209 protein-coding genes and 10 pseudogenes (1 of these 219 cut by a window edge) are annotated in these 223690 nt (G+C 73.0%); 125 read left to right on the top strand and 94 right to left on the bottom strand.

The window, feature by feature from the left end:
* Positions 1-111 precede the first annotated feature (111 nt).
* Positions 112-729 (top strand): alanine:cation symporter family protein, encoded by a 618-nt coding sequence (locus tag ACZ7LT_RS09820; protein ID WP_471235466.1) that lies wholly within the window; start codon positions 112-114, stop codon positions 727-729.
* 69 nt (positions 730-798) lie between these two features.
* Here the strand turns inward: ACZ7LT_RS09820 and ACZ7LT_RS09815 are convergent, their stop codons facing one another.
* Positions 799-1173: a helix-turn-helix domain-containing protein gene (locus ACZ7LT_RS09815; protein WP_471235465.1), complete on the bottom strand. Its 375-nt coding sequence runs from the start codon at positions 1171-1173 to the stop codon at positions 799-801.
* 413 nt (positions 1174-1586) lie between these two features.
* Here ACZ7LT_RS09815 and ACZ7LT_RS09810 point away from each other — a divergent pair, with 413 nt between their 5' ends.
* The 8 genes from ACZ7LT_RS09810 to ACZ7LT_RS09775 all read left to right on the top strand — a co-directional run bounded on the left by ACZ7LT_RS09810 (position 1587) and on the right by ACZ7LT_RS09775 (position 7560).
* Positions 1587-3302 (top strand): RNase A-like domain-containing protein, encoded by a 1716-nt coding sequence (locus ACZ7LT_RS09810; RefSeq protein ID WP_471235464.1) that lies wholly within the window; start codon positions 1587-1589, stop codon positions 3300-3302.
* 10 nt (positions 3303-3312) lie between these two features.
* Positions 3313-3972, top strand: coding sequence for a hypothetical protein (locus ACZ7LT_RS09805; protein ID WP_471235463.1), 660 nt, complete (start codon positions 3313-3315; stop codon positions 3970-3972).
* A 43-nt stretch (positions 3973-4015) separates the two neighbouring features.
* Positions 4016-4426, top strand: a complete 411-nt coding sequence (locus ACZ7LT_RS09800; protein WP_471235462.1) for a WXG100 family type VII secretion target — start codon at positions 4016-4018, stop codon at positions 4424-4426.
* A 35-nt stretch (positions 4427-4461) separates the two neighbouring features.
* Positions 4462-4764 (top strand): WXG100 family type VII secretion target, encoded by a 303-nt coding sequence (locus tag ACZ7LT_RS09795; RefSeq protein WP_471235461.1) that lies wholly within the window; start codon positions 4462-4464, stop codon positions 4762-4764.
* A gap of 1 nt (position 4765) precedes the next feature.
* A complete protein-coding gene (locus ACZ7LT_RS09790) occupies positions 4766-5116 on the top strand; it encodes an RNase A-like domain-containing protein (RefSeq protein ID WP_471235460.1) in 351 nt (116 codons plus the stop codon).
* 8 nt (positions 5117-5124) lie between these two features.
* A complete protein-coding gene (locus ACZ7LT_RS09785; RefSeq protein ID WP_471235459.1) occupies positions 5125-5763 on the top strand; it encodes a contact-dependent growth inhibition system immunity protein in 639 nt (212 codons plus the stop codon).
* A 476-nt stretch (positions 5764-6239) separates the two neighbouring features.
* On the top strand, positions 6240-6668 hold the full coding sequence (panD, locus tag ACZ7LT_RS09780) for an aspartate 1-decarboxylase (protein ID WP_471235458.1): 429 nt from the start codon (positions 6240-6242) through the stop codon (positions 6666-6668).
* A 436-nt stretch (positions 6669-7104) separates the two neighbouring features.
* Positions 7105-7560 carry a rho GDP-dissociation inhibitor gene (locus ACZ7LT_RS09775; protein ID WP_471235457.1) on the top strand — a complete coding sequence of 152 codons (456 nt, stop codon included), beginning with the start codon at positions 7105-7107 and terminating at the stop codon, positions 7558-7560.
* 64 nt (positions 7561-7624) lie between these two features.
* On the opposite strand, the gene ACZ7LT_RS09770 is transcribed toward ACZ7LT_RS09775, so the two are convergent.
* Positions 7625-7981: a DUF6479 family protein gene (locus tag ACZ7LT_RS09770; protein WP_471235456.1), complete on the bottom strand. Its 357-nt coding sequence runs from the start codon at positions 7979-7981 to the stop codon at positions 7625-7627.
* 214 nt (positions 7982-8195) lie between these two features.
* Here ACZ7LT_RS09770 and ACZ7LT_RS09765 point away from each other — a divergent pair, with 214 nt between their 5' ends.
* Complete coding sequence (locus tag ACZ7LT_RS09765) at positions 8196-9500, top strand: transglycosylase family protein (RefSeq protein ID WP_471235455.1); 1305 nt, start codon at positions 8196-8198, stop codon at positions 9498-9500.
* On the opposite strand, the gene ACZ7LT_RS09760 is transcribed toward ACZ7LT_RS09765, so the two are convergent.
* Positions 9381-10451, bottom strand: coding sequence for a DMT family transporter (locus ACZ7LT_RS09760; protein WP_471235454.1), 1071 nt, complete (start codon positions 10449-10451; stop codon positions 9381-9383). The genes ACZ7LT_RS09765 and ACZ7LT_RS09760 overlap by 120 nt on opposite strands.
* Before the next feature lie 81 nt (positions 10452-10532).
* Positions 10533-11249, bottom strand: coding sequence for a carbonic anhydrase (locus ACZ7LT_RS09755; RefSeq protein WP_471235453.1), 717 nt, complete (start codon positions 11247-11249; stop codon positions 10533-10535).
* Between the two features lie 139 nt (positions 11250-11388).
* Between ACZ7LT_RS09755 and ACZ7LT_RS09750 the strand changes: the two genes are divergently transcribed.
* Positions 11389-12090 (top strand): (2Fe-2S)-binding protein, encoded by a 702-nt coding sequence (locus ACZ7LT_RS09750; protein WP_471235452.1) that lies wholly within the window; start codon positions 11389-11391, stop codon positions 12088-12090.
* Positions 12091-12178: 88 nt separating this feature from the next.
* A complete protein-coding gene (locus tag ACZ7LT_RS09745) occupies positions 12179-13654 on the top strand; it encodes an SDR family NAD(P)-dependent oxidoreductase (RefSeq protein ID WP_471235451.1) in 1476 nt (491 codons plus the stop codon).
* A gap of 81 nt (positions 13655-13735) precedes the next feature.
* On the opposite strand, the gene ACZ7LT_RS09740 is transcribed toward ACZ7LT_RS09745, so the two are convergent.
* The 4 genes from ACZ7LT_RS09740 to ACZ7LT_RS09725 all read right to left on the bottom strand — a co-directional run bounded on the left by ACZ7LT_RS09740 (position 13736) and on the right by ACZ7LT_RS09725 (position 17117).
* Positions 13736-13909, bottom strand: coding sequence for a hypothetical protein (locus tag ACZ7LT_RS09740; RefSeq protein ID WP_471235450.1), 174 nt, complete (start codon positions 13907-13909; stop codon positions 13736-13738).
* Positions 13910-14261: 352 nt separating this feature from the next.
* Positions 14262-15683 (bottom strand): lipase maturation factor family protein, encoded by a 1422-nt coding sequence (locus ACZ7LT_RS09735; RefSeq protein WP_471235449.1) that lies wholly within the window; start codon positions 15681-15683, stop codon positions 14262-14264.
* Between the two features lie 55 nt (positions 15684-15738).
* Positions 15739-16284 (bottom strand): DUF1990 family protein, encoded by a 546-nt coding sequence (locus ACZ7LT_RS09730; protein WP_471235448.1) that lies wholly within the window; start codon positions 16282-16284, stop codon positions 15739-15741.
* On the bottom strand, positions 16281-17117 hold the full coding sequence (locus ACZ7LT_RS09725) for a YndJ family protein (protein ID WP_471235447.1): 837 nt from the start codon (positions 17115-17117) through the stop codon (positions 16281-16283). Before ACZ7LT_RS09725 ends, ACZ7LT_RS09730 begins: the two co-directional genes overlap by 4 nt.
* Positions 17118-17281: 164 nt before the next feature.
* Between ACZ7LT_RS09725 and ACZ7LT_RS09720 the strand changes: the two genes are divergently transcribed.
* From ACZ7LT_RS09720 to ACZ7LT_RS09705, 4 genes are all read left to right on the top strand, one after another.
* Positions 17282-18358, top strand: a complete 1077-nt coding sequence (locus ACZ7LT_RS09720) for a DUF6777 domain-containing protein (protein ID WP_471235446.1) — start codon at positions 17282-17284, stop codon at positions 18356-18358.
* A 154-nt stretch (positions 18359-18512) separates the two neighbouring features.
* Positions 18513-20504 (top strand): SpoIIE family protein phosphatase, encoded by a 1992-nt coding sequence (locus ACZ7LT_RS09715; protein WP_471235618.1) that lies wholly within the window; start codon positions 18513-18515, stop codon positions 20502-20504.
* Positions 20505-20587: 83 nt separating this feature from the next.
* Positions 20588-21961, top strand: coding sequence for a wax ester/triacylglycerol synthase family O-acyltransferase (locus ACZ7LT_RS09710; protein WP_471235445.1), 1374 nt, complete (start codon positions 20588-20590; stop codon positions 21959-21961).
* A gap of 37 nt (positions 21962-21998) precedes the next feature.
* A complete protein-coding gene (locus ACZ7LT_RS09705) occupies positions 21999-22895 on the top strand; it encodes an Fpg/Nei family DNA glycosylase (protein WP_471235444.1) in 897 nt (298 codons plus the stop codon).
* A 24-nt stretch (positions 22896-22919) separates the two neighbouring features.
* Here the strand turns inward: ACZ7LT_RS09705 and ACZ7LT_RS09700 are convergent, their stop codons facing one another.
* A complete protein-coding gene (locus ACZ7LT_RS09700) occupies positions 22920-23531 on the bottom strand; it encodes a hypothetical protein (protein WP_471235443.1) in 612 nt (203 codons plus the stop codon).
* 80 nt (positions 23532-23611) lie between these two features.
* Here ACZ7LT_RS09700 and ACZ7LT_RS09695 point away from each other — a divergent pair, with 80 nt between their 5' ends.
* The 5 genes from ACZ7LT_RS09695 to ACZ7LT_RS09675 all read left to right on the top strand — a co-directional run bounded on the left by ACZ7LT_RS09695 (position 23612) and on the right by ACZ7LT_RS09675 (position 28210).
* Positions 23612-24361 carry a LytR/AlgR family response regulator transcription factor gene (locus ACZ7LT_RS09695; RefSeq protein ID WP_471235442.1) on the top strand — a complete coding sequence of 250 codons (750 nt, stop codon included), beginning with the start codon at positions 23612-23614 and terminating at the stop codon, positions 24359-24361.
* A gap of 128 nt (positions 24362-24489) precedes the next feature.
* Positions 24490-24807, top strand: coding sequence for a hypothetical protein (locus tag ACZ7LT_RS09690; protein ID WP_471235441.1), 318 nt, complete (start codon positions 24490-24492; stop codon positions 24805-24807).
* 45 nt (positions 24808-24852) lie between these two features.
* Positions 24853-25245 (top strand): hypothetical protein, encoded by a 393-nt coding sequence (locus ACZ7LT_RS09685; protein ID WP_471235617.1) that lies wholly within the window; start codon positions 24853-24855, stop codon positions 25243-25245.
* Positions 25242-26990: a sodium/solute symporter gene (locus ACZ7LT_RS09680; RefSeq protein ID WP_471235440.1), complete on the top strand. Its 1749-nt coding sequence runs from the start codon at positions 25242-25244 to the stop codon at positions 26988-26990. The genes ACZ7LT_RS09685 and ACZ7LT_RS09680 overlap by 4 nt, the downstream gene beginning before the upstream one ends.
* Positions 26987-28210 (top strand): sensor histidine kinase, encoded by a 1224-nt coding sequence (locus ACZ7LT_RS09675; protein WP_471235439.1) that lies wholly within the window; start codon positions 26987-26989, stop codon positions 28208-28210. The genes ACZ7LT_RS09680 and ACZ7LT_RS09675 overlap by 4 nt, the downstream gene beginning before the upstream one ends.
* A gap of 28 nt (positions 28211-28238) precedes the next feature.
* On the opposite strand, the gene ACZ7LT_RS09670 is transcribed toward ACZ7LT_RS09675, so the two are convergent.
* From ACZ7LT_RS09670 to ACZ7LT_RS09660, 3 genes are all read right to left on the bottom strand, one after another.
* Positions 28239-28730 (bottom strand): hypothetical protein, encoded by a 492-nt coding sequence (locus ACZ7LT_RS09670; RefSeq protein WP_471235438.1) that lies wholly within the window; start codon positions 28728-28730, stop codon positions 28239-28241.
* Positions 28731-28945: 215 nt separating this feature from the next.
* Positions 28946-29359, bottom strand: a complete 414-nt coding sequence (locus ACZ7LT_RS09665) for a PaaI family thioesterase (protein ID WP_019890852.1) — start codon at positions 29357-29359, stop codon at positions 28946-28948.
* Positions 29356-29925, bottom strand: a complete 570-nt coding sequence (locus tag ACZ7LT_RS09660; protein ID WP_471235437.1) for a sigma-70 family RNA polymerase sigma factor — start codon at positions 29923-29925, stop codon at positions 29356-29358. Before ACZ7LT_RS09660 ends, ACZ7LT_RS09665 begins: the two co-directional genes overlap by 4 nt.
* 271 nt (positions 29926-30196) lie before the next feature.
* Between ACZ7LT_RS09660 and ACZ7LT_RS09655 the strand changes: the two genes are divergently transcribed.
* From ACZ7LT_RS09655 to ACZ7LT_RS09645, 3 genes are all read left to right on the top strand, one after another.
* Entirely contained in the window at positions 30197-31372 is a 1176-nt protein-coding gene (locus ACZ7LT_RS09655; RefSeq protein ID WP_471235436.1) for a CapA family protein, read from the top strand.
* A 75-nt stretch (positions 31373-31447) separates the two neighbouring features.
* On the top strand, positions 31448-34756 hold the full coding sequence (gene lysX / locus ACZ7LT_RS09650; protein ID WP_471235435.1) for a bifunctional lysylphosphatidylglycerol synthetase/lysine--tRNA ligase LysX: 3309 nt from the start codon (positions 31448-31450) through the stop codon (positions 34754-34756).
* A 108-nt stretch (positions 34757-34864) separates the two neighbouring features.
* On the top strand, positions 34865-35689 hold the full coding sequence (locus tag ACZ7LT_RS09645; RefSeq protein ID WP_471235434.1) for a polysaccharide deacetylase family protein: 825 nt from the start codon (positions 34865-34867) through the stop codon (positions 35687-35689).
* Between the two features lie 37 nt (positions 35690-35726).
* On the opposite strand, the gene ACZ7LT_RS09640 is transcribed toward ACZ7LT_RS09645, so the two are convergent.
* Positions 35727-36410 (bottom strand): class F sortase, encoded by a 684-nt coding sequence (locus tag ACZ7LT_RS09640; protein ID WP_471235433.1) that lies wholly within the window; start codon positions 36408-36410, stop codon positions 35727-35729.
* Between the two features lie 622 nt (positions 36411-37032).
* On the opposite strand from ACZ7LT_RS09640, the pseudogene ACZ7LT_RS09635 reads away from it, so the two are divergent.
* Positions 37033-37434, top strand: a pseudogene (locus ACZ7LT_RS09635) (hypothetical protein); the annotation flags it as partial.
* A gap of 103 nt (positions 37435-37537) precedes the next feature.
* On the opposite strand, the gene ACZ7LT_RS09630 reads toward ACZ7LT_RS09635, so the two are convergent.
* From ACZ7LT_RS09630 to ACZ7LT_RS09620, 3 genes are all read right to left on the bottom strand, one after another.
* Positions 37538-38065: a hypothetical protein gene (locus ACZ7LT_RS09630; protein ID WP_471235432.1), complete on the bottom strand. Its 528-nt coding sequence runs from the start codon at positions 38063-38065 to the stop codon at positions 37538-37540.
* Between the two features lie 177 nt (positions 38066-38242).
* A complete protein-coding gene (locus ACZ7LT_RS09625; protein WP_471235431.1) occupies positions 38243-39019 on the bottom strand; it encodes a bestrophin-like domain in 777 nt (258 codons plus the stop codon).
* A 14-nt stretch (positions 39020-39033) separates the two neighbouring features.
* Positions 39034-39597: a hypothetical protein gene (locus tag ACZ7LT_RS09620; protein ID WP_471235430.1), complete on the bottom strand. Its 564-nt coding sequence runs from the start codon at positions 39595-39597 to the stop codon at positions 39034-39036.
* A gap of 179 nt (positions 39598-39776) precedes the next feature.
* On the opposite strand from ACZ7LT_RS09620, the gene ACZ7LT_RS09615 reads away from it, so the two are divergent.
* The 3 genes from ACZ7LT_RS09615 (at position 39777) to ACZ7LT_RS09605 (ending at position 44007) form a co-directional block, all read left to right on the top strand.
* Positions 39777-40772: an SCO0930 family lipoprotein gene (locus ACZ7LT_RS09615; RefSeq protein WP_471235429.1), complete on the top strand. Its 996-nt coding sequence runs from the start codon at positions 39777-39779 to the stop codon at positions 40770-40772.
* Positions 40773-41029: 257 nt separating this feature from the next.
* A complete protein-coding gene (locus ACZ7LT_RS09610) occupies positions 41030-41842 on the top strand; it encodes an SAM-dependent methyltransferase (protein ID WP_471235428.1) in 813 nt (270 codons plus the stop codon).
* Entirely contained in the window at positions 41839-44007 is a 2169-nt protein-coding gene (locus tag ACZ7LT_RS09605; protein WP_471235427.1) for a putative bifunctional diguanylate cyclase/phosphodiesterase, read from the top strand. Before ACZ7LT_RS09610 ends, ACZ7LT_RS09605 begins: the two co-directional genes overlap by 4 nt.
* A 31-nt stretch (positions 44008-44038) precedes the next feature.
* Here ACZ7LT_RS09605 and ACZ7LT_RS09600 read toward each other — a convergent pair whose 3' ends face one another.
* The gene (locus ACZ7LT_RS09600; RefSeq protein WP_471235426.1) at positions 44039-44917 is read right to left on the bottom strand and encodes a LysR family transcriptional regulator; all 879 of its coding nucleotides are present in this window, start codon (positions 44915-44917) and stop codon (positions 44039-44041) included.
* 96 nt (positions 44918-45013) lie between these two features.
* Between ACZ7LT_RS09600 and ACZ7LT_RS09595 the strand changes: the two genes are divergently transcribed.
* The 5 genes from ACZ7LT_RS09595 (at position 45014) to melC2 (ending at position 49984) form a co-directional block, all read left to right on the top strand.
* On the top strand, positions 45014-45733 hold the full coding sequence (locus ACZ7LT_RS09595; RefSeq protein ID WP_471235425.1) for a succinate dehydrogenase: 720 nt from the start codon (positions 45014-45016) through the stop codon (positions 45731-45733).
* Between the two features lies 1 nt (position 45734).
* Positions 45735-47678, top strand: a complete 1944-nt coding sequence (locus ACZ7LT_RS09590) for a fumarate reductase/succinate dehydrogenase flavoprotein subunit (protein WP_471235424.1) — start codon at positions 45735-45737, stop codon at positions 47676-47678.
* Positions 47675-48421 carry a succinate dehydrogenase/fumarate reductase iron-sulfur subunit gene (locus ACZ7LT_RS09585; RefSeq protein WP_471235423.1) on the top strand — a complete coding sequence of 249 codons (747 nt, stop codon included), beginning with the start codon at positions 47675-47677 and terminating at the stop codon, positions 48419-48421. Before ACZ7LT_RS09590 ends, ACZ7LT_RS09585 begins: the two co-directional genes overlap by 4 nt.
* A 327-nt stretch (positions 48422-48748) precedes the next feature.
* Complete coding sequence (gene melC1 / locus ACZ7LT_RS09580; protein ID WP_471235422.1) at positions 48749-49138, top strand: apotyrosinase chaperone MelC1; 390 nt, start codon at positions 48749-48751, stop codon at positions 49136-49138.
* Between the two features lie 18 nt (positions 49139-49156).
* Positions 49157-49984: a tyrosinase MelC2 gene (melC2, locus tag ACZ7LT_RS09575; RefSeq protein ID WP_471235421.1), complete on the top strand. Its 828-nt coding sequence runs from the start codon at positions 49157-49159 to the stop codon at positions 49982-49984.
* Between the two features lie 45 nt (positions 49985-50029).
* Here melC2 and ACZ7LT_RS09570 read toward each other — a convergent pair whose 3' ends face one another.
* Entirely contained in the window at positions 50030-51049 is a 1020-nt protein-coding gene (locus tag ACZ7LT_RS09570; protein WP_471235420.1) for an MsnO8 family LLM class oxidoreductase, read from the bottom strand.
* A 63-nt stretch (positions 51050-51112) separates the two neighbouring features.
* On the opposite strand from ACZ7LT_RS09570, the gene ACZ7LT_RS09565 reads away from it, so the two are divergent.
* Positions 51113-51601: a phosphatase domain-containing protein gene (locus ACZ7LT_RS09565; RefSeq protein ID WP_471235419.1), complete on the top strand. Its 489-nt coding sequence runs from the start codon at positions 51113-51115 to the stop codon at positions 51599-51601.
* A gap of 76 nt (positions 51602-51677) precedes the next feature.
* Here ACZ7LT_RS09565 and ACZ7LT_RS09560 read toward each other — a convergent pair whose 3' ends face one another.
* Positions 51678-51893 carry a dodecin gene (locus ACZ7LT_RS09560; protein WP_471235418.1) on the bottom strand — a complete coding sequence of 72 codons (216 nt, stop codon included), beginning with the start codon at positions 51891-51893 and terminating at the stop codon, positions 51678-51680.
* A 202-nt stretch (positions 51894-52095) separates the two neighbouring features.
* Here ACZ7LT_RS09560 and ACZ7LT_RS09555 point away from each other — a divergent pair, with 202 nt between their 5' ends.
* The 3 genes from ACZ7LT_RS09555 to ACZ7LT_RS09545 all read left to right on the top strand — a co-directional run bounded on the left by ACZ7LT_RS09555 (position 52096) and on the right by ACZ7LT_RS09545 (position 55255).
* Positions 52096-53346, top strand: coding sequence for an extracellular solute-binding protein (locus tag ACZ7LT_RS09555; protein WP_471235417.1), 1251 nt, complete (start codon positions 52096-52098; stop codon positions 53344-53346).
* A gap of 239 nt (positions 53347-53585) precedes the next feature.
* Positions 53586-54362 (top strand): GNAT family N-acetyltransferase, encoded by a 777-nt coding sequence (locus ACZ7LT_RS09550; RefSeq protein ID WP_471235416.1) that lies wholly within the window; start codon positions 53586-53588, stop codon positions 54360-54362.
* Positions 54359-55255 (top strand): lysophospholipid acyltransferase family protein, encoded by an 897-nt coding sequence (locus tag ACZ7LT_RS09545; RefSeq protein WP_471235415.1) that lies wholly within the window; start codon positions 54359-54361, stop codon positions 55253-55255. Before ACZ7LT_RS09550 ends, ACZ7LT_RS09545 begins: the two co-directional genes overlap by 4 nt.
* Here ACZ7LT_RS09545 and egtD read toward each other — a convergent pair.
* The 4 genes from egtD to egtA are packed head-to-tail and all read right to left on the bottom strand — an operon-like array spanning position 55150 to position 59451.
* On the bottom strand, positions 55150-56115 hold the full coding sequence (gene egtD / locus ACZ7LT_RS09540; protein WP_471235414.1) for an L-histidine N(alpha)-methyltransferase: 966 nt from the start codon (positions 56113-56115) through the stop codon (positions 55150-55152). The genes ACZ7LT_RS09545 and egtD overlap by 106 nt on opposite strands.
* Positions 56112-56867, bottom strand: a complete 756-nt coding sequence (gene egtC, locus ACZ7LT_RS09535; protein ID WP_471235413.1) for an ergothioneine biosynthesis protein EgtC — start codon at positions 56865-56867, stop codon at positions 56112-56114. Before egtC ends, egtD begins: the two co-directional genes overlap by 4 nt.
* A complete protein-coding gene (egtB, locus tag ACZ7LT_RS09530) occupies positions 56867-58177 on the bottom strand; it encodes an ergothioneine biosynthesis protein EgtB (protein ID WP_471235412.1) in 1311 nt (436 codons plus the stop codon). Before egtB ends, egtC begins: the two co-directional genes overlap by 1 nt.
* On the bottom strand, positions 58174-59451 hold the full coding sequence (gene egtA, locus ACZ7LT_RS09525; RefSeq protein ID WP_471235411.1) for an ergothioneine biosynthesis glutamate--cysteine ligase EgtA: 1278 nt from the start codon (positions 59449-59451) through the stop codon (positions 58174-58176). The genes egtB and egtA overlap by 4 nt, the downstream gene beginning before the upstream one ends.
* 180 nt (positions 59452-59631) lie before the next feature.
* On the opposite strand from egtA, the gene ACZ7LT_RS09520 reads away from it, so the two are divergent.
* Positions 59632-60453: a TIGR02452 family protein gene (locus ACZ7LT_RS09520; RefSeq protein ID WP_471235410.1), complete on the top strand. Its 822-nt coding sequence runs from the start codon at positions 59632-59634 to the stop codon at positions 60451-60453.
* Positions 60454-60475: 22 nt separating this feature from the next.
* Here ACZ7LT_RS09520 and ACZ7LT_RS09515 read toward each other — a convergent pair whose 3' ends face one another.
* A complete protein-coding gene (locus ACZ7LT_RS09515) occupies positions 60476-61051 on the bottom strand; it encodes a CGNR zinc finger domain-containing protein (RefSeq protein WP_471235409.1) in 576 nt (191 codons plus the stop codon).
* A gap of 56 nt (positions 61052-61107) precedes the next feature.
* Between ACZ7LT_RS09515 and ACZ7LT_RS09510 the strand changes: the two genes are divergently transcribed.
* Positions 61108-62286 carry an MFS transporter gene (locus ACZ7LT_RS09510; RefSeq protein WP_471235408.1) on the top strand — a complete coding sequence of 393 codons (1179 nt, stop codon included), beginning with the start codon at positions 61108-61110 and terminating at the stop codon, positions 62284-62286.
* 86 nt (positions 62287-62372) lie between these two features.
* A complete protein-coding gene (locus tag ACZ7LT_RS09505; RefSeq protein ID WP_471235407.1) occupies positions 62373-63512 on the top strand; it encodes a mandelate racemase/muconate lactonizing enzyme family protein in 1140 nt (379 codons plus the stop codon).
* Between the two features lie 7 nt (positions 63513-63519).
* On the opposite strand, the gene ACZ7LT_RS09500 is transcribed toward ACZ7LT_RS09505, so the two are convergent.
* Together ACZ7LT_RS09500 and ACZ7LT_RS09495 are read right to left on the bottom strand one after the other, a co-directional pair.
* Positions 63520-64218: an alpha/beta fold hydrolase gene (locus ACZ7LT_RS09500; RefSeq protein ID WP_471235406.1), complete on the bottom strand. Its 699-nt coding sequence runs from the start codon at positions 64216-64218 to the stop codon at positions 63520-63522.
* Positions 64219-64288: 70 nt separating this feature from the next.
* Positions 64289-65536: an MFS transporter gene (locus ACZ7LT_RS09495; RefSeq protein WP_471235405.1), complete on the bottom strand. Its 1248-nt coding sequence runs from the start codon at positions 65534-65536 to the stop codon at positions 64289-64291.
* Positions 65537-65691: 155 nt separating this feature from the next.
* On the opposite strand from ACZ7LT_RS09495, the gene ACZ7LT_RS09490 reads away from it, so the two are divergent.
* The 3 genes from ACZ7LT_RS09490 to ACZ7LT_RS09480 all read left to right on the top strand — a co-directional run bounded on the left by ACZ7LT_RS09490 (position 65692) and on the right by ACZ7LT_RS09480 (position 68870).
* Entirely contained in the window at positions 65692-66780 is a 1089-nt protein-coding gene (locus ACZ7LT_RS09490) for a LacI family DNA-binding transcriptional regulator (RefSeq protein WP_471235404.1), read from the top strand.
* A gap of 515 nt (positions 66781-67295) precedes the next feature.
* Positions 67296-67592 carry a hypothetical protein gene (locus tag ACZ7LT_RS09485; RefSeq protein WP_471235403.1) on the top strand — a complete coding sequence of 99 codons (297 nt, stop codon included), beginning with the start codon at positions 67296-67298 and terminating at the stop codon, positions 67590-67592.
* 90 nt (positions 67593-67682) lie between these two features.
* The gene (locus ACZ7LT_RS09480) at positions 67683-68870 is read left to right on the top strand and encodes a thiolase family protein (RefSeq protein WP_471235402.1); all 1188 of its coding nucleotides are present in this window, start codon (positions 67683-67685) and stop codon (positions 68868-68870) included.
* 104 nt (positions 68871-68974) lie between these two features.
* On the opposite strand, the gene trxA is transcribed toward ACZ7LT_RS09480, so the two are convergent.
* Positions 68975-69361, bottom strand: coding sequence for a thioredoxin (trxA, locus tag ACZ7LT_RS09475; protein ID WP_471235401.1), 387 nt, complete (start codon positions 69359-69361; stop codon positions 68975-68977).
* 128 nt (positions 69362-69489) lie between these two features.
* Here trxA and ACZ7LT_RS09470 point away from each other — a divergent pair, with 128 nt between their 5' ends.
* The 4 genes from ACZ7LT_RS09470 to ACZ7LT_RS09455 all read left to right on the top strand — a co-directional run bounded on the left by ACZ7LT_RS09470 (position 69490) and on the right by ACZ7LT_RS09455 (position 75769).
* Positions 69490-70926: a dihydrolipoyl dehydrogenase family protein gene (locus tag ACZ7LT_RS09470; protein WP_471235400.1), complete on the top strand. Its 1437-nt coding sequence runs from the start codon at positions 69490-69492 to the stop codon at positions 70924-70926.
* Positions 70927-71004: 78 nt separating this feature from the next.
* On the top strand, positions 71005-73737 hold the full coding sequence (locus ACZ7LT_RS09465; RefSeq protein ID WP_471235399.1) for a CHAT domain-containing protein: 2733 nt from the start codon (positions 71005-71007) through the stop codon (positions 73735-73737).
* Complete coding sequence (locus tag ACZ7LT_RS09460; RefSeq protein ID WP_471235398.1) at positions 73730-75304, top strand: esterase/lipase family protein; 1575 nt, start codon at positions 73730-73732, stop codon at positions 75302-75304. The genes ACZ7LT_RS09465 and ACZ7LT_RS09460 overlap by 8 nt, the downstream gene beginning before the upstream one ends.
* Positions 75305-75469: 165 nt before the next feature.
* The gene (locus ACZ7LT_RS09455; protein ID WP_471235397.1) at positions 75470-75769 is read left to right on the top strand and encodes a DUF1876 domain-containing protein; all 300 of its coding nucleotides are present in this window, start codon (positions 75470-75472) and stop codon (positions 75767-75769) included.
* Positions 75770-75870: 101 nt separating this feature from the next.
* Here ACZ7LT_RS09455 and ACZ7LT_RS09450 read toward each other — a convergent pair whose 3' ends face one another.
* From ACZ7LT_RS09450 to ACZ7LT_RS09435, 4 genes are all read right to left on the bottom strand, one after another.
* A complete protein-coding gene (locus tag ACZ7LT_RS09450; RefSeq protein WP_471235396.1) occupies positions 75871-77100 on the bottom strand; it encodes a cytochrome P450 in 1230 nt (409 codons plus the stop codon).
* Between the two features lie 51 nt (positions 77101-77151).
* Entirely contained in the window at positions 77152-78204 is a 1053-nt protein-coding gene (locus ACZ7LT_RS09445) for an SDR family oxidoreductase (protein ID WP_471235395.1), read from the bottom strand.
* 144 nt (positions 78205-78348) lie between these two features.
* A complete protein-coding gene (locus ACZ7LT_RS09440; RefSeq protein ID WP_471235616.1) occupies positions 78349-79407 on the bottom strand; it encodes an enoyl-CoA hydratase/isomerase family protein in 1059 nt (352 codons plus the stop codon).
* A gap of 177 nt (positions 79408-79584) precedes the next feature.
* The gene (locus ACZ7LT_RS09435) at positions 79585-80415 is read right to left on the bottom strand and encodes a hypothetical protein (protein ID WP_471235394.1); all 831 of its coding nucleotides are present in this window, start codon (positions 80413-80415) and stop codon (positions 79585-79587) included.
* 260 nt (positions 80416-80675) lie between these two features.
* Here ACZ7LT_RS09435 and ACZ7LT_RS09430 point away from each other — a divergent pair, with 260 nt between their 5' ends.
* Positions 80676-81425: an SDR family NAD(P)-dependent oxidoreductase gene (locus ACZ7LT_RS09430; RefSeq protein WP_471235393.1), complete on the top strand. Its 750-nt coding sequence runs from the start codon at positions 80676-80678 to the stop codon at positions 81423-81425.
* Positions 81426-81518: 93 nt separating this feature from the next.
* On the opposite strand, the gene ACZ7LT_RS09425 is transcribed toward ACZ7LT_RS09430, so the two are convergent.
* Positions 81519-82085, bottom strand: coding sequence for a hypothetical protein (locus ACZ7LT_RS09425; protein WP_471235392.1), 567 nt, complete (start codon positions 82083-82085; stop codon positions 81519-81521).
* A 206-nt stretch (positions 82086-82291) separates the two neighbouring features.
* On the opposite strand from ACZ7LT_RS09425, the gene ACZ7LT_RS09420 reads away from it, so the two are divergent.
* On the top strand, positions 82292-83161 hold the full coding sequence (locus tag ACZ7LT_RS09420; protein WP_471235391.1) for an alpha/beta fold hydrolase: 870 nt from the start codon (positions 82292-82294) through the stop codon (positions 83159-83161).
* 166 nt (positions 83162-83327) lie between these two features.
* Here the strand turns inward: ACZ7LT_RS09420 and ACZ7LT_RS09415 are convergent, their stop codons facing one another.
* Positions 83328-83657, bottom strand: a complete 330-nt coding sequence (locus ACZ7LT_RS09415) for a putative quinol monooxygenase (protein ID WP_471235390.1) — start codon at positions 83655-83657, stop codon at positions 83328-83330.
* A gap of 265 nt (positions 83658-83922) precedes the next feature.
* Here ACZ7LT_RS09415 and ACZ7LT_RS09410 point away from each other — a divergent pair, with 265 nt between their 5' ends.
* Complete coding sequence (locus tag ACZ7LT_RS09410; protein WP_471235389.1) at positions 83923-84165, top strand: transposase; 243 nt, start codon at positions 83923-83925, stop codon at positions 84163-84165.
* A gap of 585 nt (positions 84166-84750) precedes the next feature.
* On the opposite strand, the gene ACZ7LT_RS09405 is transcribed toward ACZ7LT_RS09410, so the two are convergent.
* From ACZ7LT_RS09405 to ACZ7LT_RS09380, 6 genes and pseudogenes are all read right to left on the bottom strand, one after another.
* A complete protein-coding gene (locus ACZ7LT_RS09405) occupies positions 84751-85068 on the bottom strand; it encodes a hypothetical protein (protein WP_471235388.1) in 318 nt (105 codons plus the stop codon).
* On the bottom strand, positions 85049-85399 hold the full coding sequence (locus ACZ7LT_RS09400; RefSeq protein WP_471235387.1) for a helix-turn-helix domain-containing protein: 351 nt from the start codon (positions 85397-85399) through the stop codon (positions 85049-85051). Before ACZ7LT_RS09400 ends, ACZ7LT_RS09405 begins: the two co-directional genes overlap by 20 nt.
* Before the next feature lie 188 nt (positions 85400-85587).
* Positions 85588-86124, bottom strand: a complete 537-nt coding sequence (locus ACZ7LT_RS09395; RefSeq protein WP_471235386.1) for an NUDIX domain-containing protein — start codon at positions 86122-86124, stop codon at positions 85588-85590.
* Between the two features lie 92 nt (positions 86125-86216).
* Positions 86217-86822 (bottom strand): hypothetical protein, encoded by a 606-nt coding sequence (locus tag ACZ7LT_RS09390; protein WP_471235385.1) that lies wholly within the window; start codon positions 86820-86822, stop codon positions 86217-86219.
* A pseudogene (locus ACZ7LT_RS09385) lies at positions 86797-87281 on the bottom strand (NAD(P)-dependent oxidoreductase); the annotation flags it as partial. The gene ACZ7LT_RS09390 and the pseudogene ACZ7LT_RS09385, both read right to left, overlap by 26 nt.
* 383 nt (positions 87282-87664) lie before the next feature.
* Positions 87665-88993, bottom strand: coding sequence for an alpha/beta fold hydrolase (locus tag ACZ7LT_RS09380; protein WP_471235384.1), 1329 nt, complete (start codon positions 88991-88993; stop codon positions 87665-87667).
* A gap of 99 nt (positions 88994-89092) precedes the next feature.
* On the opposite strand from ACZ7LT_RS09380, the gene ACZ7LT_RS09375 reads away from it, so the two are divergent.
* The gene (locus ACZ7LT_RS09375; protein ID WP_471235383.1) at positions 89093-89926 is read left to right on the top strand and encodes an HAD-IIA family hydrolase; all 834 of its coding nucleotides are present in this window, start codon (positions 89093-89095) and stop codon (positions 89924-89926) included.
* Positions 89927-89961: 35 nt separating this feature from the next.
* Here ACZ7LT_RS09375 and ACZ7LT_RS09370 read toward each other — a convergent pair whose 3' ends face one another.
* The gene (locus ACZ7LT_RS09370) at positions 89962-90330 is read right to left on the bottom strand and encodes a tetratricopeptide repeat protein (RefSeq protein WP_471235382.1); all 369 of its coding nucleotides are present in this window, start codon (positions 90328-90330) and stop codon (positions 89962-89964) included.
* Positions 90331-90461: 131 nt separating this feature from the next.
* On the opposite strand from ACZ7LT_RS09370, the pseudogene ACZ7LT_RS09365 reads away from it, so the two are divergent.
* Positions 90462-90647: pseudogene (locus tag ACZ7LT_RS09365) on the top strand (pirin family protein); the annotation flags it as partial.
* Between the two features lie 62 nt (positions 90648-90709).
* Here ACZ7LT_RS09365 and ACZ7LT_RS09360 read toward each other — a convergent pair.
* The 4 genes and pseudogenes from ACZ7LT_RS09360 to ACZ7LT_RS09345 form a co-directional block, all read right to left on the bottom strand.
* A complete protein-coding gene (locus ACZ7LT_RS09360; RefSeq protein ID WP_471235381.1) occupies positions 90710-91675 on the bottom strand; it encodes a pirin family protein in 966 nt (321 codons plus the stop codon).
* 248 nt (positions 91676-91923) lie between these two features.
* Positions 91924-92190, bottom strand: coding sequence for a hypothetical protein (locus ACZ7LT_RS09355; protein WP_471235380.1), 267 nt, complete (start codon positions 92188-92190; stop codon positions 91924-91926).
* 380 nt (positions 92191-92570) lie between these two features.
* Positions 92571-94085, bottom strand: coding sequence for an RICIN domain-containing protein (locus tag ACZ7LT_RS09350; protein ID WP_471235379.1), 1515 nt, complete (start codon positions 94083-94085; stop codon positions 92571-92573).
* A gap of 366 nt (positions 94086-94451) precedes the next feature.
* Positions 94452-94871 (bottom strand): annotated as a pseudogene (locus ACZ7LT_RS09345) (ArsR/SmtB family transcription factor); the annotation flags it as partial.
* On the opposite strand from ACZ7LT_RS09345, the gene ACZ7LT_RS09340 reads away from it, so the two are divergent.
* Both ACZ7LT_RS09340 and ACZ7LT_RS09335 read left to right on the top strand, forming a co-directional pair.
* Positions 94860-95414 carry a hypothetical protein gene (locus tag ACZ7LT_RS09340; RefSeq protein WP_471235629.1) on the top strand — a complete coding sequence of 185 codons (555 nt, stop codon included), beginning with the start codon at positions 94860-94862 and terminating at the stop codon, positions 95412-95414. The pseudogene ACZ7LT_RS09345 and the gene ACZ7LT_RS09340 overlap by 12 nt on opposite strands.
* Before the next feature lie 165 nt (positions 95415-95579).
* Positions 95580-96377 (top strand): alpha/beta fold hydrolase, encoded by a 798-nt coding sequence (locus ACZ7LT_RS09335; protein ID WP_471235378.1) that lies wholly within the window; start codon positions 95580-95582, stop codon positions 96375-96377.
* On the opposite strand, the gene ACZ7LT_RS09330 is transcribed toward ACZ7LT_RS09335, so the two are convergent.
* A complete protein-coding gene (locus tag ACZ7LT_RS09330) occupies positions 96349-97137 on the bottom strand; it encodes a metallophosphoesterase (protein ID WP_471235377.1) in 789 nt (262 codons plus the stop codon). The genes ACZ7LT_RS09335 and ACZ7LT_RS09330 overlap by 29 nt on opposite strands.
* Before the next feature lie 114 nt (positions 97138-97251).
* Here ACZ7LT_RS09330 and pdxR point away from each other — a divergent pair, with 114 nt between their 5' ends.
* The 3 genes from pdxR (at position 97252) to ACZ7LT_RS09315 (ending at position 101851) form a co-directional block, all read left to right on the top strand.
* Complete coding sequence (gene pdxR / locus ACZ7LT_RS09325) at positions 97252-98646, top strand: MocR-like pyridoxine biosynthesis transcription factor PdxR (protein ID WP_471235376.1); 1395 nt, start codon at positions 97252-97254, stop codon at positions 98644-98646.
* 153 nt (positions 98647-98799) lie between these two features.
* On the top strand, positions 98800-99498 hold the full coding sequence (locus ACZ7LT_RS09320; protein ID WP_471235375.1) for a GNAT family N-acetyltransferase: 699 nt from the start codon (positions 98800-98802) through the stop codon (positions 99496-99498).
* Positions 99499-99544: 46 nt separating this feature from the next.
* Positions 99545-101851 carry an Rv1355c family protein gene (locus ACZ7LT_RS09315; RefSeq protein WP_471235374.1) on the top strand — a complete coding sequence of 769 codons (2307 nt, stop codon included), beginning with the start codon at positions 99545-99547 and terminating at the stop codon, positions 101849-101851.
* Positions 101852-101914: 63 nt separating this feature from the next.
* Here the strand turns inward: ACZ7LT_RS09315 and ACZ7LT_RS09310 are convergent, their stop codons facing one another.
* The 8 genes and pseudogenes from ACZ7LT_RS09310 to ACZ7LT_RS09275 all read right to left on the bottom strand — a co-directional run.
* Positions 101915-104155, bottom strand: a complete 2241-nt coding sequence (locus tag ACZ7LT_RS09310) for an MMPL family transporter (protein WP_471235373.1) — start codon at positions 104153-104155, stop codon at positions 101915-101917.
* A 317-nt stretch (positions 104156-104472) separates the two neighbouring features.
* On the bottom strand, positions 104473-104688 hold the full coding sequence (locus ACZ7LT_RS09305) for a ferredoxin (protein WP_471235372.1): 216 nt from the start codon (positions 104686-104688) through the stop codon (positions 104473-104475).
* A gap of 4 nt (positions 104689-104692) precedes the next feature.
* A complete protein-coding gene (locus tag ACZ7LT_RS09300; RefSeq protein ID WP_471235371.1) occupies positions 104693-105907 on the bottom strand; it encodes a cytochrome P450 in 1215 nt (404 codons plus the stop codon).
* A 73-nt stretch (positions 105908-105980) separates the two neighbouring features.
* Complete coding sequence (locus ACZ7LT_RS09295; protein WP_471235370.1) at positions 105981-106769, bottom strand: ABC transporter permease; 789 nt, start codon at positions 106767-106769, stop codon at positions 105981-105983.
* A complete protein-coding gene (locus ACZ7LT_RS09290; RefSeq protein ID WP_471235369.1) occupies positions 106766-107740 on the bottom strand; it encodes an ATP-binding cassette domain-containing protein in 975 nt (324 codons plus the stop codon). Before ACZ7LT_RS09290 ends, ACZ7LT_RS09295 begins: the two co-directional genes overlap by 4 nt.
* A gap of 123 nt (positions 107741-107863) precedes the next feature.
* Positions 107864-108700 carry a DUF4097 family beta strand repeat-containing protein gene (locus tag ACZ7LT_RS09285; protein ID WP_471235368.1) on the bottom strand — a complete coding sequence of 279 codons (837 nt, stop codon included), beginning with the start codon at positions 108698-108700 and terminating at the stop codon, positions 107864-107866.
* Between the two features lie 70 nt (positions 108701-108770).
* The gene (locus ACZ7LT_RS09280; RefSeq protein ID WP_471235367.1) at positions 108771-109310 is read right to left on the bottom strand and encodes a hypothetical protein; all 540 of its coding nucleotides are present in this window, start codon (positions 109308-109310) and stop codon (positions 108771-108773) included.
* Positions 109311-109546: 236 nt separating this feature from the next.
* Positions 109547-110401, bottom strand: a pseudogene (locus ACZ7LT_RS09275) (FAD-dependent monooxygenase); the annotation flags it as partial.
* 960 nt (positions 110402-111361) lie between these two features.
* Between ACZ7LT_RS09275 and ACZ7LT_RS09270 the strand changes: the two are divergent.
* Together ACZ7LT_RS09270 and ACZ7LT_RS09265 are read left to right on the top strand one after the other, a co-directional pair.
* Positions 111362-112321, top strand: coding sequence for a hypothetical protein (locus ACZ7LT_RS09270; RefSeq protein ID WP_471235366.1), 960 nt, complete (start codon positions 111362-111364; stop codon positions 112319-112321).
* A gap of 239 nt (positions 112322-112560) precedes the next feature.
* Complete coding sequence (locus ACZ7LT_RS09265; RefSeq protein ID WP_471235628.1) at positions 112561-113118, top strand: helix-turn-helix domain-containing protein; 558 nt, start codon at positions 112561-112563, stop codon at positions 113116-113118.
* 20 nt (positions 113119-113138) lie between these two features.
* Here the strand turns inward: ACZ7LT_RS09265 and ACZ7LT_RS09260 are convergent.
* Positions 113139-113420 (bottom strand): annotated as a pseudogene (locus ACZ7LT_RS09260) (hypothetical protein); the annotation flags it as partial.
* Between the two features lie 234 nt (positions 113421-113654).
* Here ACZ7LT_RS09260 and ACZ7LT_RS09255 point away from each other — a divergent pair.
* Positions 113655-115823 (top strand): serine/threonine-protein kinase, encoded by a 2169-nt coding sequence (locus tag ACZ7LT_RS09255; protein ID WP_471235365.1) that lies wholly within the window; start codon positions 113655-113657, stop codon positions 115821-115823.
* A gap of 11 nt (positions 115824-115834) precedes the next feature.
* Here the strand turns inward: ACZ7LT_RS09255 and ACZ7LT_RS09250 are convergent, their stop codons facing one another.
* The gene (locus tag ACZ7LT_RS09250; protein ID WP_471235364.1) at positions 115835-117028 is read right to left on the bottom strand and encodes a tetratricopeptide repeat protein; all 1194 of its coding nucleotides are present in this window, start codon (positions 117026-117028) and stop codon (positions 115835-115837) included.
* Positions 117029-117060: 32 nt separating this feature from the next.
* Positions 117061-120525: a CHAT domain-containing protein gene (locus ACZ7LT_RS09245; RefSeq protein WP_471235363.1), complete on the bottom strand. Its 3465-nt coding sequence runs from the start codon at positions 120523-120525 to the stop codon at positions 117061-117063.
* A 241-nt stretch (positions 120526-120766) separates the two neighbouring features.
* Between ACZ7LT_RS09245 and ACZ7LT_RS09240 the strand changes: the two genes are divergently transcribed.
* Together ACZ7LT_RS09240 and ACZ7LT_RS09235 are read left to right on the top strand one after the other, a co-directional pair.
* Positions 120767-121237 carry a hypothetical protein gene (locus ACZ7LT_RS09240; RefSeq protein WP_471235362.1) on the top strand — a complete coding sequence of 157 codons (471 nt, stop codon included), beginning with the start codon at positions 120767-120769 and terminating at the stop codon, positions 121235-121237.
* Entirely contained in the window at positions 121234-122145 is a 912-nt protein-coding gene (locus tag ACZ7LT_RS09235; RefSeq protein WP_471235361.1) for a hypothetical protein, read from the top strand. The genes ACZ7LT_RS09240 and ACZ7LT_RS09235 overlap by 4 nt, the downstream gene beginning before the upstream one ends.
* Before the next feature lie 32 nt (positions 122146-122177).
* Here ACZ7LT_RS09235 and ACZ7LT_RS09230 read toward each other — a convergent pair whose 3' ends face one another.
* A complete protein-coding gene (locus ACZ7LT_RS09230; protein WP_471235360.1) occupies positions 122178-122600 on the bottom strand; it encodes a winged helix-turn-helix transcriptional regulator in 423 nt (140 codons plus the stop codon).
* A gap of 121 nt (positions 122601-122721) precedes the next feature.
* Between ACZ7LT_RS09230 and ACZ7LT_RS09225 the strand changes: the two genes are divergently transcribed.
* Positions 122722-123657 carry an NADP-dependent oxidoreductase gene (locus ACZ7LT_RS09225; RefSeq protein ID WP_471235359.1) on the top strand — a complete coding sequence of 312 codons (936 nt, stop codon included), beginning with the start codon at positions 122722-122724 and terminating at the stop codon, positions 123655-123657.
* A 357-nt stretch (positions 123658-124014) separates the two neighbouring features.
* On the opposite strand, the gene ACZ7LT_RS09220 is transcribed toward ACZ7LT_RS09225, so the two are convergent.
* Positions 124015-124263: a hypothetical protein gene (locus ACZ7LT_RS09220; protein ID WP_471235358.1), complete on the bottom strand. Its 249-nt coding sequence runs from the start codon at positions 124261-124263 to the stop codon at positions 124015-124017.
* Positions 124264-124380: 117 nt separating this feature from the next.
* On the opposite strand from ACZ7LT_RS09220, the gene ACZ7LT_RS09215 reads away from it, so the two are divergent.
* Positions 124381-125583: an MFS transporter gene (locus ACZ7LT_RS09215; protein ID WP_471235357.1), complete on the top strand. Its 1203-nt coding sequence runs from the start codon at positions 124381-124383 to the stop codon at positions 125581-125583.
* On the opposite strand, the gene ACZ7LT_RS09210 is transcribed toward ACZ7LT_RS09215, so the two are convergent.
* The gene (locus tag ACZ7LT_RS09210; RefSeq protein ID WP_471235356.1) at positions 125519-126457 is read right to left on the bottom strand and encodes an EamA family transporter; all 939 of its coding nucleotides are present in this window, start codon (positions 126455-126457) and stop codon (positions 125519-125521) included. The genes ACZ7LT_RS09215 and ACZ7LT_RS09210 overlap by 65 nt on opposite strands.
* Here ACZ7LT_RS09210 and ACZ7LT_RS09205 point away from each other — a divergent pair.
* From ACZ7LT_RS09205 to ACZ7LT_RS09190, 4 genes are all read left to right on the top strand, one after another.
* Positions 126456-127010: a MarR family winged helix-turn-helix transcriptional regulator gene (locus ACZ7LT_RS09205; RefSeq protein ID WP_471235355.1), complete on the top strand. Its 555-nt coding sequence runs from the start codon at positions 126456-126458 to the stop codon at positions 127008-127010. The genes ACZ7LT_RS09210 and ACZ7LT_RS09205 overlap by 2 nt on opposite strands.
* Positions 127011-127065: 55 nt before the next feature.
* A complete protein-coding gene (locus ACZ7LT_RS09200) occupies positions 127066-128343 on the top strand; it encodes a hypothetical protein (RefSeq protein WP_471235354.1) in 1278 nt (425 codons plus the stop codon).
* A gap of 125 nt (positions 128344-128468) precedes the next feature.
* Complete coding sequence (locus tag ACZ7LT_RS09195) at positions 128469-128810, top strand: hypothetical protein (RefSeq protein WP_471235353.1); 342 nt, start codon at positions 128469-128471, stop codon at positions 128808-128810.
* Positions 128807-129115, top strand: a complete 309-nt coding sequence (locus ACZ7LT_RS09190; RefSeq protein WP_471235352.1) for a hypothetical protein — start codon at positions 128807-128809, stop codon at positions 129113-129115. The genes ACZ7LT_RS09195 and ACZ7LT_RS09190 overlap by 4 nt, the downstream gene beginning before the upstream one ends.
* Before the next feature lie 13 nt (positions 129116-129128).
* Here ACZ7LT_RS09190 and ACZ7LT_RS09185 read toward each other — a convergent pair whose 3' ends face one another.
* Positions 129129-130340, bottom strand: a complete 1212-nt coding sequence (locus ACZ7LT_RS09185) for a hypothetical protein (protein ID WP_471235351.1) — start codon at positions 130338-130340, stop codon at positions 129129-129131.
* 136 nt (positions 130341-130476) lie between these two features.
* On the opposite strand from ACZ7LT_RS09185, the gene ACZ7LT_RS09180 reads away from it, so the two are divergent.
* The 4 genes and pseudogenes from ACZ7LT_RS09180 (at position 130477) to ACZ7LT_RS09165 (ending at position 134042) form a co-directional block, all read left to right on the top strand.
* The gene (locus ACZ7LT_RS09180) at positions 130477-130992 is read left to right on the top strand and encodes a hypothetical protein (RefSeq protein ID WP_471235350.1); all 516 of its coding nucleotides are present in this window, start codon (positions 130477-130479) and stop codon (positions 130990-130992) included.
* A gap of 226 nt (positions 130993-131218) precedes the next feature.
* Complete coding sequence (locus ACZ7LT_RS09175; RefSeq protein WP_471235349.1) at positions 131219-132214, top strand: helix-turn-helix transcriptional regulator; 996 nt, start codon at positions 131219-131221, stop codon at positions 132212-132214.
* Positions 132215-132393: 179 nt separating this feature from the next.
* Positions 132394-133338, top strand: a pseudogene (locus ACZ7LT_RS09170) (alpha/beta hydrolase); the annotation flags it as partial.
* Positions 133335-134042 carry a DUF1579 family protein gene (locus ACZ7LT_RS09165; RefSeq protein ID WP_471235348.1) on the top strand — a complete coding sequence of 236 codons (708 nt, stop codon included), beginning with the start codon at positions 133335-133337 and terminating at the stop codon, positions 134040-134042. The pseudogene ACZ7LT_RS09170 and the gene ACZ7LT_RS09165, both read left to right, overlap by 4 nt.
* Before the next feature lie 124 nt (positions 134043-134166).
* On the opposite strand, the gene ACZ7LT_RS09160 is transcribed toward ACZ7LT_RS09165, so the two are convergent.
* Positions 134167-134739, bottom strand: coding sequence for a TetR/AcrR family transcriptional regulator (locus ACZ7LT_RS09160; protein WP_471235347.1), 573 nt, complete (start codon positions 134737-134739; stop codon positions 134167-134169).
* A gap of 114 nt (positions 134740-134853) precedes the next feature.
* Here ACZ7LT_RS09160 and ACZ7LT_RS09155 point away from each other — a divergent pair, with 114 nt between their 5' ends.
* The 4 genes from ACZ7LT_RS09155 to ACZ7LT_RS09140 all read left to right on the top strand — a co-directional run bounded on the left by ACZ7LT_RS09155 (position 134854) and on the right by ACZ7LT_RS09140 (position 137937).
* Positions 134854-136008, top strand: coding sequence for an FAD-dependent oxidoreductase (locus tag ACZ7LT_RS09155; protein WP_471235346.1), 1155 nt, complete (start codon positions 134854-134856; stop codon positions 136006-136008).
* Between the two features lie 109 nt (positions 136009-136117).
* On the top strand, positions 136118-137005 hold the full coding sequence (locus tag ACZ7LT_RS09150) for an alpha/beta fold hydrolase (RefSeq protein ID WP_471235345.1): 888 nt from the start codon (positions 136118-136120) through the stop codon (positions 137003-137005).
* A 112-nt stretch (positions 137006-137117) separates the two neighbouring features.
* Positions 137118-137453 carry a hypothetical protein gene (locus ACZ7LT_RS09145; RefSeq protein WP_471235344.1) on the top strand — a complete coding sequence of 112 codons (336 nt, stop codon included), beginning with the start codon at positions 137118-137120 and terminating at the stop codon, positions 137451-137453.
* A 205-nt stretch (positions 137454-137658) separates the two neighbouring features.
* Complete coding sequence (locus ACZ7LT_RS09140; protein ID WP_471235343.1) at positions 137659-137937, top strand: SH3 domain-containing protein; 279 nt, start codon at positions 137659-137661, stop codon at positions 137935-137937.
* A 75-nt stretch (positions 137938-138012) separates the two neighbouring features.
* Here ACZ7LT_RS09140 and ACZ7LT_RS09135 read toward each other — a convergent pair whose 3' ends face one another.
* A complete protein-coding gene (locus ACZ7LT_RS09135; protein ID WP_471235342.1) occupies positions 138013-138819 on the bottom strand; it encodes a hypothetical protein in 807 nt (268 codons plus the stop codon).
* 174 nt (positions 138820-138993) lie between these two features.
* Here ACZ7LT_RS09135 and ACZ7LT_RS09130 point away from each other — a divergent pair, with 174 nt between their 5' ends.
* Entirely contained in the window at positions 138994-139350 is a 357-nt protein-coding gene (locus ACZ7LT_RS09130; RefSeq protein ID WP_471235341.1) for a cytochrome P450, read from the top strand.
* Positions 139334-139378, top strand: a pseudogene (locus tag ACZ7LT_RS09125) (hypothetical protein); the annotation flags it as partial. The gene ACZ7LT_RS09130 and the pseudogene ACZ7LT_RS09125, both read left to right, overlap by 17 nt.
* A 194-nt stretch (positions 139379-139572) precedes the next feature.
* Here the strand turns inward: ACZ7LT_RS09125 and ACZ7LT_RS09120 are convergent.
* On the bottom strand, positions 139573-140391 hold the full coding sequence (locus ACZ7LT_RS09120; RefSeq protein WP_471235627.1) for a hypothetical protein: 819 nt from the start codon (positions 140389-140391) through the stop codon (positions 139573-139575).
* A gap of 258 nt (positions 140392-140649) precedes the next feature.
* Between ACZ7LT_RS09120 and ACZ7LT_RS09115 the strand changes: the two genes are divergently transcribed.
* The 4 genes from ACZ7LT_RS09115 to ACZ7LT_RS09100 all read left to right on the top strand — a co-directional run bounded on the left by ACZ7LT_RS09115 (position 140650) and on the right by ACZ7LT_RS09100 (position 146399).
* Positions 140650-141798 carry a PP2C family protein-serine/threonine phosphatase gene (locus ACZ7LT_RS09115; protein ID WP_471235340.1) on the top strand — a complete coding sequence of 383 codons (1149 nt, stop codon included), beginning with the start codon at positions 140650-140652 and terminating at the stop codon, positions 141796-141798.
* Between the two features lie 99 nt (positions 141799-141897).
* Entirely contained in the window at positions 141898-143970 is a 2073-nt protein-coding gene (locus ACZ7LT_RS09110) for a SpoIIE family protein phosphatase (protein WP_471235339.1), read from the top strand.
* A 101-nt stretch (positions 143971-144071) separates the two neighbouring features.
* Positions 144072-144638 (top strand): PadR family transcriptional regulator, encoded by a 567-nt coding sequence (locus tag ACZ7LT_RS09105; RefSeq protein WP_471235338.1) that lies wholly within the window; start codon positions 144072-144074, stop codon positions 144636-144638.
* A gap of 39 nt (positions 144639-144677) precedes the next feature.
* Positions 144678-146399, top strand: coding sequence for an acyl-CoA dehydrogenase family protein (locus ACZ7LT_RS09100; protein WP_471235337.1), 1722 nt, complete (start codon positions 144678-144680; stop codon positions 146397-146399).
* Positions 146400-146484: 85 nt separating this feature from the next.
* Here the strand turns inward: ACZ7LT_RS09100 and ACZ7LT_RS09095 are convergent, their stop codons facing one another.
* Positions 146485-148086, bottom strand: coding sequence for an extracellular catalytic domain type 2 short-chain-length polyhydroxyalkanoate depolymerase (locus tag ACZ7LT_RS09095; protein WP_471235336.1), 1602 nt, complete (start codon positions 148084-148086; stop codon positions 146485-146487).
* Positions 148087-148348: 262 nt separating this feature from the next.
* Here ACZ7LT_RS09095 and ACZ7LT_RS09090 point away from each other — a divergent pair, with 262 nt between their 5' ends.
* Positions 148349-150292 (top strand): flavin monoamine oxidase family protein, encoded by a 1944-nt coding sequence (locus ACZ7LT_RS09090; RefSeq protein ID WP_471235335.1) that lies wholly within the window; start codon positions 148349-148351, stop codon positions 150290-150292.
* A 21-nt stretch (positions 150293-150313) separates the two neighbouring features.
* On the opposite strand, the gene ACZ7LT_RS09085 is transcribed toward ACZ7LT_RS09090, so the two are convergent.
* The 6 genes from ACZ7LT_RS09085 to ACZ7LT_RS09060 form a co-directional block, all read right to left on the bottom strand.
* A complete protein-coding gene (locus ACZ7LT_RS09085; protein WP_471235615.1) occupies positions 150314-150703 on the bottom strand; it encodes a PaaI family thioesterase in 390 nt (129 codons plus the stop codon).
* A 54-nt stretch (positions 150704-150757) separates the two neighbouring features.
* Positions 150758-151519 (bottom strand): 4'-phosphopantetheinyl transferase family protein, encoded by a 762-nt coding sequence (locus ACZ7LT_RS09080; protein WP_471235334.1) that lies wholly within the window; start codon positions 151517-151519, stop codon positions 150758-150760.
* On the bottom strand, positions 151516-152274 hold the full coding sequence (locus tag ACZ7LT_RS09075) for a beta-ketoacyl synthase N-terminal-like domain-containing protein (RefSeq protein WP_471235333.1): 759 nt from the start codon (positions 152272-152274) through the stop codon (positions 151516-151518). Before ACZ7LT_RS09075 ends, ACZ7LT_RS09080 begins: the two co-directional genes overlap by 4 nt.
* The gene (locus ACZ7LT_RS09070; protein ID WP_471235332.1) at positions 152271-153566 is read right to left on the bottom strand and encodes a beta-ketoacyl-[acyl-carrier-protein] synthase family protein; all 1296 of its coding nucleotides are present in this window, start codon (positions 153564-153566) and stop codon (positions 152271-152273) included. The genes ACZ7LT_RS09075 and ACZ7LT_RS09070 overlap by 4 nt, the downstream gene beginning before the upstream one ends.
* Before the next feature lie 2 nt (positions 153567-153568).
* Positions 153569-154843, bottom strand: coding sequence for an MFS transporter (locus ACZ7LT_RS09065; protein ID WP_471235331.1), 1275 nt, complete (start codon positions 154841-154843; stop codon positions 153569-153571).
* Positions 154844-155050: 207 nt separating this feature from the next.
* Complete coding sequence (locus ACZ7LT_RS09060) at positions 155051-156751, bottom strand: class I adenylate-forming enzyme family protein (protein WP_471235330.1); 1701 nt, start codon at positions 156749-156751, stop codon at positions 155051-155053.
* 543 nt (positions 156752-157294) lie between these two features.
* On the opposite strand from ACZ7LT_RS09060, the gene ACZ7LT_RS09055 reads away from it, so the two are divergent.
* The 13 genes from ACZ7LT_RS09055 (at position 157295) to ACZ7LT_RS08995 (ending at position 172065) form a co-directional block, all read left to right on the top strand.
* Positions 157295-159097: an AMP-binding protein gene (locus tag ACZ7LT_RS09055; protein WP_471235329.1), complete on the top strand. Its 1803-nt coding sequence runs from the start codon at positions 157295-157297 to the stop codon at positions 159095-159097.
* Entirely contained in the window at positions 159094-160230 is a 1137-nt protein-coding gene (locus ACZ7LT_RS09050; RefSeq protein WP_471235328.1) for a beta-ketoacyl-[acyl-carrier-protein] synthase family protein, read from the top strand. The genes ACZ7LT_RS09055 and ACZ7LT_RS09050 overlap by 4 nt, the downstream gene beginning before the upstream one ends.
* Complete coding sequence (locus tag ACZ7LT_RS09045; protein ID WP_471235327.1) at positions 160227-161318, top strand: beta-ketoacyl synthase N-terminal-like domain-containing protein; 1092 nt, start codon at positions 160227-160229, stop codon at positions 161316-161318. The genes ACZ7LT_RS09050 and ACZ7LT_RS09045 overlap by 4 nt, the downstream gene beginning before the upstream one ends.
* Before the next feature lie 71 nt (positions 161319-161389).
* Positions 161390-161650, top strand: a complete 261-nt coding sequence (locus ACZ7LT_RS09040) for an acyl carrier protein (RefSeq protein ID WP_471235326.1) — start codon at positions 161390-161392, stop codon at positions 161648-161650.
* A complete protein-coding gene (fabG, locus tag ACZ7LT_RS09035) occupies positions 161647-162417 on the top strand; it encodes a 3-oxoacyl-ACP reductase FabG (protein WP_471235325.1) in 771 nt (256 codons plus the stop codon). The genes ACZ7LT_RS09040 and fabG overlap by 4 nt, the downstream gene beginning before the upstream one ends.
* 13 nt (positions 162418-162430) lie before the next feature.
* On the top strand, positions 162431-163228 hold the full coding sequence (thyX, locus tag ACZ7LT_RS09030) for an FAD-dependent thymidylate synthase (RefSeq protein ID WP_471235324.1): 798 nt from the start codon (positions 162431-162433) through the stop codon (positions 163226-163228).
* Positions 163229-163361: 133 nt separating this feature from the next.
* Complete coding sequence (locus ACZ7LT_RS09025; RefSeq protein WP_471235323.1) at positions 163362-164582, top strand: acyl-CoA dehydrogenase family protein; 1221 nt, start codon at positions 163362-163364, stop codon at positions 164580-164582.
* A gap of 24 nt (positions 164583-164606) precedes the next feature.
* On the top strand, positions 164607-166817 hold the full coding sequence (locus ACZ7LT_RS09020) for an anthranilate synthase component I (protein WP_471235322.1): 2211 nt from the start codon (positions 164607-164609) through the stop codon (positions 166815-166817).
* Positions 166814-168781, top strand: coding sequence for an FAD/NAD(P)-binding protein (locus ACZ7LT_RS09015; protein ID WP_471235321.1), 1968 nt, complete (start codon positions 166814-166816; stop codon positions 168779-168781). The genes ACZ7LT_RS09020 and ACZ7LT_RS09015 overlap by 4 nt, the downstream gene beginning before the upstream one ends.
* A complete protein-coding gene (locus tag ACZ7LT_RS09010) occupies positions 168778-170250 on the top strand; it encodes a nitrosuccinate lyase (protein ID WP_471235320.1) in 1473 nt (490 codons plus the stop codon). Before ACZ7LT_RS09015 ends, ACZ7LT_RS09010 begins: the two co-directional genes overlap by 4 nt.
* Before the next feature lie 8 nt (positions 170251-170258).
* Positions 170259-170882 (top strand): NADPH-dependent FMN reductase, encoded by a 624-nt coding sequence (locus tag ACZ7LT_RS09005; RefSeq protein WP_471235319.1) that lies wholly within the window; start codon positions 170259-170261, stop codon positions 170880-170882.
* 137 nt (positions 170883-171019) lie between these two features.
* Positions 171020-171712 carry a thioesterase II family protein gene (locus ACZ7LT_RS09000; protein ID WP_471235318.1) on the top strand — a complete coding sequence of 231 codons (693 nt, stop codon included), beginning with the start codon at positions 171020-171022 and terminating at the stop codon, positions 171710-171712.
* Positions 171713-171744: 32 nt separating this feature from the next.
* Positions 171745-172065 carry a chorismate mutase gene (locus ACZ7LT_RS08995; RefSeq protein ID WP_471235317.1) on the top strand — a complete coding sequence of 107 codons (321 nt, stop codon included), beginning with the start codon at positions 171745-171747 and terminating at the stop codon, positions 172063-172065.
* Here the strand turns inward: ACZ7LT_RS08995 and ACZ7LT_RS08990 are convergent.
* Together ACZ7LT_RS08990 and ACZ7LT_RS08985 are read right to left on the bottom strand one after the other, a co-directional pair.
* Complete coding sequence (locus ACZ7LT_RS08990; protein WP_471235316.1) at positions 171997-172656, bottom strand: TOPRIM nucleotidyl transferase/hydrolase domain-containing protein; 660 nt, start codon at positions 172654-172656, stop codon at positions 171997-171999. The genes ACZ7LT_RS08995 and ACZ7LT_RS08990 overlap by 69 nt on opposite strands.
* Positions 172657-172672: 16 nt before the next feature.
* Positions 172673-173356 carry a LamG domain-containing protein gene (locus tag ACZ7LT_RS08985; protein WP_471235315.1) on the bottom strand — a complete coding sequence of 228 codons (684 nt, stop codon included), beginning with the start codon at positions 173354-173356 and terminating at the stop codon, positions 172673-172675.
* A 126-nt stretch (positions 173357-173482) separates the two neighbouring features.
* On the opposite strand from ACZ7LT_RS08985, the gene ACZ7LT_RS08980 reads away from it, so the two are divergent.
* Entirely contained in the window at positions 173483-173923 is a 441-nt protein-coding gene (locus ACZ7LT_RS08980) for a hypothetical protein (protein ID WP_471235314.1), read from the top strand.
* Between the two features lie 90 nt (positions 173924-174013).
* Positions 174014-174667: a DUF7691 family protein gene (locus ACZ7LT_RS08975; RefSeq protein ID WP_471235313.1), complete on the top strand. Its 654-nt coding sequence runs from the start codon at positions 174014-174016 to the stop codon at positions 174665-174667.
* Here ACZ7LT_RS08975 and ACZ7LT_RS08970 read toward each other — a convergent pair.
* Positions 174657-174868 (bottom strand): annotated as a pseudogene (locus tag ACZ7LT_RS08970) (hypothetical protein); the annotation flags it as partial. The gene ACZ7LT_RS08975 and the pseudogene ACZ7LT_RS08970 overlap by 11 nt on opposite strands.
* Before the next feature lie 244 nt (positions 174869-175112).
* Here ACZ7LT_RS08970 and ACZ7LT_RS08965 point away from each other — a divergent pair.
* The 3 genes from ACZ7LT_RS08965 to ACZ7LT_RS08955 all read left to right on the top strand — a co-directional run bounded on the left by ACZ7LT_RS08965 (position 175113) and on the right by ACZ7LT_RS08955 (position 177112).
* Positions 175113-175946: an SDR family NAD(P)-dependent oxidoreductase gene (locus tag ACZ7LT_RS08965; protein WP_471235312.1), complete on the top strand. Its 834-nt coding sequence runs from the start codon at positions 175113-175115 to the stop codon at positions 175944-175946.
* 105 nt (positions 175947-176051) lie between these two features.
* Positions 176052-176567: a hypothetical protein gene (locus tag ACZ7LT_RS08960; protein WP_471235311.1), complete on the top strand. Its 516-nt coding sequence runs from the start codon at positions 176052-176054 to the stop codon at positions 176565-176567.
* Positions 176568-176707: 140 nt separating this feature from the next.
* Positions 176708-177112, top strand: a complete 405-nt coding sequence (locus ACZ7LT_RS08955; protein WP_471235310.1) for a VOC family protein — start codon at positions 176708-176710, stop codon at positions 177110-177112.
* Between the two features lie 75 nt (positions 177113-177187).
* On the opposite strand, the gene ACZ7LT_RS08950 is transcribed toward ACZ7LT_RS08955, so the two are convergent.
* From ACZ7LT_RS08950 to ACZ7LT_RS08925, 6 genes are all read right to left on the bottom strand, one after another.
* Positions 177188-177955, bottom strand: coding sequence for a GNAT family N-acetyltransferase (locus ACZ7LT_RS08950; RefSeq protein ID WP_471235309.1), 768 nt, complete (start codon positions 177953-177955; stop codon positions 177188-177190).
* A 104-nt stretch (positions 177956-178059) separates the two neighbouring features.
* Positions 178060-180627 carry an ABC transporter permease gene (locus ACZ7LT_RS08945; protein WP_471235308.1) on the bottom strand — a complete coding sequence of 856 codons (2568 nt, stop codon included), beginning with the start codon at positions 180625-180627 and terminating at the stop codon, positions 178060-178062.
* 59 nt (positions 180628-180686) lie between these two features.
* Positions 180687-181481, bottom strand: a complete 795-nt coding sequence (locus ACZ7LT_RS08940) for an ABC transporter ATP-binding protein (RefSeq protein WP_471235307.1) — start codon at positions 181479-181481, stop codon at positions 180687-180689.
* Between the two features lie 178 nt (positions 181482-181659).
* Positions 181660-182334 (bottom strand): response regulator, encoded by a 675-nt coding sequence (locus tag ACZ7LT_RS08935; RefSeq protein ID WP_471235306.1) that lies wholly within the window; start codon positions 182332-182334, stop codon positions 181660-181662.
* Entirely contained in the window at positions 182331-184061 is a 1731-nt protein-coding gene (locus tag ACZ7LT_RS08930; protein WP_471235305.1) for a sensor histidine kinase, read from the bottom strand. Before ACZ7LT_RS08930 ends, ACZ7LT_RS08935 begins: the two co-directional genes overlap by 4 nt.
* 105 nt (positions 184062-184166) lie before the next feature.
* Entirely contained in the window at positions 184167-184391 is a 225-nt protein-coding gene (locus tag ACZ7LT_RS08925; RefSeq protein ID WP_471235304.1) for a hypothetical protein, read from the bottom strand.
* A 47-nt stretch (positions 184392-184438) separates the two neighbouring features.
* Here ACZ7LT_RS08925 and ACZ7LT_RS08920 point away from each other — a divergent pair, with 47 nt between their 5' ends.
* Positions 184439-185230, top strand: a complete 792-nt coding sequence (locus ACZ7LT_RS08920) for a YqjF family protein (RefSeq protein ID WP_471235303.1) — start codon at positions 184439-184441, stop codon at positions 185228-185230.
* A gap of 102 nt (positions 185231-185332) precedes the next feature.
* Positions 185333-186880 carry an outer membrane protein assembly factor BamB family protein gene (locus tag ACZ7LT_RS08915; RefSeq protein WP_471235302.1) on the top strand — a complete coding sequence of 516 codons (1548 nt, stop codon included), beginning with the start codon at positions 185333-185335 and terminating at the stop codon, positions 186878-186880.
* A gap of 1 nt (position 186881) precedes the next feature.
* On the opposite strand, the pseudogene argS reads toward ACZ7LT_RS08915, so the two are convergent.
* Positions 186882-187247 (bottom strand): annotated as a pseudogene (argS, locus tag ACZ7LT_RS08910) (arginine--tRNA ligase domain-containing protein); the annotation flags it as partial.
* A gap of 108 nt (positions 187248-187355) precedes the next feature.
* On the opposite strand from argS, the gene ACZ7LT_RS08905 reads away from it, so the two are divergent.
* Positions 187356-188843, top strand: coding sequence for a S1 family peptidase (locus ACZ7LT_RS08905; RefSeq protein ID WP_471235301.1), 1488 nt, complete (start codon positions 187356-187358; stop codon positions 188841-188843).
* 94 nt (positions 188844-188937) lie between these two features.
* Here the strand turns inward: ACZ7LT_RS08905 and ACZ7LT_RS08900 are convergent, their stop codons facing one another.
* Complete coding sequence (locus ACZ7LT_RS08900) at positions 188938-189804, bottom strand: AraC family transcriptional regulator (protein ID WP_471235300.1); 867 nt, start codon at positions 189802-189804, stop codon at positions 188938-188940.
* Between the two features lie 25 nt (positions 189805-189829).
* Positions 189830-190681 carry a phytanoyl-CoA dioxygenase family protein gene (locus ACZ7LT_RS08895; protein ID WP_471235614.1) on the bottom strand — a complete coding sequence of 284 codons (852 nt, stop codon included), beginning with the start codon at positions 190679-190681 and terminating at the stop codon, positions 189830-189832.
* A gap of 287 nt (positions 190682-190968) precedes the next feature.
* Here ACZ7LT_RS08895 and ACZ7LT_RS08890 point away from each other — a divergent pair, with 287 nt between their 5' ends.
* Positions 190969-191190, top strand: a complete 222-nt coding sequence (locus tag ACZ7LT_RS08890; protein WP_471235299.1) for a hypothetical protein — start codon at positions 190969-190971, stop codon at positions 191188-191190.
* Positions 191191-191232: 42 nt separating this feature from the next.
* Here ACZ7LT_RS08890 and ACZ7LT_RS08885 read toward each other — a convergent pair whose 3' ends face one another.
* Both ACZ7LT_RS08885 and ACZ7LT_RS08880 read right to left on the bottom strand, forming a co-directional pair.
* Positions 191233-191622: a VOC family protein gene (locus ACZ7LT_RS08885; RefSeq protein ID WP_471235298.1), complete on the bottom strand. Its 390-nt coding sequence runs from the start codon at positions 191620-191622 to the stop codon at positions 191233-191235.
* Between the two features lie 81 nt (positions 191623-191703).
* Positions 191704-192333, bottom strand: coding sequence for an alpha-ketoglutarate-dependent dioxygenase AlkB (locus ACZ7LT_RS08880; RefSeq protein WP_471235297.1), 630 nt, complete (start codon positions 192331-192333; stop codon positions 191704-191706).
* A 215-nt stretch (positions 192334-192548) separates the two neighbouring features.
* Here ACZ7LT_RS08880 and istB point away from each other — a divergent pair, with 215 nt between their 5' ends.
* Positions 192549-193847, top strand: coding sequence for an IS21-like element helper ATPase IstB (gene istB, locus ACZ7LT_RS08875; RefSeq protein ID WP_471235296.1), 1299 nt, complete (start codon positions 192549-192551; stop codon positions 193845-193847).
* Between the two features lie 76 nt (positions 193848-193923).
* On the opposite strand, the gene ACZ7LT_RS08870 is transcribed toward istB, so the two are convergent.
* A complete protein-coding gene (locus tag ACZ7LT_RS08870) occupies positions 193924-195555 on the bottom strand; it encodes an FAD-dependent oxidoreductase (RefSeq protein WP_471235295.1) in 1632 nt (543 codons plus the stop codon).
* A gap of 259 nt (positions 195556-195814) precedes the next feature.
* Between ACZ7LT_RS08870 and ACZ7LT_RS08865 the strand changes: the two genes are divergently transcribed.
* From ACZ7LT_RS08865 to ACZ7LT_RS08835, 7 genes are all read left to right on the top strand, one after another.
* The gene (locus tag ACZ7LT_RS08865) at positions 195815-196933 is read left to right on the top strand and encodes a SchA/CurD-like domain-containing protein (RefSeq protein ID WP_471235294.1); all 1119 of its coding nucleotides are present in this window, start codon (positions 195815-195817) and stop codon (positions 196931-196933) included.
* A gap of 71 nt (positions 196934-197004) precedes the next feature.
* Positions 197005-197460, top strand: a complete 456-nt coding sequence (locus ACZ7LT_RS08860; protein ID WP_019891049.1) for a cupin domain-containing protein — start codon at positions 197005-197007, stop codon at positions 197458-197460.
* Positions 197457-198725, top strand: a complete 1269-nt coding sequence (locus ACZ7LT_RS08855; protein WP_471235293.1) for a beta-ketoacyl-[acyl-carrier-protein] synthase family protein — start codon at positions 197457-197459, stop codon at positions 198723-198725. Before ACZ7LT_RS08860 ends, ACZ7LT_RS08855 begins: the two co-directional genes overlap by 4 nt.
* On the top strand, positions 198722-199981 hold the full coding sequence (locus ACZ7LT_RS08850) for a beta-ketoacyl synthase N-terminal-like domain-containing protein (protein ID WP_471235292.1): 1260 nt from the start codon (positions 198722-198724) through the stop codon (positions 199979-199981). The genes ACZ7LT_RS08855 and ACZ7LT_RS08850 overlap by 4 nt, the downstream gene beginning before the upstream one ends.
* 38 nt (positions 199982-200019) lie before the next feature.
* Complete coding sequence (locus ACZ7LT_RS08845; protein ID WP_019891052.1) at positions 200020-200277, top strand: acyl carrier protein; 258 nt, start codon at positions 200020-200022, stop codon at positions 200275-200277.
* Position 200278: 1 nt separating this feature from the next.
* The gene (locus ACZ7LT_RS08840) at positions 200279-200758 is read left to right on the top strand and encodes an SRPBCC family protein (RefSeq protein WP_471235291.1); all 480 of its coding nucleotides are present in this window, start codon (positions 200279-200281) and stop codon (positions 200756-200758) included.
* Positions 200759-200794: 36 nt separating this feature from the next.
* Entirely contained in the window at positions 200795-201127 is a 333-nt protein-coding gene (locus ACZ7LT_RS08835) for a TcmI family type II polyketide cyclase (RefSeq protein ID WP_471235290.1), read from the top strand.
* An 82-nt stretch (positions 201128-201209) separates the two neighbouring features.
* On the opposite strand, the gene ACZ7LT_RS08830 is transcribed toward ACZ7LT_RS08835, so the two are convergent.
* Both ACZ7LT_RS08830 and ACZ7LT_RS08825 read right to left on the bottom strand, forming a co-directional pair.
* Positions 201210-202286 (bottom strand): methyltransferase, encoded by a 1077-nt coding sequence (locus ACZ7LT_RS08830; protein WP_471235289.1) that lies wholly within the window; start codon positions 202284-202286, stop codon positions 201210-201212.
* A 35-nt stretch (positions 202287-202321) separates the two neighbouring features.
* The gene (locus tag ACZ7LT_RS08825; protein WP_471235288.1) at positions 202322-203386 is read right to left on the bottom strand and encodes a right-handed parallel beta-helix repeat-containing protein; all 1065 of its coding nucleotides are present in this window, start codon (positions 203384-203386) and stop codon (positions 202322-202324) included.
* A gap of 104 nt (positions 203387-203490) precedes the next feature.
* On the opposite strand from ACZ7LT_RS08825, the gene ACZ7LT_RS08820 reads away from it, so the two are divergent.
* Both ACZ7LT_RS08820 and ACZ7LT_RS08815 read left to right on the top strand, forming a co-directional pair.
* Positions 203491-205521, top strand: a complete 2031-nt coding sequence (locus ACZ7LT_RS08820; protein ID WP_471235613.1) for a prolyl oligopeptidase family serine peptidase — start codon at positions 203491-203493, stop codon at positions 205519-205521.
* Between the two features lie 44 nt (positions 205522-205565).
* Complete coding sequence (locus ACZ7LT_RS08815; RefSeq protein ID WP_471235287.1) at positions 205566-206936, top strand: hypothetical protein; 1371 nt, start codon at positions 205566-205568, stop codon at positions 206934-206936.
* A 30-nt stretch (positions 206937-206966) separates the two neighbouring features.
* Here the strand turns inward: ACZ7LT_RS08815 and ACZ7LT_RS08810 are convergent, their stop codons facing one another.
* The 3 genes from ACZ7LT_RS08810 to ACZ7LT_RS08800 form a co-directional block, all read right to left on the bottom strand.
* Positions 206967-208511 (bottom strand): D-alanyl-D-alanine carboxypeptidase family protein, encoded by a 1545-nt coding sequence (locus ACZ7LT_RS08810; protein WP_471235286.1) that lies wholly within the window; start codon positions 208509-208511, stop codon positions 206967-206969.
* Between the two features lie 76 nt (positions 208512-208587).
* Complete coding sequence (locus tag ACZ7LT_RS08805; RefSeq protein ID WP_471235285.1) at positions 208588-208815, bottom strand: hypothetical protein; 228 nt, start codon at positions 208813-208815, stop codon at positions 208588-208590.
* 83 nt (positions 208816-208898) lie between these two features.
* Positions 208899-209267 (bottom strand): hypothetical protein, encoded by a 369-nt coding sequence (locus ACZ7LT_RS08800; protein ID WP_471235284.1) that lies wholly within the window; start codon positions 209265-209267, stop codon positions 208899-208901.
* Positions 209268-209486: 219 nt separating this feature from the next.
* Here ACZ7LT_RS08800 and ACZ7LT_RS08795 point away from each other — a divergent pair, with 219 nt between their 5' ends.
* Positions 209487-213317 carry an nSTAND1 domain-containing NTPase gene (locus tag ACZ7LT_RS08795; protein ID WP_471235283.1) on the top strand — a complete coding sequence of 1277 codons (3831 nt, stop codon included), beginning with the start codon at positions 209487-209489 and terminating at the stop codon, positions 213315-213317.
* Here the strand turns inward: ACZ7LT_RS08795 and ACZ7LT_RS08790 are convergent, their stop codons facing one another.
* On the bottom strand, positions 213318-214127 hold the full coding sequence (locus ACZ7LT_RS08790; RefSeq protein WP_471235282.1) for a maleylpyruvate isomerase family mycothiol-dependent enzyme: 810 nt from the start codon (positions 214125-214127) through the stop codon (positions 213318-213320).
* An 84-nt stretch (positions 214128-214211) separates the two neighbouring features.
* On the opposite strand from ACZ7LT_RS08790, the gene ACZ7LT_RS08785 reads away from it, so the two are divergent.
* Together ACZ7LT_RS08785 and ACZ7LT_RS08780 are read left to right on the top strand one after the other, a co-directional pair.
* Entirely contained in the window at positions 214212-214619 is a 408-nt protein-coding gene (locus ACZ7LT_RS08785) for a PadR family transcriptional regulator (RefSeq protein WP_471235281.1), read from the top strand.
* Positions 214616-215182, top strand: coding sequence for a hypothetical protein (locus ACZ7LT_RS08780; protein ID WP_471235280.1), 567 nt, complete (start codon positions 214616-214618; stop codon positions 215180-215182). The genes ACZ7LT_RS08785 and ACZ7LT_RS08780 overlap by 4 nt, the downstream gene beginning before the upstream one ends.
* Positions 215183-215189: 7 nt before the next feature.
* On the opposite strand, the gene ACZ7LT_RS08775 is transcribed toward ACZ7LT_RS08780, so the two are convergent.
* The gene (locus tag ACZ7LT_RS08775; RefSeq protein WP_471235279.1) at positions 215190-216143 is read right to left on the bottom strand and encodes an NADP-dependent oxidoreductase; all 954 of its coding nucleotides are present in this window, start codon (positions 216141-216143) and stop codon (positions 215190-215192) included.
* 144 nt (positions 216144-216287) lie between these two features.
* Between ACZ7LT_RS08775 and ACZ7LT_RS08770 the strand changes: the two genes are divergently transcribed.
* Positions 216288-217289 (top strand): GlxA family transcriptional regulator, encoded by a 1002-nt coding sequence (locus tag ACZ7LT_RS08770; protein ID WP_471235278.1) that lies wholly within the window; start codon positions 216288-216290, stop codon positions 217287-217289.
* Here the strand turns inward: ACZ7LT_RS08770 and ACZ7LT_RS08765 are convergent.
* Positions 217276-218130, bottom strand: a complete 855-nt coding sequence (locus ACZ7LT_RS08765; RefSeq protein WP_471235277.1) for a DMT family transporter — start codon at positions 218128-218130, stop codon at positions 217276-217278. The genes ACZ7LT_RS08770 and ACZ7LT_RS08765 overlap by 14 nt on opposite strands.
* A 163-nt stretch (positions 218131-218293) precedes the next feature.
* Between ACZ7LT_RS08765 and ACZ7LT_RS08760 the strand changes: the two genes are divergently transcribed.
* Positions 218294-219415, top strand: a complete 1122-nt coding sequence (locus ACZ7LT_RS08760) for an AI-2E family transporter (RefSeq protein WP_471235276.1) — start codon at positions 218294-218296, stop codon at positions 219413-219415.
* A 30-nt stretch (positions 219416-219445) separates the two neighbouring features.
* Here the strand turns inward: ACZ7LT_RS08760 and ACZ7LT_RS08755 are convergent, their stop codons facing one another.
* Positions 219446-220135 (bottom strand): TetR/AcrR family transcriptional regulator C-terminal domain-containing protein, encoded by a 690-nt coding sequence (locus ACZ7LT_RS08755; RefSeq protein WP_471235275.1) that lies wholly within the window; start codon positions 220133-220135, stop codon positions 219446-219448.
* A 92-nt stretch (positions 220136-220227) separates the two neighbouring features.
* Here ACZ7LT_RS08755 and ACZ7LT_RS08750 point away from each other — a divergent pair, with 92 nt between their 5' ends.
* The 5 genes from ACZ7LT_RS08750 to ACZ7LT_RS08730 form a co-directional block, all read left to right on the top strand.
* Complete coding sequence (locus tag ACZ7LT_RS08750) at positions 220228-221214, top strand: NAD(P)-dependent alcohol dehydrogenase (RefSeq protein ID WP_471235274.1); 987 nt, start codon at positions 220228-220230, stop codon at positions 221212-221214.
* An 86-nt stretch (positions 221215-221300) separates the two neighbouring features.
* The gene (locus tag ACZ7LT_RS08745) at positions 221301-221471 is read left to right on the top strand and encodes a hypothetical protein (RefSeq protein ID WP_471235273.1); all 171 of its coding nucleotides are present in this window, start codon (positions 221301-221303) and stop codon (positions 221469-221471) included.
* 79 nt (positions 221472-221550) lie between these two features.
* Positions 221551-222186, top strand: coding sequence for a metal ABC transporter ATP-binding protein (locus ACZ7LT_RS08740; protein WP_471235272.1), 636 nt, complete (start codon positions 221551-221553; stop codon positions 222184-222186).
* Entirely contained in the window at positions 222183-223052 is an 870-nt protein-coding gene (locus ACZ7LT_RS08735; protein WP_471235271.1) for a metal ABC transporter permease, read from the top strand. The genes ACZ7LT_RS08740 and ACZ7LT_RS08735 overlap by 4 nt, the downstream gene beginning before the upstream one ends.
* Positions 223010-223690, top strand: partial view of a metal ABC transporter solute-binding protein, Zn/Mn family gene (locus ACZ7LT_RS08730; protein ID WP_471235270.1) — the 5' portion only. The gene runs 126 nt beyond the window's last position; only the first 681 of its 807 coding nucleotides appear in the window; its start codon is at positions 223010-223012; its stop codon lies off the right edge, out of view. Before ACZ7LT_RS08735 ends, ACZ7LT_RS08730 begins: the two co-directional genes overlap by 43 nt.

The raw sequence follows: 223690 nt of genomic DNA, 5'->3' as shown, positions 1-223690 counted from the left end.
CGTGGACGTCGACCCTCGGGTCGCCGATCGAACAACGGCGTTCGCTCAAAGCCCGCACATCCACCGGCGCAGCCTCCCGCACGCCGGTCCTGCGTTACTGAGGTCCCCACCGTGTCACTCGATTCCTTCACCCAGTCCGTCGACAAGGCTGTCAGCGGATTCTTCGAGCCCATAGCCAAGTGGCTGGGCGAGGTCGTCTTCTACTCCGTTCCCGTCGGGGGTACGGAGCTTCCCCTCATCGTGGCCTGGCTCGTCGTCGCTGGTCTGGTCTTCACCGGCTGGTTCGGCCTCGTGCAGCTGCGCAAGTTCAAGCTCGCCGTGAACGTGGTGCGGGGCAAGTACGACGAGAAGGGGTCGGCCGGTGAGGTCAACCACTTCCAGGCGCTGACCGCCGCCGTCTCCGGCACCGTGGGCCTCGGCAACATCGCCGGCGTCGCCGTCGCCGTCTCCATCGGCGGCCCCGGCGCCACGTTCTGGATGATCCTCTGTGGCCTGCTGGGCATGGCGACGAAGTTCGTCGAGGTCACCCTCGGTGTGAAGCACCGCGAGGTGCACGCCGACGGCACCGTCTCCGGCGGCCCGATGCACCTTTCCGAAGTGGCTGTCCACCGGATGCCAGACCGGCACTGCCTGGCACGCACAGAAGCGCACGCAGGAAGCCTTCTCGCCAGAGTGAAGCGATGTTCCTCACAATCTTCGAGTCAGGCGCATGCCAATAGTAGGGTGTAGACCGCCCTTGACCTGCAGAAAGCGGGCAGGGAGCCGTCTTCTAGGAGTCCAAAGTGCTGCGCACCATGCTCAAGTCCAAGATCTAGCGTTTGGGTGTTTGTGCAGGTCGGAGACTTCCGCCCCGGCGTCGGTGAGCTGCTCGTCTCGGGACATCAGGCCGCGACGGCGGAGGCGGTCGAAGTCGGCGTCCATGTCGGCGTCGGCCCAGCCGCGGCTCGGGTCGTACGAGCGTGCGGGTAGTCCCCACCACTGCTCGGTGAGCAGCAGGATCTCCACGGCGTCGGCCCCCGACTGCCCAGGGGTCGTACACCTCCCGCACCACGCCGTCCCCGCGCTCCCGCACCCCGTCGCCCCGGTACACGCGGCGCTCCGGTCGCAGCGCACCCGCCGGATCCCGGGGGGCCGCAGTATCCCGGCGCGGTCGGCGGGACCGATGACGCACATGCGGCTTCTTTCGGCCAACCCTGCGGCCGATCACGGGATGTGACGCGTTGTCCCGCTAGCTTCGGCCGCAGTCTGGCGGAGTCGGGGGGACTCATGGGACGGGAACGGGGCACGGGTACGTACGCGCACTCCTGCGCGTCGAAAGCCGTGTGCGGAACGGGCGGCATGGGCGGGACGCGCCGGTGAGTACGCCCACACCGAGCCCAAGCCCGACCGGCACGGCGGCGCCGAGTCCCAGCCCGAGCCCGCAGCCCACCACGACACCTACACCCGGCACGACGCATCTGCCGTCGCCTGGGCAGCCGTCGGGCACGCCCAGCCCCCAGCCGACGCCGTCGCCGAGCCCGAACGCGCCGCCGACCCCGCCGGTCTCCGGTCCGCCGCCCCAGCTGCCTCCGTCGACCCCGCCCGCCGTGACCAACCCCTGGACGGGCCCCGGCGGCTTCGACGTCCAGCCGCTCCATCTGTACCAGGTGGCGACGGCCCTCGCCGTCGAGCAGCAGTCGTTCCACAAGGCGCTCGTCCAGTTCCTCGACATTCACGCCGGCTACTCCAAGGTCGGCGGATCCGGCACCGTCACAGCCGAGTTCGCCACCCAGTACGCCGCGGTCGTCGCCCTGCTCATGGAGGCACACGGAAAGGCCGTGGTCGCCATCGGCGGCGCGGCGGTCGGCTTCACGACCACGGCCAACAACTTCCGGCAGGCGGACGCGGCCACCCACCCGCTCAATCCGCCCTTCGCGCCGCAACCGTCGCCGCAGGTCATCACCGCACCGCCGGCGTACGCGGCGCCGCCGGCGTTCGGCGTCCGCGACGCCAACGCCGTCGACGACTTCCTCGACGTCTTCGACGGCGACGTCCCCGGCTCCCTCATACGCACGGTCGTCGAAGAAGCCCTGGGCGCCGGCCACGCGGTGGAGATCCTGCCGCTCCCGAACTACCTCAGGGTCAACGAACTCTCCCAGGCGTGGCTGCCGTACCAGACCGGCCTCGGCACCATCCAGGGACAGCTCACCGGCACCGTCGACGCCATCACGGACAACGCCAACGGCGACTGGCACGGAGCGATGCTGGAGTTCGTGTCGTCGCTCTGGGGCACCAAGGCGTGGGGCAAGAACACGGCCGGCTACGAGTGGGCGCACAAGCCGTCGACCGGAGCGGGTACCAGCCTTCCGGTCTTCGCCGTCCTCAGCACCACGGCGCAGATGCTGGCCCAGGCCCTCCGCTCGTACGCGGAGGCCGCCGAGAAGGTCCGCACCGAGCTGCGCGGGATCCTCTACAAGGCGATCAAGGACGCCCTGACGCTCCTTGAGGCCACCGACTTGAAGGACTTCGTGGGGACCCTCGCCGAGCGACTGAAGAAGCTGTGGAAGGGCCTGGGCGCCGCAGTGCTCCTCAGCATCGACACGGACGCCGTCAACCGGGCCGTCGCCACCTACGAGACGGAGCTGCGGGCGCAGGTGGAGGTGGTGAAGAAGCTGCTGGAGCCGCTGCGGGAGGCCTCGCGCGCGGTGCCGACCTTCCAGGCGCAGTCGGCGAGGGCGGAGGCGTTCGGGGCGCGTTCGCTCTTCGAGTTCGACCGGTCGATCGTCCCGCTCAACGAGCAGTCCCGGGACCCGAACAACAGGTTCGGCATCGACCTCGCCTCGATGGAATGGGAGACCAACCCCTACCAGGCTTCCCCGAACGACCCGCCGAGGCCGGGGAAGGACGCCCACACGATCGACCGGCACGTCGGCCTCACCCCGGATCAGCTGCGGATGCGCGTACGGGACCAGGGCGTCAGCGCCTCGGCCTTCCCGGACCTGCCGGCCGCCCAGAAGCACGTCCAGGCCGCCCTGAACGACCCCACCAACATCCGGACGATCGAGGACTGGATGGAGAAGCAGAAGCGGAAGGTGGCCAACGGGACGTTCAGCCCCGCCTCCTCGCCGGATATTCGCGTGTTCACCGTGAGGGACGCGAACGGGAACGACGTCGTGACGGGATCCTCCGTCTCACAGTCCGACTTCGCCTCCCAGGGCTTCAACGCCCAGCCGACCCAGGTCCACAGCGTGAGGCTGGTCCTCGCCTACTCACCGGAATCCGGGACGTTCTACGTCCGGACCGCCTTCCCGACCCCCCCGTAGCATGTGCCATGTGACCACGAAGCATGAAGAGTTCCTTACCCAAGGCGCGGTGGGGCTCCTGCTGCGCATCGCCGTCGCCTCCCGCAACCCGGGGGCCGCGCCACTGGAGGACGAACTCCAGCGGCTGTCCCGCTTCCTGCAGGATTCCAGGGCGATCGCCGACGTGATGCCGCTGGTGGCACTTGCCTCGCTGCTCGACCTCCTTGCCGACGAGGTCGGCACGGAGGCGTTCGAGGCCAGACCCGCTGCCTACCGTGACAGGCTGGCGCGGGCCGCCGGTGACGATGAGCCGGCGGACTTCCTGCGCTCACTGGCCGCGCTCGTCCGCGACAGCCAGCTCCGCTCCTACCCGGACCTGACGGAGCTGCCGCTGTCCGCCTGGGAAGCCGTCGGACGCTTCTCGCTGACCTCGGCCTTCATCTCTTTGATGGTCTCGGGGGAGTACGACAGCGTGGAAGAGGCCTTGGAGGAGATGCTGAACAGCGAGCACCCGGAGGACTGCCATGAGCGGCTCGGCAACCTCGCCGGGGAGCTGCAGCGCATCCTGTACCTGTTCCGCACGCCCGCCGAGTGCGACGCCGCCTTCGCCACCGTCATGCCCTACGTGACCCACGCACGCGTCCGCCTCCTCCTCGACACCGTCCATGCCCACTTCGCCGAGCAGCACTGACCCACCATCCCACCACCCCATCGCCCCGGAAGGAGCCGCCGCCATGCCCATCGAGCCCCATCTCGCCGTCTCGGACGAGGACCTGAAGCGCCTCGCGGACGACTTGGACGCCATGCGAACGCACATCGACGGGCAGGTGCGCCGGATGGACGCCCTCGTCGACCGGGCCGAGGCGCGATGGCGCAGCGAGGCGGCGACGGCGTACCGGAAGCTGCACCGGGAGGCCGGGGCCGACGCCGTGCGGGTCCGGGAGATCCTGGGAGTCCTGGCGCAGGCCGTGCGGATGAGCCGGGACGGCTTCACGCGCCAGGAGCTGGACACCCTGCGGCGGTTCCGGGCCGAGATGAAGAAGGTCGACATCGACGCCGAGGTACGCGAACTGTCCGGCGAGGGACCGGGCGGCGCGGGCCCCGGCGGCGGAGCGGCGCCGACCAGCAGGATCATCGACATCTGAAGGTGCATCCGAACATCCGTAAGGCAGGGGGAATCGTGAACGACGACGGCTCGATCACCGTCGACCTGGTCGCGCTGCGCGAGATAGCCGGCGACCTCGAGGACATCGTGAGGACGCTCAACGAGCGCTTGAGCGCGCTGTACGACCGGACGGTGCCGGTCGTCCTGGCCTGGCAGGGCGAGGCCCGCGAGGCATTCGTGGACGAACTCGACCGCTGGGACCGGCAGATGGAGGACCTGCAGGCCGCGCAGAAGTGGTTGCACGCCGTCGTCACGACCGGGCACGTCAACTACTCCGCCGCTCAGCGGGCCACCCTGCGCGGTTGGGGCGGGGCCTGACATGACGACACCTCCCGTGCCCTCCGCAACACCCGCCCTCGCCCGCGCCGACCGCGCCGCGACCTTCCCGGACCGGGCGACCGCCCGGTGGGCCACCCAGCAGGTGATCGCGCTGAACGAGCAGCTCATCCACCGGTGGCTCGCCCAGTCCACCCGGCAGCGGCTCGTGATCGAGGCCGCCTGGCCCTCGCGGACCGATCCGGTGGGCACGCTGCTCACCACCGGGATGGCGCTGGCCGGCCAGGAGCCGATCCCGGTGCGCGCCGTCCGGGTCGTGCTCCGCCGGAACGGATCCGGCGAGCCCGGCGCCTCCCCCTTCACCGTGCACTCCTCCCTGCCCGTCGACCTGTAGAGGCCTCCGTGTCCCTGAACCCCGCCGAGCACGACCGCAAGTACGGCGAGCTCGACCAGGTCGTCCGCGCTCACCTGGGACTCGGCCCGCACGCCCCCGAGGCGGTGGCCGGCTACCTGCGGCAGACGTGGCGCACCCGGCCCTGGGCCATCGCCGTCGCGGCCGAGCAGCTGCGCGTCTACGCCGACAATCCGCCGGGGCGGCTGCGGTTGCGGCTCGGCGAGTACTACCGGCTGCCCGACGTGGGGCTGCCGCCCGAGGAGATCCGGGACTGGCTCACGGGCCTCGCCGACCGGCTCGACGAGAGTCTGGCGAACGGCCAGGCGCCACCGCCTGCCGCGCCCGCGACGCCATGGGAGTGGCGGGCCCGCTTCCCCGAGCTGGCGCAGCTGCTCGGCGGCTGGTTCTCGCAGGACATGCCGGACGAGTTCGGCGACCACGAGGCCGCGCTCGCCGACTACCTGGAGGGCACCGACACGGGGCTCGTCGCCCAGCTGACGGGGGAGCTGCACGACCTCCTCGCCCTCGGCCTCGACGAGGACGGCCTGGCCCTGGCGCTGGTGACGCTCGGCGCGGAGGTCGAGCCCCCGGTGCCGTTCACCCCCGGCGCCTGGCTCGCCACGCTCGCCGTCCGGTTGCGCGGCTGACCGGCCGTTTGCGCTCCGGTCCTGGCGGGCAGGCGACACGGACCTCGTACGCGCGCCTCGCACCGGTCAGCCCCTGCTGGACGGCGGTGCGCACCCGGACCAGTCGTTGCTGCGCTTGTGTGCGTGCAGGGGCGGGACAAGGCAGGCGGAAGCCCGGACCTGCGCTGTTCTGCGTTGTCCTCCCCCTACCGCGCAGGATGGGCTGGCCGAAATTTCCCCTGTCCGAACCGGGATGCGGATGAGGACAGGGCTGCTGCTGGTTCCTGGAACACTGACGGCGGGTCGGAGTCCTTGGCCGGCTGCGCCGGACCCTGGGCTCATGGAGTGCGGCGGCCTTGGAGAAGTCAGCATTCGGTCAGTGTGAGCCCTGAAACACCTGAGGACAGCTGACCGGACATGCGAACCGCTGTAGGCTCCGAAGACCGCCCTTGACCTGCGTGAAGCAGGCAGGGAGCAGACAAAATCGGGAGTTCTCCGTGCTTCGTACCATGTTCAAGTCCAAGATCCACCGGGCCACCGTCACCCAGGCCGATCTGCACTACGTCGGATCGGTCACCGTCGACGCCGAGCTGATGGAAGCCGCCGATCTGCTTCCCGGCGAGCTGGTGCACATCGTCGACATCGACAACGGCTCCCGGCTGGAGACGTATGTCATCGAGGGTGAGCGCGGCTCCGGTGTCATCGGGATCAACGGCGCCGCCGCGCACCTCGTGCACCCCGGTGACCTGGTCATTCTGATCAGCTACGCGCAGGTCGACGACGCCGAGGCGCGCACGATGGTGCCGAAGGTCGTGCACGTCGACGCGGGGAACAAGATCGTGGACCTCGGCTCCGACGCGTCGCAGCCGGTGCCCGGCAGTGACACCGCGCGCGCTCCGTACTCCGTGCCCGCCGCGCGGGGCTGAGCGCCGCCCCTGGCCTGGGGCGAGGGGCCGGATGAGTGGCCGGGCCGGGCGGGGGAAGCCGCAGTGGGAGAACCTGGAATCAGGGCCCGCCGCGAGCCGGCGGCCATGAAACCCGAGGGGCCTGTCATGACCCAGCCGCACCCCGATCCCACACCTCCACCGGTCCCGCCGCCCGGGCCCGGCCCCGTGCCGCCGCCACCGACGCCGGGGCCGGTGCCGCCGACCCCGCCGCCGGTGCCGGAGCCGCCCCCGCCCAGCCCGGCACCCGGACCGAAGCCGGGGCCACCGCCGACCCCGCCGGACCCGATTCCGCAGCCGCCGGAACCCCCGCCGCTGCCCACCCCCGACCCGGGCGGCCCGGAGCCCCAGCCGCAGCCCTCCCCGCCCCCCGCGAGCCCGTGAGCGACTGAGCTGCGCAGGCCTGAGAGGACTTGTCATGAGCAACGCCGGAGCCGGCGCGCCGACCGCGCCGGAACAGGTCACGGACGGCCGGACCGTCCAGCTCCTCGGCTTGGATCTGCAGTTCACCATCCATGAGGAGATCTCGGTGCCGCTGCCGTCGCCGGGCGCCGACGCCGTCGAGCCGTTCGTGCTCAAGGAAGGCGTGGAGTGCCGGGTGGTGATCAGATTCAAGGTGACCGGCCCCTCGGTCACCGGACTGCGCGTCCTGGACGTACGGGAGATGGAAGGGGCCGAGATCAGCCGCCGGGAGGTGCACCTCGGTGACTTCCGCCAGGGCGGGCCCTACGAGCTCGCGCTGCCCCCGGAGCGGATCCCGAGCGGGCGCCGGGCGCAGGGGCGGTACGACGTCCACGCCTCACTGCTGGACGCGGACGACCGCGTCCTCGACGTACGCGACTTCTGCTTCGAGGTCGGGCGGGACTGGGGCTGACCCGAGGCCGAGCGCGCTGCGACCGGCCCCGTTCCTCGGGGCCGGTCCACTCGATACGCGCGCCTTATGCCGACTGCTGCTTGTTCCCGGGGCTGTCCGGGTGATCGGGGTGGGTCTCGTGAGGCACCTCGTTGCCGTGGCCCCGCAATTCGTAGGGCATCAGCCGCGAGCCGTCGTGCGGGAACTCCGTCTCGGCATGGCTGCCGGACTCCTCGATATGTGTCTGATGATCCGGCGGGTGCGGTTGCTCCTCGGGGCGCGGTACCGGCAGCTCCTGGCGCCGTTTGCGCATGCCGAGCCAGACCGCCCCGATCAGCATGGCCGTGATGGCGACGCCTGCGATGAACTGGCCGAGGCCATGCAGAAGCTCCCTGGCCGCGAGCTCCGCGGCCAGATCCTGGAGTGCGCTCGGTGTAGTCATACAAAACCCATACCCGACATGTCGGAACCTATGTTTCACCCGCATAAATGTTTACTGCTCATTTATCCGGGAAATCGGGTCGACGGAATTCCGTGTTCCGTCAACTGGCCGAAATCCATAGGGGTTTGAGTGGCTGTCCGCCCTCTTGTCGTCGCCGGTTCCCAGCCCATATTTTTGGCGGCTGCTGAATGTGGAACCGCACCAAGGGGGGCCCATGGCCGGACGACACCGCCGGTACCAGCCGAGCCGCATCAACCGGGCTTCGCTCACCGTCACGGCGGGCGGCGCGGGCATGGCGCTACCGCTGATCGGGGCCGGCACCGCCCACGCCGCGTCGGTCGACGTGTGGGAGAAGGTCGCCGCGTGCGAATCCACCAACAACTGGCAGATCAACACCGGCAACGGCTACTACGGCGGCCTGCAGTTCAGTCAGTCGACCTGGGAGCAGTACGGCGGTACGCACTACGCGCCGCGCGCCGATCTCGCCTCCAAGGACCAGCAGATCGCGATCGCCGAGAAGGTGCTCAAGGGGCAGGGGCCGCGCGCCTGGCCGACCTGTTCGGTACGGGCGGGACTCACCCGGGGCGGGGACTCGCCCGACATCGCCCCCCACCAGCGCGACGGCGTGGGCAAGCAGTCCCAGCGCGGCGCCGGCCCCAAGGCGCCCGCGAAGCCCGCCGCGAAGCCCGTGGTCAAGACCCCGCCCGCCGGGCCGACCACCGTGCCGACCGTCCGCGAGAGCTATACGGTCGCGCCGGGCGACTCCCTCTCCGGCATCGCGCAGGCCAAGCGGGTCGGCGGCGGCTGGAAGGCGCTGTACGAGGCGAACCGCACCGTCGTCGGGGACGATCCGGACCTGATCCACCCCGGCCAGAAGCTGACCCTGCGGATCTCCGCCCCGCGTCCGCCGGTCACCGCCCCGAAGGGCCGGCCGAAGACGACGGCGAAGCCGCCCACACAGGCCCGGCCCGCCCCCCGGCCGGCCGTCCGCCCCGCGGCGAAGCCGGTGGCCAAGCCGGTCGCCAAACCGTCGGCCCGGCCCGCCGCCAAACCCGCCAAGCCCGCCGCCAAGCCGGTCACCCAACCCGTCTCCAAGCCGCGCGACACCCAGCAGGCCGGCTTCAGCGCCCCGGTGTCCGCGAGCATCGGCACGCCGTACCGCAAGGCGGGTTCGTCCTGGTCGAGCGGCTACCACACGGGTGTCGACTTCCCCGTGCCCACCGGCACCTCCGTCATGGCCGTGGCCCCCGGCCGGGTCGTCTCGGCGGGCTGGGGCGGGGCCTACGGGTACCAGATCGTCATCCGCCACGACGACGGCCGCTACAGCCAGTACGCCCACCTGTCCGCGCTGAACGTCCGGGAGGGCCAGACCGTGGGCAGCGGTCAGCGGATCGCCCGGTCAGGATCCACCGGCAACAGCTCGGGGCCGCACCTGCACTTCGAGGTGCGGACGGGACCCGGATACGGGTCCGACATCGACCCGCTCGCCTACCTCCGGTCGGGAGGCGTCTCCCTCTGAGCCGGGCAGCGGCCGAGCGGGCCCGGCCGACCGGGAGACGTCCTGGCCCGTACCCGGCCGGGACACGTCCTGGCCCGTACCTGGCCGGGAGGCCTCGGGGCCGGCGTCCGTCCCCGGCGGCGCGGCGACCGGGACCGGCCGCTGGGTGGTGAGCAGGACCAGTCCACCCGCCGCGACGACACCGAAGCACACGGCGATCGCCGTGCCCGCGGCCCCGAACCGGAAGTCCTCGCCGAAGAGCGTCAGACCGATCGTCGCCGCCACGACCGGGTTGACGACCGTGACCGTGGCCAGCGGGGCGGCCAGCCCGGCGCCTCGGTAGGAGGCCTGCGAGAGCAGCAGACCGCCCACGGCGAAGCAGGCAGTCGCGAGCATGCCCGGCCACTCGCCCAGCGGCGCGTCCAGCGTGAAGTCCGTCGCCACGATCTTGGTGAAGACCGAGGCGAGACCGAAGGAGATGCCCGCCGCCGCGGCCAGGACCATGCCCCGGACCACCGGTCGGCGGATCCGCGCCGCGGTCAGGAAGAGGGCGGCCACCGCGCCGAAGGCGCAGGCGGCCAGCACCAGCCGGTCCCCGCCGGGCAGGGAGAGCGCCTGCGAGCCGCCGGTGAGGGCGAGCAGACCGGCCAGGCCGACCGTGGCCGTCACGGCGCCGCGCCAGGCGGTGGAGCCCGCCCGGCGCCCCGCGAACAGCGCCGCCATCGGCAGCGCGAACACGATCGTCAGGGCGCCGAGCGGCTGGACCAGACTCAGCGGTCCATAGGCGAGCGCGGCCACGTGCAGCACCGCGCCCACCCCGTTGAGCAGCACCGACACCCACCAGGCGCCGCTGTGCACGGGCGCGTAGGCGCCGACGGCGGAAGCCGCCACGCGCTCCTGCACGATCGCCGCGGCCGCGTAGGCGACGGCGGAGACCAGGGACAGGAGCACGGACAGCGCGAGGGGACTCATACATCAACTGTGACGCGTGGGGTGCCTCCGCGTCGTCGTCCCTGAGTGGGCATCGGGGCGTACTGCCACAGGACTACAGGACTACACCCTGCGGTGGTGCGACGACGGTTCGAAGGTCACATGGCCGGTGTCCAGGTCGAACCGGGCCCCCACCACCAGTGCGCCGTCGAAGGTGGAGTCGGAGGCCAGCTCCTCCTGGATCCGGGCCACGTTGGCCCGCACGGTGTTCTCCACCCAGTCGCCCGGCAGGTGCCGGGTCTCCTGGGCGGCCGGGGCCATCTGCTCGACGATCTGGGCGAGGGGGCCCTCGACGGGTGTGCCGGTGCGGACGTACTCGACGGCCGCCTCGGCCGCCCCGCAGCGCTCGTGGCCGAGGACCACGACGAGCTTGATGTGCTTGACCTGTACGGCGTACTGGATGCTGCCGAGCACGGCGTCGTCGAGGGCCTGGCCCGCGGTCCGTACGGTCATCAGGTCCCCGAGTCCCTGGTCGAAGACGATCTCGGGCGAGACACGGGAGTCGAGGCAGCCGAGGACGACCGCGAACGGATGCTGGGCGGCTGCGACCTCCTTGCGGCGGGCGGCGTCCTGGTGCGGATGCGCCTGGCGCAGGGCCGCGTAGCGGGCGTTTCCGGTCTGCAGCAGGGTGAGCGCCCGGTCGGGGCTCACGGGCGTGGTGGAGGGGGCGGATAAGGTCCGGGCACCCGCGGCCGGGGCCGGGGATGTCGGTGCCGGCCGCGCGGGGGTCGCGGCGCGGGCGGCGGGTACGGCGGCCGTGAGGGCCGCGGCGGTGGTCATGGTCAACATGGAGCGTCGGCTGCGAATATTCACTCGGCAAGCCTCATGTTGATCAGGTGTTCGATCAAATGGTTTTTGTTCGGCAATTGCCGGACTATTGCGGACTGTTGACCTCCGGAAGGGAGCGCGGGTGGGCGGGGTGGAGCTGAAAGAGACGGGGTCCGTGGGAGGGTTCTTCGCCCTGCGGACCGAGCCGCCCGAAGGCGGGGCGCATCTGCCGCTCGCCGAGGTCTACGCCCAGCGGCCACCGGTCGCGCTCGGCGCCCGGGTGGACCGGGTCGCCGCCCGCCTCGGCGCCGCCGAACGGCGCGTGGGTGCCTCCGTCGCGCAGCTCGGCCTCGCCGCCCGCCTCTGGTCGGTCTGCCTCGGATCGGCCGCCCTGCACGGCTCCTTCCCCGACATCACCCCCGCCGCCCTGCACTGGGACGGCCGGCTCACCTCCCCGGACGACCTGTGGTGGTCCGGCACCGCCGCCCGGCCCGGCACCGCCGACGAGATCCGCACGGTCGTGCAGTACGGCCATCTCGTCCCGCTCGCCGACGCCCTGCGCCACGACGGCGCCGTCGCCGCGCGGCTGCTGTGGGGCAACGCGGGCTCGGCCCTCGCCGGAGCCGTACGCGAACTGGCCCGCTGGTCCCAGGCCCAGGGCCGCCCCGAGGTGGCCCGCCGCGCCGCGGACCTCGCCCGCGAGCTCTTCGCCCACCCGGACCTCGCCGGGACGGTCCGGGGCCCTGCGCTGCGCCGCACCAGCTGCTGCCTGTACTACCGCTGCCCCGGCGGCTCGCTCTGCGGCGACTGCGTGTTCGACCGCCCGCCCACCAGGCCCGCCGCACCCGCCTGACCAGGGCGGGTTTGGATCCATGCCCTCGGCTCCGTACAGTTTCACTTTTGAAACGTGACCATTCGAGTGACCGAGGAACGGCGACGGCATGACGGTGACTGAAGAGAACCAGGTGTACGGGCCGGGTATCGACCCCGAGCGCCTGGCCGTCTGCCTGAGCGTCCTCGCGGAGCTCGACGAGCTGGACGTGGACCACCCCGACGCGATCGCCGTCCGGCGCGCCACCGCCGGGATCTACCGGACCGTGAAGCAGCGCCGCCGCCAGGAGCGCCGGGCCGCCAAGACCGCCCACGACAAGGCCGTCACCGAGGCCACCGCCACCGGCTCCGCCCAGCGGATCGACGACGAGACCGAGGGCCTGCTGCCCTCCTCCGTCACCGAGGCCGGCAAGATCGCGGGGATACTCCAGCGCCCCCGGTCCTGCTACACCTGCAAGACGCGGTACGTCGAGGTCGACTACTTCTACCACCAGCTCTGCCAGGAGTGCGCCGCCCTGAACCGGGGCAAGCGCGACGCCCGCGCCGACCTCAGCGGCAAGCGCGCGCTGCTCACCGGCGGCCGCGCCAAGATCGGCATGTACATCGCGCTGCGGCTGCTGCGCGACGGCGCCCACACCACGATCACGACCCGCTTCCCCAAGGACGCCATCCGCCGCTTCAAGGCCATGGAGGACTCGGCGGACTGGATGCACCGCCTGGAGGTCGTCGGCATCGACCTGCGCGACCCGGCTCAGGCGGTCGCCCTGGCCGAGCAGGTCACCGAGCAGGGCCCGCTGGACATCCTCATCAACAACGCGACGCAGACCGTGCGCCGCCTGCCCTCCGCCTACGCCGCCCTGGTCGAGGGCGAGAGCGCCCCGCTGCCCGCCGGCGAGCTGCCCGCCCACCACGTCATCGGCGCCTTCAACTCCGGCGCGGTCGACGGCCTGGCCGCGCTGCCCCTCGGGGTCAGCGGCCTGGACGCGCAGAAGGTCGCCGACCTCGCCCTGGTCGCGGGCAACGCGAGCGTCGAGCGGCACCGCGACGGCAGCGCCATCGACGCGGGCGGCCTGGTGCCGGACGTCGTCGAGACCAACACGTGGGTGCAGACCATCGAGCAGATCTCGCCGGTCGAGCTCCTGGAAACCCAGCTGTGCAACTACACGGCGCCGTTCATCCTGATCAGCATGTTGCGGCCGGTGATGGCCGACGCCGCGAAGAAGGCGGCCAGCGGGCGTGCCTACGTCGTCAACGTCTCGGCGATGGAGGGTGTCTTCAGCCGCGGCTACAAGGGCGCGGGGCACCCCAACACCAACGCCGCGAAGGCCGCCATGAACATGGTGACGCGGACCAGCGCCCAGGAGATGTTCCAGACCGACGGCATCCTCATGACCTCCGTCGACACCGGCTGGATCACCGACGAGCGTCCCCACTTCGACAAGCTCCGCCTGGCCGAGGAGGGCTTCCACGCCCCGCTCGACCTGGTCGACGGCGCCGCCCGCGTCTACGACCCCGTCGTGCGCGGCGAGGCCGGCGAGGACCTCTACGGCTGCTTCCTCAAGGACTACGCCCCGGCCAACTGGTAGCCCCAGGGCTTTACACCCCCCGGACGCACTCGTGCCCCCGGCCGTGACGACGGCCGGGGGCACGAGTGCGAAGCGAGCAGCTCAGTCGATGCCGGGCAGGATGTGCGGCTCAGCGAGGTCTTCCTCGTAGCCGGCCAGCCTGATCGGGGCCGACCTGGCCCACACTTCGAGGCTGCCGAGTTCACCGGAGGGCTTCTTGCTCCGGTCCCGGCGTTCCGCCGGGCGCTGCTCCTGCTGGGTCAGTTCTGGTGTCACCGCGCACTCCTTTGTGTCGCGTACCTAAGAGGACAGGGCCGTTCGGTCGCGGTGGCGCCGTTCTTCGGGCGGGACCGCGGCCCGGTTGAAGGCCTGTCCCCGGGTCGGATCTGGGGTTTTTGTGGAGCCCCGTTGGCCGACCGTACGCCCCAGAGTAACCAAATGAGCATGTGCGTGCTCGATGGGGCCCATGTCTGGGGTGCAATCCGGACACACTTCCGGAAGTACGGGGTGGGCTCCGAAACGGGGCCGGACGGGGGTTTTCGGGGGTGGTGACCGGCCCACCGCGACACGCCGGGAGGCTCGGCCGTTGGAGTGAGAATCGTGGTGGCACACAGCCCGCGGGGGAGGGTCAGCGGTCGGCCGGGGTGCGCAGCCGGGTGGTGGGCAGGTAGTCACGCAGATACGTCCGGTGCCACCAGGCTCCGGTGGCCCGCAGTTCCCGCCAGGTCGTGTAGCGGTAGCGGTAGAGCCGGGCCCGGATCAGCACGGGCGGGGCGTCGGGGAAGGGGTTGTGCCGCAGCAGCTTCAGCGTGTCCCGGTCCCCGTCGAGCAGCCGCTCGACGAACGGCCCGAACCAGTCGCGGGCGTAGCCGGGGGAGAGCGCGGCGAACCACATCATCCAGTCGAGCCGCAGGTGGTACGGGGCGAACTGGCGCGGCATGCGCCGTACGTCGCCCGGTTTGCCCTTGAACTCGTACTCCCGCCAGACCGTGTCGGGGCCGTACGCCGCGTCCGCCGAGCCCTCGATGACGATCTCGTCGCGGATCCGGCCGACGGTGCCGAAGGCGCCGTAGGTGTTGACGAGGTGGAGCGGGTCGAAGGAGCGGTTCATCGCCTGCCGCCGGGAGAGCAGATTGCGGGCCGGGCGGTAGCTCAGGGCGAGCACCAGCGCGGTGACGGCGCAGACCAGGACCACGTACCAGAGCGGCGGGTCGGCGAGCGCGGGGGCGGTGACCAGGAACGACGTGTCGACGGCGGACAGGGCGAGCACGATCGTCAGCCAGTTCAGCCAGGAGAAGTTGCCGGAGAGGACCAGCCACAGCTGGGTCACCACGATCACGGCGGCCGCGACGCTCGCCACCGGCTGCGGGGTGAAGAGCAGAACCGGAACGAGGATCTGCACCACATGGTTGGCGCCGGTCTCCACGCGGTGCAGGGGGCGCGGCAGATGGTGGAAGAACCAGCTCAGCGGCCCCGGCATCGGCTGGGTCTCGTGGTGGTAGTAGAGGCAGGTGAGGTTGCGCCAGCAGGGATCGCCGCGCAGCTTGATCAGTCCGGCGCCGAACTCCACCCGGAACAGCAGCCAGCGCAGCAGCCACAGGACCAGCGCAGGCGGCCCCACCCGCTCGTTGCCGAGGAAGATCGCCAGGAAACCGGTCTCCAGGAGCAGCGACTCCCATCCGAAGCCGTACCAGGTCTGGCCGACGTTGACGATCGAGAGGTAGAGCCCCCACAGCGCGGCCCACAGCAGCATCGCCACCGGCAGCGGCACCGCGTCGCCGGCGCCCGCGACCAGGGCGAGCGCCACGGCCGCGCCGCCCCAGGCGCAGAGCGCGAAGAGCCGGTCCGAGTAGTGCCAGCGGAAGAGGGTCGGTGCCCGGCGGGCGGGGACCCGGCGCAGGTACTCCGGCACCGGCAGCATGCCGCGCTCGCCGATCAGGGCCCGGAACTGGAGAGCGGCGCCGAGGAAGGCGACCAGATAGAGCCCGGCGAGAGCCCGCTGGAAGACGATCCGGCTCAGCCAGTAGTCGGGGGCGGTGAACCACTCCATCAGCTCCAGTATCGCGGGCGGCCCACGCCCCGTCCCGGCGTCGCCGCCCCCAAGGTCAGGGCGTGGCGATCCGGATGAGGGTCCGGCCCAGATGCCGGGCGTAGGCGCGCTGGAACACCGGGACCAGCGGTCCGGCGAGGCGGGTGTACCAGACGGCGGGCCTGCTGAACGCGGTCACCGTGAACCAGACCGAGCCGTCCTCAAGGAGGTCCACGACGAACGACTCCTCGCCGCACTCCGGGTGCCCGGTCCGCGTCCCGTACGCGAACCCGATGCGGTTGCCCTCGTACGCGATCCACACCACCTCGCAGGGGGCGATGACGCGCAGGGGGCCGAGGCCGAGCGAGACCTCCAGGGCGACTCCCGGTTCGGCGCGCGCCGCGCCGGTGTCGATGCGGGCTCCCGAGCGGCGGTGCATCCGCCAGGTCAGGACGGCGGCGCCGGCGCTCTCGAAGACGTCCCGTCCGTGGCCGACGCGGACCATGTGGTGCAGGTGGTGGTAGCCGGAGGGGAGCGGGGCGGCGGCGGTGGCGCCGACCTCGGGGTAGCTGAATACGCGCGGGGCGGGCGTGGCCGCCAGGTCGCGCAGGAGTCGGGTCATGCCACTGTCTCCTTGAGTCGTCGCCAGGCCAGCACCGAGCAGAGTGCGAAACCGAGGGCGTTTCCGAGGCCGTGGGTGGCGGCCATCCAGGTCAGGGTGGGGTGGGGCAGTCCGGTGGCCTCGCCGAGCGCCCAGCTCAGGGCGAGCAGCATGGTCGCCACCAGGACGACGGCCGAGACGGCGAGCAGGCCGGCGGTGAGCCGCCCGGTCCCGGGGGTACGGATGTCGCGCCAGGTCACCCGGGCGACGGCCCACATCCCGGCGGTCAGGACGAGGGCGCCGGCCAGTTCGGTCCAGTCGTCGACGAAGTAGCCGACGAGGACGAGGAGGGTGCCGAGCGGCACGCTGAGCGCGGCGAACCGGGCGGTGGGCCCGTCGGCGGCCCGGCAGACGAGCCCCGCCACCAGCGCGGCGGCGAAGCCGGCGAAATGGAAGTGCGGCACGGTCAGGGCCAGGATCTCCAGGTCGAAGCCGAGCAGCTGGTGCCCCGAGCGCTCCGCGACCAGCGCCAGTCCGGCGACCGACGGCGTGACCAGGGCGGTGAGCAGCGCGGTCTCGGCCGGGGCGCGCCGGCGCAGGCCGGGCCCGCGCAGTGTGCGGGCGAGGTGGACCGGTGCGTAGAGGGCGAGGGCGAGGGTGCCCAGCGCGTAGAGCGCGGCGAGCGTCGTGGCGAGGGGCCCGCGCGGCAGCCACAGGGCGACGGCACCGGGCACGGCCCACAGCGGCCAGAGCCTCCGGATGGCGCAGAGCCCGTCCACCTCCATCAGGGCGAGCCCCGCCGGGACGATCACCAGCATCCCGGTCATCACGATGAGGCCGACCAGCACGGTCATCGCACACCCCCCCTCCTTGAACGCGTTCAATTCGCCTGAAGCCGAGAGTAGAGGGTTTCTTGAACGCGTTCAAGTGGCGGTTCGGGGAGCGTTCCGTTTGCGCGCGCACGGGCGATCCGGCACAGATGGGAGGGACCACTCGGGGCGGAAGGCGGGAGATTCTGGTGGCCTCATCGACGTACCGTCGGCGCACCCTGCTCGCGACCCTGGCGGCCGCCGGAACCCTGCTGGCCGGCTGCGGCGACGACGACGGCGACGCCGCCGGGCCCGCGTACGGCACCAAGAGCGTCACCCTCCAGCCCGCCGCCGCCCCGGGCCCCGACCCCTTCACCCCCTCCACGGTCACCGTCCCAGCCCCGCCCCCCAAGACGCCGCCCCCGCCCACCGGCGCCGCCCGCCCGGACGCCGCCCCGGCGATGCGGGCCGTCAGCGGCGCCACGCCCGGTATCTACGGCGGCACACGCGCCCGGGGCAGCTGCGACATCGAGAAGCAGGTGCGCCTGCTCGCCGGGGACACCGCCAAGGCCGGCGCCTTCGCCCGGAGCGCCGGGATCAGCGACGCGGCCGTCGCCGACTGGCTGCGCGGGCTCACCCCCGTGACCCTGCGCGTCGACACCCGGGTCACCGGCCACGGCTACCGCGACCGGGCCGCCACCTCGTACCAGGCGGTGCTCCAGGCCGGTACGGCCGTCCTCGTCGACCGGTACGGAACCCCCCGCGTCCGGTGCGCCTGCGGCAACCCGCTGCGCAGCCCGGTCGCCGTCCCGGGCGCGGCCCAGGGGCGGCCGTGGCCCGGCTACCAGCCCGCCCGGGTCGTGGCGATCACGCCGACCCGGGCGATCGTCAACCGGCTGGTGATCGTGAACGCGGCCGACGGCAGCTGGATCGAGCGCAAGACCGGCACCGGGGGAGAGGCGGACACCCGCCCGGCCGAGGACCCGCCGTGCGGCCCCGACGAGTGCCATCTGGCCGGCCCCCGCACCCCGGCCGCCTCGCCCACCCCGGACACCCCGCGCACCCCCGAGCGCCCGGCCCGCCCCGAGAGCACCCGTACGCCCACCACCCCCGGCCGGTCCGCCGGCGCCGACCCTTCAAGGGCCCCCTCCCCGGACCGCGAGGACCTCCCGCCGCAGCCGCCCGCAGAGCCCCTGCCCGAAGACCTCGTCCCCACCGCGCCGGACGCGCCGCCGTACGACATGCCCGAGCAGGTCCCCGACGGGCCCTCGACCTTCGAGGGCTGACGCGGCGGCCCGTGAGGCGAAGGGGCCCGGCTCGGCCTAGCGTGGGGCCATGGACGCGGGCAGAGGGGGCGGCGGGACGGCCGAGCCGTGCCGCTGCGCCACGCCTGGGGCCGCGGACCGCTGCTTCCTCGCGCGGTACGCGGCCGAGTTCCGCATGGGCACCTTCGACTGGGACCTGGACACCGGACTGCTCGACGCGGACGCGGCCGCCCTCGCGGTCTTCGACATGGACCCCGCCGACTTCGACGGCCGCCCCACCAGCCTCGGCCCCCGCGTCACCCCCGACGAGGGCAGACGCCTGGACTCGCTGGTCACGCAGGCGCTCAAGGACGGCAGCACGCACTACGGGGCGTACTTCCGGGTGCGCCGGCGCGACGGGCGGCTGCGCTGGACCCACACCCAGGGGATCATCCGGCGCGACGAGACCGGCCGCCCGCGGCGGATCATCGGCATCGTCCGGGACGCGACCCGCGAGCTGGCCGACTCGGCCGCCCGGCTCGGGCTCGACGAGGAGCGCCGCCGCCGGACCAGCGTCGTCGAGTCGACCACGGCCGCCCTCGCCCATGCCCGTACCGTCCAGGACATCATCGATCTGCTGAACGACTCGCACGGCCTCGCCCACTTCGGCGCCACCAGCCTCGTCATGGGGCTCCTGGAGTCCGGCCGGATCCACCTGGTCGCCGAAGGGCCCGAAGGGGCGTTCGTCCCGGGCACCCGCTTCACCCGGGTGGATGAGCAGTACCCGATGAGTGAGGTCGTCAGGACCCTGACGCCCCGTTTCATCGAGTCCGCCGAGGACTTCGCCGACTCCTATCCCGTGCTGTGGCCGCACATCAGCGGGCTCGGCATCACCGCCGCCGCCTATCTGCCGCTGATCGCCCAGGCCCGCCCCATCGGCGCGCTCGGACTCCTCTACAGCGACAAGACCGGCTTCACCGACGACGAGCGCAACGTCCTCGTCGCCCTGGGCAGCAGCATCGCGCAGAGCCTCCAGCGCGCCATACTCTTCGAGCGGGAGCACGACCTCGCCGAAGGGCTCCAGCAGGCGATGCTGCCGCGCCGCATCCCCGACGTACCCGGCGCCCACATCGCCGTCCGCTACCGCTCGGCCCATCTCGGCCAGGACATCGGCGGCGACTGGTACGACATCATCCCGCTGCCCGGCGGCCGGGTCGGCGCGGTCATCGGCGACGTCCAGGGCCATGACACCCACGCCGCCGCCGTCATGGGACAGCTGCGGATCGTGCTGCGCGCCTACGCGGCCGAGGGACACACCCCGGCCACCGTCATGGCCCGGGCCTCCGTCTTCCTCCATGAACTGGACACCGACCGCTTCGCCACCTGCACCTATGTCGAGGCGGACCTGACGACCGGGGTGGTGCAGGCCGTCCGGGCCGGCCATGTGGAGCCGCTGCTCCAGGACACCGACGGCAGCTGCCGCCGACTGCCCGTCGAGGGCGGACTGCCGCTCGGGCTCTCCGCGGAGTTCGGGCGGCTCGACTACCCGGTCACCACGCGCGAGATGGACCCCGGCCAGACGCTGCTGCTCTACACCGACGGACTGGTCGAACGGCCCGGCCTCGACCTCGACGAGGGGACGCGGTGGCTCTCCGCACTGGTCCGGCGCGGCCCCCGCGACCTCCAGGAACTCGCCGACCATCTGTGCGAGGTGGTCGACGAGAGCGGCGGCGACGACGACGTCGCCATCCTGCTGCTGCGCCGCAAGGGCGCCTACTTCCCGCAGTCCGGGGGACGGCTCCAGCAGCACGTCGCCCAGAACGACCCGGAGGCGCTGAGCTCGGCGCGCCATATGATCCGGGCGGCGGTACGGGCCTGGGGCGCCAAGGAACGCGCCGACGAGATCGAGCTCGTCGCCGACGAGCTGATCACCAACGCGCTGATGCACACCGACGGCGGGGCGATCGTCACCCTGCGGATGCTCGCCGGTCCCGAGCAGCGGCTGCGTGTCGAGGTCGAGGACCGCTCCAGCGCGCTGCCGCGCCGCCGCGAGGCGGGCGAGGCCGGGGTGTCGGGGCGCGGGCTCCTGCTGGTCGACCGGCTCGCCGATGTCTGGGGTGTGGACTCGCGCGGCAGCGGCAAATGCGTGTGGTGCGAGTTCATGGTCCCGAATCAATCCGTTAACTGAGCGTAAATGGACCATACTTGACCGTAACCGACCGGAACCGATTGACTGCGGTCTCCCAGCGCTCTCCAGAACATGAGGAACCCTTGAGCAGCGAGCTTCTCGCACCGCTTGACCTGGCATTCTGGCACCTCGAATCCACCGACCACCCGATGCATCTGGGCGCCCTCGTCCACTTCGCCCCCGCCCCCGCGGCCGTCGCCGACCCGCCCGGGGACCTTCTGGAGCTGCTCGCCACCCGGGCAGCGGCGATCCCCCGGCTGCGGATGCGCGTCCGGGACGTCCTGCTGCCGGTCGGCGGCGCGGCCTGGTTCCCCGACCAGGACTTCGACGTCCACCGCCACGTCCGGGAACTACGTCTGCACGGCGGCGACTTCGACGCCGAAACGGCCCGGGTCGCCGGGGAACTGATGGAACGGCCGCTCGAACGAGGACGGCCGCCCTGGGAGATGTACCTCCTCACCGGCCCCGACGACGGCTCCTTCGCCGTCCTCGTCAAACTCCACCACGCCCTCGCCGACGGGATGCGCGCCGTCGCCATCGGCGCCGGGATCTTCGACGAGATCGCCGCCGCCCGCACCCCGGCCGCCCGCCCGAGGCGCCCCCGCACCCGCCCCGTACCGCCCGCCCTGCCCGGCGCCCGCGGCCTCATGGACCTCGCCCGGGCCCGACTCGAGGAACTCGGCCGGGCCGTCGGGGTCGGCGCGTCCGTGGTCCGCGCCAGCCGCCTCGACCCGCGCGGCGCCACCGCCCTCGCCGCGCACTCCAGCGGTACGCGCACGGTCGCCACCGTCACCGTCGACCTGGAACGCGTCCGGGACGTCCGCCGCGTCGCCGGAGGCACCGCCAACGACGTCCTGCTCGCCACCGTCGCCGGCGGGCTGCGCAGCTGGCTGGCCGAGCGCGGCGAGAGCCCGCCGACCGCCGACCCGCGTGCCCTGGTCCCCGTCTCCCGCCGGCGGCCCGGCGCGCCCCCCGGCTCCGGCAACCGCTTCTCCGCCTACCTGCTCGACCTGCCGCTCACCACGGCCGACCCGACGGCCCGCCTGCGGGCCGTCCGCACCGCCATGGACCGCAACAAGGCCGCCGGGCCGCTGCGCGGAGCCGGGGCGCTCGCCGTCCTCGCCGACCAGCTGCCGCCGCTCGCCCACCGGTTCGGCGCGCCGCTGGCGGGCGGCGCGGCCCGGATGCTCTTCGACCTCTTGGTCACCAACGTGCCGCTGCCCCGCTCGGCCCTCTCCCTCGGGGGCAGGCCGCTGCGCGCCCTCTTCCCGATGGCGCCGCTGGCCCGGGGCCAGTCCCTGGCCGTCGCCATGTCACCGTACGGCGGCGACGTGCACATCGGACTGGTCGCCGACGGCGCGGCCGTACCCGACCTGGACCGGCTCGCCGCGGCGCTCGCCGAGGAGCTGGACACCCTGGTCCGAGCGGCCGGGGCGGCGGTGAACGAGGGCCGGTGAACGCGCGGCCGCCGCGCGCCTGCGGCAGGGTGGAGGCATGCCCGAACTGCCGGAAGTCGAAGCGCTGCGGGAGTTCCTGGCCGAGCACCTGGTCGGCAAGGAGATCGCCCGCGTCCTGCCCGTCGCGATCAGCGTGCTCAAGACGTACGACCCGCCGCTCTCCGCGATCGAGGGCCGCACCGTCACCGCCGTGGCGCGGTACGGGAAGTGGCTGGCCATCACGGCGGGCGCCGGGCCGGACGCGGCGGGCGGGGCCGAGGGGCCGCCGCTGCATCTCGTCGTCCATCTCGCCCGCGCGGGCTGGCTCCAGTGGAAGGACGTCCTGCCGTCGGGGCCGCCGCGCCCCGGCAAGGGCCCCCTCGCCCTGCGTACGGCGCTCACCGGCGGCGACGGCTTCGACCTGACCGAGGCGGGCACCACCAAACGGCTCGCCGTCCATCTCGTCCACGACCCCGCCGAGGTCCCCGGCGTGGCCCGGCTCGGCCCCGACCCGCTCGCCGAGGGCTTCGACCGGGACGCCTTCGCCGCGCTGCTCACCGGCGAACGGCGCCAGATCAAGGGCGCGTTGCGCGACCAGAGCCTGATCGCGGGCATCGGCAACGCCTACAGCGACGAGATCCTGCACGCGGCCCGGATGTCCCCCTTCAAACCCGTGCAGAACCTCGGAGAGGACGAGATCACGGCACTGTACGAGGCCCTGCGCACCACCCTGCGCGAGGCGGTGGAACGCTCGCACGGCCTCGCGGCCGGCCGCCTCAAGGCGGAGAAGAAGAGCGGCCTGCGGGTCCACGGCCGCACCGGCGAGGCCTGCCCGGTCTGCGGCGACACCGTCCGGGAGGTGTCCTTCAGCGACTCCTCCCTCCAGTACTGCCCCACCTGCCAGACGGGCGGCAAGCCCCTTGCCGACCGCCGCCTCTCGCGCCTGCTCAAGTAGTGCGAGGACCAGGGCCGCACCCGCTCACGGAGTGAGCGACACCAGAGCCCCGCCGCCGCGTTCCCGGACCACCAGACGATCGATCTCCCCGGCCCGCAGCGCGGTCGCACCCTCCACCACCGGCGCGGTGTCCCCGCCCGCCGGGACCGACCAGCTCATCACCGGGTGCTCCCGGCCGTCGCGGCCCACCACCACCAGATCGCAGACCCGCGGCCCTGCGACGCCCGAGACCCGCAGCGCCATCTCCGTACCCCAGGCGTGCTCGCTCCAGGAGGCCGCCGCCGTGACCCCGGTGACCGGGTCGGTCGCCGAGGCCCGCGCCGCGGCCGGCGGGGCGTCCCCCTCGCGCAGCGCGAGAGCGGCCGAGGGCACCGCGAGGGCCAGCGCCGCGGCCAGCGCGAGCAGCCGCGCCCGCCCCCGCCCCCGCCGCCGGGGGACCGGAGGCGGAAGCGGCGCGAGCGGCCGCACCGGCTCCTTCAGCTCCGCGAGGCACCGCTCCAGCCGGGCGAACTCCGTCAGCCACCGCGCACAGCGCGGACAGTCCTCCAGATGGTCCGCGCAGCGGAACGCGTCGCCGGGCTCCAGCACCCCCAACGCATACGCCGCCACATCCCGGTGTCGTTCCCGCAGGCTCATCGGTCTCCCTTTTCGTACCCTCCTCACATACGCACACCACCCCCGGCGTACTCAACGCCCCTGCCCCTACACTCCGCAGCATGCTGCGCGTACTGGCCGTCGACGACGAAGAGCCGGCCCTCGGGGAACTGCTCTACCTCCTGCGCTCCGACCCCCGGGTGCGCAGCGCGGAAGGAGCCACCGACGCCACCGAGGCGCTGCGCCGCATCGGCCGCGCCCTCGACGCCGGGCCCGACGGCGACGACGCCATCGACGTCGTCTTCCTCGACATCCACATGGCCGGACTCACCGGCCTCGACGTCGCCAAGCTCCTCGCAGGATTCGCCCGCCCGCCCGCGATCGTCTTCGTCACCGCCCACGAGGGCTTCGCCGTGCAGGCTTTCGACCTCAAGGCCGTCGACTACGTCCTCAAACCCGTCCGCCGCGAACGCCTCGCCGAAGCCGTCCGCCGCGCCGGCGAGCAGGTCCTCGCCACCCACGCCCCGCCCAGCACCACCGCCGACCAGATCCCCGTCGAACTCGGCGGCGTCACCCGCTTCATCCCGATCGGCGACATCGCCTACGTCGAGGCCCAGGGCGACTACGCCCGCCTCCACACCGACGAAGGCAGCCACCTGGTCCGTATCCCGCTGTCCACCCTGGAGGAGCGGTGGGCGGCGCGCGGCTTCGTCCGTATCCACCGCAGCCATCTCGTCGCCCTCGGCCGCATCGACGAACTGCGCCTGGACGGCGGCGCGACGACCGTACGGGTCGGCCGGGCCGAGCTCGCCGTCAGCCGCCGCCACGCCCGCCAGCTGCGTGAACTGCTCCTGCGCCACGCCCGCGGCTGACCGTTCGCCGCACCCGGCGCGCCGCTCACCGACGGCGGGCGGTGTTCGCCCGGCCACCCCCCGCGCCCTGCCTACCCTTGATCCAGAAACCCAGGCGTCCGCTTCACCGGGAAAGGGGGCCGTGACCGATGCCGGAGAGCGACCCGCCGCTGCACGCGCTCCTCGCCGAACTCGGCGCGCTCAGCGCCCTGCCCCACCTCGCGCCCCGGGCCCCGGCGGAGCTCGAACCCCTCCTCGCCCGGGTCCGCAGCGTGGCCGGGCACTGGGCCGACGTGCTGGACGAGCTGCGCGAGTCCGCGCAGGGCTTGGCCGGGCCGGGCACCGCCGCCGCCCTGGAGCTGGCCTTCCGCCGCGCCGAGGAGTCCTACGTCGAGCTGGAGATCGCCCTCGGCGCCGCCACCACGGCCTCCCCCACCCCGCCCCGCCACAGGGCCTACCGGGCGTAACGCCTTCTGCGTAGACTCCGGGCGATGTCAGCAGAGCACGACCCGATGTCCGCCGGTCACGGCCCCGCGCGCCGCCCCCGGCGCGAGACCGTCACCGGAGTGCCGCGCTCCGCCCGCCGGCCGCCCGGCCCCGCGCCCGCCCGCTCCGAGATCAGCGAGCAGACCACCCTCGGCCACACCTACGTCCGGTCCCTGATGCGCAGCCAGCTGCGCGCCGCGCTCACCGCGCTCGGCGCCCTCGCCCTGCTCGTCGGCTCCCTGCCGCTGCTCTTCGCGCTGCCCGCCGCCGTGGACGGCACCGCACTCGCCCCCGCCCCCTTCGTCTGGGCCGCGCTCGGCGCCGGCGTGTACCCCGTGATGTGGGTGACGGCCCGCTGGTACGTACGCCGGGCCGAGCGCAACGAACGCGACTTCACCGGCCTCGTGGAAGGCCGGTGAACCACACCCACGCGGTGGCCGCCGTCACCGCCGTCGTCCTCGCCACCGTGCTCATCGGCGCCCTGGGCCTGCGCATATCCCGTACCACCTCCGACTTCTACGTCGCCTCCCGCACCGTCAAGCCGGGTCTGAACGCCGCCGCCATCAGCGGCGAGTACCTCTCCGCCGCCTCCTTCCTCGGCATCGCCGGACTGGTGCTCCTCCAGGGCCCCGACATGCTCTGGTACCCGGTCGGCTACACCGCCGGATACCTCGTCCTGCTCGTCCTCGTCGCGGCCCCGCTGCGCCGCTCGGGGGCGTACACCCTCTCCGACTTCGCCGAGGCCCGCCTCGAATCCCCGCTGGTGCGCAGGCTCGCCAGCCTCTTCGTCGTGGGGATCGGCTGGCTCTACCTGCTGCCGCAGCTCCAGGGCGCGGGGCTCACCCTCCAGATCCTCACCGGCGCCCCCGACTGGCTCGGCGGAGTCGTCGTCGCGGTGGTCGTCACCGGCGCCGTGGCCGCCGGCGGCATGCGCTCCATCACCTTCGTCCAGGCCTTCCAGTACTGGCTCAAGCTCACCGCGCTGCTGGTCCCCGCCCTGTTCCTGGTCACCGCCTGGCTCGGCGACGACGCACCCCGCGCCCGCTTCGACGCGCCCGCCGTCTTCCGCGCGCACACCGAGGTACGGATCGACGACACCGTACGGATCGACGTCGACGCGCCCCTGACCCTCACCGCCACCGGCCGCGTCGACCACGTCCCGTACGACAAGGGGCGGCTCACCCTCACCGAGGGCACCCACCGGATCGAGGCAGGCACCACCCTCGGCTTCCCGGCCGGCGCGCCCGTGCCCGAGCGGACCGCCAGCGACACCGACCCTCTCGGCTGGTCCCAGCCGCTCGCCGGGGGCCGCGACGGCTACCAGCTCTACGCCACCTACGGCCTGATCCTCGCCACCTTCCTCGGCACCATGGGCCTGCCGCACGTCGCCGTCCGCTTCTACACCAGCCCCAACGGCCGCGCCGCCCGCCGCACCACCCTCGTCGTCCTCGGCCTCGTCGGCGCCTTCTACCTGCTGCCGCCCGTCTACGGCGCCCTCGGGCGGATCTACGCGCCCGAACTGGCCCTCACCGGAGCCGCGGACGCCGCCGTGCTCGTCCTGCCCGACCGGATCGTCGGCGGTCTCGCCGGGGACCTGCTCGGCGCGCTCCTCGCCGGCGGCGCGTTCGCCGCGTTCCTGTCCACCGCGTCCGGACTGACCATGTCGGTGGCCGGCACGCTCACCCAGGACATGCTGCCCGGGCGCGGAGTGCGGCACTTCCGGCTGGCCACCGTCCTCGCCATGGCCGTACCGCTCGCCGTCAGCGTCGTCACCGCCAACGTGCCGGTCGCCGACGCCGTCGGGCTCGCCTTCGCCGTCTCCGCCTCCTCGTTCTGCCCGCTGCTCGTCCTCGGCATCTGGTGGCGCGGGCTCACCCCGCCCGGCGCGGCGGCCGGTCTGCTCATCGGCGGCGGCAGCGCGCTCACCGCCGTGATGGCGACCCGCGCCGGGCTCGCCCCCGCGGGCTGGCCGCACACCCTGATGGCCTGGCCCGCAGTCTGGTCGGTGCCACTCGGCTTCCTCACGATGGTGGTGGTCTCCTGGCTCACCTCCCGCCACGTCCCACCCGGCACCCAGGCCATCCTGGCCCGCCTCCACCTCCCCGAAGACCTCGCTCCACAAGCCCTCGCCCCTGAAGCTCTCGCACCCGAAGGCACCAGATGAGTGGGACCGACCTGGCGGTGCTGGCCGCCGCCGCTGCCGTACTGCTCGCCGGCGGGTTCGCCGTGGGGCGGCTCACCGGCCGCAGGGGGAGCGGGGTCGACCTGGACCTCGGCACCCCGGTGGAGCGGGCCACGTTCCAGACCCTGCACACCGCCTCGCTCGCCGCGCCCCCGCTGCGCGCCGGGCTCACCGGCGACACCGCCCGCAAGGCCGCCCGCCGGCTGCGTTCCCTCCTCGGCACGGAGGCCCTGTGCCTCACCGACCGGAAGTCCGTGCTCGCCTGGGACGGGCCGGGCGGGGACCACCACCGCGAGCAGGTCACCCAGCTGGTCGCCGAGGTCCTCGACTCCGGCCGCAGCCGCAGCGTCCACACCGGCTGCGCGGACCTGGAGTGCCCGCTGCGCTGGGCCGTCATCGCGCCGCTGACCGGCGAGGAGGGCGTGCTCGGCGCGCTCGTCGCCTACGGCTCGCGCGAGTCCGCGGTGCTGGTCAGGGCGGCGACCGAGGTCGCCCGCTGGGTTTCCGTACAGCTGGAACTGGCCGAGCTCGACCGCTCCCGGACCCGGCTGATCGAGGCGGAGATCCGCGCCCTGCGCGCCCAGATATCCCCGCACTTCATCTTCAACTCGCTCGCCGCGATCGCCTCCTTCGTCCGCACCGATCCCGAGCGGGCCCGTGAACTCCTCCTGGAATTCGCCGACTTCACCCGCTACTCCTTCCGCCGGCACGGCGACTTCACCCAGCTCGCCGACGAACTGCGCTCGATCGAGCAGTACCTGGCGCTCGCCGGGGCGCGGTTCGGCGACCGGCTCAAGGTGACCCTGCAGATCGCCCCCGAGGTGCTGCCGGTGACCCTGCCGTTCCTCTGCCTCCAGCCGCTGGTGGAGAACGCCGTCAAACACGGCCTGCAGGACTCCCGCGGCGCCTGCACGGTCACGATCGCGGCCCGGGACGCGGGCTCCGAGGCCGTGGTCGTCATCGAGGACGACGGCGTCGGCATGGAGCCGGAGGTGCTGCGCGCGATCCTGTCGGGGGAGCGGCCCCCGTCCTCGGGGATCGGGCTCTCCAACGTCGACGAGCGGCTGCGGCAGGTCTACGGCGACGACCACGGGCTGGTCGTGGAGACCGGCGTCGGCGCGGGGATGAAGATCACGGTACGGATCCCCAAGTACCGCGCGGGTGTCCACCGGGCTCCGCACGGCCCGGCCGGTGCTCCCTAGCCGGTGCTCCGCGGCTGCGGCCCCGGGGTCAGTACAGATGGATCGCGAGATGCCCGAGCGGCAGCCCCAGCCGCCAGGCGGGGGTCCACACCTGCGCCGACTCGTCGACGGGCCGGCCCGTGACGGTCAGGTCGGCGGCGAGCAGTTCGGTCGACTCCAGACGGCGCCAGGTCCGCCGGGCGAGTAAGAGATCGGGCCCGGGCCCGCCGTGCGGCTCGCGGGCCGCACGGGCGGCGAGCCGCTCGCGTACCCACTGGGGCCAGAGGTGGCCGTGCGAGGTGCGTGAGAGCCACTCGTCGATCCGGGCGACGGCGCGGACCCCGGCCAGCGCGCCGCTCTCGTCGCAGAGGTAGATCGTGAGCGCCAGCGTCTGTCTGCCGGCGAGGTATTCGAGCGAACCGGGGGCGACGAGCCGACCGGTGCGCAGCAGTTCGTCGGCCATCGACTCGGCGCTCCACCAGGCCATCGGTACGACCTGCTCGCCGCCTCCGCCGGTGCCGTTCGTGCTCTCGGGCAGCAACGTTCCCACCTTCTTCCGGACGTCGTGGACAGGGCCTCACGGACCTTGACGACGAGCCTGACCCGTGGGACACGGGTGTGGGCGGGTCTTTACCCAACTCGCCGGTGTGGTTTCCGATACGTATCCCGTCCACCGCGTGGCGTGAGAAAGCCGGTGCGGCGAGGGTGACTCAGGTGGTGTCGAGTGGCGTTCCGCAGACGCTTTCTGACGGTACGTCAGCCAAGTAGGGCGTACACGGCGGTCGCGTGTGCGGCCGTCTCGCCGGAGCCGTCGGCGCGCAGGGTGATGTCCGCGAACGCCATGCGCCGTCCGGTCTTCGTCAGCCGGGCGTGCACCAGCACATCCGCCCCGGTCACCGCGCGCTGGAAGCTGATCGACTGCTGGACGGTGGTCATCGGGACGAACCCGCCGCGCGCGGCGGCCACCGCGACCACCGTCGCGGTGTCGGCCGCGGCCATCATGGCCTGTCCGGACAGCCCGCCGCCCTCCCGGGCCAGCCGGTCCGACCAGGGCAGCCGCAGAACGGCCTCCTGGTCGCCGACCGTCATCACCGTCAGCCCGAGATCCAGGACCCAGGGGGCGAAGTTGTCGGCGAGGACCTTCTCGGCGGCGGCGGTCGTCAGCGTCACACGGTCATTGTGCGGGTGGCGCGCGGCGCGTGGGAAGAGCGGATGCGGCTGTATCCGGGCAGCCGGGGGCCGAGCGCGCGCAGCGCGTAGTACGAGCGGGACTTCACGGTCCCGGCGGGGATGCCCAGTTCCCGGGCGGCTTCGTTGACGGTCAGTCCGTCGAAGTAGAGCCGTACGAGCACGGCGCGGTGCTCGGCGCTCAGGCCCCGTACCGCCGCGCGGACGTCCAGGGCGACCGCGGCCGACTCGGTGGGGTCCGACGGGTCGGCGGCGGCCGCGAGCGCCCCGTCCCCGATCTCGGTGGGGCGGGCCATCCGGGAGCGGCGGGCGTCGATCGCCAGGCGCCGTCCGACGGTGAAGAGCCAGGGCCGCATCGACTCGTAGGGGGCCTCGAACGCCTCGGGGTGCTGCCAGGCCCGCACCAGGGTCTCCTGGAGCAGGTCCTCGGCCCGCTGCCGGTCCCCGTAGGTCAGGCCGAGCAGGAAGTTCAGCAGCGCGGGACCGTGCTCGCGCTGGAGCTCCTCCAGGGCCCGCTCGTCGGTCGTCGCCGTCGTCGCCGTCGTCATGTGCCACACCTCTTCCGCCCGCTCGTCGTCCGTGGCGTATCCGAACGCATTCGGTCGGCGAGGAACAGATCGCGTACCGCGGTGTGCGACGAGCGGTCGCACCGAGCGGCGAGTGGTGCGGCGAACGGTCGAGCGGAGCCGGTGTGTGCGCGGCGGGTCCGCTCTGGGGGATTCGAGTGTTTCACCCGTCCTGCCCCTTGACGCGGACTCATCCACCCTGTGGGGTCATAAATACGGATTGTCATACTCATTATGTGAGGGAGTCCGGCCCATGACCCAGCGCATGCGCCAGGGGGTGGTGGCCTTCGCCGCGGCCCTGCTCGCGGCGGCGACCGGCTGTTCCGACGCCCCGCACGGCCCCCTGCCCGCCCCCTCCCAGGAGCCCGCCGCACCCTCCGCCGCGGGCGCCGCCGCGCCGACCGGCTTCACCCTGGTGGCCTCCGGCGACGTCCTGCCGCACAACTCGGTCATCCGCCAGGCCGCCGCCGACGCGGGCGGCGCCGGCCACGACTTCCGCCCCATGTTCGCCGGGGTGCGCCCCGTCGTCTCCGGCGCCGATCTGGCCATCTGTCACATGGAGACCGTCTACGGCAAGGACGGCGGACCCTTCACCGGCTACCCCGCCTTCAAGTCGCCGCCCCAGGTCGCCGACGCCCTCGCCGCCACCGGTTACGACTCCTGCTCCACGGCCTCCAACCACACCCTGGACGATGGGGCCGCGGGCCTGGCCCGCACCCTGGACGCCCTCGACAAGGCGGGCGTCCGGCACGCCGGATCGGCCCGCACCGCCGCCGAGGCGGCGAGGCCCACCCTGCTGAAAGCCGGCGGCGCCACCGTCGCCCAGCTCGCCTACACCTACAGCACCAACGGCTACCCCCTCCCCGAAGGACAGCCCTGGGCGGTCAACCTCATCGACGAGCGGCAGATCCTCGCCGACGCCCGCACCGCCCGGAACGCGGGCGCCGACGTGGTCGTCGTGAGCCTGCACTGGGGCACCGAGTGGCAGACCGCCCCCGACTCCCAGCAGCTGAGCCTCGGCCGCTCCCTGACCGCCGCCCGGACCGGCGACCGCCCGGACATCGACCTCATCCTCGGCACCCACGCCCATGTCCCCCAGGCGTACGAGAAGGTCAACGGCACCTGGATCATCTACGGCATGGGCGACCAGATAGCCGGACCCATGGTCAACTACTCGGGCGCCTTCGACACACGGGGCAACCAGAGCTCCATCGGCCGTTTCACCTTCGCCCCGCCCCGCAGCCCCGGCGGGCGCTGGGAGGTGACCCGGGCCGAGTTCGTCCCGCAGTGGTACGACACCGGCACCGGACGGGTGGTCAACCTAGGCGCGGTGAAGGACGGTGCCGCCCTCGCCTCCGTCCGCGACACCATCCGGGACGTCGTCCTGGGACGGGGCGCCGCCAAGGACGGTCTGGTGATGGGGGAGTAGCCACGGAGGAGCGGCCGCCGGCGAAGCCCCGGCCGTCCGGGTGCGGGCCACCGAGCGCCTCCTTAGAGTCGGGTCATGAGTGTCCGCGCGGAGCAGCAGGCCTCTCCTGCACCCTCCCCGGCCGGCCCGGCCGGCCCCTCCCGGCGCTGGACGAGCGCGGTCCCGAACGTCTTCGCGACCTTCTTCGTCGTACTCGGCCTCTTCTGTGTGGTCCTCTCCCTGCTGCCGTTCCTCAGGCCCGCCCTCCGTCCGATCGCCTGGTTCGTGGACCGGGTCACCATCCCCGTCAGCGCCAACCTCGCCTACGCCGTCTTCCTGCTGCTGCTCGCCGCCGCCATCGGCGCCCGCAAGAAGGCCGCCTGGTGGCTCTTCGTCGCCTATCTGGCCCTCCTGATCCTCGCCGACGTCCTGCTGATCGCCCTCGACCGCGACCTCAGCTGGATCCCCAACCTCGTCCTGTCCCTTGCCGTGCTCGGGGTGCTGGCCCTGGCCCGGCACGAGTTCTACGCCGAGACCCGCCGCGGCGCCCTGCGCCGGGCGCTGCTCGTCCTCGTCCTCGGGCTCGCCGCCGGTGTCCTGGTCGGCTGGGGACTGGTCGAACTCTTCCCCGGGACGCTGCCGCGCGGCCAGCGGCTCGGCTGGGCCGCCAGCCGGGTCTTCGGCGGACTGGTCTCCGGCGCCCGCTTCGACGGCGCCCCGCCCCGCCCGCTCCCCTTCGTCCTCGGCCTCTTCGGCGCGCTCGCCCTGCTCGGCGCCGCCGTCACCCTCTTCCGGTCCCAGCGGATGGAAGCGGCCCTGCACGGCGACGAGGAACCGCGGATCCGGGCCCTGCTCGGCGCGTACGGCGCCCAGGACTCGCTGGGCTACTTCGCCACCCGCCGTGACAAGGCCGTCGTCTTCTCACCCAGCGGCAAGGCCGCCGTCACCTACCGCGTCGAGACGGGCGTATGCCTCGCCAGCGGCGACCCCGTCGGTGACCGGGAGGCCTGGACCCCGGCCATCGAAGCCTGGCTGGACGTCGCCCGCCGCTACGCCTGGGCCCCCGCCGTCATGGGCGCCTCCGAGGAGGGTGCCACCGCCTACGCCCGCTGCGGGCTCGGCGCCATCCAGCTCGGCGACGAGGCGATCCTCGACGTGGCCCGCTTCGACCTCGACGGCCGGGACATGCGGGTCACCCGGCAGGCCGTCAACCGGGTCGCCCGCACCGGCGCCACCACCGTCATCCGCCGCCACTCGGCCCTCACCGAGGACGAGATGAGCCGCATCATCGACAAGGCCGACACCTGGCGCGACACCGAGACCGAACGCGGCTTCTCCATGGCACTGGACCGGCTCGGCGACCCCGCCGACGGCGACTGCCTGCTCGTCGAGGCCTTCGACGCACAGGGCGAACTCATCGCCCTGCTCTCCTTCGTGCCGTGGGGCCGCGACGGCATCTCGCTCGACCTGATGCGCCGCGACCGCGGCGCGCCCAACGGCGTCATGGAGTTCATGGTCGCCGAGCTGTGCGCGCACGCCAGGAAACTCGGCGTCCGGCGGATCTCCCTCAACTTCGCCGTCTTCCGCTCCGCCTTCGAGGAGGGCGCCCGGATCGGCGCCGGACCCGTGCTGCGCGTCTGGCGCCGGCTCCTGCTCTTCTTCTCCAAGTGGTGGCAGCTGGAGGCGCTGTACCGCTCCAATGTGAAATACCAGCCCGAGTGGTATCCGCGCTTCCTCTGCTACGGGGACGCCGGCTCCCTCGCCCGGATCGGCCTCGCCTCCGGGATCGCCGAAGGGTTCGTCTCCGTACCGAGCCTGCGCAAGCTCTGGGGCAAGGGACACGCACGGCCCCGGGGCGGCGTCACCACCCCCGCCACCACCGAGGGCCTGCCCTCGATCGAGGAGCTCGGCCTGCCCGGCGGCCCCGGCGCACCGGCCGAGCGGCGCCTGCCCGAGCAGGTGCGCATCCGGCACCGCACCCTGGAGCGGCTGCGCGCCGAGGGCGTCGACCCCTACCCCGTCGGCGTCGCCCAGCGCACCGCCACCCTCGCGGAGATCACGCCGGAGCGGACCGGCGACCAGGTCACCGTCGCGGGCCGCGTCATGACCGTACGGGACCTCGGCGGCGTCGTCTTCGCCGTGCTGCGCGACTGGTCCGGCGACCGCCAGCTCGTCCTCACCCGCGACGGCTCCGGCGCCACGGTGCTGCGTACGTTCACCCGTGACATCGACCTCGGCGACCATGTCACCGCCACCGGCACCGTCGGAAGCAGCGACCGCGGGGAACTCTCCGTCTTCGTCACCACCTGGCAGCTCACGGCCAAATGCCTGCGCCCGCTGCCCGACAAGCGCCGCGGCCTGGCCGACCCCGAGGCCCGCGTCCGCCGCCGCTACCTCGACCTGGTCGCCCGCCCCGAGGCCCGCCGGATCGTCCGCGCCCGCTCCACCGCCGTCCAGGCGCTGCGCCAGGGACTGCTCGACCGCGGCTATCTGGAGGTCGAGACACCGATGCTCCAGCAGATCCACGGCGGAGCCAACGCCCGCCCCTTCACCACCCACATCAACGCCTACGACCTCGACCTGTACCTGCGGATCGCGCCCGAGCTCTATCTCAAACGCCTCTGCGTCGGCGGCCTGGAGAAGGTCTTCGAGATGGGCCGCACCTTCCGCAACGAAGGCGTCTCCTACAAGCACAACCCCGAGTTCACGATGCTGGAGGCCTATCAGGCCTACGCCGACTACGACGTGATGCTCGACCTCACCCGTGAACTCATCCAGGGCGCGGCCACCGCCGCCTTCGGCGCGCCCGTCGCCCACAAGGCCGGCCCCGACGGCTCCCTCACCGTCCATGACATCTCCGGCCCCTGGCCGGTCAGGACGGTGTACGGCGCGGTGTCCGAGGCGCTCGGCGAGGAGGTCGGCGCCGACACCGAGGAGCAGGCGCTGCGCCGGCTCTGCGACCGCGCCGGAGTCCCGCACACCCCCGACGACACCCGCGGCGACATCGTCCTCGAAATGTACGAACGCCTCGTCGAGGAACGCACCACGCTGCCCACCTTCTACAAGGACTTCCCCACCGACGTCTCCCCGCTGACCCGCCAGCACCGCCACGACCCGCGCCTGGCCGAACGCTGGGACCTCGTCGCCTTCGGTACGGAACTGGGCACCGCCTACTCGGAGTTGACCGACCCGGTGGAGCAGCGGCGGCGCCTGACCGCGCAGTCCCTGCTCGCCGCCGGCGGCGACCCGGAGGCCATGGAGCTCGACGAGGACTTCCTCGACGCCCTGGAGTACGCGATGCCGCCCACCGGCGGTCTCGGCATCGGGGTCGACCGGCTCGTCATGTTCCTCACCGGCCTCACCATCCGCGAGACCCTGCCCTTCCCTCTCGTACGGCGCACCTGATCCGTTCATCGGCTGATCGGCTCATCGGGTGTTTTCGGTGGCGGGCCCCGTGTTGCTGCGCCGTCCGGGCCCGCGCCGTGCGTGCCATGAACCATGAGGAACGATTCGATGCCCACACGCCGCCGGGCGGTGCTGCGCCTCGCCGCCGCGCTCGGTGCCACCGCCACGGTCGGCGTCTTCGCCGGCGATCGGGCCACCGCGCCCGGCCCGCCGCCCGGCGCCACCGCCCCCGCCGCGGGTGCCCCGAGGGCGGCGGGCCGGCCGAAACCGTCGGCGTACCGGCTCCAGCCCATGACCGCCTACGCGCCCCCGCGCCACCGGCGGGCCCTGCCCCCGTCCCGTCAGCGCCCCTTCCTGCGGATGTCCGGGGTGGGCAACGCGATGGTGCTCACCTTCGACGACGGGCCTGACCCCCGCTACACCCCGGCGATCCTGCGCACCCTGCGCGCGTACGAGGTGCGGGCCATGTTCTTCGTCTGTGGCGAGATGGCCGTGGCCCACCCCGACCTGCTGCGCGAGATGGCCGACGACGGCCATGTGGTCGGCAACCACTCCTGGTCCCATCCGCTGATCCCCACCCTGCCGCCCTCCCGGATCAGGGACGAACTGGGCAGCACCAGCGACATCGTGGAGAAGACCCTCGGCAGCCCGCCGCTGTGGTACCGCGCTCCGTTCGGCGCCTGGAACCGGCACTCCTTCGAGATCGGCGCCGAGCTCGGCATGGAGCCGCTCGCCTGGACCTGCGACAGCCTCGACTGGAAGGAGCCCGGCACCGGCTTCATCGTGCGCCGCGTCCTCGACGGCGCGGGGCCCGGCGTCGTGGTCCTCTCCCACGACGCGGGCGGCGACCGCTCCCAGAGCGTGGCCGCGCTGCGCCGGTATCTGCCGGAACTGCTGCGCGCCGGCTACCGCATGATGGTCCCGCGCCGCTGAACCGGCCCGCCCCGCTGAACGGTCCGGGCTCGGCCGTTCAGCGGGTGGCGACCATCCGGGCGTAGACCACGACGTTGCCGGTGTAGCCGTCCGTTCGCGAGTAGCCGCCGCCGCAGGTGATGACCCTGAGCTCGGCGTGCCCGGTGTCGCCGTAGACCTGCGCGCCGGGGAAATCCTCCTTGGAGTACACCTCCACGCCGTACACCTCGAAGACGGCGACCTGGCCGTCGTACCGCTCCACCTCGACGAGCCGGCCCTTCTCGAGCGCCCCCAGACCGTAGAAGACGGCCGGTCCGGAGAGGTTGTCGACATGGCCGACGACCACCGCCGTGCCGCGCTGGCCGGGCGCCACGCCGTTCTGGTACCACCCCGCCAGATTGTGGTCCTGGGCCGGCGGCGCCTCGATCCAGCCGGAGGCGTCCAGACCCACGTCCATGATCGCGGCGTTGACATTGATCGCGTCGATCCTGATCCGGGACGCCGGTGCGTACGGAAGCGTGCGCAGCGAAGCCCCCGGCGTGGGGGCGGCGTCGATGAGGCGGCTGTCCGGCGCGGACGCCGCCGCGGGCTGCGGCGGTCCCGCGGTCGGGTCCACGCCGTTCCTCATCATGGCCAGGCCGGAGAGCATGGCGAGGGCGAGGACCCCCCAGGGGGAGCGCCTTTTGAGGACAGAGCTGAAAGAGACCGAGCTGAACGCCGAGCCGCCGGGGTGCGGGCCCATGGTTCTCCCTTCGTGGCATCTGTTTCGCACGGTAAGGGCGAGCCGCCAGGACGGCGATCAGGGAGGGGCGAACGGGTGGCGGGGGTGGGGACGCCCGCGCTCCGGCCGGGCACGGACCGGCGGGTGGGTGACGGCCGGATGATCCATCCGAGTCATCACCATATAAAAGTTCTGACGGCGTGTGACCTGCGCGTCCGTCAGGTTCCGGAGCCCGGCCCCGGCGTGTCGCCTCACCGGGGTGGCCGAGCGCCGACATGCGAGCTTCGTCCCCTCTTGTGAGGGTGCGTCATGAGAGGCGTACTCGTCGAACTTCCCGGAGCACCGCTTTGGGGCGCCTTTCACAGGAGGTTCCACAATGCGTGCTGCACGCGCTCTGGCGGTGGCCGCCACCGCCTTCGCGGCTCTAGGGCTCATGGCCCCGGCCGCCACCGCCACCACCGGCGGCCCCCCCGCAGGCGGGGGCGACAACAGAGGCCCCAATTTCGGCGGGGACGACAACCGAGGTCCCAACGCCGGCGGGGGCGACGGCAGAGGTCCCAACGCCGGCGGGGGCGACGGCAGAGGTCCCAACGTCGGCGGGGGCGACGGCAGGGGCCCCAATGCCGGCGGGGGCGACGGCAGGGGCCCCACCGATGTCACCGTCAACCCCTTCTCGGTCCACCAGGGGGCGACGCTCACCATCACCGTGCGCGGCTGCGACCGCGGCGGCACGGTCTCGTCCAACGCCTTCCCGACGACCAACCTGTCGCAGCAGCGTGGCGGTCTGTCCACCGCGGTGGCCCGCATCCACGACCAAGCCACCCCGGGCGACTACAACCTCGCCGTCAGGTGCAACGACAGCAACCGCGTGGCCACGGCGCAGTTCCGGGTCCTGGCCGGCCGGGGCGCGCAGGGCGGCCTCGGCGGTTCGCTCGGCCCCAGCTCCACCGAAATGGCCGTCGGCGGCGGGCTGTTCGCGGCGGCCGCCCTGGGCGGCGGGATCTTCGTGATCCGCCGCCGCCGTATGCACGACTCGAAGGCCTGACCGGCCGACGAACCTCCCGGTCGGCCGAGTACGCCCGTCGCCCCCGAGTCCTGGCGTGGACTCGGGGGCGACGGGCGTACTCGGCCGTGTTCCTGGCGCCGGCTCAATGACGGCGTGCCGCGCGCCGGCGCAGCGTCCAGAACAGACCCGCGGCGGCCGCCACGACCAGAGCGCCGCCGGCGGCGATGGTGCCGGCGTCCATGCCGGCCTTCGAGCCGCCCAGACCGCCCTGGACGCCACGCGGCGGGGTGAGGGCGGTCGAGCTGATGGTCGGGGTGGCGGTGGCGCCGCCGGCGATCCTCAGATCCAGGGTGCCCGTCGGGCCGCCGGTGCAGACGAAGGAGACCGTGTACACGGCGCCGCGCCGGGCGTCCCAGTCGACCGTGGCGGTCGTCGAGGAGCCTGGCGGGATCGTGGCGGTGTCGAAGACACCCGAGGACGCCGTCGCCGTGCTGCGGCAGCCGGGCGCGCTGAGCGTGACCCGGCCGCCGGGGGCGACGGTCGACGGCGACAGGGCGAAGTCGCCCGGGGCCTTGGCGGTGTCGGCCGCCACGGCGGCCGGGACGGGAGCGGTGAGGGCGAGAGCGGCCGCCCCCAGCAGAGCGGCTGTTGCGGCACGTATCGCGCGCATGGTGAATCCTCCGGGTCCCGAGGAGCAGCTGCGGAAGCGATTTCCACATAGGACGGGATATGCACCTCGATGCCGGACACGCTAGGAGCGCCCTACCACACTCGCGATCTCAGACGGGCGAACGGGTCATCCATGTCACCCGAACGGCCGGGCCCCGCCGCCCGGCCGGACCTCGGCTCAGTCCCCGGTCCGCGGGAACAGATCGGTGAACGGTGTCGCCGTCGCGGAGATGCCCCGCCCGAACGGCGCGTCGAACGCCCAGATCAGGAAGAGCAGGAACGCGATCAGGGCGCTGAAGAGACCGGCGAGCAGCAGTTCACGGAACGTCCGCCGGATCTGGAGCGTGAAGATCAGGCCAACGGTCACCAGGGCGCCGGTGATCAGACCGAACCACACCACCCCCGGCATCGTCGCCTCCGCGTTCTCGCCGCGCGCCCCCCGGGCGTCGTCGACCACCGCCACCTGGTCCACCAGCGGCTGATACGCCTGCCCCTCGTGGTCGTCGGCCGGCCGGTAGTCGGTCACCGAGCGGCGCAACTTCGCCAGCAGCTCCGTCCCCCGGTCCGTCAGCTCCCCGTGCTCCGCCATGTGGGGCCACTCCTTGGTGACGACATGGTCGACGTACGCCTCGGCGTCCGCGCGGATCCGGTCGCGCACCGCCGGCGGATAGACCTCCACCCGCTCGGAGATCTCGTGCAGCGCCTGGGCCTCGTGGCGCACGGTGTCCTGCGCGCCGCCACGGGCCTCCCACACGCCGGCGATGGCCAGGCCCAGGACGATCGCGTAGATCACGCCGATCATCATCGTCATGTACTCCATGACGTCCGGCGTCTGGGTGGGGTCGTCGTCCTCGCCGAGCCGACGGTCGACCCGCCGGTGGTTGATGACGACGATCGTCAGCACGACGGCGCAGGCGGCGGCCATCGCGATGGTCAGAACAAGCCATTCCGACAAGGAAATCCTCCGGCTCAGCGGGATCGGGGGCGCAGGGCGGCGGTCGCGAGCACCGCGGGGGCGGTGACCAGGAGCATCAGGTGGACCAGGGTGGGGCCGCCGCGGGGTTCGGGGCGCTGGATCCGCCGGTAGGAGGGCAGCGCGACCGGGGTCGGGGACGGGGGCCGGGGGCGCACGGTCGGCTGCGGCTCCCGCTTCGGCTCGGGGCGGGGCTTCGGCCTGGGCGCCGGTGCCGGCGGCTCGGGCGCGGGCGGTGGTGGCGGTGGTGGCGGCGGGGGAGGCGGGGGGACCTCCCGTACGGGCGGGGGAGGGGGAAGGGGCGCGGGCGCCGGGGGCGGCTCCGGCGGGGGAGGGGGCGGCGGCTTCGGCACCGGCGAAGGACCGGTTCTGCAGACCGCGGAGCCCGCCACCGCGACCGCCGTCGTCTCCTCCTCCCCGATCGTGGCGATGGTGCAGCTGTCCGCGGGGGCGACCGCGAAGACGGGGGCCGGACCGGCGAGCAGCCACAAGAACGCGGCCGCCGCCAAGGACCGGGCGACGTGTGATCCGTACACGCCGATCAGCATGGTCAACGGCATCGGCCCCTACTCCGTATGCGGCGCGGATTCCCCGGATGGAGGGGTTCGCTGGCACATGTGTGTGGGGCGTCCGGAATTTTTTTCCGCGGCGTTGAACACGGCCGCCACCCCCGCCCGTACATAGGGCCATGAGCGGCACACAGAGCGCCGCAACGGGACTCGACCCAACGGGAGATGACATGAACACCTGGCGCAACGCCTCGCTCGCGCTGACCGCCGCGGCCGTTCTCGCGCTGACGACGGCGTGTGGTCAGGACAACGGGAACAACCTCGGAGGGCAGTCCGTCGGAGCGGCCAACCCGGCCGCCGCCGGTGCGGAGAACGGCTACGGCTCCGACGGCGGTTACGGCTCCGGATCCGGCGCGCAGACCGCCAAGCCCGCCGGTCAGCTCGCCCTCTCGGACACCAAGAAACTCGGCAAGGTCGTCACCGACAGCGAGGGCTACACCCTCTACCGCTTCGACAAGGACAGCGCGAGCCCCCCGAAGGCGACCTGCGAGGGCGAATGCGCCAAGGCCTGGCCGGTGGTGGCCGCCGACGACGCCAAGGCGGCCGCCGGGATGGACGCCTCCCTGCTCGGCGAGGTCACCCGCGCCGACGGCAGCAAGCAACTGACCCTGGCCGGCTGGCCGCTGTACCGCTATGCCAAGGACACCAAGCCCGGTGACACCAACGGGCAGGGCGTGGGCGGCACCTGGTTCGCCGCCGCCCCCGACGGCAAGAAGGCCGCCGGCGGAGGCGCGGGTGCCGAGGAAGGCGCGGAAGAGGGCGCGGAGGAGGGCGCCGAGGACGAGGGAGCCCAGCAGGCCGACCTCGCCGGCCTCTCGGTCCGCAAGGACCCCAAGCTCGGCGACATCGTGGTCGACTCCAAGGGCATGACCGTCTACCGCTTCACCAAGGACTCGGCCTGGCCGATGAAGACCGCCTGCACCGGCGAGTGCCTGGAGAAGTGGCCGGTCGTCGCCCCCGTCGACAAGAACGACACCGAGGGCATCACGAAGAAGGGCTACGTGACCTTCTCCCGCCCCGACGGAGTCAAGCAGCAGACCATCGACTGCTGGCCGCTGTACACCTTCGCGGCCGACAAGAAGCCCGGTGACACCAACGGGCAGGGCGTGGGCGGCAGCTGGTACGCCGTCGACCCCGAAGGAAAGCTGGTCGGAGCGCCCAAGTAGGTCCCCCACCCCCGCGCCTCCGGCCCGAACCGGCCCGCCGTCCAGCCCCTCCCGGCCGACGGCGGGCCGGTCGTCCGTGCGAGGGCACGGACCCTCTGTGGCACCGCACATGACAATGGCGTGTGACCAAGAACGGACCGCGAATTTCCGTTTCTGCTCGCTCTCCCGGCGGGCGATCAGTAGCCTCGGCTCGAACACCCGGCCACGCGCATGGCCGTACCGTCCGTACCGTCCGTGGCGACTTGTTGGAGACTTCGATGGAGCGTCCCGCCTGGGCCCCGCCGGGCATCGATCTTTCGGTGCCGAGCGTGTCCCGCATGTACGACTACTACCTGGGCGGTTCGCACAACTTCGAGGTCGACCGGGAAGCCGCCCGCAGGGCGATGGAGTTCATGCCGGGGCTGCCCAAAATCATGCAGGCGAACCGGGCGTTCATGCGGCGCGCCGTCCGCCACGCCGTCGACGAGGGCATCACCCAGTTCCTCGACATCGGCTCCGGCATACCGACGTTCGGCAACGTCCACGAGGTCGCCCAGGCCGCCAGTCCCGACGCGCGCGTCGTGTACGTCGACCACGACCCGGTCGCCGTCGCCCACAGCCAGGCCGTCCTGGCCGGCCACGACCGGGCCACCGTCGTCGCCGCCGACCTGCGCAAGCCGCAGGACATCCTGACCGACCCGAGGACCACCGCACTCCTCGACCTCGACCGGCCGGTGGCACTGCTCCTCGTCGCCGTCCTGCACTTCCTGGAGGACGAGGACGAGCCCGCGCGCGCCGTCGCCGAACTGCGCGACGCCCTCGCCCCCGGCAGCCTGCTCATCCTCAGCCACGCCTCCTTCGAGGGCATCCCGCTGCCCGAGGAGCAGGCGGGCGGCACCGTCGGCGTCTACCGCTCCATCCGCAACCCGCTGGTGATGCGCTCGCGCGCGGAGGTCACCGCGTTTTTCGACGGTTTCGAGATCGTCGAGCCCGGCCTGGTGTCCATGCCGCACTGGCGGCCCGAGGGGCCGGTCGACCAGGAGGATCCGTACGCCTTCTCGGGCTTCGCAGGGGTGGGGCGCAAGGCGTGATGATGCCGGCTCAGGCGTCCGGGACCGCGGCGGAACCGGACGGCCTGGAGGACAGACTCAGACGGTTCGCGACGATCTGGAGCCGGGCGATCTTCCCCGTCACCGCGACGTCGCTGACCCGCCCCGAATTCGAAGAGCATCTGCTGCCGCTCGCCCGCTCGCTCCGCGACGCGCTGCACCGGCGCCCCTTCGACGCGAGCCCCGCGCAGCGCGCGGGCGCCGCCCTGGTGGCCGCCCACTGCACCGACACCGACGCGCTCACCCGCACCCTCGGCGTCATCGAGTCCTACCTCGTGCTCTACTGCGGCGCCCTCGGGGACACCCCCGCCGAGGAGCTGCGGGCCCGCTGCGCCCGGCTCCAGCACGCGCTGGCCGGCGGGTTCGCCCAGGCCCTGCGCGAGCGCACGCTCGTCGAGCAGGAGGCCATCGCCCGCTCGGCGCTGGCGGCCCGCAGCGACGCCCAGGAGGCCCTGCACGCCACCGAGACGCGGTTCCGGGCCGTCTTCGAAGGCGCCGCCATCGGGATCGGGATCGCCGACCTCGACGGCAACGTGGTGGAGGTCAACGAAGCCCTCACCCGGATGTTCGGCGGCCTGGAGAGCAGTGTGCGCCGCCGTAACGTCAGCGAGTGGGTGCACCCCGAGGACGCCCCGCACGTGTGGAAGCTCTACGGCGAACTGGTCCGCGGCGAACGCGACCACTACCGCGTGGAGAAGCCCTACTACCGCGGCGACGGCACGGTCCTGTGGACCAACCTGACGGTCTCGCTGCTGCGCGACGCCGAAGGCCGCCCGCAGTACCAGCTGGCGCTGATGGAGGACACCACCGAACGCCGGCTGCTCAATCTGCGGCTGCGCTACGAGGCCACCCATGACGCGCTGACCGGACTGCCCAACCGCACCCTCTTCTTCGAACGCCTGGACAAGGCCGTCTCCGCCACCGACGGCAGCCGCTTCGGCCTGTGCTACCTCGATCTGGACGGGTTCAAGGCCATCAACGACAGCCTCGGCCACTCCTCGGGCGACCGGCTCCTGGTCGAGGTCGCCGACCGGCTGCAGAGCGTCGCCACCCGCCCCGGCGAGATGGTCGCCCGGCTCGGCGGCGACGAGTTCGTCGCGCTCACCACCGGCCCCGACACCCAGACCGAGGTCGCCGAACTCGCCCACCGCATCCTGGGCGCGCTCGCCACCCCCGTCCGGCTCGACGGCCGGGAGCTCACCGTGCGCGGCAGCGTCGGCGTGGTCGAGGGCCCGGCCGGCGAACGTACCTCGGCGGAGGTGCTGCGCAGCGCCGACATCACGATGTACCGGGCCAAGTCGGCCGGCGGCAACCGCTACGAGTACGCCGACCCGGAGGCCGACGCCCGTGCGATCACCCGGCACGGGCTCACCACCGCGCTGCCCGCCGCCCTGGAGCGCGGCGAGTTCTTCATCGAGTACCAGCCGCTGGTGCACCTGGGCGACGGCAGTGTCCACGGCGCGGAGGCGCTGGTGCGCTGGTGCCATCCGCAGCACGGCGTGCTCGGCCCCGACCGGTTCATCCCGCTCGCCGAACACACCGGCCTGATCGTGCCCTTGGGCCGCTGGGTGCTCCAGGAAGCCGTACGCCAAGCGCGCTACTGGCAGACCCGGCACGCCGACGGCGGACCGCTGCGGATCAACGTCAACCTCTCGCCGACCCAGCTGCACCACCCCGGCCTGGTCGCCGACACCGTCGACGTCCTGGAGCGCTCCGGCCTCGAACCGGGCGCGCTGTGCCTGGAAGTCACCGAGTCGGCGCTGATCGGCGCGGACGAGGACCTCCTCAAGCCGCTGCGGCAGCTCGCCGACATGGGCGTGGACATAGCGCTCGACGACTTCGGCACCGGCTACTCGAACCTGGCGAACCTGCGCCGGCTGCCGGTGAGCGTGCTGAAACTGGACCGCTCCTTCACCCAGAGCATGCAGCAGCACCCGGCGGACCCGGTCGATCTGAAGATCGTCGAGGGGATCGTCTCGCTGGCGCACAGCCTGGAGCTGGCGGTGACGGTGGAGGGCGTGGAGACCGGCGCCCAGGCGGAGCAGCTGCGCGAGCTGGGCTGCGACACGGCCCAGGGCTGGTACTACGCCCGCCCCGGCGCCCCGGACCGTATCCACTCACTGGTCCTGGCGGACGCGGTGCAGTGAGCGCGCGCCCCGTGTGGGCCCAGGGACACCGTCACGTGGAGCGCAGGAGCATGCGCTGGAGCTCCCGGGCGGCCCTGGGTGGCGCCACGTCGCTGCGGTGGGCGAGCGCGATCGTCCGGCGCAGTCCCGGCCGGGCGAGGGCGGTGACCCGCAGGTCGCGTCCCGCCCGGGCCGCGACCATCGCGGGGACCACGGCCACCCCGAGCCCGGCCCGTACGAAGCCGAGCACGGCGTCCATCTCGCCGCCCTCCACCGTGAACGACGGCTCGAACCCCTCGGCCCGGCACGCCGCCACGGTCAGCTCCCGCAGGTCGTAGCCGTGCCGGAACATCACCAGCGGCTGGTCGCGCAGGTCGGCGATCCGCACCGGCCGCCCCGGCGCGGGCCCGGCCGCCGAAGAGACCACCACCAGGTCCTCGCGCAGCAGCTCCACCGTGGTCAGCGCCGGTGACGGCGTCGGCAGCGGCAGCACCACCAGCGCCAGGTCGAGCGCCCCGCGGGCCAGCTCCCGTACGAGGTCGTGCGAGCCGCCCTCCTCGATCAGCAGCCGGATCCCCGGATGGAGGTCGTGGAAGGCGCGCAGCACATCGGGGAGCAGGCCGGTGCACAGGCTGGGGGTCGCGCCCAGCCGGACCCGGCCGCGCCGCAGCTGGGCCAGCTCCTGGACCTCGTGGCGGGCGGTGTCGGCGTCCGCGAGGATCCGCCGGGCCAGCGGCAGCAGCGCCTCGCCCGCCTCGGTGAGCGCGATGTTGCCCCGGGCCCGGCTGAACAGCTCCGCGCCGAGCTCCTGCTCCAGCGCTCTGATCTGCTGCGAGAGGGACGGCTGGGAGACGTGCACCTGCTCGGCGGCCCGGGTGAAGTGCCGGGTCTCGGCCACCGCGACGAAGTACAGAAGCTGCTGGAACTGCATACGCCCAGCCTAGCCACCTCCATAGCCTGTGCCTATCGATATGAGCCGGACCATGTCTTGGACCACTCGGCACCTTCGGCCCTAGCGTCTGATGGCATGGCTCTGGCAACGCGGACGGATCGGCGCCCCGACCGAAAACCGTCCCACACACGCGGCTTCTGGGGATCGACCGTCGGCAAGAAGACGGTCATGGCCATCAGCGGTCTGATCATGCTCGGCTATCTGGTCGCCCATGTGATGGGCAATCTGAAGGTCTTCTTCGGCCCCGGCGAGTTCAACGCCTACGGACACTGGCTGCGCACCATGGGCGACCCCGTCCTGCACTACTCCTGGGCGCTGTGGCTCGTACGGATCGTGCTGCTCGCGGCCGTCGCCGCCCACGCCGTCAGCGCGTACCAGCTCAGCCGCCGGGACATCAAGGCCCGCCCCACCGCCTACGTCCACCGCCGCAAGGGCGCGAGCTACGCCACCCGCACCATGCGCTGGGGCGGGATCATCCTCGCCCTCTTCATCGTCTGGCACGTCCTCGACCTGACCACCGGCAGCGTCCACGCGGGCGGGTTCGAGGAGGGCAAGCCGTACCAGAACGTCGTCGACACGTTCTCCACGTGGTACGGCAACGTCATCTACATCGTCGCGATGCTCGCCGTGGGCCTGCACGTCCGGCACGGCTTCTGGAGCGCCGCCCAGACCCTCGGCGTGGGCAGCGCCCGGCGCGACCGGACCCTGAAGCTGCTCGCGAACGGCCTCGCGCTGGTGCTGACCGTGGGCTTCATCTCCGTACCCGTCGCCGTCATGACCGGAGTCGTGAGCTGACATGAGCTATTTCGCGTACACGACCGGTGAGCCGGTCAAGGACACCAAGGCCCCGGGCGGCCCGGTCGCCGAGCGCTGGGACCGGCGCCGGTTCGAGGCCAAGCTGGTCAACCCGGCCAACCGCCGCAAGCACACCGTGATCGTCGTCGGCACCGGCCTGGCCGGCGGCTCGGCCGGCGCCACGCTCGCCGAACAGGGCTACCACGTCGTCCAGTTCTGCTACCAGGACTCGCCGCGCCGCGCCCACTCCATCGCCGCGCAGGGCGGCATCAACGCCGCGAAGAACTACCGCAACGACGGCGACTCCGTGCACCGCCTCTTCTACGACACGGTCAAGGGCGGCGACTTCCGCGCCCGGGAGTCCAACGTCCACCGGCTCGCCCAGATCTCCGTGGAGATCATCGACCAGTGCGTCGCCCAGGGCGTGCCCTTCGCCCGTGAGTACGGCGGCCTCCTCGACACCCGCTCCTTCGGCGGCGTGCAGGTCTCCCGTACGTTCTACGCCCGCGGCCAGACGGGCCAGCAGCTGCTGCTCGGCGCGTACCAGGCGCTGTCGCGGCAGATCGCCGCCGGGAACGTCGAGATGCATCCGCGCACCGAGATGCTCGACCTGATCGTCGTCGACGGGCGGGCCCGGGGCATCGTCGCCCGTGACCTGATCACCGGCCGGATCTCCACCCACTTCGCCGACGCCGTCGTGCTGGCGAGCGGCGGCTACGGCAACGTCTTCTACCTCTCCACCAACGCGATGAACTCCAACGCGACCGCCGTGTGGCGGGCGCACCGGCGCGGCGCGTACTTCGCCAACCCCTGCTTCACCCAGATCCACCCCACCTGCATCCCGCGCACCGGCGACCACCAGTCCAAGCTGACGCTGATGAGTGAGTCGCTGCGCAACGACGGCCGGATCTGGGTGCCCAAGGCGAAGGGCGACCAGCGCCCGGCGGCCGAGATCCCCGAGGAGGAGCGCGACTACTACCTGGAGCGCATCTACCCCTCCTTCGGCAACCTCGTCCCCCGCGACATCGCCTCGCGGGCCGCCAAGAACGTCTGCGACGAGGGGCGCGGGGTGGGCCCCGGCGGCCAGGGCGTCTACCTCGACTTCGCCGACGCCATCCGGCGCATGGGCCGCAAGGCCGTCGAGGAGAAGTACGGCAACCTCTTCGACATGTACGCCCGGATCACCGCCGAGGATCCGTACGAGACCCCGATGCGGATCTACCCGGCCGTGCACTACACGATGGGCGGACTCTGGGTCGACTACGACCTCCAGACCACCGTGCCGGGCCTGTTCGCGATAGGTGAGGCAAACTTCTCCGACCACGGAGCCAACCGGCTGGGCGCCTCCGCGCTGATGCAGGGCCTCGCCGACGGCTACTTCGTCCTGCCGTCCACCATCAACGACTACCTCGCCCGCCACCCCTCCAGCGAGCCGCTCGACGACACGCACCCGGTGGTCGCCGAGGCGCTCGCCGAGACCGAGGACCGCCTCAGCCTGCTGCTCGCCGTCGACGGCGACCGCACCCCCGACTCGTTCCACCGCGAACTGGGCGAGCTGATGTGGGAGTTCTGCGGCATGGCCCGCAGCGAGGAGGGGCTGCGCAAGGCCCTGGAGCGGATCCCGCAGATCCGCGAGGAGTTCTGGCGGCGCATCAAGGTCCCCGGCACCGGTGAGGAGTTCAACCAGTCGCTGGAGAAGGCGAACCGGATCGTCGACTACCTGGAGCTCGCCGAGCTCATGTGCCTGGACGCGCTGCACCGCGCCGAGTCCTGCGGCGGCCACTTCCGCGAGGAGTCCCAGACCCCCGACGGCGAGGCCGCGCGCCGCGACGAGGAGTTCTCGTACGTGGCCGCCTGGGAATTCACTGCCGGCGAGGCCCCCGTCCTGCACAAGGAAGACCTCGTCTTCGAGTACGTCCACCCCACTCAGCGGAGCTACGCATGAAGCTCACCCTGCGCGTCTGGCGCCAGAAGAACGCCGACACCCCGGGCGCCATGGCCACCTACGACGTCGACAACATCTCCAGCGACATGTCGTTCCTGGAGATGCTCGACACCCTCAACGAGGAGCTCATCCTCAAGGGCGAGGAGCCGGTGGCCTTCGACCACGACTGCCGTGAGGGCATCTGCGGCGCGTGCAGCCTCGTCATCAACGGCGACGCGCACGGCCCCGAGCGCACCACCACCTGCCAGCTGCACATGCGCTCCTTCCAGGACGGCGACACGATCGACGTCGAGCCCTGGCGCGCCGCGGCCTTCCCGGTCGTCAAGGACCTCGTGGTGGACCGTTCCGCTTTCGACCGGATCATCCAGGCCGGCGGCTACATCAGCGCCCCGACCGGCTCGGCGCCCGAGGCGCACGCGACGCCCGTGCCCAAGGCCGACGCGGACTTCGCCTTCGAGCACGCCGAGTGCATCGGCTGCGGCGCGTGCGTGGCGGCCTGCCCCAACGGCTCGGCGATGCTCTTCACCTCGGCGAAGATCAACCACCTCAACGTGCTGCCGCAGGGCGCCCCGGAGCGCGAGACCCGGGTCCTCGACATGGTCGCCACCATGGACGAGGAGGGTTTCGGCGGCTGCACCCTGACCGGCGAGTGCGCCACCGCCTGCCCGAAGGGCATCCCGCTGCCGTCGATCGCGGCGATGAACAAGGAGTGGCTGCGGGCCACCCGCAAGGCCCGCCGCTGACCCCGCCGCCGACCCTGCCACGGCGCCTGTTTCCGGCCACGTTCCCGGCGTGACCCGGACCACGCCCAGCGCCCCGGAACGGAAGATCCTTCACGAGACCGTCACATTCTCCGCAAGGTTTTCGCTCCGGGGTGTCCGGCGGGGCGCCGACAGCAAGATCAACTCCGTTCAACTCTGCACTATGTATGGGGACATGTCCGCATCACGGCCAACCACTCCCCGGAGATTTCCGCGGCTCACGGCGGACCAGGTAGGTATGGCTCCGCCGGGGGACACGACCAGCCCCCGGCGCGTCCATCACCACCGTGTTTCTCTGGGGGGTTCTCCATGTCCACCATCACCCGTCGTCAGGCGCTCGGCGTCGCCGCGGTGGCCGCCGCGGGCATCGCCGCCGCGGCGCCGGCCGCCGCCCGTGCCGTGCGCACACCGGGCGCCGCCCCGGCCGCGGCCGCCGGACCGGCCGCCTTCGACGAGGTCTTCGAGGGGCGCCGCATCAAGGGCGGACCGTCGCACGGCGGCGGCCACCACGGGGGCCACCACGGCGGCGGCTACGCCGTCCACATCGACGGCGAGGAACTGCACGTCATGCGGAACGCCGACGGCACGTGGATCAGCGTGATCAACCACTACGAGCCCCTCGCCACGCCGCGCGCCGTGGCCCGTGCGGCCGTACGTGAACTCCAGGGCGCCCCGCTCGTCCCCCTCACCCTCGTCTGATCCGGAGCCGTCCGCACCATGACCGTACGCAAGAACCAGGCCCTGCTCACCGCTGCCGAGAAGAAGCGTTTCGTCGACGCCGTCCTCGAGCTGAAGCGCAACGGCCAGTACGACACCTTCGTCACCACGCACAACGCCTTCATCATGGGGGACACCGACACCGGTGACCGGGTCGGCCACCGCTCGCCCTCCTTCCTGCCCTGGCACCGCAGATTCCTCATACAGTTCGAACAGGCCCTCCAGGCCGTCGACCCGGCCGTCGCCCTGCCGTACTGGGACTGGACGGTCGACCGCACCGCCCGCTCCTCCCTGTGGGCGCCCGACTTCCTCGGCGGCACCGGCCGCACCCGCGACGGCCAGGTCATGGACGGCCCGTTCGCCCGCTCCGCCAGCCGCTGGACGGTCAACGTCCGCGTCGACGGCCGGGACTTCCTGCGCCGGGACCTCGGCGCCGGCGGCCGCCAGCTGCCCACCCGCGCCGAGGTGGACACCGTCCTCGCCATGTCCACGTACGACACGGCGCCCTGGAACAGCTCCTCCGAGGGCTTCCGCAACCACCTGGAAGGCTGGCGCGGTGTCAACCTGCACAACCGCGTGCACGTCTGGGTCGGCGGCCAGATGGCCACCGGTGTCTCCCCGAACGACCCGGTGTTCTGGCTCCACCACGCGTTCATCGACAAGCTGTGGGCCGACTGGCAGGCCCGCCACCCCGGCTCGGCCTACCTGCCCGCCGCCGGCACCCCGAACGTCGTGGACCTCAACGACACCATGCGGCCCTGGAACGACGTGACCCCGGCCGACATGCTCGACCACACCAAGCACTACACCTTCGACACGGCCGCCTAGGGCCTGGCCCGGCCCCCGCCGCTCGTGGGGGCCGGGCCCGCCGGTCTAGGTGTGCGCGCCGGTCAGCCCGGTGATCCGGGCGAGCCTGCGGTACGAGTCGAGCAGCGCCGCCCGGTCGTACGTACTGGTCGTCACCAGGAGCTCCTGCGCCCCGGTCTCCTTCACCACCCGCTCCAGCGCGTCCCGCACCTGCTCCTCGGTGCCGTGGACATGGCCGCGCAACCCGCCCTCGAAGTGCTCCCGCTCCTTCGCCGTCATCGTCAGGCCCGCGATCTCCTCGGGTGACGCGAGCGGCGGGAAGGAACCATGGGTGCGCGAGTACGCCAGCGACCACGCCTCCGGCATCAGCAGCCGCCGCGCCTCCTCCTCGCTCTCGGCGACCGCGACCGTGCCCGACACCACCACATACGGCTCCGCCGCCCACACCGACGGCGAGAACAACTCGCGGTAGCGCCCGACGGCCGCCAGCAGCTTCTCCCGGCCGCGTAGGTCGCCGATCACCAGCGGCAGGCCCGCCGCGGCCGCGACGGCTGCCCCCTCGCCGGTGGCCAGCACGAACGGCGGCACCCGCAGCCCCTCCGCCGGCCGGGCGTGCACCTGCCGATGGGCGCTCTGCTCGCCGGTGAACCAGCCCAGCAGCTCCGCCAGCTGCCCGGCGAAGTCGCCCGCGTCGCGCTTGTCCCGGCCCAGCGCCCGCCGGATCCCGTCCGTGAACCCCACCGAGCGGCCGAGCCCCATGTCGATCCGCCCCGGGAACAGTGCCTCAAGGACACCGAACTGCTCGGCCACCACCAGCGGTTGGTGGTTCGGCAGCATCACCCCGCCCGTACCGACCCGGATCCGGGAAGTCGCCGCGGCGACCGCCGCCGCGAGGACCGTCGGCGCGGACCCCGCCACCCCCGGCACGCTGTGGTGCTCGGAGACCCAGAAGCGGTGGTAGCCGTATGCCTCCAGCTCCCGGGCGAGACGGACGGTGTCCCGCAGCGCCTGCGGGCCGTCCTCGCCCGCCCGGATCCGGGAGCGGTCCAGGACGGAGATGCGGATCGAATCGCCGAGAGTGCTCACGCAGGGTTCAACGCCCACACCGCGCGAGGATTCCCGCGGCGCCCATTGCCTAGGCTTGGAGCCGTGACGCGCGACAGCAGGCCACTGGCCGTATTCGACCTGGACGGAACCCTCTCGAACTCGGCGCACCGCCAGCACTACCTGGAGCGCTCACCACGCGACTGGGACGCCTTCTTCGCCGCCGCGCCCGAGGACCCGCCGTTGCCCAGGGGAGTGACGCTGTGCCTGGCCGCGGCGGAGGAGTGCGAGGTGCTCTACCTGACCGGCAGGCCGGAGCGCTGCCGCCGGGACACCGTGGACTGGCTGGCCGCCCACGGCCTGCCCGAGGGCCGCATCCACATGCGCCGCGACCACGACCGGCGGCCCGCCCGGCACACCAAGATGGAGATCCTGCGCCGACTCGCCCGGGACCGGGAGATCCGCATGCTCGTCGACGACGACGAACTGGTCTGCGACGCCGCCGAACGGGCCGGCTTCAGGGTCGTACGCGCCCGCTGGGGCGCCGCCTCCCAGGAACTGCGCGACGCCCAGGAGAAGGAGGGCCGCACCTGACGCCCGGCCCGGGCGGACCTCAGGGGCACCGGGCGGCTCTCAGGGGCACCGGGCCCGCCCGTTGGTCGCTGTCCCGCTACTCGCTGTCCTCGATGCGGAAGCCGACCTTGAGGCCGACCTGGTAGTGCTCGATCTTCCCTTCGGCCAGATGGCCGCGGACCTCGGTCACCTCGAACCAGTCCAGGCCCCGGGTGGTCTGCGCGGCCCGGGCGATGCCGTTGCGGATGGCCTGGTCGACGCCCTCGTGGGACGTGCCCACGATCTCGATGACGCGGTAGGTGTGATGGGACATGTCCGTCCGCCTCTCTGATCTGGTCCCCTCCACCGTGCCCCACGCGGCCCCGGTTCGCGATCCGGGAGATCCCGCTGGATCCGGGGCTTGACCCTCCCGTTGGTCCATACCAAAATCCAGGCCACAAGCCCGTGCGAACGCACCGTTCGCCCCCCACGTCGGGTCTGTCCTCCCATGCTGAAACGCAGAAGGTGACCCACACGTGAACAACCGCTTGCCCCTCTCGGCCCTCGCGCTCCTGTCCGCCGCCGCGCTCAGCGGCTGCGGACTGATGCCGGGCGGCGGGACCGCCACCCGTACGGTCGACGTCTGGCTGATGAAGGACAGCGTCACCGACGACTTCCTCCAGCGGTTCACCCGGGAGTACGAGGACCAGCACCCCTCGGTGAAGCTCACGTTCACCTTCCAGGAGTGGACCGGCATCGGTAAGAAGGTCACCGCCGCCCTCCAGGGCGGGGGCGGGCCCGACGTCATCGAGGTCGGCAACACCCAGGTCGCGCAGTACGCCGAGACCCAGCGGCTCTTCGACCTGACGCTGGAGTCCGTACGCGACCTCGGCCGCGAGGAGTGGCTGCCCGGACTCGCCCAGCCCGGCAGCATCGACGGCATCCAGTACGGCATCCCGTGGTACGCGGCCAACCGGGTGGTCATCTACCGCAAGGACCTCTACGCCGAGGCCGGCATCACCGCCCCCGCCAAGACCCGCGCGCAGTGGCTGAAGGACACCGAGAAGCTCAACACGGGCGGCACCCAGGGCATCTATCTCGCCGGGCAGGACTGGTACACCCTCGCCGGTTTCATCTGGGACGAGGGCGGCGACCTCGCCGTCGACAAGGGCGGAGAGTGGACCGGCGCGCTGGACAGCCCGGCCGCCCTCAAGGGAATGGCGTTCTACAAGGAACTCCAGGCGCTCGGCTCCGGACCCAGGAACGCCGACGAGCAGACCCCGCCGCAGTCCGACGTCTTCGCCACCGGCAAGGTCGCCCAGATCATCTCCACACCCGGCGCCGCCGCCCTCATCCACAAGGCGAACCCCGAGCTCAAGGGGAAGATCGGCTTCTTCCCCGTGCCCGGCAAGAAGGCCGGCAAGCCCTGCGCCGTCTTCACCGGCGGCTCCGACCTGATCATCCCTGAGAACGCGCCCGACCGCGGCGCCGCGATCGACGTCGTCAAGGCGCTGGCCGGCGAGAAGTGGCAGTCCGACCTCGCCCGTACGATGAGCTACGTCCCCAACAAGACCTCCCTCGCCTCCGCGGTCGGCGGCGACGAGGCCACCGCCGCGATGGCCGCGGGCGCCGCCCGGGGCCGGGCCACCCCCAACTCCCCGCAGTGGGCCGAGGTGGAGGCCGACAACCCGATCAAGCCGTACATGACGGCCGTGCTCCAGGGCCGGGACCCCGAGCTCGCCGCCCAGGCCGCCTCCCAGAAGATCACCGCGGCGCTCGGCCGCTGACTCGCCGCCGCGGCCGCCGGGCCGCCGTCGCGCCCCGCCGCCCGACGACCCGTACGCGCCCCACCCGCCCCGGGCCTTCCCGTCACCGGGTCCGGGAATCCCGGCATTCAGCGTTCGCACATCCACGATCCGCCGTGCCGTCATGTCGAATCCAGCCGGTCACGGAAGAAGTAAGGAGGCCGGGCCGCCCACCCCGCGGTCCCGGCCTCCAGACCTTCCGTCCGCCGGAGGAGACCGACATGTCCGCACCGACCGCCGCCCTCGTCGCACCACCCACCGAAGCCCTGCCCCGCTACACGGTCTCCCTCGCCCGTGACCAGGAGGAGGTCAGGGCGGCGCAGCGACTGCGTCACCTGGTCTTCGCGGGGGAGCTCGGCGCCCGTCTCGACGGACCCGAACCCGGCATCGACTCCGACGCCTTCGACGCGTACTGCGACCACCTCCTGGTCCGCGAGGAGGCCACCGGCGAGATCGTCGGCACCTACCGGGTGCTGCCGCCCGACCGGGCCCGGATCGCCGGACGCCTCTACTCCGAGAGCGAGTTCGACCTCACCCGGCTCGCCCCCATCCGCGACGACCTCGTCGAGGTCGGCCGCTCCTGCGTCCACCCCGCCCACCGCAACGGCGCCGTCATCGCCCTCATCTGGGCCGGCCTCGCCCGCTACATGACCAGCACGGGCCACAGCTGGCTCGCCGGCTGCTGCTCGATACCGCTCGGCGACGGAGGCGCGCTCGCCGCCGCCACCTGGGACACCGTCAAGGAGAAGCACCTCGCGCCCGAGGAGTACTGGGTCACTCCGCACAAACTCTGGTCCCCCGAGGGCATCACCCGCCCCGCCGGCCGCACCGATCTCCCGCCCCTGCTCCGCGGCTACCTCCGCCTCGGCGCCTGGATCTGCGGAGCCCCCGCCCACGACCCCGACTTCGGCGTCGCCGATCTGTACGTCCTGCTCTCCCTGCGCCGCACCAACCCGCGCTATCTGCGGCACTTCCTCTCCCTCGCCCCCGTCGCATGAGCCTCTGGCTGCCCACCGCCCCCTGTACCCCCGCCGGCTGCGCCGCACCCCAGGGGACCAAGGGGCGGGGAGCCACCGCCGCCCGGCTGGCCGCCGGCGTCACCGCCGTCCTCGCCGGAGTGCTCCTGGCACCCCTGACCGCCCTGCTGCCGGCCGCGGGGCGCCACCGGCTCACCCGGCTGTGGGCGCGCTCGGTCCTGCGCGCCTTCGGGGTACGGATCCGGGTCACCGGCGTATCCCCGGCCACCCGCGGGCCCGTGCTGGTGGTCGCCAACCACATCTCCTGGCTCGACATCCCGCTCGTCGCCGCCGTCCTGCCCGGCCGGATGCTCGCCAAGACCGAGGTCCGCCACTGGCCCGTGCTCGGCCCGCTCGCCGCCCTCGGCGGCACCCTCTTCCTCGACCGGGACCGGCTGCGGGCCCTGCCCGACACCGTCCGGCAGATCGCCGACGCCCTCACCGGCGGCGCCCGCGTCATCGTCTTCCCCGAGGGGTCCACCTGGTGCGGCCGGGCACAGGGCCGCTTCCGGCCCGCCACGTTCCAGGCCGCGCTCGACGCGTCCGCCGCCGTCCAGCCCGTACGGATCTCCTACACGCCCACCGGCCCCGCCGCGTTCGTGGGCGACGACCCGCTCACCGCCTCGCTGTGGCGGATCGCGGCCACCGGCCCGATCACCGCCGAGATCCGGATCCTGCCCCCGATCCCGCCCGGCCGCCACCCCGACCGCGGGTCACTGGCCCGGGCCGCCCAGCGCGCCATCGGCGGGGACGGCCCGGACCAGCGGCCTCAGCGGACCGTCGCCAGCGACAGCGCGAACCGCCCGGCCGTATCCGTCCACCAGTGCGTCAGCTCCAGCTGGGCGGCCGCCAGCTCCGCCCGTACGCCGTCCTGACGGAACTTCGCCGACACCTCCGTCCGCAGCTCCTCACCCGCCGCGAACGGCACCACGAGATCCAGCTCCGGGATCTTCACCGTCAGCTCGCCGCGGGCCCGCAGCCGCATCTCGATCCACTCCCGCTCCGCGTCCCACACCGCCACATGCGCGAAGTCGTCCGGATCGAAGTCCGCGCCCAGCTCCCGGTCGATGACCGACAGGACGTTCTTGTTGAACGCGGCCGTCACCCCGGCCGCGTCGTCGTAGGCGGCGACGAGCGCCGCCTCGTCCTTGACCAGGTCCGTGCCGAGCAGCAGCGCGTCGCCCGGCGTCAGCATGGCCCGTACGGAGCCGAGGAACGCCGCCCGCTCCGACGGCAGCAGATTGCCGATCGTGCCGCCGAGGAACGCCACCAGCCGCGGCCCCGGCGTCCCCGGCAGCACAAGACCACGGGTGAAGTCGGCCACCAGCGCGTGCACATGCAGCCCCGGCCGCTCGGCGAGCAGCACCTCCGCGGCCCCGCGCAGCGCGCTCTCGCTCACGTCCACCGGCACATAGCTGTCCAGCTCCGGCAGGAGTGCGTCGATCAGGAACCGGGTCTTCTCCGACGACCCCGAACCGAGCTCCACCAGCGTCCGCGCCCCGGTCGCCGCCGCGACCAGCGGGGCACGGGCGATGATGATCTCCCGCTCGGCGCGGGTCGGGTAGTACTCCGGCAGCCGGGTGATCTCCTCGAACAGCTCGCTGCCGCGCGCGTCGTAGAACCACTTGGGCGGCAGCTCCTTGGGGGTGCGGGTCAGCCCGTGGAGCACATCGGCGCGCAGCTCGGCGCCGACGGCGTCCTCCGGCAGGGTGCGGGTCAGCAGGAACGGGCTCACGCGTCGATCTCCTTGAGCGGGTGCAGGGACACATCGGTACGGGTGGCCGTCAGCAGGCTCAGCGGGGGGACCTCCCGCCATCCCGGATCCTCGTCGTACGGCTCCGAGGCGACGACCACCCGCTCGCCCGGGCCGGCCAGGAACCACAGCGAGTCGCCCCAGGTGGTGGCGGTCACCGTCCGGCCGTCGGTGAGCAGCAGGTTCAGCCGGGACCCGGGCGCCAGCGCGGCGACCTCCAGGACCGTCGCCGCCAGCGCCCGCCCCGCCTCCTCGCCGTCGCGCAGCCGCCGCAGCACCAGCGCCCACACGAGCGCGGAGTCGCAGCGCGCCTCAAGCGACAGCAGCTCCGTCGGGGGCAGGCCGCTCGCCAGGGGGCCCATGGACCGCGGCCAGCCGTGGACCGAGCCGTTGTGGCTGAACAGCCACGGCCCGTCGGTGTACGGCGCGGACGCCGCCTCACCGTCCGCGCCGGGCTCCGTCGCGTCCCGTACGGCGGCCAGCAGCGCGCCGCTGCGCACCACCCGCGCCAGATCGGTGAAGGACAGGTCGGCCCAGATCGGCCCGGCCCTGCGGTAGCGGGCGGGTACCGGATCGCCCTCGGCGTACCAGCCCACGCCGAATCCGTCGGCGTTCACCACACCGGACGCCTGCCGGCGCGGCTCCCACGCCTGCCGGTACAGCGCGTGCCCGGGCTCCACCAGCAGCTCACGCAGGGCCGTCGGCGGCCCCAGAAAGGCTAGATGACGGCACATCAGACATCCTCCGCGTCACGGGCGGTACGGAAACCGGAGAAGATCTGCCGCCGCACCGGCAGGTCCCAGTTGCGGAACGTGCCCCGGCAGGCCACCGGGTCGACGGCGAACGACCCGCCGCGCAGCACCTTGTGCGCGCTGCCGAAGAACACCTCCGAGTATTCGCGGTACGGGAAGGCCGCGAACCCCGGGTACGGCAGGAAGTCGCTGGAGGTCCACTCCCACACGTCCCCGATCAGCTGGCGCACCCCCAGCGGCGACGCCCCGGCCGGATACGCCCCCGCGGGCGCCGGCCGCAGATGCCGCTGCCCGAGGTTGGCGTGCTCCTCGGTGGGGTCCGCGTCGCCCCACGGGTAGCGCAGCGAACGCCCGGCGACCGGATCGTGCCGGGCCGCCTTCTCCCACTCGGCCTCCGACGGCAGCCGTCGGCCCGCCCAGCGGGCGTAGGCGTCCGCCTCGTACCAACTGACGTGCAGCACCGGCTCGTCGGCCGGTACGGGCTCGGTCACCCCGAACCGGCGGCGCAGCCACTGCCCGCCCTCCCGCCGCCAGAACAGCGGCGCGGTGAGGGAGTGCCGCCGCACCTGCTCCCAGCCCTCGGCCGCCCACCAGCGCGGCTCCGTGTACCCGCCGTCTTCGATGAAGCGCAGGTACGCGCCGTTGGTGACGGGCACGGTGTCGATGAAGAACGCCGGTACGAACCGGGCGTGGGCCGGGCGTTCGTTGTCCAGCGCCCACGGCTCGGTGGAGGTTCCCATGGTGAAAGGGCCACCGGGGACCCGTACTTCGGCCGGCAGCCCCGACACGTCGGGGGCGGCGGGCGGTTCGGGCGCCGACAGCGCGGCCGGGCCCCTGCGGAGCTGGTGGGTGATCAGCATCGTCTCGTCGTGCTGCTGTTCATGCTGGGCGATCATCCCGAAGGCGAAGGCCGCGTCCGTCAGCCGCCGCCCTTCCAGCTCCACCCCGTCCAGGATGTCCAGGACCCGTCCGCGTACGTCCAGGGCGTAGGCACGGGCCTCGGCGGGGGAGAGCAGCGGCAGCGTGGGGCGCAGCGCGCGGGGGTGCTCGAACGCGTCGTAGACGGAGTCGATCTCGGGGCGCAGCGCGTCCCGGCCGCCGACCGCCCGCCACAGCCACTGCTCCTCCTGGTTGCCGATATGGGCCAGGTCCCACACCAGCGGCGACATCAGCGGCGAGTGCTGCGCGGTCAGGTCACGGTCGTCGACACAGTCGGTGAGCACCGCCGTACGGGCACGGGCGGCGGTCAGCGCGTCGAGCGCCCGCCCCCGCAGCTTCTCCGGATCGGTCATGAGCCGGTGTCCTTCCCGGGTGCGGGCGGATGAGGGGTGTCGGCCGGGCAGAGGCCCGGCACGACATGACGCTCGTGGAACGCGGCCACCTGCGTGAGGACCGCGTCCGTCGCGCCGAGCCGGGGCAGCGCCTCCAGGGCGAGGTCGAACGCGGTGACGGCCGCCGCGTGCAGCTCCGGATCGGTCAGCGCGTCCCGCGCGGCGCTCTCCCACAGCGCGTTGCGCGGGGCGGGCCGCGAACCCGCCGTCTCCACCAGCGGTTTGACGGCCCGGTAGACACTCTCCGTGGCCGCCGGGTCCTCGAACAGCGCGGCGGTCACGGCCAGCGGCACGATCCAGCCGTCGTCGCCCGGCTGGGCGTCGATCATGCGCAGCTCCAGATGGCCGCGGGGCCGGACGGGCGGGAAGAGCGTGGTGCAGTGGTAGGCGAGGTCGGCGGCGGTCGGGGGCTTGCGCCGCCCGCCGCGCAGCCAGTCACGGAACGTCAGCCCGTCCGGCACCTCCCAGGGCCCTTCGGAGGCCCGCACACACATCACGGGGGCGTCCAGCACATGGGCGGCCCAGGCGGCCCGCGGCTCCTCGAAGGGTGGCGGCGCGAGGCCCCGCACGGGGTCGATGTCGGTCCACAGCGCCTGCCGCATCGACCGCCAGCCGCTGCGGCGCCCGCCGTGCACCGGCGAGTTCGCGAAGGCCGCCACCAGCACGGCGCCCAGCAGATGCGCCAGCTGCCAGCGGCGCCCGTAGCCGAGCGGTCCCGGCTCCTCGTGCCCGGCGTCCAGGCATATCTGCACGGAGGCGGATTCGCACATCATGGCCCGGCCCGAGGGGCCGCTGCGGTTCAGGGCCTCCTCCATGGCGTCGTAGCGCGGCTCGCGCAGCAGTCGGCCGCGGGGCGCCTGCCAGGGCTCCACGCCGTGACCGGCCAGGGCCAGACCGCGCGGGCGCAGTGCGGTGCGTACGGCCGCGAGGTCGGCCGACACGGTGTCCACGCACTCCATCAGGGACGCGGCGGGCGGCGAGCTGAGCTCCAGCTGACCGCCGGGTTCGAAGGTGAGGGCCGAGCGCAGCGGTACGGAGCGCAGGCCGTCGAAGGCCTCCTCCAGGCGCCGGCCGGAAACGGCGAGCCGCGGATCACGCAGCTCGTGGACGAGCCATTCCACCTCCACACCGACCGTGCGGGGCGGGCCCGTCTTGAAGCAGATACATCGCAGCAGATCCTCGGCCTCGTCCTCGGTGAGCGGCGGGCCGCCCTCGTCGGTATCGCTGGGCGACATGATTCGGATCCTCCTGTCGAAGGCGCTGAATCCACCTAAGGCCACAGCGGCCACCCGCACAAGTGCGCCCCCAAACCACCCTCCGCCACCATCGGTCACATGGTGTGACACCGCCCTGGCCTGGGAAACCTGGGAAAATCCGATGGCGGCGACCGGGAATGCGCCGCCATGATCACGGGTATGAGTGCACGACTGCGCGCCATCGCCCACGAGACCGAGAAGATCGTCGCGGCGGGCCGCTACACCACCCCCGACGGCCAGGATGTGGACCTGCGCGCCGCGCTGGACACCGCCCTGACCGGGACCCGGATGTACGGCCCCGAGCCGCTCCCGGTCACCCCCGACACCGACCGTACGACCACCGTCGAGGTCACCCCGGAATCCACCACCGAGGCCGCCCGGCGGCTCACCTCGGCCGCTCCCGGCCCCGTGGCCGCCCTGAACTTCGCCTCCGCCCGCAACCCCGGCGGCGGCTACCTCAACGGCGCGCAGGCCCAGGAGGAGGCCGTCTGCCGGTCCTCCGCGCTGTACGCCACGCTGCTGCGTGCCCCGGAGTACTACGACCACCACCGCGCCGAGCGGGACCCGTTCTACTCCGACCGGGTCATCCTCTCGCCCGGCGTCCCGGTCTTCCGCGACGACAAGGGACGCCTCCTGGCCTCCCCGTACACCGTCGGCTTCCTCACCTCGCCCGCGCCCAACGCCGGGGTGATACGCCGCCGCACCCCGGAGCGGGCGGACGGCATCCGGCCCGCCCTGGACGCGCGGGCCGAACGGGTCCTGGAGACGGCCGTGACCGGCGGCTACCGCCGCCTGGTCCTCGGCGCCTGGGGCTGCGGCGTCTTCCAGAACGACCCGGCCGACGTGGCGGCCGCCTTCCGGACCCTGCTCACCGGCGACGGCCGCTTCGCGGCCCACTTCGACAAGGTCGTCCTCGCGGTCCTGGACCGCACGCCCGCGCAGACCACGCTGGGGGCGTTCCGGGCGGCCTTCGCGGCCTGACCGCGCGGCAGCCCGGCCGCGGCTACGTGGTTTCGCCCGACTGCTCGGCGGAGCGGGAGCGTCGATGGGCCGCGACCCGCTCACGGGTCGCGCACCGACGTGAGCAGTAGCGCCGTTCCGGACCGCTGCCCTGGGCGATGAAGACGTTCTGGCAGCTGGGTGAGGCGCAGATCCTGCCGGGCGGGCGTTGACGGTCCCAGAGGAGGACTGTCAGGGCCATGCAGGACGAGGCGAGGAGCCACTCGTCCCAGGGGGCGTCGTCGTCGCGGTCGAGGTGAGGATGCCAGGGGGTGCCGCCGCCGTGCGAGGTCAGGCGGAGCGGTCCGGTGTGTTCCCGCAGGAGGCGGTTGAGCGCGGCCGCGGCGCCGTCGGCGTCCTCGGCGGCGAAGACCTGCCGCAACAGGGCGGCGGCGGCCCGCATGTCGGCGACCTCGCGGGGGGTGAGGTCGATGGGGTCCGCCTCGCCGTATGCGCGGAGCACGGCGGCGACGTCGGCCGGGTCGGGGCGGTCTTCGGCGAGAGCGTTGACCAGGGCGGCGGTCCGCTGAGCCGTCGTCAGCACGGAGTGCCGGGTGGACCAGTCGTCGAGGGAGGACACCTGCGCAATGTAACGCACCTTGCTGAGTTTTGAGTTACCTTCGTAACGTTCCGCTGATGAAGAAGCGTTACGCGATGGGCTCCTATCTCGCCGGAGCGGTAGCAGCCCGTGCTGGTGACGAGATGTCAGGACCGGCGCTGATGCTGGCAGGATTCGCCCTGGCCGGGTCCACCGCCGACGCGTCGTCGCTGCTCGCGGGCATCACGGTCTCCGCCGCCGTCGGAGGGCCGGTGCTCGGGGCGCTCCTCGACAGAGCGGTACGGCCGGGACGCCTGCTGGCCGGGGCCGTCGCGCTGTACGCGGCGGGCCTGGGCGTGATTCTCGTGGGCCTCGACCGGTTGCCGTTCGCCCTCACCCTCGCGATCGCTGTGACGACAGGGCTGCTGGGGCCGGCCCTGTCGGGCGGATGGACGGCCCAACTGCCCCATGTGGCACCCGGCGACCGCCTGCCCCGCGCGAACGCGCTCGACGCCATGACGTTCGGCGTGGCGAGCCTGGCCGGTCCCGCTCTCGCAGGCGTCGCGGCCGAGGCGCTGGGAGCCCCCACGGCCGTGGTGGTGTCCGCGGCGCTCATCGCCGTGGCCCTGCCCGCCGCGTGGATGCTGCCCGCCCGTCCCAAGGGGGCACGGAGCGCTCGGGCAGCCTCGGTGATCAGCGACCTGGCTGCCGGAATGCGGGTCATCGTCGGAAGACCGCCGTTGGCCCGGGCGACCTTCACCTCGGTCGTCTCCTGTGTCGCCCAGGGCATGCTGACGGCGTGCATCCCGCTCCTGGGCGAGCGCGTTCTGGGCGGAGCCGGCTGGGGCGCGGTGCTGCTCTCCTGCGCGGCGATCTCCGCCCTGGTGGCCACCGCCGCACTGGCCCGCTTCCCGCGCTCGGTCGCCCCCGACACGATCATCCGGGCCAGTGCTCTCATCCAGGCTGCCGCGCTGGCGCTGGCCACGTCGGGTCACCCGGCCGTGCTCATCGTGGCCGTACTCATCCTGGGGATCGGTGAAGGGCCGCAACTGGCCGCCTTGTTCGCGGTGCGCCACCGGGAGGCCCCGGAACACCTGCGGGGCCAGATCTTCACCACCGGCGCCAGCCTGAAGATCACCGGATTCGCCCTGGGGGCGGCGGTTGCCGGACCCGTCGTGTCCTGGTCCCTTTCCGGCACTTTGGCACTCGCCGCGAGCGTGGCGGTCGTCGCGGCACTGGCAACCGTGCGATGGCACAGTCACCTTCGTGCAATGTGACATACATGCCCCCGGTCGCTTGCGCCGCATTCCGCGCCGGTCGGTTAATTTCCGGCATTGAACGATCAGGGGCGACAGGGGAGGGCATGGGCGGCGAGACCTGGGAGTTGTTCCGGATCGCGGTCGGCGTGCGCGCCGAATGGCTGGTGCTGCGGCTGCGCGCCGACGGGGCGGCGGGCGTGTACGGGTACGGGGAGTGCTCGGACGCCGGGCCCCTGACGAAGGTGGTCGCCGTGCTCGACGCCGCCGTCCGGCGGGGCGCCGGCGTCCAGGGGCCGGCCGACCTCCGGGACGCCGTCGCCGCCCTGGACGACACCGAGTTCGGGGAGGTCCCCGACCGCCGCACCGAGCCGAGCTTCGCCGGAGTCACCGTCGCCGGCGGGATGGCGCAGGCCCGTACCGACCTCGCCGCCCGGCTCGACGGCGTGCCCCTGTGGTCCTGGATGGGCGGAGCCGCGCCCGGGCCCGTCGAGCTCTACGCCAACCTCGACCGCGCCCCCGGCGGCAGCACTCCGCACGAGGTCGCCGTCACCGCCGAACGCGCCCTCGCCGACGGCTTCGACGCACTGAAGGTCGCCCCCTTCGACGCGCACGGCGACCGGCCACTGCCCGAGCTCGGCCTGGCCCGGCTGCACGCCGTACGGCAGGCCGTCGGCGGCGGCGTCCGCCTCATGGCCGACGCCCACGAACGGCTCACCTTCGACGAACTCGTCCCTCTGCTCGGCCCGTTGAGCGAGCTAGGACTGCACTGGCTGGAGGACGCGGTCTGCATCGGCCGCCCCAGGGAACTGGCCCGCCTGCGGGCCAGGACCGCGATCCCGCTCGCGGGCGGCAAGTTCGCCTGCGACCCGGCCGAGGTGTGGAGCGTGGACGGCTTGATCGACATCCTGCTGCCGGACGTCAAGCACGCCGGCGGCGCCCTGGAGGCGGCCCGGCTGGCCGCCGCCGGCACGGCCCGGATCTCCGTCCACAACCCCACCGGCCCGGTCGCCACCCTCCACTCCGCCCACCTCAGTTCGGTCCGCGGCGCCGCCGAACCGATGGAGTACGCGTACGGTCTCACGGCCTGGCGCTCCGAGCTCGTGCGCGGTGCGGAACGGGTCGAACGCGGCCGTCTCACCCTCCCCGACGCCCCCGGCACCGGCCTTGAGCTCGACACCGCGCACCCCTCGGTCACCCGCGTCTGGAGCGGACGCCTGGAGGCGCACCGCTCCGGACAGAGGTGACGAGGGATCAGATCCAGCCGTCGAGCGCGGCCATGAACCCGGCGAAGTCGTCCCGGTGGATCGTATGGCCCGCGCCGGCGACCGTACGAACCTCGAAGCCGCGCTCCACCAGCAGCGCGGCCCGCTCCGGGCTGATCAGGACGCTGCCGTCGGCGAGGGTGACCAGCGACGGCACGGCCGGCTTGGCGGGCAGCAGGTCGACGCCCGCGAACGGCCCCAGGGCATGGGCCGTACGCGTGTCCCACAGCTTCAGGGTCGCCAGCTCGATGTCGACGTCCTCGGCCTCCCAGCGGGGGTTGAACGCCGCGATCTGCTCCCGCGTCCACGACGTCGCCCGGGTGAACAGCTCGGGCCTGAACGGGTCGTCGCCGCCCGCCAGATGCCAGGCCGGATCGGAGAAGACGGCCCGGCGCGGGGCCAACCGCTCCACCGCGAGGGCCAGGGTCATTCCTCCGAGCGAGTGGCCCACGGCCAGTTCGGCGCCCGCGGGAAGGGTTTCGACGACGTCGTCCGCGTAGTCCTGCGGGGTGTAGCTGTCGGCCCGGCCGCTCGCGCCGTGTCCGCGCAGGTCGACCGCGATCACGTGGTAGCCGTGGTCCGCGAGGGCCGGACCGACCCGCCGCCAGGTGCGGTGGTCGGCCATGATGCCGTGGATCAGCAGGGCGATCCGGTCGCCGGTGCCCCAGGTCGTGGTGTGCAGCTGCACGTCGGTGCCTTTCGTCGGATACGGATACGGATACGGGTGAGGGTGGGGGTGGGGATGGTGGTGGCGCTGTTCAGCGCACAGTACGGATCGGACGCACCGCGAGCGCGCCGAGGACCGACAGCACCGCGGCGACCAGGAACAGCGTGGTGTAGCCGCCGCTGACCGAGACGACCAGGGAGGCGACGAACGGGGCGACGATCTGCGGCCCCGCGTTGGCGACATTGAGCACGCCCATGTCGCGCGCGGCGTTCTCCGCCTTCGGCAGCACCATCGTCACCAGCGCCGTGTCGACCGCCATGTAGCAGCCGAAACCAAGGCCGTTGACGACGGAGAAGGCCAGCATCGCCGGCCAGCTCGTCGACAGCGCCGGGATCAGCAGGGCGACGGCCGCCAGCGCCGCCGACGCCCCGACGAACAGCTTGCGCCGGTCGAAACGGTCGGAGAGCCAGCCCCCGACGACGGTCGACAGCGCCATCGCGGCCGCGTTCACCGGCATGAGGATCGCCACCGCGTCCTCGGGCCGCAGCCCGGCCGGGAGCGCCGTGTGGTCCTTGAGGACGTAGAGCTGGAAGCCCGCGACGCAGAAGTAGCCGAGGATCAGCAGCGCCCGGCCGATGAAGGCCCAGCGGAAGTCGTGGTCCCCGAGCGCGCTGCCGAACGCCGCCAGTTGGGCCTTCACCGGCAGCGGCTGCCGCGCCGGCATGCGCCGTTCGGGCGCGCAGGTCGAGAAGAGGAGCGCCGCGACCGCCACGATCGCGCCGAAAACGAGGTAGCCGGTGCGGTAGTCCTCCGAGAACGCGGCGCCCAGCAGCGCCCCGGCGGTGGACCCGAGCGGCAGGCCGAGGCCCACGGCCGCCGAGGCCCTGCCCCGGGCGGCGAGCGGCACCCGGTCCGGGACCACCGACGTCAGCGCGGCCTGGTAGACGTTCATCACGGCCTGGCCGAGGCACCAGGCGATCGTCACCAGCAGCACGGTGTCGACGCTGCCGAGCAGCAGCATCACCGGCAGTGCGAGCAGCCCGCCGGCGAGTATCCAGGGGTTGCGGCGCCCGGAGCGGTCGGAGAGCGCCCCGGCCACCGGGTTGAAGACCGTCGCGAAGATCGCCGAGACACCGGAGACCAGACCGAAGTTGGCCACCTTCCGCTCCGGGTCGATCTCCTCGATGTGCAGGGCGAGGAGGACGCCGGGGACGCCGATGTACAGCGCGTACATCGCGAAGTTGCCCGCGAGGAGCAGGGACAGCAGCCCCCGGGTCGGCCGGGAAGCGGGGGTCGGGGCGGCGCGGGACATGCCGGTGCCGGGGGAGGAAAGGGCCACGGTGCCCTCCTGGGGGAGGTCGGGGGACGAGGCGGAATGCGGCCGGGGACGCCCCTGGACGCAGTAAGATGACACGTGTCACTGACACGTGTGAGCACTGTGTAGCACTCGAATCAGGCCATCCGCCAGACCCTGGATCGGACGGGTCTGGAAAGATGCCGAGGGCGATGAGCCAGACACCTCACCCGAGCCCCCGCCCGACCCGCCCGGCCACCGGAAGCTCCGCCGGGCGTGCCGTACGGTCCGCCGAGCGTCCGGTCCCGACCAGCGCCGATGTCGCGCGACTGGCCGGCGTCTCCCGGGCCACCGTCTCCTACGTGCTCAACAACACCTCGGCCGTACGCATCAGCGAGCCCACCCGGCGCCGTGTCCGGGAGGCCGCCGAGGAGCTGGGCTACGTACCGCACGCGGCCGCCCGCAGTCTGCGCGCCGGGCACAGCCGCATGGTGCTGCTGCCCGCCTCGCACGTCCCCGTCGGCCCCCTCTACAGCCGTTTCTTCAACGAGCTCCAGTGGGCGCTGCGCCGCCTCGACTACACCGTCGTGCAGTACGGCAGCCTCGGCCTCGAGGGCGACGAGGCGGCCCGCGCCTGGGCCGAACTCCGCCCCGTCGCGGTGCTCTCCCACGGCGAGGTCGACCTCACCGCGCACGGCGTGGAGGTCCTCAAGCGCTCCGGCGCGAAGGCCGTCATCACCCTCGGCCCCCAGCGCGTCGAGGGCGCCCACTCCCTGGTCATGGACCAGCGGGAGATCGGCGCCTGCGCGGCCCGGCACCTGATCGAACGCGGCCGCCGCAGGATCGGTGTGGTGATGCCCGAGGAGCCGGGCCTGGAGATGTTCTCCGGGCCCCGGCTCGACGGCGCGCGCCGCGCCGCCGCCGGTACGGACGCGGTGATCGAGCCGCTCCCGCTGGCCTACGAGGAGGAGCCGGCGGCCCGGCTCGCGGCCGGCTGGCGTGAGCGCGGCCTGGACGCCGTGTACGCCTACAACGACGAGTACGCCATGCTCCTCATGCGCGCCCTCCAGGACGCGGGCGTGGACGTCCCGGGCGAGACGGCCGTGATCGGCTCGGACGACCTGCTCCTCGGCAGGCTGCTGCGGCCCCGCCTGAGCACCGTCCAGATCGACCTGGTGACCGGCCAGCACCTGGCCGAGCTGGTGGACCGCGTCGTCCGCGACCCGGACGGGACGCCGGAGCGGCACGATCTGATGGGCGCGCGGGCGATCCACCGCGAGTCCAGCTGACGGCGAGTTCAGCCGGCTGGCTGCGGCTGACCCAGCTGACGTCTGGGGCTCCAGCCGGCCCCCGTGGGTCCGGCTGATCCGGCGGGTCTGGCCGTCCCTGTGAGTCCGGCCGATGTCCGAGAGTCCAGCCGATCCCCGCGGGCCGGCTGACCCCCTGCGGGTCCGGCCGCTCCCCGTGGGGCCGTCGGCTGACCGAGCTGACGTCCGGGGCTCAAGACGACCCTGCGGGTCTGGCTGACCCCTGCGGGTCTGGCCGCTCGCCGTGGGGCCGTCGGCTGACCGAGCTGACGTCCGGGGCTCCAGTCGACCCCCGTGGGTCCGGCTGATCCCTGCGGGTCCAGCCGCTCCCCGTGGAGCCGTCGGCCGATCTCCGAGAGTCCAGCCGATCCCCGCGGGGCCGGCTGGCCCCCGACGGGGCCGGCCGCCCCCGCGGGTCGGCTGATTCCGGCGGGTCCAGCCGATCCACCCGCCGCCCCGGCGCGCGTACGGCCCCGGCACGACTTAGCGTCACGTACATGAGCACCTTGCCCAAACGCTTCGAGATCCTGCTGGTGCCCGAGCACGTGGAGGACCGCGGCGACGCCTCCGTGCGCGACAGCGCCATCCGCTCGGCGGTCGTCGAGCTCACCGGCGAGATGGGGGCCTCCGGCTACCCCCGGTACGCCGGCCACGGCATCGTCGCCGACATCGACCCGGCGACCCGGACCGTCGAGGCGATGCTCGTGGACGGCTCGGAGCTGGACTACGGCCTGACGGCGCTGGTCTGGGACCTCACGCGCGAGGGAGACGGCGGCGGATCCTCGTACCGTTGACAGGCGGGGCCGCCCGGCGCAGACTCGGGCGACGCCAGTTCCGAACGATAGTTCACCAGGCGAACGCCGGGTGACTGTGGGAGAGATCCGATGAGCATCCGCGACGTGTACATCGTCGACGCCGTCCGCACCCCGATCGGAAAGTTCGGCGGCGCCCTCTCCTCCGTACGCCCGGACGACCTCGCCGCCCATGTCGTCAGGGCCCTCGTCGACCGTACGTCGCAGCTCGACCCGGCCCGTATCGACGACGTGTACTTCGGCGACGCCAACGGCGCCGGGGAGGACAACCGCGACGTGGCCCGCATGGCGGTCCTCCTCGCCGGTCTGCCGACCTCCGTGCCCGGCGTCACCGTCAACCGGCTCTGCGGCTCGGGCCTCGAAGCCGTCATCCAGGCCGCCCGGGCCATCGCGCTCGGCGACGCGACCGTGGCCGTCGCCGGCGGCGTCGAATCGATGTCCCGCGCGCCCTGGGTGCTGCAGAAGCCCGAGCGGGCCTTCCCCGCGGGCCACCAGCAGATGTACTCGACCACGCTCGGCTGGCGCATGACCAATCCCGCGATGCCCCCCGAGTGGACGGTCTCCCTCGGCGAGGGCGCCGAACTCGTCGCCGACAAGCACGCCGTCACCCGCGAACAGCAGGACGCCTTCGCGCTCGCCAGCCACCGCAAGGCCGCCGAGGCGTGGGACAAGGGGCTGTACGACTCCGAGGTGGTCCCCTACCCGGGCGTGGAGCTGGGGCGGGACGAGTGCATCCGGGACTCCACCTCGATGGAGGCCCTGGCCAAGCTGAAGCCGTCGTTCCGCGCGGACGGGGGTACGGTCACCGCCGGCAACGCCTCGCCCCTCAACGACGGCGCCGCGGCCCTACTGCTCGTCGACGACGAGGGCCTGCGGGCCTGCGGCCGCGAGCCGCTCGCCCGGATCCGCGCCTCCGCGGTCACCGGCATCGAGCCCCAGCTCTTCGGCCTCGGCCCGGTCGAGGCGGTCCGCCGCGCGCTGGACAAGTCGGGCCGTACGTTCGCCGACCTGACCACCTTCGAACTCAACGAGGCGTTCGCCGCGCAGTCGTTGGGCTGCCTCGCCGAATGGCCCGAGCTGGACCCGGCGGTCGTCAACCCACGCGGCGGGGCCATCGCCATCGGCCACCCGCTCGGCGCCTCGGGCGCCCGGCTGGCCGGCTCCGTCGCCCACCAACTGGCAGCGGCGGGTTCGGGCACGGGCCTCGCGGCGCTGTGCATCGGCGTCGGCCAGGGACTGGCACTCGTCCTGGAACGCTGAACGCGCTAGCGGGACGCGGAATGCGGGCGCCGAACGCCCGAGCGTCCGGCCCCGCCCGCCCGACCGGGGCGGCGGGTCGCGCGGCGGCCCGCCGCCCCGGTCGTTCAGCTCGCGGCGGCGCCGCCCTCCGCCTGCTTCGCGGCCTCGACGGACTTGCGGACCTCGTCCATGTCCAGCTTGCGGGCCTGCCCGATGACGTCCTCCAGCGCGGCCTCGGGCAGTGCGCCCGGCTGCGCGAACACCGCGATGTTGTCGCGGACGATCATCAGCGTGGGGATCGAGCGGATCTCGAACGCGGCGGCGAGCTCCTGCTGCGCCTCCGTGTCGACCTTGGCGAAGACCAGATCGTCATGGCGCTCGGACGCCTGCTCGAAGACGGGGGCGAACTGACGGCACGGACCGCACCAGGAAGCCCAGAAATCGATGAGAACGAATTCGTTCCCACTGACGATCTCATCGAAATTGTCCTTGGTGAGCTCGACAGTGCTCATGCTTCCTACCTCTTCCCGGTCGTCATCGACTCGCCCCGCTCAACGGCGCACACGGCCCCGCTATTCCGGACCGTCCCATCCGCATGCCCCCATGGCAGGCGGCCACACCTCCCACCAGACTGTCGGGTATGACACGAGCCGTGGAAGTGGAACATGACGTAGTCGTCCTGGGCGCCGGGCCGACCGGGGAAAACGTGGCGGACCGGACCCGCGCGGCGGGTCTGAGCACGGCCGTGGTGGAGAGTGAACTGGTCGGCGGCGAATGCTCCTACTGGGCGTGCATCCCCAGCAAGGCGCTGCTGCGTCCGGCCCTCGCCCGCGCCGACGCCCGCAGGGTCCCCGGACTGCGCCGGTCGGTGGACGGCCCGCTGGACGCCGAGGCGGTCCTCGCCCACCGCGACTACTTCACCGGCGACTGGAAGGACGACGGCCAGGTCTCCTGGCTGGAGTCCACCGGCGCCCGGTTCTACCGCGGACACGGCCGCCTCGACGGCCCCCGCCGCGTCACCGTCACCGGCCCCGAGGGCGAACACCACGTCCTGACCGCCCGCCACGCCGTCGCCGTGTGCACCGGCACCCGCGCCGCCCTGCCCGAACTCCCCGGCCTCACCGGCGCCAAGCCCTGGACCAGCCGCGAGGCCACCAGTTCCCACCGCGTCCCGGGCCGCCTGGCCGTGATCGGCGGGGGAGTGGTCGCCACGGAGATGGCGACCGCCTGGCAGGCGCTGGGCGCGCGGGTCACGGTCCTCGTACGGGGCGGGGGCCTGCTGCCCCGGATGGAACCCTTCGTCGGCGAGCACGTGGCCGCCGCACTCGCCGAGGCCGGGGCCGACATCCGTACGGACACCGCCGTCGCCGCGGTGGTCCGCGACGGCGGCACCGGCCCGCTCACCGTCGTCCTGGAAGGCGGCGACCACCTCGACGCCGACGAACTCCTCGTCGCCACCGGCCGCGCGCCCCGCACCGACGACATCGGCCTGGAGAGCGTCGGCCTGGAACCGGGCTCGTGGCTGTCCGTGGACGACAGCCTGCGGGTGACGGGCAGCGACTGGCTCTATGCCGTCGGCGACGTCAACCGGCGCGCTCTCATGACCCACCAGGGCAAGTACCAGGCCCGGATCGCGGGCGCCGCCATCGCGGCCCGCGCCCGCGGCACCGCCCCGCTGGAGACCGACCGCTGGGGCGCCCACGCCGCCACCGCCGACCACTCCGCCGTCCCCCAGGTCGTCTTCACGGACCCGGAGGCAGCGGCGGTCGGCCTCACCCTCGCCGAGGCCCAGAAGCAGGGCCACCGGGTCCGCGCCATCGACTACGACCTCGGGAACGTCTCGGGCGCGGGCCTGTACGCCGACGGCTACCGCGGCCACGCCCGCATCGTCGTCGACGAGGACCGGCGGACCCTCCTCGGCGCCACCTTCGTCGGCCCTGGCGTCGGCGAACTCCTCCACTCGGCGACGATCGCGGTCACCGGCGAGGTCCCCCTCGACCGTCTGTGGCACGCGGTCCCGTCCTTCCCGACGATCAGCGAGGTGTGGCTGCGGCTGCTGGAGACGTACCGCGGCTGAACGGCGGCGCGCGACAAGACCGAGGAGGTCGCCCGGGCTACCGTGAGGAGTGGGGCGATCTTCCCGGAGGGCCGAGCCGTGGCGTCACCCGCGCACCGCTTCCTGACGACGGACGACCTCGGGCCGCTGCTGCGTATCGCCGCCCACGAGGACAACCGGACTCTGCGCACCGAAGCCCTCGCCGCGTGCGCCGCGCTCCCGCTGGACGGACCGGCCGCGGCCGAGGTCGCCGAGCTGGTCCTCAGCCGCTTCCGGGCCGAGCCGCTGGTGCCCGACTCCCTGGTCGAGGCGGCCGGACACCTCCCGGTGGGGGACGTACGGGCCGTCCTTGAGGAGTGGGCCGCCGACGACGCCTCGGCCCACCAGGACGCGGCGCGGCGGGCCCTCGCGGTCCCGGAGCGGGCGGTGGAGGGGCCGCCGGAGGCACGCGTGCCGGGCGAGGAGGCGCACGTGGCCCGGGAGACGGCGGCGCTTGCGGCATGGCATGTCGGCGACGGTCGCGGGTTCCCCTCCGACCTGTCGCCGCTCGCCTCCCTTCCGGAGTCGGAGGCACCGCGCCTGCTGTCGTGGCTGGTGGACGCGGTCGCGCGCGCCGTGGACAAGGACGACGATGTGCTGCGTGCCGCAACGGAGCGTCTCTGGCAGGTCGTCCACGTGCTGCCGGGCACGGTCGCTGCGAGCCTGCCCACGATCAAGGGCCCCGTGCCCCGCGACCGGGCCGAGTGGCTCGGCGCCGTACTCACCCTCGTGCCGCCGGCCGAGGTGGTGAGCAGCGTCGTCGAACGGCTACGGGAGGAGGGCCCCGACGAACGCCTCGCCACGCTTCGTGAGCTGTCCACGGTGGCCCCTCACCTCGGCCGCCCTCCGGTGCGGTGGCCGGAGCCGTCCTCCCACCCCGGTGAGCTCGCCCGCCTCGCGTGGCTGCTGGAGCCGGAGGCCGGCTACGGGGAGGGCAGCGAGCCGACGACGCCCGCGCAGGTGTCCGGCGGACCGATGGTTGCGCCGTCGCCGGAAGCGTCGGACGAGCCGGCATCACCCGTCCCCGCCGGAATTGGCGGGGCCGAGGCGCCACCTCTCCCGCCCCCGCCGCGCGAGGAGACCGCGCAGCCATCGGGCCCGCTGACAGGGCCCGTTGCGCCGCCCCCGGAGGACGGGTATGCGGGAAGGTGGGCACGGACGGGCCGCCACCGCTTGCCTCGTCGCCTCCGGGACCGGTTCAGCCGCCGGCACACCGAGCGCCAGGGCCTCGCCCGGACCGAGGGGACCACCCCCTCCCGCCAGGCCTACGCCCGCCTCGACGCCCCCGAACACGTCGCGCCCCGCGAGGCGTTCGAGCTGCGGGTCGGGCTCGCACCGCTCCCCACGCCCGAAGTCGTCCAGCCCGCCCCGCTCACCGTTCCCGCCGGGGAGTTCACGCTCGACGTCGCCGTCCTGGCGCACGGCTTCGACGTGATCGGCGAAGACCGGCTGACCCTGCGGATGCGGGCCGGCCCCGACGACCCGTACCCGTACCGCATACTCAGACTCCGGGCCGTGGACGACCCGTCCCTGGCCGCCGATCGGGTGATCACCGCGGTGTACACGGTCGGTGGAAGCGTCATCGGGGTCGCCCACCGGATCGTACGGGTGGGGGAGGCGCCCCAGGAGCCGGGCGGTGAGGAACCGCGGGCGGAGGCCGCCGGAGGCGTGTGGGTGCTGCCGGAGGAGGTGGACGCCGGCACCCAGCCGGATCTGGAGATCGTCGTGGCGCCGGGGAACGACGGCGACGGGCGGCAGCACTGCTGGCTGTACCGCTCCCCGCACCCGGGCGTCGGCGCCTGCGACAAGCCGCTCGTGACCACTCTCGGCGGCGAGGCCGACTGGGCCCGCTCCGTCATGCGCGGTGTGCAGGACCGCAAGGACGCCTACGACCTGGCCCATTACCTCAAGGGGGTCGGCCGCGAGGCGCGCGACGCCGTGCCGCCGGAGGTGTGGGCCGCCCTGCGGGCCGCCGGGGAAGGCTCCCGCCCGCCGAGCCTGCTCCTGGCCACCTGGGACCCGTACGTCCCCTGGGAACTGGCCCTGATGCCCGAGCCGTTGGACGCGGCGGCCCCCGCCCACCTCGGCGCCCAGGCGGTCGTCGGCCGCTGGATCTACGGCGACCGGCAGCGCACCCCGGCCCCGCCCGCACATCTGCGACCCCGCACGATGTCCGTGGTGACCGGCGACTACGCCGTCGCCGAACTCAAGCAGGCGAAGGCCGAGGCCAAACACCTCATCCGGCACTACCGCGCGAACCCCGTTCCGGCCACCACCGACCAGGTGCTCATGGCCCTGGAGGGAGAGCAGGGGCCGGACATCCTCCACCTCGCCGTGCACGGCAAGTTCAGCACGGAGGAGTTGGAGGACGGTCTGCAGATGGTGGACGGCACGTACCTGAGCCGACGGTCCGTCAGCGGTGTGGAGAGCAGCGGGGTGCGGCTGGTGTTCCTCAACGCCTGCCAGGTGGGGCAGGGCCGCAGCGCGCTCGGCGCGTACGCGGGCATGGTGCCGGCCTTCCTCGGCATCGGGGCGCAGGCGGCCGTCGCCCCGCTGTGGAACGTCGACGACAAGGTCGCCAAGAACTTCGCCCAAGGTTTCTACAAGGCCGTACTGAAGGACGGCACGGCCCCCGCCGAGTACCTGCGCATGCGGCGCGCCGGAACGTTCGGCGCCGCCGGGGCCGATCTGTCGACCCCGCTCGCCTACCTCTTCTTCGGCCACCCCCGGCTGACCGTGCGGTGGACCGCGGACCGCGCCTCGGCAGGACAGGAAGGAACGGACGATGCCTGATCTCGAACGCGACGGACGCAGCGAACTCCCCTACGGTCTGGTCCTGCGCTCCTCGGAGGTCGGCGGGCGCGTCGGCGAGGTCCGCCGATGGGCCGCGGCGGGGGCTCCGGTGCGCGACGCGGCCCCTGGCGGGCTGCCGGAGCAACTGCTCGCCGACCACGTTCCCGAGCCCGCCGCGCGCCTGCTGGGGACGGCCGCGCAGGAGGCCGGGATGCGGCCGGTGCTCTCTCTGCCGCTGAGCGACCTGACCGTGCCACGCCGGCCCGCAGGTCCCGACCGGAGCGGAGCGCCCGGCCCCCACCTCCTGGTGGAGGCGCCCGCGCCCCCGCCGGGCGAGGGCCAGGTCCTGCTGGAGGCCGACGCGACCGGCGTCGTGCGCTGGGTGTTCCCCGAGGAGGCGGTGCGGGGTGGCGGCACCGACCGGGCCGCGGGGGCCCAGACGTTCCATGTCCCGATGGAGCAGTTCACGCTCCCCGCGGGCGGGCCGGCGGCGGACCGGGGCATCGTCGGGTTCGGCGTCGGGAAGGTCCTGCACCTGCTGCGGTTCCCGATCGAGCGGGCGGCCGGTCTCGCGGCCGACTTCGCGGTGAGCCGGTGGGAGAAGAGGCACCGGCCGTACGGGCTCCGGCTGACCACCCCGCAGACGTTCCTCGCGGCGGGCGAGCAGGCGGGCGGACAGGCGGGTGACGGGGCCGATGAGGGGTCCGGCGTGCAGGTGACCGCGGGCCGGCTCGCAGAACTCGCCGACCGGCCCTTCCTGCTCTTCGTCCACGGCACGTTCAGCAGGTGCCGCACCGGCTTTCGCGGCCTCGCCGACGACGAGCGGCTGCTGCACGACCTCCACCGGCGCTACGACGGCCGCGTCCTGGTCTTCGACCATCCGACCGTCCACCTGGACCCCGTCGACAACGCGCGCTGGCTCCTTGAGCACCTGCCCGCCGACCGGCGGCTCACCCTCGACGTCGTCACCCACTCCCGGGGCGGTCTCGTCGCCCGCCACCTGGGACGGGACGGCCTGGCGGGCGCGGGACGGCCCGCCCCCTCGGTTCGTACGCTCGTCCATGTCGCCACCCCCAACGCGGGCACGGTCCTCGCCGAGAGGCAGCGGCTGAGCGATCTGCTCGGGGTCTTCACCAATCTGCTCGGCCTGCTTCCGGACGAGCTGGTGAGCACCACCCTCGAGGTCGTCCTCGAAGTCGTGAAGCACGGTGCGACGGGTGTCCTCGGCGGGCTGGACGGACTGGCGGCGATGGACCCGTCGTCGGAGGGCCTCGGCGAGATCAACGCCTCCGCCGTCCCGTCCTCGGGTTCGGTGCGCGCGGTGACGTCCGACTTCGAGCCCGCCCAGGACGCGGGGGTGGCGATGCGCGCGCTCGACGGGCTGGTGGACCGGCTGTTCGGTGTCGGCAACGACCTCGTCGTACCGACCGAGGGCGTCCACCGCGCCGGTTCGTACGTCGTCGGCGATCCGCTCCTCATCCCGTCGGCGGGCGCGGTCGCCCACAGCGGCTTCTTCCGGGACGCGCGGGTCCGCGCGGGCCTCGCCGAGTGGCTGCCCGGGAGCTGACCGGGAGCCGGCGGGGAGCTGACGGGAGCGGCTCGGCGCCGCGGACGTGCCGTTGGCCCGGCAGGGGAGGATCCTGGAACGCAGGGGAGGGGAGACGCCCCGCGTCGCCCCGGCGCGGGTACGACAGGCGCAGCAACACGGCGGACTGCAAGGAGGCGGGCGGCCATGACACGCACCCATCAGTGGACGGTCGGCCTGAATCTGGTCGAGGAGGACGGCACCACGAAGGCACGGGCGGAACTCGACACGGGCACCTCGACGCTCACCGGCAAGGGCACCGCACGGTGCAACCCTTCCGATGTCGACGTCCCCGCGATCGGCGACGAACTCGCCGCGAGCCGCGCGATGAAGGACCTCGCCACACAGCTCATGCGTGCGGCGGACCGCGACATGGAAGCGGCGGGCGCGGTGACCGCGCCCACGAAGGAGGGGACGGAGTACGGCTGGTCGGACACGGCGAAGTGAGGCCCGAGGCGAAGTGAGGTACGAGCCGTCGGCCGGGGCCCGTGCGCCCGGCCGGCGGCTCACCGACCGGACTCCTGCACCGGGAGTCAGCGGCCGGGCCGTCAGCGGCCGAGCGTCATACGGAATCCGCTGCGGGGCCGCGTCGGGATCCGGCGCAGCGAGATCCGCAGGTCCTGGTCGGGCACGGTGTGATCCAGGGTGGCGAGCTCCGCCGACAGGGCCTTGAGCACCGCCACGGTGATGTCCTCGCCCGGGCAGCGGTGGCCGGTGGCCGTGTCGCCGCCGCCCTGCGGAATCATCTCGTCGGCGCCCGGCGTCCGGCCGAGGAAACGGTCGGGGCGGAAGTGGTACGGCTCCGGCCACAGGGCCGGATCGTGGTTGTGCCCGTAGACGTCGAGCAGGAGCATCGTGCCCTCGGGGACGGGCGCGCCCTGCCAGGTGGTGTCGCGGGCGGCGAGGCCCCCGAGGAACGGCGCGAACGGGTAGAAGCGGCGCACCTCATGGGCGAAGGCGAGGGCGTACGCGGGCTCGTCGGCGAGCCGGTCCCGATGCTCCGGCCAGCGGTGCAGCGCGTGCGCGGCGAAGGTGACGAACCACGCGATCGCCACCGTCGGCCGGACCACGTTGAGCAGTTCGACGGCGGCGGTGCGGGCGTCGAGGAGCGTCCCGTCGGCGTCCCGGTGCCAGGTCACCGCGGACAGCACCGTGGGCGCGGGCCCCGGTCCGCCGCCGTGCGAGCGCCGCCGGGTGACGAGCCGCGCGATCCTCCGCTCCTGGCGGGTCCGGGCCACCCGCGCCCGCAGATGGCGCGGGCCGGGGGTGGCGAAGCCGTCCACCATTGCCACCGCGTCCCGCGCCAGCCGCCGCGTCCACGCCTCGGAGAGCCCGATACCGGCCCACGCCGAGACGGCGCGGGCCAGCACGAGCGCGGTCTCGTCGAAGAGCACCACCGTCCCGCCGCGCGCCTCGAACGCCTGCCGCCACTCCTCCCGTACCCGCTCCACCAGCGCGGAGACCGCCTCGGCGTCGGTGAGCCGCTCGACGAAGAGCGCCTTGCGCACGCGGTGGGCCTCGCCGTCCAGGGTGTGCACCGCGCCACGCCCGAAGAGGGTGTCGAGCACGGGCCCCGGCAGCGCGCCCCCGCGCCGTACGTTCCGCTCGTCGTAGAAGAACCCGACGGCCTCCGGGCCGTGCAGGGCGAGGGCCGGCCGACCCAGCAGGCGGGCCCGCACCGGCCCGCCATCGCCGTGGCGCAGCCGGTCGGGCAGCCAGGTGTAGCCCTTGAGCAGCAGCGCCGCCGTGTTCCGCAGATCCGATACCGAGGCCGCCATGCACCACGCGTACCCCGGCCGCACCGGGACGTCACCGCGGCGTTCCCCCGATCACCCGCCAGGGCGCGCCCGGACACGCCGAGCGGCCCGCACCGCGGCCGCCGCCGCGCCCCCCGCAGCCACCGCGACCAGGGCGGTATGGCGGGCCAGGGCCGTGTACGGGGAGTGGCCTGCGGCCTCCTCGTCGAAGCGGCCGTGCGCCCCGAAGTCCCGCCCGGTCTCCTCGCCGTCGACGGCATCGACTGCATCGACGGCATCGTCAAGGGGATGCCACAGGTTGTGCGGGCGGCCGGGCGGGGCCGCGGTGCCGGTCTGCTGGGAGGCGTAGCCGGTCCGGGCGAGGTGACGGTCGAGGAGCGCGGGCGCGACCTTGTGCGCGAGGACGGCGGCGGCCGTCGACGCGCCCACCAGATACTGCTTACGGCGCGGATGCCGGGCCGCGTACACCAGCGCCCTGGCCGCCACCTCCGGTTGGTACACCGGCGGCACCGGCCGGGGCAGGCCGGGCAGCCTGGACAGCACCCAGGAGAAGTGCGGGGTGTTGAGCGCGGGCAGCTGCACGACGGTGACGGCGACCCGGCTGCGCCGGTGCAGGAGCTCGATGCGTACGGAGGCGGTGAAGCCGTTGACGGCGTGCTTGGCGCCGCAGTAGGCCGACTGGAGCGGCACGGACAGCTCGCCGAGCGCCGAACCCGCCTGGACCACGGCCCCGGCGTCCCTGGGCAGCATCCGCCGCAGCGCCGCCCGCGTCCCGTTCACGTACCCCAGGTACGTCACCTCGGTGACGCGGGCGTACTCATCGGCCCCGATCTCCGGGAAGGGCGCGAAGACGGAGGTGAAGGCAGCGTTCACCCAGACGTCGATCGGTCCGAGCGCGGCCTCCACCCGGTCGGCGGCCGCCTCGACCTGGGCCGGGTCCGCCATGTCCACGGGCACGGCCAGCGTCCGGCCGCCCGCCGCCTCGATCTCCGCGGCGGCCGCCTCAAGACCCGCCCGGCCCCGGGCCAGCAGCCCCACCCGGGCGCCCTGCCGGGCGAACTCCCGCGCGGCCGCGCGGCCCGTCCCGGCACTGGCGCCGGTGACCACGACCGTCCGGCCCGCCATCGGCCGGTGCGATCGTGATCCACGAGGGGTGGTCCCCGACGTCAGCCTGGACACGGCGTCTCCCTTCCCTGGCGGCAGACTTCCCGTAGAGCGCCTTTCCGGAAAACGACCGCCGATGCGTCGCCCGAAGCGTCGCCCGATGCGTCATCCGAGAGGCCGGTCGGTGCCCTCGCCGCCGAGGCGCAGTTCCCGCTCGCCGAGCGGCGCGAAGTAGCGGGCCACGTCCGCGTCCGTGACCTCGGCGAGCGTGGGCGGCGACCAGCGCGGCCGGCGGTCCTTGTCGATCACCTGCGCGCGGATGCCCTCCACCAGGTCGGCCGAGGCGAGCGCCGCACAGGAGACGCGGTACTCCTGCTCCAGGACCCGCTCCAGCGAACCGAGCCGGCGGGCGCGCCGCAGCGCCGCCAAAGTGACCTTGAGAGCGGTCGGGGACTTCGCGAGGAGGGCCGCCGCGGCCTCCTTCGCCGCGGGCCCGCCGTGGGCGTCGAGCCGCTCGACGATCTCCTCGACCGTCCCGGCGGCGTAGCAGGAGTCGATCCACTCCCGCTGCGCCGCCAGCTCGCCGTCCGGCGCCGGGCGGACGTGGCGGGCGAGGACCGCGGCGACCGGGTCCCGCGTGAGGTCTTCGGCGAGCTGCGGCAGCAGCGTTGACGGTACGAAATGGTCGGCGAGGCCGCACAGCAGCGCGTCCCCGGCGCCCACCGCCGTGGCCGTCAGTGCCAGATGGGTGCCCAGCTCGCCCGGGGCGCGGGCGAGCAGATACGTACCGCCCACGTCCGGGACGAAGCCGATCCCTGTCTCCGGCATCGCCACCCGGGAGCGTTCGGTGACGATCCGTACGCCGCCGTGCGCCGAGATCCCGACACCGCCGCCCATCACGATGCCGTCCATCACGGCGACGTACGGCTTGGGGAAGCGGGCGATCCGCGCGTTGAGGCGGTATTCGTCGCGCCAGAAGTCCGCCGACGCCGACCCGCCGGAGCGGGCGTCGTCATGGATGGCCCGGATGTCGCCGCCCGCGCACAGCCCGCGCTCACCGGCGCCGGTGACGAGCACCGCCCGTACGGCGGGGTCCTCCTCCCAGGCGCTCAAGGCGTCGGCGATCCGCCGCACCATGGCGTGGGTGAGGGCGTTGAGGGCCTTGGGACGGTTGAGGACGATGCGGCCGAGGTGCCCCTCGGTCCACACCACCACGGTGTCCAGGGAGGCCTCCGGGGCGCCGGCCGGCGCGGGGGAGCCGCTCGTCACCGGGCACCCGCCGGGCGCCGGAGGGCGATGCGTCGCATGATGTCGTCGCTTCCTTCCAGGATCCGACGTCCGCGGACCGCGGACGATCACCTGGACACCGTAGGCGCCGGGCCGCGCGGCCCGACCGGCGGGCTAGCTCGCCCGGGCCCGCGGCCGCGACACGTACAGACGCGCGTAGTAACGCCCCTCGCTCTCCCGCCCCGTCGGGTCCTCACCGGCGCGCCGGACCCGCTCGACCGCGTCGGCCTGCTCCACGGCGCTGGTGAACAGCCGCTGCGGGTACGTCCAGGCCGGGTCGGTCTCGGTGACCAGGCCGTGCGCCTCGAAGAGTTCGGCCACCGGCCGGTAGCTGACCGTACGCAGCACGAACGCGCACACCCACACCGGCGTGCGGGCGGCTTCGAGCAGGGCGCCGAAGGTGCGGTGGGTGATGTAGCTGCCGCCTCCGGTCAGGGTGATCAGGCCGGTCGTCGCGAGGGTGCGCCGCAGCGCCGCGCCCGGCGGGCGCTCCTCCAGGTTCTCGGCGTACGCCTCGTCGAGCAGTCCGACGTCCAGGGCGTAGCGCAGGGCGTTGCCCGCGGTGTCGAGGCCGATGACCCGGCCCGCGTCGGTGCGGCGGTGCTGCCGGTAGAACGCCTTGTCCCGGTCGACCAGTTCGGACCGTGTCAGCGTGAGCGCCTCGGCGCCGGTGTAGTGCGCGTAGAGGTCGTCCAGGGTGAGGTCGTGGTTGAGCAGAGCGGCGTTGATCCCGTACGAGCAGCACACGTCGAGGACCGTGACGGGCACGCCGCCGGAGGCCGCCGACCGCTCCTCGCGAATCCGGCGGAAGACCTCCTGCGCGTGGTGCGGGATCTCGTACGCCAGCGGGCCGAGCCGCTGGAAGTAGGCGCGCGGGTCCGGCCGGTCGTAGATGTCGTCGAACCGCGTCTTGCCTGGTTCCGAGCTGCTCGCGCTTCCGCCCATGCGGGACCTCCACTGGTGAGGGACAGTCGTCCGCCGGTCTACCCCACCGGTGCGTCGACCGGCCAGGGGGCACCTGACGGAACCGGACAGCTGCCCACTCTTGGACCGTATGTCTGCTTCGGGGCGAGTGTCCAGGTCTGCGTGTCGCCCTCGGGGGCCGGGGGGCGCGAGGCGATGATCGTCCCCTGTCCTCACGACGCATTCACTGACGCATTCACTACGGACGTGGTGCGGAATCGGTACGGAAGAGGTGAAGGCCCATGCTGCTTGAGGGCAAGGTCGCCGTCGTCTACGGCGCGGGCGGCCCGATCGGCGGGGCGGCGGCCCGCGGCTTCGCCCGCGAGGGAGCCAGGGTCTTCCTGGCCGGGCGGACCGGCGCGAAACTCGGCCCGGTCGCCGCGGACATCAGGGCGCACGGCGGCACCGCCGCCACGGCCGAGCTGGACGCGCTCGACGAGGCGGCCGTCGACGCGTACGTCGACGGCGTGGTGGAGGAGGCCGGACGGCTCGACGTCTCGTTCAACGCGATCGGCTACGGAGACGTCCAGGAGCCGCTGACGGAGATCTCCGCGGACGACTTCGCCCGCCCGATCGTCACCGCGACCCGCACCCACTTCCTGACCACCAGGGCGGCAGCCCGCCATATGATCCCGCGCGGCACGGGCGTGATGCTGGCCTTCGGCGGGGGCGGGCCCCAGACGTTCCCGGGCCTTGGCGGCTTCGTCGTCGCCCTGGACGCCGTCGAGAGCCTGCGCCGCCAGTGGGCCGTGGAGCTCGGTCCGCACGGCATCCGGTTCGTCACGCTGAAGTCGGCGGGTGTCCCCGAGGCGCTCGCCGAGGCCTTCCCGGGCCGGGACGGCATCGCCGCCGAGATCGAAAGCGCCGCGCTGCTGAACCGTACGGCGACCCTCGCCGACGTCGGTGACGTCGCCGCCTTCGTTGCCTCGGACCGGGCCCGCACGATCACGGCGGCGGACGTCAACATCTCGTGCGGGGCGATCATGGACTAGCCCGGGACGGGACGGCGGGGGCCTTGAGGGTCAGGCCTTGAGGTCAGGCCTCGGGGTCCGCCTTGAGGTCAGGCCTGGGTGTCGGCCTCGAGGTCAGGCTGCCGCGTCCCGGACGACCGGCTCGCGGCGCAGCAGGCCGGGGCGGCCGTCACTCCACGGCACGAAGCCCCACCGGCTCAGCAGCCGCGCCTGGAAGGACGCCGGACGGCTCGCGTACGCCGGCTCCCCCGCCTCGTCGATCAGGCCGAGGACGGGCGCCAGCACGGCCCCGGCGGCCTCCGGCCCGCTGTCGGCGGTCGTGCCCAGGGCGGCCAGCAGCCAGTGGTCGTCGTCCGGCTGGAGACGTACGGGATGGTGCGCGGCCGGCGTCCGCTCGGGCGGGCCGATCTCGTGCAGCCGCAGCAGGGCGCGGTACTCACCCTCGTCGATGACGGCGCCCGGCGGCAGCCACACCGCCGCCGCCTCCAGCGTGCCCGCCGGCGACTCGGTAACCCACACCTCGCCGGTCTCCAGACCGAAGTGGGCGAGGGTGAGACGCAGCTCGGGCTGCGCCTCCTCGGCGAACTGTCGCCGACCACCGGACAGCAGCCGGACGATGGCGTTGACGTCCTGCAGGCGTGCGCGTCGAGCCGTGGCAGGACGCGAGGAGACGAGTGGCATGAGCAGCCGTGCCTTTCGGTCGTTCCTCGTGAGGCGATCGAGGGCACCCTCGTCCGCCTCCCGTCTGTGACCCACGTTACCCATACGCCCGTAAGAGTGGTGTCGGTAAGGCGGACCGGATTTTTGTCGGGCCGTGTCGGCCCCCGGCGGCGACGGCGGGAAAAAGACGTCGCAGGCCGGCCCCGAGGCGTGTTCCGATCATGCCCATGGACATCGTGACCGCCCCCGCACGCGCGGGGGAACAGGAACTGCCGGACGGAAGGACGCTGGGCTGGGCCGAGTGGGGCCCGCCCGGCGGGACGCCGGTGCTGTGTGTGCCGGGCGCGGCGACCACCCGGCGCCTCGGCTTCGGCGCGAACGCCGTGGAAGGGCTCGGCGTCCGGCTGATCAGCATCGACCGGCCCGGACTGGGGGCCTCGACGCCCGCCCCCGGCCGTACGTTCGCCGACTTCGCCGAGGACATGCGGGCCTTCGCCCTGTTACGGGGGCTCGGCCGGCCCGCGATGGTGGGCCACTCGCAAGGAGCGCCGTTCGCGCTCGCCTGCGCCGCGGCCGGAGTGGTCGGCGCACTGGCCGTGGTCTCCGGCGCGGACGAGATCGCCGCGCCGCACTTCGCCGCGGCCCTGCCCGCCGACCTGCGCCGGCTGGTGGAGCTGACGGCGGCCGATCCCGGCGCCGCCGAGGAGGTCTTCGCCCGCTTCACCCCCGACGCCATGTGGGACATGGTCATGGCGGGCAGCCCGGAGGCCGATCTGGCGGTCTACGGGGAGCCCGGCTTCGCCGCCGCGTACCGCGCCGCGCTCGCCGACGCCTTCGCCCAGGGCCCGCTCGGCTACGCCCGCGACACGGTCCTCGCCATGGGCCGCTGGGGGATCGCCCTGCGGGAGGTCACGGCGCCGGTGGACCTCTGGTACGGCGAACTGGACCTCACCCACTCGCCCGACCAGGGCGCCTGCCTGGCCGCGCGCATCCCCGGCGCCGTGCACCACCGTGTGCCGGGGGCGGGCGGGGCCCTGCTTTGGACGCACGCCGAGGAGATCCTCGGCGTCCTCCTGGGGCGCCTGACCGCACCCTAGGACCTGTCTGATAATTGATCTTGTGGTGGGTCGTGGTGAGCTGAGAGATCACCGCTCTCGGTTGACGCCCGACGTTGACGGCCCTGACCTCACGTCCCTCACACCTGGGCAGACACGCACCAGGTCTGGCCCCAGACGGGCCTGCGCTGCCCGCTGGTTCGCTCGATTACCGGGTCAGTCCAGCTTTCGCAAGGACTTCATCGAGAGTCAGCGTCGAGGCCAGGTCGTGGATCCAGGCTTCAGGCGGTGCTGCGAAGACGTCGCCCAAAGCGGCCATGAGCGCCTCGAATTCATTCTGGAAGTGCCTGTACACGGCGTCGCGGTTGGCCCACTGCTCGATGATCACGAAGGTATTCGGCGCTTCGAGATCTTCGGCGATCTGATAGCCCTCGCAGCCCTCCTCAGCACGGGTCCGAGCCGCGTTGCCGCGAATCACCTCGAGCCAGTGCTCACGCTGCTCCGGCTTGATCGATGCTCTGACAATTTGGAGAACCATGCACTGCTCCTTACCTCGCCCGGCGCCGCGTCTTCCGGGATCGCTCAGTTTGGTGCCCTGCCCCAGTAGACCGCCCCGGGCAACCGACCACCTGTCGTTGTACGCCGCTCGTGTCAGGCGCTGGGGCAGTCGGCCGCTCTCGACCATGGCCCGGCCCCCAACCCGGCGATCGTTACCGGTCACACCACTAGGACCTGTTGTGGAAGTCGATCTTGGGCGTGAAATGATCACGTGCTGTGGCGCGTGGAGACCTGACGGACGAACAGTGGACCCGGCTGGAACCGCTCTTGCCGAGGGCAAGAAGTCCGGCCGGCCGCCGATATGGCCCCGGCGGCAGTTGATCAACGGCATACGGTGGCGGACCCGGGCCGGGACACCGTGGCGGGATGTGCCCGAGCGGTACGGGCCGTGGGACCGGGTCTACGACCTGTTCCGGCGCTGGCAGCGGAACGGCACCTGGAAGCAGATCTTCACCCAGCTCCAGGCCCGGGCGGACGCGACGACCTGATCACCTGGGATGTGAGCGTCGACTCGACGGTGTGCCGAGCCCACCAGCACGCTGCCGGAGCGGTCAAAAGGGGGGGGTCTCCAGAAGGAGCCGCCCGGTGGCGTTGAGACCGAGCGGGACGACCACGGCCTCGGGCGTTCACGGGGCGGTCTGACCACCAAGCTCCATCTCGCGGTCGAGCAGGGCCAGAAGCCAATGTCGATCGTGATCAGGGCCGGGCAGCGCGGGGATTCTCCGCAGTTCGAACCGGTCCTGGAGCGCATCCGGGTGCCCCGACAAGGGCTGGGGCGGCCGCGCAAACGGCCCGACGCGTCCTGGCCCGGATGCGCTGGGACACTCGCAACCGCGCCTACGTCGACCGCCGAGTCTGCGAAGGCAAGACACGCCGCGAAGCCATTCGCTGCCTCAAACGCTACGTCACCCGCGAGATCTACCAGACGATCATCACGCTCCGACCGAGTACGGACGAGCCAAGATCAGCTGCTTGACATCCATAGGGGCATCAAACTTGCCGTCCGCTACGAGACCACCGCCCTCGTCGCAGCCATCAACGAGTGGCTGTGATGCGTGCGTCTGTCGGCTGAATCACGGCTCGTACAGGGGAAGGAAGTGGATGACCGCTTCCTCGTACGGGTGGGCATCGCGGACCGCTTGCTGGACGGCGCGGGCTTGCTCCGCATCACAGACGGATTCGATCCTGCATTCCTCACCGTGCTGCACGACGCCCACCTCGCCGTCATACGGCTGCGAGCCGGGCAACGGCTGCCAGTTGCCGGTCACCCTCCATACGCTGGAACACCGCGCGTACTCGCCGACCCGGCCCGCCCCAGCCGCATGGAGAGCCTCGATCACTACATCTGCATGACTCTCCGGGACGGATATCTCAATCTTCAGACGCACCATGACCGGACCCTAACAACCCGCCTACCAGCACTTTCACACAGGCCCTAATGGCCGCGAGATCGTCGCCGTCCGGCGGCGGACGGTCGGCGTGCTGGTGCTGCGGCACCGCAGCTGCCGGCTCCCAGGAACGTCGGGCCAGCCCCAGCAGGTGGCCAGGGATGTGGAAGGCGTCGGCGATCTGCTCGAACACCGTCAGCTTCTCCACCCGGCTCTTGCCGTTCATGTAGTCGTACAGCCGCCCTTGGGCGATGCCGACGTCACCCGCGATCTGGCGGGTGGAGATGCCTCGGTTGTTGAGCAGCCGGAAGACGGTGCCCAGGCTACTTTGCACCGTGGGTCAGAGATAGGACACCGGGGCCGTCATGCCCGGTCCAAGGGTTCTCCGCCCGCAGCGGCGGGCCCGCCGTACGGGTGACGCCCCCGTCCCGAAGACGCGGCGCGGTCGTCGTGACGGGGCTTCCGGCCGATCGGCCGAAGCCCCGCATCCTGTGATCTGCGCGTGTTCACCGGCTTCATCGGTCAGACCCAGGTGTAGTTCGCGTCGGTGACGGCGTCCAGGGCGGCGCTGGCGACGGCGGCACGGGGGCCGGCGAGGGCGGCGAGGGCGGGGCCGATGGGCGGGAAGATCGGCAGCTCGGCGGTCTTGCGGTAGTCGATCCACTCGATCACGCCGACTTCGTGGCTTCCGTCGGGCAGCTCGTCCAGCTCCTGCTCGGCGAGCGTCGCGCGGACGTCGGGGCTGATGTGGAAGCGGTAGATCAGGTGGAGCTTGCGCGGGGGCGGGGTGGGGCCGGGGCGGGTGACGCGCTGGTCGACGACCCACAGCAGGTCCCCGCCTTCGGCCTGTGGCGTGTCCAGGCCGAGTTCCTCGGCGAGTTCACGGGCGAGGGCGACGCCGAGGTCTTCGCCGTCCTCGACGTTGCCGCCGGGCGGGGTGTAGTGGGTGGAGTCAGCGCGGTCGCGTCGGATGAGGGCGACGTCGTCGCCGCAGAACACCAGCGCCCCGGTCCGGATCTTGATCCGGGAGAACGGGGCGGGTGTTGGGTTGTTCGTCATGGCCGTCAGTATCTCGGCCGCCTTCGGGGGCCGGGCGGGCTTTGCCCCGGCTTCACCCGCCCGGGCCCGGGGCTGTTTCTGGTTCCGGAAGGTCAGGCGGCAGGCAGACCCGGCAGGGCGTGCGCCTCGCGTCCCTCCTTCATGCTGGTGTGCTCGATCCAGCCGTCCGGCAGACGCAGAACCTGGCGGCGCAGCCGGCAGCCGGTGGCGCGCATCACCGGGGAGTGGTGGCAGGGGTCGAGCTCCTCCACCAGAAGGCTCGGCGCACTCGCGGCCGGGTTCTTCTTCCCCGCCACTGCGATCGGCAGGTGCCCAGTGGGGGTGAGCGGGACCGGAGTGATCCGCCAGATGGGGCCGCGGACGGTGGACAGGCTGGCCTGGCCGAAGCCGCGTTCCTCCCGTGGGGTCATCGGCTCACCGTTGGTGGCGGCGAGCCCGCGGAACAGGTTCTCGGCGCGGCCTTGGTTGACGATCTGGCTGGTGTCGATGGCGAAGGTGCGGGAGAAGAACAGGCGCGGCGGGTAGCCCGCCCGTTCCAGCGCCGCCGCGTACGCGGCGACCTGCGGGTGGATCTCCTCATGCAGGTGCTTGGCCGCCGCGGTGTCGACCGGCTCCAGTTCCTCGGCGCGGGCGGTGAGCGCGGTAAGGACGGCGTCGACGTCCGCACCGGTCGGCCACCCGGCTGCCGATCTTGCCAAGGCCCAGCAGACCGAGCCGGCGGCCGTACAGGTCGGCGCCGACCGTGCTCTGCCAAGGGCCGCCCGCGCGCAGCGCGTTGTTCTCCGGGACGATGCCCCGGGACAGGCCGAGCAGCAGCGCCCAGGTCAGCTCGACCGGAGGCGTCGAAGAGCTGGCGGTGCCGCACACCGTCACCCCACCCGCCTCGGCGGCCGCGTAGTCGATGACGGAGTTGCGCATGCCGGAGGCGACGAGCAGCTTCAGCCGGGGCAGCCGGGACAGCAGCGTGGCGGGGAAGGCGACGAGCTCGCGCAGCGTGACCACGATGTCGAAGTCGACCAGCGCCAGGGCGAGTTCGTCCTCGGTCGGTGGTGCGCGGCGAAGGCGACGACCTCCACCCGATCAGCGACGGGAGACCAGTCGGTGACGGTCGTCGCGGCGTTCTGATAGTCGTCGAGCACGGCGCAGCGCAGGCGCATCTGGGTTCCCCCCGGAGTCGGTACGGGCCATTGTGGCGGCTTCCGCGAAGGGGCGGCCGCCAGGCGGGTGCCCGGCGGGCAGTCGGTATCGGCGCATGGTCGCGGCTGCCGCGAGGGGGCGGCCGCCAGGCGGGTGCCCGGGGCAGTCGGTAACGGGGCATGGTCGCGCCTGCCGCGAAGGGGGCGGCCGCTCGGCCCGGCCGTAAGGCCCGCGCCGCTTGGCGCAGCCATCGGCTGCCCCGAGACAGGGCGGCCCGGCCCCCGTGCCGCGGGGGCAATCGGTAACGGCGCATGGTCGCGGCTGCTGCGAGGGGGCGGCCGCTCGGCCCGGCCGTAAGGGCCCTGCCGCTCGCCGCCGCCATCGGCCGCCGCCCCGTCCGGCCTCAGGCTCGTGCCCCGGGGGTCAGGTGGTACGTGAACCAGTCCCGTGCGAGGCGGGCGACCGCGTCCAGGGCGCCCGGTTCCTCGAAGAGGTGCGTGGCGCCGGGGACGACCTCCAGGCGTTTCTCGCAGCGCAGTTCCGCCTCCGCCTGCCGGTTGAGGTCGAGGACCAGGGTGTCTCGGCCGCCCACGACGAGCAGCGTCGGCGCCCGTACGTCCGCGAGCGCGGGGCCGGCCAGGTCGGGGCGGCCGCCGCGGGAGACCACGGCCTTGACCGCCGCGTCCGGCGCGGCGGCGGCCCGCAGCGCGGCCGCGGCGCCCGTGCTCGCCCCGAAGTAGCCGATGGCGGCATGCCCACGGCCCCTCAGCCAGCGCGTGGCGCCCCGCAGGCGCTCGGCGAGCGTGTCGACGGCGAAGACGTGGGCCCGGTCCGCCTCCTCGGCGGGTGTGAGCAGGTCGAACAGCAGCGTGCCGAGCCCGGCCCCATTGAGGGCCTCGGCGACCGCCCGATTGCGGGGGCTGTGGCGGCTGCTGCCGGAGCCGTGCGCGAACATCACCACCGCCGACGCCCCCGGCGGCAGCGTCAGATCCCCGGCCAGCCGCAGCCCGTCGCCGACGTCCACCTCGACCGGCCCACCCACGTCCCCCGCCTCCTCCGGGGCGGAGCCCCGTGCTGTGTCCTGCTCTACCGGCACCCACGCCGACGCCTCCGCGAGCAGCGCGAGCACCTCCTCGTCCTCCGTCTGGGAGAAGTCCTGGTACCACTCGCCGACGGCGCGGAACCCGGCCGGTGTCGACAGACACACCACCTCGTCGGCGGCGGGCCGCAGCCGGCTCACGGCGTCCGGCGGGGCGACCGGCGCGGCCAGCACGACCCGGGCGGCGCCCTGGGCCCGTACAACCTGGCAGGCGGCGGCAGCCGTGGCACCGGTGGCGATGCCGTCGTCCACCACCACGACCGTACGGCCGCTCAGCGGGACCCTCTCCCTGGCCTGCCGGAACCGGGCCGCCCGGCGCTCCAGTTCGGCCTGCTCGGCCTCCTCCACGGCCATCAGGTCGGCGCGGTCGCTGCCGCTGCGCCGGACGATGTCGTCGCTGACCACCCGTACCCCACCCTCACCGATGGCCCCGAAGGCCAGCTCGCGGTGGTACGGCACCCCCAGCTTGCGGACGACGATCACATCGAGGGGCGCGCCGAGCGCGTGGGCCACTTCGAAGGCGACCGGTACCCCGCCCCTGGGCAGGCCCAGGACGACGGGGTCCTCCTTCTCCAGATGCCGCAGCGCCTCGGCGAGGCGGCGGCCCGCGTCCGTCCGATCGGTGAACAGCACGGTGGTTCACCCCCAACCAGGGGAACAGACACCACGTCCACACCTACTTCGACGCAACCCCATTTGCGCTCCCCGCGCAAGTCGGCAACGGTCGGTTCCATGGAGAGTACGCAGCGTGCGCCGTCGGACCCGGGTCCTGTCCGGGCGCTCCTGATCGACGTCGACGGCGTCCTCACCGTCTCGTGGAAACCGCTCCCCGGGGCGGTCGCGGCGATGGAGCGGCTGCGCGCCGACGGCATGCCGCTGGCGTTGGTCACCAACACCACCTCGAAGACCCGCGCTGTGATCGCCGAACGGCTGGCCGGAGCCGGTTTCCCGGTCGGCGCGGACGACATCCTGACCGCCCCGGCGGCCACCGCCGCCTACCTGCGGGACCATCACCCGGACGCCCGCTGCCTCCTGATCAACACCGGGGACGTGACGGCCGACCTCGACGGCGTGCGGCTCGTCGACGCGGTGGAGGCGGACGCGTCCGGCGCCGACGTGGTCGTCCTCGGCGGCGCGGGCGCCGACTTCACCTACCAGGCCCTCAACCAGGCCTTCCGGCACGTCCAGCACGGCGCCCGGCTCGTCGCCATGCACCGCAACCTCTACTGGCGCACCGCCGAGGGGCTCGACCTCGACACGGGCGCCTTCCTGCTCGGCCTCGAACGGGCCGCCCGCGTGGAGGCCGAGATCACCGGCAAGCCCTCGGGCGCGTTCTTCGCCACCGCCCTCGCCCGGCTCGGCGCGGACCCGGCGGACGCCCTCATGGTCGGCGACGACGTCGAGTCCGACGTCCTGGCCGCCCAGCGCGCGGGCGTCACCGGCGTCCTGGTCAAGACCGGCAAGTACCTCCCGGAGGCCGTCGAGGCGGCCGACGGCACCCCGGACCACGTCATCGACTCCTTCGCCGACCTGCCGGCCTTGCTGGACCGCCTCGGCGGGACCTGAACCCCTCAAGGCCCGGGTGCCGGCGGTCGGCGAGGTCAGGCGTCCGGGCCGGGCGGCTGCTCCCCGGACATCGCGGCGGCGAGCCGCAGATGGGGCGCGGCCTCGGCGGCCCGGCCCTGCCGCTCCAGGGTGCGGCCGAGCATCAGCCGGGCGTAGTGCTCGACCGGATCGCGCTCCAGGACGGCCCGCAGCTCGGTCTCCGCGCGCCCCAGCTGCGCCGAGTGGTAGTAGGCGCGGGCGAGCAGCAGCCGCGCCGAGGTCTGCTCGGGCACCTCGGCGACGAGGCCGCGCAGGATCCGTACCGCCGTGAGGTACTCCTTGGCGTCGAAGAAGAGCTGCGCGCGGTCCCAGCGTTCGGCGGCCGTTCCGTACTCGTAGTACGTCCCGCTGCTCGTCTCGCTCACGGACGCCTCCCATGTCGCTTGGTTCGTACCTTCCGCACCCCTCAACCCGCCCCGCGTGGTTGAATATTCCACTACTATTTTCGCGTGGGTACCGGCCCGTCGGAGCCCCTCTCGGGAATAGGTTGAGCGTCATGAGCAATCTTGATCGCCAGGCCGCGCTCTCCGTGTGCGGCGGCCGCGGTTTCGTCGCGGCCGAGCCGGTGCGGGAGCTCCTCAGTCCCCGCCACGTCCAGCTCGGCGAGTCGACCGAGGTACACCGTCTGCTCCCCAACCTCGGCCGCCGCATGGTCGGCGCCTGGGCGTTCGTTGACACTTACCCCAAAGCACAGACGCGGCAGGACGGGCTCTCACCTGCGTAAACAGGTGAGAGCCCGCTCTCTCACCGGACGCGGCCGCGAGGCTTGAGCGGTACGGGCGGAAGCTCGGGCGCCGACAGCCGGTCGCCGTCGTAGCCCTTGACCTCGCCGAAGCGGGTGCCGGTCATCCAGTCCGCGCGCGCCTGTTCGATCTCGTCTTGCGTGCGGCCGATGAAGTTCCACCACATGATCAGTTCCTCGGCGAAGGGCTCGCCGCCGAGCAGCATGATCCCGGCGTCGGACTCGGCGCGCAGGGGGAGTTCGGTGCGGCCGCAGCCGAGGTAGAGCATCGAGCCGGGCAGGACTGGGACGCCGTCGACGTGTACCTCGCCAGACATGGAGAGCACGCCGTACTCGAAGTCGGGGACGAGCGGCAGACGAGCCTCGGCGCCGCGGGCGAGCGTGAGGTCGGCGCCCACGATCGGGGTGTACGTATGGCCGGGGGACTCTGCGCCGTCGAGCTCGCCGAGAATCACGGTGGCGGTCAGGCCCGGGGCGGTCACCTGAGGGAGGTCCGCGTGGTGTTGAAAGTGCGGCTCGACGTGACGGTGGGCCTCGGGCAGGGCGACCCAGAGCTGGGCGCCGTGCAGGAAGCGGGCGTGGGGGCGGGGGCTCTCTTCCGAGTGGCTGATCGCCCGGCCCGAGGTCATCAGCCCGAGCTCGCGGGGGCGGATCGTCTGCAGGCTGCCCGTACTGTCGCGATGCAGCACCTCGCCCTCGTGGAGCCAGCTGACGGTCTGGAGCCCCATGTGCGGGTGCGGGGGCACCTGCATGCCGGGCTCGTCCGCGATGTCGTCGCGCCCATAATGATCAACAAAAGCCCATGCAGCGATCATGCGGCGGCCGAGGTTGGGGAGCAGCCGGCGTACCTCTGTTGACTCGCCGAGCTGGACGCGGCGAGGGCTTAGCAGCTCGCGCACCGGCTCGGCGACGACGAATCCGCGGCCGCCGCAGAGGGTCGGCGCGGCCTGACGGTCAAGGTTGCTCATGCCGCACAACTTAGCCCGGACAGTGGGCCGGGGCACGGTTGTCGCCCTTCCAGTGTGGAGCACCGTTGGGGTGACATCGTGTCGTCGCCCAGCCGTGCGAGTGTGATGAGCGACGCAGTTTTCTACCGGCGGATTTGACGACCTCTCAAGCGAAGCACGTGCCTGCCTGCCACACCCTTCAACCGCATATGCGCACGCCATAGGTTCGGGTGAGCGTGAGACGCGGTTGCCACCGCGAGGGTGTGTCTCTACGCGGGCAGGGACCAGGAGGGACCGTCCGGTGTGCCCATCCATACGCGCTGTACGGCGCCGCGGACGGTGAGCCCGAAGTCGGTTGGTGGTGGCGCATCGGCCGCGTGCCACAGCGCGAGGGATTCCTCGACCCGGTCCCAGAGTCGGTCCGCGCCGCCCTGCCGCACGATCCACGTGCCGTCGTGGTTCTGCGTGAGCACGGCGAAGGCGTGGGTCACCGCGTCGAGGACGTACGTCCTGGTCGTCCCGTCCTCGTCCTGCATCGCGAAACAACGGGCGTCGGAGAGAGAGCTGTGCGACGAACCCGCTGTCGGTCATGCTGAGCAGCTCGGGGCTGTACGACGTTTCTCGCGCCTCGCCTCGTCCGCCTGCGGGATCATGCCGAGGGATGTCGGGCCCGACTGCTGCCGCGCAATCATGAAGGTCGGGCCCGGATCGAGGAACCGGCCCTCGGCGTTTTCGTCGGCGCCGGCTGTGAGCCGGACAAGTCCAAGCGAGAGGTCCTCCTGGGCGCTGTCGGGGTGGCGAAGCTGATGCGGTTCACCCGCGCTCCGTGATGGTCGGCTTCGTCAGGCGCGGTGGCGGCGCGACGGCGACGGCCCGCCAGTTGTACGGGCGGGCCGTTCCGGTCAGTGTGTGCGGGTCAGACGCTGGGTGCGGTTCTGGAAATGGTCCAGCGTTCGTCCTGCGCGCTGTTGCAGGTCCACTGGATCAGCTGGCTGCCCTTGGTGGCGCCGGCGCCCAGGCCCAGGCACTTGTCCGAGTGGACGTTGCGCAGCTCGCGGGTGGTCTCGCTGTACGTCCACTTCTCGTCAGCGGCGCCGTTGCAGGTGTACTGGATCATGCCGGCGCCATTCGCGGTGCTGCTGGCGGTACCCATGCACTTGCCCGAGTAGATGTTGCGGAGGAAGAAGGTGCCGTTGCCGTCCCTGGTGTCCTCGAGCTTCCAGCGTTCGTCCTTGGCGTTGTTGCAGCCCCACTGGATGACCGGCGTGCTGTTGTCGATCTTGCTTGCCGCGCCCGCGCACAGGAGGCTGTACTCGTTGTACACGTAACGGTAGTCGTCCGCTTCCCGGGGGAGCAGAGAGAAGACGACGCGGTGGTTGGTCTGCTCGTTCATGCCCCACAGTCGGCCCGATTGGGTCGAGTAGGAAAGGTTCTGCGTCAGGGCGGGTGCGCGGGTGAGGATCGAGACGGGGCCGCCGTCCGCATCGGCCTGCCAGATGCAGGAGTAGGAGAGGTTGTCCTCAGTGTTGCCGTCGCCCATGTAGCCCGTGTCGCATTGGGCGGACATGTAGTAGTACTTGCCGTCGGTCGCCACGCCTTGCAGCTGATGGACGGGAGCCGCGAAGGCGGCTGTCGCGGAGACCGTGGACGTGCCGTTCTCGACGAAGGGCGCGATCGGCCAGCGGACGACATCGCGCGCGTCTGCGGTCTTCCCGTAGCGTCCGGACACCAGTTGCGGCGGTGACACGGTGCGGTCCAGGCTCAGGGCGTTCAGACACGTCCTGACATCGCAGTTCATGTTGCTGCTCTTGTCGAGGTCGGGCTTGGGATTGTACGCAGCGTCCTGCTCGGCTTTGGTGCGGTTCGAGTAGCGGGCGACCATGGGAAGGACCCACCTGTGCCCGTCGTAGTTCACCTTCCACAGGTGGTTCAGGTCGTAGATCTGCAGCTCACCGCCGTTGGCGACGAACAGCCTGTCGCCGTACCAGACCATCGCGTCGGCGTGGACGTCGGTGACCGCGGTGTATCCGGGGTTGGCCCGGCTGCCCGTGGGGCGGACGAGCAGCACGTGCCCGTAGGTCCACTGCGTGCCGGTCGACTTGAGGATGGAGACCCGGGCCTTCTTGTTGCGGCTGCTGTCCGGGCCCGCAGTGCCGTAGTACCAGGTCGCCATGTACAGGTGGTGGCCGTCCACCGTGCCGCTGGCGTCGGCGTCGTGCGAGGCGGTGAACCCCTGCGGATGCCAGCCGCCCTGTTCGGACCAGGCACTGCTGGCATCATCGCCACCGCTCCAGCAGAACCCGTTGTACTTGAACGTTCCGTTCAGGCCGGTGCTGTGGCACAGGGGCCGGCCGGCGTTCTCGTTCGACTGCGCGACGCTCGCCGGCGACACCCGCGTCACGAGGCCCTTCGCCTCCGCCGCCTCGATCACCCCCCGCGCCGTGTCCCCGGCGTCGACACCGGGCATCTCACGCGGATGAAGCGTGAACGGGGACGCAGACTGGGCCGTGAACGGCCTTCCTTCGTCCTTGATGGGGGCCGGGTCGGCGGCGAGGGCCTGCTGACCGCCGGATACCAATGCCGCCAGCGAGGACAGAGCAACGAGTGCCGCTCTGATCCGACCCCGGCGTCGGGGCTGCGGTTGGGTGATCATAGGGCCGGACATTAGCTGACCCGCGTCAGGGCACCGAACGAGGGATTGAGGGCCGTACGCCTGAGCCCTGACGTACGGAGTTCCAGTGAGCGGCCCGCACCACCCAACCGTACGGACCTGCGCCAGGGCAGGTGCAGCCGTTCCTCAACTGTCGTGAGTTCGCGGTCTCGTGGCGGTGGTTGTGAGTCGGTCGCCGAGCGTGCTTCTCCGGTACAACACAACCCGTCCGTCACGTGTCCTGGTGACCAGTCCTGTGGTGTGAAGGACACGCAGGTGTTGGGAGACAGCGCTTGGGGTGACCCGGAGACGGCGGGCGAGCTCTACGGTGGGCAGCGGCTCTTCCAGGAGGCTGAGCAGTCTCGCTCGGGATGAACTGAGCAGAGACGCCAGGGCGGTTGGGTCGGCGGTCGGCATCTCCGAGCCCCACAGCGTGGCTACTCCCCGGCTGGGATAGACGAGGCTTGGCGGCTCGTCCGGGCTGACGGGGGGCGCGGGCTTGTGTGCGAACACGGACGGGAGGAGCAACAGCCCCCGGCCGGACGCCGTAACCCGGTGCCTGCCGGCCGTCTGGTGGACCGCTACGGCCCCGACCCGGTGAACCTTGGCTGCATGCTTGGCGCCCTCGTCTCGGCCGCCACCCTCACCCTCGGCGCCCGGGGCGGCGCGCTGGGTCTGGCCGCCCTGACCCTCGGCACGCTGCTCCTCGACACCGCGATGCAGTCCGGCATGGTCGCCAATCAAGTCCGCGTCTACGCCCTGCACATCGACGCCCGCAGCAGGCTCAACACCGCCTACATGACCTGCGCCTACCTGGGCGGCAGCGCAGGTTCCTGGCTCGGGATACGCGTCTGGAGCAAGACCGGCTGGTGGGGCGTGTGCGTGCCCGTCGCGCTGCTTGCCGCACTCGCCCTGGCCCGCCACCTGTTGGCGCACCGCGCCGGCCCCCGTGGTGGGACGCCCCACGCGAGAATCACTCGGCACGGATCCCACTCCCGCGACGCCTCAGCTTCCCGCCGCCGGGCAAGGTGCCGGCGAGGCACCACAGCAGGGAGCGGGGGGTGGAGAACGAGGGTCAGAGCGGTGAGCCCCCAGATGGTGGTGTGGTAGACCGCCGTAGAGGGGGCATCGGTGGGGCAGCAGGCGGCCGCCATTTGGCCGCTCGACGCGCCCATCCGCAGGCGACACCGCGCGCCGCGCCCGACGGGTACAGGCAGCAGGAGCAGCAGTATCTGGCAGAGGCGCGAAGGCCCTCGTCCAGCTAAGGAAGTCGCTATGCCGTCGATTGCCGTGAACGAGACAGACCTCTACTACGAGCTTCGGGGCGCCGGCCCTTCGGTGCTGTTCATCTCCGGCGCGACCGGCGATGCCGGATACTTCGACCGAGTCGCGGACTTGCTCGCCGACGAATTCACCGTGGTCACCTACGACAGGCGCGGCAACTCCCGCAGCCCCCGCCCCAGCGGGTGGGAGACCACCTCTGTAGCTGAGCAGGCCGACGACGCCGCGGCACTTCTTACCGCGCTAGCGCTCGCTCCCGCCGCCGTGTTCGGCAACAGCTATGGGGCGGTCACCGCCCTCGACCTGCTCATCCGCCATCCCGGTGTCGTCCGCGGCGCCCTCCTGCACGAGATCACGCTCTTCTCGGTGCTGGAGGACCCGGGCGAGGCCCAGGCCGTCGTGAGGCCGGTCGTCGAAGCGGGGATGGCCGCCGGGGGGCCTCAGGCGGCCGTAGAGCACTTCATGCGATTCGCCGCGGGCGACGACACCTGGGATCGCCTGGACCCGGACCTGCGCCAGAGGATGGCCTCGAACGGGGAGACCCTTTTCGGCGTCGAGATGGGGCTGTTCGAGTCCTACCGCCCCGACGATGTGACGCTCGCCGGCATCATCGCCCCCGCCCGGGTCTTGGTCGGCCAGGAATCACCGGGTTACTTCCAGGAAGCAGCCGCCTGGCTCGCCGCCCGACTCGGGACCGAGGTGGTGCGGACCCCGGGCGCACACACGCCGCAGTTTGATCGCCCCGAGGAACTCGTCCGCACCATCAGGCCATTCCTGCGCGCACTCTCGTAGCTGACCTGCATGGGGCAACAGTCCGGTAGTGGGTCGTCAGGCGCCCGGTTTCGTCCAGGACGTGGAAGGCGAGCCCCGGCGGAAGATCGAGGTGGACGTGGTCCATCGGGTGGCCGTGGGGCTCCCATGGGAGCCTGAGGGCCGAGACGACGCCGGGCGCCACCAGGAGCGGACGGCCGGCGAAGGTGGTGGCGGCCGCGGTGTGGGCGTGCCCGCAGAGGAAGGCGGCGACCTGGGGGTGCCGGTCGACGACGGCGGCGAGGCGCTGCTCTCCGTACTGGCGAAGGCCGTCGACGTACGGGGTGTGCAGCGGGACCGGCGGGTGGTGGAAACCGATGAGGGCGGGTACGTCGCTCGGGCTCCGGGCGAGAACGTCTTCCAGCCAGAGCAGGGTCTCGTCCTCGATGAACCCTTCGTCGGTCCCGGGTACCGACGAATCGCACAGGATGATGGAGATACCGGCGGCGCGATATGACCGGTTGATGGGCTCCGTCGATCCCGGCCGACCGAGCAGACCCCGCCGGAAGGCGGCGCGGTCGTCGTGATTGCCCGGGCAGACCAGCACCGGGTGGCGGGAGCGCAGCAACTCCCGGGCCTGCTCGTATTCGGCCAGGAGGCCGTGGTCGGCGATGTCTCCGGTCACCACGAGGGCATCGAGGTCGTACGGCAGGGCCTCCAGGTAGTCCATCACCGCCTTGGTCCGGGCGATGCTCCGCTCGTCGTCGATGTGGATGTCACTCACGTGGGCAATCACGGCCACGGCTCAGAGTCCTTCCGTCCGTTCCCCGGATCTCGGGCGCTGGTACCCGCGCTCTGCGTGCGGGCTGTGATGTGAACCTAGAGAGCGACCGGACCATAAGTAAGATCCAGTTTCATGCCGAATCATTGGTCCAGTACCGGGTTCGACCTTCACCTTGAGGTCGCTGCCGCGGGCGGGCGACGGCTGGGCCTTGAGTCCGCCCTACGTGAAGCGGTTCGGACGGGGAGGCTGGCTTCAGGGGCGCTCCTGCCCTCCACGCGGGGGCTGGCGAAGGAGCTGGGACTCTCGCGGGGCACTGTCAGCGCCGCCTATGACCAGTTGGTCGAGGAGGGCTACCTGACCACTCGCCCCGGTTCGGGCACCAGCGTCGCCGACGTGCCGACCTCCCGCCCGCCCTCGCTGAATCCTCTCCCCGCATCGACAGCCCCTCGCCACGACCTGCGCCCTGGGCTGCCCGACGTCAGTGCCTTCCCCGTTCGCGCCTGGCTCGCTGCCACTCGACGGGTGCTGGCATCGGCCCGGCCGGATGTCTTCGGCGTCGGTGACCCGCAGGGACGGCTCGAACTGCGTGCCGCGCTCGCCGAGTACCTCGGACGGACCAGGGGAGTGATCACCACGCCGGACCGGATAGTGGTCACTTCCGGTTTCTACCAGTCGATCCAGCTGCTGAGCGGTGTCCTCGGATCACACAGGGCCGTCGCGATGGAGGATCCCGGGCACAACGTGTACCGGGAACTTGTCCAGCGAGCCGGACACACCACCCGGGCGCTGGCCGTCGACGGCTGGGGCGCGCGCGTGGAGACGCTCGCGCCGGGGACCGGAGCAGTGATCGTCACTCCGTCCCACCAGTATCCGACCGGAGTTCCTCTGCATCCTCAGCGCCGTCATCAGTTGTGTGAATGGGCGCGTTCCACAGGTGGGCTGGTCGTGGAGGACGACTACGACGGCGAGTTCCGCTACGACCGTCAGCCCGTCGGCGCCTTGCAGGGATTCGCTCCCGGCCATGTCGTCTACTGCGGCACCGCGTCCAAGACCCTCGGGCCGGCCCTGCGTCTGTCCTGGATGGCCCTGCCACCCGATCTCGTGGGTCCTGTGGTGAAGGCGAAGAAGGAGACCGATCTCCACACCGAGACTCTGGGCCAGCTCGTCCTCTCCGACCTGATCACCACTCGCGCCTACGACCGCCATGTCCGCGCGGCGCGCCTGCGTTACCGGCGCCGGCGCGAACTCCTCCTCGAACGATTGACTGCCATTCCCGCCGTTACTCCCCACGGCGTCCCGGCCGGCCTGCACACCCTCGTCACCTTCCCCGCCGATGGCCCTGCCGAGGACCGGCTCCTGGCCGAGTGCGTGAACCGGGGTATCGCGCTCCGAGGCCTCGCCGAGCTTCGCCACGGGCCGACGGCCGGCGTGCCGGGCCTGCTTGTCGGCTTCGCCGCCGCCACCCAGCATGGCTATCCCCTTGCTGTGGACGCCCTGCTGTCGGTCTTGGCCGACAACGCCCGCTGATCCGTGAGGAGTTGCCGGTCGCCGCTTCCCACGGCGGGCAGACCGTCGGGCATGATGGCCGTCCGGGCCGGCGCCGTGTGTGAGAGGACGCGTTGTTCTCGGGACCGGACGTGTACGTGATCACTGCGCTGACCGCCGGTGAGGGGGGACCACATGCACCTTCAGCTCTTCGACGTCCAGTTCGACGACCCCTTCTACCTCGACTTCCTCGTCGAACAGGAGAGGGCGTACGCCCGGCGCGGCCACGAGGCGATGGTGAGGTTCGGCAAGGGCGATCCACGCGTGGGCGCCGACGCGCTGAGCTGTGTGGCGGCCGTCGACGACGGCCGGCTCCTGGGCGGCGTACGTATCCACCACGGCGTCCGAGGGGAGCTGCCCTCCGAGATCCATCTGCGCAGCCCGGACGTCGCGTCCGCCGTCGCCCGGGCCCGCGCCCGGGGGGAGGTGGTGGCGGAGATCGGCGGAGCGTGGGTGGCGCCGGACTGGCGGGGACGCCATCTCGTCACCGCGCTGGTGGCCGCCGGGATCGCCGCCGCCGAAGCCCGTGGTGCCACGGCGCTCCTCGCCAGCTGCTCGGCCCGGCTGACGGGGACGTACGAACGCTGCGGCTACCGATGGCGGTGGGAACACCCGCTGGCCGACGTCCCCTTGCCCGGCGTCACCTCCTACTGGTCCCTCGACCCGATCGAGGCGTTCCACCACCGCGAGGCGCGGCTCGCGCGGGCCTTGTGCGCGCTGGGCGAGGAGTGGAGGAGCACCCGCGGGCGCATACCCGAGCCGGTCCTGCGCGCCTGCGCCGACCAGCTCGGTCTGCGGCTCTTCGAACCCTCGCTGCTCTCGCCGGAACCCTGACACCCGCCCGCCCCCTCGCCCCGACCCGACCTGCCGAAGGTGCCCGATGAGTCTGGAAGCGCACATCAACTCCGCCGCCCGGGCGGCCGACGGCGAACGCCCCTGGCGTCCGCGGCTGTTCGCCGCGAGCGCCCCCGGGCAGCGGTCGGAGCTGACCGGGATCCTGGCCCGCGGTGAGGCGACGGCCGTACGGGACACCCTGGCCGAACAGCTGGCGGAGCTGCTCTCCGCCCGCCGCCCCGCCTGGCGTCCGAGCGCCGAAGAGCTCGCCACGGCGGTGGAGGCGCACCTCGACGGGCAGCCACAACTGGAGTACGGGACCTGGGTCTGGTACCCGTGGTCACGGCAGCTCGCGCACGTCCTGCCCGAGCCGGAGTACCGCGAGCTGCGCCAGTCCCGCAACCAGTACAAGATCACAGCGGCGGAACAGGCCGGCCTCACCGGCAGGACGATCGCCGTCGCGGGCCTCTCCGTGGGCGCCGCCAGCGCGTACACCCTCGCCCAGGAAGGCGTCGGCACCCGCTTCCGGCTCGCCGACTTCGACCGGCTCTCCCTCTCGAACCTGAACCGCCTGCGCGCCGCGGTCACCGACATCGGCCTGCCCAAAGTGGTCATCGCCGCACGGCAGATGTACGAGATCGACCCCTACCTCGACATAGCGATATGGCCCGAAGGCCTGACCGAGGACAGCGTCGACGCGTTCCTCACCGGCGACGGACGTGCCGATCTCTTCATCGAGGAGTGCGACGACCTCTACATCAAGGTCTTCGCGCGGGAACGGGCCCGGGCACACGGCATCGCGGTGCTGATGGAGACCAACGAGCGCGGCATGCTCGACGTGGAACGCTACGACCTCGAACCGGACCGGCCCCTGCTGCACGGCCTGATCGACGGGGTGGCCGCCGCGGACCTCAAGGGGCTGACGGTCCGCGAGAAGGTGCCGCACGTCCTGCGGATCCTCGGCCCGGAGAACCTCTCCCCGCGCATGGCACCCTCGCTCATGGAGATCGGGCACACGCTCTCCTCGTGGCCCCAGCTCGCCTCGGGGGTGGCCCTCGGCGCCGCCGTGCTCACCGACACGGCCCGCCGTGTCCTGCTCGGGCAGTTCACCGCCTCGGGGCGCTTCTTCGTCGACCCGGCGGAGCTCGTACGCGACGGAGCACAGGCCCACCCGGCGCCAGCCGCGCCGCCCAGCCCCGAGACAGGCGCCGGGGCGAAGAGCCGCACCTCCCCGCTCGTCCTGCCCGGCCCCGGTGACGTCCTGGGCGAGGAAGGCGTCCGCCGCCTCGTCGCGTACGGAATCCAGGCCCCCTCCGGGGGGAACGTCCAGCCCTGGACGTTCCTCGCCCGCGGTGACGTCCTGCGCTGCCGCACCGACGACACACAGCCGCGGACGCTGCTCGACGTCGAGGGGAGCGCCACCCGGCTGGCGATCGGAGCGGCCGTCGAGAACATCGACCTCGCGGCACAGGCCGCGGGCTGGGCCTGCCACGTACGCCCCTTCCCCGACCCGGCCGACCCCGGTCTCGTCTGCGAACTCACCTTCTCCCGGGCCCCGCACACCCCACGGCCCGAGCTGTTCGACTGGATCGAGCGCCGCGCCACCAACCGGCGCCACGGCCCCGCCCGCCCCCTGGACGAGCCCCACCGGCAGGCCCTCCTACGCTGCGCGGCCGACAGCGACGCACGTCTGCACCTGATCACCGACCGGACCGAGCTGGCCGAGACCGGTCGGATCCTGGGCGCCGGCGACCGGCTGCGCATGCTGTCCCCGCGCCTGCACCAGGAGATGATGAGCGAACTGCGCTGGACCCCCGAGGAGGTGCGGACGACCCGGGACGGCATCGACATCGCCACCCTCGAAGCGGACGGCGCGGACCTGGCCGGCCTGTCCCTCGCCCGTCACTGGCCCCACCTCGCGTTCGTCCGGCACATGGGCGGCGGCCGCGCCTTCGAGGAAGGAGCGCGGAGGAGCGTCGCGGCATCCTCGGCGGTCGGCTGCCTCACCACCCACAGGACCAGCCCCCGCGCCCACTTCGACGGCGGCAGAGCCCTGCAACGACTCTGGCTCACCGCGGCATCCCTGGGCATCGGCTTCCAGCCCGTCACCGCCCTGCTCTACCTCTTCGCCCGCATCGAGCGCGGCGACGGCGACGGCACCGGACTCGACGCGACCGAAACCGCCACCCTGCACACCCTGCGCAAGCGCCTCTCCGCCCTCGTCCCCCGGCACCCGGACGAGACCGAACTGCTTCTGTTCCGCCTCTCCTACGCCCCGCCGCCCACCGCCCACGCCCTGCGCCGGGACGTCGACACCGTCCTCCGCTTCGACCGCCCGGGCACGCACCGCTGACGCCAGGTGCCGGCCGGCCCGGGGGTCGGGCCGGCCGGCGGGCCGAAGGGGCGTGGTGTGCGGTCAGCCCACGAGGTGGCTCTCGCGTGCGGAGTGCGCCGAGGGCGCCGTGGGCCGCTGCGCCAGCTTCTCGCCCTCGACGTCGATGTTCGGCAGGAGCCGGTCGAGCCACTTCGGCAGCCACCAGGCGGACCTGCCGAGCAGGGCGAACAGCGCGGGCACGATGGCCATGCGGACGACGAAGGCGTCGAAGAGGACAGCGGTCGCAAGGCCGAAGCCGATCATCTTGACGAAGTCGTTGTCCTCCATGATGAAGCCGGAGAAGACGCTGGTCATGATGACCGCGGCCGCGCTGACCACCCGGCCGCCGTACCGGAATCCGGTCACGACCGCCTCGCCGGGGCGGGCGCCGTGGACGTACGCCTCCCGCATCCGGGACACCAGGAAGACCTCGTAGTCCATGGCCAGGCCGAAGACCACGCCGATCATAAAGATCGGCAGGGTGCTCATGACGGGGCCCGGCTGGTCGACGCCGACGAGGTCGGCGAGCCAGCCCCACTGGAAGACGGCCACGACCGCGCCGAGGGCCGCGCCCACCGACAGCAGGAACCCGAGGGCCGCCTTGAGCGGCACCAGCACGGAGCGGAAGACCAGCATCAGCAGCAGGAACGCGAGACCGACGACCAGGCCGAGGTAGGGGAGCAGCGCGTCGTCCAGGGTCTGCGAGAAGTCGATGAACATCGCGGTCTGACCGGCGACCATGATGTCGGTGGCGCCGGTGCGGGACTCGAGCCCGCCCGCCATGCCGCGCAGCGCGCGCACCAGGTCCTCGGTCTTCGTGTCCGTCGGACCGGTGCCGGGGATGACGTTGACGAGGGCGGTGTCGCCCGACGGGTTGGTGGTGGCGGGGGAGACGGCGTCGATGCCGCGGACATCCTTCAGCGCCGTACGGACCTGCTCCGATGCCGTCTTCGCGTCCTTCGCCTCGACGGTGACCGTCAGCGGCCCGTTGAAGCCGGGCCCGAAGGAGTCCGACAGCATGTCGTAAGCCTTGCGCTGGGTGGTGTGCGGAGCCATGGTGCCCTCGCCCGGCAGCCCCAGTTCGAGGCTCGCGGCCGGCACGGCGACCGCGCCGAGACCCACCACGCCGATCAGGAGGACGGCGACCGGGTGGCGCAGCACGAGCCCCGCCCAGCGGGCGCCGAGGTTGGGCTTGCGGCGGGCCGCGCGCTTGTCGGCCTTGCGCTGCTGACGCTTCGACAGCGGCTTGCCGGTGTACTGCTTGCGATCGCGGCGGGCGAGGACCCTGACGGGAGCGAAGCCGAGGAGCGCGGGCACGAACGTGATCGCGACGAGTACGGCGACGGCGACCGTGCCGGCCGCGGTCAGGCCCATCTTGGTCAGCATCGGGACGTTCACCACCGCGAGACCCGCCAGGGCGATGATCACGGTGAGTCCGGCGAAGACGACGGCCGAGCCCGCGGTGCCCACGGCGCGTGCGGCGGCTTCCGCCCGCTCACGCCCCTCGGCGATCTCGGAACGGTAGCGGGAGACGATGAAGAGGGCGTAGTCGATACCGACCGCGAGGCCGATCATCATCGCCAGCGTCGACGTGGTGGACGACAGACCCAGCGTGCTGCCGAGCGCGGTGATGCCGCTGATGCCTATGCCGACGCCGATCAGGGCCGTCAGCAGCGGCATGCCGGCGGCGATCAGGGAGCCGAAGGTGAGGAGGAGGACGACGGCGGAGATGAGGATGCCGATCTGCTCGCCCGTACCGCCCATCGTCTGCTCGATCTTGACGGCGTCGCCGCCCGCCTCGACGGCGAGTCCGGTGTCCCGGGCCCGCTCCATCGCGTCGGTGAGCCCCTTGTGCGCGGCGTCGGTCAGCTCGGTCGCCTGCGTCTCGTACGTGACGTACGCATACGTCGTCGTACGGTCGCCGCTCACGGCGTTCGCCTTGAACGGGTCGGCCACACCGGCGACTTGAGGCGCCTTGGCCAGATCGGCGACGAGCGCTTCGACCTGTGCCTTACGGGCGGGGGAGGTGATCTTCTCGGCGCCGGGGGCGCGGATGACGACGCGGGCGGTGGCGCCGTCCGCGCGGGCGTCCGGGAACTTCCGCTGGAGGAGGTCGAACGCCTTCTGCGACTCCGTACCCGGCATCGAGAAGGTGTCGGCGGGCGGGGCGGGGGCGGCCTTGGCCGCGAAGCCCGCGCCGAAGAGGGCCAGAAGCCACAGGACGACGACCAGGCCCCGCCGCCGGAAGGCGAAGCGGCCCAGATGGGAGAGGAAGGTAGCCACGATGAAGGAGGTCCTGTCGGTGAAGGTGAAGGTGAAGATGGAGGTGGTGAATGGGCGGGGGCCGGGCGGGGTGCTCCCGCCGCCGGCGGTATACGCGAGGTGCCGTCGGCGGCGGGACGGTGATTCCGAGAGGTGCTCGGTCGCGCACCCCGCGGGCTGGGCCGCATCGGGTGTCGGCCGGGGGCCTGGGCGGCGGTGTACGGGCGGAGTCACCCGGGGCGGTGGTGTGAACCGCTGCAGCCGGGGCCCGGCGGCGGGGAGTTGCCCGCGGGGAGAGGCGGTCGCCCCGGGGGCGACGCGCGTGGAGGGGGCCGCGCCTACGAGGCGGTGGAGGTTCCCCGCTCCGTGACGGTGATGGCCGCGGCGGGGCACACACCGGCGGCGATACGGACCGCCGCGTGCCGCTCCTGCGGCGGGCGGGCGTTCAGGAGGACGACCAGGCCCTCGTCCTCGTCCTGGTCGAAGACCTGGGGGGCGTTGAGGGCGCACATTCCGGCCCCGATGCACCGGTCGCGATCGACACGGACGTCCATGGGATCAGTCCTCGTCCCACGTGACCGGCAGCCGGTGCACACCGTAGATGCTCATGTCCGTCCGCAGCGGCACCTCTTCGGCCGGGACGTCGAGGCGCAGCGTGGGGAACCGGCCGAGCAGCGCGGGCAGGGCCACCATCATCTCGACGCGGGCCAGCTGCTGGCCCAGGCACTGGTGGATGCCGTGCCCGAAACCCAGGTGTCCCGTGGCCTTGCGGTGCAGGTCGAGGACGTCCGGGTCGGGGAACCGCTCCGGGTCCCGGTTCGCGGCCTCGAACGAGATGGTGACGCTCTCGCCCGCCTTGATCACCTGGCCGTCCAGCTCCACGTCCTCCAGCGCGGACTTCACGCTGGTGTGGGCGATGGTCAGATAGCGCATGAGCTCCTCCACGGCCTGGGGCGCGAGGTCCGGGTCGGTGCGCAGGGCCTCGGCCTGGGCCGGGTTGCGGAGCAGCGCGAACGTACCGTGGGCGATCATGTTGGCGGTGGTGTCGAGACCGGCGGCGAGCAGGAACCCGCCGACGCCGACCAGCTCCTCGTCGGTGAGGTCGGAGTCCTGGGCCAGGTCGCCGAGCAGGTCGTCGGAGGGCGCGGCGCGCTTGGCGGCGACCAGTTCGGCCATGTACTCCTGGAGGCCGACGATGGCCGCGTACCGGTCCTCGGGCGGCACATCCATGGACATGATCGTGTGGGCGTGGTTCTGGAAGCGCTCGCGGTCGGCGTACGGGACGCCGAGCAGTTCGCAGATCATCAGCGCGGGGATGGGCCGGGCGTAGGCCTGCACCAGGTCGGTGCCGGGCCCGCGGCGCTCCATGGCGTCCAGGTGCTCGGCGGTGATCTCCTCGACGCGCTCGGTGAGTTGGCGCATCCGGCGGACGGTGAACTTGCCCATGAGGAGCCGCCGGAAGCGGGTGTGCTCGGGGGCGTCCATCCCGGTCATGTCCCCGACGGGGGCGGGCGGCAGCGGACCCTCGGGCCCACCCGGGAGGGGGTGGTGCATCAGCTCGTACCGCGAGCTGAAGCGGGGGTCGCCCATGATCGAGCGCACGGTGGAGTAGCCGGTGGCCAGCCAGCCGACGTGCCCGTCGGGGTACGTCATCCGGGTCAGCGGCCGCTGCTCGCGCAGCTCCGCCAGGCCGGTCGGCGGGTCGAAGGGGCAGCCGGCGGCGCGCTGCGTGGGGAGCGTAACCGGCTCGGTGAGCGACGGTTCGTGCTGCATGGTGTCCTCCGTGGGAAGTGGCGTGCGGTGAACTGCGGTGTCCGGTCCATGGGTTGAAGGCAAGCGGTGGTTGCTACGTGGCGGTGCGGCCGAAGGCGGAACGCGCCCAGAGGTAGCCGACGAGGGTGAGGCCGACGCACCAGGCGAGCGAGATGTACGCGCTGTTGCCGATCTCGGTGCCCATGAGCAGGCCGCGCAGGGTCTCGATGGCGGGCGTGAAGGGCTGGTACTCGGCGAACCAGCGCAGTCCCGTCGGCATCGAGTCGGTCGGGACGATGGCGCTGCCGAGGAAGGGTAGGAAGGTCAGCGGCATCGGCGTGTTGCTCGCCGACTCCGGCGTCTTGGACACCAGGCCGATGCCGGCCGACAGCCAGGTCAGAGCCAGGGCGAGCAGCGTGAGCAGGCCGATCGCGGCGAGCCACTCGACGACGGAGGCGTCGGGACGGAAGCCGATGGCGAGCGCGACACCGATCACCAGGGCGATGGCGACCAGGGTCTGGATGACGCTGCCGAGGACGTGCCCGGTCAGGAACGCGGCGCGGGAGATCGACAGCGTACGGAACCTGTTGACGATGCCCTCGGTCATGTCGACGCACACACCGACCGCCGTGCCCACCGCCCCGGCGGTCGCGGTCATCAGGATGATGCCGGGCGCGACGTAGTCGATGTACGAGCCGCCGCCGGCCGGCCCGCCGGAGATGCCTGCGCCGAGCGCTCCACCGAAGGCGTAGTTGAACAGCAGCAGCATCATCACGGGCATGATGACGACGGACAGGGACATCGCCGGATAGCGCTGTGCGTGCTTGAGGTTGCGCCGCAGCATGGTCATCGAGTCGCTGACGGCGTACGCGAGGGAGCTCATCGGGCCATCTCCGTGGTGGTGTCGGGGGTGCCGTGACCGGTGAGGGTGAGGAAGACGTCGTCCAGGTCGGGCGTGTGCACGGTCAGGGACTCGGCCCGTACGGCCGCGTCGTCCAGGACGTCGAGTACGGCGCGCAGAGTCGGGATGCTGCCGTCGCTGGGGATCCGCAGCGTCAGCTCCTCGGGATCGCGCGCGGCCGCGCCGAAGTGCCGTGCGGCGGAGTCGAGTTGGGTGAGATCCGCGAACCGGAGGCGGATGTGCCCGCCGGGGATGAGGCGCTTGAGTTCGTCCGCCGTTCCCTCGGCGACCAGCCTGCCCTGGTCGAGGACGGCGATACGGTCGGCGAGCTGGTCGGCCTCGTCCAGGTACTGCGTGGTGAGGAAGATCGTCACGCCGTCGGTGACGACGAGGTCGCGGATGATCTCCCACATCGTGCGGCGGCTGCGGGGGTCGAGGCCGGTGGTCGGCTCGTCGAGGAAGATGATCCGGGGGTTGCCGACCAGGGTCATCGCCAGGTCGAGCTTGCGGCGCATACCGCCGGAGAAGGCGCTGACGGGCTTGCGGGCGGCCTCGGTCAGCTCGAACCGGCGCAGCAGCTCGGCGGCCCGCCGCCTGCCCTCCGCGCGGGGCACGTGCTGAAGGTCGGCCATGAGGAGGATGTTCTCCTCGGCGGTGAGGAGGTTGTCGACGGCGGCGAACTGGCCGGTGACGCCGATGGCGGCGCGTACGCCGTCGGGTTCGCGGGTCAGATCGCGTCCGGCCACCTGGGCCTGGCCGCCGTCGGCGGCGATGAGTGTGGACAGGATCTGGACGGTGGTGGTCTTGCCGGCGCCGTTGGGGCCGAGCAGCGCGAAGATGCTGCCCTCGGGGATGCTCAGGTCGATGCCGTCCAGGACGACCTTGTCGCCGTAGGACTTGCGCAGTCCCAGGGCGGAGATCGCCGACGGGGCCGTGAGGGTGGGCGCGGTCATGCGGTCACATCTCTCTGTGAGGTGTGACATGTCACCGTGACATGCCACACGGGCCTGTTCGTGGTGTCACTGGTGGTGCGAGAGGTGCCTGGTGTGATTGTCGGGTGGTGCGGGGGAGAGAGATCAGGCGCGTCGGATCACGATGTCGCCGGTGCCGGTACGGGCGTGGATCTCGACGGTGTCGTCGGAGGAGCCGGGGCCTTCGGCGGCACCGAGCGTGTTGCGGACCTTGCCGATCTTGGTGTGGGCGTCCAGCCAGGCGGCGGTGGACTCCCGGATGCCGACCTCGATGTCGTGGGCGGCGGCGTGGAGCTTGATCACACCCCGGGCCACCTCGTCGACCCGGATCGCGCCGTTGGCGGACCGGGCCTCGACCGAGGCGTGCGCGACGCCCACCGTGATGCGGCCGTTGGCGGAGTTGACCTTCAGATCACCCCTGATCTCGCCGATCTCGGTTTCGCCGTTGCCGTTCTTGACGGTCGCCCCGCCCGTGATCTCCCCGATGTCGATCCGGCCCGCCCCATGGATCTCGGCCTCGCCCACCGCCCGGTCGACATGGATGTCGCCGTGGCTGGTGCGCAGATTCACCGCGGCGCCCTCGTCGAGCCGGATGTCGCCAAGCGAGGTCTTGATGCGGCATTCGCCGAGCGGTCCCTCGCAGACGTAGTCCCCCATGGGGGAGGTGGCCCGGATCTGTGAGCCCGCGGGGAGTTCGACGGTCACCTCGATCGATCCGCTCTTGCCGAACACGGAGCGCTTCTTGGGCCCCTTGACGGTCAGGGTGCCGCCGGCGTACGTGACCTTGGTCTGCTGTACGGCCCGTACGTCGGTGTCGTCGGCGCCGTTGCTCGGCAGCACCTCGACGACCGTGTCGGCGCGCTTGCTCGCGGCGATCCGCACGGTGCCGAAGTCGAACTCGAGGATCGCGGTGATGGGTTCGGGGGTTTCGTAAGAAGGCATGGCTGTCCCGTCCTCGTGGCTTCGATGGGTAAATGCGCAGGTGGGGCGGTGGTGCGGGAGATGGGGGCGGCTAACGGACCCAGCCCTGGTAGCTCTGACCCGGGCGCGGGGGGCGGGCAGCCGGCTGTGGTGCTCCGCCGCCCGGCTCCAGGGCAAGGGCCACCGCCCGTACGAGCCAGGCGTTGACCGACAGCCCTTCCTGTCCGGCCGCCTCCTCCACGCGGGCCTTGAGGTGGGCCGGGAGCCGGAAGTTGATGCGGGCCGTGGCGCCTTCCTCGCCGTCCACGGCGGATGGCGCCACTGGCGCCATCGATGGTGCCATCGGTGAGGTCATGTGGGCCGGTCCCTCGGCGGACTCCTCCGCGGCGGGCGGCGCCGTCACCACGAACTCGGGATCGAGACCCCGCAGCCGAACGTCCACCGAGCCCGGGGCCAGCTCGCGGGTGATCTCCACCGAGGCGGCGGACAACGCGTTCAGGAGGGTCAGCCGGGCGGCCGACTCCAGCGGCGCGGTCAGCCGTTCGGCCAGAGCGCGCGCCTCGTCCCCGCCGGCGGCCGCGGCGACCGCGAGCTCGCCGCGGAGGTGATCGACATAGGGGGTCAGGTCCATGTGTTGATAGTGGCACCAAAATGGCGCCATGGCAAGCCGATGTGGCGCCATGTGGCACCAGTCGTGCGCCAAGTGGCGGCTCGGTGGCGCCGCGCGGCCCCGCATTGGCGCCACAGAGGTCCCTTGGGTGCCAGGCGCCAAGGATCCGTACGGACCGCGGGCCAGGGCGTCAAGATCGCGCGAGGGCGGCGGGGCGGTAAGCACGCTCGGTCTGAGCGGACCGGACACGAAAGGGATCAGGGATCAACGAGATGGCCGTCCTGACCGCCGAGAGCGGTGCGCGGTGCGCCGGGACGCGGACGCGGGCGTGTGCCGACTGCGGCTCCGGCTCGCGCGTCGGCCAACGCCGCCGGGTCCTGGGGTAGATCGTCGGCTCGCCATGCCACATGGCCGTCCGGGCGGACCAGCACGAAGGACCGTTCGTAGAGCTTGGCGACCTCCCCGTCGCCGCCGCGCACGGTCAGCGGCACGCCCCGATCGGCGAACGCCCGCTCCAACCCGGCGAGTTGAGCGTGCTCGGCGAAGCACAGCAGGACGAACCCCTGCCCGAACAGGTCGAGCGTGGACGTGGTGGCGTCCCACCAGGCGTGCGCGACGCGGTATCCCGGCTCGCTGCCGGGGCGCCAGTCGGCGTCCGGCCTGCCATGGCGTACGGGCACGGCGGGGTCTTCGACGACGGTCGGGGAGCGGTAGCGCAGCCCGAAGTGGATCTCCGGGGCGTCGAACTCCCGCTGCGCACCGCTGCTCTCCAGCCGCCTGGCCAGCTCCGTACGGGCCCACTCGCCCTCGGGCCCGTCCAGGTGGATCTCGGGCGGCACCTGCCTGCGCAGGGTGCGCTGCAGGTTCAGATTGGCCTCCTCCAGGCTCTCCACCGCGATCGGCCTGCGCTCGCTCTCGTACGTGTCGAGCAGCCGGGGCCCGGCCCAGCAATCCACCGTGGCGGCGAGCTTCCAGCCCAGGTCGGCGGCGTCGGCGATGCCGGTGTTGAGCCCGAAGCCGCCGGAGGGCGACAGCGTGTGCGCGGCGTCCCCGGCGAGGAAGACGCGCCCGGCGCGGTACCGGTCGGCGACGCGGTGGGTGAGATGCCACTCGCCGTGCCGGGGCACGGCGGTCCGCCCCTGTGGGTGAACCCTGCCGACGGGCGGGCCGTACCGACGGCCTGGCGGGACCTCGTATTCGCCCCGTCGGCCCAGCGGGGCCACTTCCGGATGGCGCAGTGCTGCGAAGTACGCACTAGTTGTATTCACGTGCGCTTTCCAGCGCGTCACGAGACAGCCACGGTGGACGCCTACCGGATGTTCCACGAACGGAGCCCGCTCATGACACTCAACCCCTTCAGCATCAATCCGGCGGAAGACGACGGAATACGGAACGCCGAGACCGCCCCCGCGCTCGACCCGCAATCCGCCGTCCCCCCGCACCCGGCTCCCAGCACGCCAGGCACCCCTGCCCCGCCGCCTCCGCCGCTTGCCCCGCCAGCCCCGCCGTCCGCGGTGCAGAGCGCCTCGTCGCCTCCGCCCGCCACCCCGCCGGCCCCGCCGCCTGTGGCGCAGAGCGCCCCTCCGGCCCCTCCGGCGTCGCCGCCCCCGCCGCCTCCGTCGGCTGCCCCTCCGGCCTGGTCGCCCCCGCCGACTGCCCCGCCGGCCCCGCCGCCTGTGGCGCAGAGCGCCCCACCGGCCCCGCCGCCTGTGGCGCAGAGCGCCCCACCGGCTCCGCCGACCCCGCCGGCTGCCCCGCCGGTCTGGTCGCCTCCGCCGGCCGCTCCTCCGGCCCGGCCGCCTGTGGCGCAGAGCGCTCCTCCGGTCTCACCGCCTGAGGTGAAGAGCGCTCCTCCGGTCTCACCGCCCGTGGTGAAGAGTGCCCCGCCGGTCTCACCGCCTGAAACGAAGAGCGCTCCTCCGGTCTCACCGCCCGTGGTGAAGAGCGCCCCGAGGAGTGCCCCTCCGGTCTCGCCGCCTGTGGTGAAGAGCGCCCCGAGGAGTGCCCCGCCGGTCTCGCCGCCTGTGGTGAAGAGCGCCCCGAAGAGCGGCCCTCCGGCCTCGCCGCCTGTGGTGAAGAGCGCCCCGAAGAGCGGCCCGTCGGCGTCGCTGTCCGCGGCGAAGGGCGCCCCGGAGGCGTCGGACAAGAACGAGAACGGCGACGAGGCGATTCACACCCTTCTGTGGACGGCGGCAACCGAGCGTCCGGTGGACGAGGTCGCCTCGCTGGTGTCGCGGCTTCAGGAGACCGGTGAGCTGTCCTGCCCCGCCGACGTGGCGCTCCGCGCGGCCGCCGTCTCCCGTCCCCTGGACGAAGTGCGGCAACTGGTCGTGCTGCTCAACGCCTCGGGGTACGACCTGGAGCAGGCCGAAACCACCCTGCGCGCCGCGGCCGTGGGCCGGCCGATCGAGGACGTCGTGAAGCTCGTGAACATCATCGGCCACGACAACGTCGACTGGCTGCCCGTCGCCAGGAACGTCGAGGAGCCGGCGGGCGGCCCCAGCCAGGACGACCGCGCGAACGCCGACACCGACCAAGTCCCCGCAGCCGCCCCGAAGCGGCGACGGTCTGTCACGTGGGCGCGGTCGGCCCTCGACGGCGCCCTGGCCGCGGGTCCCGGCAGCCACACCGCCTCCTCGGCGCTGCGGTCGGTGCTGCGCTGGCCGGCGGCGGTCGCGCTGATCGTCTGCGGCCTCGTCCATGTGCCCGTGGACCTCGCGGACCTGCGCGCCGGCGGCTCGGCGGAGGCGCTCTCCGGGATCGTCACCGTGCTCTGCCTGCTCGGCGGGGTATGGCTCGCGGTGCGGGACGCCGTGATCGTCTGGGCCGCCACCGCGGGGCTCGCCGCCGGCGTCATCGTGCTGCACGCACTGGAAGGCGCCGGGACGATCAATCTGCTGAGCAGCAGCCCCGGCTTCACGTACACCTGGGCGAAGGCCATAGCGCTGCTGGGTGCCGTGGTCGTGGTCCTGCTGGCCGGCGCGACCCTCGTGCGCTACACGAGGACGACCGGAGCGGCGGACAGCACCTGATCAGCCGCGAGAGCGCGGCACCACGATCACCTCCGCCCGGGCAGCCCCGCTGCCCGGGCGGAGCCGTGCTCCCGATGCCGTGTCCGGGACAGTGTCGAACACGCAGGTCCGGATGGGTGCGGTGTCCCGGACAGGGCGCCCGGGGGCCGATGCCTTGTCGGCGGGCCGGGGACATGGCGACGATCAGGACCCCGTCACGGCACCCGGCCGTGACGACTCGTCAGGAAAGGTCCTCGTCGATGTATTCCTGTCCACCCCGCCCCCACGCCGTCTCCGACCCAGCCGCCTTCGTGGCCCGTATGCGGGCGCTCAAAGCATGGTCGGAGCTGACGTACCGGGAGATCGCGGCACGTGCGCAAGAGAACGGCGACGTGCTGCCGCCCAGCACGCTGGCCACCGTGCTGAGCCGCGCCACCCTGCCCCGGGAGGACGTGGTGCGGGCGTTCGTACGGGTCTGCGCGGGCGGGGACGAGCTGGACGTGTGGCTACGGGCACGGGGCGGCGTCGCCCGCGCCGCCTGGAGCCAGGACCAGGGCCAGGGCCAGACACAGGCCTGGACCCGGGGCTCGGGCGGCGCGGCCGTCGAGCCGTTATCCGACGGCGCCGTACGCGCCGCTCAGGACGGCGAGGACCGGCGCCCCGAGGTGGCGGGCAGGGCCGTCGCCGCGCTGTTCGTGGCCGGCTGCGTCACCTCGTGGTGGTGCGGCAGGCGCCTCGGCGCCAGGACGGCCCGGGGCTCACAGGGGCGGGGCAGCTTCCGGGCCACCACACCGAACACCTCGCTCACGGGGAAGTAGCCGAGCTGGCGAGAATCCACACTGGCGGGGGCGTTGTCGCCGAGCAGCACCACGCGGCCCAGCGGAACGCACTCCTCAGCGGCCTCAGCGGTCTCAGCGGCCTCGCGGGGGACCGAGCCGCGCGGCACCGGATCCCCCTCGACGGCCGCCACCCTCTTCACGATCAGTGAACTGCCCCTCGCCTCCCGCCAGACGGCCGCGGACCGGGGCTTGCGCACCACCACCACCTGCCCCCTGCGCACCAGCAGGCGGTCCCCGTCGAGGTGCCCCACGGCGACGAGGAAGACCGCGGTGAGCAGCATGGCGACTCCTTGTAGGCACCCCTTCGTTCCCGGCGGGAACGAAGGGAATTCGGACCCGGCCCGCTGGCGGGCGGGGCTGAACGGCGACGAGTCTGCGACCGGCCGCGGCGGCCGGGCAACGCCGAGGCGGCGCTCCGACATGTTCCGACGCGTCCCGAACAGATCGGCGTGTACGGCGAGTTGATCGGGCAGTATGCGTGCCGGGAGTGTGGCGGTCGGGTGCGGGGGAGGCGGATGGTGGTGCGGGTTCTGGCCGGGCGGTACGAGCTGGTGAGGTTCGTCGGCCGCGGCGGCATGGGGGAGGTGTGGGAGGGCCGGGACCAGGTGATCGGGCGGCGGGTGGCGATCAAGCTGCTTCCGCACGACCGGCGCGACACCGCGGGCGCCGAGCTGTTCCTGCGTGAGGCCCGCACCGCCGGCGCGCTGAACCATCCCGGTGTGGTGACCGTCCACGACTTCGGCCAGGACGATGCGGACGGGGCGCTCTTCCTGGTCATGGAGTTCCTGGAGGGGCGGGACCTGGACACCGTCCTGAAGGAGGACGGGCCACCACTTGTGGCGACCGCGGTCGAGTGGGCGGCGCAGGCGGCCGCCGCGCTGGCACGGGCGCACGAGGTGGACGTGGTCCACCGGGATCTGAAGCCGGCGAACCTGATGCTCACCCCCGGCGGCCAGCTCAAGATCCTCGACTTCGGCATCGCCCGGTTCATGGAGTCGCTGCCGTCGAGCAAAGTCATGGGAACGTTCCCGTACATGCCCCCGGAGCGGTTCGGCGGGCATCCCGGCGACGCCCGCTGCGACCTGTACTCCCTCGGCTGCGTCCTCCACGAACTCCTCACCGGGCGGCTCCCGTTCCACGCCACCAGCCCGGCGTCGATGATGCACGCCCACCTGACCCAGGCCCCCGTGCCCCCGGGCCGGATCCGGCCCGGGGTGCCGGCCTCGCTGGACGGCCTGGTCATGGAGCTGCTCGCCAAGGCCCCCGAGGACCGGCCGGCCTCCGCGGCCGAGGTCGGCGACCGCCTCCGCCGCCTCCCCGGCCTGGCCATCGCAGAGGCGCCCACGCGCACCGCCGACGCGCCACGACCGCACGTACCCACCCTGCCGGGCGACCCGCCGGAACCGGCCGCGGACGCCACCGGACTCCTCACCCGCCGCAGGGCCCTGTGGCTCGGAGTCGCCGCCACGGCCGCCGCGGCCGTCCCCGCCGGCTTCGCCCTCCTCGACCCCGCCGGCCGGGGCACCTCCGCCGGCTCCGGGGACGGCTCACCGTGGTTCCACGCCGAGGGGTCCACGCTCTCGCCCCTGACGGTGGCCGGCGGGGTCGTGTACGTCAGCGCGGTCGACACCCGGGACGGCACCGTCCACGCACTGGACGCGGTCGACGGGAGGACGAAGTGGTCCCACCGCATCAGCGGCGCCGGGCACGAACGGGCCGACGTGGGCGACGCGTTCGTCCCCTCGCCGGTGGTGGCCGGCGGGGCGGTGTACGCCGTCGGCATGGACGGGAACCTGTACGTGCTGGACGCGGCCACCGGCAAGAAGACGTGGGCGTACACCGTCGGCGGCGTCCGGCTGCTGGCGGTGACCGGCGGCGTGATCTACGTGTACGTCCACCACGAGGACGCCGTCCACGCCTTCGACGCGGCCACCCGCACCGAGAGGTGGGTCGCCCGCGGCCTCGGCGGCATCGTCTACTGGGAGACGGGCGCGGGAGCGGTGCACGTCTACATCGACGACCAGGACCGCTTGCGGGCGTTGGACGCGGCCACCGGCAAGAAGAAGTGGGTCTTCGCCGACCGCAGCACCGAGCGGCTGTGGACGGCGGGAAGCCTCGTCTACACCCGCTGCACCGACGACCCGCTGGGCGTGTACGCCCTGGACGCCGCCACGGGCACACGGAGATGGGAGTTCCGCACCCGCTACAGCGTGTACACGGGCACGGAGGTGGCCGAGGGCAGGGTGTACGTCGTCGGGGAACTCGGCGAGACCACGGACCGGTGGGTGCACGCGCTGGACGCCGCCACCGGGAAACGGCTGTGGTCGGCGAGCCCCGAGGACAATGGCGCGTGGAGCACCCTGAAGGCGGGCGAGGGCGCGGTGTATGCGCCGGGGTCCGCTCGGGTGCACGTCCTCAACGCGGCCACGGGAAGGACGAAGTGGTCGTTCGGCAACATCGACCGCCTGGAGCTGGAGGTGGCGCGCGGGACGGTGTACGTCAACGGAACCGCCGACGACTCCCACGTACAGGCCCTGGACGCGGCCACCGGCCGGCGGAAATGGACGTCGTCCGTCACCGGCGGCGGCACCCTGGTCATCGCCGACGGGACGCTGTACGTCAGCAAGGGCAAGGACAGCGTGTACGCGCTGGACACGGCCACCGGCGCACGCCCCGCCCGGTAGACGCGCACCCCCTACCGGCCGCCGTCCCGGAGCCAGGCCAGCTTCTCCTCGGCGGACCGCTGACGCGGGTGCCCGGGCCCGTAGATACGCCGGTAGTCGCGGACGCAGCGGTCGAGGAGTTCGGCCGCCTCGGCGTGCCGTCCCACGTCGATCAGGACGTTGGCGAGGTTGTCCCGGGTCGACACCGTGGTCGGATGGTCCTCGCCGTTCAGGGCCACCCGGCCGGCCAGGACCTCCCGCAGGACGCGAGCGGCGTCCTTGTAGCGCTCCATGGCGTGCAGGACGGCCGCCAGGTTGTTCCGCGCGGTGAAGGTGGCTTCGTCGTGCGCCCCCACGGTCGCCTCGAAGGACCGGATCACGGCGCGCAGCTGCGTCTCCGCCTCGGCGTGCCGGTCCAGCCGGACCAGTACGGCACCGAGATTGGCCCGGGCGGACGCGGTGCGCTCATGGTCACGCCCGTAACGCTGCTCCAGCCGGGGCACGAGCCCCCGCAGCACCCGCTCGGACTCCTTGTGGCGGCCGCACTTGAGCAGCGACGCGGCATGGGAGTTGGCCGCGTTCAGCACATCCGGGTGGTCGGGCCCAAGGAGCCGGGTGCGGCGCTGCAGCACGTCCCGCTGCAACGGCTCGGCCTCCGGAGCGCGCCCGAGGTCCTCCAGCACGGCCGCCAGCCCGGCCGCGCTCCGCAGGGTGTCGGGATGATCGCGTCCAAGGGTGTCCGCCTGGCCGCGGAAGGTGTCGCGCCAGGCCGATTCGGCCAGCTGTAGCTGTCCGGTCCGGTGGAGCACGCCGGCGAGTTCGGCGGACGTGAGCAGGGTCTCCTGGTGGCGGGGCCCGAGGACGCTCCACTGGCCCCGGGCCACCTGCTGGTAGAACGTCACCGCCTGCTCGCCGCGCCCGGGGGTCGAGGCGAGGACCCGGGCAAGTTCGCGCACCGCGGCGAGCGCGTCCGGGTGCTCGGCGCCCAGTTGCTCGATGGCGGCCCGGGCGCGCATGGTGTGCCACTCCTCGGGGGAGACCTCGATCCGCGTGACCTCCTCCTCCGGACGGCCCTCCGTCACCTCCGTGATGACGATCTGCCCGCCGGTCGGCCGCCAGACCCGATCTCCCTCCTGCCCCTGGCCCGGCCCGCTTGCTGCCTCCGCTCCGTCCGCGCCGCTCCCCGCGTCACCCTGTGCGGCCTTGCGCCGCCACCACCGGCTCATCGCGACCGTCTCCTCTTGTCCGTGTGCGTGTCTCAGGCGCCCGCGTGCACGTGGGCGGCCCACAGGCTCGGGCTGGCGGTGAAAGCGGCGCGGCATTCCCGCACCGCCTGGTGCAGCGCGGCTGCCGTCCGGCTGTCGTCCAGGCGTGGCCCGTCGTCGCCGTCGGCGGTACGGAGCCCCCGGTACAGGAGGCGGGTGACGCGGACCGCCACGGCGTCGTGCACCGGCCAGAGCGTGCCGACGGCGTGGGCATATCCCGCGAGCTGGAACGCGGAGGTGATGTGGATGGACTCGTCGGCCAGGTCCCCCTCGGCGCGCGCCGTCTCACAGGCCGAGAGCACCGCGAGCCGGGCGGCCGGCAGGTCGAGCCGGGCGATCTGCCGGACCGTCAGCGGCCGCGTCGGGTGGTCGTGCACGAGGAGCCGGCCCGCCGAGGGGTCGTCGGGCTCGCTGACTCCGTGGCAGGCGAAGTGCACATGAGGGTGATCGGGCAGGGCCGCCATGACCTGGTCGAAGGTGGCCCCTTCCCCGTACAGCACGTCGGTCGGCAGCAGCGCGCGCAGCGCCTCCACCTCCCGGCGCGCCCCACCGAGCGGCCGGGCCCCCGGCGTCTGGGGGAGCGCCACGGCGAGGAGCCGACCGGGCGGCCGTGGGGCGGCGGCCCGCGCCCGGGCATACCGCAGAGCCCTGACGGTCGGCGTGTACGAGGACACCACCCGATCCATGACGGCCTGCGGGACCGCACCGGCGCGGGCCTCCGGCGCCGCTCCTGCCCCGGCCTCCAGCCCCGCCCCCGCTCCTGTGCCGGCCTCCGGCCGCGGCACCGTACCCGCGCCGGCCTCCCGCCGGCGACCCGCCCCCGCCCCGGTCTCCGGCCGCGGCACGAGTCCCGCGCTCTCGCCGTGGTGACCCGCCGCGTGCAGCGGCAGGGCGGCCAGTGGTCCGCCCGGCGACCACCACAGGCGGGGCAGGTCGCCCCCGGCGCCGGCAGCACCGTGCAGCCCCAGCCGGTCGAGCACAGGGCCGGTGACGTGGTCCCACGTCCATGCCAGGACCTCGGCGACGGTCCGCTGGGCGGCCTTGTCGCGGGTCGGGTCCATCGCGTCGACGAGCGCGCGCCGCAGCCGGTCCGCCTGTTCGCCGACCGCGTGCGGCGTGGCTCCCGGCAGCGGTACGAGCAGGACGCCCCCCGGACGCAGGATCAGCGCGTCGCTGCGGTAGCCGCTGCAGTAGGCGAGGACCACCGGGCCGTCTTCCGCGCACGCCAGCAGGGCACGCTCGTCCGGCGCGGTGAGGAAGTCGGAGAAGCCCGGTGCCTCGCGGATCTGAGCCACCAGCTCTTCCAGCCGGCTCGCGAGCCGGTGCCGCTGGTCCGAGGAGCTGTCCGGCAGCCGGCCGAGAGCCGTGTCCGCCGCGTCGACGGCCTCCAGCGCGTCGAGCCGGTCCCGGACCTCGACGAACCGCTCGGCGAGCTCCGGATGGGCGCCGCGCAGCCGTCCGAGCCCGTCCCGGGTGGCCATGGCCCGGCTCAGCAGCACGCCCCGGCCCTGTTCCAGGAGCGCCACCGCGCGCTGCGGCCGCCCTGCGTTGACCGCGCACGCGGCGGCCTCGGCGGCAAGACCCCGCACCCGCGACAGACCGCGCTCCTGATCGCTGCGAGCCAGCCGGCCGGAGGCGGCGAACGGCAGCAGTTCCAGGGCCACCTCATGCCCGCGCAGCGCTTCGTCCCAGCGGAGACCGGCCGCCGCGGCGGCCCCCCAGTCCCAGGCCGCGAGCACCCGCTCGTACGCGGGCAGGGCCTTCATGCCGGCCGCCTCCCGGTAGGCGTCCTCGGCGGCCCGCAGGACCCCCGGGTCGCCGTCCCGGCGGTGCAGGGCGCGTAACGCGTCGCCGTACGACCGCAGATACGTGCCGTGGGACGAGCTGCCCTCCGTGGTCGACCAGACGGCCCGGCCCAGATCGCTCACCGCCTGCTCCAGCAGCCCTTCGCCGCCGCTGTGGTGATGCAGCGTCAGCCGCGCGGAACCGAGATTGGAGAGCACGAGCGCCAGCGCCGGATCGCCGTACGGGGCGTGCTCGGCGGCCTCCTCAAGCAGGGCGACGGCCTCGTCCAGGTCCGCCGGGTCCGCGGCGGCCTGGAACCGCGCGCGCAGCGCGTTGGCCAGGTGGTTCAGCCGGTCCAGGCGGGGCAGGCCGGTTGCCGGGCCCAGTGCCAGGGCCTGACGGGCCACGCGGATCGCCTCGTCGGCGGCGGCCGTGTCACCGGTCGTCTCGTGCCAGCTCTGCAGCACCACACCGAGGTTGCCCAGGCGCGGGACCCGCGCCGTGGGGGAGGGCGGAGCCGCGTCGAGCGCCTCCCGGGCCAGCCGGGTGGCCGCCCGCAGCGAGTCCAGATCGTCGGTCTGCAGGGCGCGCTCTCGCAGGGTGACGGCGAGATTCGCCAGGGTGTCGGCGTACGGACGGGAGCCCGGCCGCTGTCGGGCCAGGGCGGACCGCAGGACGGCGATCGCCTCGTCGAGCACGGCTCCGTCGCCGGTCGACTGGGCCAGACGGTGCAGGGTGTTGCCGAGACTGTTCATCCTGATGGCCCGCTCGGGGGCGTCGGGGGCGTACAGCGGCAGCGCCTCGCGCAACAGCTGCGCGGACTCCCGCAGCAGCGCGGCGTCGCCGGTGCCTTCGGCGGCCAGCCGCAGCGCGACGCCCAGACCGGCGAGCCGCTCGGGGCGGTGCGGGTGGCCGACGCGCGTCTCGGCCAGGGCGGTGCGGTGCACGTCCAGCATCTCCGCCCGGTCCGACTCGTCGGCGTCGTGTGCGTGCCACTGGCGAAGGCCCTGGGAGAGGTTCCCCAGCACGAGCGGGCGCACCTCACTGCCCGGCGGGCTTTCGCGCAGCACGGCCCGCCACAGGTCCAGGGCCTCACGCAGGGCGGCGGTGTCGCCGCTGTGCTCGTATGCGCTGTGCAGCGCCGTGGCGAGGTTGTTGTGGTAGCCGGGCCGGTCGGTCGATGCGGGCGGCAGGATCTCCAGTGCGTCCCGTAAGGCGCTCACCGCCCGGGCCAGGTCCCTCCCGTCGGCCGTGCCCGGGCCCCCGCCGTTTGTGTGCCGCTCCTGCAGGGCCTCGCCCAGGGACGCCAGCACCTGCGCGCCGGTGTCGGCCGTCTGCGGAATGTCGGCCGCCCGGTCGAACAGCTCGATCGCCTGGTCGAGATCGCTCGCGTCCCTGAGGAGGTCGAAGCGCCGGCGGTACGCCAGGGCGAGGAGGGTCACGTCCTGCGCGCGTACGCGAGCGACGGACGCCCGTTCACGACCAAGGGCGATCAGTGCCCCCAAATCAGCTGTGTCACCGGTGAGTTGCCACCGCCGGTACAGGGCGATCAGGAGATTGCCGGCGCGGCCCGGCACGGCAGCGTCGCCGGGCGCCAGGGCCGCGAGCTCCCGGCGGTACGACCGGATGGCCTCGTCGAGCGCCCTGCCGTCGCCCGTCGACAGATGGTGCATCAGCAATTGATCGGCCCCGAGCCGCGCGCCGGAACCTCCGGCCGCCGTCGCATCCGCCGCGCTGACCACGACCACCCCCGGTTTGACGCCGCCCCGGACCGCGTGACTGGAACACGCCTCTCCCGCGTAGCGTCCACGTTACGGCCCGTGTTCACGATAGCCAAGGAGCCGTCGTCCACGCCGACTTCCGGCCGTACAATCGCCCCGAACGGGCAACCGGCGTCCGAGGGGGAGCGGGAGCGTGGCGAACACGGCCGACGGGGCGGGCACAGGCGACGGGGCGCACGCGGCCGACGGGGCCCACACAGGCAACACGCGGCTCGGAGAGCTCTGCCGTCGGCTCGCGGACCCCTCGTCCTCACCGGTGCTCGGCGCCCTGGGCGAGCCGGGCGCGCGGCTCGTCGAGACGATCGTCGCCGCCCTGCGCGACGGCCGTTCCCCCGAGCAACTCGAAGACTCTCTCGACGAGTTGGAGGAGCTGCTGCTGGCCGCGGGACACAGCGCCGGGCTCGGCTCGTACCGCACCACGCCCCCACCCCCCGGCGCCCCCTTCCAGTTCCAGAGCCTGCCGGTGGCCGGGCATCCCGCGCTGTACGTACTGGCCTGCCCCACGGGCCACTGCGGGCGGGTGGAGGCGCCGGACGCCGATGCCCCGGACCGGCCCGCCTGCGGCATCCTCGGCCGGCCGCTGAACGCGGTGCCCCTCCGGTGACCAGCGCCTTCCTCAGTGCGCTGGGCGGCAAGATCGCCGAGCGGTGGCTGACGCTGCTGGCTCTGCCCGGACTGCTCTTCCTCGCCGCCGCCACCACGGCGACGGTGCTCGGCCACGAACACTGGGCCGACATCGGGAAGGTGCGGACCTGGCTCGACACGCTCGCCGCCACACCCTCGTCCCGGAGCGCCGGCGCCATCGCCCTCGTGGCGCTGGGCCTGCTGCTCGGCGCGGCCGCGATCGGTACGGCCGCCCAGACCCTCGGCGCCGCCGTGGAACTCCTGTGGTGCGCCGAGCCCCGAGGACCCCTGCTGCGGCGCCTCGCCGACCGCCGGCTGCGCCGCTGGCGCGCAGCCGACGCGGCGTTCCGCACCGCACTGGTCACGGCCGGCCGCGCCCGTATCGCCGGCGCGGACGACGCCGACCGGCTCGCCGGCCTCGCGGAGAGCCACTACGCCGACCGGGACCGTATCGCGGCCGCCCCACCCCGCCACCCCTTCGCGATGGGCGACCGGCTCGCCGCCCCCGGCCAACGCCTCTGGCGCACCTACCGCCTGGACCTCGCGGCCGCCTGGCCCCACCTCTGGCTCCTCGCCGCCGACGGCACCCGCGCCGAACTCCACGCCGCCCGCGTCCGCTTCGCCGCAGCGGCGCGCCTGTGCGCCTGGGGCGCGGGCTATCTGGTGCTGGGCCTGTGGTGGTGGCCGGCCGCCCTGATCGGCCTCACCGCCACCGCCACGGGCCTCCACCGCGCCCGCGCCGCCGCCCAGTCCTTCGCCGAACTCACCGAGGCCCTCGCCGACCTCCACCTCCGCGATCTGGCGGCGACCCTGGGCCTCCCCTCCGAAAGCCCCCTGGACCGCACCCTCGGCGAACGCCTGTCCCAAGCCCTCCGCAAGCCCTCCTGACCGGCCCGGCGCCGCTCCACCGCCCTTGCCCCTCAGTCGTCGGCCGGGCGTACGGGCTCCACATCGACGGCCGCGCGGCGGTCGTAGGAGCGGCGGGCCGTGAGCACGGCATCCTCGTGGTCCTCGGACCAGGACTGGATCGCCGTCAGCAGGCCGGTGAGGCTGTGGCCGAGTTCCGTGAGTTCGTACACGACCTTCGGCGGGATCGTGGGGTAGACGGTGCGGGTGACCAGGCCGTCGCGCTCCAGGGTGCGCAGTGCCTGGGTCAGCATCTTCTGGGTGACGCCGTCCAGCAGGCGGCGCAGCGCGTTGAAGCGCAGCGGGCCCTGCTGGAGGGCGCCGACCGTGAGCAGGACCCACTTGCTGGTGAGCAGCGGCAGCACCGCGCGGGACGGGCAGGTCTGGAAGTAGGCGTCGGCGCCGCCGAATTGCCGCAGGTCGGTGCAGGTATCCATGAGGAACCTCGATACCAGTGAGGTGCCTTCTTCTCAAGTGCCGCCTCTCCGGCGCAGGCTGGTGTCCGCCGCGCGGCGACCATGACACTTCAGCGAGACGAACAGTAAGAGGGGTGCACCCATGGGTGTGCGTATGCGTGCCGTCAGCCAGACCGCCTTCGGCGGGCCGGAGGAGCTGCGCGTGGTGGAGGTCGACCGTCCGGAGCCGGTGACCACCGAGGTGCTGGTACGGGTCCGGGCGGCCGGTGTGAACCCGGTCGACGCGAAATACCGTACGGGCGTGGTCCCTTGGGGCACGCTGCCGTTCATCCCCGGCTGGGACGTGTCCGGGGTCGTCGAGTCGGTCGCGCCCGGCGTCACCCGCTTCGCGCCCGGCGACGAGGTGTACGGCCTGGTGCACTTCCCGTGGCGCGGCGGCGGCTACGCCCAGTACGTCACCGCGCCGCCGCGCCACCTCGCCCCCAAACCCGCCACCCTGACCCACCCCGAGGCCGCCGCGCTGCCGATGGCCGCGCTCACCGCTTGGCAGGGCCTGGTCGACACGGCGCGCCTGGCAGCCGGCCAGCGGGTGCTGATCCTCGGAGCGGCCGGCGGCACGGGCCACCTCGCCGTCCAGGTCGCCAAGGCGCTCGGCGCGTACGTCATCGGCACCGCGCGCGCGGAGAAGCACGCGTTCGTGCGGGCCATGGGCGCCGACGAGGTCCTCGACTACACCACGACCGATGTCGCCGCGGCCGTACGAGACGTCGACGTGCTCCTCGACCTGGTCGCCGGCGACGACGCGGCGCGCGCCGTGCCCACGCTGCGGCCCGGCGGAATCCTGGTCAGCGCCACACGCGCGGCGGCCGTACCGGGCCTGGAGGCGCCCGGCGCCGCCCGTTTCGCGAGCCTCGGCGTCGAGCCCGACCACGCCGCCTTGGAGAAACTCACCGCGCTGGTCGAGAGGGGGCGCCTGCGCGTGCACGTCGACCGAGTCCTGCCCCTGGCCCGTGCGGCCGAGGCGCACCGCCTGATCGAGACCGGCCGGGTGAAGGGAAAGATCGTCCTGACGCCGTAGGGGCGCACCGCTCGGCGGTGAGACCGGACGGCCGGCCGGTCGGCCGCCGGGGTCGGGCTCGGCCCGGAGTCGGTCGCGCCGCGGGCGGTCTTGCCGGGTCCGTCCGGTCTGGAGCCGGCCGCTCCGCGGGCCGTCCGGGCCGGAGTCGTGCGCCCCGGGCGTGTCCTGCCGGGATCCGTTCGGGCCGGCGCCGACCCCCCCGGGCGCCGCCCCCGGGCCCGGCAGCCGGCCCGCGCCCCCCCGCCGAGACCCACCCGCATATGCCCCCGGCCGATTCGCGCGCACCCCTGGTGTCCGTCCCGCCGAAGTGGCAGGGTGGCGGCAAGCGGTCCTCCTTCCCCCGTGGAGGACCGCTTCTCATCCCGCCCGGCGCAGCCGCGTGCGCAGCCTCAGCGCGGCCGTGCCGCAGCGGCGCCACTGGCAGCGTGGGATTCGGGCCCGGTGGCCGCCGCCCGTGATCAGGGCGTTCACCGGGGTCAGCGGGTCCGCCGCCATCGCCTTGGCCATCAGGACGCCGACGGCCAGCGGAAGGATCGCCGCCGCCAGGGCGGTGCCGGCGCAGGTCATGTGCTGGACGCGGACGTGCCGCGAGGCCTTCGAGGTCATGGCCCCATTCCACCGCCCACCCCGCCCCGCCGGCATGGGGCGGCGTACTCACCTGCCCCGCTCCCCGTACTCACTCCCGCCGCGCCGCGGGCCGTCCGCGGGGATACGGTCGGCGGCATGGATGGTGATCGTCAAGGGTGGCTCCGATGCCTGCTCGGCGGGGCCGTGTTCGTCGTGTGCATGGCCGGTACCACGCTGCCGACCCCGCTCTACCCCCTCTACCAGGAGAAGTTCGGGTTCTCCGAGCTGATCGTGACCGTCGTGTACGCCGTGTACGCCTTCGGGGTCATCGGCGTGCTGCTCCTGGCCGGCAACGCCTCGGACACGCTGGGCAGACGGCCGGTGCTGCTGTCGGGCCTGGGGTTCGCGGCGGCGAGCGCCGTGTGCTTCCTGATCGCCACCGGCCTGGGCTGGCTCTACGCGGGACGGCTGCTGTCGGGCCTGTCGGCGGGCCTGTTCACCGGCGCCGCCACCGCGTACGTGCTGGAGCTGGCCCCACCCGGCGGTGGCTCCCGGGCGACGTTCGTGGCGACGGCCGCCAACATGGGCGGACTGGGCTGCGGCCCGCTGCTCGCCGGCCTGCTCGCGGAGTACGCCCCCGCGCCGCTGCTGCTGCCGTTCGCCGTACACCTCGCCCTGGTCGCCGCGTCCGCCGCCGTCCTGCTGCGGCTTCCGGAGACCGTACGCGAGCGGCGGCCCCTGGCTGCCGTACGGCCGCAGCGGCCGGCCCTGCCCGCGCGGGTAAGGGCGGTGTTCGTGCCCGCGGCGATCGCCTCGTTCGTGGGGTTCGCGCTGTTCGGGGTGTTCACCTCGGTCAGCCCGGCGTTCCTCGCCCGGTACCTGCACGTGGACAACCACGCCGTGAGCGGCCTGGTCGTCGCGCTCGCCTTCTTCGCCTCCACCGCCGGGCAACTCGCCGTCGGCCGCGTCGGGGTGGCTCGGTCCCTGCCCCTGGGGTGCGCCGGACTCTTCACCGGGCTGCTCCTGCTCGCGGGTGCGCTCCACTGGGACCTGCTGGCGCTGGTGGTGCTCTCCGCCGTCGTCGGCGGCGTCGGCCAGGGCCTCGCCTTCCGCGGCGCGCTCTCCGCCGTGGCCGAGGCCTCGCCGGTCGACCGGCGCGCCGCGGTGATCTCCACCCTCTTCGTGGTCGCGTACGCGGGCATCTCGGTCCCGGTGATCGGCGTGGGTGTGCTGGCCGACCCGATCGGCCTGGAGGGCGCGGGGCTGGTGTTCATCGCCTGCATGCTCGTGCTGGTCACCTCCGCCGCCGCCTACCTGCTCCGACGGCCGGTGAGGACGGCCCCTCACCCACGGGTCTGACGGCCCGCCGCGCCGCACGCGCGCGTGGGTGGCCGCGGGGCCGGCCGGCGAGGATGCCGAGCAGGACCAGCAGCAGCCCGGCGACCTGGCGGAGCGTCAGTGTGTCCCCGGCAAGGAGGACACCCAGCAGGACGCCGGTCACCGGGTTCAGCAGGCCGATGAGCCCGACGGTCGCCGCCGGCAGGTGCTTGAGCCCGGCGAACCAGGCGGTGAACGCGAGTGCCGTCGCCACGACGGAGACGTACGCGAACGCCGGCGCCGCCGCGCCGCCCAGCCCGGGCGGCGCGCCCTCGACGACCACGGCGGCGGGCAGCAGCAGCATGCCGCCCGCGATCAGCTGCCAGGACGTCGACGCCAGCACGTCCACCTCGGCGCTCCACCGCTTGGCCAGGACGTACCCGAAGGACGCCGAAAGCAGCGCCGCGACGGAGGCCAGCACCCCCCAGCCGTTCGGCGCCGTGACGCCGCTCAGGAGCAGCAGCCCCACCCCGGCGATCCCCACAGCGGCGCCCAGCAGGGCCCGTACACCAGGGCGCTCCGCGGTGATCGCCCACGCCAGCAGCATCAGGGCGAGCGGGGACGTCGCCATCAGCGCCGACGCCACGCTGGTGGGCAGCAGTTGGGCCGAGACGTAGACGAGGGCGAAGAAGGCCCCCATGTTCAAGGTGCCGAGCAGGGCGGACTTCCACCACCAGGAGCCGTGCGGGAGCCGCCGGCACAGCGCGAGGAGCAGCAGCCCCGCGGGCAGCGCCCGGATCGCCCCGCCGTACAGAGGTGTGTCGGCGGGCAGGTGCGCGTGCGTGACGTAGTACGTCGTCCCCCACGCGATCGGCGCGACGGCCGTGACCAGCATCCACCGTAGAATGCCTTCCATGGAAGCTAATGTACCTTCCCGGGAAGCTATGGGCGATCGGGTCGCCCGCATCCAGACGGAATGGGCCCGCGAACGCCCCGACCTCGACGTCTCACCCCAGGGCGTGATCGGCCGGCTGCACCGCGTGGCAACCCTGCTCACCGACGAACTGAACGTCGTCTACCGCCGCTACGGCCTCGCCGAAGGAGAATTCGACGTCCTCGCCGCACTCCGCCGGGCCGGCGCCCCCTACGAGCGCGCACCCGGCGAACTCGCGGCGTTCACCATGGTCACCACCGGCGCCATGACCAAACGCATCGACCGCCTCGAACGCGCCGGCCTGGTCACCCGCCGCCGCGCCGCCGACGACGGACGCGGCCGGGTCGTCGCCCTCACCCCCGCCGGCCGCGACCTCATCGACCAGGCCTTCACCGCCCACATGCACAACGAGAAACGCCTGCTCGATGACTTGACCACCACCGAGGCCGCCGAACTCCAAGCCCTCCTCACCACCTGGCTCGCCCGCCTGGAGGCGCCGAGGCACCCCGCGCCCGAATCGCCCGCCGACGCCTGACCCCCGACCCCCGACCGCCGTCCCGGCTGTCAGCGCCTCCTCATAGGATCGGCGCATGTCCGGACCTCGAACAACGGTGCGTCACATCCTCCGGTGGTCGCGTCGGCTCATCGCCGCCACCATCAGCCTCTGCGCGCTGCTGGGCGCGGTGCGGCTGATCGCCCCCGCCACCGCGGGCACGGCCGCCGAACCCCCAGGGGTCCAACGGCAGTTGGCCTTCCTCCGCGCGGAACTGGACCGCGGCGCAGGAGACGAGGCCCAGGCGATGTTCCCGGAGGGATACTTCTTCCTGCACGTGCTGTACGGACTCAGCTGGACCGAGATCGGCATCCGGCAACCGGCCGACGAACGGGCCACGGCACTGCGCGAGGCCCGCTGGGCGCTGGAACGGCTGGACGGGCCCTCCGGCCGCGCCCCGTTCAGCGCCGACCTCACCCCCTCGTACGGCATCTTCTACCGCGGCTGGAGCAACTGGCTGCGCGGGGGAGTGCTCAGCCTCCAGGAACCCTCCCGGCGCGACCCGGCCGAACTGCGCCGGTTCGCCGACGACTCCGCCGCCATCGGGGCGGCGTTCGACGCCTCGGCGACGCCCTACCTGCCGGCGTACCCCGGCCAGGCCTGGCCTGTCGACTCCACCGTCGCCATCGCCTCACTGCGCCTGCACGACACCCTGCGGCCCGACCGGTTCACCGGCACGGTCGACCGGTGGCTCACCGAGACCCGCCGACGGCTCGACCCCCGCACCGGCCTCCTGCCACACCGGGCCGACGCCACCACCGGCGCCCCCGCCGAAGTCGCCCGAGGCACCTCCCAGAGCATGATCCAGCGCTTCCTCGTCGACATCGACCCCGCCTTCGCCCGCGAGCAGTACCAGCGCTTCCGCGACCAGTACGTCGGCACACTGCTCGGCCTCGGACCGGCCGTACGCGAATACCCCAACGGCATGGACGGCCCGGCCGACGTCGACTCCGGCCCCCTCCCGCTCGGCGTGAGCCTGTCGGCCACCGTCGTCACCCTCGGCGCGGCCCAGGTCCACGGAGACGCCCCGCTCGCCGGCGCACTCGCCAACCACAGCGAACTGGCAGGCCTGCCGGTCGGCACACCCTGGACCAAGCGGTACGCCTTCGGCCTGCTCCCGGTCGGCGACGCCTTCCTGGCATGGTCGAAGACCGCCCGCCCGTGGGTGGAGCCAACCCCGCCCGCGCCACCGGCGAGCATCTCACCGTGGTGGCGGCTGCCACTGCTCTCGATACTGCTCCTGCTCGGCGCCGCGCCCTGGCTCCCCGCACTGGTCCGCCGCCTGAGAAGCCGCCGCCTCCGGCGGCCCGCCTGAGGGGCCCGGCGGGGCGTAGCTGTCCCGCACTGTTCCGTACAGCGGAACACGTTGACCGGGCCGGACCGCGTCGATGAAGCTCTGCCGTGCCACGTTCGCCTCAGCCCACAGGAAAGGCAACGACCATGCCCTTACGCATCCTTCGGACCGCACTGGCCGCCACCGTCCTCGCCGGATCCGCCCTCACCCTGACGGCCACCCCCGCGCAGGCGGCCAGTGCCTGCAAGACGCTCTACGCGCCCAGCGGCGGCAGCGCCTACATGTGCAAGAGCTGGACCTCCGTCGGCGGCGGCTACTACGACGGCAGGTGGTGGAGCGAGGGCCCCGTGCCGACCAAGGTCTTCCTCAAGGTGGTCGAGGACGGCTGGGAGCACGATGCGGACTTCTCCGGCACCTACAAGCACCGCGCGTACGTCCAGCTCAAGCTCTGCTACTCGCTGACCGGCAAGTGCGGGACTCCCTGGTGACGGCGGCACTGCTCCGTCTGGCGGCGGCATGCGCACTCGCCCTCACCCCGGTCGTCGCCGCACCCACGACCGCGGCCGCCGCACCCGTGCCGTACGGCGACTGCAAGACCTGGAAGGACGGCAACACCTTCGGCGCCGCCTGCACGGGCGGCGGCCGGGCCGCCTACCGGGCCGTGGCCGTCTGCAAGAACGGCGAGTCGGTCGGCGGCCGCGTCATGGACGGCGAGAGCGGGCTGTGGAGCTACGCCTACTGCACCAGCGTCGGTTCCTCACTGTCACGCGGCTACGTCCAATGGTTCCTCTGACGCCGGCCCCCTCTCAGTCCTGCCAGTAGAACAACAGCGTGTGGACGTCGAGCGGGTCGCGCCGGCCGAAGTGGTAGACACCGAGGCCGGTGACCCGGATCGCGCCGGTGGAGCCGTCGATCCAGCGCAGGCCGGCCCCTTCCAACGCCTCGCGGACGGCCGGGTCGTCCTCGTGGTCGCCGGCGAATCGGCCCAGCGTGCTGACGAACACCTCGCCCCCGTCCTGGCCGTACCCGATCACGTGGTACGTACCGCCTCCCTGCTGGTTCGCCTCGCCACAGGAGACCGGCGGCCGCGGCGCGAGCCCCGCCGCGGCCAAGGCGGACACGGCCACCCCCAACTGCTCCTCCACATCAAACGGTTCCGGAGGCTCGGTGCACAGGGCCTCGATCCGCCAGCGCGGATCACTCCGCCCCTCGCACCCCGGACCGTACTCGTGCACGATCGCCCGGCGCAGCTCCTCGTCCAGCCCCTCGACCTCCACCCGAGGCCGCCCCAGCGCCTCGTACACGGCCCGTGTCTCGGCCACGTCGCCGGTCAGCCGGTGCAACGCGTACGCGGCCCACAGGGCGGAGTCCACCGTCGGAGCCCCGGCGAGGTGGCGGCGGATCCGGTCCGGATCGCTGAGCAGCCACTGCGCGAGGTGGGCGACCCGCGGGTCGGGATCGGCGAGCGCGTCGCGCACGTCCTCGCCCGCGCGGGCCCGCAGCCGCACGGCGTAGGCGCGATCCTCGGGCCGCCCGCCGCCGAGCCCGGCGAGTACCGCCGCGGTCCCGTGGCGGTCGGCGAGCGCGTCAAGACCGGCCTCCCCGAACTCCTGCTCATGCCGCCACTCACTGAACGCCAGCGTCGCCAACTCGCCCGCCGCCGAAAGGTCGCCGAGGGCGCCGCGCGCCTTGAGCACCGCCTCCGGCATGCCGTACGCGGCCTCGGAGCGCCGGTCCTCGTGCCGCAGCCACGGCAGGAGCTCCTCCCGGTCCGCCAGGATGTTCAACAGCGCCCTGCGTACCTCGCTCACGTCCCTGGGATCGCGTACGCGGGCGAGCAGTTCGCCGACCCGCGCCTCGGGCACCCGCCCGGCCAGCGCGCCGACGCAGGCCGTCCGGCGCCACCACGGCTGCGCGCGGTCGGCCGCGCACCCCGCGAGCACGTCGGCGTCCTGGGCACGGAGCCCCGCGGAGTCGACAGCGCCGGCTTCCGGTGTCAGCAGTTCGATGTTCGACATCCGCGGATGCTACGTCGCAGGCGGCCGCCACCGCCTCAGGGATTTCTCATACGGCATTCAGCCACGCCTCAGCCCCGCCGCCCACAATGAGCCACCGTCGGTCATGAAACGGGGCCGCGAACAGGGAGAGGGATCCATGAACAGTGTCCGTAAGCGTGCGGGTCTCGCCGCGGGAGCGGCGGCTCTGGCCGGCGTCGGCCTGGTCTTTCCGGCCGTGGCCTTCGCCGAGGACTCCGAACGAGCCCCCGCCGCCCGGCAGGAGACGCGGCCGGAGCCCGGCAAGGCGGCCGAAGAGCGGGAGAAGCGGCAGAAGGCGCTGGCCGAGGCGCTCGCCAAGGATCTCGGTGTGCCCGTGGAGAAGGTGAGCGCCTCCCTGGAGAAGTTCCGGGCCGCGCAACGCGAGGAACGGCGCGAGGAGCGGGCCGAGATCCGCGAGAAGCACCGGAAGGAAGGGAAGGAAGGGAAGGTCTGGAAGGACCGCGAGGGCAAGCGGCCGGACGAGGCCACGCTGCGGCAGAAGCTCGCCAGCCGGCTCGACCAGGCGGTCAAGGAGGGCAAGCTCACCCGGGAGCAGGCGGACGCGATCCTGGCGGCCGCCAAGGCCGGTGTGCTGACGGGCCCGTTCGGCGGGCACCGCCCCCAGAGCAGCTGACAGATGACGATTGGCAGACGACGACTGACAGATGACGACTGACAGTCGACAGCTTTTGACGGACGACTGACAGCTGACGGCTGACAATCAACGGTCGGCAGGTGAGCCGGAGGCGGCGCCCGTCCGCCGCCTCGCGGCCCGCGCACGTCCCATCCCTCGGAACTCGCTGTCATCCATGGGCAATTGAGATGGATGATCGAGCGTCGCGCAATCCAGGGGGGATGACATGTGCCTGTCCGGACAGAAACCCTTGCCCGCCGGCTTCGAGGGCTCCCTCGGCCCCGCGGACCTGTGCCCGGAGGGAATCGAGGTCTACCGCACCGCCCTCGGCCGGGGCAGCGTGCCCGGCCCCGTACCGTCGTGCCTGACCGCGACCGGGCTGCTCCGCCCCGGCCCCGACGGCTCGGCCGACTTCGTGCCCGTACCACCGGACATCGCCGCGCACGGACTGTCCCGGCCCGTCGAACAGGCCCTGGCCAACGGGCGCTTGCAGTTGCTGGCCATCAGGCGGACCATCGCCCAGGCCGAGGCCGTCTACCGGGAGGAGGGCCGGCGGGGCGGCTCCCCGATCCGGCTGCTACGCGGAGCCGCCGTCATCAGCGCCACCCTCCGCACGCTCAGTGCCACCTGCCGGCACGAACTGCAGGCGGCCCAGCCTGGCGGCCCCCGCCCGCAGGACATCCTCGACGAGACCCTAGCGCCGCTCCTGGCCCTGCTGCGCCGGGGCGTACAGCACCGCACGCTGTACCAGCACACGGTCCGCACCCACCCCTCGATGCTGGAGTACATGGCGGCCGCCCACAGCGCCGGGGGGCAGTTCCGCACGCTGGACGCGCTCTTCGACCGGTTGATCGTCTACGACCGGTCCGTGGCGCTCATCCCCGACGACCGGTACGACAAGCCCGAACACGCCCTGCTCATCGAACACACCGGGGTCGCGCGGTTCCTCGCCGGTGTCTTCGACCACGCGTGGGAGAGCGCCCAGCCGGTCGATCTCGACGCGCCGCACGCCAGGCCCGCGCCGCTGACGGACGAGAAGCGGCGCACCGTCCTGCGCCTGATGGTCCAGGGGTACACGGACGCGGCCATCGCGGCGCGGCTGGGAATGAGCCCCCGGACCGTGGCGGCGCACATCAAGCGGGCCTCCGACGAGCTGGGCAGCCGCAGCCGGGCCAATCTGGCGTACCTGCTGGCGACCGGCGGCCACCTCCACGAGGGGTGAGGGCGACCATGCGTCCATCGGTCCGCCTAGGTCCCCATTGCCCGCATCTGGTCCCGTGTGACACGAGATCCACCCCCTGCGGTTTCCTGCACTGCGCATTCCCCCCGCCCGTCAACCCGCCGGTAGCGGCCGGCCGCGGTCCATGATCGCCGGGTGCCGTCCTCCAGGCGGCACGCGATGCGAACAGGAGGACCGTGGTGCACCACGAAAAGGTCACTTTCTCCGCCGACTCGGCGGAACTGACGGGCAATCTGTGGCTTCCGGACACGGCCGAGGCGGCGTCGGGGACGCTGCCGCCGGCCGTGGTCGTGGCCGGCACCTGGACCAGCGTGAAGGAGATGATGGCCGACCGCTACGCGCGGCGCCTGGCGGATCGGGGGGTGGCGGCGCTCTCCTTCGACTTCACGGGCTTCGGGGAGTCCGGCGGCGAGCCGCGTGACGTCGAGTCACCGGCCCGCAAGATCGAGGACATCCGCGCGGCCGTGACGTTCCTGTCGGGTCGCCCGGACGTGGACGGCGAGCGCATCGGGGCGCTCGGCATCTGCGCGGCGGCGATGTACATGTCCGCCGCGGTGGCCGCCGACGACCGGATTGGGGCCCTCGCGCTCGTGGCCCCCTGGCTGCACGACCCGGCCATCTGCGAGGAGGCGTACGGCGGCGCGGCCGAGGTCGTCACCCGGATCGAGGCGGCCCGGGCAGCCCGCGCCCGCTACGACGCCGGTGGCGAGGTGGAGTACGTGCCGGTGGTCAGCGGGACCGACAGCCGGGCGGCGATGCCCTACGCGATCGACTTCTACCTCGACCCTCAGCGGGGCGCCGTGCCCGCCTGGCCGAACCGGTTCGCCGTCATGGCGTGGGAGGAGTGGCTGACCTTCGACTCCCTCGCCCGCGCGCCGCACGTCCGCGTCCCCACCCTGCTGGTGCACAGCGAGGACGCGGCCATCCCGCAGGGCGCGCGCCGCTTCCACGCGGCCCTGGGCGGCCCCGCCGACTTCTGGTGGACGACGGGCACGCAGTTCGACTTCTACGACCAGGAGCCGCAGGTGACTTTCGCGACGGACGCCGCCGTGGCCCACTTCGACCGCCACCTCGCCGGCGCCGGGCAGCAGGGAGGTGCGGCGTGAACCGGACAAAGGAAGCGTCACGGGCCACGACGGCCCGGCGGCGGGCGGCGCTGCTGGCCGCGGCGCTCGGCCTCGTGCTGGTTCCGGCCGCGGCGGGCGGGCCGAGCGCGCAGGCGACACCCGGTACCGCCCCGCGGCCCGTCACGGCCGCCCCAGCCGTCCCGGCCGCCGATGCCACACCGGACGCGGCCGACCCGCTGGCCCCCGGCCCCCAGCACCGCAGGCTCGACCCGCTGGTCGGCACCTGGCGCGCCACGAAGTACAACTGGGTCCTGGGCACCGGCGGTGAGCCCCTGGTCTCCCGTGACATGGTCGTCAAGGTGCGGTGGATCGAGCGGACGGGCGGGCGTTTCCTCACGGAGGAGACCCGTGGCACGCTCGGCGGCCGGCCGTACTTCCGGCTGGGCGTGCTGGGTTACTCGAACATCGACCGCCGCTACGAATGGACCACGTTCGACAGCGTCACCCCGACCACGATGACGTACCGGGGCACGCCCGACCCGGCGCCGGGCGAGGAGATCTCGATCCCGGGTGAGTTCACCGACCCGGGGGTGCTGGGCCCGGAGTACAAGGGCAAGACGATTCCCATGCGGACGGTCATCCGGATCAGCTCCGACCGCCGCCACACGGTGGATCTGTACTTCACGCCGCCGGGCCAGTCCGAGCGGCTCGTCGACCGGGTCGTGTACGAGAAGAGGCGATGACGGCGACCTGGGAGGAGGGCGCCCGGGTCTGACCCGCCGATCCGCAGGTCGCCGTGGCACGTCCCGTCGTACGGGTCGGGCCACGGCGACCTCGTACGTTCTGAGCCCCGGGCCTGCGTGCCCCTCAAACCCCTCTCAGTGTCGCGGCGATCGCCGGGGCGAGGGTCGCCTCGATCTCGGCCGGGGTGAGGGCGGTCACCGCCGGGAGGCGGAGCAGATAGCGGGACAGGCCGAGGCCCAGGAGCTGCGCGGCGACCAGTCCGGCGCAGCGCCCCGCGCGCTCGGGCCCCAGGGCGGCCGCGAGGGCCGGGGCGACCTGGGACGCGAAGATCTCGTGCGTGCGGGACGCCGCGTGGTCGTTGGTGACCGCCGAACGCAGCAGGACGAGCAGCGCGTCGTCGGCCGGATCGCCCTCCCAGCGGCGGAGGAAGTGGCGTACCAGCGTCGCGGCCAGGTCGTCGGCCGGTACGGCGCTCAAATCCGGCAGCCGCAGGTCGATGGCGAGCGCGGCGTCGAAGAGCTGCGCCTTGTTGCCGAAGTAGCGCATGACCATCGACGGGTCGATCCGCGCGTCCGCCGCGACGCCGCGGATGGTGGTGCGCTCGTATCCCTGCGCGGCGAAGCGTTCGCGCGCCGCGCGGAGGATCGCCGCACGGGTGCGGTCGGAGCGCCGTTCGGTCTCTACTGCCTGATCCATGCCAACAAATGTAGGCCAACACCTGTTGACTTCTCCAGGGGATCGGAGCACCATCAAGTCAACAAGCGTTGGCCAACAACCGTTGGCACCCGGGACCGAGCCAGGAGCATCGACATGACCGCACTCCCCGCCCGCACCCTCCCCGCCCGCACCGAAGTCGCCGTCGTCGGCGCCGGTCCGACCGGACTCGCCCTCGCCGTGACCCTCGCCGCCGCGGGGGTGGACTTCGTCCTCCTCGACCGGCTCGCCGAGCGCCACGCCACCTCGCGGGCCGCCGTCGTCCACGCCCGGACCCTGGAGGTCCTGGACGAGATGGACGCCACCGGCGCCCTCTCCGCCGAGCTCGTCGGCCGCGGCCTGCGCCTCGACCGGTTCACCGCCCGCGACGGCTCCCGCCGACTGCTCGGCGTCTCCTTCGCCGGGCTGCCCACCCCGCACCCGTACGCGCTGATCGTCCCCCAGTACGAGACCGAAGACGTCCTCCTCGAACGCCTGCGGGCCCTCGGAGGGGCGGTCCACCGGCCGTACGAGGTCGCCTCCGCCGTCCAGGACGCCGACGGCGTGACTCTCACCATGACCACCGGGGAAACCCTGAAGGCGGCCTACGCCGTCGGCGCGGACGGCATGCACAGCGTGATCCGGGAGTCGGCGGGCATCGGCTTCGGCGGCCATGCGTACGACGCCTCCTTCGTCCTCGCCGACGTGACGATGGACTGGGCGCCGGGCCCCGCCGAGGTCTCGCTCACCTTGTCGCCGGCCGGTCTCGTCGTGGTCGCCCCCCTGCCCGGCGGCCACTACCGGGTCGTGACCACGGCGGCGCAGGCCCCGGCGGAGCCCGGACTCGACTTCGTCCAGCGCCTCCTCGACGAACGCGCACCCGGACAGGCCCGGGTCCACACCATCGGCTGGTCCTCGCGGTTCCGGGTGCACCACCGCGTCGCCGACCGCTACCGCCAGGGACGGATGCTGGTCGCGGGCGACGCCGCCCACGTCCACAGCCCGGCCGGCGGGCAGGGCATGAACACCGGCATCCAGGACGGCTACGCCCTCGGCCGCGCCTTCGCCGCCGGCCGGCTCGACACGTACGAGGCGCTCCGCCGTCCGGTCGCCCTGCGTGTGCTCGCCTTCACCGACCGGATGACCCGCGCGGCCACCACCCGCAACCCCGTCCTGCGGGTCCTGCGCAACGCCGGCATGTTCCTCATGGGCCGCGTCCCGGCCTTCCGTACCCGCCTCGCGACCGAGCTCGCCGAGCTCGACTACCGCTGACCCGGTACCCTCCGCCGAAAAAGATCTTGGAGGAGTTCGCGTGCCGGCGATGAGTTTCGATGCGGTCGGCGGTCTTCTCTGTGACAGCACGGCACTTGAGGAGACATAGATGACCCAGGTTCAGACGGAGACGCGCACGGTGGAGGCGCCCGGCGCCACGCTGACCTACGACATCCACCGCGGCCCGGCGGGCGCGGACACCGGTGAACCCGTCCTGCTGCTGGTCGGCTCGCCGATGGACGCCACCGGCTTCACCACACTGGCCTCGCACTTCACCGACCGGACCGTCGTCACCTACGACCCGCGGTGCGTGGGACGCAGCCCTCGGACGGACGGCGCGGCGGAGACGGCGCCCGAGGAGCACGCCGACGACCTGCGGCGGGTGATCGAGGCGCTGGGCGCGGGGCCGGTGGACGTGTTCGCCAGCAGCGGCGGGGCGATCAACGCGCTCGCTCTGGTGGCGCGGCACGGAGAGCTCGTACGGACCCTCGTCGCGCACGAGCCGCCCACGGCGCAGGTCCTCCCGGACCGGGAGGAGGCGCTCGCGGCCTGTGCGGACATCCACACGACGTACCTGCGCGAAGGCATGGGCCCCGCGATGGCGAAGTTCATCGCGCTGACGAGCCACAAGGGGCCCTTCCCGGCCAACTGGGCCGACCAGCCCGCCCCTTCGCCCGCGAACTTCGGCCTGCCGACGGAGGACGACGGCTCGCGCGACGACCCGCTGCTGGGGCAGAACATGCGCGGCTGCACCTCCTACCGGCCCGACTTCGCCGCCCTGCGCGCCGCGTCGACGCGTGTGGTCATCGCGGCGGGCGTGGAGTCCGAAGGGGAATTCTCCGCCCGCGCCGCGGCGGAGATCGCGGCCCAGCTCGGCACGGAGCTGACCATGTTCCCCAGCCACCACGGCGGCTTCCTGGGCGGCGAGTACGGCCAGCACGGCGCCCCGGTGGAGTTCGCGAAGGCCCTGCGCGAGGCGCTGGGGGCGGGCCGCTGACGGTCGCGGCCCGCTTCCGCTCCTCGGGGCCCGGGTATACCGATCGGGACCGTGGGATACGGGGGAGGGGCCTGAGGTGGGGCGAAGTGGCGGGGGAAACCGGGCGGGGTGCGTGGTTCTGGCGGTGGTGTTCCTGCCGTTCGGGCTCGGCCTGCTCTATGTGCTGGCGATGATCGTCTGGCGGGTGGGCGGGGCCCTGTGGCGTACGGGCATCCCCCTGCTCGTCGCGGGCGACCCGGCGGCCTGGACGGTCGTCGGGGTCGCCAGCCCCGTGGTCGGGGTGCTCGTCTTCATCGTCTGGCACGCGGGCCGGGACGGCCCCAGCCCCCGCCCGGGCCGCAAGGTCCACCAGGGCGAGGACTGGTACTGGGTTCCGGAGCGCCAGGACGTGCCCCGTACCCGCCCCGGCTCCCGCTCCGCCACGGACCGGGACGAGCCGTCGCCGTGACCCCGTCTCCGTCACCCCGTCCCTGTGACAGGTGGCGGGGGATACCGGGCGGGGTCCCGTACCGCCGCCTGGGCGGCACCATCGGAATGACTTCTCCGGCCCACCTCGCGCCGCCCCCGCTCGCCTCCGGCCCGGCGGCCGGAGCCGGGCCTACCCTCCGAAACAGCCCGCCCGGAGACCCGGGCGCCACCTGAAGGAGGATGAGATGCCCAGTCCGCCGCAGCCGTTCGGCACGGTCGTCAGCAACATCGGCGTCAACATCAGGAAGTTCCCGAGCACGGACTCCGCCGTCATCGGGAGGATCAACCACGGCGTCGAGGTCGGCCTGCACAGCAAGGTGCACGCGCAGAACATCGACGGCAACGACATCTGGTACCGGCTGAGGGACCAGCTCGCATGGGTGGCGGCCCGGCACGTCAAGAACACCGGGAACGTCCCGCTGTCCATTGACGTCGACGGCGGTGGCGGCGGGGGCGGCGGCTGACCTCCGCCCACCCGCGACGGCCGGTGACGGCCGACGGGGGCAGCCTCGCGGCTGCCCCCGGATTCTCCCCGCGCCTCAGCCTCCCGTGGGCAGCTTCCAGGTGCCGCTCTCGTGGCCGTCGGTCGGCGCGAAGGAGATGTCGAGGTACGGCGACGAGGCGAGCGGCGCCACGGCGGTGACGCAGGTGACGCTCCGGCCGGGCGGAACCACCTCCGGGCAGACACCGAGCCGGCCGTCCTTGCGGCGCGCCGCCTCGGTGCGCGCCTCGATGAACGCGCCGAGCACGATCTGCTCCTGGTCGCCGACCGAGAGATCGGCGTGCCGCAGCCCGAACGGCTTGCCCGTCGTGTTGGTGACCGTGACCGTCACGCGGTGCGCCCGCTCGCCGCGCAACAGGTGCGACGGATCCTCGGGGCGCGGAGTGAACGGCTCCGGCGCGGCCACGCCGACCTCGATGCCGTCCGCGTAGACCACCGTGCCCGGCCGGGTCGCCGGCTTCCACGGATGCCCGTCGTCACCGGTGATTTCGATCTTCGCCGGTGGCGTGTACGAGGGGGTGTCGCCGTTGTCGAACGCCGTGTCCAGCATCCACAGGACCCAGCACACCAGGCCGACGGTGGTCACGGCCGCCACAGCCCCCAGGGCGATGCCGGTACGCGCCCCGCGGGCGTCGACGAGGTCGCCGCGTTCCGCGCGGTGCAGCGCCCAGAGGCCGCGGACGACGGCCCAGAGGCCGAGCGGCAGGGACACCAGCACGACGGGCGGGAAGAGCCAGACCGTCACGAGGAGCGCGCACGCGACGATGCCCCACAGCCGGGCATCCCTGCCGGGTCGGTCCACCGCCGGGGCGTGTTCGGGCTCGGTCGCAAGATCGTCGTTCATGCCCCCGACGCTAACCGCCGCCTCCGGCCGGCACGTCGGCGGCCGTACTCAGAAGCCCTGAGTAGCTGTGCCCGTTCCCGCCGCCCTCCCCGGCGGAACGTATCCGCAGCGTCACCGTGCGCTACGCTCGAAGGTCCGGCACGACCCCCGGAACTCCCGTCAGGAGCACCCGCTGTGGCCACGGAAGCCCCCGTCCCCGCCCCGGAACTCTCCCCGGCCGTTGTCCGGCAATGGCGCTCCGCCGACGAGCCGTTGATCGAGCGGCTCACCCGGGCCCACGCCGTCGGCCCGGTCTGCGTGCTCCGGCTCGGTACGACCACTGCCGCCCTGCTCACCGACCCGCAGGGCGTCCAGCACGTGCTCGCCCGGCACCCCGACCGGTACGTCAAACGCTCCCACCGGCTGCGTGCCCTGCTCGGCGACGGAATCGTGTGCGCCGACGGCGAGCCGTGGAAGGGCCAGCGCCGTTTCCTGCAACGGCACTTCACCGGGCGTCACCCACCGCGACCCGAGCATCTGGCCGGAGCCTGAGGCGTTCCGCCCCGGGCGCTTCCTCACCGGCGAGGACCGCCCCACCCGGCCCGGCGCGTACTACCCCTTCGGTCTCGGCCCACCGCGCGTGCCTGGGCGCGCAGTTCGCCCTGCGGGAGTCGACCGCGCTGCTCGAACACCTGCTGCCGGCCTACGTCCCCACGCTCCACGGCGCCCGGGCCGAGGCGACCTTCGCCGTCACCATCAACCCTGTCGGCCCCGTCACCACCACCCTCGCTCGGGACCCCGCGGCCTGACCGGGCCGGCCGGGTCCTGGAAGCGTGCCTCGGCGACCCGTACCTCCACGGTGTACCGGCCGCCCGCCCCGCCGTCCGTACCGGGCGGCACGACCCGGATCCCGGCCGCCGGCACCCCCCGCCCCTGCGGGGCGCCGTCCGGGCCCGGAGCGTCGGTACCGGCCGGCAGCCGCCGGTCCGGCTGCACGGTGGGCACATGGCCGCCCGGCAGCATGCCGCCGTCGGCCAGCAACGACGTGGCCACGATGAGGCCGCCGACCGCACCCACCCCGCACACCCCGGCGAGCTGACCCCGCCGTCCCAGCGGAGGCCGCCGCCTGCGGCCGGGCGCGCCCCGCCAGGCGCCCCACCCCCGCGGCGCCGCGGCCGTCACCCGTATCTCCTCCGGCCACGGGGGCGCCGGCACGCGCGCGTTACGGGCCCACAGGGGTTCCACCGGCACCGGCACCGGCACCGGCACCGGCACCGGCTCCGGCGACGAGGCGGGCGCCGAGGCGTCGCCCGCGTGCCACGCCACCTCCCGCCGGAAGAAGATCAGGTCCTCGAAGGTGCTCCTCGCCCGCGCACCGGGCGGGTCCGTATCCGTATCCGTATCCGCCTCGGGGTCGGCCTCCGGCGGTCGCCGTCCCTGCCCGTCGCGCAGGCCCCACGGATCGGTCCTGTACAGATCGGCGCGTGCGGCGTCCAGAGCGTCCAGCACCTTCTGGAACGACTCCCTGATCGACTCCACGGAGAGCGGCTCCGCGTCGGGAGTCCCCAGCGGGTCGTCGTGGTCACCGTGCACAGCGGTCCTCCTCGGCCGACAACATCCCGTGCCGTCCGGTCCCGGACGGCAGGGAGCTGCCTTGTGTTCGGCGGACGGTCGGCGGAACCGGCGCTTCACACGCCGTCCGTGACGATCCGGGAATGACTGCGGCCGCAGGGTTTGTCCTTCGCCCACCAGTACGGACCGCAGGCGCCTTTGACTCATTCGTGTGCGCGATTCGCCGGCCGCCGCGGGCCCTGTGCGGCGGCCGGTCGGCATCGGGTGTATCCAGGAGGCATGGGGCCTGGACGATCCCCCGGACGCCACCGCTGGTCGTGGAAGTCTCCCGGCGCACGGCTGGCCCTGCCGATCGCCCTGATCGTGATCGTCACCGTCGTCGACATCCTCGCCCCGCCCGAGGTCCACCTGGGGCCCTTCCTGGTCGCGGCGCCCGCCATCACCGCGTCGCTGGCCGGTCCCCGCACCACGGCCGCCATCGGGGCGCTCGCCGTGCTCGCCCAGGCGGTGGTCGCCGTGGTGCGCACCAGCCTCACCGACCTGAACCACACCCTCCAGATCAGCGCGCTGATCATCATCTCGGTCCTCGTCGCCTTCCTCGCCCGGGCGCGCGAGCGGCACGAGCAGCAGCTGACCCAGCTGCGGTCGGTGGCGCATGCCGCGCAGGAAGTGGTGCTGCGGCCGCTGCCGCAGCGGATCGGGTCCTGCCGACTGGCCTCGGTCTACCTGGCCGCGGAGGCGGAGGCGCGGATCGGCGGGGACCTGTACGCGGTGGCGCGTACGGCCGAGGGGAGCCGGTTCATCATCGGGGACGTACGGGGCAAGGGGCTGGAGGCCATCGGTGAGGCCGCCCAGCTCCTCGGAGCGTTCCGGGCCGCCGCCCACTGGAAACCCGAGCTGCCCAACCTGGTCGCCTATCTGGAGGCGACCGTCTCCTCCGACACGGACGGGCCCGGCGCGCTCGGCGGGGACGGCGAGGACGTCGGCGAGTCGTTCACCACCGCGGCCGTGCTCGATCTGCCGGACCGGGCCTCGTCCCTCCAGATGATCAACTGCGGCCATCCGCCGCCGCTGCTGCTGAGCGAGGGCCGGGTCCTCCCGCTGGAGATGCGCCGGCAGTCGCCGCCGCTGGGGCTCACGTCCTTCATGACCTCGGCTTTCGTCGCCGAGTCCTTCCCCTTCCGGCCGGGTGACATCCTGCTCCTCTACACGGACGGGGTCATCGAGGCCCGGGACGGGCACGGCATCTTCTACCCTCTCGCCGTGCGGCTCGCCGCCTGGTCCGGCGACGGCCCGGAGGCCCTCCTGCGGTACGTCTGCGCCGACCTGCTCCAGCACGCCGGGGGGCATCTGGGCGACGACGCCGCGCTCGTGGCCATCGAGCACGTGGCGGAACAGCGGCCCGCCCCGGCCGCGGCGCCGCCGTGATGTGCGAGGAGGCGGCGGCGGGCAGAATTGATCCCAGGACCGTCCGTCGTCGCGCGGACGGACGCTGCCACCGTGTGACTCGGTGGAAGGGGACACCAGGTGTCGTCGGATCGGCCGGGGGGCGAGAAGGGACCGGCTCCGCTGTGGTCCGAGCCGGGGCCGCTGCTGGGGCATGTGGCCGTGGCCGTGTTCGGCGTCGACGAGGACGACCGGATCTGCTACTGGGGCTCCGGCGCCCACACCCTCTTCGGTCACGGCGCCGCGGCCGTGCTGTCCCGGCCGGCCTCCATACTCTTCCCCACGCCGCCGCCCGGCGCCCCCGACGCGGCCCGATGGCTGGCTGCGCAGGGCCGGAGACTGGGCTACTGGCGCGGGAGGCTGCCGGTCCGCCGGCGCGACGGCACCGTCCTGGAGTGCGGTTTCCGGGTCTTCCCCCTCACGGGCCCGGCGGGCACCGTCGTGCTGGCCCTGGCGAGCCGGGGCGAGGACCTCGACCGGGTGAAGACAAACCTCGCCTTCCTCGACTCCCTCTTCGAGACCTGCCCCATCGGCCTGGTCATGCTCGACCCGGAGCTGCGCTACGTCCACCTCAACCAAGCCCTCGCCGACATGGACGGCGTCCCGATCGAGGACCATCTCGGGCGGCGTACCGACGACATCATGATCACGTCCGACGGCGGTGAGCACCAGCGCCTCCTTGAGCGGGTCGCCGCGGGCGGGCGGCCCGTCGTCAACGCCCTCCTGGGCCTGCGCACGCCGGGCCGCCCCGACCGCGACCAGGTACGGTCCGTGAGCTGGTTCCCGCTCAGCCAGGCCGGGGACACCCGGCCCGGGGTGGGCGGGCTGCTGGTGGACGTGACCGACCGGGAGCAGGCCATCGTCGAGGCGACCGCGGGCCGCCGGCGCCTCGCGCTGCTCGACCGGGCCTCCTCCCTCATCGGCACCACCCTCGACGTGCACGTCACCGCCCGGGAGCTGGTCGACGCCACCGTCCCGGACTTCTGCGACGGGGCCGTGGTGGAGGTCGTGGAGTGGATGGACGAACCGGAGGTCTTCCACCCGGAACTGCCGCTGGTCACCCGCCGGATCGCCGCCGGCACCGTCCTGCCGCCGCCCGCCCCCGAACTCGTCGGCGGCCTTGAGCGCGTGACCTACCCGCCGGGCTCCGCGATCCACGAGATGCTGCGCACAGGCCGCCCCGTCTGCGTCCCGGTCGACGCCGAGTTCATGACCCGCACGGTCGTCCACCAGGAACGCGCCCGGCTCCTCCTGGCCAGCGGCCTGACCAGCCTGCTCATCGCCCCGCTCATCGCCCGCAACACCGTCCAGGGCCTCACCATGTTCGGCCGGTCCGCCGCCAGGCCGCCCTTCACCGCACCCGACCTCAGCCTCGCCGGTGAGCTGGCCTCCCGCGCCGCGCTCTGCCTCGACAACGCGCGGCTCTACAGCAGGGTCCAGGACATCGCGCTCACCCTCCAGCGCGCTCTGCTCCCCACCGCCCTGGCGACCAGCCCCTTCGTGGAGGTCGCCCACCGCTACCTCCCCGGCAGCCACATCACCGAGGTCGGCGGCGACTGGTACGACGTGATCAACCTGCCCGGCGACCGGGTCGCCCTCGTCGTCGGCGACGTCATGGGGCACGGCGTCCCGGCGGCCGCGGCCATGGGCCGGCTGCGTATCACCGCCAAGGCCCTGGCCCGGCACAGGGAACCCGACGACCTGCTCACCGACCTCGACGTCTGCGCCCAGGAGGCCGGTATCGAGCTCGCGACCTGCCTCTACCTCCGCTACGACCCGACGACCGGCCGCGCCCGGATCGCCAACGCCGGACACCCTCCGCCCCTGGTCCGGCACCCGGACGGCACGGTCGAGACCGTCGAGGAGGTCCTCGGGGTGCCGCTCGGGGTCGGCGGCGTGCCGTTCCGTACGACCGAGACCGACCTCGCCGACGGCAGTGTCGTCGCCCTCTACACCGACGGCCTGATCGAAGCGCGCGGCCAGGACATCGAGGCGGGCATGGACGCCCTCCGTACGCAACTACGCGACGCCTCGGGGTCGTTGGAGGAGACCGCGGACCGCATCCTGGAGCGGCTGCTGCCCGAGGCGCCCACCGACGACACGGTGATCGTCCTCGCCAGGGTCCGCCGCGCTCGGGGCCCGGCGGCGGCCTGACGGTCCGCGCCGCCTGCCCTGCGCCCGGCTTCGCCGTGAGCCGTGTCTCACCCGGGCGGTGGCGCTTGTCTATGCAACGAGTTGCATAGAAGGATCGGGGTATGGCGCTCGAACACGCGATCCTCGTCTCCCTGCTGGAGAAGCCCGGCTCCGGCTATGAGCTGGCCCGGCGGTTCGAGCGGTCCATCGGATACTTCTGGACCGCCACCCACCAGCAGATCTACCGCGTCCTGCGCCGTATGGAGACCGACGGCTGGATCGACGTACGCGAGGTGCCGCAGCAGGACCGGCCGGACAAGAAGGAGTACTCCGTCGCCGCGCCCGGCCGCGCCGCCCTCTCCCGCTGGCTGCACGAGCCGATCGAGCTCGAAAGCGTCCGGCACGACCTCGCCGTCAAGATCCGGGGCGCGGCCTTCGACGACCCGGCCGCGCTGATCCACGAGGTCGAGCGGCACCACCAGGCCCACACCGAACGGCTCACCCGCTACCTCGCCGGTGAGCTGCGCGACTTCACCGGCCCCGAGGCGCCCCCCGCCACCGAGGTCCCCGACGCCGGGCGGGAGCTCCAGCACGTCGTGCTGCGCGGCGGCATCGCCTACGAAGGGATGACGCTCGCCTGGCTCGACGACGTCCTCGCCACCCTCCGCCGGCTCGCGTCCCAGCGCTGACCACCCTCACGAACCCACCTCCCGGAAAGGCGGACCACCATGGCCGACCCGTTGCTCTTCAACCCGCGCACCTACGACCCGCAGCACTTCGACGCCGAGACGCGCAGGCTGTTGCGCGCCACCGTCGACTGGTTCGAGGAGCGCGGCAAGCGCCGGCTCATCGAGGACTACCGCTCCCGCGCCTGGCTCGGCGACTTCCTCGCCTTCGCCGCCAAGGAAGGCCTGTTCGCGGCCTTCCTCACGCCGGCCGCCAACGCCGACGGGCACCCGGACAAGCGGTGGGACACCGCCCGGATCGCCGCCCTCAACGAGATCTTCGGCTTCTACGGGCTCGACTACTGGTACGCCTGGCAGGTCACCATCCTCGGCCTCGGCCCGGTCTGGCAGAGCGACAACGCCGCCGCCCGCGCCCGCGCGGCCGAGCTCCTCTCCGAGGGTGAGGTGTTCGCCTTCGGCCTGTCGGAGAAGGCGCACGGCGCCGACATCTACTCCACCGACATGCTGCTGGAGCCCGACGGCCAGGGCGGTTTCCGCGCGACCGGTTCCAAGTACTACATCGGCAACGGCAACGCCGCCGGGCTCGTCTCTGTCTTCGGCCGCCGCACCGACGTCGAGGGCCCCGACGGCTACGTCTTCTTCGCCGCCGACAGCCGCCACCCGGCGTACCACCTCGTCAAGAACGTCGTGGACTCGTCCAAGTACGTCAGCGAGTTCCGCCTCGAGAACTACCCCGTGGGCCCCGAGGACGTCCTGCACACCGGCCGCGCCGCCTTCGACGCCGCCCTCAACACCGTCAACGTCGGCAAGTTCAACCTCTGCACCGCCTCCATCGGCATCTGCGAGCACGCGATGTACGAGGCCGTCACCCACGCCCAGAACCGTATCCTCTACGGCCGCCCCGTCACCGCCTTCCCGCACGTGCGGCGCGAGCTGACCGACGCGTACGTCCGGCTCGTCGGCATGAAGCTGTTCAGCGACCGCGCCGTCGACTACTTCCGCACCGCCGGCCCCGACGACCGCCGTTACCTCCTCTTCAACCCGATGACGAAGATGAAGGTGACCACGGAGGGCGAGAAGGTCATCGACCTGATGTGGGACGTCATCGCCGCCAAGGGCTTCGAGAAGGACAACTACTTCGCCCAGGCCGCCGTCGAGATCCGCGGACTGCCCAAGCTGGAGGGCACCGTCCACGTCAACCTCGCGCTGATCCTCAAGTTCATGCGCAACCACCTGCTGAACCCGGCCGACTACGAGCCCGTACCGACCCGGCTCGACGCCGCCGACGACGCGTTCCTCTTCCGGCAGGGCCCCGCCCGCGGCCTCGGCTCCGTACGCTTCCACGACTGGCGCACCGCCTACGACGGCTACGCGCACGTGGCCAACGTCGCACGCTTCCGCGAGCAGGCGGACGCGCTGTGCGCGTTCGTCACCACCGCCGCCCCCGACGAGGAGCAGAGCCGCGACCTCGACCTGCTCCTCGCCGTCGGCCAGCTGTTCGCGCTCGTCGTCCACGGCCAGCTGATCCTGGAGCAGGCGCGGCTCACCGGCCTCGACGAGGACGTCCTCGACGAGCTGTTCGCCGTCCTCGTCCGCGACTTCTCGGCGCACGCCGTCGAGCTGCACGGCAAGGACTCCGCCACCGAGCAGCAGCAGGAGTGGGCGCTGGGCGCGGTGCGGCGCCCGGTCGTCGACGACGCCCGCTCGGCCCGGGTCTGGGAGCGCGTCGAGGCGCTCTCCGGCGCGTACGAGATGGCGCCGTAGCCAAAACGCCCTCGCGGACGGGCGGCGGCGAGGCCTGCCGGGTCTCGCCGCCGCCCCGCACGCGCGTCAGCCGCGCCACCGCGGGCTACTCGTATGCGACGGTCAGCGTCACCGGACTGTCCTTGTTCACGAACAGATACGCCGTCGAGGTCTGGTTCTCGGCGAAACGCAGTCGGAACTGCGTCGTCCCCAGGCGGTTGATCGCGGACAGTCCGGCCGGCGACAGATCGGTCGAGGACGCCGCGCCCGTGGTAAACGCCCCCACCTCGGCCGCGCCGGCCGCGGTCACGGGCGCGGAGAAGTCGGCCGGTTCGACGGCACAGCCGCCGAGGCAGCCGTGGTGGACGTCGACGAGCAGCCGGTTGTCCGTCGGACTCGCCCAGGGGGCGCCGGACCCGCTGCTCCTTGTCACGGTCAGATAGGCGCGGGTGATCTTCTTGTCCGCCGGGAGGGCCGAGGTGTCGAAGGACAGCACCGCCCGGTTGAACTTCCCGTCGGTGCCCCGCCCCAGGGCCAGGCCGTACGTGGCCTCCAGGGTGCCGACGGCCGCGGCGGACCCGTCACCGGAGGCCTTGACGTAGCCGTCCTCGGCGTCGGAGCTCCGCAGCGTCGCACCGCCCGGCGGCGGCGTGCCCCCGCCCCCTCCGAGCGCACGGACCATGTTCATGATGGTGTCGAGCTGCCGGCCGCCGTGCCGCGCGTACGAGGAGTCGCCCAGGTAACCCCACCAGTTCCAGCAACCGTTGGGGTTGTCCAGGGTGGCGGTCGCGACGGCCTGCGGATAGAGCACGATCAGCCGGTTGGTGTCGGCGTACTCGTTGAGATGCGCCTGATCGATGAACCGGGTGCCGAAGCCCTGGTAGGAATACCCCTGCTTGCAGCCGTGCAACGCCACGATCACACTGCACGCGGCGCCGTCCTCGCAGGCCGTCGGGGTGTAGACGAAGCCCTTGTCGTCCATCGAGATCGGCCGCGCGGCGCCGCCGGGCGCGTACGCGTTCTGGTCGAACTGGACCAGCCTGCCTCCCGGCGCGCTCGCGGGGGCCGCGACCGAGCCCAGCAGATGCCGCAGGAAGTCCCGCTGCGGATCGATGCCGCAGTTGTTCATCCACGGGCTCTGCGTGACGCCACAGGAGTTCGTCCCGAGCGGGCTGATCCAGGCGTGGCCCGCGGCGGTGGCCTGGTTGTGCAGGACGCGTGCGCCGAAGCGTCCGTAGTAGTCCCGCAGCGCCCCGACCACGGGACGCTCGACCGTCGAGTCGGCCGACCCGCTGAAGGTGTACACCGGGTCGCCGGACAGCCCCGCCACATCGTCGATCAGACCCCGCGCCGACCAGTCCCTCGTCGTCTGTTCGAGGTGGCTCAGCTGGAGGTCCTGGCTCACCTCCATACAGGCGTTGAGCGCCTTGTTCAGGTCGTTCTGCGCGCAGTGGTACGGCCCCGAGGCGAAGACGGCGGACCCGTCGAACGTCCCCGAGTGGGCGACATGGAGCTGGGTCGCCATGTAACCGCCGGAGGAGACTCCCGCGCTGAAGACCCGGTCGATCGGGTACGGCTTCAGCCCTCCCGCCACGGGTGTGGGAGAGGCCGCCGCCGCGGGCGCGGGCGCGGGCAGCGCCTGCCCGGCGGCCACGAGCAGCAGCAGGACGGCCAGCCGGCCGAACCGGGTGACGGGCGACGATCTCATCGATCCTCCTGGGGAAGTGCCGTGGGGTTTCCGGGAGGTTAGGCGGGGGCGACGGCGCGGCCTATGGGGCCCGCCGCCACAAAGCGGGCCGGGGGAGTGGCCGTACGACGGCTGGTGACTCAACCTCGGTAACAGACAAGCGGCTTCGGGCGTGCACCAGGTCAACCCGGTGATCCCGGCGGCCCACTCCATGGAGTGGTGTTCGCCCGCTCTACGCGCGTCCGGTGATCAAGGTCAACCACCGGGGCCCGAAGGTGACGTCGTGACCTTGGAACACACCTCCATCGAGCGGACCGCCGACTCTCCGGCCCGCCGCACCCTGCTCCTGTCCGCGGGCGCCGGTGCGCTCGCCGCCGCCGGAACCGGCGCCCTCGCCACCGGCACCGCCGCCGCGCCCGCCGCCGTACCGGCCGGCGCGCCCTCCGCCGACTGGGACACCTGCCTGTCGGTGGCCCGCGCCGTCCTCGTCAGGGACGACAACGACGAGCCGCTGGTGCCCCGTTACCGCGACATCCTCCTCGAATCGGGGCTGCCGCGGTCCGGCCGGCGCCCCAGGAAGGTGCTGGTCGTCGGCGCCGGACCGGCCGGCCTGACCGCCGCGCACCTGCTGCGCGAGGCCGGGCACCACGTCACCGTCATCGAGGCCAACGGCAACCGCGTCGGCGGCCGGATCAAGACCTTCCGGGCAGGCGGCCACGAGAAGGCGCGCGCCCCCTTCGCCGATCCGAAGCAGTACGCCGAGGCCGGGGCCATGCGCATCCCCGACACCCACCCCCTGGTGACCGGCCTCATCGACGGCCTCGGGCTGGAGCGCCGCCCCTTCCACCTGGTCGACGTGGACGCCGAAGCACGCCCCGCGTACCGCACCTGGCTCCTGGTCAACGGCATCCGCACGCGCCGCGCCGACTACGCCCGCGACCCGCGCGCCGTCAACCGCTCCTTCGCCGTCCCGGCCCGCTACGAGACCGTCCCCGCGGGCGAGATCCTGCGCACCGCCCTCGCGCCCGTACGCCGGGAGATCGACGGCAAGGAAGGCCGCGCGCTGGTCGAGGGCTGGGCGCGGGTGATCCAGCGCTACGGCCATATGTCGATGTACCGCTACCTCATGGACGAGGCCCGGCTCGACGAGCGCACGGTCGATCTGATCGGCACCGTCGAGAACCTCACCTCCCGCCTCCACCTCACCTTCCTGCACTCGTTCATCTCCACCGCGCTCATCAGCCCGGGCACCTCCTTCTTCGAGCTTCCGGGCGGCAGCGGCACCCTCGTCGACGCGATGTACGACCGGGTGAAGGACCTGGTCAGGCTGGACCGCCGGGCCACCCGCATCACCCAGGACCAGCGCAAGGGCACGGTCACGGTCGAGACGGTCTCCGAAGGCAAGAATGGCCGCCGGGTCGTCCGGGAGACCTTCACCGGTGACACCGCGATCGTCACCGTCCCCTTCTCCGGCCTGCGCCACATCCCCGTGACACCCGCGCTCTCCTACGGCAAGCGGCGGGCGGTGACCGAGCTCCACTACGACGCGGCCACCAAGGTGCTCCTCGAATTCAGCCGCCGCTGGTGGGAGTTCGACGAGGCGGACTGGAAGCGGGAGCTGGAGGCCGTACGCAAGGGCCTGTACGCCGACTACCGCTTCGGGCGGACACCCGGCGACGGCTCACTGCTCGGCGCCCACCCCTCCGTACCCCGCGGGCACGTCACCCCGGCGCAGCGGGCGCACTACGCGGCCTGCCGTCCGGACGGCCGCGACCAGCCGGAGGCCAGCCGGGTTGTCGGTGGCGGATCCGCCACCGACAACCCCAACCGCTTCATGTTCCAGCCGTCGCACCCCGTGCAGGGCGCCCGTGGCGGGGTGATGCTCGCCTCCTACAGCTGGTCGGACGACGCCCTCAAGTGGGACTCCTTCGACGACGCCGAGCGCTACCCCCGGGCGCTGGCCGGGCTCCAGGAGGTGTACGGGCAGCGCATCGAGGTGTTCTACACCGGTGTCGGCGCGACCCAGTCGTGGATGCGCGACCCGTACGCCTACGGCGAGGCGTCGGTCCTGCTGCCGGGCCAGCACACCGAACTCTTCCCGCACATCCAGCGCCCCGAGGGCCTGCTCCACTTCGCGGGCTGCCACACCTCGGTCAAGCCCGCCTGGATCGAAGGCGCCCTGGAGTCGGCGGTCCGCACGGCCCTGGAGGTCCATCTGGCCCCGTGAGCCCCGTCTTCGACGGCCGGCTCAGCGGCTGTTGATCATGCAGGTGAGCCTGGCCGAACAGGTCAGGTTCCCCCGCTCGTCACTGATCGCGATCTCGTACGTCGCCACCCGCGAGCCCCGGTGCAGCGGCGTGCAGACGCCCGTGACCAGGCCCGAGCGGGCCGGCCGGTGGTGGGTGCAGGACAGTTCCAGGCCCGCCACCGCCCCCTTCGGCGCCGCGTGCAGACTGGCTGCGACCGAGCCCAGCGTCTCGGCGAGCACGGCGTTGGCGCCGCCGTGCAGCCAGCCGAAGGGCTGCTGGTTGCCCTCCACGGGCATGGTGCCCACCAGGCGTTCCGGGTCCCACGAGACGATCTCGATGCCCATGCGGGAGGCCAGCTGCTTGTCGGCCAGGTGCGGCGGCACGGTCATCAGCCGGGGCGTCGTACCGCCGTCGGGCGCGGGGGTGGTGTCCATGGGTGCCTCCTAGGCGGCGGGGGTCTGGGCCGGTGATGGCGGCCAGGGAAGGGGCAGGGGGGTGTCGCCGGGGCCGAACCACGGCTCGTGGTGCGCGGGCAGCGCCAGGGCCGCCGCGCAGTGGGGGCCGGCGGGCAGATCGCGCACCGACCAGAGGGTGACGGGGCAGCCGTCCACGGCGTGCTCCACGACCGCCGAGGGGAGCCACGGCCTGGTCTCCAGCTGTCGCAGATCGGCCTCGATGCCGATCCCGCTCGCCTTGACGACGGCCTCCTTGCGGGTCCAGCAGCGCATGAACGCCCACTCGCGCGCGGCCGGTTCGAGCCCGGCCAGATGCTCCCGCTCGCTCGCGCTCAGCACCGCCGCGCCGAGGCCGGCCAGGTCGAGAGGGCGCAGCCGCTCGACGTCGACGCCGATCCGTACGCCGTCCGTCGCCGCGAACAGCCAGTACGGACCGGACCGGGACAGGCTCGACTCCCAGGACGTACGGGGGTGTTCGACGACCGGGCGGCCGTGACCGGGCCGTCCGCAGCCGGGGCAGGGCAGCCTGCCGAACCGGATCAGCTCCGGTGAGCCACGCAGCTGCGCCGCGAGGCAGCGGCGGGCGGCGGCGTGCGCGGCCGCGTACGCGCCACCCCGGTCCGGCTGCCGGAAGCGGCCGGACCGGGCCCGCTCCTCGGGGGTGAGCACGGCGAGGTCCCGCGGGGCGGGGCCGCCCGTGGCACGCCCCGCCCGCAGAAGGACCCGCTGCCGCGTCGCCCTGACGGTCATGGGGACTCGCCCGCGTGGTTCTCGGCGGCCACCACCAGCGGCGCGAGCCAGCCGAAGGCCTCGGCCCAGGCGCGCGGCACCGGCTGCCCGCGCAACGGCCGTTCGAGCACCGGCCGTTCGAGCACGGGCCCTTCGCCGCCGTTGGAGCGCCGCAGCAGCAGACCGACCGCGACGTCACCGGCGGGCAGCGCGTCCGGGCCGGGAGCCGGCCTCGACGACAGCGTGGTGTGCACCCAGTCGGCCCGCTCGTTCGGGGCGCATTCGACGCCCACGAGGAGGAGCTGGTCCACGTCGCCGGAGCCGAGGACGACCTCGGCCATGGCCAGGGCCTCGGCGGCGAGAGCGGTGGCGCCCGAGACACAGCTGACCGGCCCCGTGATCCCGTACACCTTCGCCACATGTCCGAGGACGGACGTGGTCACCGACTGGAAGAACAGCAGGGGGTTGTGCACCTGCCCGTCCATCACGCGCTGGGTGGACGTGTCGGTGGTCGTGGTGTCACCGAACAGCGTCGCCAGCACGATCCCGGTCCGCTCCCCGGCCGGTGAGTCCGGGGAGCCGGTGGCTGCGAAGGCCTCGGGCGCGCCGAGGCAGGAGGTGGCGACGGCGTGCACCAGCGGGCTGAAGCGGGAGCCGACGAACCCGCGGACCTTGGGCAGGCTCACCCCCGCGGCGCCGGGCAGGCCCTTGGCGGCCTCGCCCCACGGGGTGAGCACCGCCGCCGCGACCGGCGCGAGGGAATCGGTCGTCGTCATACGGTCGGCTCCTTGCGGTCGTTCGGCTCTCCGGCGTCGGCCGACGCGTCGCCGTCGGCCGGGTCCTTGCCGTCGGCCGGGTCCTTGCGGTCGGCCGGCCGGGCGCGCTCCAGGACCAGCGCCGCGTTGACCCCGCCGAAGGCCGCGTTGAGGGAGAGGGCGTACGTGACGGAGGCCGGGCGGGCGGTGTCGGGAATGTGGTCCAGGGCGCACGCCGGGTCGGGCTCCCGCATCCCGAGCGTGGGGGGCAGCAGCCCGTCCTGGAGCGCGAGCAGGGTGATCACCGCCTCCACCCCTCCGGTCGCCTCCAGCATGTGGCCGGTGCTGCCCTTGGTGGAGCTCACCGGCACCCGGCTCACGTGCTCCCCGAACACGGCGTGCAGCGCGGACGTCTCGGCCACGTCGCCCAGGGGCGTACCGGTACCGTGCGCATTCACGTAGCCGATTCGCTCCGGTGCGAGCGCCGCCCGCCGCAGCGCGGTGCGCGCGGCCGCGGCGAGCCCGGCGCCCTGCGGGTGGGGCTGGACGACGTGGTGGGCGTCCGAGGCCATGCCCCAGCCGGCGACCCGACCCAGGATCCGCGCCCCGCGCGCCTGGGCCAGGGCCGCCGACTCCAGGACGAGTACGGCAGCGCCGTCGCCCTGGAGGAGCCCGGAACGGTCCGCCGAGAACGGGCGTACCGCCGCCTCCTGGGTGAGCGCCTTGCCCGAGTCGAACCGTGCGAAGACGTCCTCGGTGACCATCGACGCGCCGCCGCACACCACGGTCGTCGCGGCGCCGCTGTGGATCAACTGGGCGGCGTGCGCAATGGCGTTGGTCGCGGCGACACAGGCGTTGACGAAGGCGAGCCGGGGCCCGCCGAGCCCGAGCTCCTCGGCGATCAGGTGCGGAATGCGGCCTGCCAGACTGTCGAGGCTCCGTACGGCGCCGGGGGCCCGGCCGGCCCGCCGGTCCGCCCAGAAGCGCCGCCCGGTGGAGTGGTCGCCGTTGGTGCCGAGCAGCACGGGCGCGTCGGCGGCGTCGGTGCCGGCCATCTCCAGGGCGGCCCTGGCGCAGGCGAGCAGCACCTCGCTCTGCCCCGGCGTGCTGCCGGGGCCCACCGGCACGCCGGGGATCCCGGGGCCGTCGCCGGTGTACTCGGCCGCGTACGTCGCGTGGAAGGGCGCGGTGTCGAAGCGGGTGACCGGACGGAACGCGCTCCGGCCCGCGAACACCCCCTCCCGCAGGGCCCGCGCGCCGAATCCGAACCCGGTGAAGACGCCGTAGCCGGTGATCGCTACTTCCTGGGCCATGGTCAGCGGGTCGCTTCCTCGGCGGGCGCGGCGCTCGTCGCGGGCCCGGCCGGGGCCGCCGGTTGCGCGGCCGGGGTGTTCCTGGCCCTGGCGGAGAGGCAGATCACGGCGATCGCCAGCAGCTGGAGCGCCACGGAGACGGCCATCAGCCAGGTGGCGCCGTGGCTCAGCGCCATGCCGCCGGCGAGACCGCCCACGGCCTGACCGGCGTAGACGGCCGAGCCGTTGAGGGAGAGGGCGACCGGGCCGCGCGGGCCCGCGGTGGTGATGAGCCGCTTCTGCTGCGCCGGGTTGATGACCCAGCCGATCAGACCCCACAGGGCGATCAGGACGTACAGCAGCACCCCGCTCACGGCGGTGCCGGAGGGGCCCGCCCAGGCGAAGAGGGTCAACAGGCCGAGGACGACGGCCATCAGGGCCGAGGCGAGGACGGCGACGCGCTGCGGCGGATAGGTGTCGATGAGCCAGCCGGCCGCCATGTTGGAGAGCACGCCGCACAGGCCGTAGAGGAGGTAGACCCACGAGACGGCGCCTTCGCCGATGCCCGCGGTCCGCTCGGCGAACCACGGGATGTAGGCGTAGAGCGTGAACATGCTGCAGTACGTCAGCGCGCTGCCGAGCAGGATGGTCGGGATGCCGGGCAGCTTCGCGGCCCGGGCCCGGTCGGCCAGCGTGGCGATGTTGGCGGCGGGGGTCGGCGGCAGCGCCCGGGCCAGGCCGACGAGGGCGACCAGGCTCAGGAGGGCGACGAGCACGAAGGTGGCGCGCCAGTTGGCGACGTGCCCGACGAGGGTGCCGATCGGCACGCCGAGGGCGCTGGCGAGGGTGAGGCCGCCGAGCACGGTGGTCAGGGCCCGGCCGCGCTCCTCCGGTGCGGCGACCGCGGCGGCGCTGGCCGAGGCGGCCGGCATGAACAGGGCGGCGGACAGCGCCGCGAGGACCCGGGCGGTCATCAGCACCGCGTAGTTGGGGGCGACGGCCGCCAGTACGTTGGCCGCGACGAAACCGGCGAGGGCGATCGTGATGACCTTGCCCCGGTCGAGGCTGCCGGTGGCGACGGCGAGGAAGGGCGCGCCCAGGGCGTAGACGCCCGCGAAGACGGTGATCAGCAGGCCCGCCGTCTCCAGGGACACCCCGAGGCTCTGTCCCATGGCGGGAAGGACGCCACTGATCACGAAGGCGTCCGTGCCCAGGGCGAAGGCCCCGAGCGTCATCAGCAGGATCGGCTTGCGGGCCGCTCCGCTGGGCAGGGTGGCGGTGATGGCTGGGACGCGCATGATGGCGGTCTGATCCTCCAGTTAGCGAGGCGGCCGGCGGACGGGCGCGTCCGCCGGGGGCTTCTCGGGGGCCCGCCCGGACGGCCGGAGCCGTACGGGCGGGTGGGGTGTCCTACGGACGGCGGGTCAACGCGCCGCGGTCGGCCCGGAGCCCGGTGCGGGGCGGGTTGGCGTCCCGCGGTCCGGTCGGCGGCCGGGGCGCGGCGGTCAGCGCGCCGGGCTCGCGGCGAGGCCGGGGGCGGCCAGCTTTCCGGCCGGGGCTGCGGCCACGTAGGCGGACAGATCGGCGTACTTGTCGCGGAGTTGACGCTTGAGCGTCTTCTCGGTGGGGCCCACCGGAATGTCCTCGTCGCGGGTGGCGATCTCCAGGACGGCGAGCTCCGGCTGGCCGACGCCGGCCAGCGCCGCGTTGGCGAGCTTCAGCAGCTCCTCGGCGTCGGCGCCCTCCGCGTACGGCCGCACGACACCGACCGGTACGGTCCGCCCGCCGTCGCGGCCGGCGACGACCGCGCAGTCGGCGATCTGCGGGACGTGCAGCAGCAGCGCCTCCTCCATCAGGACGGAGTAGCCGTCGCCCTCGGCGGTACGGATCCGGTCGACCACCCGGTCGACGTGGAAGAACTCGCCGTCCGCATCCTTGCGGGCGAGGTCGCCGGTCAGCCGGTAGGTGCCCAGCCGGCTGCGGTAGTACGTGTCGGAGTCGTTCCAGTAGCCGGGGGAGACCGAGCCGCCGCGCACCGCGAGGAGGCCGATCTCGTCCGGGTCCGCCTCGGTGCCGTCCTCGCGCAGCACGGTCACGTCGGCGATCGGCACGGGGCGGCCGATGTGCCGGGCGCGAGCCGGGGTGTCCTGGGTGATGACGCGGCGCAGCGGGCCCCAGCCGAGCTCGGACGCGCCGAGGGAGTCGCCGAAGACCGAGCCCGGCACGCGCTTGCCGTCCTGCGTGTGGTGGCCCAGGGCGGTCAGGGTCCGTACGTGCGGGTCGTGCGCCGAGTCACCGGTGTTCAGCCAGTACTCCACCGACGCGAAGTCGGCGGGGTCGGGGTCGGAGGTGGCGAGCGCGGCGAACGTCGGGTGGAACGCCATGATCGTGGTGGGCCGGTAGGTGGCGGTGGCGCGGGAGAGGCTCGCGGGGCTGCGGTCGGTGAGCGTGACCAGCGGAAGGCCCGCGAGGAGCGCGTAGAAGGTGAAGGCGATGGCCCCGGAGTGAGACTGCGCCACGGCCGAGAGCATCACCGAGTTCTCCGGCTCGGGGTGGACCGAGAGCCGGAAGCGGGCGCCCTCGACACTCTGACGGTGCGTCCAGATCACGAGCTTGGGGTTGCCGGTCGTGCCGGAGGTGTGGCACAGGACCACCGGGTCGTCGTCGGCGTGGCGGTAGCGCGCTGCGTCCGGCAGCGCGTGGCCCGCGAGGTCGGCGTCCGATCGGACCCAGGACGCCCGCAGCGCGGGCAGCGCCGCCTGCCGGCCGTCCAGGAGCGCCAGGTGCGCGGCGTCCGTGTAGAGACCGACGGCGCCCGAGCGCTCGATGACGCCGAGGGCGACCTCCGGGCGCATCCGGCCGTTGATGAGGACGGGTATCGCGCCGATCTGGGCCAGCGCCGTCAGGTGGACCTGGTCCTCGAAGGAATCCTCGATGTAGACCGCGACGCGGTCGCGTGCCGAGATTCCCTGTGCGAGGTACCACGCCGACCAGGAATCGGCGAGCGCGCACAGCTCGGCGAGGCTGAATTCATGCCGGGGGACCCCGTCGGCATTCACGAGGGTGCGCTCGGAGACCAGCACGGGAAGATCGGGTGTACGGCTCGTGTCCAGCGCCGTACGCCAGGCGTTTCCGCCGCCAAAATTGCCCTGGAGGAGCTGGTCGCGCTCCTGCTGAGTACGCAAGGTGCGTGAAGAGAAAGGCATTTGTTCACCTGTTCTGGACGATGGCGTGGCGAGAGCAGGACGCAGCGGGGGTTTTCTCCTGCAAAGGCGGTCGGAAGAGGCAGAAGTTGCCGAGGGGCGACCGGTCGGGGCAAGAGCCCGGAGGACCTTAGCACCAGGTCAGACGGAGGGCCAATCTTGCGGCGGTGGGCCGACCGCAAGGCCCCGTAACTCCGGCCGCACGCCCCTCAGCTGTGAGTTTGTCATCACATGATGACTCGTCATGTCCGACTTGGCGGGCGATCGTGACGAACCGTCATGTTCGCCGCCGGTGCTCGCAAGGGGCGCGGAATTCTATGCGCGTAGTGTGCTGGAAAGTACAGGTCAAAGAGGTGTGAACGTTCTGTGTCGACGCGAGCAAACCGGACAGCGACGGGAATCTGAAGATCAGATTCGTGTATGGTCCTGGTTGCCGCCGGTGCGTATCGGAAGGGTTGAGGAGCGGGTCCGTGACATCGGATGCGCGGCCCCTTCGGCATTCGGCTTGAGCAGACATCTGAGTCTTCTTGAAAAGGACCCTCGCTGGTGCGCGATGTAGTGCGGGACGATGCTGTGCGCGACAGGTTGCGTAAAATCGTGGCATCGATTCTGGAAATGGAAGTGGCCAGCATTGATTCCGATGCGTCGTTCTACGAGGACCTCGGCGTCGATTCCCTGGAGAAGGTCGAGCTGGTGGCCAGGATCGAGAGCGAGTTCGGTCTCTCGCTGACCCCGGCGGAGGCGGCCGCCGTCACCAGCGTCGACGCCGCCGTGACCGTCCTCGGCGACCGCGCCGCACCGCCGGCGGGCCTCGATCTGATCGGCCGTCTGGTGGCCGGACATGTCGACGCCGGGCACGGCGAGCGGATCAGCTACCTCGACCCCGACGCCGGAGAGGTCACCTACCAGGGCCTGTTGGACGCGGCCCGCGGATACGCCGGCGCGCTGGGGACCGCCGGTGTCGCCGAGGGGAGCCGGGCGCTGCTGGTCGCGGACGACTCCGTGGCCACCGTCGCCGCGGTCCTCGGCCTGTGGTGGCACGGCTGCGTACCCGCCGTGGTCAGCCCCCTGCTCACCGACGACGAGATCCGCTACATCGCCGACGACTGCGCGGCCGCCGTCGTCCACCTCGACGCCGCGCCCAAGCGGCAGCGGGCACTTGACACACTCTTCGCCGAACTGCCCCGGCTGACCGGCGACGACGTCCGCACCGCCCTGACCACCGGCGCCGACGGTCCCGCACACCGCCCCGAGCAGGCCGGAGCCCCCGCCCGGTGGGAGCCGGAGCGCGAGGCGCTGGTGCAGTACACCTCCGGAAGCACCGGCAGGCCCAAGGGGGTGCGGCACTCCGCCGGAGCCGTCGAGGCGCTCTCCCACGGCGTCGGCGACCTCCTGGCACTGACCCCCGACGACACCGTGCTCTCCACCGCCCGGATGTCCTTCGGCTACGGCTTCGGCAGCTCGGTCCTGTGCCCGCTGGCGGCCGGCGCCCGCGTCGCGCTCCTGCGCGGCACCGTCGACATCCACTCCGTCACCGCCGCCCTCCAACGCCACCGCCCCACCGTGCTGTTCTCGGTGCCCCGGCTGTACGCGGCGCTGCTCGACGCGGCCGAGGCGAACGGCCCCCAGGGCACCGTCGCCGTCGACCAGCTGCGGCTGTGCGTCGCGGCCGGCGAGAACCTCCCCACGGCCCTGGGCGAACGCATCCGTACCGCCTTCGACGCCGAACTGGTCAACGGACTCGGCGCCACCGAGGTCCTCTACATCGTCGTCGGCACCCCGCCGGGCCGGCCGCTGCCCGGCACCTTCGGGCTGCCGGTTCCGGGGGTCACCGCCACCGTCCGCGACAAGGACGGCACGCCGCTGTCCGGCGCCACGGAAGGCCGCCTGCACATCACCGGCCCCACCGTCGCGCTCGGCTACATCGGCCGCCCGGAAGCCGCCGCCGCCACCTTCGCCGACGGCGGCGCCTACACCGGCGACGTCGTACGCCGCACCGAGGACGGCGCCTTCACCCATCTGTGCCGCGCGGACGACCTGCTCAACCTCGGCGGCTACAAGGTCCCCCCGAGCGAGATCGAGACCGTCGTCCGCCGGGCCGAAGGCGTCCAGGAGTGCGTCGTGGTCGGCGGCACCGACGCCCACGGCCTCGAACAGGCCGTTCTCTACCTCGTCGCCCGCCCCAGCGCCGACCCGGCCGCCGTCCGCCGCGCGGTCATGGCGTCGATCCGTACGAACCTCGCCTCCTACAAGCGCCCCGGCCGGATCGAATTCCTGGACCGCCTCCCGGTCACCTCGACCGGCAAACTCGCCGCCTTCGAACTGAGGAAGCAGGCCGCACAGCTGTGACCTGGGACATCACCGGAATGGGAGCCGTCGCCAACATCGGCGCCGACCCCCAGGAGATATTCGACGCCCTGTGCTCCGGCCGCGAGAGCCGCACACCGCTCAAGGCCTTCGACCCCGACAAGTACCGGGCCGCGTACGCCTACGAGATCGACGACCGCGCCGAGGAAGGACGCGACGAACCGCTGCGCGCCACCCGCTGGCTCGACACCGCGGTGCGCCAGGCGCTCGCCGACGCGGGCCTGGACGAGGACCTCTCGCGGATCCCCGTCCTGGTCGGCACCACCATGCGCGAACAGCGAAGCAGCGAGCTGTGGTGGCGCGACGGCGCCCAGGTCGGCCTCGCCGACCTGCACTTCGGCACCCACCTGAAGAACACCTTCGGACCGAGCGCCAGTTACACCTTCGCCAACGCCTGCTCCGCCACGCTCTACGCCCTCGGCATGGCCACCGACATGATCGAGCTCGGCATGGCGGACACCGTCGTCGTCGCCGGCACCGACTCCGCCACCGAGAGCGCCTTCGGCACCCTCGACCGGGTCCAGAACGACACCCCCGAGGCGCTGCGCCCCTTCGACTCCTCGCACAAGGGCATGCTCATGGGCGAGGGCGCCGTGGCCGTCGTCGTCCAGCGCGCCGGAACGGGCCGCGGCCCGGTCCACGCCCGGATCCGCGGCGTCGCCATGAACTGCGACGCCCACCACGCCACCGCGCCCGACCCGGACGGCATCACCCTCGCCGTCCGCGACGCCCACCGGCGGGCCGGCGTACGCCCCGAGGACATCGACCTGGTGATGCTGCACGGCAGCGGTACGCCCCGCAACGACGCCACCGAATCGGGCGTGCTCAGCGCGGTGTTCGAGGACAGCGGTCCCGGCCCCCTCATGACGGCGATCAAGTCGATGACCGGCCACACCCTCGGCGGCTCGGGACTGCTCAGCCTCGTCATGGCCGCGCTCGCGATGCGCCAGGGCGTCGTACCGCCGGTGCTCGGACTCACCGACCCCATCCCGCAGGCCGCCGGACTGCGCCTGGTCCAGGGGCAGGCGGCCGCCGCCGAGCTGAACATCGCGCAGATCGACGCCTTCGGCTTCGGAGGGATCAACGCCGTGGCGATTGTGGAGGCCGCACGATGAACACGACCAGCACCCAGGCCGCGAAGGCGGCCGACACCGAGGGCTTGAACACGGCCGGCGCTCAGGCCGCGCGCACGGCCGGCACCGAGGGCACGAACGCGGCCGACACGGAGGCCGCGCCCACGGCCGGCACCCAGGCCGCCGACGCCCGTACCGTCGTTGTCACCGGCGTCGGGCTCGCCCTGCCCGGCGTGGGCGAGCCGGCCGACCTGCTCGGTCCGCTCCCCGCCGAGGGCGGCTTCGACCCGGCCACCGGCCTCACCGGCCGCGAGATGCGGCACAAGGACCGCGCCTCCCGGCTCGCGCTGCGGGCGGCCGAGCCCGCGCTGCGCGACGCCGGTCTGCTCGACGACGACGGCCGCTTCCTCGGCGCGGCCGACGCGACCGCCGTCGTCGTCAGCTCCAACCTCGGCAGTCTCGACACCGTCTGCGAGTTCACCGACACCATCGCGCGCTCCGGCGTCGGCGGCCTCAGCCCGCTCGGCCTGCCGCAGACCTCCAGCAACGTCGTGGCCGGCTGGGTGGCGATACGGCACGCCCTGCGCGGCCCCAACCTCACCGTCTGCAACGGCGCCACCAGCGGCCTGGACGCGCTCTACTGGGCGCGGAACCTGATCGCCGCCGGGCGCGCCGAGACGGCCGTGGTCGTCGGCGTCGAACCGTCCGGCGACGCCGTGACCAAGCTCCTCGGCCGGCAGACCACCGACGCCGCGGTCGCCGTCGTCCTGGAGTCCCCGGCCACCGCCGCGGCCCGCGGCGCCCGGCCCCGCGCCACCTTCGGCGGCTACGCCCGTACGCAGGACCTCCCGAGCGCGCTGACCGAGGCCGCGGCGGCCGAAGCCGCCCCCGTCGGGCTGTGGCTGACCGGCCCGGCCCCCGGGCAGCCGCCGGCCGGCGTGCCCGCCGGTGCGCGGCGCGTCGATCTGGAGGCCGGGCTCGGCCCGCTCTCCGGCGCGCTCGGCGTCCTGCAGTGCGCCGCCGCGGTCGCCCACCTGGACGGCGGCGGCGAAGGAAGCGTCCTCGCCACCACCGGCGGCCCGGACCACGACGCCACCGCCGCCCTGCTGCTGACCCGCCCCGACGCCTGACGCGGACGGCCGGCACCTCAGCCCCCACACCACCCCCAAGACCCATCATCCGTCCCTGAGAGGAACCACCCATGACCACCGCGACCGTCAACATCGAAGACCTCCGCACTCTCATAGCCGGCGCCCTGGAGACCGAGCCGGACGAGGTCACCGACACCGCGCACTTCACCGACGAGCTCGAGATCGACTCGCTGATGCTGCTCGAGATCTCCACCCGTATCGAGAACGCCTACGGCATCCCCGTCGACGACGTCGTCATCAGCGGCGTGCAGACCCTCGCGGAGCTGCACACCTTCCTCACGTCCCGGCTCGGCGGCGAGCACTCCGCATGACCGGCCGACAGACCGCACAGGGCCCCACCGGGAACAGGCCGGTGGCGCTCGTCTCCGGCGGCTCCCGGGGCATCGGACGCGCGGTCGTGACCCGCCTCGCCGAGGACGGCTACGACATCGCGTTCTGCTACCACTCGCGCTCCGACGCGGCCGACGAGACCGCCGAGGCGGCGGCCCGCCACGGCGCCCGGACCTTCGCCCACCGCGTCGACGTCGCCGACGCGGCACAGACCCGCGAATTCGTCACCGCCGCCGAGGCCGAACTCGGCCCGCTGGACGCGGTGGTGACCGCCGCGGGCATCACCCGCGACCGGCCGCTGGCGCTGATGGACGACAGCCAGTGGCAGGACGTCGTCCGCACCAACCTCGACGGCACCTACCACGTCTGCCGCGCCGCGATCCAGTCCCTGATCAAGCGCCGGACCGGATCCATCGTCACGCTGTCGTCCATCGCCGGCGTGTACGGCGGCGTGGGCCAGACCAACTACTCGGCCTCCAAGGCCGGGATCATCGGCTTCACCCGCGCCCTCGCCAAGGAGTACGGCAAGTTCGGCGTCCGCGCGAACGCCGTCGCGCCCGGCTTCATCGACACCGACATGACGTCGGCGGTGCCGGAGGCCGCGCGCAAGAAGTACCTGGGCCAGATCCCGCTGGCCCGGTTCGGTGTCGCCGAGGACGTGGCCGACCTCGTGTCGTTCCTCGTCTCGGACCGGTCCGGCTACATCACCGGACAGGTCCTGGGCATCGACGGCGGAATCGCGATCTGAGAGGGCGACTGAAGTGAAGCATGTGGAACCCGAGGTCTTCCTGGTCGCGAGCCCCAAGGTCGACTACGCCGCGATGGCCGACTACCTCCGCGAGGTCGGCGGCGAGAGCTGGCTGGAGCGCCTCGACACCGGCGCCCTGGACGCGCACCTCAACGACCCGCAGAACCTGGCCGAGTTCGCCGGCCGCGCCTGCTACCGCTCCTGGGAGCCGGGTCTGAACCCCAACGTGGTCCGGATCCGCGCCGACCAGGAGCAGTACCTCGGCAACATCCTGGCCAGCGCGCACGGTTCGGTCCTGGAGCACATCAGCTTCACCTTCGTGCTGCACAACGTGAGCCGGGTGCTGACCCATGAGCTGGTCCGCCACCGGGCGGGCGTCGCCGTCTCCCAGGAGTCGCTGCGCTTCGTACGGCTCCAGGAGCTGCCGTTCTGGTTCCCCGAGTGGGCCCGCGAGGACCCGGAGCTGATGGCCCGCGCCACCGACATGCTCACTCGCATGGAGGAGTTCCAGGGCTGGATGGCCGACCACTTCCAGCTCGACGCCGAAGGGCTGCCGTTCGCGGAGAAGAAGCACAAGACGTCGTTCATGCGCCGGTTCGCGCCGGACGGCGTGGCCACCGGACTCGTCTGGACCGCGAACGTACGCGCCCTGCGGCACATGATCGAGGCCCGCACCGCGCCCGGCGCCGAGGAGGAGATCCGCCTCCTCTTCGACCGGGTCGGACAGCTCATGCGGCAGGAAGCCCCCGCGCTGTTCTCCGACTACGAGGTCGAGGACGGGGCCTGGGTCCCCAAGTGGCGCAAGGTCTGACCCCGCCCCCGGCCCCGTCCGTACCCGCCCGGCCCGGGCCCCCGTCCCTGTCCGCCCGGACCGGTGCGCGAGCCCGGTCCGGCGCGGCCGCCCGCCAGGACCGTCGCGTCCGGCACAGAAAGTGAGCATTCCCATGTCTGTCTCCAGCACCCTGGAGATGCCCGCCTGGTCCGGCGCCGGGCCCGCCACCACGCCCGCGGAGATCCTGGCCAGGGCCCGGGCCGCCGCCCCCGTCCTCGCCGCCCGCGCCGAGGAGATCGAGGAGGCCCGCAGGCTCCCCGACGACATCGTCGCCCTGCTGCGCTCCACCGGCGTCTTCACCATGGCCTACCCCGCCTCCTGGGGCGGCCCGGTCCTCACCCCCGTCCAGCAGACCGAGGTGATCGAGGCGCTCGCCACCGGCGACGCCTCCGCCGCCTGGTGCGCGATGGTCGGCATGGACAGCGGTCTGTTCGCCGGCTTCATGGCCGAACCGGCCGCCCGTGAACTCTTCCCCGACCTCGACATGATCACGGCCGGCGCCATCCCGCCCAAGGGCCGCGCCGACCGGGTCCCCGGCGGCTACCGGGTCAGCGGCGACTGGCAGTTCGGCAGCGGCATCACCCACTGCGACCGGGTCATCGCCGGTGTCCTCGTCTACCGCGACGGCGAGCCCGAGCCCAACCCGCTGCCGGTCGGCGGCCGCGCCCACTGGCGGATCATCGTCGCCCGGCCCGAGCAGTTCGAGATCTCCGACACCTGGTACACCACCGGTCTCGCGGGCAGCGGCAGCCGCGACTACCGCGCCAAGGACCTCTTCGTCCCCGAGGAGCACACCTTCAGCTTCGCCAACCCGGTCGTCCCCGGCCCGGCGGCCACCCCCGACTCGATCCTGCGGACCATGCCCGGCGTGCCGCTCGGCGTCGCGCGCGCCGCCCTCGACCGCGTACGGGAGATGGCGAAGACGCGGGTCGACCGGCCCACCCGCCAGCCCTGGCCGCAGAACTACCGGGTGCAGACCACGCTCGCGCAGTGCGAGATGGACCTGCTCGTGGCCCGCCACGCGGTCTACGGCACCCTGCGCCGCCAGTGGGAGCTGCTCACCTCCGGCGCGGAGATCACCGCCGACGAGCAGGTCGCCGTGGCGCTCGCCCGGGTCAACGCCTTCCGCACCGCGCGGACCGTCGTCTCCACGCTGTTCGACCTGGTCACCACCGCCGCGATCTACCGGCCCTCGCCGCTTGACCGGTGGCTGCGCGACCTGAACGCGATGTGCCAGCACGCCACCGTGCAGGACCAGATCGTCCAGTCCGCCGGCGCGATCCTGCTCGGCGGTAAGCCGCAGAACCCCATCGCCCTCGGGCTCCCCGAGTAACCCAGCAAAGGAAGCACGTCCCACGTGGAGACGACCGAGTATCTGACCGACGGCGGTGTGCGGGTCGTGCGCACCGCGACGCCGGTCGACCCGGATCGCGACAGCGCGCTGTTCGGTGAGTTCGTGGCCGCCGTCGAGAACCGCCGCGGCGGGGTGCTCAGTTCGGGGGTGGAGTTCCCGGGCCGGTACAGCCGCTGGCACATGGCCTACGTCGACCCCTGCGTGGAGATCACCTCACGCGGGCGCCGGCTGACCGCCCGCGCACTCAACGACCGGGGGCGGATCCTGCTGCCGGTCCTCGCCGCCGCGCTGGCGACCGCGGGCGACGTCAGGCACGGCGACGGCACCGCCGAGGTCACCGTCGCCGCCGACGAGGGGCCCTTCGCCGAGGAGGACCGCACCCGCCGCCCCACCGTGTTCACCGCCCTGCGCGCGGTGACGGCGGCGCTGCGCGGCAACGACCCGTATCTCGGTCTTTACGGCGCCTTCGGCTACGACCTCGTGCACCAATTCGAGCCGATCCGGACCCGCCGGGAGCGCCCCGCCGACCAGCGCGACCTGGTGCTGCACCTCGCCGACGAGATGATCATCGTGGACCGGCAGCGGGAGACCTCCGCCCGGCTGGCTTACGACTTCGTCGTCGACGGCGTCTCCACCGAGGGCCTGCCCCGCACCACCGCACCCACCCCCGCCCCGGCCCACCGCGACCTGCCGGCGCAGCCCGTCCCCGGCGTCTACGCCCGGCTGGTGGCCGACGCCAAGGAGAAGTTCCGGCGCGGCGACCTCTTCGAGGTCGTCCCCAGCCACGAGATGTACGAGCGGTGCGACTCCGCCGTCGCGGCCTACGAACGGCTGCGGCGCCGCAACCCCGCACCGTACGAATTCCTCTTCAACCTCGGCGGCAGCGAATACCTGGTCGGCGCCTCCCCGGAGATGTTCGTCCGCGTCCGCGGCCACCGCGTCGAGACCTGCCCCATCTCCGGCACCGCCCCGCGCGGCGCGGACGCCCTCGAGGACGCCGAAAGCATCCGGGAACTGCTCAACTCGGCCAAGGACGAGTCCGAGCTGACCATGTGCACCGACGTCGACCGCAACGACAAGGCCCGCATCTGCGAGCCCGGCTCCGTCAAGGTCATCGGACGCCGCCAGATCGAGCTGTACTCGCGCCTGATCCACACCGTCGACCACGTCGAGGGCCGTCTGCGCCCCGGCTACGACGCCTTCGACGCCTTCCTGACCCACATGTGGGCGGTCACCGTCACCGGCGCGCCCAAGACCTGGGCGATGCAGTTCATCGAGGACCACGAGGACTCCGTACGCCGCTGGTACGGCGGCGCCGTCGGATTCGTCGGCTTCGACGGCTCGATGAACACCGGCCTCACCATCCGCACCGCGCAGATCCGCGACGGCATCGCCGCCGTACGGGCCGGAGCGACCCTGCTGTACGACTCCGACCCGGACGCCGAGGAGCGCGAGACCCACCTCAAGGCGCGTGCCCTGCGCGAGGCCCTCACCGAGACCGCCCCCGAGGCCCAGGCGGCCCCGCGGCCCGCCCCGGGCGCCGGGACCAAGGTGCTGCTCGTCGACCACGAGGACTCCTTCGTCCACACCCTCGCGGACTACTTCCGCAGCGCGGGCGCCGAGGTGACGACGCTGCGCCACGGATTCCCCTGCACCCTCCTCGACGAGATCCGGCCCGGCCTCGTTGTGCTGTCCCCGGGCCCCGGCCGCCCCAAGGACTTCGCCTGCGCCGAACTCCTCGACGCGGTGTACGCCCGCTCCATCCCGGTGTTCGGCGTGTGCCTGGGGCTCCAGGCCATGGTCGAGCACGCCGGCGGCGCCCTCGCCCAGCTGCCCGCCCCCGTGCACGGCAAGCCCGGCCGGATCACCGTCACCGGCGGCGCGCTCTTCGACGGACTGCCCGCCGAGTTCACCGCCGCCCGCTACCACTCCCTGCACACCACACCGGAGCTGGCCCGGCCCGCCACGGACGGCTCCGCGACGGACGGCGCCGCCTTCGAGGTGACCGCGCTCACCGGCGACGTCGTCATGGCCGTCGAGGACCGGGTCAACCACCGCTACGCCGTGCAGTTCCACCCCGAGTCCATCCTCACCGCCGCCGGCGGCGCCGGACACCGCATCATCCGCAACGTACTGCGGCTCGCGCGGCGGACGGACGCCGAGCGGCCCACCGCCGACGCACCCCGCCACGACGAAGGGGACGCACCGGCATGACCAGCGGCCTTCCCAGAACGCTCTGCCTCGTCGGCGCGGGCCCGCGCGGCCTGTCCGTCCTGGAGCGCCTGTGCGCCCAGGAACGCGCCCGTCCCGCGCACCCCGCCGTGACCGTGCACGTCGTGGAGCCGTACGAGCCCGGCGCGGGGGCGGTCTGGCGCACCGACCAGTCCCGCCACCTGCTGATGAACACCGTGGCGTCCCAGATCACCGTCCACACGGACGACAGCTGCCGCATCGACGGACCCGTCGAACCGGGCCCCAGCCTGGTGGAGTGGGCCAGGTCCCTGGCCGCCGACTGCGACCGCGGCGGCCACGACGAGCAGACCCTCGCCGAGGCGCGCGACCTCGGACCGGACACGTACCCGAGCCGGGCCTTCTACGGCAGCTACCTGTCCGCCATGTTCCAGGAGGTCGTGCGGCGCGCCCCCGCGCACGTCACGATTGAGGTGCACCGCACCCGCGCCGTGGCCCTGACGGACAGTCACGGCGAAGCCGACGGCGAACAGGCCGTCTGCCTCGCCGACGGCACCTGGCTGCGCGGCCTCGACGCCGTCGTGCTCGCCCAGGGGCACGTACCCGTCCGGCCCGCCGCCCACGAAGAGCGCACCGCCGGGCTCGCCCGGATGTACGGCCTGCGCCACTTCCAGCCCGCCAACCCGGCCGACCTCGACCTCGGCGCCGTGGCCCCGGGCGAGCCGGTGCTCCTGCGCGGACTCGGCCTCAACTTCTTCGACCACATGACCCTGCTGACTCAGGGCCGCGGCGGCTCCTTCACCCGCGTCGACGGACGCCTGGTGTACCGGCCGTCGGGCCGGGAGCCGCTGATGTACGCGACCTCCCGCCGCGGCATCCCGTACCACGCCCGCGGAGAGAACGAGAAGGGCGCGTCGGAGCGGTACCACCCCCGTCTCCTCACCCCCGAGCACGTCGCCGCCCTGCGGGCCTGCGCCGCCGACGGGCAACGGATCGATTTCCGGGCCCAATTGTGGCCGCTGATCGCCCGCGAGGTGGAGAGCGTCCACTACGGCGCCTCGCTGGCCGCCGCGGGCCGCGCAGGCGAGCGCGCCGCCTTCGTCGACGCCTACCTCGCCTGCGAGAGCACGGCCGGCCGGGAGGCCCTGCTGGACGCCGCCGGCATCCCCGGCGCCGAGCGCTGGAGCTGGGAGCGGCTCTCCCGCCCCTACGGCGACCAGGAGTTCCCCGACCGGAACGCCTTCCGCGCCTGGCTCCTCGACCATCTGCGGCGCGACGTGGCCGAGGCGCGCCGGGGCAACGTCAGCGGGCCCCTCAAGGCCGCCCTGGACGTCCTGCGCGACCTGCGCAACGAGATCCGGCTCGCCCTCGACCACAGCGGTCTGGACGGCGACTCCCACCGGGACGAGCTCGACCGCTGGTACACGCCGCTCAACGCGTTCCTCTCCATCGGTCCGCCCGCCTCCCGTATCGAGGAGATGACCGCGCTGATCGAGGCCGGGGTGCTGGAGCTGACCGGCCCCGGGACGCAGATCCGTGTCGACACCGTCGACCCGGCCTTCGTCGCCTCCTCCCGCATGGTGCCCGGACCGCCCGTACGGGCCGGTGTGCTCATCGAGGCACGGCTGCCCGAGACGGATCTGCGGCGCACCGCCGACCCGCTGCTCCAGCACCTGGTCGCCACCGGACAGGCCGTCCACCACCGCGTCCCCTCCTCCCGCGGGCCCGCCCACGAGACCGGCGGCCTCGCGGTCACCGAACGCCCCTACCGGCTCAAGGACGCCGAAGGATGCCCACACCCCCGCCGGTTCGCCTACGGCGTCCCCACCGAAGGGGTGCACTGGGTCACCGCGGCCGGTATCCGGCCCGGCGTGGACTCGGTCACCCTCGCCGACTCCGACGCGATCGCCCGCGCCGTCCTCGGCCTCACCCCCTCCCACCGCCCGTCGTCCGCCGACGCGGCCCGCCTCCAAGGAGCCCTCGTATGACCCGCCCCCCGGACCCGCTGACCGACTCCGGTCTGCTCTCACCGGTCCGGGCGGGCACTCCCGTGGAGGCCGCCGTCGGCGATCTCGCCTGGCTCCAGGCCATGCTGGACGCCGAGGCGGCGCTCGCCAGGACCCAGGCCCGGCTCGGCGTCCTGCCGCCGCGGGCCGCCGAGGTCATCACCGCCGAGGCCCGCGCCGAACACTTCGACCTCAGAGCGCTGGCGCTGGCCTCCCGCGAGACGGCCAACCCCGTGGTGGGACTCGTACGGGCGCTGACCGGGCGCGTCGCCGCGGTCGACCCGGCGGCCGCCCACCACGTGCACCGCGGCTCCACCAGCCAGGACATCTTCGACACCGGCGCGATGCTGGTCGCCCAGCGCGCCCTGCGTCTCGTACGGGCCGACCTCGCCCGGGCCGTCGACGCCCTCACCGCACTCTCCGTACGCCACCGGGACACCACCATGGCGGGCCGGACCCTCGCCCTGCACGCCGTCCCCACCACTTTCGGGCTGAAGACCGCGGGCTGGCGGTCCCTGCTCCTGGACGCCGACCGGCGCCTCGGGCGGGTCCTGGACGGCGGGCTGCCCGTCTCCCTCGGCGGGGCCGCCGGCACCCTCGCCGGCTACCTCGAGTACGCCCGCCTCGACGGCGACTGCCCGCCCGACCCGGCCGACCACGTCACGCGCCTGACCGGCACGTACGCCGAGGAGACCGGCCTGGCCGCCCCCGAACTGCCCTGGCACTCGCTGCGCACGCCGATCGCCGACCTCGCGGCGGCCCTGGCGTTCACGGCCGGCGCCTTCGGGAAGATCGCCGTCGACGTGCAGGCCCTCACCCGCACCGAGATCGCCGAGGTGGCCGAGCCGGCCGCCGTCGGCCGGGGCAGCTCCTCGGCCATGCCGCACAAGCGCAACCCCGTCCTCGCGACGCTGATCCGCAGCGCCGCCCTCCAGATCCCCGCCCTGGCCACCGGCCTCACGCAGTGCATGCTGTCCGAGGACGAGCGCTCCGCCGGCGCCTGGCACGCCGAATGGCAGCTGCTGCGCGAGTGCCTGCGCCTGACCGGCGGCGCCACCCACACCCTCGTCGAGCTGGTCGAGGGACTGGAGGTACGGCCCGAGCGCATGGCCGCGAACCTGGCCCGTACCGGCGGCCAGATCGTCTCCGAGCGGATCGCGGCGGTCCTCGCCCCCCGGCTCGGCAAGGCCGAGGCCAAGCAGGCCCTCACCACCGCCTCCCACGAAGCGGAACACTCCGGCCGCCCGCTCGCCACGGTCCTCGCCGAATCGCCTCAGCTGCGCGGCCACTTCACCCCCGACGAGCTGGCCGCACTGTGCGACCCGGACGGCTACACCGGCGCCGCCGCGGCCCTGGTCGACCGCGCCGTCGGCCGCCCCCGCCGGCCCGCCGCCCGCGCGTACACCATGGCGCCCCCCACCCCCACCCCCCACCTGACGACGACGAAGTGAGAGAACCCATGCACCAGACCGTCAAGGTCGTCGGAATCGGCGGGTCGCCCCGCCCGCACTCCACCGCCGAGCGGGCGCTGCGCGCCGTGCTGACGGAGGCGCGACGCCTGGGCGCCGAGGTCAGCCTGATCGGCGGCGCCGAGCTGATGCTGCCGCTGTACGACCCGCGTGAGCCTGTCAGCTCCCCGCAGGCGCTGCGGCTGATCACCGAACTCGCCTCGGCCGACGGCGTCGTCATCGCCAGCCCCGCCTACCACGGCACCGTCTCCGGACTGGTGAAGAACGCCCTCGACCACGTCGAGGAGCTGCGCGGCGACGACCGGCCGTATCTCAGCGACCGGGCGGTGGGCTGCCTGTCGGTGGGACAGGGGTGGCAGGGCGCGGTCTCCACCCTGGCGGCGCTGCGCGGGATCACCCACGCGCTGCGCGGCTGGCCCACCCCGCTCGGGGTCGCGATCAACAGCGCGACGGCCGGCTTCGCCCCGGACGGGACGTGTGACGACCCGCACGTCCAGAGCCAGTTGACGCTGATGGCCGAGCAGGTGACGGGATTCGCACGCGCCCGCGCCGCCCTCGCGGCCCAGGATCTCGCGGCGCAGGGCCTCGCGGCGGGGGCGGGGCGGTCGCGGTGACGGAAGCCTTGACCGTGGGAGGCGCGCAGGCGGCGCGCACGGTGCCCGGGCCGCGACCGGCGACGGGCTCGCGCACGGGGGCGGCAGGCCCGATCACGCGTCCCGCACCGATCGAGGACCCCGCGGTCCGCCTGTTCATGTTCCACCACGCCGGCGGCTCTCATCTGCTCTACCGGGGCTGGGCGAAGCACTTCCCCGACGACTGGGAGATCTGCCTGCTGGACGCCCCCGGCCGGGGACACCTCCAGGCGCTGCCCCTCGTCGAGGACTGCGGCGAACTGGTCGCCTACTTCCACCAGGCCCTCGCCCCCTGGCTCGACCGGCCGTTCGCGTTCTTCGGCCACAGCATGGGCGGCCTGGTCGCGTACGAGCTCACGTGCCGCCTGATCCGCGACGGCGGACCGGCCCCCCAATGGCTCGGCATCTCCGCGTACGGAGAGCCGCCCGCCGAGGCGGGCGCCGACGGCAGCCGCCATCTGCTGTCCGACGACGCCCTGCGCGACTGGCTGCGCGACGCGGGCGGCAGCCCGCCGAAGCTGCTCGAAAACGACGCCGTCTGGGGGAAGTTCGGGCCGGTGTTCCGCGCCGACTTCAGCGTCGTGGACACCTGGGCCTCGCCCCGCGACCCGCTGCCGCTCCCCGTCCCGGTCTCGGTCTTCGGCGGCCGCGGCGACACCCTGGTCGGCACCGGCCGGCTCATGTCCTGGAGCGCGTACACCGACGACTTCCGCGGCCTGCGGATGTACGACGGCGACCACTTCTATCTGACGGACCACCGGGAGAGCATCGCCCGCGCCATCACGGACGCCCTGTCCCGGACGCCCTTCTAGACCCCGCCCGCCCACGAAGAAGGCACATCAGCATGCCCGAGACCATGGACCGCACCGCCCAGGACCTGTACGCGCGCCTCGCGGAACTGGACCGGTCGGTCATCGACCTGATCCGGCGGCGTACGGACACCTGCCGGGAGCTGACCGCACTGCGCCGCGCCGCCGGAGCCCCGTACATCGAACTCGCCCGCGAGAACGAGGTCCTGCACCGCTACCGCGCGGCGCTCGGCCCCACCGGCACGTCGCTGGCGATGCTCCTGACGGATCTGGGCAGGGGCGTTCGCTCACACATGGGTGAGCAGGCGGTCCAACGGCCCCGGCACGCAGCCGAGTTCCAGGCTCTCGACGAGTGAGCGCGCGTACTGCGCCTTGCGGCCGCTGTGGGTGCCCATGAAGCGGTGCAGCTGATGCTCCACGGGCCGCTCCCGCTGCGCGGGCTGGTTCTGGAAGGTGCGGAACGCGCGCAGCTCGCCCTGGGCGTCGACGACCTCCTGCACGGCGGCGGCGCCCAGGGAGCGGATCAGCTCGTCCTCGAGGTCGGCGACGCACACCTGGAAGCCGAGCGGTTCCAGCGCGTCGCGCGTGAGGGCGGAAGCGACCTCGGCCTTCTCCAGAGCGCGCCGGAAGAACCGCTCCTCCCGCGCGTCGCACAGCCCCGCCAGCCGGAGGTCGAGCCCCTTCGGACCGCACAGGTCCAGGAACCGCCCGATGCTCATCGCCCCGCCGAGCGGCACCACCGCGACGCCCTCCGCGTCGAGGTCGCGTCCGTGGCGCGCGGCCAGCGTCTCGACCGCGACCTGGTCACTGCCGCCCTCGACGAGCACGACCGTACGCACCCGCGCCCCGGATACCAGATCCCGCGCCGCCCGGGCGCCCGCCACCGCCTCCGCACCGCCCGCGGCCCATGCGACCACCGCCTGCCGGAAGTTCCCCGTCTCGTTCATGACTCCAGTGTCGCCGCTACCTCCGGTGGACGCGTAGGTGGGCGACCTCGAACGACATCTCCGTGGTGTCCGGGTCGGGCGCCGGGTGGTGCCGGCCCGCGCAGACGGAGAGGTTCACGATGAGGTACGCCTTCCAGCGCTGCCCCACGCCCTGGCGGTCGGAGAAGACATGGGTGCCATTGACGGTCCACTCGACCGATCCGGCGCCGAACTCGACCTTCAGGTCGACCCATTCGCCGGGCCGGACGGCGGCGTCGCGGTAGTAGAGGTGCCCCCCGTTCACACGGTTGGACAGCTCCAGGAGGTCGGGGTTGTCCGGGTGGTACTCGAAGACGTCGATCTCCTGATCGCCGTCCAGCCAGGTCCAGATCGCCGGCCAGGCCCCCATTTCCCGGGGCAGCCGTACCCTCGCCTCCAGCACGTCGCCCGTACGCACCATGAAGCCTTGGTCGCTGCCCTCGGTCGTGAGCAGCCCGGCACTCCACTTCCCGTCCGGCCGCCGGGTGGCCCAGAAGACTCCACCGCGGGAGTACGAGGGATCCTCCACCAGGTAGTCGAGTTTGTTGTCACCGGGGTTGGTGGGCCCGCCCCCGGGATAGGCCCACGAGCGGCCCGCGACCCACTGCGCGGTCGACGCGAAGTCGGCCTCGAAGAGTGGGGCGCTGCCTGGTACGTCTGCGTGCACGTCACACCTCCCCATACCGGGGGAAATCCCCTGAGGGAGTCTCCCCGTGGAGTGATGCGAACAGGCCAGGTGGCGCTAAAGTGATCAATTCACGTCAACTGTGGCTATTTCTTTGGGGGATTCTTGCGTTTCACACACACCATGGCTGCCGGTGCAGCGGCTCTGGCCGCCCTGGTCGTCCCGCTCGCCGCGTCACCCGCCGCAGCCGCCGGGCCGACCACCTCGGACTCCCTGACGGGCTATGACCGCTCGTTCACCGGGCGCATGGACATCGGGTGGCAGATCCGCCCGTACAAGCTGGATCCCGTCAAGATCACCGTGCGGGACACGGCGACCGACGGCTACGCCATCGGCATCCGCCTGATCACCAACGGGGCGGACGGCAAGATCATCTGGAAGATGCGGACCATCCCGACGGGGCAGGCGACCGCGTCCTGGACGACGTACGCCGCCCCCGGTGGCTACATCAACTACGCCTACTTCGAGATCTGCAAGATCAAGGTGAGCAACGGCGTCATCGAGCGCTGCGAGTCCTCGCGCGTGATGAACGCCCCGTTCGACGACTCCTCGCTGGGCGGCTGACGGCGAAGGGGGCGCCCGGACACCCCGGGCGCCCCCGTTCCGTACACCTCGCCGCGTACGTTGTCGGTGCCGCCTGGCACCATGGCGATCATGAGCCGAATCATCTCGTACAGCACCGCCGACAAGGCCCACGTCGTGGCGTACCTGGGCGCCGCAGGGAAGCTCACGGCGGACCAGCAGCGCATCCTTGGCCTCATACGCGAGAGGGCGCAGCAGAAGCAGGACGACCTCGACCGCCAGGGCGTCGACTGGGGCCTGTCCATACCGGCGGCCCTGGACCACCTCATCGCCGGGCACGCCAGCGCCGACGGCTCGTGCGCGGGCAACGCGTACTACAGCGCCCTCCAGATCATCATCGACTGCAACGCCTCCGACCCGTACGACCTCGGGGTGTTCTCCAAGCCCGGCACGTTCTTCAGCCTCCTCGACGACGAACTGCGCCGCCTCGGCGTCAGCGCGGATCTCCTGCCGTACGGCTACCTCTTCGCCGGACCGCCAGACGAGATCCCCTTCGCCATCCCGTACCCCATGGACGGGTCCCCGGACATCGGCCACCTTCCCCTGGCCAAGGCCAAGCCCGCGGCCGACGCCTACCGTTCGGTCCTGGACCGGATGGACGAGGGATTCACCTACGAGGTCAGCAGCCTGATCGAGAAGCTGGAGTTCGAGCATGGCGAATGGATGTTCGCCCAGAAGCTCGACTGGTACACCCAGGACACGATCTTCTTCTCCCTCACGGGCTGACGTCGCAGGAGCAGGGCCGGCACTCCCCACCGAGTTCCTGGTCGACGGCCGCGTTGCTGCGGGTCGCGGCCGCGGTGACCGCCTCCCAGGAGCCGTACTTGGCGTAGAGCTGGTCCGCCGTCGGGCCGAGCGGGTTGCCGTCTTCTTCCGGTTCGGCTCCTCCAGCCTCCTGACCTCCTCCGGGGTCATGCCGGCCCGGGTGAAAGGTCCTTCCCCGGAGGGACGACACGGGTAGCGGCGCTGACGCACCGTCGCCGACGGCGGCTCGCGCGATGCCCCTCGGGTCGGGGCAGCGTCGGGGTCCTGGCCGGGCAGGGCACCCGCGGCGCGGGCACCACCCGCGCCCACGAACGGCGGTCGCGCGAGCCTGCCGTGCCTGGTGGTGCCAACACCAGGATCAGCACCCGCTCCCCAGCCCCGCGCGCCGCACGGCACGATCCTCGGCATGAACCCACGCACCATCCTGGTCACCGGCGCCACCCAGGGCCTTGGCCTCGGCCTCGCCCACGCGCTCGCCGCCCAGGGCGACACCGTCCTGCTCCACGGCCGCGACCGCGCCCGGCTGGAGAGCGCCGCCGACGAGCTGCGCGCGGCCGCGCCCGAGGCCGCCGTCCGTACCTACCTGGCCGACCTCTCCGACCTCGACCAGGTCGTCGCCCTGGCCGACCAGGTCCGCGCCGCCGAGCCCCGCCTCGACGCCCTCGTCAACAACGCCGTCGCCGGCGGCGGCAGCCGGCCCCTGGTCCGCGAGCTGAGCGCCCAGGGCCACGAACTGCGCTTCGCCGTCAACCACCTCGCCCCCTACGCCCTCACCCGCGCACTGCTCCCCCTGCTCACCGCCTCCCGGCCCGCCCGCGTCGTCAACGTCGCCTCGATCGGGCAGGAGGCCGTCGACTTCGCCGACGTCATGCTGGAGCGTGACTACGAGGGGCTGCGGGCCTACTGCCGCAGCAAACTCGCCCTGATCATGGCGACCTTCGAGCTCGCCGCGGAACTACACGGGACCGGCGTCACCGTCAACACCCTGCACCCGGCCCATCTGATGGACACCGAAGGGGTCCGCGCCTATGGCCTCACCCCGGAAGTCGGCATCGAGGAAGGCGTCGCACCGACCGTACGGCTGATCACGGACCCGGCGCTGGAGCCCACGACCGGCCGCTACTTCGACCGGTTCACGGACACCCGCGCCCATGAACAGGCCTACGACGCCGCGGCCCGCCGCCGCCTCATGGAGCTGACCCACGCCCTGCTGGCCCGCCACCTCTCACCCGCATCCTGAACCGGCGCAGCTGATCGGCGACCCGGCGCGGGCGGCGGCGCGCGCCCCCCGGCACCGGCCCCGTGCGCCGGGTTGCCCCGCCCGGCGCCGGTCGTTCAGCAGGGCATGACGCGTCGAAGGCCCCTGTCCCTGCCCGTGACCGTGCTCCTCCTGGCTGCAGCGGCCTTCGGCTGCACCGCCGTCCCGGCCCCCTACCCCGTGCCCGCCGGCCCCCCGCTGGCGACACCGGAGCACTTCACACCCCCGCCTCCGCCTCCGCCTCCGTCCCTGCCCGTACAGCCGCTGCCCCACGAGGAGCTCGCCTCCACCGACCCGGACACCCCCCGCGCACCACTCCCCACCACAGCGGACACACCCCCCGCCCCGCCCCGGCCGCAGGCGGAGGAACGCGAGCACCGCCACCGCGGCCCCGCCGACCCCCGCACCCCGGCCCGCCGCCACCCCCATCCCCCCTCAGGCCCCCACCACGCCGGCCCCAAACCGAAGAAGCCCCGCCCGGCGAGCTCGTGGCCCAAGGCCCCGCCGCGCCGGAGCTTCGACATGAGGGACCTCTGCGCCGCCTCCGACGGCGTCACCGACCCGGTGATCGTCCGGCTGTGCCGGGAGACGTACGGCCACTGAAGCGCCCCCTGTGAAACGCGCAAGGGTGATCCCCGGGGCCCATCCGGCCGCTGCCGCGTGGCGCCCGTACGTACGGCGGCGGCCGGTGGTGTGACCTGTCAGGCGGCCCACCGGCACACGGCGGAAAAGGAAAGGCGGCCATGTTCAGGAACAGCAAGGCGTTCAGCGGCTTCTCGGTCGACGACCTCGCGCAGGCCAAGCGGTTCTACGGGGACACGCTCGGCCTGGAGGTGGAGGAAAGCGGCGAGGGGGACATGCGGATGCTCAGCGTGTCCCTCGGGAGCGGCGCCAAAGTCCTCGTCTACCCGAAGGAGAACCACACCCCGGCAAGCTTCACGATCCTCAACTTCCCGGTGGACGACATCACCGCGGCCGTCGACGAACTGGGCCGCCGCGGCGTGACCTTCGAGCGCTACCCCGAGTTCGACGCCGACGACAAGGGCATCGTCCGCCCGGGCGGCGGCCCGGGCGGCGGCGGCCCGGCGGCGATCGCCTGGTTCAAGGACCCCGCGGGGAACGTCCTGTCGGTCCTCCAGGAGTCCTGACGACGGACTCGGCGGCACGGACCCGGCGGGGGTGCCCCGCGTCGTCCGCCGCACGGGTTCGCGCCGTCAGTGCCGTCAGTGCCGCCGGTCGGCGGACAGCGAGAGGTAGAGGCGCGTGCCCTGCGGCCGGTAGCCGGCGCGCTCGTAGACGCGGCGTGATCCGTCTCCGGAGTACTCCAGCCAGACCGATCCCGCTCCCTGGGTGAACATCGCCTCCGTCAGCGCCGCGGTCACCGCGGTGGCTATGCCGCGGCCGCGAAAGGCGGGCCGGGTACCGACGCCCGCCAGCTCGGCGGTGTCCTCGGCCGGCGGCGAGCAGGACGCCCCGCCGGCGCAGCCGCCCTGAAGGTCCCGGACGAAGCGCACCGCACCGCCGCTCTCCTGGGTGCGGCGCAGCCGGGCCACCCCCGCCGCGGACGAGGCGAAGGCCCCGCCGAACGCCTCGGCAAGCGCGGCGTCGAGCGCGGCGTACTCCTCGTCGGTGGCCGGGCTCTCCACGTGTGGCGAGTCGGCGGACCGGGGGACCGTCAGCGTACGGGGCGTGCAGACGAGGTACTCGTGCACGGCCTCGGTGTCGAAGCCCGCCGCCCGCAGGGCCGGTGCCACGGCCGGCGCGGCCTCCGGCGCGAACTCCAGCCGGGGCAGCAGCCCGCGCTCCCGGAAGGCCCCGACGAGCGCGGCGACGTCACGCTCGGTCGGCTCGGTGCCGGGCAGCGGAGTCGCGTAGTTGAGGTACGGACTGTCGGTGTCGGGCATGAATCCCGCGACGAAGCCACCGGTCTCGACGACCACGGGACGGCGGCGGAGGTTGGCGACGGCGAAGTTCTGGACCTGGATGTCCATGGTGGGTATCGACCTCACGAAGTCTCAAGGGCGATCCGCAAGGTCGCGGAACGACGGCCAGGGTTCCATGATCACCCGGCGCGGGCAAACGATTTAGCTCGGCGTCAGGCATCCGCGACCGCCTTCAGCGGGCTGAGCGCGGCGGCCCGGCGGGCCGGGAGGGCGGCCGCGATGGCGCCGACGGCGAAGGAGAGGACCACGACGAGGGCGAGGGTTCCCCAGGGGAGGGCGAAGGTGTACTGGGGGATGGCTCCGTTGGCCAGTCCGCTGATCTTCCAGGCTCCGAACAGGCCGCAGACCAGGCCCAGCAGCGTGCCGTAGGCGGCGACCGTGAGGGATTCGACGCGGATCATGCGGCGGACGGCGGTGCGGTCCATGCCGATGGCGCGCAGGACTCCGATCTCGCGGGTGCGTTCGGCGACCGACATGGCGAGGGTGTTGACCATGCCGAGTGCGGAGATGATCACGCCGATGGCGAGCAGTCCGAAGACCATGGTGATCAGGTCGCCCGCGACGCCGGCCTGCTCCTGGACGAGCCGGCCGCGGCTTTGGACCTTCAGCAGCGGGCTGTTGTCGACGGCGGCGCGCAGCCGCTTCTCCATGTCCGTGGCGGCGGCGCCGTGGTCGGTGGTCACGAGGATGCGCTGGACGGAGTCGCGCAGGTAGCCGTCGCGCTGGACGTCGGCGCGGTCGGCGAGGACGTCTTGGGCCGTGGGGTTGTCCTCGTAGATCCCGACGACGGTGTAGGGCCGGGCGCGGTCGCCCTGGCCTGGGCCGATGCTCGCGTCGATCCGTCCGCCGGTGCCGACGCGGTTCTCGCGGGCGAAGCTGCTGGAGACGGCGATCCGGCCCGGACCGATGCCGGCGGCGGAACCGCTGGTGAAGCGGAGCTTCATCACGTTCCGCACCGTCCTCGGGTCGACGCCGGAGACCTGCCGGGTGGCGGCGCCGGTCGAGAGGGTGGAGTCGGCGACGGCGGAGGCGGTCGTGACGCCGGGGATCGCGGCGACCCGGCGGACGGCGGTCGCGTCGATGGCGGTGGTGGTGGCGCGGGTGCTGACGACGTAGTCGGCGCTCAGGCCGGCGGCCGCCTGGGAGTCCAGGGCCCGGCTGGAGGAGTGGTCGATGACGGCGAGTCCGGAGACCAGCGCGGTGCTGATCATCAGGGCGGCGGCGGTTGCGGCCGTACGGCGAGGATCACGCAGGGCGTTGTCCTTCGCGAGGTCGCCCACGACGCCGAGCCGGGCGGTGAGCCGGCCGATGAGACGGATCACCGGGCCCGCCATCAGCGGGGCCAGCACGATCAGGCCGATCACGAGGATGCCGCAGCCGGCCATCGCGGTCTGCAGGTTCTCGTCCGAGGCGCCCTTCGCGTCGCTCAGCGAGACCAACAGACCGGCGCCGAGGAGGAGTACGGCCGAGCCGAGCGCGCCCCGGAGCCGGGACAGTGTCGCCGACGGCGGCTGGTCGGCGGTGCGCATCGCCTCGACGGGCGCGATCCGGGCCGCGCGGCGGGAAGGCAGCCACGCGGCGAGGACCGTGACACCGACGCCGACCACGAGGGAGGCGAGCACTGGGGCGGGGCCGATCACCAGCGGGCCCTGCGGCAGGGACGCGTCCGCGGTGCCGAGCAGGCCGGGCAGGACGGTGGCGACCCCAAGCCCGAGGACGAAGCCGAGCAGGGAGGCGAGGAGACCGACCAGAGCCGCCTCGGCGAGCACGGAGCTGACCACCTGGCGGCGGGTGGCGCCGATCGCACGGAGCAGGGCGATCTCCCGCGAGCGTCGCGTGATGAGCATCGTGAAGGTGTTGACGATGAGGAACGAGCCGATGAAGAGTGACACCACGGCGAAGATCATCGGCAGCCGGGCGTAGCTGCTGGTCCTGGTGTCGACGAAGACCGACTGCTGGGTGGCGTTCGCGGTCGCGGTGGTCGCCTCGGCACGGTCGGCCGGCAGCAGCGCGCCGATGCGCTCGGCGAGTTCGAACTGGTCGGTGCCGGGTGCGGCGGACACGTCGATCCCGGTGTAGTGGCCCGGCGTGGCGAAGAGCCTCTGCGCCGTCGTCTTGTCGAACACCGCGAGCGTGCCGCCGGAGGTGACCCGGGTGTCGTCGGTGGAGACGAGGCCGACGAGCCGCATCCGGCGGACGGGGCCGTCGGTAGCCAGCGTGACCATGTCCCCCAGGGAGTACGAGCCGGCCGCCGCGGTGCCGCGGTCCAGGGCCACTTCGCCACCCGTACGCGGGGCGCGGCCGGCGGTCAGCGGATAGCGGCTGTCCCGGCCGTCGGCGCCGGGGAGATAGGCGGCGGCCAGCTTGCCCATCATCGTGTCGGCGCGCAGTGGCGAGCCGTCCTTGGCGGCCAGGGTGACCGAGCCGTCGACCGTCGGACGGGCCGCGGTGACACCGGGCACGGCGGCCACGTCGGCGACGAGCGCGTCGTCGAGGACGCTGGTGCGCTCGCCGGCGGCGGCGCCCGGCGGGTACTTCGGCTCCACGGTGACCGCGATGCCGGCGTAGTTCCTCGACAGGGCGGAGCGGTAGGCGGCGGTGGTGGAGTCGGCGAAGACGAGCGAGCCGGAGATGAACGCGACCCCGAGACAGACCGCGAGCACGGTCATGATCAGACGGGCCTTGTGCGCGAGGACGTTGCGCAGGGCTGTTCGCAGCATGGTGAGCTTTCCGAAGACATAGACAGAGGGCGCGGAGGGTGGCGAGGGCGGGGTGCCGGTCAGTGGGTACGGCCCTGGGCTTCGAACGCGAGCATCCGGTCCAGGACGGCGCCGGAGGTCGGCTCCTGCAGTTCGTCCACGAGGCGGCCGTCGGCGAGGAACACCACGCGGTCGGCGTGGGCGGCGGCCACGGGGTCGTGAGTGACCATCACCACGGTCTGGCCCAGTTCCCGTACCGAGTCGCGCAGGAAGCCGAGTACCTCCGCGCCGGAGCGGGAGTCGAGGTTGCCGGTCGGCTCGTCGGCGAACACGATCTCCGGCCGGGAGACCAGGGCGCGGGCCACCGCGACCCGCTGTTGCTGACCGCCGGAGAGCTGACCGGGCCGGTGCGCGAGCCGGCCCGCGAGACCGACGGTGGCGACGACGGTGTCCAGCCAGGCCGCGTCCGGCCGCCGGCCGGCCAGCCGCAGGGGCAGGGTCATGTTCTCCAGCGCGGTCAGCGTCGGCAGCAGGTTGAAACCCTGGAAGACGAACCCGACCTTCTCCCGCCGCAGCCGTGTGAGCGCGCGGTCGTTCAGGGAAGACAGTTCGACACCACCGATCCGGGCCGATCCGGAGGTCACCGGATCCAGCCCGGCCATGCAGTGCATCAGCGTGGACTTGCCGGAACCGGACGGCCCCATGACCGCGGTGAAACGGCCCCGCGCGAACGCCACGGACACCGCGTCCAGCGCGGTGACCGCCGTCTCGCCTTTCCCGTACGTCTTGGTCAGTCGGGTCGCGACGGCGGCCGGCTCCCTGAGGGCCGTGCCGGAGGAAGGAGAGGAAGGAGACGATGGGAACGTCGGTGACATGAGGACTCCGCCTGGGAAACGAGGTCCGCGCTGCGCCGCGCGAACCGGTGGACGTTCCTATCCTCACGTCACTGACCTGCGTAAACGTCGTTCTGAAGAGGGTAGTTGACCTCTACCGAACGTCCGGGGGCGGCCGGATCCGCTCTGCCGAAAGGCAGAGACCGGCCTCAGCGCGAGGTCAGGAGGCCAGACCGGTCCGGTGGGCCAGCACCGCGGCCTGGACGCGGCTCGTCGAACCGGTCTTCTCCAGGACCGCGCCCACATGGGTCTTCACCGTGCCGATCCCGATACCGAGCCGCGCCGCGATGTCCTGGTTCGACAGTCCCTCGCCGAGCATCACCAGAACCTCCCGCTCGCGGCCGGTGAGCCGGGCGATCCGCTCGTCCGCGAGCCCGCCGCCGTCCTCGGTCCCGCCGGCGCGCAGCATCCGGGAAATCACCGCCCCGGTCACCCCCGGGGAGAGCACGGCGTCACCGGCGGCGGCCGCCCGTACCGCGCTGATCAGCTCCTGCGGGCCCTCGTCCTTGAGGAGAAAGCCCGCGGCCCCCTCCCGCAGGGCCCGGACGACGTTGTCGTCGTCGCCGAAGGTCGTCAGCATCACCACACGCGGCGCGGGATCGAGGGCGAGCAGCGGTGCGATCGCGGCCAGGCCGTCGCACACCGGCATCCGGATGTCGACGAGCGCCACGTCGGGACGGTGGACGGCCGCCAGTTCGACGGCCTGACGCCCGTTCGGGGCCTCGGCGACGACCTCGATGTCATCGGCGTGCCCAAGGATCAGGCTCACGCCGTGCCGGATCATCGCCTCGTCGTCGGCGAGCAGGACACGGATCGGCCGGGCGGGCTCGGTCACGGGGTCTCCCAGGGTGACGCGTCCCGCACCGACGGGACGGTGAAACGGTCGATGGCGATCAGACGCTCTGCGGCGTCGAAGCAGTAGCGGGCGATCCTCAGACCGCCCGGGTGGGACTCCGTGCCGCCGCCGAACGGATAGACGCAGCCGACCGCGCCCGCCGGACGGGGCGGCTCGTGGCCGGTGGCCGCGGCCCGTACCGCCTTGTTGTCCAAGGCGCCGAGACCCGCCACCTCGTCGTAGGTCATCCCGATCCGGGGCAGCGGGCGCGGCCCGGCCTCCTGGTGCGGAACGCCCGCGTACACGAAGGCGGTCCCCAGGACCGTCAGCACGCACAGCGCCACGAACCCGAAGGCGAGCGTCAGCACCTGCGCGATCGGGCGTTCCGGTGCGACCCCGGCCTCTGTACCGGCCACCGGCCCGGCGTCGTCCGGCCCGGTGTCGTACGGCCCGGTGTCGTACGGGACTGCTGTGTACGGGCCGCCGCCGGGCCGCTCCGGAGCGAGGGCGTCACCCGGCTCGGCCGGCACGCTCGCCTCCACCTGGAAGCCGCCGGACGGCAGCGGGCCGGCGTCGAAGGCACCCCCGAGCAGCTCCACCCGCTCCCTGAGACCCGTCAGACCGCGACCGGTTCCCACGTCCCCGGCAGGGACGGGGTGCCCCGCCGGTGCGCCGTTGCGGACGGTCAGCCGTACCGTCTCGTCGCCGTGCACCACCGTCACGGTGACGTGCGCCGTGCTCGCGTACCGGTGCACATTGGTCAGGGACTCGCGGACCACCCGGTGCACCGCCCGGCGCACCGGGACCGGGCGGCCGGAGAGGTCCGGCCCCGTCCAGTCGAGCCGTACGGCGATCCCACCGTCGCGGGACTCCGCCACCAGCGCCTCGATGTCGGCACGGGTGCCGGTGGCGTCGGTGAGCACGTCCGGCCCGGTGTCCCGACCGAGCGGCCCGAGCACCCCGAGGGCCTGCCGCAGCTCGCGCATCGCGTCCCGGGTGGTGCGCCGTACCAGGACGGCCTCCTCGCGCAGTTCGGGCGCGGCCCGCTCCAGGGCCAGTTCCAGCCCGCCGGCGTGCAGCGAGACGAGACTGAGACGGTGGCCCACCAGGTCGTGCATCTCGGCGGCGATCCGGGACCGCTCGTGAGTACGGGCCTCGCTGTCGGCGGACCGACGGGCCCGCTCCGCCGCGTTCCCGCGCTCGCGCAACGCCCGTACGAGGCGCCGCTGCTGCCCGTACGCCGTCCCGACCAGGCCGGGAACGATCACGGCGGTCGGCGCGAGGATGAGGCCGAGCGCCAGCCCGTACGCCACCGGGCCGGGACCGAGCCACGGCGCGGACACCGTCGCACACACCACCAGCAGGGCACCGGCCGCGGTCAGCAGCCGGGCACGCCGCCGGGCCGGGACCGTCCGCCGCGCCACGCAGTACGCGGTCGCCGCCGCCACCGGCCCGACGCAGGACGCGATACCCGTCAGCGCGGCAAGGACCAGGAGTACGGCCCCGGGGAACCGGCGACGCAGCGCGAAGAGCCCGGCGCCCGCGGCGAGCGCCGCCACCTGGACGTACGGATGACGCAGGAACCCGAGCCCCGCGACGGCCAGACACACCCCCGCCCCGGCGAGGACCACGGCCGCGGTCTCCGCCACCGCACGCGCGAACCGGCCCCGGTGCGCTCCGGGCGGGCGACCGTGGGCCGAACGACGGAACAGACGAGTGCGTGCCACGCTGACCAGTATCGATACCCGTAGCCGCGGTGGCGTGCGCCTCGCGGTGGATCCGCCTCTCTACCGAAAGACAGAGGCGTCGCGCGATTGGCCTCGCCCCGGCGATCAGGCGGGATGGTGCGCGAAGAGTTCCAGGTGTCCGCAGCCCGGGCAGCGGTACGCGTCGATCTGCCAGCGGGGCCGTCCCATGCGCTTGGCGCCGCCGAGTATGCCCTTTTCCAGCGGCCCCGAGATCCAGCGGGCGAAGCCGCGGGAGTGTTCCCCGGCGTCCTCGATGAATCCCGTCTCCAGGCCGACCGCGCCGCACTGCGTGCACTTCATCGTGTTCATCGCGGGAGTGTAGCCGCGGGACCGATCAGGGGTGCGACCCTGGTCGTGTGCCGCACACGCCGTCCTTCCCGGAGCCAACACCCGAGCCGGAGCCGGAGCCGGTCACCGCCGATCCGCCTGCCTCCGCCGGAAACCCCCTGCTCACCCAGTCCTGGCTCGATCTGGCCTTCCTGCACTGGGCCGTCGACCCGAGGGACGTGACGCCGCTGCTGCCCGCAGGGACCGTCCCGGACACCCTGGGCGGTGTCACCTATGTCGGTCTGGTCGCCTTCCGGATGCACCGCGTCGGATGGTTCCGGCTGCCCGGCGTCCCCTATCTCGGCAGCTTTCCCGAGACCAACGTCCGCCTGTACTCCGTGGATTCGTACGGCCGGCGCGGCGTGGTCTTCCGGTCGATGGACGCCGCACGGCTGATTCCGGTGGCGGTCGGGCGGGGCGTGTTCCGGCTGCCGTACGTCTGGTCGCGGATGGCCGTCCGCCGCGCGGGCGCCACCGTCACGTACGCCAGCAGCCGGCGACTGCCCGGCCCGAGGGGCGCCTACAGCCGGATCACGCTGCGGATCGGTGAACGCGTCGAGGACCCCACCGAGCTCGAACACTTCCTCACCGCCCGCTGGGGCATGCACGGCGCCTTCTTCGGCCGGTCGCTCTACCTCCCCAACACCCATCCGCGCTGGCCGCTGCACCGCGCCGACCTCGTCGCCTGCGAGGAGAACCTGGTGGCGGCGGCGGGGCTGCCGCCCCCGGACGGGGATCCGGTGAGCGTGCTGTACTCGCCGGGCGTCCCCGTACGGTTCGGCCGCCCCGCCAGGCGGCCCGGAGGCGTACCCACGCCGTGAACGGCCCTCCCGTTCGCGAGGGCCTCGTCGCTGCTAACCTGATCGCGAAATAGAGACTAATTCTAGAATAAGTCTATATATTTCCATCACGGGGGAGTACCGATGACACAGCCGCCCGAGCCACACCGGCCGCCGAACGCGCAGCCGTGGTACGGCCCTTCGCAGGCCCCCGCGCCGGTGGAGGAAAATCCTTACACCCTGGGCGCCCGGCGGCAACGGCCCGCGCCGCCGCCGCCGCAGGGCGGCTTCCTCCGGGGCAGACTGGCCGCCGCCATCGGAGGGTTCGTCGCCGCGCTGCTCCTCGTCGGTGCCGGCGCGGGCGTGTACGTGCTCAACGGCGGTACGGACACCCCGGCCAAGCCCGCCGCCAAGCCCGCGCCCAGCAAGGGGAGTTCCGCCAAGCCCGGCGCGTCCGCGGACACGACGAAGGGGAAGCGCCCCGACCTCGACGCGGGCCGCAAGCCGGGGGAGGCCGCGGCGTGGGCCGCGTGGAACCAGACCGATCTGCCCCGCGACAACCACCTGGTCCATGACCTCTGGTTCGTCGGCGACCTCGTCGTCCAGGCCGTGTACAAGGAGGTCGTCGCCTACAAGGTCGCCGACGGCTCCAAGGCGTGGAGCGTGCCGCTGCCCGCCAGGGTGTGCGACACCCCGGTGAACCCCACGCCCGAAGGCAAGGTCGTCCTCGCGTACGCCAACGGCAACGGCGACAGGGGCGTCAAGTGCAACCAGCTCCAGATGATCGACCTCAAGAGCGGCAAGACGGGCTGGCACAGGGTGCTCCCCGACACCCTCGGCTCCACGATCATCACCCATCTGGCGATCTCCGGAGACACCGTGCTGGCCGGTGCGGGCATGTCCACCACGGCCTTCCAGGTCACCGACGGCAGGCAGCTGTTCACCACCGGGAAGGACAACCCTGGCGCCTGCTACCCCAATGACGTCGCCGGAGGCGCGAAACTCCTCCAGATCGACTGGTGCGCGCTCTCCAGCGACCATCCGTACGGCCAGATCAAGGAACTCGACCCGCGCACCGGCAAGGTCAAGTGGCGCTACCGGCCCCAGGGCGACTGGAAGGTCAGCAAGGTCCTGTCGGTCGTACCGCTCGTCGTCACCGAGACCCTCTCCAAGAGCGTGCTCACCTGGCGGGTCGTCGCGCTCAACGACAACGGCACCCGGCGCTCCGTCCCCGACATCGCCCCGTACAAGTTCGACCACTGCGCCGGAGCCGGGGATGCGGGGGAGGGCGCCCAGAACTGCCGAGGTGCGGCGGTCGACGCGACCGGCCTCGCGCTGTCCACGGGGAACAAGCTCGCCGTCTTCGACCTCGCCAACGGCAAGCTGAGGTGGGCCGTCAAGGCGGACGGCCGCTTCACCGTCGCCCCGCTGCGGGTGGCCGGCCCCAGCGTGATCGCGTACATCGCTGCCACCCCGTCGAAGCCGGGCCTCACCGTCGAGTTCGGGCCGAAGGGCGGGAACCCGAAGAAGCTGCTCAACCACGCCACCCCCGCCCAGAAGGTGGAGTACGACATGATGGCGGGGAAGGTGGCCTACCGGGACAATCGGCTGATCATCGCCCCGTCGCTGCTGGACGGGGACGACAAGGTGGACAAGGCCCGGTTGCTGTCCTTCGCTCCCGGGCCTTCCTGAGCCGCGCGTCCACCACATACAGCAGCGTCGACGCCTTGAGGTTGCCCGTGCGGTCCCGGATCGCCGACAGGTCGGTGGCGGCGTAGCCGTATCCGCCGTCGGACTTCTGCACGATCAGGGGTACGGGGTTGCCGTCGGGGCCCTTCACGTCGTCGAAGAAGACGCAGAGCGCGCCCTCCGACCGCACGGCCACGCCTGATTCCTCCAGGAGCCGGCAGGTCTCCGCCAGCATGTCGTTGTACCCGGACTCGCCGACTCGGCACGCCCGTACGGCAGACCGTCGACACCGTCGACACCCTCGGCACCCCCGGCTACGCCTACTTCCTGCACCCCGACCGCTCCGTCGTCGAGCGCGACGCCCGCACACGGTGTCCGCCTGACCGGACCGGACCAGCCGGGCGTGAACATCCCCGGCCCCTCGCACGTACACACGGGCAGGCCCTGATGGGCGGGCCCGGATGGCGAGGGGGCTGGGATGAGGCACGCGCGACGGTCCTTGCGGCGGCTGATGCGGCTCGCGGCCGCCGGTGGGGTGGCCTGCGGCGCGCTGATGGTCACGCACGCCGTGGCGACCGAACCGCCGGGCGCGCCACCGGGGCCGGTGACGTACGCGGCCGGCCCGGTGGGCGGCGGCCAGGCGCCCGCGGTCGCGGAGGTCGTGCGGCGGCTCGGTGACGCCCGGACCGCGGGCAGTTGGACGGGGGCCGACGGCCGGCCCGTCGTCGCGGTGACCGACGCGGGTGCGGCCGCGGAGGCGCGACGGGCCGGCGCCACCGTGAAGCGCGTACGTCACAGCATGGACAGGCTCAGCGCCGCGACCGAGGCCCTCGGCGCCGAGCCGAGGGTGCCGGGCACGGCCTGGGCGGTGGACTACGCCGCCAACCAGGTCGTGGTGCGCGCCGACACCACCGTCTCCGCCGACGACTGGGCCCGCCTGTCCGGTGTGGCGGAGCGGACCGGCGGCGTCGTGCGGATGGAGCGGACCCAGGGGGCCTTCACCACCCGGGTCAACGCCGCCGCGCCCATCTTCGCGGGCGGCGGCCGGTGTTCGGCCGGGTTCAACGTCACCGACGGCCGGGACCTGTACCTCCTGACCGCCGGGCACTGCGGCCCCGCCGGGACCGCCTGGTTCCAGAACCCCGACGGCTCCCGCCTGCTCGGCACCACCGTCACCGCCGACTTCCCGGGCAGCGACTTCGCGCTCGTGCGGTACGAGCGGGGCGCGCCGCTGGGCGGCGCCGACGTCGTCACCATCGGCGGCGGGCGGGGCGTACGGATCACCGGCGCGGCCGACCCGGTCGTCGGGCAGCGGGTCTTCCGCAGCGGCAGTACGACGGGACTGCGCGACGGGCGGGTGACCGCGCTGAACGCCACCGTCAACTACCCCGACGGCACGGTCACCGGCCTGATCGAGACCACCGTCTGCGCCGAACGCGGCGACAGCGGAGGCCCGTTGTTCGCGCGAGGGCTGGCCCTCGGCCTGACCTCGGGCGGCAACGGCGACTGCACGAGCGGCGGCGTCACGTACTTCCAGCCGGCGGTGAAGACGATGCGCGCTCTCGGTGTGCGGCCGGTCGCGCTTCCCACCGAGCCCGGGCGCCAGGAGGGCGCCGGCGAGCAGGGCGGCTCCCCGGCGCCCCCGTCGTCGAATCCCCCGGCCGAGCAGCCGCCCACCGGCGGTCCGGCCACCACCGCGCCCTCACCCCAGGCGCCCACCGCGCCCGGCGCCCAGGGAGCCCCGCCCGGCGGTCCGGGAGGGGCGGCCGGGCCGGATACGGGCACGGTCACCGTCTCCGGGATCGCGGACGGCTTCGGGCCGCTCGGGGGAGTGGCGCCGGGGCTCGGTGTGATCGCGGTGAGCCTGGTGCTGTTCCTGATCAGCCGGTGGCTCAGGAACAGCCAGGGCAGGCGGGACTACCGCGACGTCTACTCGGGCCTCTGGGGACAATGGAACAGCCATTAGCAGCGTCTCGATGTGACGGAGCGCTTCGGCTGGCGCGAAAGGCCGACCCCGAAGAGCTCGCCCACACGCCTGCCCCGGGGGCATGCCGCTGTGTTCAGCCGTGCCCGGGCTCCACCGGGAGCCACAGTTCGGCGTCGGCCTCGGTCTTGTCCGGCGACAGGCGGGTGCGCAGGATCTCAGGACCGGTGCGGCTGCGGTACGGGTTCGACGGGAACCACTCGGTGAAGACGTCCCGCCACAGCTCCTGGATGGCCTGCGGTGCCGGCCCGGAGGTGGTGAAGACCGCCCAGGTGCCGGCCGGGACGGCCAACGTGGTCGTGCCCTCCGGAGCGGCCGCGGAGGTGATCACGCCGTGGTGGTAGTCGAGTTCAGTGCCCTCGGCGCGGCTGGGGTCCATGCCGTCGCAGACCGCGACGATGCCGTGCGGCTCTTGGTCCGACAGCTTCTCCAGGCGCTCCAGGGTCCGCGGGTCGATCCCACGGACAAAGTCCATGATCGCCTGGTTCGGGCCCGCGTGCACCAGCGGTACCCGCGTCTTGAGCCCGACGACGGTGAAGTCCGCCCTGTCCACGACGCGGTAGCGCATACTGCTGCTCCCTTCGATGGTGAGGCGGAAGGCCATCCGGGACTGGGAGTTGAGTGCGGCGCGGGTACGGCGGGCCTCGCCTGGTCCGATGCCGTGCATGGCACGGAACGCCCGCGCGAACGCCTCGCCGGAGCTGTAGCCATAGCGCACCGCGATCTCCAGCAGCGTCTCACGTCCCGCGAATACTTCAGCGCCCGCGAGGGTGAGCCGGCGGCGCCGGACGTACTCCGACAGCGGCATGCCCGCGAGCGCGGAGAACATCCGACGCAGGTGGTGCTCCGAGGTGGCCGCGATGCGTGCCAGCTCCTCCACGTCGACGGCCTGGTCGAGATGGCACTCGATGTGCTCCATGGCTTGGTTCAGCCGCTCCAGCACGCCCGGCCTCCTTCCTTTTCCCTCTTCACGACCGCCTTGCCGACGATAGTCGTGCAGCACGCCTACCCGGCGCTGCGGTCGAGGTGCCGTCCCCGTCCGGATCGGGAGTATCGCGTCCCAGGCCCCGGCGGATCGCGATCTCCACGGGCGAGTACGCGCCGTCGGCCCGCTCCAGTTCGTACGGCGCGGCCGGCATCAGCGGCGGCTGGGCCATGAAGCGCGGCCGCACCCCATGGTGCGGTTGCGCCGCGTGCACCAGGAACGGATGGCACAGGAAGACGTCGCCCGGGGACCCGGTGGCAAGGGCGAGTGGCCGGTGGTCGGACGCCGCCACCAGATCGGGGGCGAGGGTCAGCCCGCTCGCCCCGTCCTCCCCGTACTTCTCCAGCACCTGCGGCACGTCGAGGTGTGAGCCGACCCGGATCCGGGTCGGGGCGTCCTCCTCACCGACCTCGCTGAACAGGAACAGCATCAGCAGCGCCCGGCCCTGGGAGCGCAGATTCGTGAAGTACCAGCTCTCGCCCTCCGGCAGATAGCTCCCCTCGATGTGCCAGCCCGCGTCGTCCGGCTCCTCGTCGTGCGGGAAGCGCAGCGGGAACGTGCCCAGCGAGTAGCGCGGCTCCCAGCGTCCCGCGCCGACGAGCAGGTCGTACGCGTGCTGCAGGGACGGGGAGTTGGGTGCTGCGGCGAACGGTCCCTGCGCCATGCCGCCCACCCAGTGCACGGGCTGCGTCCACGTCGACGGGTCGTCCGGGCCGCAGCCCGTCTCCCGCCACAGCAGCCGCGCGCAGTCCGCGGCCACGCGCGGCGCGACGGCGCCCGCCAACTTCACGAAGCCGTCGCGGAGGAAACGGGATACCAAGGTCGTGTCATCCATGCCCCCATCGTGCGGCGACACCGGCCCCGACCACCCGACATTCTCCGCACCGCCTTTGTCGGGTACGAGGATGGGCGGGTGGTCCCCGGATACGCTGCCCGCTTGAGCTCGTGCCCGGAAGAGGTGGTACGCCTGGCGGATCTGGCCGCGGCCGCCGTGGCAGACCGCGCGGGCCAGGCGGTGGCGGGACTCCTGCACGGTGACCTCAACCACACCCGGGCATCCGTGTACCGCATCTGCACGCCGTCCGGATGCGGCCCCGCCGGTCCGGGCGGAAGGTGGGCGGCATGGACCAGCATCCGCCCGTGATCGTGTATCCGCCGTCCGAGACCGGCGGCCGCCGCGTGCGGGTCGACGGGGCGATCCTCGGCCTGGCGCACAGCGTCGCCGATGTCGTGGACCTGCTGGCCGGGGTGGGCCTTGAGCTCAGCCCGGACGACGTGGTCACCTCACGGCTGATCGAGTGGCGCGGCGGCGGCCCGGGCGTATGGGCCGAGTCCCCGAGCTGAGCCGAGGTCAGAGCTCTCCTCGGAGCCCCCTCGGCGCGCGGCTCAGAGCTCCCGCGCCTCCTCCGCCAGGCTGAACGAGTGCCCTGCCGGGTCGCTGTACAGCCGCTCGCCGTCGCGCCGCGTGGGTTCCCCGGCGCTCACGGGGCGTGCCCCCAGGCCCACCGCCTCGCGCTCGGCCTCGTCGAGCCCGCCCCGCGGGACGAGGATCCTCACATGGGCCTGCTGGGAGTCGTCCGGCCGCGGCCAGCTCGGCGGGGCGTAGCCGTGGTCGCGGCGGACGGCCAGGAGGACCCCGCCCCGGCCGACGACCTCGACGAGGTCGGGGTCGGGCGCCCGGCGCGCCTCGGCATGGAGCAGGGTGGCGTAGAAGTCGGCCAGCGGTTCGGGATCGGCACAGTCCAGGACAAGAACGATCGTCTTCGGCAGGCTCATCCCCTTCGGCTACCCGCGCGCCTCCGTCTCACGCCGGTACGGCGGTCGACGGTCACACCGTGCCGCGAGCCCGGCACGCGCTCAGCCCACGCCTCGCGGCCGGAACTGGATGCTGACCCGGGCGCCCACCGCCCGCGTGGACTTCGGGATCGCGTGCTCCCACGTCCGCTGGCAGGAGCCGCCCATCACCACCAGATCGCCGTGGCCGAGCGGCAGCCGCAGCGCGGCCGCGCCGCCGCCCCGCGGGCGCAGGGCGAGGTCCCGTGGGTCGCCCACGGAGAGGATGGCGACCATCGTGTCCTGGGTGGCCGAACGGCCCGTACGGTCGCCGTGCCAGGCGACGCTGTCGTGGCCGTCGCGGTAGAGGCAGAGCCCGGCGGTGGCGAACGGCTCGCCGAGCTCCTCGGCGTAGTACGCGGACAGGGCGTCGCGGGCCTCGTCGAGCACCGGATGGGGCAGCGGCTCGCCCTCCCGGTAGTAGGCGAGCAGGCGGGGTACGTCCACCTCCCGCTCGTACATCTGGCGGCGCTCGGCCCGCCAGGGCACCGTCGCGGCGAGCTCCTGGAACAGCGCGTCCGAGCCGGTCAGCCACCCGGGCAGCAGGTCCACCCACGCACCGCTGCCCAGCTCACGCCGCCGTACGCCGCGCAGCGGCCCGAGCCGCACCTCGTCGGACTGGTCGAACAGCGATCCCTGGAGATGTGCGTGCATGACCTCAGCATAACCACCGAACCGAACAAGTGAGCGAACGAAGGTGTGTGAGGTCGCGGCGCGACGTCACGGCGCGCGGCTCTCGCGCGGCGCACAAGGCGCATTTGTCCCATCCGTGACGCTGTCCCGCGCGTGGTCGTTGATCGGGTAAGTGGATCGCCTCGTCTGCCGTCACGCCACCGATGGAGAAGTCCTTGCTCGGTCATGCCATGTCCATGTCCCGAAGGCCGGACGTCCGGGGCGACGCCGCCCCCTCGCTCGGCTACGCGCTGTTCGCCACCCGCTGGCTCCAGGCGCCTCTCTACTTCGGACTGGTCGCCGCCCAGGGCGTCTACGTCTACAAGTTCTTCAACGAACTCTGGCATCTGATCCTGCATGTGATGACCGGTCAGGCCGACGAGACGCACGTCATGCTCGCGGTCCTCAAGCTCGTCGACGTCGTCATGATCGCCAACCTGCTCATCATGGTGATCGTCGGCGGCTACGAGACCTTCGTCTCCCGCATCGGCCTCCAGGGCCACCGCGACCAGCCGGAGTGGCTCTCCCACGTCAACTCCAACGTGCTCAAGGTGAAGCTCGCCACCGCGATCGTGGGGATCTCCTCGGTCCATCTGCTCCAGATGTTCGTCGACGTGGACCACACCAACCAGCACTCCCTGCTCTGGGGGACCGTGATCCACATGGCGTTCATCGCCTCGGCCGCGATCCTCGCCTACATGTCCGGCCCCATGGACATGCACGGGCACAAGGCGCACGGCATCCGGCACGCCACGCACCCCACCGGGCCCGGTGCGCCGCCCGAGCTGTCGGACTGGCTGGAGCGCGAACTGCGCGGCGGCGTCCCGGCCGAGGAGGCCCTCGTTCCCGCCCAGGCCGTCGGCGGTGTCCGGGACGCGATGAACACCGCGGGCGCCGAGAGCCGGACCCTCGCCGCGGGCTTCCCCGCCCGCAAGACCCTCGAAGAGTTCGACCGGGCCCACCAGCCGTCCCTCGACTGGGAGACCGTCGCCCGGCTCGGCAGCCTCGACTTCGTCACCACCCGCGGCAACGCCGTCCTGCTCGGCCCGCCCGGCACCGGCAAGACCCATCTCGCCATCGCCCTCGGCATCAGGGCCTGCCGGGCCGGCCACAGCGTGCAGTTCGCCACCGCCGCCACCTGGGCGGCCCGGCTCGCCGCCGCCCAGGCCGAGGGCCGGCTGACCGAGGAACTCACCGCCCTGGACCGCTACGACCTCCTCGTCGTGGACGAACTCGGCTACGTCCCCTTCGACGCGGAGGCGGCCAACCTCTTCTTCCGGCTGGTCTCCCACCGCTACGAACGCGCCTCGATCGTCGTCACCAGCGACAAGCCCATGGGCCGCTGGACCGAGGTCCTCGGCGACACCCCCGTCACCTTCGCCATGATCGACCGGCTCGCCCACCACGCCGACGTCATCACGCTCGACGGCGACAGCTACCGGCTGCGCGGACGCGGCCCCGCCCCCGTCCTCGCCTCCGCCGGCGAGAGCCGCTGAGCCCCCGGCCTGCCGGCCCGCCGCACACACCGAACCCCCCGCGCCGCACCGGCGACGCGGGGGGTTCGGCGCGAGGTCACGACCGGTCGAGCAACGTGCACAGCACCTCGTGCAAGGCCGCCTCCGGATCGGCCGGTGACACGTCCGTACGCCACGCCACGAACCCGTCGGGCCGTACGAGCACCGCGCCTTGCGGCGTCGTGCCGTGCGCCTCGGCCCAGTCGGCGCCGCCCTCGGGCGTCAGATCGGCGTCCGGGCCGGTGCCGATCGCGTACGCCTCCAGACGCACACCCATCCGCTCGGCCACCCGCCGCGCCGCCCGTCCCCAGCCGGTCCCCTCGGAGCTGAGCAGCACGAACGCGGTCTCGTACAGGTCGAGCGTGGACGCCCGCCCGGCCGGCCCGTGCAGCCACAGGTGCGGAGCCCGGGTCCCCGGATCACCCGACAGCTGCATCCGCTCCGGGACGACGGGCCGCTGCGGATCGACGCCGATCACGGCGCCGCTGTTGTAGCGGTAGCCCATGGCCACCGTGAGCACCCCGCCCTGACGCCCGCCGCCCGCCCCGGGGGCGGGCGCGTAGCCGGGGTGGCTGTGCTCCACGGACCGGGCCGCGGCCCGGGCGCTCGTCGCCCGTGCCACCGGCAGCCGCTCGGCCTCGTACGAGTCCAGGAGGCCGGGACCGGCGGCACCCGACACCACCGCGGCCAGCTTCCACGCCAGGTTGTGCGCGTCCTGGACGCCGGTGTTGGAGCCGAACGCGCCGGTGGGGGACATCTCATGGGCGGAGTCCCCGGCGAGGAAGACCCGGCCGACGCCGTACCGCGTCGCGACCCGCTGGGCGGCGTGCCACGGCGCCTTCCCGGTGATCTCGACATCGAGGTCGGGCGCGCCGACCGCCCGGCGGATGTGCTCGACACAGCGCTCGTCGGTGAAGTCCTCCATCGTCTCGCCCTGATCCGGATGCCAGGGCGCGTGCAGCACCCACTGCTCGCGGTTGTCCACGGGCAGCAGCGCGCCGTCCGCGCCCGGCTTGGTCAGGTAGCACACGATGAAGCGCCGGTCGCCGACCACGTCCGCGAGGTCGCGGGAGCGGAAGGTGATGCTCACGTTGTGGAAGAGGTCGCCGGGGCCCGACTGGTCGATGCGGAGCAGTTCCCGTACGGGGCTGCGCGGGCCGTCGGCGGCGACGAGGTAGTCCGCGTGGACGGTGCTGTGTTCACCCGTCCGGAGGTCCTTCACCAGCGCCCGCACACCGCTCTCGTCCTGGTCGAACGACAGCATCTCGGTGGAAAAGCGCAGGTCGGCGCCGAGCTCGGGGGCGACGGCCCGCAGCTGTGGCTCGATGTCGTTCTGGCTGCACAGACACCAGCCGCTCGGGCTGAAGCGCGCCAGCGTGCCGCCCGGGTCGATCTCCTTGAACAGCCACTCCTGGTCGTCGCCGGTCAGCGACCCCGCCTGCAGGATGCCGTGATTGTCCGCGAGGGCGGCGGCGGCCTCCCGGATCCGTGTCTCCATGCCGGCGGCCCGGAACACCTCCATCGTCCGTACGTTGATGCCACGGCCACGCGGATGCATCGAGGTGCCCGCGTGCTTCTCGACGAGCATGTGCCTGACGCCATGACGGCCCAGGAACAGCGAGGTGCTCAGGCCCACCAGGGAGCCACCCACGATGAGGACCGGCACCCGGTGGTCGACGTTCTCGTTCATCTGTTGCTCCAGCTCCAGCGGCCTGAGGGGAATGGCTGTTCCTTGCCCTGTGCGGGGACCGTTCGCTCGCGCATTCACCCGCTTGGTGCCCACGTCTCGCGCCACCCGCGCCGCCGGACCACGATCGGACCCGGGAGCGCCGCCCGTGAGTCGGGGCACCGTTCGCATCCGCTGCTGGGACTCCCACGCGGATTCCACCGACGACCGACGAGCCGCCAACCGAGTGCGGCGACCGTCTGGTCTCGAAGGAGTGTGAAAGATGACAACCGTGTCGGAACGGATATCGCAGTCTGCCTTCGACGGCTCCAGGCTCCGGGTCGTGCTGCTGCTGGACCTCCACGACGGCGCCCAGCAGCAGTTCCTCGAGGCCTACGAGCACATGCGCAACCAGGTCGCCTCGATCCCCGGCCACATCAGCGACCAGCTGTGCCAGTCGATCGAGAACCCCTCGCAGTGGCTCATCACCAGCGAATGGGAGAGCGCCCCGCCCTTCCTCGCCTGGGTGAACAGCGAGGAGCACGTCGAGACCGTACGGCCGCTGCACGGCTGCGTACGCGACACCCGCTCGCTGCGCTTCAGCGTCCTGCGGGAGACCGGCCGAGCCTTCTCCGGTGTTCCGCAGGCCGTCGAAGGACGCCTCCAGGCCGCGCCTCGGCAAGGTGAGGGTGTGGTCCGCCACGCCCTGACCTTCACGGTCAAGCCGGGCAGCGAGGCCGCCGTCGCCAAGCTGCTGGCCGGCTACACCGCCCCGAAGGCGCGGGTCGACGAGCACACCCGGCTGCGCCGCACCACCCTCTTCATGCACGGCAACCGCGTCGTACGGGCGGTGGAGGTGGAGGGCGACCTGCTCGCGGCGCTGCGCCACGTGGCCAGGCAGCCCGAGATCAGGGCCCTCGAAGAGGCCATCAACCCCTACCTGGAGCAGGACCGGGACCTCAGCGACCCGGACTCCGCACGGGTGTTCTTCACCCGGGCGGCCCTGCCCGCCGTCCACCACATGTCGAGCGGCAGCACCACGCAAGACCTGAGCCGGCACGCGCTGTTCTACCCCGCGAGGGAGGGCTGCGGCATGGTCCTGGCCCGCTTCCTCGCGCGGCAGGACGAGGCCGCCGCCGACGACCCGACCAGCCCCATCGACTCGAGCACCATCTTCCAGCGCGACGACGTCGTGGTACGGCTGCTCGACCTCACCGGGCCGCTGGACCGGCGCCCCGCCCTGACGCTCGGCGTCGAAGGCCCCCGCAAGGCGGCCGTCCTCGCCCGGCTCGTCGAAGGCGCCGGGGGCCGCGCCCTCACCAACGACCGGGAGATCTCGCGCTTCCTCGCGCGCTCCGACATGACCCTCATCACCGACCGACGGGCACAGGAACCGTCCTGACCGGCGCGCCCCCGCCCGCCCTGGCCGTCCGCGCCCCACGCCGTCGGCATCACGCACCTGGAGGAAGCAGCATGACCACGCACCGCCACCGCATCGTGGACCTCAGCGAGACCCAGCCCAACCGCAGGCGCGGAGGCGACCTGCGCGCCATGCTCACCCCGACCGCGGTGGGCGCCACCAGCGGTTTCATGGGCCTGGCCATCGTGCAGCCCGGCGACCGGATCGGTGAGCACTACCACCCGTACTCGGAGGAATTCGTGTACGTGGTGAGCGGCTCCCTCGAGGTGGACCTGGACGACGTCACGTATCAGATGCGGCCCGACCAGGGTCTGCTGATCCCGCTGAACGTCCGTCACCGCTTCCGCAACGTCGGCGACACCGAGGCCCGGATGGTCTTCCACCTCGGACCGCTCGCGCCGCGTCCGGAACTGGGCCATGTCGACACCGAGCAGACCGAGCCTCCCGCGGGGGCCCCGCACGGCGCCGGGCACGGCTCGCCGCCCGAACGGACTGGGGTCGTGTCGTGACCCGGCGGGTGGCGGTCACCGGCGTCGGTATCGTCGCCCCCGGAGGCGTGGGCGCCCCGGCGTTCTGGGACCTGCTCGCCAACGGCCGTACGGCGACGCGCGGCATCACCCTCTTCAACCCGGAGGGGTTCCGCTCCCGCATCGCCGCCGAGGTCGACTTCGACCCCGCGGCCCACGGCCTCGCCCCCGACCTGGTGGCCCGCTCCGACCGGTACGTGCAGTTCGCGCTGGTCGCCGCCCGGGAAGCCGTACGGGACGCCGGACTCGACCCCGAGCGGGAGGACCCCTGGCGGATCGGGGTCTCCCTGGGCACCGCGGTCGGCGGTACCACCCGCCTGGAGCACGACTACGTCGCGGTCAGCGACCACGGCGCCCGCTGGGACGTCGACCACCACAAGGCCGACCCCCACCTGCACCGGGCGTTCTCACCGAGCTCGCTCGCCTCCGCGGTGGCCGAACAGATCGGCGCCCACGGGCCGGTGCAGACCGTCTCGACCGGATGCACCTCCGGACTCGACGCCATCGGCTACGCCTTCCACTCCATAGAGGAGGGCCGGGTCGACGTCTGCATAGCCGGCGCGTCGGACTCGCCGATCTCCCCGATCACCGTGGCCTGCTTCGACGCGATCAAGGCGACCTCCCCGAACAACGACGACCCGGCCCACGCCTCACGGCCGTTCGACGCCCGGCGGGACGGATTCGTCATGGGTGAGGGCGGAGCCGTCCTCGTCCTGGAAGAGCTGGAACACGCCCGCGCCCGAGGCGCGACCGTGTACTGCGAGATCGGCGGCTACGCCACCTTCGGCAACGCCTACCACATGACGGGGCTCACCACCGAAGGCCTGGAGATGGCCAAGGCCATCGACACCGCCCTCGACCATGCCCGGATCGACGGCTCGGGCGTCGACTACGTCAACGCCCACGGCTCCGGCACCAAGCAGAACGACCGCCACGAGACCGCCGCCGTCAAACGGTCACTCGGTGAGCACGCGTACCGGGTGCCGATGAGCTCGATCAAGTCGATGGTGGGCCACTCGCTGGGCGCCATCGGCGCGATAGAGCTCGTGGCCTGCGTGCTGGCCATGGCCCACCAGGTGGTGCCGCCGACCGCCAACTACGAGACCCCGGACCCGGAGTGCGACCTGGACTACGTGCCCCGCACGGCCCGTCCGCTGAAACTGCGCACCGTCCTGTCGGTCGGCAGCGGCTTCGGCGGCTTCCAGTCCGCGGTCGTCATGACCCGACCCCAGGGGAGGACACGATGAACTCCCGGCAATCCCCGCCACCCCGGAACACGGCCGTCACCGGCATCGGTGTCGTCGCGCCCAACGGAGCGAGTACCGACGTCTTCTGGAAGTCGACCGTGGGCGGCATCAGCGTCCTCGACCGGGTCACCCGCGAGGGATGCGAGCAGCTGCCGCTGCGGGTCGCGGGAGAGGTCCGCGCCTTTGACCCGCAGGAGCTGGTCGAGGAGCGCTACCTCGTCCAGACCGACCGGTTCACGCACTTCGCGATGGCCGCGGCCGACCTGGCGATGGACGACGCCCGGCTCGGCCGCGCCGACTACGAGGACTCGCCGTTCCGGGTCGGGGTGGTCACCGCCGCCGGATCCGGCGGCGGCGAGTTCGGCCAGCGTGAGCTGCAGCAGCTGTGGGGCCGGGGCTCCCGCTTCGTCGGCCCGTACCAGTCCATCGCCTGGTTCTACGCGGCGAGCACCGGCCAGATCTCCATCCGCGCCGGACTGAAGGGACCGTGCGGTGTCGTCGCCAGCGACGAGGCCGGTGGCCTGGACGCCTTCGCCCACGCCGCCGGAGCCATCAGGCGCGGCACCGACGCCGTCCTCGTCGGTGCGGCGGAGGCACCCCTCGCGCCGTACTCGATCGTCTGCCAGCTGGGGTACGAGGACCTCAGCACCTGCGACGACCCCGAGCGGGCCTACCGCCCGTTCACCGCCGACGCCTGCGGCTTCGTACCGGCCGAGGGCGGCGCCATGCTCGTCGTCGAGGATGCGGCCGCGGCGCGCGCCCGCGGGGCCAAGGTCCGCGCGATCGTCGCCGGACACGCCGCCACCTTCACCGGGCCCTCCCGCTGGGAGGAGTCCCGCCAGGGGCTCGCCCAGGCGATCCGCGGGGCGCTGCGGGAGGCCGACTGCGCCCCGGACGAGATCGACGTGGTCTTCGCCGACGCGCTGGGTGTCCCGGCCGCCGACCGGGCCGAGGCGCTGGCCATCGCCGACGCGCTGGGCGAACACGGCCGGCGGGTTCCGGTGACGGCGCCCAAGACCGGCATCGGCCGGGCGTACTGCGGGGCGCCCGTCCTGGACACCGTCGCCGCCGTGCTGACCCTGGAGCACGGCCTGATCCCGCCCACCCCCAACGTCTTCGACGTGTGCCACGACCTCGACCTGGTCTCCGGCCAGGCCCGGCCCGCGGACGTACGCACGGCGCTGGTGCTGAGCCGCGGACTCATGGGCTCGAACGCGGCGCTGGTGCTGCGGCGGGCCACCCCCTCCTCCTCGTGACCCCATGAACCCGTGCCCCGGACAAGGAGAAGTCCCTCATGAGCACTCAACTGACCATCGAAGAACTGGCCGCCCTGATGAAGAAGGGCGCCGGAGTCACCGTCGACCCGCAGGACATGGCGAGCCGCCCCGACTCCCGCTTCGACGAGTGGGGCCTCGACTCCCTGGGGCTCCTCGGCATCGTCGGCGAACTGGAGAACCGGCACGGCGTGCCGCTGCCCGCCGACGCCGACCGCTGCAAGACCCCCCGTGAATTCCTCGACCTCGTCAACAACGCCCTCAAGACTGGAGTCTGACGTGCCCGGACACACCGAGAACGAGATCGTCATCGCCGCCCCCCTGGACCTGGTCTGGGACGTGACCAACGACCTGGAGAGCTGGCCCCGGCTGTTCAGCGAGTACGCGTCGGTCGAGATCCTGGAGCGGGACGGCGACCGGACCACCTTCCGCCTGACCATGCACCCGGACGAGAACGGCAAGGTCTGGAGCTGGGTCTCGGAACGCACCACCGACCGGGCCTCGCTCACCGTCAACGCCCGCCGCGTCGAGCCCGGACCGTTCCAGCACATGGACATCCGCTGGGAGTACGCGGAGGTTCCGGACGGCACCCGGATGCGCTGGACGCAGGACTTCGCCATGCGGCCCGACGCGCCGGTCGACGACGCCTGGATGACCGACAACATCAACCGCAACTCGAAGATCCAGATGGAGCTCATCCGGAACAAGATCGAGCAGCGGGACCCCGAGCGCCGTCCGGCCGCGGTCCGCGCCAACTGACCCGCCGGTCCGGTCCCGAGAAAGGGGATCCCCCCGATGCACCACGCTCTGATCGTCGCCCGGATGGCTCCGGAGTCGGCCCCCGACATCGCCGAGCTGTTCGCCGCCTCCGACGCCGGCGAACTGCCCCACCTGGTGGGCGTCACCCGGCGCAGCCTCTTCCAGTTCGGTGACGTCTATCTGCACCTGATCGAATCGGACCGGCCGCCCGGACCGGAGATCGCACGGCACAAGGACCACCCGGACTTCAAGGACATCAGCGCCCGGCTGTCCGCCTTCGTCAGCCCGTACGACCCGAGCACCTGGCGGGAGCCGAAGGACGCCATGGCCCGTGAGTTCTACCGCTGGCAGCGCGAGCCGGCCACCTGAGGCCGCGGGAAACGCCCCGAGCCCGGCACCGCGCCGGGCTCGGGGCGTTCGACGGTCCGCCCGCCGTAGGGTGCGCCCGGTATCACCCGGGCACGGTGCACTCGAAGGCGTGCAGATAGGCGTTGACCGGCCGGATCTCGTCGACGATCAGGCCGGCGTCCACCACATGGCTGATGATGCTCTCCCGGGTGTGCTTCGCGCCGCCGACGTTGAGCAGCAGCAGAAGGTCCATCGCCGTGGTGAACTTCATCGACGGGGTGTCGTCCACGAGGTTCTCGATGACGACGACCCTGGCGCCCGGGCGGGCCGCGGCGATCACATTCCGCAGGGTCCTGCGGGTGCTGTCGTCGTCCCACTCCAGGATGTTCTTGATGATGTACAGATCGGCGGCGACCGGGATGGACTCCCGGCAGTCGCCGGGGACGATCTCGGCCCGGCCGGCGAGCGCGCCGCCCGCCCGCAGCCGCGAATCGGCCTTCGCGACCACACCGGGGAGATCGAGCAGGGTTCCCCGCAGCCGCGGGTGCTTCTCCAGCAGGCTCGCCAGCACATGCCCCTGGCCGCCCCCGATGTCGGCGACCGCCGACACACCCGTGAGGTCGAGGAGCTCCGCCACGTCCAGCGCCGACTGGGTGCTGGAGGTGGTCATGGCCAGGTTGAACACATGCGCCGACTCGTGCGCGTCCTGGTGGAGATAGTCGAAGAACCCCTTGCCGTACAGCTCCTGGAAGACGCTGCCGCCGCTGCGTACCGCGTCGTCCAGGTGCGGCCAGGCCTGCCAGGTCCACGGCTCGGTGCACCACAGGGCGATGTACCGCAGGCTGCCCGGGTCGTCCTCGCGCAGCATCCGGGACATCTCGGTGTGCGTGAACGTGCCGTCCTCGCTCTCCGCGAAGATGCCGTAGCAGGACAGGGCGCGCAGCAGCCGCCGCAGCGGCTGCGGCTCGGCGCCGACGGCCTCCGCGAGCTCCGCCGCGGTGGCGGGGGAGTCGCCGAGCGCGTCGGCGACCCCCAGCCGGGCCGCCGCCCGCACGGCGGCGGCGCACGCCGCCCCGAAGACGAGCTCCCGCAGCCGCATGGCGGGCTGGGGCGTGAGCGGGGCGGTGTCGATGCGGATGGTCGGCGCGGAGACGGTGAGGTTGGGACTTACCGTGGTCATACGGCCTCGATTCTGCTGGTGACGGAGGCCACCGGTCAGCACATCCCCGTGGGTTCGGAGACGCCGCAGGTGTTGCCGCGGAACGTGTTGCCCGTTCCGGTGCCCCGGTTGGCCAGGTCGGCGGACTTGTTGCCCTCGAGCACGTTGTTTTCGATGCGGTTGTTGACGTTCTGGGCGCCGACGAAGCTCTGGAAGAGCACGATGCCGCCGGAGAGCGGGGAGGTGCCGACGTTGCCGCGGATGAGGTTGTTGCGGACGACGGTCTTCTCGGAGCCGGTGAGGACGATGCCGGTGCCCTGGATGACGGGCAGGCGGCTGTTGCCGGGGCAGAACTTGTTGTTCTCGAAGATGTGGTTGTTGCGGATGGTCATGGCGCCGGCCCACGGCTTGGTCTCGTCGCCGACGACGAACAAACCGCCGCAGTTGGCGCTCATGGAGTTGTTCCGCACGGTCAGGTTGCGCACCCGTCGGACGGTGACCCCGATCCGGTTGCCGGTCAGCGTGTTGTCGCGGACCACGGCGCCGTGGGTGTCGATGGCGCCGCCCTCGCGGTCGATGGTGTTGGCGATGAAGATGCCGGACTCCGCGTTGTCACGGGCGAGGTTGTTGCGGAACACGCCCCGCGTGGACCGCTCCTGGGCCAGGCCCCAGGTGCCGTTCTTCTCGGCGATCACGTCACGCACCTTGAGCCGGTCGGTGCGGGTGGCCCACAGACCGTTCTTCTTGTAGCCGCTCAGGGTCAGCGAGCGGATGCTCACCCGGTCGACCGTCTTGGCCGCGGTGCCCGTGACGCAGATGCCGTTGCCCGCCTTGGCGCAGGCGCTGTCGGCCCGCGTGGCCGCAGCCGCGGGCACGAGGACGGTGTTCTCGCCCTGCCCACGCAGCGTCAGGTTCGAGGTGGTGATCTCTACGCTCCCGCGGTGGACGCCCTCCATCAGGACGATGCGGTCGCCGGGTTTGGCGGCGTCGACCGCTGCCTGGATCGATTCGCCGGGGTGGACGGTGTGGGTGGTCGCGCCTCCGGAGGGCGCCGCGGCGCCGACTCCGGTGACCATGACCACGGCGGTGCATGCGAGGCATGTGAGCTTTTGTCGTGTCATGAGGCCGAAGTTATGGGCGATCATGCCGACTCGCCACACGGCGTGAGCGGATGGATACATACGTCGCGCAAACGGCTGCATCCCACGCCCGAAAGGCGAGCACAATCAGGGGCGTGACCGATGATCCGTTTCTGTGGCTGGAAGACGTCGAGGGCGAGGCCGCACTCGCCTGGGTGGCGGAGCGCAACGCCGAGACCGTGGGACTGCTGACCGAGGAACCCGGCTTCGCCGGACTGCGGGAGCAACTGCGGGAAGTCCTCGACGACACCGCGCGCATCCCCTACACCGTCCGCCGGGGCCCGTGCCTCTACAACTACTGGCGGGACGCCGACCACCCCAAGGGCCTCTGGCGGCGCACCACACTGGAGCAGTACCAGAAGGACGAACCCGACTGGGACGTGCTCCTCGACGTCGACGCCCTCGCCGAGGCGGAGGGCGAGGAGTGGGTGTGGGACGGGGCACGGGTGCTGTACCCGGAGTACGGACGGGCCCTGCTGAGGCTCTCGCCGGACGGATCCGACGCGGTCGTGGTCCGTGAGTTCGACCTCGACACCAGGGCGTTCGTCGAGGACGGCTTCCAGGTGCCGGAGGCGAAGACCCGCATCGGCTGGATCGACCAGGACCACGTCTGGATCGGGGCCGACCTCGGGCCCGGCTCGCTGACCACCTCCGGCTATCCCCGTACCGTACGGCGCTGGCGGCGCGGCACCCCCCTCGCCGAGGCCCAGGTCGTCTTCGAGGCGGACGCGGACGACGTCGCGGCCGGCGGCTGGCACGACCCGACACCCGGCTTCGAACGTGACTTCGTCACCCGCTCCCGGGACTTCTGGCACAACGAACTCTTCCTGCTCGGCGCCGACGACACCCTCGTGAAGATCGACGTCCCCGACGATGCCACCGCCTACGCCCACCGCCAGTGGCTGATCGTCACCCCCCGCTCGCCCTGGCTCGGCCACCCGGCCGGCTCCCTGCTCGCCTTCGACTTCGACGCCTTCCTCGCCGGGGACCGCGAAGGACGGGTGCTGTTCGCCCCGGACGAGCGGACCGCGCTGGCCGGCCACGCCTGGACCCGCCACCACCTCGTCCTGGAGACCCTGCGCGACGTCTCCACCCGGATCGAGGTCCTCACCCCCGGCCCCGACGGCTGGACCCGCGAACCGCTGGCGGACGTACCCCCGCTGGCCAGCGCGGCCATCACCGACACCGACCCCGACGTCAGCGACGAGTACTTCCTGGACGTGGACTCCTACCTCCAGCCGTCCACCCTCGTCAGGGGCGAGATCCGCGCCGGCGGCGAGACCGTCAAACAGGCCCCGGCGCACTTCGACACCGAAGGGCTGTCCGTCCGCCAGCACTTCGCCACCTCGCCCGACGGCACCCAGGTGCCCTACTTCGTCGTCGGCCCCGACCCCTCCCGCGGCCCCGGGCCGGCTCTGCTGTACGGGTACGGAGGCTTCGAGACCTCCCTCACCCCCGGCTACAACGCCCTCGTCGGCCGGGCCTGGCTCGCCCGCGGCGGCACCTACGTCGTCGCGAACATCCGCGGCGGCGGCGAATACGGCCCCGCCTGGCACCGCGCCGCCCTCGGCGCCGACCGGCACCGCGCCTTCGACGACTTCGCGGCCGTCGCCCGCGACCTGACCGCACGCGGTATCACCACCGCCGACCGGCTGGGCATCCTCGGCGGCAGCAACGGCGGCCTCCTCATGGGCGCCATGCTCACCCGCCACCCCGAACTCTTCGGCGCCGTCGTCGCCAAGGTGCCGCTGCTCGACATGCTCCGCTTCCACCGGCTGCTCGCCGGAGCCTCATGGACGGGCGAGTACGGCGACCCCGACAACGACGCCGACCGCCCCCACCTGGCGGCGTACTCGCCGTACCACAACCTCGACCCGGACCGGTCCTACCCGCCCCTCCTGCTGCTCACCTCCACCAAGGACGACCGCGTCCACCCCGGCCACGCCCGCAAGACGGCCGCCAAGATGCGCGAGATGGGCCACCAGGTCCTCTTCTACGAGAACACCGGCGGCGGTCACGCCGGAGCCAGCGACCACGAGGAGGCCGCCTTCAACCACGCCCTGGTCCATACGTTCCTCTGGCGGCACCTGCGGCCGAACGGAGGACACGACCGGTGATCTTGTAGGGTCGGGCGCTCCGGGCCGCGAAGGGGGACGACGACATGGGCGCGCCGGGGGAGATGAGCCCCAGCGAGCGGATGACGCTCAGATTCCATCTGTACTGCCTCGCCACGCTCGTTCCGTACGAGCTGCGCACCGCGGTCCTGGACGCCTGGCTCTCCGTGGACCGGGCGCTGTTCTTCGCCGGCATGAACCCGCCCACGCACGTGACCCGGTGTGTGATCGAGCGCGGCGACAGCCGGCTGCGGGCCGCGCTCGCGGCCGCGGTGGGCGGCGAGACGACCCAGCTCGACCTGGTTGCCCTCGACGACCCCGCGGTCGACGCCGCGCTCGTGAACAACCATCAGCTGTGCGAGGAACCCGAGCGGCGGCTGCGGCTGCGCGCCCCCGCCCTCGTCGCCACCGGGCGCCACCCGCACCCCGCGTTCCACCGGCGGGCCCTGCTCTCGGCCGACCCCGACCTCGCGACGGCCGCCCTGGTCGACCAGCGTGACGCCGCCGCGCCGACCACCCGGGCCACCGCGTGGGCCACCGTCCGGCGGCACGGCGGCACGGCGCGGATACGCGAGCTGGTGGCCGAGATACCCCCGCCGCTGGACCCGGTCACCGCCGACATCGCCGACGCCTGCGCCCAGCCGGCCCCGGAGCCCTACCTCGACACCGTCGAGGAGCACTGGCTCGGCACCGGCGCGCTGCTGCGGCGGCTGCGGGCGGTGGAGCGGCACGCGAGCGAGTGGCGGACCCGCCGGGCGTTCGAGGCTGTACTGAAGGAGCCGTACCGGATCCACTGGCCGCTGATCGCGGCGGCCCGGCTCGGCGGCACGCTCCCGCGCCCAGCGGCACGCCTGCTGATGCTGCGGCCGGACTGCCCGCCCGAGGTCGCGGTGGTGCTGCGGACCGGGCGGCCCGCGCGCCCCGGCCGGACCCTGCCCCCGGCCCCCGCCGCCCGGCCCGCCGCCCGCGGCGCCGCCGCGCGGAAGGCCCCGCCCTGGGTACCCGCATGGCACCCGCCGGGCGACACCGGCCCCCTCGGCGACACGGCCGAATCGGCACGGCAGACGCTCGCGGCCACATCCGTCACGTACAGCGGATCCGAGGGACCGACGGTCGAGCACCTCGCCGCGGTGATCGAACGCGGCCAGCTCCCCGCGGCCGACGTCGCGGCGCTGGTGCGCCCGGCGCGCGTCCTCACCTCCTGGGTCGGCCAGGCCTCGGGATGCGCGGACGTCTCCCGCGCCGCCTGGAGCGGACGCGCCGCGCTGCACGTCGCGACCGCCGCGCTGCTGGGCCACTGGACGGCGGGCGAGATCCGGCCCGAGCGGTGGATCGCGATGTACCCGCTGATCAGGCACTTCCCGGGGACGCTGCCCGAACTCCTCGACGCCGTGAGCCAGGCCCCGCCGGCGGACTGACGCCGTCGACGACGGGGCCTGGGGACGTGGTCAGCCGAGCCGGGTGAGCTTGTCCGCGAAGCCCGGTGCGGTCAGCTCCTCCTTCAAGGTCACCGCGACCGACTGCGCGCCGGGACCGCTGCCGACGGTGAGCCGGCCGACCTCGGTGCCCGCCCCCGCCGCGTGCGGAAGCGGCTTGCCGCCGTCGTCGAGTGTGACCGTCAGCTTCTGCCCGGGCACGCCCACGACCTGGAGGTCCCGCGCCGCCACGACCGGCGTACGACGGCCCATACGGTCGTCGACGTACCCGACGACCTGACCCTTGCGCACCGCCACCGCCGAGGTGAGCGCCTCCCGGACGGCCGCGACGACCTTCTGGGTGTTGGTCTTCACCAGAGCGAGACTCCGGAGCGCCTCGGGGTCGGGGCCCTCGGCCCGCTGGCCCATCATCATGCCGACGATCAGCGGCGTCCGCGCGCCCACGGTCTTGTACGCCGCCCACATCAGCGTGCCGCCGGCCGCCGAACTGGAGCCGGTCTTGATGCCCTTGATGCTCAGACCCGACAGCAGCAGGCTGTCGTTGTTGTTGTACAGCGGCTTCGGCAGCCCCTCGATCGGCGCGTTCGGCAGCGCCACGACCGCCCGGAACGCGTCGAACCTCATCACCGCCTCCGCCAGCTTCAGCTGGTCGACGGCCGTGCTCACGGTCTTGGCGTCGAGCCCGCTGGGGTCGGTGTAGGTGGTGTCCTTCATCCCGAGGTCCTTGGCCGCGGCGTTCATCTTCGCCACGAACGCGGTGGTGGTGTCGCTGCCGGTGTCCCAGCGGGCCAGGAGCCGGGCGATGTTGTTGCCCGAGGGGATCATCAGCATCTTGAGCATGTCCTGCTGGCTGAACGTCGTCCCGGCCTTCAGCCCCTCGATCCTGGACTCGTATGTGACCTGCCCGTCCGCCACGGCCTTGGCGTCCACCGCGATCCGCGGCCCGGCCTCGCCCTTCTTCAGCGGGTGCTCCTTGAGGATGACGTAGGCCGTCATCACCTTGGCGACACTCGCCGTCGGCACGGGCTTCTGAGCCCCGAAGCTCGCCACCTCACCGGAGCCGGGGATCAGGATGGCGCCCTGCCCGTGGTCCGGCCACGGGGCCTCGAACCGGCCGGGCAGCGTGTACGCGGCCTCGGCGCCGCCCAGCGCGGGCGCGGGCAGCGGACGCAGCGCCTGTACGCCGACGAGGACGGCGGCCAGCAGCAGGACGAGCGGCCCCCAGATCTTGACCCGCCGCACGAGGGAGCGGGCCGGGGTCTGCGGCGGCGGGGGAGTGTTGGTGAGCTGCGCCAGCAGATCGAGCGCGGGCATCGGCGACTCCCGCGTCCGCTCCGGCTCGGGCGGCGGCGCGGCCACGGACGCGGGAGCCGACGGCACGGGCTCGGGCCCCGGGTCCGGCTCGGGCTCCGGGTCCGGGTCCGGCTCGGGCTCCGGGTCCGGCTCGGGCTTCGCCTCCGGCTCGGGCTCCCGCTCCTCCCGCTTCCGGTCCCGCTCCTGTTCCTGCTCCGGCTTCGGCTCTTCGGGGGACGGGTCGTCCGCCGGTACCGCGTTCATCCTTGGGCCCTCTTAGCTGCGCCTGACATGTCGAGCACAGAGATGCCCCGTCCCGTACCGATCGTTGCGCGTCCTGTTACTTTGTTGCCAATTGGTCACATTGGCTCTGGGTCCACCACTTGTCCCAGCAGCGGTACGACAGCTCGAACAGAGCGATGGCCAGCACCATGGGGATCGGCGCGTACATCCCGGACCGCCCCGTGACCATGGTCCAGGCGAACGCCCCCACGCACACGACGAGCCCGAGGGCGCACAGCCACACCTCACCGGCCCGCCACAGGCTCCTCCGACGGTCAGCCTTCACGTCCGTCTCCTTCTCGGTCCACGGCGGGGGCGGGCCCCAGCTGATACCCCCGTGATCCACCAGGGCCCGCGCGCCGCGCTCGGTCAGAGGCCGCCGGCGTAGCCGTCGCAGTAGGTCCAGTTGGCCGGCTGGGACTTGGGCACGTAGCACTTCATGGTGCGCTTCTTGCCGTTCTCCGCCTGGATGCCGGTGATCTTCACGGAGCCCTTGAACCAGTAGCCGGACTTGCCGCTGTAGTCGCCACGCCCGCCGGGCGTGTTGAACCACGGCGTGCACTTGTACTCCCCGCGATGGTTGGTGCCGCAGACCTTCACCTCGTCCGAGTACCGCGTGCTCACCCTGACCTGCTGGCCGTTGCTGCCCGCGTACGAAGCCGTCGTCGATCCCAGGAGGGTCGCTCCCGCCACCGCGAGCGTGGTCGCCGCCATCGCGCCCGTCCGTACGAACCTCATGATCTTCTCCTTCACCGTGTCGGTGTGCGACGTGCCGGTGTGGCCCGTCGGTCACCGATTCCAGCGGGGTTCGGATTGTTCAGCAGCCCTGGTCCGGGGCACTGAACAATCCCGCACGGCCCGCCGGTGGCCCGCCGGTTGGCCGGGAGGGCGCTTGTCCCGGCGCCTTCGCCGTCCGTACCTTGGCCGATCGGACGATGATCGAACACGGGGGGCGGAGTGGGGCGTCGGGAGAAGCCGGTCGATCCGGCCGCAGGGCCGGTACAGCGGTTCGCGTTCGAGTTGCGCAAACTGCGCCAGGAGGCCGGCGGACCCTCCTACCGGTCCATGGCGCAGCGCGCCGGATTCTCCGTCACCGCCCTGTCCCAGGCGGCCGCGGGCGAGAAGCTGCCCTCGCTGGCCGTGACCCTCGCCTACGTGAAGGCGTGCGACGGGGACCGCGCCGACTGGGAGAAGCGCTGGCGCGCCGCCGAACAGGAGGAGGCACGCCGGCCCGCGCCCGAGGCCGACGACGACGCCCAGCCGCCGTACCAAGGCCTGGCCCGCTTCGACCCCGCCGACGAGGACCACTTCTTCGGCCGGGGCCGCCTCACCGACGCACTGGTCGAACACGTCGGCGCCCACCGGATCACCCTCGTCTTCGGCCCCTCCGGCAGCGGCAAGTCCTCGCTGCTGCGGGCGGGACTGATTCCCCGGCTCAGCCGCGCACAGGACGCCGTGCCGCGCCCCGCCGCGCTGCGCGTCCTCACCCCCGGCGCCCGGCCCCTGCGCACCCACCGGCAAGTGTGCACGCCCGCGGAGGGGGTGGGGGACACCTGGTTGATCGTCGACCAGTTCGAGGAGGTGTTCACGCTCTGCCAGGACCCGGACGAACGGGCCGCGTTCATCGACCTGCTGCTGGCGGCCGGTGACCCCGGCAGCCGGCTGCGGGTGGTGCTGGGTGTCCGGGCCGACTTCTACGGCCACTGCCTGGAGCACCGCGGGCTGGCCGCGGCCGTGGCGGACGCCGGTGTTCCGGTCGGCCCGCTGTCCCCGGCCGAGCTGCGCGAGGTCGTGGTCAGGCCCGCTGCCGCCGCGGGCCTGGTCGTCGAACGCACCCTGACCGCGCGGCTGGTGGAGGAGGCCGACGGGGAACCGGGCAGCCTGCCGCTGCTGTCGCACGCCCTGCTGGAGACCTGGCGGCACCGCCGGGGCCGCACACTGACACTGGAGACGTACGAGGCCATCGGCGGGCTCCAGGGTGCGGTGGCCCGTACCGCCGAGGCGGCCTACACCCGGCTGAGCCCGGACCAGGGGGAGCTGGCCCGCCGCATCCTGCTCAGGCTGATCACCCCCGGCGACGGCACCCCCGACACACGCCGCCCCGTCGACCGGGCCGAGGTCGACACCGGCGACGACGCCGCGCTGGTCCTCGACCGGCTGGCCCGGGCGCGGCTGATCACCCTCGACGCGCACACCGTCGACCTGGCCCACGAGGCGCTCATCACCTCCTGGCCCCGGCTGCGCGGCTGGATCGACGCCGACCGCGAGCGGATACGGCTGCACCGCAGCCTGACCGAGGCCGCCCTGGCCTGGGACGAACTGGGCCGGGACCCCGGCGCCCTGTACCGGGGCGCCCGGCTCGCCGCGTCCGAGGACGCCTTCCCCGAGGCGGAGCGCCCCCGGACGCTCACCCCGCTCGAAGGAGCCTTCCTCGCCGCCGCCCTGGCCGCTCGCGACGACGAACGCCGCGCGGCGGCCCGTACCGCCCGGCGGCTGCGGACGTTCGCCGTGTCGGTGTCCGTCCTGCTCGTTCTCGCCCTGGTCGCCGGGGTGCTCGCCTGGCAGCAGAACCGCAGCAACGAACGGCTGCTGGTGCAGGCGGAGGCCCGCCGGATCGCCGCGCTCGCCGACGACATGCGCGGCTCGGACCCGCGGACGGCGATGCGGCTGAGTGTGGCCGCGTGGCAGCTGGCGGACCTGCCGGAGACCCGGTCGGCGCTGTACGGGGCGGGGGCGCAGCGGGGGCGGCAGACCCTGCGGATCGCCGGTTCCTCGGCGCCCGACCTGATGCTGAGCGCGGACGGCCGTACGGCCCTGGCCGAGGTCGGTGGCCGGATCGACCGCTGGGACGTCCCCTCGCAGCGCCGTGTCTCCTCCGTCCGCCGTCCCGGGGACGAGGACGCGTCCCCGCTCGCCATCTCACCGGACGGGCGCAGGGCGGTGGCCGGGAAGGACGGAGCGCTGCACGTGTGGGATCTCGTCTCGGGGCGCTCGCTCGGTGAGGCGATTCCGGCGGCCACGGGGGAGTACCCCGGCGACGGCGAGTTCGAGTTCGGCCAGAGCGGCCGGACCCTGGTCGTCTCCAGCCTGGAGGGCGAGGAACCGCAGGAACTGAGACTGAAGGTGTGGGACCTCGCACGCGGGCGTGTGCTGGCGGACCGGCCGATCCCACGCGACTCCGGCGACGGCACGGGCGACAACTGGTCCTACACGCACACCGTCAGCGCGGACGACTCCCTGCTTGCCCTGTGTGTGGCGGGTCGGCCACTCGAACTGTGGGACCTTCGCCACAACCGGCGCCTGTCGGGGGGCTGGGAGAAGGGGGCGGGAACGGCCGGCTGCGATCCGTTCCAGATGGCGCTCGCGCCCGACGGCCGCGGGCTCGCGCTGACCAACGGGACCGGGAGTGTCGTGTGGGACGTCCGCTCCGGGCGGCGGACAGCGACCATCGCGCATCAGAACCTCACCGGCGTCGAGTTCAGCGCGGACGGGAAATTCCTGGTCGCCACCGACGAGAAGGAGATTCTGCTGTGGCGCCTGGGCACGGACGGCCCCGTCTTCCGGCACGCGCTGGGCAACGAGACGGCGGGAGCTTTCCGTATCGACCGGACCGGCCGCACGCTCACCTATCTGACCGGCGCGACCCAGGGCATCGTCCGCACGCTCGACCTCGGACCGACGGTCGGTACGGAGTGGGAGGCGTCGGAGTCGGTACGGGCCGAACTCAGCCCGGACGGACGCCTGCTGGCGACGGTCCGGCACGGCAAGGACCGTAACAGCCTCCGGCTGACGGACGTACGGACCCGTCGGACGGTGGCGGAGCTGCCGACCCGACCGTGCCCCAAGGACCCCGACCCCACCGTGGCCCCGAGCGGGGGCTGCGCCGCGTCGGAGCTCACCGCCTTCAGCCCGGACAGCCGGTACTTCGCCTACGGCGCGATCGGCACCGGGCCGCGCCGCCCGGTCTCCGTCATCGACACCCGGGACCCGCTGCGCGCGACGGTGCTCCCCCTCGCACCCGAACCCGACACCGGCGTCGGGGACATCGGGGACCTCGCGCTGGCCCCCGGCGGGACACGGCTCTACGCGACACGTACGTCGGACGGCGAGCGGATCGAGGTCTGGGACGTCCGGCGCAAGGCAAGAGTGCGCCAACTCGTCGGTTCGCAGTCGAGCATCACCTCGATCGGGTCCGAGGACGGGCGAGCTGTCGCGCTCCGTCCCGACGGGCGTCTGCTCGCCGCCGCGGCCCGGTGGGGTCCCCTGGGCTGGGTCAGCGACCCGGGCAGCCGGCGCGCCGAGCACCCCCTGCTCACCCCGACCCTCACCACGACGATCGCCTTCAGCCCCGACGGGAAGCGCTTGGCCGCGGGTGACACCCAGGGCAACGTCACGCTCTGGGACGGGGAAGTCGCCCGCCGCCTCGCCGAGTTCACCCCCTCGGGCGCCGAGGGCCCGAGCCCGGTGCGGTCGCTCGCGTTCTCCCCGGACGGCACGCTCCTCGCCGCCGGTGACGAGCTGGGTGGCCTGCGGCTGTGGGAGGCCACGGGCTCCGGAGGGCCGCCCCTCGGTTCGCCCCTGAACACCGGCGGCGACGCCGTCCTGTCGCTCGCCTTCTCCGCCGACGGGACCCGGCTGCACGCCGCCGGGGCCCATGTCCCGCTGCTCAGCTACGCCGTGAGGCCGCGGGACATCGCCGCGGAGGTGTCGCGTCGGGCCGGCGGGCCGCTGACCGAGGCGGAGTGGAAGGCGCACGTCCGGGCTCTGCCGTACCGGCGTCCGTCCTGATCAGACCGGCGGGACGAGGGCGAACCAGCGCTCCAGGGCGTCCTTGTCGCCACTGACCTCGAGGGCGCCGGCGGGGACGCGCTGCCAGAGGAAGAGCATCAGATCCGACACCGGCCCGGCGACCTCCACGTCCACCGGGCCGGACGCGCCCGGCGTGTGGCGGACCTCGTCGGCGTCGAAGCGGACCGTCCAGTCGCCCGGCCCGTCCGTACGGTGGAAGCGGTAGCTCTCGCCCGTCCCGGCGGGGGCCGACCGCCAGGCCCGCCGGGCCGGGGCCATCACGTCGAAGGTCTGCACGATCGCGTCCGCCGCGAGGGCCGGGTCGACGGGGGAGGGGGCGCCGGTGACGCCCTCGGCGTCCCAGCGGTGGACGGCCACCTCGATCGTCTGCATGCGCAGCCAGAACGCGACGGTCCGCTCGGCCGACCAGGTCCACACCGGCACGGCCGGGTCGTGGCCGCGGAAGAGCGCTTCCAGGTCCCGGGCGCCCTCCGCGAACCAGTCGGTCAGGGCGGACGGTACGGGGCCGAGGTTCGGCGCCCGCTCCGGGACCGGCCACTCGGCCAGTACGGCCGGATCGTCCGGCAGCCCGTACAGGGAGAGGTCGGTGGCGTCCGGGGCCTCGGTGAGGCGCTCCCGGAGGATGTGGGCGACGTAGCGGTGGACACCGCCGAGGTGGCCGACCAGGTCGGCGACCGACCAGCCCGGGCAGGAGGGGACGGGCGGCGCCGGGGCGCCCGCGGTGGCGGCGCGGTGGACCGCGTCGGTGAACTTCGCCGTCTCGTCGTGGAAGTGCGCGAGGTAGTCCATGGCGGTCAGCCTGCCAGGGCGAGGCCGGGCGAGGAACACGATCTGTCTTGCGGCGCAAGGCAGTTGACGACTATCTTGTACCGCATGACAAAGGAGCTGCCCGACGCCGTCGACCAGCGGCACAGCCAGCTCCTGCGGGGCGTGCTCGACGTCTGCCTGCTGGCCCTGATCGCCGAGCGGCCGCGGTACGGCTTCGAGTTCACCCAGGCGCTCGCCGACAGCGGGCTCGACCTGGTGCGGGAGGGCAGCATCTATCCGCTGCTGTCCCGGCTGGAGCGCGGCGGGCTCATCTCGTCGTACCGCGCCCCGTCCGCCAGCGGAGGCGCCCCGCGGAAGTACTACCGCCTCACCGAGGCGGGCCGCGCCGAACTCGACGGCGGCCGGGCCGCCTGGCACGGCTTCGCCGGAGCCGTCAGCAGTCTCCTGGCCGACGCCCATATGGACACCCACACCGACACCGACATCGCATCCACGGGGGAGAGCACATCGTGACCAACGAGCGGATACTCGCGGTCTGCCGCAGCAACTGGGAGTACCGGGGCATCGACGACGCCTCGGTCCGCGAGATGCTGGAGGAGCTCTCCGCCCACCTGGAGGACGCCGAGGCCGCGGGCCGCACCGCCCAGGACGTCGTCGGCGACGACGTCAAGGCCTTCGCCGCCGCCTGGGCCCGCGCCAGGGCGCCGCTGTCGCGCAGGATCGCGCGCATGGGGGCCATGGCGCTGTTCGTAGTCGGTGTGGTGCTGCTCCTGCGGCATCTGTTCACCTGGAACCTCACCCTGTCCGTGGGCGCGGACGACCTCGCCTTCTGGGCCGTCATCGCGACCTTCACGGTCGTGTGGGAGATCCGGCGCGGCGGGCTCGGCCTCGGCAAGAGCTGGCTGCTCGCGCTCGCCGTCGGCCTGCCCGTCGCGATCCTCACCAGGGCCCTGGGCGGGGAGGAGATCCTCTTCCGCCTGCCGCTGTGGGTCGCGCCGCTGCTGATCCTGCCCGGTCTGCCCTACGCGGTCGCCGACGGGCGGGCCCGCAAGCCCGCCCCCGCCGGGGTGAACTGACCGTCTGTCAGGCCGCCCGGCCGTCCTCGGCGACCGTCAGGACGATCTTGCCGGTGGTGCGGCCGCTCTGGCCCAGCTCATGGGCCTTGGCCACATCCTCCAGCGGCAGCACCGTGTCGACATGGGCCCGCAGCCGCCCCGACGCGACCAGCGCGGCCAGCTCCCGCATCCCGCCCTGGTCGGCCTCCACGATCATGAACGCGGCGCGCAGGCCGAGCGGGGCGGCCTCCTCGGCGAGGGCGGCCTCGGCCGGGGAGGCGAGGGAGACCACGATGCCGCCGGGCCGCAGCGTACGCAGCGACCGGGGCCCGTACTCCCCGCCGATGGTGTCGACGACCACGTCCACGTCCCGCACGGCCTCGGCGAAGTCGGCGGCGCGGTAGTCGACGACCTCGTCGGCGCCCAGGCCCCGGACGAAGTCGTGCTTGGCCGCGCTCGCCGTGCCGATGACATGGGCGCCGCGCGCCTTGGCGATCTGGACGGCGAGATGCCCGACGCCGCCGGCCGCCGCGTGCACCAGCACCCTCTGCCCCTCGCGCAGCTGCGCGGTGTCCACCAGCGCCTGCCAGGCGGTCAGTCCGGCCAGCGGCACGGCGGCCGCCTCGACATGCGTCAGCCCGGCCGGCTTACGGGTCAGGTGCCGGGCCGGCGAGGTCACGTACTCGGCGTACGTCCCGGCCGGCAGCGGCGAGCGCGGCATGCCGAACACCTCGTCGCCGGGCCGGAACATCGTCACGCCGGGCCCGACCTCCTCGACGACACCGGAGACGTCCCAGCCCAGCCGTACCGGCGCCGCGTCCCCGGCCAGACCGCCGGTGGTGCGGTGCCACCAGTCGGTCGGGTTCACACCGGCGGCGTGCACCCGCACCAGCACCTCCGCGGGGCCGGGCGTGGGCCGCTCGGCCTCCACGACCTTGAGCACCTCGGGGCCGCCGAACGTGTCCTGACCGATCGCGCGCATGACGCCGCCTCTCCTGAAGTCCGTGGGAATCCGCCGGTGTTCCGGCGGCGCCGCCGTTCCCCGGCGGCCTCGCGTGATCAAGATTTCCGCAGTCGGCGACGCCCAACGAGTGGCGAGAACGCCATGAGGTGAAAGAATCCGGCCATGCATCGCGTCGTGGTCGTGGCCCTCGAAGGCGTCTACCCCTTCGAACTGAGCATCCCCGTGCGGATTTTCGGCACCGCCGCCGATGCCGGCGGCCAGCCCCTGTACGAGGTCGTCACCTGCAGCCTGGACGGCCGCCCGGTCCGCTCCAGCGCCGACTTCACCATCGGTGTCGAGCACGGCGGCGAGGCGTTCGCCACCGCCGACACGCTTGTCATCCCGCCGTTCACCTGCGGGCCGGACGAGGACCGCGACTGGCTGCCGCCCGCCCTCGGCGACGCCCTGCGCACCCTGCGCCCGGGCACCCGTATCGTCTCGATCTGCACGGCGTCGTACGTCCTGGCCGCCGCGGGTCTCCTCGACGGCCGCCCGGCGACCACGCACTGGAACGAAGCCCCGCACTTCCAGCGCAGCTTCCCCGAGGTGCGGGTGGACGCGAACGTCCTCTTCGTCGACAACGGCGAGGTCCTCACCGCGGCCGGCGTCGTCGCGGGCATCGACCTGTGCCTGCACCTCGTGCGCCGCGACCACGGCAGTGAGATCGCCAACCGGGTCGCCCGGCTCTGTGTCGTACCCCCGCACCGCGACGGCGGGCAGGCCCAGTACATCGAACGGCCCCTGCCACGCGAGACCGTGGCCACCACCACGGCGACCCGGGTGTGGGCCCTCAGGCAGCTGCACCGCCCGCTGTCCCTCGCCGAGCTGGCGGCGCACGCGCGGATGAGCGTACGGACCTTCTCCCGCCGGTTCCGGGAGGAGACCGGCACCACACCGGGGCAGTGGCTGAACCAGCAGCGCGTCGACCACGCGCGGCGCCTGCTGGAGACGACCGATCTGACGGTGGACCGCGTGGCCGCCGCGGCGGGCTTCGGCACCGCGGTCTCGCTGCGCCAGCATCTGGCGGCCACCCTCGGGGTCTCACCCACCGCCTACCGGCAGACGTTCCGCACCCGCGAACGCCCCGAGGCGCCCGCGGCCGCGGGCGCCGTCACGCCGCGCTGACCCCGCCGCGGGCCAGCGCGAACACCCCGAAGACGATCAGCCCGACGCCCAGCAGCTGCGGCAGCAGCCACCACCCCGCCCGCAGATGCTCCTCGAACAGCAGGACGCCCAGGGTGAGGCTCACCGTCGCGTCGCCCAGGGTCAGCGCCGGCTGCGAGGCGACCAGCGGGCCGCCCTGCATGGCGTGTTCGAGCAGCAGCAGCGCCCCGACACCGGTCACACAGAAGGCGTACGTCTGCCACGACGTCAGGAACGCGCCCAGGCCCCCCTCGTCGAGGATGTGCATGGCGGTCTTCATCAAGGCCGCCGTCAGCGCGTAGCAGATCGCGGTGCCCGCACCCAGACACCCGGCGCGGGCGCGACCCGGCGGCCGCCGCAGCCCCATGAACGCCAGCGCCACCACCGCCACCGCACACACCACTAGGGTCGGCACCCACCGGTCCAGCGGCACATGCGTACGGTTCCCGGTCGGCGAGGCGGCCACCAGCGCCACCCCGAGTCCCCCCACCACCGCGGCCACGGCCAGCCACAGCGCCTTCGGCAGCCGCTCGTGGGCCATCAGGGAGGCGATCAGCAGGGCCAGCGGCAGCTCCAGCACGAACAGCGGCTGCACCAGCGACAGCGGCCCGGTCGCCAGGGCAGCCGCCTGCCCGACCCCGGCGGCGATCACCGCGAGGATCCCGGCGAGCCAGACCGGCCGTTTCACCAGATCGAGGACGAGACCCGGCCGGAACGAGTCCGACCGGGGCACGGTGAGCGCGGCGCGCCGCTGGAGCACGGTGGCGAGCGCGTTGCTGAACGCGGCGAACACGGAGAAGAGGACCGGCAGGACGACGCCCATCCTCCGATCCTCACCGCCCCCGCCGGACGGCCGTGCCGCGACACCGGAACGCACCCGCCGGGGCCGCCGTATTCGCCCGTCCGGGCCCGCACGCGGGACCGTCCCGGGCGAACATGGCCGCGCGAGCGTGGTGCGCGGCCCGCCCGGTGGTACGTCGATCGCCATGGAGCCAGGCACGCCGCCCCAGGTCTTCCCGATGCTTCGCACGGCCGCGGCCTACGCGTGGCGCCTGCTCGCCGTCGGGGCGCTCGTCTACGCCGTCTTCGCCCTGCTCGGACGCTTCCACGAGATCGGCGTGGCCGTCTTCCTCGGGCTGGTGATCACGGCGCTGCTGCGCCCGGTCGCCGATGTGGTGGCCCGGGGCCTGCCCCGCCCGCTCGCCGTCGCCGTCACCCTGCTCGGCAGCATCGCGCTCGTGCTCGGCGTGCTCGCGCTGGTCGGCGAGGCGGTGGTGGGGGAGCGGACCACGCTGCTGCGGGAGTTCCGGGTGGGCATCGAGAGAATCGAGAACTGGCTCGAACGGCCGCCGTTCCGGCTCAACCCGGAGGCGCTCTCCGATGTCCAGTCCCGCATCGGACAGTGGCTGTCGAGCCACCGCTCGACGCTGGTAAGCGAGGCGGTGAGCGGCGCGCACCGGCTGGTGACCGTCCTCACCGCGCTGGCCCTCGGGCTGTTCTGTTCGGTCTTCTTCATCCACTCGGGCGACCGGCAGTGGGCCTGGCTGCGGGAGCAGCTGCCGCGGTCCGTACGGGGACGGGTCGAGATCGGGGGACGCGCGGCCTGGCGGACGTTCACCGGCTACACGCACGGCATCGTGCTGGTGGCCGCGACCAACGCGGTGCTCGTCGGGATCGCGCTGTGGCTGCTCGGGGTGCCGCTGGCCGTACCGCTGGCGCTGCTTGAGTTCTTCGCCGCCTTCGTGCCGCTGATCGGCTCACCGGTCGCCCTCGCTGTCGCCGCCGTGGTGGCGCTCGCCGCGCAGGGGCCGTGGGTGGCGGCGATCGTGATCGCGCTGATCGTGGTCATCGGGCAGATCGAAGGCCATCTTCTGCACCCGCTGGTGATGAGCTGGGCCGTGCGGCTCCACCCGCTGGTCGTGGCGATCTCGGTGATCGCCGGGGCGATCGCTGCGGGGGTGGTGGGGGCGGTGGTGGCCGTGCCGCTGGTGTCGGTTTTCTGGGCGGTGCTCACGGCCTTGCGCGAGGCCCGGCGGGTCGGCGGGACCGACGGGGCGAGCGGGCCGAGTGAGCAGGGTGGGCCGAGGGGGCCGAAGGAGCTCGGGTGAGCCGCATCAAGCCCGGTGCGGGGGCGCTGATCAGCCCTGGTGCAGGGAGCGTTCGAGGCCGTCGAGGATCAGATCGAGGCCGAAGGTGAAATCGGAGACGCCGTCGTACGTGCCGTCGACGACCCGGCGGGTCAGCTCGGTCAGGTGGGGGTAGCGGCCGGGCGGGAGCAGGGGGAGATGCTCCTCGGCCACCGCCGCGAACTGGTCCGGCTCGAAGGGGAAGGTGAGCTTCTGGAGCGTGAAGCCGTAGATGTGGCTGTCCATGGCGTTCCAGGCGCGGTCCGCCTGTTCGACCGAGAAGCCGCCCCCGCGCAGGCTGCCGAGGGTCGCGTCGACGTACCGCAGCATCGCGGGACCGACGTTGGGGCGGGACATGAGCAGGGAGCAGGCCCAGGGATGGCGCATGAGCACCTCGTGCGCCGAGACCGCCCGCCGGCGCATGGCCGTCTTCCAGTCGTCGCCGGGTGAGGGCAGATCGATCTCGCCGACGACGAGGTCGACGATCCCGTCGAGTACGGCGTTCTTGTTGGCCACGTGCTTGTAGAGGGACATGGCCTCGACGCCCAGTTCCTGGCCGAGCGCGCGCATGGTGAGCGCGGCCGTGCCGCCGGAGTCGGCCAGCGCGAGAGCGGTGCGCAGGACGCGCTCGGTGCTCAGGGGCGTACGGGCGGCCGCGCCGCCCCGCTGATCGTGCGCTGCCGTCCGGTCCGTCCGGTCCATCCGATCCACGTCCCTTCTTGACTGCTCACCGTCGCGTAGCTTACAACGTAAGCCTGGCTTACGCTGTAAGCCTGGGAGAGAAGAGGCGCGGTATGAAGGCGGTCGTCCAACATGCGTTCGGTTCCCCGGACGCGGTGGCGCTACGGGAGATCGGCACGCCGGTGCCGGCCGCCGGTGAGGTACGGATCCGGGTGCACGCCGCCGCCCTCAACGCCGCCGACCGGATCGTGCTGCGCGGCGAGCCCTACGCCGCCCGCCCGCTCGCGGGCGGCCTGCGCAGGCCACGAGCCGGGTATGTCGTCGGCCGGGACGTGGCGGGCCGCGTCGAGGCGGTCGGCCCGGGGGTGACCGGAGTGCGCGTCGGTGACGAGGTCTACGCCGAAGCGCCGGGCGCCCTCGCCGAGTATGTGTGCGTCGCGACCCGCTTCGTCGCCCCGAAACCGGCCACCCTCACCTTCGAGCAGGCGGCGGCGGTGCCGGTGGCCGCGACCGCCGCCCTGCAAGGGCTCCGGGACCGGGGCCAGGTCCGGCCGGGGCAGCGCGTCCTGGTCAACGGCGCCTCGGGCGGGGTGGGCACCTTCGCCGTACAGATCGCCGCATGGCTCGGCGCCGAGGTCACCGCCGTCTGCCGGGCCGAGCACGCCGGGACGGTCGCCTCCCTCGGCGCCACGCACGTCGTCGACCGCACCACCGCCGACTTCACCGCCACCGGCGAGCGGTACGACGTCGTCTTCGACCTGGTCGGCGACCACCCGCTCCCGGCCCTGCGGCGGGCCCTGGGCCCGGCCGGAACGCTCGTGATGTCCTCCGGCGGCGGAGGACGCTGGCTCGGCCCCGGGCGCCGGATCGCCGCGGCGCTGGCGACCGGCCCCTTCGTGTCCCAGCGCCTGCGCCCCTTCACGGCCGCCCGGAACGCCCGCGACCTGATCGCCCTCAAGGAGCTCGCCGAATCCGGGGCGCTCAGGCCGGTCGTCGACCGCGTCCATCCCTTCGGTGAAGCCGTCGAGGCCGTGCGGCGGTTGGACGCGGGCGGGGCCGCCGGCAAGATCGTCGTCCAGGTGGCGGCCTCGGAGAGCTGACCCCGGCGCCGATATGCGGCATTCATACCTGCGTGCGAATCTTGTGGTAGCCCTTCGCCCGAGATTCACCACAGGGAGGCACCACCGTGGGCAAGAAACAGACCCGGGTGAACCGTGGCGCCCGCACCGGCGGCCATGAGCGCAGTGCCACGGCGGAGACGAAGCAGCAGCCGAAGGCGGCGCCGACCCCGGAGACGGTACGCGCGATCAGGGACCAGCCGGACCACAAGAAGGAGCGGAAGTTCGGCCACAACTGACCGACGAGACTGAACCGACGGGAACCGACCGGCCGCGCCGTCCGACTCCCTCCCCGACACCGGGGAAAGGGAGGCGGGAATGGACGCGCTGGACGTACGGCTGCGCGCGGTCGGCTGCCGTCATGGGCGCGTGGACGCCGTCAGCGGCGTGGACCTCGACGTCCCGGCCGGTCAGCGCCTGGCGCTGACCGGCACCAACGGCTCGGGCAAGACGACGCTCCTACGGGCGCTGCTCGGCCTGCACCGGCACGCCGCCGGGGAGATCCGCGTCGGCGGCCGCGTGGCCCGTACGGCTGCCGACTGGGCCTGGCGCCGACGCGCCTGCGCCTGGGTCCCGCAGAAGCCCGCCGCGGGCCGCTTCCCGCTGCTGGCGGGGGAGTTGCTGGCCAGCAGCGGCGCCCCCGCCGAAGCGCTGGCGGCAGCCGGCAGGCTGGGCGTGGCCCAGCTCGCCGACCGCGCCGTGGGCACCCTCTCCGGCGGCCAGCTGCAACGCACGTACGTGGCCCGCGCGGTCGGGTGCGTCGCCGCCGGGGCCGGGGTCCTCCTCGCCGACGAACCCACCGCCGCCCTCGACTTCACCGGCCAGGAAGAGGCCGCCGACGTCCTGCTGTCGCTGCCCGTCACCCTGATCGTCGTCACCCACGACCGTGCCCTCGCCACCCGCTGCGACCGCGTCGTCGAGATGGCCGCGGGCCGGCTGCGGGAGGCCTCGTGAGCTCCGTCCTCGCGGCCGACCTGGGCCAGCTCCTCCAGCTCGTACCCGTCCAGCGGGCCGGCGCCGCCCTGCTCCTCGCCGCCGTCGGGCTGCCCGTCGTCGGCGTCGTCATTGTCGGCCTCGACATCATGCCGGTCCGGTTCGCGATGATGCACGTGGCCCTGCTCGGCATCGCCGTCGGCCTGCTCACCGGCCTCGACCCGATGCTCTGCGCCCTGCTGGCCTGCGGCCTCGCCGGAGCCGGAGTCGCCCCGCTCGCCCGCAGACCCGACGGCCTGTCCGGGGCGATGGGCCTGCTGATGAGCCTGGCCATCGCCGCCGCGCTGCTCCTGCTCGCCGTGTCCGGGGTCAACGCCTCCGGCGCGTTCGCCCTGCTGTGGGGGTCGATCCTGTCGGTCGGCGCCGCCGACCTGTGGCTGCTCGGCGCACTCGCCGTCGCCGTCCCCGGCCTGTTCTGGTGGCGGCGGCGCGAGGTGGCGCTGCTGCTGTACGACCGCGAGGTCGCCCTCACCTCCGGAGTCGCCGTCGACCGGCTGACCCTGCTCCTCCTCGTCCTGGTCGCGGTCTCGGTGGCGGGCGCGATCAAGCTGACCGGCGCCCTGCTGGTGGACGCGCTGACCCTGCTGCCCGCGCTCGCCGCCCGCCGCCTGGGCACCTCCCTGACCTCGATCACCCTGTGGGCCGTCGCGATCGGGGCCGTCGTCAACGCCGCGGGGTTCCTCGTGGCCCTCACCCTGGACCTGCCCCCCGGCCCGGTCCTCGTCCTGACGGCCGGGGCCGTGGTCCTCGCCGTCCATCTCGTACCCGAACGGAGAATCAGCTCATGGCGCGCAACCGCGTCCGACACCCCCTCCTCCTCGCACTGACCGCGGGACTCGCGCTCACCCTCACCACCACCGGCTGCGCCGCCTCGGACGACGACGCCGGCGACGGCGCGGCGAAGCGCCCGGCCGGCAAGCCCCGGGTCGTGGCCACCACCACCTGGGAGGGCGCCTTCGCCAAGGCGGCCGGGGCCGAGGACGTCACGGTCATCGTGCCGCAGTCGGTGCACCACGCCCCCGACTACGACCCCAAGCCCTCCGACCTGGCGGCCGTCGCCGAGGCCGACTTCGTGCTCTACGCGCCCTTCGAGCCGTACGCCGAGAAGATCAAGGAGGCGGCCGGCTCCAAAGCGAAGCTGATCGAGGTCGGCCTCGACAACGACGCCGGCAAGGTCAACGCCGAAGTCACCCGGCTCGGCAAGGAGTTCGGCACCGAGGACGCCGCCACCCGGTGGAAGAAGACCTTCTCCGCCGAGTACACCAAGCTCCAGGGCGAGCTGAAGGCCGCCTGGCCCGGCGGCACCGCACCCACCGCCGTCGCCCAGGTCTTCACCGCCTGGACGGCGAAGCTCGCGGGCGCGAACATCGTCGGCACGTACGGCCCCGAAGAGGTCACCGCCCAGCAGCTGGCCGACCTGTCGGCGAAGAAGCCCGCCCTCGTCCTGGACAACGCCCACATGTCC

The organism is Streptomyces sp. NPDC039465 (assembly GCF_055639315.1).
Note: the sequence above shows the minus strand (reverse complement) of the source record. Positions and strands in the feature narration are given on the sequence as shown.

Coding starts and splice junctions, on each gene's coding strand:
- ACZ7LT_RS09815 (WP_471235465.1), bottom strand. CDS start 1,173: ATGTGCGTCATCGGTCCCGCCGACCGCGCCGGGATACTGCGGCCCCCC.
- ACZ7LT_RS09800 (WP_471235462.1), top strand. CDS start 4,016: ATGCCCATCGAGCCCCATCTCGCCGTCTCGGACGAGGACCTGAAGCGC.
- ACZ7LT_RS09790 (WP_471235460.1), top strand. CDS start 4,766: ATGACGACACCTCCCGTGCCCTCCGCAACACCCGCCCTCGCCCGCGCC.
- ACZ7LT_RS09775 (WP_471235457.1), top strand. CDS start 7,105: ATGAGCAACGCCGGAGCCGGCGCGCCGACCGCGCCGGAACAGGTCACG.
- ACZ7LT_RS09770 (WP_471235456.1), bottom strand. CDS start 7,981: ATGACTACACCGAGCGCACTCCAGGATCTGGCCGCGGAGCTCGCGGCC.
- ACZ7LT_RS09765 (WP_471235455.1), top strand. CDS start 8,196: ATGGCCGGACGACACCGCCGGTACCAGCCGAGCCGCATCAACCGGGCT.
- ACZ7LT_RS09760 (WP_471235454.1), bottom strand. CDS start 10,451: ATGAGTCCCCTCGCGCTGTCCGTGCTCCTGTCCCTGGTCTCCGCCGTC.
- ACZ7LT_RS09755 (WP_471235453.1), bottom strand. CDS start 11,249: ATGACCACCGCCGCGGCCCTCACGGCCGCCGTACCCGCCGCCCGCGCC.
- ACZ7LT_RS09745 (WP_471235451.1), top strand. CDS start 12,179: ATGACGGTGACTGAAGAGAACCAGGTGTACGGGCCGGGTATCGACCCC.
- ACZ7LT_RS09735 (WP_471235449.1), bottom strand. CDS start 15,683: ATGGAGTGGTTCACCGCCCCCGACTACTGGCTGAGCCGGATCGTCTTC.
- ACZ7LT_RS09730 (WP_471235448.1), bottom strand. CDS start 16,284: ATGACCCGACTCCTGCGCGACCTGGCGGCCACGCCCGCCCCGCGCGTA.
- ACZ7LT_RS09725 (WP_471235447.1), bottom strand. CDS start 17,117: ATGACCGTGCTGGTCGGCCTCATCGTGATGACCGGGATGCTGGTGATC.
- ACZ7LT_RS09715 (WP_471235618.1), top strand. CDS start 18,513: ATGGGCACCTTCGACTGGGACCTGGACACCGGACTGCTCGACGCGGAC.
- ACZ7LT_RS09705 (WP_471235444.1), top strand. CDS start 21,999: ATGCCCGAACTGCCGGAAGTCGAAGCGCTGCGGGAGTTCCTGGCCGAG.
- ACZ7LT_RS09700 (WP_471235443.1), bottom strand. CDS start 23,531: ATGAGCCTGCGGGAACGACACCGGGATGTGGCGGCGTATGCGTTGGGG.
- ACZ7LT_RS09695 (WP_471235442.1), top strand. CDS start 23,612: ATGCTGCGCGTACTGGCCGTCGACGACGAAGAGCCGGCCCTCGGGGAA.
- ACZ7LT_RS09690 (WP_471235441.1), top strand. CDS start 24,490: ATGCCGGAGAGCGACCCGCCGCTGCACGCGCTCCTCGCCGAACTCGGC.
- ACZ7LT_RS09685 (WP_471235617.1), top strand. CDS start 24,853: ATGTCCGCCGGTCACGGCCCCGCGCGCCGCCCCCGGCGCGAGACCGTC.
- ACZ7LT_RS09675 (WP_471235439.1), top strand. CDS start 26,987: ATGAGTGGGACCGACCTGGCGGTGCTGGCCGCCGCCGCTGCCGTACTG.
- ACZ7LT_RS09660 (WP_471235437.1), bottom strand. CDS start 29,925: ATGACGACGGCGACGACGGCGACGACCGACGAGCGGGCCCTGGAGGAG.
- ACZ7LT_RS09655 (WP_471235436.1), top strand. CDS start 30,197: ATGACCCAGCGCATGCGCCAGGGGGTGGTGGCCTTCGCCGCGGCCCTG.
- lysX (WP_471235435.1), top strand. CDS start 31,448: ATGAGTGTCCGCGCGGAGCAGCAGGCCTCTCCTGCACCCTCCCCGGCC.
- ACZ7LT_RS09645 (WP_471235434.1), top strand. CDS start 34,865: ATGCCCACACGCCGCCGGGCGGTGCTGCGCCTCGCCGCCGCGCTCGGT.
- ACZ7LT_RS09640 (WP_471235433.1), bottom strand. CDS start 36,410: ATGGGCCCGCACCCCGGCGGCTCGGCGTTCAGCTCGGTCTCTTTCAGC.
- ACZ7LT_RS09630 (WP_471235432.1), bottom strand. CDS start 38,065: ATGCGCGCGATACGTGCCGCAACAGCCGCTCTGCTGGGGGCGGCCGCT.
- ACZ7LT_RS09620 (WP_471235430.1), bottom strand. CDS start 39,597: ATGCCGTTGACCATGCTGATCGGCGTGTACGGATCACACGTCGCCCGG.
- ACZ7LT_RS09615 (WP_471235429.1), top strand. CDS start 39,777: ATGAACACCTGGCGCAACGCCTCGCTCGCGCTGACCGCCGCGGCCGTT.
- ACZ7LT_RS09610 (WP_471235428.1), top strand. CDS start 41,030: ATGGAGCGTCCCGCCTGGGCCCCGCCGGGCATCGATCTTTCGGTGCCG.
- ACZ7LT_RS09600 (WP_471235426.1), bottom strand. CDS start 44,917: ATGCAGTTCCAGCAGCTTCTGTACTTCGTCGCGGTGGCCGAGACCCGG.
- ACZ7LT_RS09595 (WP_471235425.1), top strand. CDS start 45,014: ATGGCTCTGGCAACGCGGACGGATCGGCGCCCCGACCGAAAACCGTCC.
- ACZ7LT_RS09590 (WP_471235424.1), top strand. CDS start 45,735: ATGAGCTATTTCGCGTACACGACCGGTGAGCCGGTCAAGGACACCAAG.
- ACZ7LT_RS09585 (WP_471235423.1), top strand. CDS start 47,675: ATGAAGCTCACCCTGCGCGTCTGGCGCCAGAAGAACGCCGACACCCCG.
- melC1 (WP_471235422.1), top strand. CDS start 48,749: ATGTCCACCATCACCCGTCGTCAGGCGCTCGGCGTCGCCGCGGTGGCC.
- melC2 (WP_471235421.1), top strand. CDS start 49,157: ATGACCGTACGCAAGAACCAGGCCCTGCTCACCGCTGCCGAGAAGAAG.
- ACZ7LT_RS09560 (WP_471235418.1), bottom strand. CDS start 51,893: ATGTCCCATCACACCTACCGCGTCATCGAGATCGTGGGCACGTCCCAC.
- ACZ7LT_RS09550 (WP_471235416.1), top strand. CDS start 53,586: ATGTCCGCACCGACCGCCGCCCTCGTCGCACCACCCACCGAAGCCCTG.
- ACZ7LT_RS09545 (WP_471235415.1), top strand. CDS start 54,359: ATGAGCCTCTGGCTGCCCACCGCCCCCTGTACCCCCGCCGGCTGCGCC.
- egtC (WP_471235413.1), bottom strand. CDS start 56,867: ATGTGCCGTCATCTAGCCTTTCTGGGGCCGCCGACGGCCCTGCGTGAG.
- egtB (WP_471235412.1), bottom strand. CDS start 58,177: ATGACCGATCCGGAGAAGCTGCGGGGGCGGGCGCTCGACGCGCTGACC.
- egtA (WP_471235411.1), bottom strand. CDS start 59,451: ATGTCGCCCAGCGATACCGACGAGGGCGGCCCGCCGCTCACCGAGGAC.
- ACZ7LT_RS09520 (WP_471235410.1), top strand. CDS start 59,632: ATGAGTGCACGACTGCGCGCCATCGCCCACGAGACCGAGAAGATCGTC.
- ACZ7LT_RS09510 (WP_471235408.1), top strand. CDS start 61,108: ATGAAGAAGCGTTACGCGATGGGCTCCTATCTCGCCGGAGCGGTAGCA.
- ACZ7LT_RS09505 (WP_471235407.1), top strand. CDS start 62,373: ATGGGCGGCGAGACCTGGGAGTTGTTCCGGATCGCGGTCGGCGTGCGC.
- ACZ7LT_RS09490 (WP_471235404.1), top strand. CDS start 65,692: ATGCCGAGGGCGATGAGCCAGACACCTCACCCGAGCCCCCGCCCGACC.
- ACZ7LT_RS09485 (WP_471235403.1), top strand. CDS start 67,296: ATGAGCACCTTGCCCAAACGCTTCGAGATCCTGCTGGTGCCCGAGCAC.
- ACZ7LT_RS09480 (WP_471235402.1), top strand. CDS start 67,683: ATGAGCATCCGCGACGTGTACATCGTCGACGCCGTCCGCACCCCGATC.
- trxA (WP_471235401.1), bottom strand. CDS start 69,361: ATGAGCACTGTCGAGCTCACCAAGGACAATTTCGATGAGATCGTCAGT.
- ACZ7LT_RS09470 (WP_471235400.1), top strand. CDS start 69,490: ATGACACGAGCCGTGGAAGTGGAACATGACGTAGTCGTCCTGGGCGCC.
- ACZ7LT_RS09460 (WP_471235398.1), top strand. CDS start 73,730: ATGCCTGATCTCGAACGCGACGGACGCAGCGAACTCCCCTACGGTCTG.
- ACZ7LT_RS09455 (WP_471235397.1), top strand. CDS start 75,470: ATGACACGCACCCATCAGTGGACGGTCGGCCTGAATCTGGTCGAGGAG.
- ACZ7LT_RS09450 (WP_471235396.1), bottom strand. CDS start 77,100: ATGGCGGCCTCGGTATCGGATCTGCGGAACACGGCGGCGCTGCTGCTC.
- ACZ7LT_RS09445 (WP_471235395.1), bottom strand. CDS start 78,204: ATGGCGGGCCGGACGGTCGTGGTCACCGGCGCCAGTGCCGGGACGGGC.
- ACZ7LT_RS09435 (WP_471235394.1), bottom strand. CDS start 80,415: ATGGGCGGAAGCGCGAGCAGCTCGGAACCAGGCAAGACGCGGTTCGAC.
- ACZ7LT_RS09430 (WP_471235393.1), top strand. CDS start 80,676: ATGCTGCTTGAGGGCAAGGTCGCCGTCGTCTACGGCGCGGGCGGCCCG.
- ACZ7LT_RS09425 (WP_471235392.1), bottom strand. CDS start 82,085: ATGCCACTCGTCTCCTCGCGTCCTGCCACGGCTCGACGCGCACGCCTG.
- ACZ7LT_RS09420 (WP_471235391.1), top strand. CDS start 82,292: ATGGACATCGTGACCGCCCCCGCACGCGCGGGGGAACAGGAACTGCCG.
- ACZ7LT_RS09415 (WP_471235390.1), bottom strand. CDS start 83,657: ATGGTTCTCCAAATTGTCAGAGCATCGATCAAGCCGGAGCAGCGTGAG.
- ACZ7LT_RS09405 (WP_471235388.1), bottom strand. CDS start 85,068: ATGGTGCGTCTGAAGATTGAGATATCCGTCCCGGAGAGTCATGCAGAT.
- ACZ7LT_RS09395 (WP_471235386.1), bottom strand. CDS start 86,124: ATGACGAACAACCCAACACCCGCCCCGTTCTCCCGGATCAAGATCCGG.
- ACZ7LT_RS09375 (WP_471235383.1), top strand. CDS start 89,093: ATGGAGAGTACGCAGCGTGCGCCGTCGGACCCGGGTCCTGTCCGGGCG.
- ACZ7LT_RS09360 (WP_471235381.1), bottom strand. CDS start 91,675: ATGAGCAACCTTGACCGTCAGGCCGCGCCGACCCTCTGCGGCGGCCGC.
- ACZ7LT_RS09355 (WP_471235380.1), bottom strand. CDS start 92,190: ATGCAGGACGAGGACGGGACGACCAGGACGTACGTCCTCGACGCGGTG.
- ACZ7LT_RS09335 (WP_471235378.1), top strand. CDS start 95,580: ATGCCGTCGATTGCCGTGAACGAGACAGACCTCTACTACGAGCTTCGG.
- pdxR (WP_471235376.1), top strand. CDS start 97,252: ATGCCGAATCATTGGTCCAGTACCGGGTTCGACCTTCACCTTGAGGTC.
- ACZ7LT_RS09320 (WP_471235375.1), top strand. CDS start 98,800: ATGCACCTTCAGCTCTTCGACGTCCAGTTCGACGACCCCTTCTACCTC.
- ACZ7LT_RS09315 (WP_471235374.1), top strand. CDS start 99,545: ATGAGTCTGGAAGCGCACATCAACTCCGCCGCCCGGGCGGCCGACGGC.
- ACZ7LT_RS09305 (WP_471235372.1), bottom strand. CDS start 104,688: ATGGACGTCCGTGTCGATCGCGACCGGTGCATCGGGGCCGGAATGTGC.
- ACZ7LT_RS09300 (WP_471235371.1), bottom strand. CDS start 105,907: ATGCAGCACGAACCGTCGCTCACCGAGCCGGTTACGCTCCCCACGCAG.
- ACZ7LT_RS09295 (WP_471235370.1), bottom strand. CDS start 106,769: ATGAGCTCCCTCGCGTACGCCGTCAGCGACTCGATGACCATGCTGCGG.
- ACZ7LT_RS09290 (WP_471235369.1), bottom strand. CDS start 107,740: ATGACCGCGCCCACCCTCACGGCCCCGTCGGCGATCTCCGCCCTGGGA.
- ACZ7LT_RS09285 (WP_471235368.1), bottom strand. CDS start 108,700: ATGCCTTCTTACGAAACCCCCGAACCCATCACCGCGATCCTCGAGTTC.
- ACZ7LT_RS09280 (WP_471235367.1), bottom strand. CDS start 109,310: ATGGACCTGACCCCCTATGTCGATCACCTCCGCGGCGAGCTCGCGGTC.
- ACZ7LT_RS09265 (WP_471235628.1), top strand. CDS start 112,561: ATGTATTCCTGTCCACCCCGCCCCCACGCCGTCTCCGACCCAGCCGCC.
- ACZ7LT_RS09255 (WP_471235365.1), top strand. CDS start 113,655: ATGGTGGTGCGGGTTCTGGCCGGGCGGTACGAGCTGGTGAGGTTCGTC.
- ACZ7LT_RS09250 (WP_471235364.1), bottom strand. CDS start 117,028: ATGAGCCGGTGGTGGCGGCGCAAGGCCGCACAGGGTGACGCGGGGAGC.
- ACZ7LT_RS09245 (WP_471235363.1), bottom strand. CDS start 120,525: ATGCACCATCTGTCGACGGGCGACGGCAGGGCGCTCGACGAGGCCATC.
- ACZ7LT_RS09230 (WP_471235360.1), bottom strand. CDS start 122,600: ATGGATACCTGCACCGACCTGCGGCAATTCGGCGGCGCCGACGCCTAC.
- ACZ7LT_RS09225 (WP_471235359.1), top strand. CDS start 122,722: ATGGGTGTGCGTATGCGTGCCGTCAGCCAGACCGCCTTCGGCGGGCCG.
- ACZ7LT_RS09220 (WP_471235358.1), bottom strand. CDS start 124,263: ATGACCTCGAAGGCCTCGCGGCACGTCCGCGTCCAGCACATGACCTGC.
- ACZ7LT_RS09215 (WP_471235357.1), top strand. CDS start 124,381: ATGGATGGTGATCGTCAAGGGTGGCTCCGATGCCTGCTCGGCGGGGCC.
- ACZ7LT_RS09205 (WP_471235355.1), top strand. CDS start 126,456: ATGGAAGCTAATGTACCTTCCCGGGAAGCTATGGGCGATCGGGTCGCC.
- ACZ7LT_RS09210 (WP_471235356.1), bottom strand. CDS start 126,457: ATGGAAGGCATTCTACGGTGGATGCTGGTCACGGCCGTCGCGCCGATC.
- ACZ7LT_RS09200 (WP_471235354.1), top strand. CDS start 127,066: ATGTCCGGACCTCGAACAACGGTGCGTCACATCCTCCGGTGGTCGCGT.
- ACZ7LT_RS09195 (WP_471235353.1), top strand. CDS start 128,469: ATGCCCTTACGCATCCTTCGGACCGCACTGGCCGCCACCGTCCTCGCC.
- ACZ7LT_RS09185 (WP_471235351.1), bottom strand. CDS start 130,340: ATGTCGAACATCGAACTGCTGACACCGGAAGCCGGCGCTGTCGACTCC.
- ACZ7LT_RS09180 (WP_471235350.1), top strand. CDS start 130,477: ATGAACAGTGTCCGTAAGCGTGCGGGTCTCGCCGCGGGAGCGGCGGCT.
- ACZ7LT_RS09175 (WP_471235349.1), top strand. CDS start 131,219: ATGTGCCTGTCCGGACAGAAACCCTTGCCCGCCGGCTTCGAGGGCTCC.
- ACZ7LT_RS09160 (WP_471235347.1), bottom strand. CDS start 134,739: ATGGATCAGGCAGTAGAGACCGAACGGCGCTCCGACCGCACCCGTGCG.
- ACZ7LT_RS09155 (WP_471235346.1), top strand. CDS start 134,854: ATGACCGCACTCCCCGCCCGCACCCTCCCCGCCCGCACCGAAGTCGCC.
- ACZ7LT_RS09150 (WP_471235345.1), top strand. CDS start 136,118: ATGACCCAGGTTCAGACGGAGACGCGCACGGTGGAGGCGCCCGGCGCC.
- ACZ7LT_RS09140 (WP_471235343.1), top strand. CDS start 137,659: ATGCCCAGTCCGCCGCAGCCGTTCGGCACGGTCGTCAGCAACATCGGC.
- ACZ7LT_RS09135 (WP_471235342.1), bottom strand. CDS start 138,819: ATGAACGACGATCTTGCGACCGAGCCCGAACACGCCCCGGCGGTGGAC.
- ACZ7LT_RS09115 (WP_471235340.1), top strand. CDS start 140,650: ATGGGGCCTGGACGATCCCCCGGACGCCACCGCTGGTCGTGGAAGTCT.
- ACZ7LT_RS09105 (WP_471235338.1), top strand. CDS start 144,072: ATGGCGCTCGAACACGCGATCCTCGTCTCCCTGCTGGAGAAGCCCGGC.
- ACZ7LT_RS09100 (WP_471235337.1), top strand. CDS start 144,678: ATGGCCGACCCGTTGCTCTTCAACCCGCGCACCTACGACCCGCAGCAC.
- ACZ7LT_RS09095 (WP_471235336.1), bottom strand. CDS start 148,086: ATGAGATCGTCGCCCGTCACCCGGTTCGGCCGGCTGGCCGTCCTGCTG.
- ACZ7LT_RS09085 (WP_471235615.1), bottom strand. CDS start 150,703: ATGACCGTGCCGCCGCACCTGGCCGACAAGCAGCTGGCCTCCCGCATG.
- ACZ7LT_RS09080 (WP_471235334.1), bottom strand. CDS start 151,519: ATGACCGTCAGGGCGACGCGGCAGCGGGTCCTTCTGCGGGCGGGGCGT.
- ACZ7LT_RS09075 (WP_471235333.1), bottom strand. CDS start 152,274: ATGACGACGACCGATTCCCTCGCGCCGGTCGCGGCGGCGGTGCTCACC.
- ACZ7LT_RS09070 (WP_471235332.1), bottom strand. CDS start 153,566: ATGGCCCAGGAAGTAGCGATCACCGGCTACGGCGTCTTCACCGGGTTC.
- ACZ7LT_RS09065 (WP_471235331.1), bottom strand. CDS start 154,843: ATGCGCGTCCCAGCCATCACCGCCACCCTGCCCAGCGGAGCGGCCCGC.
- ACZ7LT_RS09060 (WP_471235330.1), bottom strand. CDS start 156,751: ATGCCTTTCTCTTCACGCACCTTGCGTACTCAGCAGGAGCGCGACCAG.
- ACZ7LT_RS09045 (WP_471235327.1), top strand. CDS start 160,227: ATGAACACGACCAGCACCCAGGCCGCGAAGGCGGCCGACACCGAGGGC.
- ACZ7LT_RS09040 (WP_471235326.1), top strand. CDS start 161,390: ATGACCACCGCGACCGTCAACATCGAAGACCTCCGCACTCTCATAGCC.
- fabG (WP_471235325.1), top strand. CDS start 161,647: ATGACCGGCCGACAGACCGCACAGGGCCCCACCGGGAACAGGCCGGTG.
- ACZ7LT_RS09025 (WP_471235323.1), top strand. CDS start 163,362: ATGTCTGTCTCCAGCACCCTGGAGATGCCCGCCTGGTCCGGCGCCGGG.
- ACZ7LT_RS09015 (WP_471235321.1), top strand. CDS start 166,814: ATGACCAGCGGCCTTCCCAGAACGCTCTGCCTCGTCGGCGCGGGCCCG.
- ACZ7LT_RS09010 (WP_471235320.1), top strand. CDS start 168,778: ATGACCCGCCCCCCGGACCCGCTGACCGACTCCGGTCTGCTCTCACCG.
- ACZ7LT_RS09005 (WP_471235319.1), top strand. CDS start 170,259: ATGCACCAGACCGTCAAGGTCGTCGGAATCGGCGGGTCGCCCCGCCCG.
- ACZ7LT_RS09000 (WP_471235318.1), top strand. CDS start 171,020: ATGTTCCACCACGCCGGCGGCTCTCATCTGCTCTACCGGGGCTGGGCG.
- ACZ7LT_RS08995 (WP_471235317.1), top strand. CDS start 171,745: ATGCCCGAGACCATGGACCGCACCGCCCAGGACCTGTACGCGCGCCTC.
- ACZ7LT_RS08990 (WP_471235316.1), bottom strand. CDS start 172,656: ATGAACGAGACGGGGAACTTCCGGCAGGCGGTGGTCGCATGGGCCGCG.
- ACZ7LT_RS08985 (WP_471235315.1), bottom strand. CDS start 173,356: ATGGGGAGGTGTGACGTGCACGCAGACGTACCAGGCAGCGCCCCACTC.
- ACZ7LT_RS08980 (WP_471235314.1), top strand. CDS start 173,483: ATGGCTGCCGGTGCAGCGGCTCTGGCCGCCCTGGTCGTCCCGCTCGCC.
- ACZ7LT_RS08975 (WP_471235313.1), top strand. CDS start 174,014: ATGAGCCGAATCATCTCGTACAGCACCGCCGACAAGGCCCACGTCGTG.
- ACZ7LT_RS08965 (WP_471235312.1), top strand. CDS start 175,113: ATGAACCCACGCACCATCCTGGTCACCGGCGCCACCCAGGGCCTTGGC.
- ACZ7LT_RS08960 (WP_471235311.1), top strand. CDS start 176,052: ATGACGCGTCGAAGGCCCCTGTCCCTGCCCGTGACCGTGCTCCTCCTG.
- ACZ7LT_RS08955 (WP_471235310.1), top strand. CDS start 176,708: ATGTTCAGGAACAGCAAGGCGTTCAGCGGCTTCTCGGTCGACGACCTC.
- ACZ7LT_RS08950 (WP_471235309.1), bottom strand. CDS start 177,955: ATGGACATCCAGGTCCAGAACTTCGCCGTCGCCAACCTCCGCCGCCGT.
- ACZ7LT_RS08945 (WP_471235308.1), bottom strand. CDS start 180,627: ATGCTGCGAACAGCCCTGCGCAACGTCCTCGCGCACAAGGCCCGTCTG.
- ACZ7LT_RS08940 (WP_471235307.1), bottom strand. CDS start 181,481: ATGTCACCGACGTTCCCATCGTCTCCTTCCTCTCCTTCCTCCGGCACG.
- ACZ7LT_RS08925 (WP_471235304.1), bottom strand. CDS start 184,391: ATGAACACGATGAAGTGCACGCAGTGCGGCGCGGTCGGCCTGGAGACG.
- ACZ7LT_RS08915 (WP_471235302.1), top strand. CDS start 185,333: ATGACACAGCCGCCCGAGCCACACCGGCCGCCGAACGCGCAGCCGTGG.
- ACZ7LT_RS08905 (WP_471235301.1), top strand. CDS start 187,356: ATGAGGCACGCGCGACGGTCCTTGCGGCGGCTGATGCGGCTCGCGGCC.
- ACZ7LT_RS08895 (WP_471235614.1), bottom strand. CDS start 190,681: ATGGATGACACGACCTTGGTATCCCGTTTCCTCCGCGACGGCTTCGTG.
- ACZ7LT_RS08890 (WP_471235299.1), top strand. CDS start 190,969: ATGGACCAGCATCCGCCCGTGATCGTGTATCCGCCGTCCGAGACCGGC.
- ACZ7LT_RS08885 (WP_471235298.1), bottom strand. CDS start 191,622: ATGAGCCTGCCGAAGACGATCGTTCTTGTCCTGGACTGTGCCGATCCC.
- ACZ7LT_RS08880 (WP_471235297.1), bottom strand. CDS start 192,333: ATGCACGCACATCTCCAGGGATCGCTGTTCGACCAGTCCGACGAGGTG.
- istB (WP_471235296.1), top strand. CDS start 192,549: ATGTCCCGAAGGCCGGACGTCCGGGGCGACGCCGCCCCCTCGCTCGGC.
- ACZ7LT_RS08870 (WP_471235295.1), bottom strand. CDS start 195,555: ATGAACGAGAACGTCGACCACCGGGTGCCGGTCCTCATCGTGGGTGGC.
- ACZ7LT_RS08865 (WP_471235294.1), top strand. CDS start 195,815: ATGACAACCGTGTCGGAACGGATATCGCAGTCTGCCTTCGACGGCTCC.
- ACZ7LT_RS08860 (WP_019891049.1), top strand. CDS start 197,005: ATGACCACGCACCGCCACCGCATCGTGGACCTCAGCGAGACCCAGCCC.
- ACZ7LT_RS08850 (WP_471235292.1), top strand. CDS start 198,722: ATGAACTCCCGGCAATCCCCGCCACCCCGGAACACGGCCGTCACCGGC.
- ACZ7LT_RS08845 (WP_019891052.1), top strand. CDS start 200,020: ATGAGCACTCAACTGACCATCGAAGAACTGGCCGCCCTGATGAAGAAG.
- ACZ7LT_RS08835 (WP_471235290.1), top strand. CDS start 200,795: ATGCACCACGCTCTGATCGTCGCCCGGATGGCTCCGGAGTCGGCCCCC.
- ACZ7LT_RS08830 (WP_471235289.1), bottom strand. CDS start 202,286: ATGACCACGGTAAGTCCCAACCTCACCGTCTCCGCGCCGACCATCCGC.
- ACZ7LT_RS08825 (WP_471235288.1), bottom strand. CDS start 203,386: ATGACACGACAAAAGCTCACATGCCTCGCATGCACCGCCGTGGTCATG.
- ACZ7LT_RS08815 (WP_471235287.1), top strand. CDS start 205,566: ATGGGCGCGCCGGGGGAGATGAGCCCCAGCGAGCGGATGACGCTCAGA.
- ACZ7LT_RS08810 (WP_471235286.1), bottom strand. CDS start 208,511: ATGAACGCGGTACCGGCGGACGACCCGTCCCCCGAAGAGCCGAAGCCG.
- ACZ7LT_RS08800 (WP_471235284.1), bottom strand. CDS start 209,267: ATGAGGTTCGTACGGACGGGCGCGATGGCGGCGACCACGCTCGCGGTG.
- ACZ7LT_RS08790 (WP_471235282.1), bottom strand. CDS start 214,127: ATGGACTACCTCGCGCACTTCCACGACGAGACGGCGAAGTTCACCGAC.
- ACZ7LT_RS08785 (WP_471235281.1), top strand. CDS start 214,212: ATGACAAAGGAGCTGCCCGACGCCGTCGACCAGCGGCACAGCCAGCTC.
- ACZ7LT_RS08775 (WP_471235279.1), bottom strand. CDS start 216,143: ATGCGCGCGATCGGTCAGGACACGTTCGGCGGCCCCGAGGTGCTCAAG.
- ACZ7LT_RS08770 (WP_471235278.1), top strand. CDS start 216,288: ATGCATCGCGTCGTGGTCGTGGCCCTCGAAGGCGTCTACCCCTTCGAA.
- ACZ7LT_RS08765 (WP_471235277.1), bottom strand. CDS start 218,130: ATGGGCGTCGTCCTGCCGGTCCTCTTCTCCGTGTTCGCCGCGTTCAGC.
- ACZ7LT_RS08760 (WP_471235276.1), top strand. CDS start 218,294: ATGGAGCCAGGCACGCCGCCCCAGGTCTTCCCGATGCTTCGCACGGCC.
- ACZ7LT_RS08755 (WP_471235275.1), bottom strand. CDS start 220,135: ATGGACCGGACGGACCGGACGGCAGCGCACGATCAGCGGGGCGGCGCG.
- ACZ7LT_RS08750 (WP_471235274.1), top strand. CDS start 220,228: ATGAAGGCGGTCGTCCAACATGCGTTCGGTTCCCCGGACGCGGTGGCG.
- ACZ7LT_RS08740 (WP_471235272.1), top strand. CDS start 221,551: ATGGACGCGCTGGACGTACGGCTGCGCGCGGTCGGCTGCCGTCATGGG.